The organism is Lysobacter sp. DMC97 (assembly GCF_056313745.1).
In genome coordinates, this window is record NZ_JBQUZR010000005.1 from 1 (window position 1) to 230,686 (window position 230,686).

The following is a 230,686-nucleotide window of genomic DNA, read 5'->3' on the forward strand; positions in this document are numbered from 1 at the left end:
GACGCCCGCACAAGTCACCTGCGCACACTGTCAAAGAACTCAAGAATCGGCCTCAGCGCCTCATCTTTTTTGTTTCGCCTCGCTGCACTGAAGTGCCCGAGTGAGCCGCACATTGTAGAGGAGTTTTCGTTGCCGTCAACACCCCGTCGAACTTTCTTTTCTCAAACTTCGGCGCTCGCCGTTGCCGAGAAGGTCTTGCATGATGGCCGGCTCTAACGTTTCCGTCAACCCCGACTTTCCGCCTGACCTGTCCGCCGTCGTGCCGAAGCACTTGGCGGGCCGCGCATTATAGGGGGGCTTCCGAAGCCGTCAACCCCTCGATTCTGCTGCGTTTCCCGCATCCCTGAACCCGTGGGTTCCGGCTGCGAGGGCGCGCATTGTGCACGGCAACATCGACTTTGGGAAGCCCCTTCGACGGTCCTCTTGACGCGGCCCGCCCCGGCCCGGGATCGTCGCGCTTTCACCTGAGGAGTTCCGGTCATGCGCGTGTTCGGTTTAGTGGTCCTGTTCCTTGGCATGTGCGCCAGCGGTTGCGGCGAGGCGAGCGACCACTGGGTGGAACTGAACGGAAAGCGTTACGCGGTGGAGATCGCGGACGACGGCCAGGAACGGGCGCGCGGGCTGATGTTCCGCGAGGAAATGGCCGCGGACCACGGCATGCTGTTCATCCACGAGGAGCAGATGCCGCTCGCGTACTGGATGAAGAACACCAAGATCCCGCTGGACATCCTGTATTTCGACGATGCCCGGAAACTGGTGTCGCAGCAGCGCGACGTGCCGCCGTGCTCGCTCGGCGACCGCTGCCCGCCCTATCCCAGCGACGCACCCGCCCGCTACGTGCTGGAACTGAACGCCGGACAGGCATCGGCGATCGGACTGAAGAACGGCGCGCAGCTGACTTTCGGCCCGGACATCCCGCCCGGCCACTGAACCATCGTCGATCGGGGCTTGTCCGCGCCCGGCCCGGCCCGCACTCTGCCGCCATGAACGCTCCCATGCCCCTGCCCGACTGGTCGGCCCTCGCCACGCTCGCCGACGAAGAGGTCCCGCTGCTGCGCAGCGCGCTGCTGATCGCGCGCGACGAGTATCCGGACCTCGACGTGGCGGCCTGCGAGGCGCAGATCGATGCGCACGCCGAAGCCCTGCGCGACGCCGTGGCGGCGATCGACGAAGCGCCGCTGAAGATGCAGGCGATCAACCGCCACCTGTTCGAGGATCTGGGCTTCGCCGGCAATCACGCGGAGTACTACGACCCGCGCAACAGCTATCTGAACGACGTGCTGGCGCGCCGGCTCGGCAATCCGATCTCGCTGGCGGTGGTGCTGATCGAAGTGGCGCGGCGGCTGGGCGTGGCGCTGGAAGGCGTGTCCTTCCCGGGGCATTTCCTGGTGAGCCTGCCGGTGGACGACGGCATGCTGGTGATGGATCCGTTCAACCGCGGGCGGCCGCTGTCGGCCGACGAACTGCGCCAGCGGGCGCAGCCGCATTTCGGCGAGCCGGTGCCGGACGAAGCGCTGATGCGCATCCTCGTCCCGGCGTCGCCCCGCGCGATCCTGGTGCGGATGCTGCGCAATCTCCACGCGCTGTACGCCGAACGCGGCGACTGGCCGCAGGCGGTGCGCTGCGCGGACCGCATCCTGCGGCTGTCGCCGGACAACGCCGAGGCCCTGCGCGATCGCGGGCTGGGCTATCTCGAACTCGGTCACTCGACCGGCGCATCGCGCGACCTCGGCCGCTACCTGCAGATCCAGCCGGAAGCCGACGACGCCGAGACGGTCCGCGACCGTCTGGTGGAACAGGGCGCGCGGCATCTGCCGCTGCACTGACGCCCGGCGCCGGGCCCGGAAACGACGACGCCGCGGCCACAAGGCCACGGCGTCGGGGAACATGACGGCAAGCGGGCGGCGCCCGCCACGGGCGTCAGACCGTTTCCATCTCGAAATCGGACTTGGTCACGCCGCAGTCCGGGCAGGTCCAGGTGTCCGGGATGTCTTCCCAGCGCGTCCCCGGCGCGATGCCCTCATCGGGCAGCCCCTTCGCTTCGTCGTAGACGAAACCGCAGACGACGCACATCCAGGTGCGATAGACGACGGAACTTGCGGTCTCGCTCATCGGGCAATTTCTCGGGTTCTGGGGAAACGATGATTGTCCCATCCCGTGCGCCGCGCCGGAAGCGCGGCGGCGAGGTCAGGGCATCGGCTCGTAATCCGACTTGATGGCGCCGCATTGCGGGCAGAACCAGTCGTCGGGCAGCTCGGAAAACGGCGTTCCCGGCGGGATCCCGGAGTCCGGATCGCCCTCGGCCGGGTCGTAGATGTGGTAGCAGGTGGTGCAGCGGTAGCGGCGGGAAGCCTCATCGGCGGGGTTCATCGGATAATGTCCTTGTATCCAGAATGCCCATTCTGCCGGTTGTGCGGCCGATCCTCCAGATGACCCCCTCCCCGCTCCCCGTCCCGCCGCTGCGCGGGCTGTACCTGATCACCCCCGACGAGCCCGACACCGGCCGGCTGCTCGATCGCGTGTGCGCCGTGCTGGGCCAGGCGGCGCTGCTCCAGTACCGCAACAAGGTCGCCGATGCCGCGCTCCGGCAGCGCCAGATGACGGCGCTGCTGCCGCTGTGCCGCGCCGCGGGCGTGCCGCTGATCGCGAACGATGACGCCGACCTGGCGGTCGCCGTCGGCGCGGACGGCGTGCACCTGGGCGAGGACGACGGCGACGCGGCCGCGGTCCGGGCGCGGTTGGGGGCGAACGCGATCATCGGCGTCTCCTGCTACGACGACCTCGCGCGGGCGCGGGCGGCCGCGGCGGCGGGCGCGAGCTACGTCGCCTTCGGCGCGTTCTTCCCCTCGACGACCAAACCCAACGCCCGCCGCGCCACGCCCGGCCTGCTGCGCGACAGCGCGGCGCTCGGATTGCCGCGGGTGGCTATCGGCGGGATCACGCCGGACAATGCCCGCGACGTGATCGCCGCCGGCGCGGACCTCGTGGCGGTGATCAGCGGCGTGTTCGACGCGCCCGATCCCGTCGCGGCCGCGGCCGCGTACCGGCGCTGCTTCGACGACGCGCTCTGAACTCCCGTTTTTCCGCCCTTTTCGCAGGACTCCCACCGATGCAGACCGATCGCTCCCACGCCCTCTTCACCCGCGCCCAGGCCCTGATGCCCGGCGGCGTCAATTCGCCGGTGCGCGCCTTCAAATCGGTGGGCGGCGAGCCGTTTTTCGTCGAGCGCGCGGACGGCGCATACCTGTACGACGCCGACGGCAACCGCTACATCGACTACGTGGGCTCGTGGGGCCCGATGATCGTCGGCCACAACCATCCGAAGGTGCTCGACGCGGTGATTTCCACCGCACGCAACGGCCTGAGCTTCGGCACGCCGAATCCGCTGGAAGTGACGATGGCCGAGACCATCACGAAGCTCGTGCCGAGCTGCGAGATGGTGCGCATGGTGAATTCCGGCACCGAGGCCACGCTGTCGGCGATCCGCCTCGCGCGCGGCGCCACCGGCCGCAACCGGATCGTGAAGTTCGAGGGTTGCTACCACGGCCACGGCGACTCGTTCCTGGTGAAGGCCGGCAGCGGCATGCTCACCCTCGGCGTGCCGACCTCGCCGGGCGTGCCCGCCGGCCTGAGCGAACTCACCGCGACGCTGAGCTACAACGACTTCGAGGGCGCGACGCGCCTGTTCGACGAGATCGGCAGCGAGATCGCGGCGGTGATCATCGAACCCGTCGTCGGCAACGCCAACTGCATCCCGCCGCGCCCGGGCTACCTGCGGCACCTGCGCGAGCTGTGCACGCAGCACGGCGCGCTGCTGATCTTCGACGAAGTGATGACCGGCTTCCGCGTCGCGCTCGGCGGCGCGCAGGCGGTGTACGGCATCACGCCGGACCTCAGCACCTTCGGCAAGATCATCGGCGGCGGCATGCCCGTCGGCGCCTACGGTGGTCGCGCCGACCTGATGCGGCAGATCGCGCCGTCCGGCCCGATCTACCAGGCCGGCACGCTCAGCGGCAATCCGGTGGCGATGGCCGCGGGTCTGGCGATGCTGGAACTGATCCAGGCGCCCGGCTTCTACGAGACGCTGGACGCGCGCACCGCCGCGCTGTGCGCCGGCTTCGAGGACGCCGCCCGCGCCGCCGGCGTGCCGTTCAGCACCAACCGCGTCGGCAGCATGTTCGGCCTGTTCTTCACGGCCGAAAAGGTCGAGACCTACGCGCAGGCGACCGCCGGCGACACCGCCGCGTTCAACCGCTTCTTCCATGCGATGCGCGAACGCGGCGTGTACCTCGCGCCGTCGGCGTTCGAGGCCGGCTTCCTGTCGATGGCGCACGACGACGCGGTGATCGCGGCGACGCTCGACGCCGCGCGGGCGTCGTTCGCGGCGCTCTAGGCCGCATGCGCATCGGCCTCGTGCTGTTCGACCTCGACGACGTGCTCGTCGACTATCGTCGCGAGGTCCGCTGCCGCACGCTGGGCGAACGCATCGGCCGCGACGCGGACGCGGTGCACGCGGCGCTGTTCGACTCGGGACTGGAAACCGAGGCCGACCACGGCCGCGTCGACACCGCCGGCGTGGCACGCGCGCTGTCCGAGGCGCTGGGCACGCCGGTGTCGGTCGCGGACTGCGTCGCCGCGCGCGCTGCGGCGATGACGCCGCGGCCGGCGGTGCTGGCGCTGGTCGAAGCCCTCGCCGACCGCTGCGGCCGCGCGATCCTCACCAACAACGGCACGCTGGTCCGCGACCATTTCGACACGCTGTGCCCGGCGTTCGCGCCGCATTTCGCCGGGCGCGTGCGCTGCTCGGGCGAATTCGGCGGCTGCAAGCCGGATCCCGCCGTCTACCTGCGCTGCGCCACGGCACTCGCCGTCGACCCGGCGCGCGTGCTGTTCGGCGACGACCGTGAGGACAACGTCGACGGCGCCCGCCGCGCAGGCATGATGAGCCACCATTACCGCTCGCCGGCGTCGCTGCACGCCGCGCTCGCCGCCCTCGGTCTTCTGCCGGAACTGCCTGCCCATGTCTCCTGAAGCGCGCCCCGAAACCACCGCCGTCCACGTCGGCAACGAAGCCGATCCCGCCACCGGCGCGGTCGCGCCGCCGATCCACCTCGCCACGACCTTCCGCCACGGACCGTCGGGCGAACGCATCGCCGGCTACGAGTACCAGCGCGAAGGCAATCCCACCAACGACCGGCTGCGCGAGGCGCTGGCGGCGCTGGAAGGCGGCGAGGAGGCGTCGACGTTCGCCTCCGGCATGGCCGCGATGACCGGCCTGCTGGAATGCCTGCCCAACGGCGCGCGGGTGCTGATCCCCGACGACTGCTACACCGGCCTGCGCATGCTCTGCGCCGAATTCCTGCCGGAGCGCGGCATCACCGCCGTCGCCGTCGACATGGCCGACCTCGACGCGGTGCGCGCGGCGTGCGCGGGCGGCATCGCGATGCTGTGGATCGAGACGCCGTCGAACCCGCTGATGAAGGTCAGCGACCTCGCCTCGCTGGCAGAACTCGGCCACGCCGCAGGCGCGGTCGTCGTCGCCGACAACACCTTCGCCACGCCGCTGCTGCAGCGGCCGATCGCCCACGGCGCCGACGTCGTGATGCATTCGACGACGAAATATTTCGGCGGCCACAGCGACGTGCTCGGCGGTGCGCTGGTGTTCGCGAAACGCGGCGCACTGTCGGAAAAGGTGGCGCACCGGCTGCACATCACCGGCGCGACGCTGGCGCCGTTCAGTGCGTGGCTGACGCTGCGCGGCTGCCGCTCGCTGGGCGCACGCATGGCGATGCACTGCGCGAACGCGCGCCGCGTCGCCGAATTCCTCGCCGCGCACCCGGCCATCGAATGCGTGAACTGGCCCGGCCTGCCGTCGCATCCGGGCCACGCCGTCGCCGCGCGGCAGATGCGCGACTTCGGCGGGATGATGAGCCTCCAGTTGCGCGGCGGCCGCGAGGCGGCGCTGGCGATGGCCGGGAAACTGCGCGTGTTCACCAACGCCACCTCGCTGGGCGGCTGCGAATCGCTGGTCGAGCACCGCGCCTCGGTCGAAGGCCCGAATCCGCGCTCGCCGCAGAACCTGCTGCGGATGTCGGTGGGGCTGGAGCACGTCGACGACCTGATCGAGGATCTGCGACAGGCGCTGGGCTGAGCGCGCGGGTTCTGCTTCGGGGGACACCTCGATCTTGGCGACCTTCTCTTCGACACCGACCTCTCCTGTGGGAGCGGCGGGAGCCGCGACTGGCTGCGGGAAGCCTGTCCACCGGCCGTCGCGGCTTGCGCCGCTCCCACAAAAGCCCTTGGCATGGCAGATGAAGCCTGTCGCCTTGTAGGAGCGCCGGAAGGCGCGACGGGCTGCGGAAAGGCTTTCCGGGAATCGTCGCGACTTCCATCGCTCCCACGGGACACGCTTCAGGTGTGTCGCGCCTTCCGGCGCTCCTGCAGGACAGGCTACAGGCGCTTGTGCAAGCACAACGGCACGGCCGCATGAACTGCTGCCGGCCTCTCCTGTGGGAGCGACTGGCTGCGGGAAGCCTGTCCACCGGCCGTCGCGGCTTGCGCCGCTCCCACAAAAGCCCTTGGCATGGCCGATGAAGCCTGTCGCCTTGCAGGAGCGCCGGAAGGCGCGACAGGCTCCGGATGGGCTTTCCGGAATTCGTCGCGCCTTCCGGCGCTCCTACAGGAGCAAGGCCAGCAGCGCCACCTGAAGCAAACCGCTCCTGTGGGAGCGGCGATCAGCGACCGGCGTCCACGAACGCCCGCAGTGCGCGCTCCAGGCGGCCGAGGCCCTGCGCGACTTCGCCTTCGTCGATGTTCAGCGCGGGCACGAAACGGAGGACGTCGGGGCCGGCCTGCAACAGCAGCAGGCCTTCGTCCGCGGCGAGGTCGAGGATCTCGCCGGCGCGGCCGGCGTATTGCGGGGCGAGCACGGCGCCGAGCATGAGGCCGCGGCCGCGCACTTCGGCGAACACGTCGAGTTCGGCGTTGACGGTCTCCAGCGCCGCGCGCAGCACCGCGGCCTGCCAGTCGACGTTCGCGACGATCTCCGGCGACTGCAGCCGCCGCAGCACGACGCGCGCGACCGCGGCGGCCAGCGGGTTGCCGCCGAAGGTGGTGCCGTGGGCGCCGAACTGCATGGCCTCGGCGACCTTCGGGCCGGCGAGCAGCGCGCCGATCGGGATGCCGCCACCCAGCGCCTTCGCGAGGGTGACGATGTCGGGCACCACGCCGTCGGCCCAGTGCGCGAACAGCGGGCCGGTGCGGCCCATGCCGCACTGGATCTCGTCCAGCACCAGCAGCGCGTCGTGGCGGTCGCACAGCGCGCGCACGCCGGCGAGATAGCCGTCCTGCGCCGGCATCACGCCGCCCTCGCCCTGCACGGGTTCGAGCATCACGGCGCAGACGTCGCCGGCGGCCATCGCGGCCTCCAGCGCGGCGAGATCGTTGAAATCGACGTAACGGAACCCGCCCGGGAGCGGCTCGTAGCCGGCCTGGTACTTCGGCTGCGCGGTCGCGGTGACCGCCGCCAGCGTGCGGCCGTGGAAACTGCCGTGGCAGGTGACGATGACGCGGCGATCGGGCGCGCGACCCTGCGCGGTCGCCCACTTGCGCACGAGCTTGATCGCGGCCTCGTTGGCCTCGGTGCCGGAATTGCACAGGAACGCGCGTTCGGCGAAGCGCGAGGCCTCGACCAGTTCCTGCACCAGCCGCACCGGCGGTTCGCTGTAGAACACGTTGCTGGTGTGCCACAGCTTGCCGGCCTGTTCGGTCAGCGTCGCGACGAGTTCCGGATCGCAGTGGCCCAGCCCGCAGACGGCGATCCCGCCGGCGAAATCGACGTATTCGCGGCCTTCGATGTCCCACACGCGGCTGCCCTGCCCGCGTTCGAGGATCAACTGCCGCGGCTTGTAGACCGGCAGGGTGTAGCGCTGGCCCAGTTCGACCAGCGCGGCGGTGGCGTCGTGCGTCGTCATCACCAGCTCCCGGTGTTCGGCATCGAGGCCCAGGGCTCCTGCGGCGGCAGGTGGCCGTCCTGCAGCAGTTCGATCGAGATCAGGTCCGGCGAGCGCACGAACGCCATGTGCCCGTCGCGGGGCGGGCGGTGGATCGTGTAGCCCATCGCCTGCAGCCGCGCGCAGGTGGCGTAGATGTCGGCGACGCGGAACGCGAGGTGGCCGAAGTTGCGGGCGCTGCCGTAGTCCTCGGGCGGTGAACCGTCTTCCGGCGGCCAGTTGTACGTGAGTTCGACCTCCGCGGACGGCGTCTCGTCGGCGGCGAGGAAGATCAGCGTGTAGCGGCCGCCGGGGTTCTCCATGCGCCGCATCTCCTTCAGGCCGAGGCCGTCGCAGTAGAAGCGCAGGGAGGCGTCGAGATCGCGGACGCGGACCATGGTGTGGAGGTATTTCATGGGGGAAGGCTCCGTGGGGGCGGCCGAAAGCGCGGCCGGAAAGCGTCAGTCGAGGAACACTTAATCGAGGAACAGGTCGGGCAGCAGCGGCTTCGAGGGATCGACCGCGTAGCCGTCGAAGTCGGATACGCCCGCTTCGCGCAGCACGTCCTCGTCGATCAGGAAACGGCCGTGGAAGCCGGCGGCGGCGCGCGTGAGCACCGCGTGCGCGGCGTCGCCCATGATCTCCGGCTTGCGGCACATGGCGACGTCGACGCCGGGGATCATGTTGATGGCGTCAGTCGCAATGACCGTGCGCGGCCACAGCGCGTTGACCGCGACGCCCTGCGCGCCGAACTCGGCCGCGAGGCCCAGCGTGACGAAGCTCATGCCCATCTTCGCCAGCGTGTAGCCGGTGTGCGGGCCCCACCACTTCGGGTCCAGCGACGGCGGTGGCGCGAGCGTGAGGATGTGCGGATTCGGCGCCTGCAGCAGGTGCGGCAGGCAGGCCTGCGCGCACAGGAAGCTGCCGCGGGCGTTGACCTGCTGCATCAGGTCGAAGCGCTTCATCGGCGTGTCGAGTGCGCCGCGCAGCCAGATCGCGCTGGCGTTGTTGACGAGGATGTCGATGCCGCCGAACGCGTCGACCGTGGCCGCAACCGCGGCGCGGACCTCGTCCTCCTCGCGGATGTCGCATTTCAGCGCCAGCGCGCGGCCGCCGGCCGCTTCGACCGCCGCGGCCGCGCTGTGGATGGTGCCGGGCAGCTTCGGATTGGGCACCGACGACTTGGCGGCGATGGCGACGTTGGCGCCGTCGCGTGCGGCACGCAGCGCGATCGCGAGGCCGATGCCGCGCGAGGCGCCGGTGATGAAGAGGGTCTTGCCGGACAGGGTGGTCATCGGGGATCTCGGTGTGGATGTCTCAGGGCTTCGGGCCCTGGCCTTCGTTGTCTTCCCAGTGCAGCACGCGCCGGGTGATGAAGCGGTACGCCGGCTTGCCGGTGCGGAACCACAGGTCGCGCACCCACGAGGTGCGCTTGAGCAGCCGGCGCTCGACCGGCGTCAGCGCCTCGGGGCAGTAGGTCCGCTTGTGCTTGAGCAGGTGGCGCAGGTCCTCGCGCGCGAGCAGGCGCATCCAGCGCGAGCGCGGGCGGCCGCAGACGGCGAGCTGGAAGTCGATGATCGCCGGCGTGCCGTCGGCCAGCACCAGCCAGTTCGCTTCCTTCGCCAGATCGTTGTGGGCGACGCCGCGCCGGTGCAGCGCCAGCAGCCGCCGTCGCGCCAGCCGGAAGTAGGCGACGTCGCCGCGCGGCGGGCGCTGGTACATGGCCGCGCCGTCGAGGTAGCTGCGATCGAGCCGGCGACCGTCCCAGGCCAGCAGCTGCGGCACGGCCTCGGCGCCCAGCGCACGGCGCAGGCCGCGGGCCTCGCGCCGGGCCAGCCACCAGGCCGGCAGCCGCAGCCACAGCGGCACGTGGGCCAGGTCGCGGCGCACGAACAGCCCGTCGGCGCCGCGCATCAGCGCGATGCGGCCGAAACTGTCGGACTTCAGCGCCCGCTCTTCGATGGCCTCGGAAGACATCCCGCGATTGTAAGGACCCGGGACGATCTCGGGGTCGGCGTCCTCCGCGTCCGCGAGCCGCATGGTGGGGGCGCGGTCACGCCGGCCTGCGATACTAGGCCGATGACGAGCCGGTCGACGACAAGCAGCCCGATGACGAGCATGGCCCGATGACCAGCGCCTGGCTGGACGCCCTGACCCACTGGATCGTCGCGCACCGCGTGGCGGCCGGCGGCGTGATCTTCCTCATCGCCTTCTGCGACGCGCTGGCGGTGGTCGGCATCGTGGTGCCGGCGCTGCCGCTGCTGTTCGCGGTGGGCACGCTGATCGGCCTGGGCCACCTCGACGGCCCGTACGCGCTGGTCTGCGCCGCGCTGGGCGCGTTCGCCGGCGACGGCCTGAGTTACTGGCTGGGCCATCGCTGGGGCGCGTCGATGCGCGACCATTGGCTGTTCCGCCGCTATCCGCAGTTCATCGACCGCGGCGAGCGCCTGTTCAAGCGCCACGGCGCCACCGGGATAGTAATAGCCCGCTTCGTGGGCGCGGTGCGGCCGTTCGTGCCGGCGGTGGCCGGCATGCTGCGGGTGCCGCTCAAGCGCTACGTGCCGGCCAGCCTGCTCGCCGCAGCGCTGTGGGCGGCCTGCTTCCTCGCGCCGGGCTGGGTGTTCGGCGCCTCGTACGACGCCGTGGCCGCGGTGGCCGACCGCCTCACGCTGGTGCTGCTGGCGCTGGTGGCGGTGCTGGCGCTGGTCTGGGCGGTCGTGCTGTACACGTGGCGCTGGTTCGCCGACCACGCCGACCGCCTGCTGGCGCGCGCGCTGCGCTGGACCCGCGCCCATCCGCGGCTGTCGCGCTACGCCGCGCCGCTGATCCAGCCGCAGCGGCCGGAATCGGCGTCGCTGGCGATGCTGGCGGCGTGCCTGATCGCGATCGGCTGGGGCTGGTTCGCATTGCTCGGCGCCACCCTCGCCCATGGCGGTCCGCTGGCGCTGGACCGCGCGGTGCAGGCGACGATGATCCGCCTGCGCAATCCGCTGGCCGACCACTTCCTGGCCGCGCTGTCGTCGATCGGCGACGCCGCGGTGCTGCTGCCGGCGATGGCGCTGGCGATGGCCTGGCTGCTGTGGCGCCGCCGCTTCGCCGCCGCGGCGCACTGGCTGGCGGCGGTGGCCTTCGGGCTGGTGTTCACCGCCGTGCTCGGGCTGTCGACGGTCGCGCCGGGGCTGGCGGTCACGCCGGACGGCTTCGGCTTCCCGGTGACGATGACCACGATCGTGTTCGGCTTCTTCGCCGTGCTGATCGGCCGCGAACTGCCGGGCCGGCGCCGGGTGTGGCCGTACCTCGTCGCCGGCGCGATGGTCGCCCTGCTCGGCTTCGCGCGGCTGTATTTCGGCGCGCACCGGCTGAGCGACGTCATCGCCGGCGCGCTGTTCGGCGTGCTGTGGCTGCTGGTGCTGGGCATCGCCTACCGCCGGCACATCGGGCGATCGTTCTGGATCCGGCCGGCGGCCACGCTGTTCTACGCCGGCTTCGCGGTGGCCGCGGTGTGGCACGGGCCGCGCAGCGTGGAGTCGGTGCTGAAGCACTACGCGGTGGCGGCGCCGACGCGCACGCTCGACGCCGACGCCTGGTGGTCGGACGGCTGGAAGACGCTGCCCGCGCAACGCGACGAGACCGCCGACGCCCGTCGCTGGCCGCTGGACGTACAGGTCGCCGGCCCGCTGGACGCCGTGCGCGAACGGCTGCAGGCCCGCGGCTGGCGGGTGCAGCCACAGGCGAACTGGATCGCCACCCTCGGCCTGCTCGACGCCAAGCGCCCGCCCGCGCGGCAGCCGGTGCTGCCGGCGACGCTGGACACCGAAGCCGAGGCCCTGCTCATGCGCCGACCCGGCGCGCGCCAGGACGAAGCGATCGTGCTGCGGCTGTGGCGCGCCCCGGCGACGCTGACCGACGGCCGCCCGCTGTGGGTCGGCACCACGCAGACCCTGCGGTTCGTGCGGCCGCTGCCGGCGATCGCGCTGTGGCGACCCGAAGGCGGCGATCCGGACGGCGCGCACGTGCGCGTGCGCGAAGCGCTCGCCGACCTGCCGCAGGCGCAATCGCCGCACCCCGACGGCGGCCGCCCCGTGCTGCGCGTGCGCGTGGACGGCATCGACTGCGACCTGCCCGCCGACGGCAGCGTCATGTGATCGTTGCGATCAGCTGATCGCGACGATCAGCCGATCCAGCCGCACGTGCGGGTCGTCTTCCTGCAGCAGCGCCTGGCGCGTCGCGTCGTCCAGCGGCAGCAGCTCGGCCAGACGCCAGCCCACCCACGCGGCATCGTCGAACCGCGCCTGTGGCACGTCGACGGCGCGGGTGCCGGCACGCTCCAGCGTCTGCCGCAGCACGTCGCCGAGCAAGGCATGCTCCGGCCGCAGCGGATCGTCAGGATCGGGCGCACACCAGTCGACGTCGCCCATGACCAGCCCGTTCGCGCGCACCCGCGTCTGCCGCACGCGGAAACGCCGCATGCCGCGCACGCGCAGCGCGAGCAGCCCTTCGGGCGTGGTGTCGAAATCCTCGATCAGGGCCTCGGTGCCGACCGCCGCGGGCGTCGCCGGCGCACCGGCCTCCGCGCCATCGAGGATCAGGCACACGCCGAAGCCGGTGCCGCTGCGCCCGCAATCACGGACCATGTCGAGATAGCGCGTCTCGAAGATGCGCAGCCCCAGCGCGCCGCCGGGCAGCAGCACGGTGCGCAGCGGAAAGAGCGGCAACGGCGGAAGTTCGTCGTTCATGCAAGCACTCTAGCAGCCCGTCGGCGGGCGTCGCGACGGCACCGCGATCGCCCACGGCGATATGTCCGTGGATTGCGATAGCACCGCGCTTTCGCCACGACGGAAACACGGTGGCGATGTCCGTTCCCGCGCCGGGGCGGCGTTGACCCGATTGCCTCTTCACGGACGGACGCCAGGGAAGGCGAAGGGGCACCCACGGTTGCACTTCCGCAAGGACATGACCAGGAGGTTCCCATGCAAACGCACTTCCAGCCCGCCCACATCCCGTTCAAGGACGGCCTCGCCCGCATCGACGAAGCCTTCGCGAAAGCGGGCCTCAAACGCCAGCGGCGCATCCTCACCTCGCGCGATGCCGAGGCCGTCAAGCTGTGCAATCTGCTCGCGGTGGACGAAGGCCTGCCGAAAGGCTTCCGCAAGTGGCAGCTGCCGTTCCACGTCGAGGCCGGCCAGTTCTTCATCACCACCGCCGCAGCGGACGCGAGCGTGGGCGAACACGCCCACGACGACGACGGCGTGCGCTTCATCCTGTCGGGCAGCATCTTCTACGACGGCATCGAACTGACCGCCGGCGACTGGATGTACCTGCCGAAGGGCGAGAAGTACGGCTTCAAGGTCGGCCCGCTCGGCGCGAGCATGTGCTACTGCTACTGCTGCTGTTGCGCGGGACGCACGCTGTTCACCCACGGCGAGGAGGTCATCAATCCCGCCTACGTGCGCCAGCGCACCAGCCTGCGCTGATCCGACGCGCCCGGCACGGCATGTCCGTGCCGGGTGCCGCGCGGCGACTCAGTGCAGCGAAGCGAGGAACCGCCGCGGCGCGCCGTCGAAGCCGCCGTTGGACATGAACACGACGTGGTCGCCGTCGCGCACGAGCGCGCGCAGGCTGGCGATCAGCGAATCGGCGGTCGGCGCGGTGCGCGATTCGCCGCGGACGCGCGCCATCACCTTCGCCGCGTCCCAGGACAGCTCGGGCCGATGCAGGAACACCACCGCATCGGCGATGTCCAGCGACGGCGCGAGCGCGTCGGCATGCGCACCGAGGCGCATCGAATTGCTGCGCGGCTCCATCGCGACCACGATGCGCGCGGCGCCGACCTTCGCGCGCAGGCCTTCCAGCGTGGTGCGGATCGCGGTCGGATGATGCGCGAAGTCGTCGTAGACGGTCACGCCCTGCGCGGTGCCGATCACTTCCAGCCGGCGCTTCACGCTGCGGAACTCCGCGAGCGCGGGCATCACGATCGCCGGTTCGACGCCGACCGCTGCGCACGCGGCCAGTGCGGCGAGGCCGTTGAGCACGTTGTGCAGGCCGAGCATCGGCCAGCGCACCTCGCCGAGACGCTCGCCCGCGCGGTACACCGCGAACGCGCTGCCGTCGGCCTCGATCAGCCGCGCGCCCCAGTGGAAGGCGTCGTCGGCCATGCCCTCGCGCAGCAGGCCGAAGCGTTCGACCGGCGTCCAGCAGCCCATCGCCAGCACTTCGTCGAGGCGCGCGTCCTCGCCGTTGACGATCAGCCGGCCGCGGCCGGGCACGGTGCGCACGAGGTGGTGGAACTGGCGCTGGATCGCGGCCACGTCGGGGAAGATGTCGGCGTGGTCGTATTCGAGGTTGTTGAGGATCGCCACCAGCGGCCGGTAGTGCACGAACTTGCTGCGCTTGTCGAAGAACGCGGTGTCGTACTCGTCGGCCTCGACCACGAACTCGCGGCCGCTGCCGACGCGCGCCGACACGCCGAAATCCTCGGCCACGCCGCCGATCAGGAAGCCCGGATCGCGCCCGGCGCGATCGAGCAGGAAGCTCAGGATCGTCGTCGTCGTGGTCTTGCCGTGGGTGCCGGCGACCGCCAGCGTGTCGCGGCCCGGCAGCACGTGCTCGGCCAGCCACTGCGCGCCGGAGGTGTACTTCAGCCCGCGATCGAGCACGAACTCGACCGCCGGATTGCCGCGCGACAGCGCGTTGCCGACCACGATCTCGTCGCAGTCGGCGGAAATGTTGTCGGCCTGGTAGCCCTGCGCGAGCGCGATGCCGAGCTGTTCAAGCTGCGTCGACATCGGCGGATACACCGACTGGTCGCTGCCTTCGACGACGTGCCCGTGTTCGCGCGCCAGTGCGGCGACGCCGCCCATGAAGGTGCCGCAGATGCCGAGGATGTGGAGTTTCAAGGGGCAATTACCGAAAAAGAGCCGATACCAATCAAGAACTAACCTTTACGAGGCGCAGGAGGAGGATTCCTAGGCGGAGGAGGCCTTCCTCCAGGCGAGGGCGGGTTGGAGTTATTACCACGTCCCGGAGGGGGAGGCGGATTTGAACCTCTGGTCCCATGCGGCATATCTACTCTCCTCTCGAACTGGCTTCTGGAACACAGAACTCGACCCATCTGACATCTTGCACTCTCACGATTATCCCTTCGAGCTCCGTCATATCCATGTAGCGACCGCTCTCATCAATCCACATCGGATCTTGAATGTAGAACTGCCCCTTGTCCGAATCAATCGGCCACTCCTTCGGCCAACCGTAGAGGCGCCTACCATCATGGAAATGAAGAACGACGTAAGTCACAACCCTTGAGAGGACGCAATACCACTCCGAGGGATATGACGTTCGACTTGTAAAGCCCTTAGTGCGCAACCAGCCATGGAAAGAATCATTGTTGGTCAGATAAGCGACCAAAACACCGAGCAAGACCGCCAAAAGTAAAGAGGAAGCTAACTCAGATTCCTTTCCCCAATCTCCAAAGGAGAAATAACTTCCTACCCACTCACAGGACCACCGAACAACTGGCAAAAACACCTGGACCAGAAAGGTAAAAATTAAGGCCTCAGTGACTCTCTCAAATTGAGATGGCTTGGCGTGGGATGTCAGGACATAAAACAGCCATGACGCCAAGAAGCCCGGCAACAGGAAAGAAAGAATGCCGACAGCATCAGTCGAAATTTCGGCCGGCATCCATTACCCCTCGGTCAACCGACATCCACACCCACGGAAATCGCTTCGACGATGCGGGTGAACACGTCGTCCATCGTGCCTTCGCCGTCGACGACCTTCAGCATGCCGCGCTGGCGGTAGAAGTCGACCACCGGAGCGGTGACGTCGTTGTAGACCTTGAGGCGGTTGCGCACGGCTTCGGGCGTGTCGTCCTGGCGGCCCTGTTCGCGGGCGCGGCCGGCGATGCGTTCGACCAGCAGTTCGGTGTCGACGTCGAGCTGGACGGCGTGCTCGATCTGCTGGCCGATGCGGCCCAGCAACTGGCCCAGCGCGTCGGCCTGGGCGAGGTTGCGCGGGTAGCCGTCGAGGATGAAGCCGTGGGCGACGTCGGGACGCGAGAGGCGGTCCTCCAGCATGCCCAGCAGGATCGCGTCGGAGACCAGGTCGCCGCGGGCCATCACTTCCTTCGCCTGCAGGCCGAGGGCGGTGCCGGCGGCGACTTCGGCGCGCAGCAGGTCGCCGGTGGAAATGTGCGGGACCTGCAGATGGTCCTTCAGACGAACCGCCTGTGTACCCTTGCCCGATCCCGGGGCGCCGAGAAGAACCAGTCGCATCGCATGCTCCAGATATATAAAGGAATAAGGACCCGGGCGCGGAGGCCGCCACAGGCCGTGTCGCCCCCAGCTTAACCGCTCGCCGCGCCGGGCCCAACCGTCTACGACCAAAATCGCAGCGACCGGCCGCCGGGGTCCCGCCCGCCGGGCCGCGGGCCGCAAACCGGTAGACTGGTGCGTCCCGTCCGGTGGCCTCGCCCGGCCCGGCCGGCGCCCTTCCACTCCTTCGATCCCCGACCATGGCATCCGGAACCCTGCTCTACGCCCAGTCCGGCGGCGTCACCGCCGTCATCAACGCCTCCGCCTCCGCCGTCATCGCCGAGGCCCGCGCCCGCAAGGTCAAGGTGCTGGCCGCCCGCAACGGCATCCTCGGCGCGCTGCGCGAGGACCTCATCGACACCTCGAAGGAATCGATGGCCGCCATCCGCGCCCTCGCCCACACCCCGGGCGGCGCGTTCGGCTCCTGCCGGGTCAAGCTGAAGTCGCTGGAGCAGGACCGCGCCAAGTACGAGCGCCTGCTGGAGGTCTTCAAGGCGCACGACGTGCGCTACTTCCTCTACAACGGCGGCAACGATTCCGCCGACACCGCGCTGAAGGTGTCGAAGCTGGCCGCCGAATACGGCTACCCCGTGACCTGCATCGGCGTGCCCAAGACCATCGACAACGACCTGGCCGTGACCGACTGCTGCCCGGGCTTCGGATCGGCCGCCAAGTACACCGCGGTGTCGGTGCGCGAGGCCGCGCTGGACGTGGCCGCGATGGCCGAGACCTCCACCAAGGTCTTCGTCTACGAGGCCATGGGCCGCCATGCCGGCTGGCTGGCCGCCGCCGCCGGCCTGGCCGGCAACGGGCCAGACGCCGCGCCGCACCTGATCCTGTTCCCCGAGCGCGCCTACGACGAGGCCGATTTCCTCAAGCACGTGAAGAAGGTGGTCGACCGCGTGGGTTACTGCGTCGTCGTCGCCTCCGAGGGCATCCGCACCGCCGAGGGCAAGTTCGTCGCCGACGCCGGCGGCGGCAAGGACGCGTTCGGCCACACCCAGCTGGGCGGCGTGGCCTCGTACCTGGCCGGCAAGGTCAAGGACGAACTGGGCTACAAGGTCCACTGGACCCTGCCCGACTACCTGCAGCGCTCCGCGCGCCACCTCGCCTCGAAGACCGACCTCGACCAGGCCATGGCCGCGGGCAAGGCGGCGGTGCAGTTCGCGCTGAAGGGCCTGAACTCGACGATGCCGGTGATCAAGCGCACGTCGAACGCGCCGTACAAGTGGAAGATCGAGGCCGCGCCGCTGGAGAAGGTCGCCAACCACGAGAAGATCATGCCGGCGAACTTCCTGCGCAAGGACGGCTACGGCATCACCGCCGCCGCCCGCGCCTACCTCGAACCGCTGATCCGCGGCGAAGCCCCGCCGCCCTACGGCCGCGACGGCATCCCGAAGTACGTGACGCTGAAGAACGTGGCGGTGAAGAAGAAGCTGCCGGCCTGGGAGGGCTGAGCGCGGACACCCGCGAAGCGTCCACGTCACGGGCGCTTCCGGAGTTTCAATCCTCATTCGCCCACAGGGGGGCAACATGGCATCCAGATACTCTCCGGCGCTGCTCGCCGGCCTGCTGTTCGCGTCATGTTTCGCCAGCGCGCGGTCGTCCGCACCCGACGATGTCGCCGCCACCGCGCCGACCGATGCCGTCGCCACCGCAACGGGCGCGTCGTCATGCTGCGTCCTCGCCGACGGCACGCTCGTGCAGATCGAGGTCGTCGAGACGCTCAACACGAAAACCGCGCAGCGCGGACAGCGCTTTCCCTTGCGACTGGTGGAACCCGTGTACGCGGGCGGCACCCTCGTGCTGCCCGCCGGCACGGAAGGCGAGGGCGAAGTCGTGCACGCCGAACGTGCCCGCATGGCCGGCAAGGCCGGCGAGCTGATCCTCGCCGCCCGCTTCCTGCGGGCGCCTTCGGGCGACCTTCCGCTGCGCGGGATGAAGCTCGGGGGCGCCGGGAAGAGTCATGCCGACGCCGCCTTCTGGGTGCCGCTGGTGGGATTCGTCATCAACGGCGGCCAGGTCGAGGTGCCCGCCGGCACCCGGGCACAAGCGAAGCTCGCCGGCCCGGCGACCCTGCCACCGGCAACCCCCGTCCAACCCCATTCCCCCGACGATGCGGGCCATGCCGGCAGCAGTTCCCAGTCGAGCGCGCAGGAAGTCGCCCGGCCCGCACCCACTGCAGCGGACGCCGTTCCTTCACCATGATGTCGACCACACCACACCCAGGAGTTTCCATGCGTCATTTCGCCACGACCGCCCTCGCCGCCGTCGCTCTTTCCATCGCCTTCGGCGCCGCCGCCCAGGACAGCGCGCCCGCGGCCGAGCAGCCGTCCGCGCCCGCTGCCGCCCAGCCGGCCGAAGCCGCCGTGGCGGCCGCACTGCCGGCCGGCCTGCAGCCGCCCACCGAAGGCATGGGCCAGATCGTGTTCTTCCGTCCGAGCAAGATGCTCGGCGCCGCCATCGGATTCATCGTGCGCGAAGGCGACGTCGAACTCGGCAAGCTGCGCAACAACACCTATTTCGTCGCACAGGTCGCGCCGGGCGCCCACAGCTACGTCGTCCATTCCGAAGCCAAGGACGTCCTGAACATCGAAGTCGAGGCCGGCGAAACCTATTTCGTCAGCGGCGCGATCGGCATGGGCATCCTCGCCGGCCGGCCGAACATCTCGCCGTCCACCCAGGCCGCGTTCGAAGCGGTCGCGGGCAAGCTCAAGCCGGCCAAGCCGCTGAAGGACTGAGTCCTTCCGCCCGGGCACGCCACGAAGGGCCGCGCGAGCGGCCTTTCGTCATGCAGGACCCGGCCAGCCACCCGCGCCTCGCCCTCCGTTTTGTGACTGGCCTCAAACTTTCGCGAATCCCGTTAGAATGCAAGCACTTGCCCGGGGGAAGTCCATGTCGATGTTCCGATGCGTCCGGGCGCTGTGCCTCGCGCTGCTGCTTCCCTTCGCCGCCATGGCCGCCGATCCGTCCGCCGTCCCGGCCGAAACCGCCTCGCCCGCGGACCCGGCGGCCGCGCCCGTCGTGGCGACGTACCACATCGGCGTGGACGACGTGGTCCAGGTCGCGGTCTGGCGCAATCCCGAGCTCGGCGTGACCGTGCCGGTGCGGCCGGACGGCATGATCTCGGTGCCGCTGATCGGCGACGTGTCCGCCGGCGGCCACACGCCGCCGGAAGTCGCGAAGGACATCCAGGAGCGGCTCGCCGCCTACGTGCGCGACCCGCAGGTGGCGGTGATCCTCACCCAACTGCGCAGCCACGAATACCTGTCGCGGGTGCGGGTGACCGGCGCGGTGCGCCAGCCGGTGTCGATCCCCTTCCGCCCCGGCATGACCGTGCTCGACGCGGTGCTCGCGGCCGGCGGCCCGAACGAGTTCGCCGCCACCGCCCGCACCGTCCTGCATCGCAGGACCGCGGCCGGCGCACAGGCGATGCCGGTGAAGCTGGACCGCATCCTCGACCGCGGCGAACTGGATACCGATTACCCCGTCGTCGCCGGCGACATCATCACGGTCCCGGAGCGCACGTTCTGATGAACGTCCCGACGCTGCCCGTGCGACGCAGCCCCGCCGCGCGCGCCGGTGCGCAGGCCGGGGCGCTGACGCCGGGCGAACTGCTGCCGGCGATGCTGCGCGAGGCACAGCGCTACCAGCTGGTGCTGGCGGCGATCTTCGCCGCGATCGCGATCACCGCGCTGCTGGTCGGACTGTTCCTGCTGCCGCGCAAGTACATCGTCACCACCTCGGTGCTGGCGCAGGAAAGCGACATCATCCAGCCGCTGCTGGAAAACCGCGCCGTCTCCACCCGCGCCGTCGACCGTGCCGGCCTCGCCCGGCAGGTGGTGTTCGGGCACAAGGTGATGGAGAAGCTGCTGGCCGTGGGCGGGTGGCTGGACGAGAAGCCGTCGCCGGTGAAGGAAGAGCGCATGATCGAGCAGTTGCGCGACCGCACCCGGATCGTCAACGCGCGCGAGAACCTGGTGCAGATCACCTATTTCGACAGCGAGCCCGAGCGCGCCTACAAGGTCGCCTCGGCGATGGCCGACCTGCTGATCGACGAAAGCCTGGCCAGCAAGGAGCGCGAGAGCCGCGAGGCCTACGAGTTCATCGACAAGCAGGTCGGCGACTACCACGCCAAGCTCACCGAGGCGGAAACCAACCTGCAGGCCTACCGTTCCGACAACGCCGACGCGCAGCCGGGCAGCGCCGCCGACGTGAACGCGCGCATCGGCGTGCTGCGCACGCAGGTCGAGCAGACGCGGATGTCGATGATGGAGCTGGGCTCGCGCGAGCAGACGCTGGCGGCGCAGCTGTCGGGCGAATCGGCGGTGACCGCGGTGCAGACCCGCGAGACGCTGTACCGCACGCAGCTGATCGACCTGCAGAACCAGCTCGACGACCTGTTGCTGCGCTACACCGAGAAGCATCCGGACGTGATCCGCGTGCGCCACCAGATGGCCGACCTGCAGGCGGCGATGGAAGCCGAGCAGCGCCGTGGCCGCACGCCGGGCGCGCAGGACGAGGCCACGGTGCGCGCCAATCCGGTCTACCAGCAGTTGCGCCAGCAGCTGGGGCAGACGCGCAGCGACATCGCCGCGGCGCAGTCGCGCATGAGCGCCTCGCAGAGCCTGCTGGACGAGGAACTGGGCCGCAGCCGCCGGATCGCGGCGTCCGAGAGCACGCTGGCCGAGCTCACCCGTGATTACGAAGTGAACCGCGACATCTACCAGGACCTGCTGCGCCGGCGCGAGAACGCGCGGGTGTCGATGGAACTGGACCGCGAGCGCCGCGGCCTGACCATGCGCATCCAGGATCCCGCGCAGATGCCGGTGCAGCCCAGCGGCCTGCGTCCGCTGCACGTCGGGCTGGGCGGGCTGGCCGCGGGCATCGCGGTGCCGCTGGGACTGCTGTTCCTGCTGGTGAAGTTCGACCCGCGCGTGCGCGCGCCGGGCCAGATCGAACGCCAGGGCAACTATCCGGTGCTGACCGTGGTGCCGCCGAACCGCACGCGCCGCGATCGCCGCCACGAATACGCGCGCACCGCACTGGCCGCGGGCCTGGTCGCCGCGGTCTTCCTCGCCTACGGACTGGCGTATCTCTTCCGCCAGGTGCACGCATGAACGACGGCGCCGACACACCGACGGGCGACCGCTCGCTGCCCGCCACCACGCCCGGCCGCGGGCTGACCACGCGCGAGCTGGAAGAACGCCGGCTCATCCATCGCCAGGAATCCGGGCGCCGCCACGCCGACGCCTTCCGCGAGCTGCGCACGCGGCTGCTGTCGCTGGCCGGCCGCAGCTACGCCGAAGGCGGCAACTTCGTCACCCTCGTCGCGCCGGTGCGCCCGGGCTGCGGCGGCAGTTACGTCGCGCGCAACCTGGCCGCGGCCTTCGCCTTCGACGAAACCCGGCAGGCGCTGCTGATCGACTGCGACGCCATGCATCCGGCGCAGCACGAGGCGCTGGGCGTGGGCGGCGAGCGCGGCGGCCTGATCGATTACCTCGAAAACCCCGGGCTGCCGCTGGAGGACGTGATCTATCCGACCGGCGTGCCGCGATTGCAGTTGATCCCCAGCGGCCGCATCCGCGAGACGCCCGGCGAGAGCTACAGCTCGCTGCGCATGCGCGCGGCGATCGACGCGCTGCGCGCCGCGCAGCCGAACCGGCAACTGCTGCTCGACGGCTCGCCGGTGCAGGGTTCGCCGGACGCGCGGATCCTGTCGGAGCTGGCCGACCTGGTGGTGCTGGTGGTCGGCGAAGGCCAGGTCGCCAGCGACGCGATCGACAAGGCCGTCGCCAGCTTCCCGCCGGAGAAACTCGCCGGCGTGGTGTTCAATCGGCTGCCCTGACCCCCGCGCCGCGGCCATGCGATCCGCCGTCCAGCGCCGCGTCGCCGCCATCGTCCTGCTCGCGGGCCTGCTGCCGGGCACGGCCGCCGCGCTGCGCATCGACTACGTGGCCGACGTCGCCGTCGTGCGCGACGACAACCTGCTGCTGACCGACACGCATCCGATCGCCGACACCGTGCTGCGCCCGGGGCTCGGCTTCACCGCGACCCACGCCGGCGCCGCGCTGGACCTGGACCTCACCGGGCGCGTCGAGCAGTTCCGCTACGGCGACGCCCGCTTCCGCGATCACGTCGATGCCACGCTCGACGCCCGCGCGACGTGGACCGCGATCCCCGAACGCCTGCGCGTGGAATGGACCGACACCCTGTCGGTGCAGCCGGTCGACCCGCTGTCGCCCGACGTGCCGGACAACCGCCAGCAGGTGCACGTGACCTCGCTCGGGCCGACGCTGTCGTTCGGTCGCCACGACGGCTGGCGCGGCGATGCCGGCGCGCGCTGGGTGCGCAGCACCGCCGACGTCACCCGGATCTTCGACGCCGACCGCTTCGACCTGACGCTGCGTGCGGAGCGACGGCTCGACCCGCGGACGCGACTGGCGTTCGAGCTCGACACCCAGCGCGTCGATTTCCGCGACGACGTGGCCGCGCGCGATTACCGGCGCACGCAGGTGTACGCGCGCTGGACGCGCGCGCTGAGCCGCTTCGATCTCACGCTCGACGCCGGCCTCTCGCGCCTGCACGACATGCGCACGCCGACGGGCACGGCCGACGCGCGCAACGACCCTCTGCTGCGCGCGACGCTGGCGTGGCGCCCGGACGATCGCCAGCGCATGCGCCTGCGCCTGAGCAGCCAGTTCTCGGACATCGCCAGCGATCGCCTGGCCGCGGTCAGCGCCGACAGCGGCCTGCCCGACACCGTGCCCACCGGCGACATCGTGGTCGACGCCACGCCCTACCTCGAACGCCGGCTGGAAGTGGAATACGCGCGCACCACCGAACGCTGGCACGTGACGTTCGTGCCGCACGCCAACCGCATCCGCTACGAAGGCAGCGCGGCGTTCGATCGCGACAGTCGCGGCGGCGTGCTCGATGTCGCGTTCCGCGCGCGCCGCACGCTGACGCTGGGCCTGAGCGCCGGTCTCGACCGCACCGACTACGCGCAGCTCGATCGCGTCGACGACCAGCGCCGCGTGCGCGTCTGGGCGCGCCTGCAGCGCAGCCGGCACTGGAGCGTGCAGGCGCAGGTCGAGCACTGGCAGCGCCGCAGCACCGTGCCGGGGCAGGACGCGGAGCGCGGCACGGTCGGCCTCACCTTCAGTTACCACAACCGCTGACCGATGCGCGCAGCGAAGGATCGACGCAGGCGCAGGACGCGCGGCGGCATCGTCACGGGCGGCCTGATCGCGCTGCTGCTCATGCTGCCGATCGGGGGCTGCACGCGCGACGACACGGCTTCGCCGCCACCGCGCCGCGCCGGCATCCCGATTGACCTGTCGTACGTCGATCGCACTTCGCCGGCCTACGCGCGCTTCAAGCGCTGGGTCGACCTCGCGGTGATGGGCCAACCCGACGACGGCTTCTCCGCGTACGACGCCGCGCTGCTGGACCGGCTCGATACGCAGCCGGCGTACTGCACGCTCGCCATTCGGATGACCGACGACGAAGTGCGCGCGGCCGAACGCGCGATCGACGCCGGCGACGCGCCGGAGATCGCCGCGGATTCGTATCTCGACGTCGGCCCGCGCATCGCCGCACTGGCGATGACGCTGGACAGCTGCCGCGCGCGCATCGATGCGGACATGCAGGCGCGCTGGTCGGCGTACGCCGAGCAAGCGGTGTGGAACGTCTGGCATCCGCTGCGCGCGCACTGGGGCCTGCGGCCGCGGCCGTGGACCGGCTGGGCCACCGACGATCCCGGCAACAACTACCACTACAGCTTCCTCGAAGCGACGCTGACGTGGGCGCTGGCCTCGGGCAGCGACGAGTGGATGCGCTTCCTGCGCGAGGAGAAACTGCCGCCGCTGCGCGACGCGCTGGCGCAGTTGCGCGGCGGCGGCAGCCGCGAAGGCACCGGCTACGGCGTGGCGCAGATGCGGCTGCTCGCGTTCTGCCGGCTGTGGCGCGACGCCACCGGCGAACGCCTGTGCGCGACGCTCGCGCGCGACGACATCGCCTACTGGACGCATGCGCCGGTGCCGACGCTGGACCGCTTCGCGCCGATCGGCGACCAGTCGCGCTCGTCGGTGCCCGAGCTGTACGACTACCACCGCCGGCTGATGCTTGAAGCGCGGCTGCTGACCGACGATGTGCAGGCGAAGGCGCAGGCGTCGTGGTGGCTGCACGCGATCGCGGTGCCGCGCATGCGCAGCGGCTTCAACCTGCGCCACGACCTGCTGCCTGCGGGCGATGCGGGCGGCACGCCGCCGACGGCGCTGTTCCACCACGCGACGGGCACGGGGCATCTGTTCGCGCGCACCGACTGGACCCGCGACGCGCTGTGGCTGGCGTTCGTCGCCGGCCCGTACGACCAGAGCCACGCGCACCAGGAACAGGGCGGCTTCACCCTGTTCGGCGGCGACTGGCTGGCCGCGCCGGAAAACCTGTGGAGCCACAGCGGCCTGCAGCAGGGCACCGGGACCCACAACGTGCTGCGGTTCGAGCGCGACGCCCCGATCGGCCGGCAATGCCAGGGGCCGGCGGACGACCGCGTGGTGCACCAGTGCCCGGACACGCGCTCGGCGATGGCGGTGGTGCCCGGCGTCGACGGCGCGCTCCACGTGGACGCCGACCTGACCCCGGCCTACGGCGAGGACGCGCCGGTGAAGCGCTGGGTCCGCCGGCTGGACTTCGCCCCGGGCCGGCTGCGGGTGGAGGACCGCTTCGCGACGACCCCCGGCACCCGAGCGGTGTTCCAGCTGCAATTGCCGGCCCGGCCGGTGATCGCGGGCCGGACCGTGACCGCCGGCCGGCTGCGGGCGACGGTGCTGGCGCCGGCCGACGTGACGCTGACCGTGCTCGACTGGCGCGGCGTCGATCCGGACGAATTCCACGGCGGCTGGCGGCTGGACATCGCCGGCGGGACCGACACTTACGTCGTGTTGCTCGAAATGCCCTGAAGCTGAACGATCCCTGACTTTCGCCTGAGACGGAATTCACGCTTCCGAATGCGACCGGCTTCGAGCGGCCGCCTCGTCACACTTCGCCGACCTGTCGCCGGCCACACTCGCTTCAGGTCGCGATCCGGCGACCGACGCGCTGCGCTCCGGTCGGACGGGGGCGCACCAGGGGGCGCGGACACCACATGTGATCGTCAAGGATGCGAGCCCGAGTGACCGCCATGCCCCCGCGCCAGTCTTCCCCCGCTGCTGCTTCGCCCCGTTCCGCGCCCGCCTTCCGGCTGCGCACCGTCGCCATCGCCATCGCCGTCGCCACCATCGCCGGCCTTGCCGTCGGTGCCCCGCTCAAGGCGATGCTGGCGCGCCGCAACGCGCAGGCGGAGACCGTCCGCGCGCCGCTGGCCGAGACCGGCCACCGTCCGCTGCGCTCGCAGGGCGCGATCAGCGCCGCGCAGCTGGCGCAGATCCCGATGAACCTCACCTTCGTCGACACCGCGCGCACGCCGTACACCCGCTTCAGGACCTGGGTCGACGCCGCCGTCGCCGGCAACCCGGGCTACGCCTACCAGGCCCGCGACTCGGCGCTGATGTACCGCATCACCCGCGACGGCAAGTACTGCACGCACGCGGTCAAGACGGTCGAAACGCAGGTGGCGCAGGCCGAGACCGCGATCGCGGCCGGCCAGAATCCCGAAGTCGCCTACGACTCCTATCTCGACGTCGGCCCGATGATCGGCGACCTGTCGATCACCTACGACACCTGCGCGTCGTTCCTCACCGCCGCGCAGCGCACACGCTGGTCGGCCTACGCCGAGCAGGCGGTATGGAACGTCTGGAACTTCCAGAACGCGAAGTGGGGCACGCGCTCGGCGCCGTGGAGCGGCTGGTCGATCGACAACCCGGGCAACAACTACCACTACAGCTTCCTCGAAGCGACGATGTCCTGGGCGCTGGCCTCGCGCAGCAACACGTGGATGGCCCTGCTCAAGACCGACAAGCTGCCGAAGCTGGAGGCCTACTACCGCGCCCTCGGCACCGGCGGCAGCCAGGAAGGCACCGGCTACGGCACCGCGCAGATGCGGCTGTTCGAGATCTACCGCATGTGGCGCGACGCCACCGGCATCGACCTGGCCAACGCCAACCCGCACGAGAGCAACACCATCCGCTGGTGGGTGCACGCCACGGTGCCGACGCTGGACCGCTTCGCGCCGCTGGGCGACCAGTCGCGCAGCTCCACGCCCGACATCTACGACTACCACCGCCGCCTGGTGCTGGAAGCGCGTCACCTCACCCAGGACGCGACCGCACAGCGCATCGCCAGCTGGTGGCTCAACAACATCAGCGTCCAGCAGATGGGTTCGGGCTTCAACTTCCGCTACGACCTGCTGCCCGCCGGCACCGGCGGCACCGCGCCGAGCGAGCTGTACTACCTCGGCAGCGGCACCGGCCACCTGTTCGCGCGCACCGGCTGGGACAAGGCCGCGATGTGGATGTCCTACGTCGCCGGCCCGTACATGGAAAGCCACGCCCACCAGGACCAGGGCGCGTTCACGCTGTTCGCGAACGACTGGCTGTCGGTGACCGAGAACATCTGGACCCACAGCGGCATCCAGCAGGGCAGCGAAGTGCACAACACGCTGCGCTTCGAGCGCAGCAACACCAGCGTGTCGCAGTGCGGCAGCCCGGCCAACGACAAGGTCGTCCACCAGTGCTACGGCACCACCTCGACGATGACCGTCACCCCCGGCGCCGGCGGCGCGCTGACCGTCAACTCCAACCTCGCGCCCGCCTACGCCGGCACCACGTACGTGAAGAGCTGGACCCGCGCGCTCGACTTCTCGAACCGCAAGCTCACCGTCCGCGACAACTTCACGCTGGGCAGCGGCACGACCGCGATCTTCCAGGTGCAGACGCCGGTGCAGCCGACGGTCAGCGGCACCACCGTCACCGCCGGCAAGCTGAAGGTGCGCGTGCTGGAGCCGACCAACGCCACGATCACCCTGCGCAACTGGAACAGCGTCGACGCCAGCGAATACAACAAGGGCTGGCGCATCGACATCGGCGGCGGCACCACCACCTATCTGGTCGAGCTGAGCGAAGCGCCGTGAGCGCCGCGCCGTCGCCGCGGTCCTTCCCCCGCGCCGCGATCGCGGTCCGGCGCGCGGGTCTGGACGATCTCGGCGACCTCGTCCCGCTGTTCTCCGACTACCGTTTCTTCTACGGCCAGCCGCGCGATCCCGAAACCGCGCGGCAGTTCCTGCATGCGCGCCTGAGCCGCGGCGAATCCACCGTATTCATCGCCCGCACCGAGGGCGTGCAGCACGCGCCGCCGATCGGCTTCGCGCAGCTGTATCCGATGTTCTCCTCGGTGCGCGCGGCGAAGCTGTACGTGCTCAACGACCTGTACGTCGCCGAACACGCGCGCCGCAGTGGTGTTGCGCTGGCGCTGCTGTCGGCCGCGGCCGAGTTCGGCCAGCGCGAAGGCGCGATCCGCCTCGAACTCGAAACCGCGCACGACAACCACGGCGCGCAGGCGCTGTACCGCGGCCAGGGCTGGCGCGACTACGACGGGACCAAGCGCTTCCACCTGCCGCTGGCGTGAGCCGCAACCGGCATCGTCAGTTGGTGTAAGGCGATCCGTGGGTGATGCTGAGGTACGAGCACACGCCGTTGCCGTCCCACATGAAGAAGACCACCGAGCTCGGGCCGACCGACTGCATCATGTCGATCGCCAGCGGGTCGGACGTGGTGCAGCTGGCGCTGACGCCGTTGCGGTCGCGCGCGTTGCAACTGCCCAGCGTGCCGCCGGACGGGCCACGGTAGGTGTTGCAGTGGATGTACTGCACGGCGTCGGTGGAACGACGCGCGGAATTGATGCCGCCGTAGGCGTAGGACGACGCCGGATAGACGCGCACCTCCATACCGGTGTCGTAGCTGTAGCCGGCGAACGCCGGCGCGGCGAGCAGGGCGATGGCGAAGGCGGCGGAACGGAGGATCGCGGAACGCGGCATGGAACGGACTCCGGGATGTGGCCGTCGATCGGCCGGGAAGGAAAGACGGCGGGATCGCACGCTCACGGCGTGATCCGCACCGCACCGCGGTTGATCGCACGCGACAGCGCCAGCGACACCGGCAGGCGTTCGCCCTCGGGCAGGGCCATGATCCGCGCCCGCAGCGCGTCGAGCTGGCCTTCGCTCAGCGTGCTGCCGGCGGGCAGCAGCATCGCCAGTCGCGCATCGGCGGCGTCCAGCGGCATCGCCAAGGCCGGATCCTGTCGCCGCGCCGCGGGCGCAACCGCCGCGGTGGATGGCCCGACACCGGCGGCCAGCCGCGATTCGATCCGCGCCAGCGACGCCGCCATCGCGGCCTCCATCGGCGTGGGCGGCGGTGGTTCGCCCGCGGACGCCATGCCCCGCGCATCGGCATGCGGCGCGGCCAGCCTCGCTTCCAGTCGTGCGATGCGCTGCAGCGACCACACCTGCAATGCGACGAGCACGCCCCACGCCACGACCTGCCAACCGATCCGACTCGCCGCCATGCGCATGCCCCGTGGCCGCCCCCGCGGCCGTCGCGCAAGGACAACGGCCGGCCCGCGACGGAGCGGCCAGCCGCTCGATTCCCCGCCCACCGGTTTCGGGCTACCCTGCCGGGCATGACCGCAGCGCCCGACTTCATCCCGCTTTCGCTGTGCGTGCTGACCGTTTCGGACACCCGCACCCTCGCCGACGACAGTTCCGGCGCGTACCTCGCCGAAGCCCTCACCGACGCCGGCCATCGCCTCCACGCCCGCGCCGTGCTCCCCGACGATCGCTACCAGCTGCGCGCCCTCGTCTCGCAGTGGATCGCCGACGCCGCCGTCGACGGCATCCTCGTCACCGGCGGTACCGGCTTCACCGGCCGCGATTCCACGCCCGAAGCGCTGCTGCCGCTGCTCGACAAGCAGATGCCTGGCTTCGGCGAACTGTTCCGCGCGCTGAGCTTCGAGGAAATCGGCACCAGCACGCTGCAGTCCCGCGCCTTCGCCGGCCTGGCGAACGCCACCTTCCTGTTCGCCCTGCCCGGCTCCACCTCCGCCTGCCGCACCGCCTGGGAGAAGATCGTCCGCGCCCAGCTCGACGCCCGCACGCGGCCGTGCAACCTCGCCACGCTGCGGCCCCGCCTCAAGGAGTGATCCCATGTCCATCGGCACCACCCTGCGCCTGCTGACCAAGGCCACCGGCCTGACCGTGACCGACCTCGCGACCGCGATCCCGCGCGCCGGCGTCAACACCGTCAGCGCCTGGCTGAAGGACGAGAAGATGCCCGGCCGCGACCAGATCGACGCCCTCGCCCGTACCTTCGGCGTACCCGCCGGCGCGCTGCTGTCGGAACTCGCCAGCACACTCGATCCCGCCCGCACCAAGGGCGAACACGGCCTGCTCGCCGCCTACCGCGCGCTCAACACCAAGCAGCAGGGCGCGTTGCTCGAAGTCGCGAAGAGCATGGCCGCCGGCGCCCGCGACGAAGACGACGCCCCCGCGCGCAAGCGCGCCCCGGCGAAACGCACGGTGCGCAAGGCCTGACCCTTCCCTGTCATCCCGAGCCTCGCGAGGGACCTGCTTCTGTTTGCGCTCGCCGAGGTTCCGGAAAAGCAGGTCCCTCGCGAGGCTCGGGATGACAAGCCATCGCTTCGCCGACCGGACCCCGTTCCATGAGCAAACCCGACAAACTCAAGCGCAAGGACTACGACGCCCTGCTCGAACCGATGCAGCGCGAACTCGCCGACATGGCGCGCTGGGTCACCCACACCGGGCAGCGCATCCTGGTGCTGATCGAAGGCCGCGACACCGCCGGCAAGGGCGGCGTGATCGACGCGATTTCCGCGCACATCAACCCGCGCCAGTGCCGCGTGGTCGCGCTGCCGAAACCGAACGACCGCGAGCGCACGCAGTGGTATTTCCAGCGCTACATCGCCCACCTGCCCGCGGGCGGCGAGATCGTGCTGTTCGACCGCAGCTGGTACAACCGCGCCGGCGTCGAGAAGGTCATGGGCTTCGCCGACGACCGGCAGGTGAAGGCGTTCCTGAAGCAGACGCCGGAATTCGAGCGGATGCTGATCGACGACGGCATCCTGCTGTTCAAGTACTGGCTGTGCTGCGACCAGGCCGAGCAGGAAAAGCGCTTCGCCGAACGCCGCGAAGACCCGCTCAAGGGCTGGAAGCTCTCGCCCATCGACCTCGACGCGCGCACGAAATACGCCGACTACACCAAGGCCCGCGAGGCGATGCTCGAAGCCACGCACACCAAGCACGCGCCGTGGACCCTCGTCGACTTCAACGACCAGAAGCGCGGCCGCCTCACCCTGATCCGCGACCTCCTCGACCGCCTCCCCGACACCGCGATCCCGGCCGAGACCATCGACTTCCCGCCGCTGGAGGGCAAGCCGAAGAAAGAGAGGTATTCGGTGGTGGAGCCGTTGGAGGGGTTTGGGGTGGGATGAAGGCAATCACACTCTCGCAGAGAGCGAGAAAGACGCAACCTGAGATCAAAGCAGCGGCCCACCGTATATCCGCGCGCCGAGCTGGAGTCTTTCCAGGCCAAACGACTCATTTCCATGATTGAAAATGACCACACAATATCGCAGGGCCAACCTGAAAAAAATCATCAAACTTCAGAAGACACGTTGTCCGGCGAGATTCGAATTTCCTTCCAGATTTTTCGTAATTGAAATCCAGTATTTCATAGAACCAGAAGAATCCATTCTGGATCAAGAGGCAGTCGATCCGGTGATTTTCGCGATCAACACGGACGGACACGAGCTACTTGTGCATATGCAAGACGACTCCGGCATCGTATTCCAGAAAGAATTCGGCGACATTGATTCTCTCGGCATATCACTGGACGATCTACTGAAAGCAAAAACCATATTTCTAGACGAAATTTCTGCCCATCCCTCCTACCGCGCAGTGCGTAGGGCGGAGTGACCTGTAGGGTCGCGGTGAGCGTAGCGAACCCCACCACGAACTGCAGCATGCGCGCCACCGACCGGGACACACGGCACGTTTTCGAGCAACACCACACCCGCCCCATCGCAATGGTGGGGTTCGCTGCGCTCACCGCCACCCTGCTCGGGCGACGGGGCGACCGGGTCACGACGCTGACGCGAGCCACGACCAAAGTCATGCTGACCTCCGATACGCGCGCGGCCACGTCCCTGCGGGCAGACTGCGGATGCACCTCACTCTTTCGAGACTCCCATGATCAGGAAGCTGTTCGTCGGCATGCTGGCCGCCTTCATCGGCATCGGCGTCGCCTCCGCCGGATACCAGTTCGGCAAGCACTTGAAGACCACGCTCGCCCGATCCAGCACGCAGGAATGCGCCGACACGCCAAGAGCGGCATGACGGGCCGGGTGACGACGGTCATCGTCGTTCCCTTGCGGATGCCGCATCCCCGATTTGATCGCGGGCAAATGCGCGCGAGGGCGGCAGGGTCACGATGATGCCGACGGGCGCGCAGGCGTTCCTGCTGCGCTCGCCGGCAGTCCATTCCGGCTATGCCTTCGCGATCACGGGAGCGTCGCGCCATGGCAGAGAGAACGATCCGGTTCGGGTGGTGGAAGAACCAGTACGAGATCGTCCACCACGATGCGGTCTTCAGCCTGCCGCGATTCCAGACGCTGCAACACGTAGGGTGGAGCGATCCACAGGGTGGCGGTGGGCGCAGCGAACCCCACCACACATTGCGGCATGCGCTTCATCGGCATGGACACACACGATACGTTTCCAATCGTCATCGCAACGGACCTTTCGTGATGGTGGGGTTCGCTGCGCTCACCGCGACCCTGCTGCGCTACACGGCTGCACCCTATCCCGTCACCCCGGAAAAAGCCGGGGCCCAGCCTTGGCGTCGTTCGATTTCCGGAAAGCGGGATCCAGGCTTTCACCGGGATGACGGTGTGGAATCGAGGTCGTCGACATCTGGAGAGGACGACCGCGATTTCCGCGGAAATCACGCCGCATCCTGCAATGCGCGCGATGTGCCGCCATGCAAACCGCATCCCTCAGGTGCCGGCACGTCGGCAGGGACTATGCTCCGCGCGCCACATCGGCAGTGCACGGGAATCGGGCGATGGATCTCAAGAGCGGTTATCCCTTCTGGGCGATCAAGAACGGGTTGATGTCGCCGTTCCCGCGGCTGGAACGCGACCTGCGCTGCGACGTGGCGATCGTGGGCGGCGGCATCACCGGCGCGCTGATCGCGCAGGAATTGGCCACGCACGGCCACGACGTGGCGCTGGTCGAACAGCGCGACATCGGCTGGGGCAGCACGGCCGCCAGCACGGCGCTGCTGCAGTACGAGATCGACACCCACATGGTCGATCTCGCGAAGGACTACGGCGAGCGCGACGCCGCGCTGGCCTACCGCGCCTGCGCCGCGGCGATCCCGCTGGTCCAGGCGCTCGCGCGCGAAGTGCGCGATGTCGACTTCGCGCCTATGGAGAGTCTCTACTACGCCAGCCGCCGGCGGGATGTCTCCGGCATGCGCGAGGAATTCGAACTGCGCAGGAAGCACCGGTTCGATGTGTCGTGGCTCGAACGCGATGAGCTGCGCGACGAGTACGGGATCGATGCGCCGGCGGCGATCCTCAGCGCCCTCGGCGCACGCGTCGATCCGTATCGCCTCGCGCACAAGCTGCTGGCGCGGCGGCAGCGCGCCGGCGCGGCGATCCACGATCGCACCGTCATCGCCGACCTGCAGACGACGTCGCGGCAGGTGACGCTGCGCACTGCCGACGGCCTGTCCATCAAGGCCGATCACGTCGTGATCGCGGCGGGCTACGCGTCGCAGCAGTGGCTGGATCGGCGCTACGCCCGCAACCGCAGCAGCTACGCCTTCATCAGCGATCCGGTCGACGCCGAGGCGCTGGGCCCGCTGGCGGACACGATGGTGTGGGAATCGGCGCGTCCGTATCTCTACCTGCGCACCACCGGCGACGGCCGCCTGCTGGTCGGCGGCGAGGACGACGCGGTCGACATCCCGGCGCGGCGCGACCGGCGCGTCGAAGGCAAGGCGCGCAGGCTGCAGAGGAAGGTGCGCAAGCTGTTCCCGGATCTCGACCTCGTCCCGGCCTTCAGCTGGGCCGGCACCTTCGCCGAGACCGACGACGGGTTGCCGTTCTTCGGCGCGCATCCGCAGCACGGCCCGCGCGTGCTGTTCGCGATGGCCTACGGCGGCAACGGCATCACCTACTCCGCGATCGGTGCCGGCCTGCTGCGCAGCCTGATCGAACGGCGCCAGCATCCGCTCGCGTCGTTGTTCGGGTTTTCGCGGGTGGAGTGAGGCAGCGGGGCGCGATCGCAGACGTTCGACACGCTTCGATCGTCGTTCGCGGCAACGGACGCGTCGCAACGGTGGGCCTGGGCCCACCCTACTTCGGCACGGCGGCGTCGAGCGCGCGGCGGTAGCCCTGGAACAGTTGCAGCAGCCACGGTTTCTGGGCGAGGACGAGGCTCACGCCGATGCGTTCCTTCGCCGGCAGCGTGGCGTCGCGGGCGAGCAGCGTGTCGAATTCGCGGACCACGTCTTCCAGGCGCTGGCGCATGTGGCGGATGCCGTCGATGCTGAGGCTGCCGGTGAGCAGGAACAGGCCGTCCTGCTCGCCGTCGAAGGCGTCGGCGAAGTAGTCGGTCAGCAGCTTCTCGCGGAAGTAGCGTTCCATCGGGCCACCGCGACGCCAGCGGAAGTTGCGCGCGGTGAGCGCGCGGGCGCGGTTGCCGGGCAGCAGTTCGATGATGCCCAGCCGGTCCAGTTTCACCAGCAATCCGGTCCACTGCGGCTCGGTGAAGGCGAACTGCGCCAGCACGTCCTGCTGGCGCCAGCGGTTGAGGCTGAGGAACAGCGCCAGCAGCAGCGCGGGTTCGGACACCAGCGCCTTTTCCTGCGCCTCGGTCAGCTGCGCCATGCTGTCGCGGCCGCGCGCGGACTCGGCGGCCAGTTCGGCCAGGCCGATGTCCAGCACGTCGCAGATCTGCTCCAGCCGCTGCAGGCTCATCGCGCGCAGCGAGAACATGCGTTTGACCGCCGCCTCGCTCATCTTGATGCGCGAGGCCAGCTCGCGATAAGTCAGGCCCTGGCCGCGCAACAGGCGCTTCAGGGCGTCGATCAGTTCGACGGAGACGGCCATCAGTCGCGTTTTCCGATACCGGGAAGCCTCGTTATCTACACTCGGTACAGTCGGATTGCAACGGCGGCGATGCCCGGTGTCTGCTCGACCGGGTCGCGACCGCGACCGATCCGGGGACTCCCATGCCGCTTGCACCCGCCCTGCCCGCCATCCGCCGCGCCGGCCTTGCGCTCGTGCTGCTGGCGATGACCGCGGGCAGCGCATGGGCGCAAACCACGTCCGGCATCAGCCTGCGAATCGGCGCCACGCCGGTCGAAACGCGCATCGCGGTCACCGCCGATGCCCACCGCATGGTGTTCGGCTCGCTGCGCTCGACCGCGCCGCTGGCGAAGGTCGAACTGATCGATCCCGCGGGCCGCACGGTCCGCAGCGACACCGGCGCCGCACTGAAACGCATGCCCGCCGAACAGGCGGTGCATCCGGAACTCGGCGCCGTCTATTTCCTGCCCGAACTGCGCGACGCCGCGCCCGGCACGTGGCGCCTGCGCTTCGTGCCCGCGGGCAAAGGCGCGGGGCGGATCGTCGGCGCGGTGTCGCTGCGGCCGCGCTTCGAACTGATGCTGCCGATGGTCGAATCCGGCTGGCAGGCCGGCACGCCGACGCTGATCGAGGTGCTGGCGAGCGACAACGGCGAAGCGTTGGCGAACCTCGGTGACATCCGCGTGTGGATCGAGGACGCACGCGGTCGCCGGGTGTTCGAGGGCATGGCGCGGGCAAACCTGCGCAATGCCCGCGGCATCCTGATCAGCGACGATCCGCGCAACTACCTGCTGCTCGCCACGGTGCCGGCCGCCGGCCACTACCGCATGGTCGCCACCCATGCGCTCGGGGGCCGCGAGGTGCGCACCGAGCGCGCCATCGACGTGCACTGAACGCAGCGCATCATTCCCGAGGAGAAATCCATGCTCATCCACCTGCCCCGCCGCTCGCGCACGCCGGTCGTGAATTCGCTGCGCATCCGCCTCGCCGGCGTCGTGGTCGTGCTCGGCGGCCTGCTGATGCCGCCCGCCGATGCGCATGCGAACGCGTCGGAACGCCAGTCGCAGGCCAGCGTCATGGCCTCGGCGGAAGTGCCGGTGGCGGCGCTGCACGCGCTGGCGCAGGGCGGCAAGTTCGTGATCACCGGCGTCGCCGTCGTCGGCGGCGTGGCGGCGATCACCGTCTCGGGAGTGGGGCTCGGCGCCTCGTTCGTGGTCCATCTTTCCGTGGAAGCGGTCGAACGGCTGGCGATCGCCGCCGGCAAGACCGTCGACGCGGTAGCGGTCAGCGGAGGCTGGCTGCTGATGGCCGCGGACGAGGCGCTGTGCTTCATCGCCGACGACGCCACGCGCACGCACATCCACTCGCGTGCGTTGACGTGATGCGCCGGCGCCTGCATGTGTGGGCGCTCGCGGGCGCACTCGCGCTGGCCGGCATGAGTGCGCTGCCGCTCGCGCACGCGGGCACAACCTGCGAAGCGACCACGCCGTCGCCGCGCGCGGTCGCGGATGCCGCGGCCACGGCGCGCACCGTCGTCGCGGCGCTCGACGCCACGGACGCGCCGGTGGCGCTGGTGTCGCGGGTCGGCACCGATCTGTCGAAGCAGGGCCTGCGCTACAGCCACGCCGGTTTCGCGGTGCGCGACCACGCGGACGGACGCTGGACCGTCGTGCACCTGCTCAACGACTGCGGCAGCGACCGCTCGGCGCTGTACGCGCAGGGTCTGGTGAATTTCTTCGCCGACGACCTCGTCGCGCAGGACGCCCGCATCACCTGGCTGCGGCCCGATGTCGCCGAACGACTGGCGGCGACGCTGGTCGCGCTGCGCGACGACCCGCTGTTCCTGCCGCGCTACAACCTGATCGCGCGGCCCGGCAGCGACGACTACGAGAATTCGACCGCGTGGGTGCTGGAGCACCTCGCGGCGGCGACGCGCGACGACGTGCGCGATCGCGCGCAGGCGTGGCGCATCGCGCAATCGCTGGGCTACCGGCCCGGCCACGTCCGCATTCCGTACACCAAGCGCGTGCTTGGCGGCCTGTTCTCGGCGAACCTGGTGTTCACCGACCATCCGGTGGCGACGCGGTTGTCCGACGATTATCCGGTGGTCACGGTGCGCTCGATCCTCGAATGGCTCGACACCGCGGCGCTCGTCGCCGACGAGCGCGAATGGCGCGATGGCCGCGCGATAGCGCGGCCCGGTCCGGGCTGACGACGCGGATCGATCACGCCGTCTGGCGCAGGAAACGCACGCGCAGCGGCTGCAGCAGCAGTTGCTGGCCCGGCGTCGGCGTCGGCACGCCGGGGGCGTCGGCCATGTCCCACTCGAACGGCTGCGTGCCCTGGCCCACCGCCAGTTCGACGGTGGTACGGTCCGCGCGCCGATGCAGCGCGACCACGGTGCCGAGGATGCCCGCGCCGGCGTCGGCCGGCTGCAGTTCGTGCGGGCGCAGCAGCGCGACCGCATCGCCCTCCTCGCATTCGGGCGCCGGCAGCGTCACCGCACCGTCATGGGTGGAGAACACGCCGTCGCGCACGCCGCCTTCCAGCGCGTTGCCGCGACCGACGAACCCGAACACGTACGCCGACGCCGGCGCCGCGTAGATCGCGTCCGGCGTGCCGACCTGCTCGATCCGGCCATGGCGCATCACCACGACGCGATCGGCCAGCTCCAGCGCCTCTTCCTGGTCGTGGGTGACGAACAGCGTGGTCTGCCCGGTGCGTTCGTGCAGCTTGCGCAGCCAGCGCCGCAGTTCGACGCGAACCTTGGCGTCGAGCGCGCCGAACGGTTCGTCCAGCAGCAGCACGCTGGGATCGATCGCCAGCGCGCGCGCCAGCGCGACGCGCTGCTTCTGCCCGCCGGACAACTGGTCGGGATAGCGGCCGCCGAGTTCGGGCAACTGGATCAGGCCCAGCAGTTCCTCGACGCGACGCGCGATCTCCGCGCGCGGCGGACGCTGCGCGCGCGGCCGGCAATGCAGGCCGAAGGCGATGTTGTCGGCCACGGTCATGTGCCGGAACAGCGCGTAGTGCTGGAACACGAAGCCGACGTTGCGTTCGCGCAGGCTCAGCCGCGTCGCGTCGCGCTCGCCGAACAGCACACTGCCGGTGTCGGGCGACAGCAGGCCGGCGACGACGCGCAGCAGCGTGGTCTTGCCGGAGCCGGAAGGGCCGAGCAGCGCGATCAGTTCACCCGACGCGATGTCGAGATCGACCCGGTCGAGGGCCGCGACGCCGGGATAACGCTTGCTCAAACCGCGAATGCGCAACTGCATGTCAATGCTTCCCCTGAAAGACGACGATCGCGTCGCCGTGTGTCCATTCCCGTCGCGCCGGGACGCGTCCCGGCAATGGCAGAACCGGCATCGGCGCCGTGGGCGACGAATGCGGAGTCCGCGAGCGTTTCATGTCGACCCGTGTCATCAATGCTTCCCGTGCGAGGCGGCGATGGCATCGCCGTGTTTCCATTCCAACCAGAACTTGGCGACGAGGGTCACCAGCGCCATGCCCGACAGCAGCGAGGCGGCGGCAAACGCCGCGGCGGTATCGAATTCGTTGTACAGGATCTCGATGTGCAGCGGCAGCGTGTTGGTGAGGCCGCGGATGTGCCCGGACACCACCGACACCGCGCCGAACTCGCCCATCGCGCGCGCGCCGCACAGCAGCACGCCGTAGAGCAGGCCCCAGCGGATCTTCGGCAGCGTCACCCGGAAGAACATCGTCCATGCACTGGCGCCGAGCGAGCGCGCGGCGAGTTCTTCCTCGGCGCCCTGCTGCTGCATCAGCGGGATCAGCTCGCGCACCACGAACGGGAAGGTGATGAACAGCGTCGCCAGCACGATGCCCGGCCGCGCGAACAGGATCTTCACGTCGTGCGCCTGCAGCCATTCGGCGAACCAGCCGTGCGAGCCGAACAGCAGCACCAGGCACAGGCCCGCGACCACCGGTGACACGGCGAACGGCAGGTCGAGCAGCGACAGCAGCAGGCGCTTGCCGCGGAACTCGAAGCGCGTGACCGCCCACGCCATCATCAGGCCGAAGACGGCGTTGATCGGCAGCACGATCGCCACGGTGAACAGCGTGAGCTTGAGCGCGGCCACGGCATCGGGCTCGGCCAGCGCCGCCCACCATGCGCGGAAGCCGGCGCCGAACGCGGCGCTCAGCACCATGCCCAGTGGCAGCACCACCAGCACACCCATGACCAGCATCGCCAGCGCGATCAGCAGCCAGCGCAGCCATGTCGGTTCGGTAAGGGACTGCAGATCATCCGCCACGACGAAGCCTCCTGCGCTCGTGCGCGAACAGCAGCGGGATCGCGTTGATCGCGACCAGACAGGCGAAGGAAGCGGCGAGCAGCAGCGCCGCGATCGCGATCGCGCCGTTGTAGTCGTACTCCTCCAGGCGGATCGTCACCAGCAGCGGCGCGATCTCTGTCTTGTACGGCAGATTGCCGGCGATGAAGATCACCGAGCCGTATTCGCCGAGCCCGCGCGCGAACGCCAGCGAGAAGCCGGTGAGCAGGCCCGGCAGCAGTTCCGGGAACACCACGCGGCGCAGCGCGGTGAAGCGCGAGGCGCCGAGCGAGACCGCGGCTTCCTCGGATTCGCGGCCCATCGCTTCGAGGATCGGCTGCACCGTGCGCACCGAGAACGGCAGGCCGATGAACACCAGCGCGAGCACGATGCCGATCGGCGTGTACGCGATCTTCAGGCCCATCGGCTCGACGATGTGGCCGACCCAGCCGTTCGCCGAATAGATCGCAGTCAGCGCGATGCCGGCGACCGCGGTCGGCAGTGCGAACGGCAGGTCGACCAGCGCGTCGATCAGGCGGCGGCCGGGGAAGCGGTAGCGCACCAGCACCCACGCGATCAGCGTGCCGGCCAGCAACGACACGAGCGCCGCGACCAGCGCGGCGCTGAAACTGAGCTTCAGCGATTGCTGCACGCGTTCGTCGCGCAGCACGCGCAGCCAACCGTCGCCGCCGAGCTGTGCCGCGCGCACGCTGAGCGCGAGCAGCGGCAGCAGCACCACCGTGCCCAGCCAGGCCATGCCAAGGCCAAGGCCGAGGCCGAACCCGGGAAGCGGATTCGGCGTCGGCCTGGTGACGGGCACGGCGATGTCGGCAGCGGCCGCGGTCATCGCGACGCCTGCTGGATGCGGTCGAAGAAGCCGCCGTCACCGAAGTGTTCGGCTTGCGCCTTCTTCCAGCCGCCGAACGCATCGTCGATGGTCACCAGCGTCACCTTCGGGAAGCGCGCGAGTTCCGCAGCCGGCACCTTGTCGGGTTCGGCCGGGCGATAGAAATGCTTCGCGGCGAGGCGCTGGCCTTCGGGGCTGTACAGGAAGCGCAGGTAGGCTTCGGCCTGCTTGCGGGTGCCGTGCTTCGCGACGTTCTTGTCGACCCACGTCACCGGCGGCTCGGCCTTGATGCTGAGGCTGGGCACGACGATCTCGAACTTGCCGCGGGTGTCGGCTTCGTTGAGCGTCAGCAGCGCTTCGTTTTCCCACGCGATCAGCACGTCGCCGATGCCGCGCTCGACGAAGGTGGTGGTCGCGCCGCGCGCACCGGTGTCGAGCACGGGCACGTTGCGGAACAGCTTCGACATGAAGTCGACCACCTTGCCGCCGTCACGGTACTGCTTCGATGCCCAGGCCCAGGCGGCGAGATAGTTCCAGCGCGCGCCGCCGGAGGTCTTGGGATTGGGCGTGATCACGGCGACGCCCGGACGCGCGAGGTCGCCCCAGTCGGCGATCTTCTTCGGATTGCCCTTGCGCACGAGGAACACGATCGTGGAGGTGTACGGCGAGGAGTTGTACGGCAGGCGCGTCTGCCAGTTCGCCGGCAACAGCTTGGCGTTCTGCGCGATGGCGTCGATGTCGGCCGACAGCGCGAGGGTGACGACGTCGGCTTCGAGGCCGTCGATCACCGCGCGCGCCTGCTTGCCCGAGCCGCCGTGCGAGGCACGGATCTTCAGCGTCTCGCCGGTCTGCTGCTTCCAGACGTCGGCGAAGCGCGCGTCGACGTCGGCGTAGAACTCGCGCGTGGGGTCGTAGGAGACGTTGAGCAGTTCCTTGTCGCCGGCGCGTGCGGACGGCGACGCGGCGGCCGCCAGTGCGACGGCGATGCCGAGGAGGACGTTGCGGAAAGTCGTGGACATGGTCATGGCTTCCGGATCAGAACGAAAATTGTGCGCGGGTGAAGACGGCCTTCTCGTCCTCGCGGTCGGTGCCGCCGGCGGCACCGCCGTCGAACGAGGCCTGCGTGTAGTTGGTGACGAGCTTGAGATTGCTGTTGAGGTACCAGTTCAGGCCGATGGTCCACGCGCGGACTTCGCTGGCGGACGCGGACGCGCTGGCGAACAGCGGGAAGGCGTCGTCGTCGATGTCGAGCACGCCGTAGCGGCCGACGAGTTCGAACGCACCCCAGCCGCCGTCGTCGATCGCGAACGGATGGTTGGGCTTGGCCACGCCGCGGTAGCCGGCGTCCTCGCCGGTGAGCACCCAGTTGCCCGACAGCTGCCAGGCCTTGTGTTCGAGATGGTCGCTGCGACCGGCATTGGCGCCGCTGGTCACGCGCACCGCCTGTTCGGAGGTCACGTATTCGCCGAGCAGGCCACCGCGGCCACGATAGAAGTACGCCTGCGGCGAGAACCGGCGATGCAGGCCGTCGGCGGCGATGTTCGAGGCGTAGCCGAAGAACTGCGCCTGCCCCGGCGTGCGGTAGCGCGGCAGCAGGTTGTTGCCGGTGCCGTAGACGTCGCCGACGCTGGCGGCGACGCCGAGGCCGAGGCCGGACCACGCGTTCGCCGCGTTGCGGAACGGTTCCCAGAACACGCGGCCGGCGTATTCGAATTCGTTGTCGGGATTCGACGCCACGGTGTCGCGGCCGTCGGGCGTGCCGTTGAACACGCCGACGGCGTAGTTCACGCGGCCTTCGGCCAGTTCGCCCTGCAACTGCACGCCGAGGTCGCGCGCCGGCGTGAGCTCGGTCGGCAGGCCGCGCTCGATCGCCGCGAGGCTCGCGCTCGACTGCAACTGTTCGAGGCCGACCGGCGCCTTGAACTTGCCGAGGCGCACGGTGGCGCGCGGATCGAACTTCAGGTCGACGTAGGCGTCGTTGAGCGTGGCGGTGTCGCCCGCGAGCTGCGCCTGCACGCGGAAGCCGATCAGCGGCCCCCAGGTGCCTTCGAGCGTGGGCTCGACGCGGCGGAGCAGGAAGGTGTCGTTCTGCGGGACCTTGTCGTCGCCGATGAAGTGGCGCGCGTCGGCCTGCACGAGGCCGCGGACCTTCACTTCGAGGCCGTCGGGCGACTTCACTGACAGGCCCTTGGCGGCGGTGAGCGCGACCACCGGATCACGCGCGGCCTTCGCCGCGGCTTCTTCGGCCTGCAGTTCCAGCCTGCGCTCGATCACGCGCAGGCGTTGGTCGAGATCGGCGAGCGCGGCGCCGTCGCCGTCGGGCGACGGGGTGAGGCCGAGCCGGCGTTCGACCGCTTCCAGCCGCTGCAGCAGCGCCTGGTCGGTGGTGGATTGCGCGTGTACGGACAGCGCGGTGAACAGCAGCGGGAACGCCAGCAGCACCGATCGCAATCGGGGCGGGTGTCGCGTGGGCAGGGGGGACATCGTCGACTCCATCATTTCCATATTCGAGGGGTCGCGCGTCCGGCGGTCCGGTCGGCGCGTGGCGGGCGGGGCTTCAGCGTTCGCCGAAGCGGAATTTCTGGCTGCGGGTGATCTGCACGATGCGGGCGTTGTGGACGACCACCTCGACTTCGCCGAACGAGATCTCGCGCAGCGCGGCGATGACCGCGTGCTCGTGCTCGCTCAGCGCGGTGCCGATCGGCGGGACACCGGCGGTCGTGCCCGGCGGATCGACTGGGGACGTACGCTTCACGTCGTGCTCCTTCACGCGGTGGCGGACAACGGGGGAACGGACAGCGGCGCCGGGGCGACCTCCGCGTCCGCGAACGCGCGCAGGCTGCGCCGGTCGAGCACGTGCGAGAGCGCGTCGCGCGATTCGCGCATCAGCGCGCGCAGGGCGCAGGTCTCCGGGTCCGGGCAGTCGCGGCAGGGTTCGTAGGCGGTGACGCTGGCGCAGCGCACGGGCGCGAGCGGGCCATCGATCGCGCGGATGACGTCGCCGACCATGACCCGGTCGGCGGAACGCGCCAGCAGATGGCCGCCGCGATGGCCGCGCCGGCTGTCGATGAAGCCGGCGGCGCGCAGTTCGACCAGGATCGATTCCAGGAACTTGACCGGGGCGCGGGTGCGCTCCGCCAGTTCATGCGCCTGCAGCCGCGACTCGCCGGCACGGGCCAGCTCGGTCAGGGCGCGGAGGGCGTATTTGGCCTTCATGGTCAGCACGGGATCAATTCCTATCGGGCTCGTAGGGATTGATGCCATGTGCCCGCCCGCCGGGTCCAATGCCCGGAAGGCATGTCGTCATGAAGTCACGCGGGCAAGCCGCCCGCGGCGGGGTCAGCCGACCCGGAAAACCCCGGCGGCTACGGCGTCCCGGACGTCGGCGTCGGTCGCCTCGCTGCGGACGACCGCGTCGACCCGCGCCATCGGCGAGCCCGTGTGCAGCCATTCGGCCAGCCGCTCGATCGCCGCGGCGTCGCCGACGGCCAGCACTTCGACGCGGCCGTCGGCGAGGTTGCGGGCGAAGCCGTGCAGGCCCAGCGCCTGTGCCTGCGCCCGGGTGTACGCGCGGAACGCGACGCCCTGCACGCGCCCGGAGACCAGGAAGCGCGCGGCGGCCGTCGCGGTCATCCGCCCACCTTCGCCGCGCCGGCCTTCGCCAGGTCGGTCTTGCCGCCGACGACCGCGTCGAGCGCGGCCGGCGTCACCGGGCCGAGGAACTCCTTCGCGACGCGGCCGTCGGGCGCGATGACGTAACTCATCGGCAGCCCGCGCGGCGTCGGGAAATCCGCCGGCGGGTCGTAGGTGTCGACGATCGCGATCGGGTAGCGCACCGGCCGCTGCTTGAGGAAATCGCGCATCGCCTGCGGTTCGATCTCCTCGTACGCCAGGCCGATCATGTCGACGTCGTCGCGCGCGGCGTCGAAGGCATCGAGATCGGGCATTTCCTTCAGGCACGGTGCGCACCACGTGGCCCAGAAATTGACCACGACCCAGCGGCCGCGATGCGCGGCGAGGTCGAAGGTCGCGCCGTCGACGGTGGCGATCTTCAGGCCGGGATGCTCCGGTGCGGCGACCGCGGCCGGTTCGGGCGTCGGTGCCGGCGCGGCGGCCGGGGCGGCCTTCGGCGGTGCGGTGGTGTGGCCGGCGTCGTCGCCGGACGAACACGCGACGAGCAGGCACAGCGCCGCCAGCGCGGCGGCGAGCGGGCGAACGGAGAAGGTCATGCGGACTCCTTGCGATAGAGCGACGACACCGGGCGCTTCAGCAGTTCGCGCAGCGGCACGCGCAGGCTGTCGATGGCCTCGATCGAGGCCTGGCCCAGTGCGTCCTCGCGCGCCGGCAGCCACGCTTCGGCAACGGGGATGCGCAGCTGGCAGGCTTCGTACAGTTCGCCGAGGGTGAGATCGTCGAGGTCGCGCGCCAGCAGCCATTCGCCGCTCTCGGCGCGCACGAGCAGGCCGATGCCGTTGAGCTGGCCCAGCATCTGCTGCACCAGCGCGTCGGTCAGCGACGGCTCCAGTTCGCGGATGTCGTCCAGATGCAGGCCGCGGCCCTTGTGCCGGGCCTCGTCGAAGCGGCCGATCAGGCGCAGCAGGCCGTGCAGTTCGTAGCCGATCGGCAGCCGCTGCGACGCCGGCTGGTAGCGGAACGCGGACAGCGACGAGGCCAGCGACGCGCCGAGCAGGATCGCGACCCAGCCGAAGTAGATCCAGCCGAGGAAGATCGGCACGAAGGCCACCGCGCCGTAGAGTTTCTCGTAGGTGCCGAAGCTGCCGAGGTACGAGCCGGCGGCGGTCTTCACCACTTCGATCATCAGCACCGCCGGCAGCGCGCCGAGCGCGGCGTGGCGCCAGCGGATCGTGCGGTGCGGCACCACGCGGTAGATCACCGCGATGGCGACGAATTCGATCAGCACCGGCGTGATCCGCAGCATGCCCGTCTCCAGCACCTGGCCGGGCTCGGTCTGGAACATCGACAGCGCGAAGAAGCGCGCCGAGACCGCGAGGCTGGCGGCGGCGAGCAGGCCGCCGAAGCTCATCACCGTCCAGTACACCATCAGCCGGCCGAACTTCAGCTGCGCCGTGGGCACGCGCCAGATGCGGTTGAACGTGGCCTCGATGCTGGTCAGCGTGATCAGCAGCGACACCACCAGCACGATCACGCCGACCGCGGTGAGCTTGCCGGCGTTGGCCGAGAGGTCGACCAGGTGCTGCTGCACCGCCCACGCCGAGCTGGGCACGAAGTTGGAGAAGATGTAGGTGGTGAGCTGGCCGCTCCAGTCCTTGTAGACCGGGAACGCCGAGAGGATGCCGAACACCACCATGCTCAGCGGCACGATCGAGAACGCGGTGGTGAAGGCGAGTGCGCCGGCGGCCTGGAACAGGCGGTCGTCGAGGAAGCGTTTCCAGAGGAAGCGGGCGAAGGTGCCGGCGCGGGCATGGTCCCAGCCGGGCGGCCGCCAAGTGAGCAGTGTGTCGAGAAACGGCATCGTGCAAGGGTAGCAGCCGACGTCCGCGGGCGCGCGGCGCTGGTGGGCCGGACTGGTGGGCAGTGGACGGTTCCCTTACGCTCTGCGCACGTTCCCGGAGCACCGTCGTTTCCGCATGACCGAGATCCTCGTCCTCTACTACAGCCGCGGCGGTTCCGTGGCGCGGCTGGCGCGGCAGATCGCGCGCGGCGTGGGCGAGGTGCCCGGCGCGAGCGCGCGCCTGCGCACGGTGCCGCCGGTGGCGCCGGTGACCCGCGAGGCCGCGCCGCCGGAGCCCGAGGACGGCGCGCCCTACGTCGAGGCGAGCGATCTGGCCGAATGCGCGGGCCTCGTCCTCGGCAGCCCCACCCGCTTCGGCAACATGGCCGCGCCGGTGAAGTACTTCCTCGACACGCTCGGCGCGGAGTGGGCCAGCGGCACGCTGGTCGGCAAGCCGGCGGCGGTGTTCACCTCGACCGCGACCCAGCACGGCGGCCAGGAAAGCACGCTGCTGACGATGCTGGTGCCGCTGCTGCACCACGGCTGCGTGATCGCCGGCATCCCGTTCACCGAGCCGCAGCTCAACACCACGCGCACCGGCGGCACGCCCTACGGCGCCAGCCACGTGGCCGGCGGCCAGGACGACCCGCAGACCAGCGACGACGAGGCCGCCCTCGCCCGCGCGCTGGGCCGGCGCATCGCCACCCTCGCCCTCAAGCTGCAGTGAGGACGACCCGGTGAGCGTGATGGATCCCTCCCGTCCCGGCGAACGCCGCATGCTGCTGGCCGCGTTGTTCGGCCTCGTCGTGCTGTACGCGCTGTGGTTCCGCAATGACCACGACCGCGTCGCTGCGTGGATCGTCTTCGGCGTGCCGCCGCTGCTGCTGGCGCTGGGCGTGCTGGCGCGCCGTGCCACTGCGCGATTCTGGGCCGGCGTGTTCGCGCTGGCGTGGTTCTCGCACGGCGTGATGAGCGCCTGGGCGCATCCCGAGGCCCGCGTCGCGGGCCTGATCGAACTCGTCCTCGCACTGGTGGTGGTGTTCGCCGCCAATGCCCCCGGGCTGCGCGCCCGTTTCGGGAAGTCGCGCCTCAAGACACCCTAGATGACGACGGCACACTGACTGCAGGACGCAGGCTTCTCACTCACTCGCCAAGGCAGGCACCGAGATGAACACCCCGATCTATCCGCCCCCTGGCCCGGCCGTCGCCGGCGGCCGCGATCCCCGCCTCGCCGGTCTTCCGGACGAAGACGCCGAACGCCTCTATGCCGGCGCCCGCGCCCTGCGCGACGGCCAGCCCGCCCGCGCCGAGGCGCTGTTCGAAGCCGCGCTGGCGCGCCATCCCGATCATCCGGAAGCGCTGCGCCGGCTGGCCTTCGTGCTGATGGGGACGAACCGCGTGCCGCAGGCGCTCGAACGGCTGCGGCGCGCGCTGGTGCACTGGCCCGACGACGCGGTGCTGTGGACGGACGTGGGCATCGCCCACAACCGGCTGCGCGACCATGAACAGGCGATCGCCGCATGGCAGCGCGCGTGCACGCTCGACGACACCCAGCCGATGCCGTGGTTCAACCTCGGCCGCGCGCTGCAGCTGCGCGGCGAGACCGTGCCGGCGATCGAGGCGCTGGAGCGCGCGCTGGCGCTGGCGCCGACCCTGCTGCCCGGCCGCATCCTCGTCGCCGACGCCCTCGCCCACCTCGGCCGCTTCGACGAGGCCGCGACGCACTATCGCGCGGCGCTCGGGCTGTCGCCGACCTGCGGCGATGCGTGGCGCGGCCTGAGCAACATCAAGACCCGGCCGCTGACCGAGCACGACCTCGCCACCCTGCGTGCGCTGCGGGCCCGCCCCGGCGTGCACGAGGAGGACTGGATCGCGATGTCCTACGCGCTGGGCAAGGCCGAGGAAGACCGCGGCCATTACCCCGAAGCCTTCGCGGCGATCAGCGCGGCCAATGCGCGCCTGCGCGCGAAGGCGCCGTGGCGCGCGGACGTGCTGCAGGCGTTCGCACGCGACGCGCTGCGGGTCACCGACACACTGCCGGCGCCGGTCGATCCGGCGCTGGGTCGCGAGGCGATCTTCATCGTCGGCCTGCCGCGCTCGGGCTCGACGCTGGTCGAGCAGATCCTGTCCGCGCACCCGGACGTGGCCGGCGCCAGCGAGCTGCCGGATCTCGGCGAAGTGCTGCAGGAGGAGTCGGTCCGCCGCGGCAAGGCGTTCCCGGCGTGGGTGCCCGAGGCCAGCGCCGCGGACTGGCACCGGCTCGGCAGCGACTACCTCGCCCGCACCGCGCGCTGGCGCACGGAACGCCCGCGCTTCACCGACAAGATGCCGGAGAACTGGAAGTACACCGGCGTGCTGCGCGCGATGCTGCCCGGCGCGACGGTGATCGAGGCCCGGCGCGACGCGGTGGAGACCGGCTGGTCCTGCTTCCGCCAGCAGTTCTACCAGTTGCCGCACTTCGCCTGCGACCTGCACGACATCGGCGTGTACATCCGCACCTGCGAGGCGGCGATGGACCAGTGGCGCGCGCGCGATCCGGCCCGCATCCGGCTGCAGGAATACGAACGCCTGCTGGCCGCGTTCGAGCAGGAAGTCCGTGCGCTGCTGGACGCCTGCGGACTGGCGTTCGACCCGCGCTGCCTGGAGTTCCACCGCGCCGAGCGCAGCGTGCGCACCGCCAGCGCGGCGCAGGTGCGGCAGCCGCTGATGCGCGACACCGCACGTGCGGCGGCGTATGGCGTGATGCTGAACCCGCTGCTGCAGGCGCTGTCGGACACGCTGTTCGCGGCGCTGTAGGGCCTTGTCGACGCGCTTCGTGCATTGTGCTCGAAGCGCGCCGCCGGCCGCTTGTTCGCGGGCCCGCGACCGGCGCGGTACCATGCCGCCCTCGTCCGACCTCTGCGACCCGCGCCCATGGACCAGCTCCTGATCGTCACCACCGGCGGCACCATCGACAAGATCTACTTCGACGACAAGTCGGACTACCAGGTCGGCGATCCGCAGATCGGGCGCATCCTCGAGGAGCTGGGCGTGGCGTTCCGGTTCACGGTGATCCCGATCCTGCGCAAGGACTCGCTGCACATCTCGGCCGAGGATCGCGAGCTGATGCGCGCGACCATCGCCGCACAGCCGGCGAAGCACGTGCTGGTCACCCACGGCACCGACACGATGGTCGACACCGCGAAGGTGCTGGCCGGCGTGGCCGACAAGACCATCGTGCTGACAGGCGCGCTGAACCCGGCGCGCTTCCGCGGCTCGGATGCGGAGTTCAACATCGGCACCGCCGTCGGCGCGGTGCAGTCGCTGCCGCCGGGCGTCTACATCGCCATGAACGGCCGCATCTGGGACCCGCTGAAGGTCCGCAAGAACGTCGCCGCCAACCGCTTCGAACCCGTGGGCTGAGCGGCGGCGGCGCGCTCCGCATTCGGCAGCGCGTTCCGCGTTCGTTTCGCCCACCGGCTCCGCAAAAAAACAGCCCCGGCATGGCCGGGGCTGTCTGCTTTCGTGCGTGCGGAATGCGCTTACGGCGAGATCGTCGCCTTCAGGCTGACGCCCGAGTACGCCGAGTAGGCGCGGACGCCCACGTAGTACGTGCCGGCGGTCGGCGCGTTCAGCGTGCAGGTCTCGGCATTGCCGCTGGTGTACGGACGGCAGGTGTACGCGGTGGTGGTCGGCGCGCTGCCGAGCCGCACGTACAGGTCCGCGTCGCCGGTCCCGCCGGAGATCGTGAACACGGCGCTGGTCTTCCCGGCGGGCACGACGATCGTGTAGATCGACGACCACGCATTGGTGGCGACCGCCGGCAGGGCCACGGCCGTGCCGTTGCACAGCACCGTGCCGCCGCAGCTCGCCGTCGACACCGTGACCGACGCCGACTTCGTGCTGCTCAGGCCGCCCGCGTCCGTCACCGTCTCGGTCACCGTGTAGGTGCCGGCGGCGGTGTAGGTCTTGCTCGGATTGGTCGCGGTCGACGTGGTGCCGTCACCGAAGTTCCAGCTGCGGCTGGTGATGTTGCCCTGCGCGTCGGTCGAGGTGTCGGTGAACGTCGCGGTCAGGCCGCTGGTCGTGAAGGTGAAGTTCGCGACCGGCGCGGTGTTGGTGCCGCCGCCACCGCCGGTGGTCTTCGCCGCTTCGCCCAGGAACGCCAGGCCCAGCTTCGCGAACTTGGTGCTGTTCGCGGCCGAGTTGCTCATGTTCGCCAGCGTGTCGCTCGAGCTGTGGATGTTGGCGAAGTAGCTGCTGGAGCCACCCTCGAACATCATGCCCGACGGATAGCCGGCGCTGGTCCACGAGGCGTGGTCGGAACAGCCGTAGCCGCAGGTGTAGGTGCCGCGGGTCAGGCCGGTCGGTGCCAGGTAGGTGTCGAACAGGCTGGTGAGGAACGTCTGCAGGCTGGCGTTCGAGTAGTCGGTGATCAACCGCATGTCGCTGCCGCTGGCCGGCTTGTAGTTCGTCATGTCGAGCTGCAGCACGGCGACGACGTTCGTGCCGGCGGCGCTGAACGACTGCGCGATGGCGTTCGAGCCGCGCAGGCCGACTTCCTCGGCCGCATAGCCCATGAACTTCACCGTGCGCTTCGGCTTCCAGCCGCTGGCCAGCGCGACGCGGATCACTTCGGTCAGGGTCGCGATGCCGGAGGCGTCGTCGTCGGCGCCCGGCGCGACCTGCGTGTTGCTGCCGCCGCCGCTGGTGTTGATCGAATCCAGGTGCGCGCCGAGCACGACCACTTCGTTCGCCAGCTCGTTGCCCTGGATGGTCAGGATCACCGAGGGCTGGGTCGAGCAGGTGCTGCAGGCGGTGAACAGCTCCGACGTGACGTCGGTGCGGGTGCCCGCCAGGCCCTGCCACGTGGTGCGGATCCACTCGGCCGAGGTCTTGCCGGTGGTGCTGGTGTAGTAGCGGTTGGTGTAGCCCGACAGCGTCGAGATCGTGTTGTAGATGTTGGTCGTCGACGCCTGCGGCAGCCACGGATTGACCGTCGTCTGGTTGTCGATGGTGTACGCGATCGCCGCCTTGCGGATGCTCTGCACCGCGCGGTCCTTGCGGATGAAGGCCTCGGCCTCGGCGCGCGTGGCGAAGGCGAAGAAGCCGCCGCAGCGCAGTTGCTTGGTGTGGATGCGCGAGCTCACGGTGCCCAGGTGCAGCGCCTGGATGCGCGAGACGATCAGCGCGGTGCCGACGCTGTCGAAGGCCGGTGTGGCCTCGACCGCGAGGTCCTTCATCAGCGGGTAGGTGTCGCGCGAGGTGACGACGTAGACCGGCGCGGTGGGATCGTGCCGCAGGTGCATTGCCGCGAGCGCGGCGGAGGCTTCTTCACGGGCGTGGTCGCGGGCGGCCTGGCGCGGCGCGGCCTGCACGGTCGCGGTCGCGGCAAGGCCTGCGCACAGCAGGGCCAGCAGATGTTTCGTGTTCATGGCTCGGTTCCTTGAGGTGAATGAGTCGGATTGGGCAACGCGTCACGGAGATGCGGCAGCGCCCCGGCCCTTCCAAAAAAAGCCCCGGCATGACGCCGGGGCTTCTGGTCCGGTTGCCGCGACGGAATCCGTCGCGGACCGGTGGCGATCGGCGCTTGCGCGCACCCGGATTACGGGCTGATCGTCGCCTTCAGGCTGACGCCCGAGTACGCCGCGTAGGCGCGGACACCCACGTAGTACGTGCCGGCGGTCGGCGCGTTGAACGTGCAGGTCTCGGTGTTGCCGGCGGTGTACGGACGGCAGTTGTACGTGGTGGTGGTCGGCGCGCTGCCGATCCGCACGTACATGTCGGCGTCACCGGTGCCACCGGAGATCGTGAACACCACGCTGGTCTTGCCGGCCGGAACGGTGATCGTATAGAACGACGACCAGGCGTTCTTGGCGACCGCCGGCAGGGCCACGGCCGTGCCGCTGCACAGCACCGTGCCACCGCAGCTCGTGCTCGTCACCGTCACCGAGGCCGACTTCGTGCTGGTCAGGCCGCCCGCGTCCGTCACCGTCTCGGTCACCGTGTAGGTGCCGGCGGCGGTGTAGGTCTTGGTCGGGCTGGTCGCGGTCGACGTGGTGCCGTCACCGAAGTTCCAGCTGCGGCCGGTGATGTTGTTCTCGGCGTCGGTGGAGGTGTCGGTGAACGTCGCGGTCAGGCCGTTGGTCGTGAACGTGAAGTTCGCGACCGGGGCGGTGTTGCTGCCCGGGGCTGTGTAGTTGCCGACCAGGCTGACGCCCGAGAACGCGGCATAGCCCTTCAGCGCGACGTAGTACGTACCGGTCGACGGGGCCGCGAAGGTGCAGGTCTCGGCGTTGCCGGAGGCGTACGGACGGCAGTCGTAGGTCGTGTCGGTCGGCGAGGCACCGAACTTCACGTACATGTCGGCGTCACCGGTACCGCCCGACATGGTGAACGTCAGGTTGGTCGCACCGGCCGGAACGGCCAGCGTGTAGTACAGGTAACCACCCGTGGCGGCGGACAGGCCGGTGACCGGCACGCCCTTGGTCAGCGCGACCGGCGGCGGCGGCGGCGGCGGCGCGGCGCCGCAGCTGACGCCCACGGCGGTGAAGGCGGCGGTCACGTCGGCCTTGGTGTAGCCCAGGTCGGTGGCAGCCGTTTCCACGCCGCACGCGCCCTGGTTGAAGTTGGTGCTGGCGGTCCAGTAGTTGGCGTTGGCGCGGGCCATGACCTGGAAGGCCTTCTGGGTGCTCCAGCCGGCGGTCTTGGCCAGCAGGCAGAACGCCTTGTTGTACACGCCCGAGCTGTAGTGCACGTCGAGGCCGCTGGTGTAGTTCGCGGCGTTGTCGATCGACGCACCGTCCTGGGTCGGGTTGCACATGTAGCGCAGCGCACCCGTCGACTTGAAGATTTCCGCGCCGACCAGGAAGTCGTTCGTGCCCTTCCAGTAGTACTCGGTGGCTTCGCCGCCCATGTCGGAGAAGGCTTCGTTGATGCCGCCCGACTGCGCCGAGTAGGTCAGGTTCGAATGCTGCTCGGTGTAACCGTGCGAGACTTCGTGGCCCGACACGTCGGCGTTGACCAGCGGGAAGAACGTGCTGGCGCCGTCACCGAAGGTCATCTGGGTGCCGTCCCAGAACGCGTTCTCGTAGCTGGTGCTGTAGTGCACGCGCATCACGAGCTGGAAGGTCAGCGCGTTGCTGCCGGTCCAGGCGTTGTACATGTTCTGGATCACGCCGCCGAAGTAGTGGGCGTCGTTCAGCGGCGAGAAGGCGCCGTTGATCGTCTTCACCGTGTTGCGCGGGCAGGTGTACGAGAACGCGGTCGAACCCGACGTGCTGCCGTTGAGGTTCACGGTCTTCACGGCGGTGTTGTTCATGGTGCACGTGGTGCCCGACTGGGTCACGTCCAGGAAGCCGTAGACGCCGCCCGAACCCCACTCGTACTGGCCGGTCTTGGTGTTGCCGCCAGGGCCCGTGCCGACGAGGGCGTGCTGCAGGTTGTCCCACTGCTTCAGCACGCGGCCGGTCTGGGCGTCGACGATCACGGTCGGACGCGACGGCGAGCCCATGTTCGGCGTGTCGGCGAAGTACGACACGACGTAGGCCTTGGAAGCGCGGCCGGCGTCGTCGACGTAGATCATCAGCTGCGACTTCTCGTTGCTGGTGCGCATGAAGCCGATGCGGTTGCCGAGGCCGGCGCCCTTGGCGATCTGCAGCGCGCTGGCGGCGTTGAGGCGCACGCCACCGGCCGGGATCTGGCTGGCGAGGTTGGTGACCTTCTGGCCGAACAGGGTGCGGACGTTGCCGGCGGTGTCTTCGCTGACCACCACGTGCTCGCCGAACACCGGGATGCCGCGGAAGGTCTGCTGGTAACGGGTGTTCTTCACGCCGTTGCTGGTCTTGCGGTCGATCAGGAACAGGCGCGAGTCGGCGTCCAGGCCGAGGGCGCGCTCATGGCGGGCGTGGATGGTGTCGGTGGCGCCCGCAGCGGCGATGGCCGCGTTGGCGCGCTTGATCTGGCCCATGTCCTCACGGTGGAGGTCGGAACGGTTCGCGGCGGACGCACCGGTGGCGAACAACGCCATCGCGGTCGCGACGGCCAGGGTATTCAGGTGACGATATCGATTCACAGCTTTCCTCTCCGTTGACGCATTCGTGAATGGAAGGCCGCTTGCGCGGCTGAAACGCGACCGCCGGAAACGCACTTCCCCACGCCTGGTCCGATCAACAGTGAAGGCCAGGCGTACGTGCGATGCGGCGGAGCCGACCCGTGACACCCCCTGTTGGTCGACTGAATGGACCCTAAGCGGAACTGACGCAGCACGTCAACTGTTGACGATTTCTTGCGCTAACCGTCGATTGCTTCAGGACAAATCGTCAAAGAAATTGCGACTCGCACGCCGAAAATGGCGACATCCGTCACATAAAAATCCGTACGCGATCGAACTGAATACGATTTCCGTTGCGCCGCAACACGGTTTCGCGCCGAGCGGAACCCCGGGATCGGGGGCGATTGCGCCGGGACTGCGAAAAACGAAACCCCTCGGCCGGGCAACCGGCCGAGGGGCTGTCGAGGCATCGGCGAACGGACGCCGGGAAACGCTCCCGGCATCCGTCGCATGCCGTCACGGCGTCTTCGTGGCCTTCAGGTTGACACCCGAGTAGGCCGCATAGGCGCGCACGTTCCAGTAGTACGTCGTGCCGGCCGTCGGGTTGGCGATGGTGCAGGTCTCGGCGTTGCTGGCCGTGTAGGGACGGCAGGTGTAGGCCGTCGTGGTCGGCGCAGCGCCGGCGCGGACGTACAGGTCGGCGTCACCCGTGCCACCCGAGATGGCGACGACGAGCTGCGTCGTGCCGGCCGGGATGGTGTACGAGTAGGTCGACGACACGCCACCGGTCGCGACCGACGGCAGCGTGATGTTCTGGATGACCGTGCCGCCGCCACCACCGCCACCGCACACCGCGCCGACGGCGTTGAACGCCGCGGTCACGTTGGCGACGGTGTAGCCGAGGTCGGTCGCGGCCGTCTGCACGCCGCACACGCCCTGGTTGAAGTCGGTGCTCGCCGTCCAGTACAGGTCGTTCGCGCGGGCGAAGACCTGGAAGGCCTTCTGCGTGTTCCAGCCCGCCGTGGTGGCCAGGTTGTAGAACGCCTTGTTGTAGATGCCCGACGAGTAGTGCACGTCGAGGCCCGCGGTGTAGTTCGACGTGTGCGCGATCGAACGGCCGTCCTGCGGCGGGTTGGCCATGTAGCGCAGCGCGCCCGCGGCCTTGAAGATGTCCGCGCCGACCAGGAAGTCGTTCGTGCCCCGCATGTAGTACTCGGCAGCCTCGCCGGCGATGTCGGAGTAGGCTTCGTTGATGCCGCCCGACTGGCCGGAGTACGTCAGGTTCGAGTTCTGCGAGGTGAAGCCGTGCGAGACTTCGTGCGAGGCCACGTCCAGGCTGACCAGCGGATAGAACGTCGTCGCGCCATCGCCGAAGGTCATCGACGAGCCGTCCCAGAAGGCGTTTTCGTAGTTCGTGCTGTAGTGCACGCGCATCGTCAGCTGGAACGTCAGCGGCGCGCGGCCGATGTACGCGTTGTACATGTTGAAGATGACGCTGCCGAAGTAGTGCGCGTCGTTCAGCGGCGAGAACGCGCCGTTGATCGCCTTCACCGTGTTGCGCGGGCAGGTGTACGAGAACGCCGTGGTGCCCGTCGTGCCGCCGTTGAGGTTGACGGTCTTCACGTTGGTGTTGTTCATCGTGCACGTGGTGCCCGACTGGGTCACGTCCATGAAGCCGTAGTTGGTGCCGTACTCGTACTGGCCGGTCTTGGTGTTGCCGCCGGGGCCCGTGCCGATGAGGGCGTGCTGCAGGTTTTCCCACTGCTTCAGGACGCGGCCGGTCTGGGCGTCGACGATCACCGTCGGGCGCGTGGCCGAACCGCCGCGGGCGGTGTCGGCGAAGTACGACACCACGTACGCCTTGCGGGCGCGGCCGGCGTCATCGACGTAGATCGACAGCGTCGCCTGCTCGTCGCGGGTGCGCATGAAGCCGGCGCGATTGCCGAGGCCGGCGCTCTTGCCCAGCGAGAGCGCGAGGGCCGGGCCGAGACGCGGCTTGCCAGCCGGGATCTCCGACGCAAGGCCGGACACCTTCTGGCCGAACAGCGTGCGGATGTTGCCGCTGGCGTCCTCGTTCACGACGACCTGTTCGCCGAAGATCGGCAGGCCGCGGAAGGTCTGCTGGTAGCGGGTGCTGTGCACGCCGAGGCTGTCCTTGCGCGAGAGCAGGTACAGCTTCGAGTCGGCGTCCAGGCCCAGCGCCCGCTCGTGGCGGCTGTGCGCGGTATCGGCCAGGCCGGCCTTGGCGATCGACGCATTCGCCTGCGCGATGCGGGCGACATCGGCGCGGTTGAGATCGCTGCGTTCCGCGGCGGAAGCCGCAGTGGCGACGAGGGCCAGCGCGGTCGCGGCGGCCAGAACGTTCAGATGACGGTACTGATTCACGATTTCTCTCCCTGAAACGTGTTGAGTCAAGTTGGATGGTGGGATCACGGGATCGCGATGGATTCGCCCGTGCCGGCATGCGGCCTTCCTGGTTGCCACATCCGCAGATGACCGGCCTGGGTGCGGATCCTCCGCACGACGCCGTTCGCAAAAGCCCCCCCTGTTGAACGACGGGGCTTCCATCGGCGTGTCGATCCTCGTGAGCACGCCGCTGGTTGCACGTGCGTTGTCCTCCGGTTGCCCTTCCGTGTCAATCGCCGATCGGATCGGGACATGCAAAAGGCGACGCGCATCCCATTCGAGCCGTCGCGATGTTCACGTCTGCACACATCTCCGTCCTTCAACGGATGCCGATCGATGTCGATGTCCGGTCTACGCCGGCGCACGCACGTCGTCGCGACAACGCACGACATCCGCAAGACACGGATACATGACGCGGATGCAGGGCGGCGTGCGAGACGGAGGCAAGCGCGCGACGAATGCACGCGAAGAAAAAAGCCCCGGCACGAGGCCGGGGCTTTTCGGAACAGCACGTCGCGGCAGACATCGCCGCGACGTTGGCGCACGCGGACCTTACGGGGTCTTCGTGGCCTTCAGGTTGACGCCCGAGAAGGCGCTGTAGGCGCGGACGTTCATGTAGTACGTCGTGCCGGCAACCGGGCTGTTGATGGTGCAGGTCTCGGCGTTGCCACTGAGGTACGGACGGCAGGTGTAGGTCGTCGTGGTCGGCGCAGCGCCGGCACGGACATACAGGTCGGCGTCACCGGTACCACCGGAGATCGCCACGACCAGCTTGGTCGTGCCGCTCGGGATGGTGTAGGTGTAGTTCGACGACACGCCACCGGTGGCGACCGCCGGCAGATTGACGTTCAGCACCACGGTGCCGGTGCCACCGCCGCCGCCGGCGCAGCTCACGCCCACCGCGGTGAAAGCGGCGGTCACGTCGGCCTTGGTGTAGCCCAGGTCGGTGGCAGCCGTTTCCACGCCGCACGCGCCCTGGTTGAACGTCGAGCTGGCGGTCCAGTACGCGGCGTTCGCGCGGGCGAACACCTGGAACGCCTTCTGCGTGCTCCAGCCGGTCTTCTTGGCCAGGGTGCAGAACGCCTTGTTGTAGACGCCCGAGCTGTAGTGCACGTCGAGGCCGCTGGTGTAGTTCGCGGCGTTGTCGATCGAGCGGCCGTCCGAGGTCGGGGTGCACATGTAGCGCAGCGCGGTGCCCGTCTTGTAGATCTCGGCGCCCACGAGGAAGTCGTTCGTGCCCTTCCAGTAGGCTTCCGTCGCTTCGCCGCCCATGTCGGAGAAGGCCTCGTTCATGCCGCCCGACTGGCCCGAGTAGGTCAGGTTCGAGTGCTGCTCGGTGAAGCCGTGCGAGACTTCGTGGCCCGAGACGTCGGCGTTGACCAGCGGGTAGAACGTGCTGGCGCCGTCACCGAACGACATGTTCGAGCCGTTCCAGAACGCGTTCTCGTAGCTGGTGCTGTAGTGCACGCGCATCACGAGCTGGAAGCTCAGGGCGTTGTAGCCGGTCCACGCCGGGTACATCTTCGTGATCACGCCGCCGAACTGGAAGGCGTCGTTGATCGGCGAGTAGGCACCGTTGATGGTCTTGAAGGTGTTGCGCGGGCAGGTGTAGGCGTAGGCAGTCGTGCTGGTCGTGCCGCCGTTGAGGTTCACGCCCTTCACGCTGGTGTTGTTCATGGTGCACGTGGTGCCCGACTGGGTCACGTCCATGAAGCCGTACTTGCCGCCCGAACCCCACTCGTACTGGCCGGTCTTGGCGTTGCCGCCAGGGCCCGTGCCGACGAGGGCGGTCTGCAGGTTCTCGAGCTTCTTCAGCACGCGACCGGTGTTGGCGTCGACGATGACCGTCGGACGGGTCGGCGAGCCCATGTTGGCGGTGTCGGCGAAGTACGACACGACGTAGGCCTTGGTGGCGCGGCCGGCGTCATCGACGTAGATCATCAGCTGCGACTTCTCGCCGCTGGTGCGCATGAAGCCCAGACGGTTGCCGAGGGCGGCGCCCTTGGCGATCTGCAGCGCGCTGTTGGCGTTGAGGCGCACGCCGCCGGCCGGGATCTGGCTGGCAAGGTCGGTGACCTTCTGGCCGAACAGGGTGCGGACGTTGCCGGCGGTGTCTTCGCTGACCACCACGTGCTCGCCGTACACCGGGATGCCGCGGAAGGTCTGCAGGTAACGGGTGTTCTTGACGCCGTTGCTGGTCTGGCGGTCGATCAGGAACAGGCGCGAATCGGCGTCCAGGCCGAGGGCGCGCTCGTGACGGGTGTGGGCGGTATCGGCGGCACCCGAAGCGGCGATGGCCGCGTTCGCGAGCTTGATCTGGACCATGTCCTCGCGGTGCAGGTCGCCACGGGAAGCGGCGGAGGCACCCATGGACATCAGAGCCAACGCGGTCGCGCCGGCCAACACGCTCAACTGATGATGACGATTCACAATCTCTCCCTGGACTTGATGTGATGTTTGGTTTTTTGGTTCGCCGCACGGAGCGGCGGGGGGACGCTGCAGCACCCGGCACGTCGAAGACCGTTCCGAACGCCGGAGGCGGATCGGAGCGGTGCGGTCGTATCGGGGGGGCCGTCCGGCTGGACGCACCGGCGGCTGAACCGACGCTAAGCGGAGCACGCCTCGGCCGTCAACATCCCCCCGGCCGTACCCTCGGGAATTGCGTCCGACCGCAAAGGCCGTTGAACGAAAAGCGACGCCGTCCGCGCGCCTCTGAGATCGATTTCACACAAATCCGGACCCGTCGGTTCCGCATGGATCCGGGCCTCTTGCGCGCCACAACACGGCACTGCGCGAAACGCCTCGCGCGTGCCGGCGCATGTGCCGGCGCATGCGTCCACGCGCCCGGACAAGCGCGCGGGCGCGCTCCCGCGCGGGCAGCGCACGCACACGCGTACACGCCCGCGCGCGACACCGCAAGCGGGGGCGCGGAAGATTCTCGGAAGGAGGAAAAGCGCCGCGGGCCCGGCGGGCTGCCGCGGAACGGTCAGAGCATGCCGGTCTCGAGCCGGGCCGCCTCGGACATCATGCTGCGGTTCCACGGCGGGTCGAACACCAGTTCGACATCGACCTCCGCGACCGTCGGAATGCGTTCGAGCTTGTCGCGGACGTCGTCGACCAGCACCTCGCCCATGCCGCAGGCCGGGGCGGTGAGCGTCATCCGGATGCCGATGCGCCGGGCGCCGTCCTCGCGGCGCGCAACCGTCGCTTCGTAGACCAGCCCCAGTTCGACGATGTTGATCGGGATTTCCGGGTCGAAACAGGTGCGGAGCAGGCTCCAGACCAGGGTTTCGACCGCCTCGTCGGAGGCGTCGTCGGGCAGCTCGATCGGCGCCGGCGGCTCCTTGCCGATGGCGTCGGCGTCCTTGCCGGCGATCCGCAGCAGGTTGCCTTCGACGAACACCGTCCAGCTGCCGCCCAGCGCCTGGGTGATGTAGCCCATGCTGCCGGCGGGCAGGGTCACGGCTTCGCCCTGCGGCACCAGGACGGCATCGCAATCGCGTTCGAATCGGACGGGTTCGCTGCTGCGGGAATACACGGTGCGCAGGCCGCGGAGAGGGCCGCGGCGACCGGGGAGCGGATCGGACCGGCATTGTACCGGAGCGGCAAGCAGTCATGCCCGTGCGGTATAAAGGACGCACTGTCGCCGGCCCGGGCCGGCGGTGTCCGGGCGGGGGAGGTCCGGCACCGTGTCTTCCGAACTCCTCATGGAGAGTGTTCCGCATGTTGCCCAAGATCCACGCGTCGACCCATGCGTCGAGCCGCGCCCTGCGCCGCGACAGCCTGTCGCTGGCCCTGCTGACCGCGATCGCCGCCACCGCCCTGCCCGCCTTCGCCCAGCAGACGCCGCCGGACGGCGCTGCCCCCAGCGAGCTGGACCGCATCACCGTCACCGCGCAGAAGCGCGAGCAGCAGATCGAGGACGTGCCGATCTCGATCAACGCCTACTCCGGCGACTTCCTGCAGGCGCAGGGCATCCAGGACTACGGTGACCTCGGCACGCTGGTGCCGGGCCTGGAAGTGCAGACCCAGAGCGTCAGCAACCCGAGCATCTCGATCCGCGGCATCACCGCCGACCTCGACGACCCGACCCAGGAGCCGCGCATCTCGGTGTTCCAGGACGGCGTGTCGATCAGCCGCGCCCGCGGCTCGTCGGTCGAGATGTTCGACATGCAGCGCGTGGAAGTGCTGCGCGGCCCGCAGGGCACGCTGTTCGGCCGCGCCGCCGAGACCGGCGCCATCCACCTGATCCAGAACAAGGCCCGCACCGGCACCTCGTCCGGCTTCGACGTGGGCCTGGGCAGCGACGCGCAGCGCCGCTTCACCGGCTTCTACAACACCGACCTCGGCGACAACGTGCAGGGCCGCATCGCGGCGTTCTACGAGACCCGCGACGGCTTCGTCGAGAACCTCGACGGCGGCACGCTGCAGGGCAAGGACACCCGCGCGATCCGCGGCTCGCTGCACTTCGGCGTCGGCGAGACCGGCGGCTTCGACCTGATCCTGAACTACCAGAAGGACACGCCGCCGGGCACCGCCTTCCGCAGCCAGGTCATCCCGAACACGCGCGGCAGCCTCGACCCGCTGGTCGCCAACTCGCAGCGCGGCAACGAACTCGGCACCGACCGCGAGGTGTACGGCGCCACCCTGCTCGGCGACTTCCGCATCAGCGACAACTGGACGCTGTCGAGCATCACCGGCTGGCGCCGCTACGACGGCATCGACAAGTTCGATTCCGACGGCTCGCAGGCCGATCTGATCGAGTTCGACGAACACGCCTGGGGCCACCAGTTCAGCCAGGAACTGCGCTTCAACTTCGACAACGGCGGCAAGTTCACCGGCTTCGTCGGCGGCTCGTTCTTCAAGGAAACCTCGAACCGCGACCTGACCTACCAGACCGACGAGCGCCAGCTGTACGCGCTGCTGACGCCGCAGATCAACGGCAACCTGACCCCGCTGCTGGGCAGCGCGCTGGCCAACTACTACTACCCGATCCTGTCGGTACTCAACCCGAACCTGACGCCGAACACGTCGACCAGCGCCATCTGGCTGCCGGCCCCGGGCACGGTGCCGCCGAGCGGCTCGAACCCGGCCGGTTTCCCGCAGGTGCCGCTGAATCCGAACCACATCGAGACCTTCGGCAACGACGTCGACATCCGTTCGATCGACCTGTTCGCCGACGGTACCTGGCAGTTCAACGATGCGTGGTCGCTGACGCTGGGCCTGCGCGGCTCGCACGACTCCTTCGAATACGGCTATTTTGCGGCGCAGGGCAACGGCTCCGGCCTGGGCTACCTGCTGTCCGCACGCGGCACGCCGGCGTGCGCGCCGACGGCGGTCTGCACGAACTTCCTGTTCCCGGCCACGGGCGGCCGCCTCAGCGACAACGGCACCACCACCTCCTGGCTGGGCCGCGCGGTGCTGGGCTGGAAGGTCAACGACAACCTCAACACGTACGCCAGCGTCGCGCGCGGCCGTCGCCCCACCATGATCAACGTCAGCGACCAGGGCAAGGACGAGGTGCCGGCCGAGATCGTGTGGAGCTACGAGGTGGGCATGAAGGGCAACGCGGCCAACGGCCGCTTCCTCTATGACCTGTCGCTGTTCTACTACGACTACAACGACTTCCAGGCCTCGGTGCAGAACGCGACGCCGCCGCCGTTCTTCGTCACCAAGAACGCCGGCAAGGCGCATGCGGTGGGCCTCGAGGCCTCGCTGTTCGCCAAGCTCACCGACAACCTCAACGGCTGGGTGAACTACGGCTGCATCGAGGGTGGCTTCAACGGCTTCGACGAGGACGGCACGCCGCAGGAGCTCGCCGGCAACCAGTTCCGCATGACGCCGAAGCAGTCGGTCTCGCTGGGCGTGGACTGGACGATCCCGCTGCAGGGCGGCGACAGCCTGTACCTGCGCCCGAACTACAGCTGGCGCTCGCACGTGTACTTCGAGGACGAGAACCAGCCGGGCATCGAGCAGGACGCCTACGGCCTGTTCGGCCTGCGCGCCGGCTGGCGCTTCGGCAACCACTGGGACCTCGGCGTGTGGGGCAACAACCTCACCAACCGCAAGTACCTGACCGACGCCGGCAACACCGGCATCCTGTTCGGCATCCCGACCGTGATCGCGGGCGCCGACCGCAGCTACGGCGTGACCCTGCACGCGAAGTTCTGATGCGTGCGACGACGGGGACCCGTGCGGGTCCCCGTCGCGTTCCGGCCTGCACCGTCGCGGGATGACCGCGACGGTCATCGCCAGCGACGGCCCGCTCCGCTACCCTTGGCGGATGTCGTCCCCACTCCCCTCTCCCGCTCCCGGCGCACCGCAGGGCCGCGTCTTCGCCCCGGTCCTGTTCGCCGTGCTCGGCGTCCTCGGCATGGCCTCGGTCTGGACCCTCGTCGCGGTGATCGTCGATCGCCAGTGCGCGTGGATGGCCGTGCTCGCCGCCGCCGACATCGCGCTGCTGCTGCGCATCGGCCGCGCCGCGCCGGGCCTGCCGCGCGCGCTGGGCAATCTCGCCGCGACCGCCGCCACCGTCGTCATCGCGAACTGGTGCATCGCCGCTGCGCAGATGGGCGGGCCCATGGGCCTGCCGATGACCGAATCCCTGCAGCGCATCGGCCCGGATTTCGTGCGCACGCTGCTGCTGCTCGCCAACCAGCCCACGGATCTCGCCTGGTACGCGATCGCCGCGGTCGTGGCGCTCTGGCTGGGACGCTGACGCCGCGGGTTTCCGGGCGGATCTTCAGCCCGCGAAGGCCGCGATCAACAGGGCGACGGAGACCGCGATCAGGCTGCGGGGATACCAGCCGTCCTGCCCGTCGACGCCGGGAAACACGACGGCCCGGCCCGGGCGCCGCGGATCGTAGTGCACGATCACCGCCATCCCGCGACGCAGCCCCTGCAGCAACGCATAGGCTTCCCGCTGCGGCAGCCCGCGTGTCGATCGCCAGGTGAAACGACTCGACAGGTAGCGTTGCCCTTTCACGAAGTACTGGTAGCGCAGATGGGCCGACCACGTCGTGCCCTCGTCCCCGTCCTCGTACCACTCGGTTTCGCCGAAATGCGCGTCCACGACCAGGCCTTCGACGGTCGGCCAGTGGCGCGAGGCACGTTCGAGCGCGGCACGCCACGCATGCACACCCGCCAGCGCGGCGGTGATCGCGGCGCCCATCAGCAGCGGAACCGACGCCGAATTCAGCGGCTGGCCCCCAGGAAACCCACGCGATAGCCGGCCGCGCGCAGGCGGTTGGTGGCGCGGGAGTTCAGCACCAGCAGCATGATCAGCCCCACCAGGGGAATGAACATCAGCACGATGCAGAGGACCTTGATGGCGGTCGAGTCGCCCATGCCCGTGCCCAGGCGGACGATGCCCACCAGCGCGAGGCCCAGTGCGACGAAGGCGCCGACGAACGCGAGCGGACCGATGGCAACGCGTGCAGCGGCGGCGAGGAAGTAGACGAGGATCGCGTAGATGACCAGCTTCTGGCCGGCGGCGACGGCTTCGATGTCACCATCGACCGAGGTGGCGATCCGGGATTCGGGGGCGCGGTAGGGATTCGGGGCGTTCATGCGGGCCTGCGGCGTCGTATGGAAGCCGGAAGCGTGCCGGTCCTGTGGAGACGAAGCAAGCGAAACTCCCGCCCGGCGAACCGGGCGGGAGCGGTCATGCATCGATGCATCGATGCGTTGGTGGATCAGAACCCGCGCAGGCCAATGGCGTAGCCGTAGATCGACGTGGCCTCGCCATTGACGTGGTCCTTCGACGCCACGTTGCACGCGCCCGGGCTCTGCGGCTTGATCTTCCACAGCAGGCTGCCCTGCGTCGTCCAGTTGGTGTACGCACCGCAGCCGGTCAGCGCATAACCGCTGGTCAGCGTGGCCGTGGTGGTCGGATGCTGGGCGACGCCGGACAGCGCCGAGTTCACCGTGGACGCGAACGTGCCGATGCCGGCGATGCTGGTCGGGAACCCGATCGCGTAGGCCGTGGCCGTGGCCGGCGACGAATCGATCTGATCCTTCGAACGCACGCGCCAACCGCTGGCGCCCGATGGCGCGGAGGCCGTGGCGAGATTGCCCGCGCCGGTCCAGTTCACCTTGATGCCGCCGCCGACGAGCGCGTAGCCGGCGGGCAACGTCGCGGTCACGTCCGGATGCGCCGCCAGCGCGCTGGTCGCGGTGGAAACGTTGACGTAGCTGCGCACCTGCGCCGCGGTGAGGCCGGACACCTTCAGGCCGATCGCCCAGGCACGCAGGCGGACGGGATCACTGTTCTTGTGGTCCTTGCTCGACGCCAGCCACGCGGTGAGGCCGCTGTTCGGATACGACGCCGTCAACAGGTTGCCCTGCGGGGCTTCCTTGCCTTCCGCGCCGCCGCCGATCACGACGTAATCCGCCGGCACCGCCACCGCGAAGTCGGTGTAATGCGCGGCCGCCGTATCGGCATAGCGTTCGAACACGGCGATCGTGACCTTGCCGCTGACGTCGGTCTGCTCGAACACCTTGGTGACGCCGTTGCAGTTCGCACCGACCGTCGCGAATGCGGCGGTCACGTCGGCGACGCTGTAGCCGTAGTCCTGCGCCGCGGTCTGCACGCCGCACACGCCCTGGTTGAAGTTCGTGCTCGCGGTCCAGTAGAGGTCGTTCGCGCGCGCGAACACCTGGAACGCGTTGCGCGTGTTCCAGCCCGGCTTCGTCGCCAGCAGGTAGAACGCCTTGTTGTACACGCCCGAGCTGTAGTGCACGTCCAGCCCGTCGTAGTAGCTCGCGGTGTTGTCGATCGAAGCGCCGTCCAGCGGCGGGTTGTACATGTAGCGCAGCGCGCCGCTGCCCTTGAAGATGTCGTAGCCGACCTTGAAGTCGTTGCTGCCGCGCATGTAGTACTCGGCCGCTTCGCCGGCGATGTCGGAGTACGCCTCGTTGATGCCGCCCGACTGGCCGGAGTACGTCAGGTTCGAGTTCTGCGAGGTGAAACCGTGCGAGACCTCGTGCGACGACACGTCCAGACTGACCAGCGGATAGAACGTGCTGGCGCCGTCGCCGAAGGTCATCGACGAGCCGTCCCAGAACGCGTTCTCGTAGTTCGTGCTGTAGTGCACCCGCATCGTCAGCTGGAACGTCAACGGCGGCTTGCCGATGTAGGCGTTGTACATGTTGTAGACGACGCTGCCGAAGTAGTGGGCGTCGTTGAGCGGCGAGTACGCGCCGTTGATCACCTTCACGGTGTTGCGCGGGCAGGTATAGGCGAAGGCCGTGCTGCCGGTCGTGCCGCCGTTGAGGTTCACCGTCTTCACGTTGGCGTTGTTCATCGTGCAGGTCGTGCCCGACTGCGCGACATCCAGGTAGCCGTAGTTCGTGCCGTATTCGTACTGGCCGATCTTGGCGTTGCCGCCCGGGCCGGTGCCGATGAGCACGGTTTCGAGCGCGTTCCACTGCTTCAGCACGCGACCGTTGTCGGCGTCGACGATGACGGTGGGCCGCATCGGCGAGCCGCCGCGGGCGCTGTCGGCGAAGTAGGTGACGACGTAGGCCTTGCGTGCGCGGCCGGCGTCGTCGACGTAGATCATCAGCGGCGCGGTCTCGTCGCGGGTGCGCATGAAGCCGACGCGGTTGCCGAGGCCGGCGCTCTTGGCGATCGACAGTGCGCGATTGGCGGCAAGCCGCGGCCGGCCGGCGGGGATCTGCGCGGCGAGGCCGTCGAGCTTCTGCCCGAACAGCGTGCGGACATTGCCGGCGGCGTCTTCGGACACGACGATGCCTTCGCCGAACACGGGAAGGCCGCGGAAGGTCTGCCGGTAGCGGTGGTTGCGTACGCCGAGGGTCGACTTGCGGTCGAGCAGGACGAGCCGCGAATCGGCGTCGAGGCCGAGCGCGCGTTCGTGGCGGGTGTGGACGGTGTCGGTGGCGGCGCCCTTGGCGAGGGCGGCATTGCGCTGGACGACATCGCGGGCGTCGAGCGCATGGAGGTCGGTGCGAGTGGCGGCCTGCGCACCGAGCGCACACAGGGCCGACGCGCTCGCGAGCGCGAGCGCGAGCGCGGACAAGCGGGGTGAACGATTCACGGTCAATCTCTCCCTTGATCGAGTCTGGATGGGCCGCTTGCGCGGCCCGCTTCCCTGCGGCGACTCCCCCCATGCGACGCCATCATGGCCGGGCACGACACCGCCCGTTCCATGGCAGAGGCGGCCGCACCGGAGCGCGGTCGCGAGGCAAGCGTAGGCAACCGGAATCGACGCCGTCAATCGCACGAACGAAGAGGACATTCACCCCGGACGAACGGTCGGAACGGCGCCGGCATCACGCCAGGTCGGTCAGGCCGGCCGCCACGTAACGGGCCCAGATCGACTGCATCAGCACGAAGCCGGGGCTGAGCACGTCGTCGCGATCGAGTCGGTCCAGCGCGTCACACCACGTCGCCCGGACGCGGGCCAGCGCATCGAAATCCTCGACCCGGGCACAGCCCATCCATCCGTCGCCGAAATGGCGCTGCGACAGCGGGACCGATTGCAGCAGCACGACGTCGGCATGCCGGGGATCGTGGACGATCCGTTCGTAGAGCGCGGCCACCGCGGCCGACGGACCTTCCAGGCATTGCACGAACATGCCGTTGGCGTGCAGCAGGACGCCGGTGATCCCGTGGCGGGCGTTGTGCGCGCGGGCCTCCGCCAGCAGCGACACGAGGCCGAGTCCCTCGAACGGGAAAACCTGGCGACTGCTGTAGACGATCTGATGCAGCGCCATGCGGACTCCGGGCCGCCGGCGGGCGGACCAAGCATCGGATGCGGCATCATAGCCGCCTGCCCTGATCGCCGCAGCCACCGGGAATTGCCATGCGCGACCCTCGCCACGACATCCTCTTCACGCCCGTTCGCATCGGCCCGGTCACCGCGAAGAACCGCTTCTTCCAGGTGCCGCACTGCAACGGCATGGGCCACGGCATGCCGCTGGCGCATGCGGCGATGCGCGAGATGAAGGCCGAAGGCGGCTGGGCGGTGATCGCGACCGAGGAGTGCGAGATCCACCCATCCGGCGACGTGTCGCCGTACGTCGAAGCGCGGCTGTGGGACGACCGCGACATCCCCGCGCTCGCGCTGATGTGCGACAAGGTCCACGCGCACGGCGCGCTCGCCGCGGTCGAACTCACCCACAACGGCCCGACGGCGTCGAACCTCTATTCGCGCGAGGTGCTGATCGCGCCGTCGCACCAGCCGTCGAAATACGGTTATCCGGCGCAGGCGCGGGCGATGGACAAACAGGACATCGCACACTACCGCCGCTGGCATCGCGAAGCCGCGCTGCGCGGCATGCGCGCCGGCATGGACATCATCTACGTCTACGCCGGCCACGACCTGTCGCTGGCGATGCATTTCCTGCAGCGCCGCCGCAACCACCGCACCGACGAATACGGCGGCTCGCTGGAGAACCGCGTGCGCCTGCTGCGCGAAGTGCTGGAGGACACGAAGGACGCCGTCGGCCATCGCTGCGGCGTGGCGCTGCGGTTCGCGACCGAGGAACTGCTCGGCCCCGGCGGCATCGAGCGCGCGGAAGCGCAGGACATCGTCGGCATGCTGGCCGAACTGCCCGACCTGTGGGACGTCAACGTCGCCGCCTGGTACAACGATTCGGTGCCGTCGCGCTTCGCGCGCGAGGGCGCGCAGGAACCCTTCATCGACTTCGTGAAGAAAAGCACGACGAAGCCCGTGGTCGGCGTCGGCCGCTTCACTTCGCCGGACACCATGGTCTCGCAGATCCGCCGCGGCGTGATCGACATCATCGGCGCCGCGCGGCCGTCGATCGCGGATCCGTTCCTGCCGAAGAAGATCGAGGAAGGCCGGATCGACGACATCCGCGAATGCATCGGCTGCAACCTGTGCGTCAGCGGCGACATGACGATCACGCCGATCCGCTGCACCCAGAATCCGACGATGGGCGAGGAATGGCGCAAGGGCTGGCATCCGGAACGGATCGCGCCGGCGCCATCGACCACGAAGGTGCTGGTGATCGGCGGCGGTCCCGCCGGACTGGAAGCCGCGCGCGCGCTCGGCCAGCGCGGCTGCGAAGTACACCTCGCCGACGCCCGGCGCGAACTCGGCGGCCGCGTCACCCGCGAGGCGCGCCTGCCCGGGCTCGCCGAGTGGGCGCGCGTGCGCGACTGGCGCCTCGGGCAGATCAGGCGCATGCAGAACGTCGCGATGTACCTCGACTCGCCGCTGACGGCGCAGGACGTGCTCGATTTCGGCGCGGAGCACGTCGTCATCGCCACCGGCGCGCGCTGGCGTCGCGACGGCTACGGTCGCACCCACGGCGAAGCGATCCCGGGTTTCGTCGACCACCCGGCGGTGTTCACGCCGGACGACCTCATGGACGGCACCCTGCCCGAAGGCCCGGTCGCGATCTACGACGACGACGGCTTCTACCTCGGCAGCGTGCTGGCCGAACTGCTGCGCAAGGCCGGTCGCGAGGTCTTCCACGTCACGCCCGACGACACCATCGCCTCATGGAGCGCGAACACGCTCGACTACCGGCACATCCAGTGGCGCATGGCCGAACTGGGCATCGAACCGGTGACCGCGCACGAAGTCGTCGACTTCGCGCCCGGTGCGCTGCGCCTGCGCCACGTGTGGAACGAACGCGAACACGTCCTGCCCTGCGCGTCGATGGTCGTCGTCACCTCGCGCCTGCCCGACGACGCGCTGCATCACGCCCTGCTCGCCCGCGAGTCCGACTGGGCCGATGCCGGCGTCCGCGACGTGCGCTGCATCGGCGACGCGCTGGCGCCGGGCCTGATCGCGCACGCCGTGTATGCCGGCCACCGCTACGCCCGCGAACTCGGCGCCCCGCCCGAAGGCGAAGTGCCGTTCAAGCGCCACTTCCACAGTCCGCGCGAAACCGACCTGCGGCGCGAGGACTGACCACGCCGCCGCGCGCCGTCACCAGACCGGCGGCGGCGATCCCGCGGCGGTGGCTTCGAGCATCCCCTGTGTGAAGGGATCGGCCACGGCATCCGGCGCGTGCGCCAGCACCTGCATCGCGAACGCCGGCAGGCCGCGCATCATCGCGGAGATCCGCGCGGTGCGGCCGTCGGCATCGCGCACCCGGAACCACTTCATCCCCGGCGCATAGCGCACCTCGCGCACCCGGTCCCAGCGCATGTGCCGGCGCCCGCCACCCAGCCACGTCCAGTACGACAGCCCCGCATCGTCGACGACATGCCGCGCGAACCGGTAGTCCAGCACCATCGGCAGCGCCAGCAGCGCGAACCCGCCGAACACCAGGTCGGTGAAGGGCCCCTCCGTCCCGTTCGCGTAGACGTACGACAACACCAGCATCGCGAGGAAGCAGCCCGTGAAGACCGCGCCGAGGATGGCCAGGCTGCGCGGCAGACGCAGTTCGCCGGGCGCGAGCGTGACCGCACCTGCCGTGCGGCTGCGCCCGAGCCACCCCATCACCACGACCATGGCGACCCACCACAACCCCCACTGCAGGGCCACCGTCCATCCCGATCCGCCGCCCATCGCCTCGCTCCGCAAGTCCCTGCCCGGCGCCATGACACCTCACCGCCCCGCCACGGACAAGCCGTCGACGCCGCGCCGGAGGTTCCGGCATCGGCCGGACGCCGGATTTGCGGCAGTGCAGCACGAGTCGCATAATCCGGAGGTTCCGGCCCGCACCCGCGGCGCCGGCCTCTCTCGTCCGCGCAGCGGGGCTGCGCGACCGCCACGGAGCCCTACCCATGTCCGACATCGTCATCGTCGGTGCCAAGCGCACCGCCATCGGGTCTTTCCTCGGCCAGTTCACCGGCGTCCCCACCCCCACGCTCGGCGCGGCCGCCATCGCCGGCGCCCTCGGGCAGGCCGGCCTCGCCGCCGACCAGGTCGACGAGGTGATCATGGGCTGCGTGCTGCCCGCCGGCCTCGGCCAGGCGCCGGCCCGCCAGGCCGCGCTGGCCGCGAAGATCCCGACCTCGGCCGGGTGCACCACTATTAACAAGGTGTGCGGCTCGGGCATGAAGGCGATCATGCTGGCCCACGACCTGATCAAGGCCGGCTCGGCCTCGGTCGTCGTCGCCGGCGGCATGGAGTCGATGACCAATGCCCCGCACCTGCTCAACGGCTCGCGCACCGGCATCCGCTACGGCAGCGGCGAGCTGCTCGACCACATGGCGTGGGACGGCCTGACCAACCCGTACGACAAGCAGGCCATGGGCGTCTTCGGCGACGCCACCTGCGCCAGCTACGGCCTGGACCGCGCCGCGGTCGACGCGTTCTCGGCCGAAAGCGCCGAACGCGCCAAGAAGGCCATCGCCGAGGGCGCTTTCCGGGACGAAATCACCTCGGTTACAGTGGTGACGAGGAAGGGTGAATCGGTGGTCGACACCGACGAGGAGCCCGCCAAGATCGACGTCGCGAAGATCCCCACCCTGCGCGCCGCGTTCGGCAAGGACGGCGTGCTCACCGCCGCGTCGTCGTCGAAGATCTCGGACGGCGCGGCGGCGACGATCGTGATGTCGTCGGACGAAGCGCAGCGTCGCGGCCTGCAGCCGCTCGCGCGCATCGTCGCGCATGCGACGCACGCACAGGCGCCGGAATGGTTCACCACCGCACCGGTGAAGGCGATGCAGAATGTGCTGGAAAAAGCGGGCTGGCGCGTGGAAGACGTCGATCTGTTCGAAGTCAACGAAGCGTTCGCATGCGTGGCGATGGCACCGATGAAAGACCTCGGCATCCCGCACGAAAAACTCAACGTGCGCGGCGGCGCATGCGCGCTCGGTCATCCGATCGGTGCGAGCGGTGCGCGCCTGGTGGTGACGCTGATCGCGGCACTGCGCGCCACCGGCGGCAAGCGCGGCGTGGCCTCGCTGTGCATCGGTGGCGGCGAAGCGACCGCCATCGCGGTGGAGCTGCCATAAGGGGGTGTAACGGAGGAACCGGCCAAAACCGGCCACGCCCGCTTGACACCCGGCCCGGGCTTGTCATCATGAGCACCAGACGCCCACGGCGTTTCCTCCGTCCCACCGAACACCGCACACGAGGTCTCCTCACATGTCCCTGAACAAGGCTCTGATCGCCCTCGCCATCGGCTTGACCCTGGCCGCCTGCTCGAACAAGGAACAGGCTGCCGACGCCGCCGCCGACGCCAACCAGGCCGCCACCGACGCCAGCCAGTCGGCCGACCAGGCTGCCGCCACCGGCGACACCGCCGCTGCCGACGCGGCCCAGGCCGCCGCCGAAAGCGCCGCCGCCGCCGCCGACGCCGCTGCCCAGAAGTCGGCCGAAGCCGCCGCTGCCGGCAGCACCGCGATGGGCGAAGCCGCCGCCGACGCCGCCGAGAAGGCCGCCGACGCTGCCGACGCCGCGAAGACCGCTGCCGACGCCGCCAAGGACGCTGGCGAAGCGGCCAAGAAGTAAGCGAGATCCGCCGACCGATTCAGCCGGGCTTCATTTCGCTGAATTGGTTGCTACAATGGGGGAGCCGCAGTTTCCGAGCGGCTTCCTTCATGGCGCCGACAGGCGCCGACCGTAAGTCAGTGAACGAACACATGCCGGCTTCTGGCCGGACTGCCACGCGCACTGGCGTTGCCTGACCCGCAAATCCCTTCAGACAACTCCTTTGGAGAAAAGCATGAACAAGAAGCTTTACGTCCTCCTCGCCGCCGGCGTCCTCGCTCTGTCGGCCTGCAACAAGACCGAAGAAGCTCCGGCCGCCGACGCCGCTGCCACCGACGCCGCCGCTGCTCCGGCTGACGCCGCTGCCGCCACCGACGCCGCTGCCGCCCCGGCCGCCGACGCCGCCGCTCCGGCCGACGCCGCTGCCGCTCCGGCCGACGCCGCCGCTGCCGCCACCGACGCTGCTGCCGCCACGGCCGACGCCGCTGCGACCGCCGCCGCCGGCGCCGCCGACGCTGCTGCCGCCACGGCCGACGCCGCCAAGGCCGCTGCCGAGAAGACCGACGCCGCTGCCGACGCTGCGAAGAAGTAATTTCCTCGGGACGCGAGTCCCTGGAAACGCGTTACCGGAAGACCCGCTTCGGCGGGTCTTCTTTTTTTGCCTCCGACACGGCCGAAACGTGTCGTGACGGCATGCCGGACGTGCCCGATGTGCCGCGCGCCCGCACCCGCCGCTTCCTGCAAATCGCCTGCCGCGCCCGCGCGCACCGGGCATTCGGCACGTGCCGCGGCAGCGTCCCGGGGCGTTGCTACAATCCGGCTGCCCCATCGCGAACGCGTGGCCGCCGGCTTGATGCAGGGGCCCGGCCAAGCGCGCACAGGGCGTCCATTCCCGCCTCCGGAGAATCACCCATGAACCAGAAGCTGCTCGTCCTGCTCGCCACGGGCGCACTCGCCCTGTCGCTGAGCGCCTGCAAGAACGAAACCGACACCGCCAAGACCGAAGCCGCCGAAGCCTCGGCCGCGGTGGACCAGGCCGGTGACAAGATGGCCGAAGCCGCCGATGCCGCCGGCAACGCCGCCACCCAGAGCGTCGACGCCGCCGCCGCCGCGACCGGCGAAGCCGCGGGTGAAGCCGCCGCCAAGGTCGACGCCGCGGCCGATGCCGCTGCCGCCGCGACCGCCGATGCCGCCGCGACCGCCGCCAACGCGACGGCCGACGCCGCCAACAAGATGGCCGACAAGGCCGATGCGGTCGCCGACAAGGCCAACGCTGCTGCGGCCGAAGCGAAGAAGTGATGTTCCGCCCGGGCGCCGGATGCGGCGCCCGGCGATGCGAAGGCCCGCCCACCGGCGGGCCTTCGTCTTTTCGTGCGGCCGGTTCCGTCGGCCGGTTCCATCGCGGGTCGCGCCCGTCCCATCCGTCACGGCGATCGATCCGCGCACGCAGGGTATTCTTGTCGGCCTCGTCGACGAGCCACGCCGCGTCATGCCAGCCCTGAGCACCCGACTCGATCCGCAGTCCCAGGACTTCCGCGACAACGCGGCCTACCACCGGGCGCTGGTCGCCGAACTCGAGGCCCGCCTCGCGCGCGCGGCCGAGGGCGGCGGCGAGAAGGCACGCAACAAGCACACCGAACGCGGCAAGCTGCTGGCACGCGAACGCATCGACGCCCTGCTCGACCCGGGCTCACCGTTCCTCGAGATCGCGCCGCTGGCGGCCGAAGGCATGTACGACGATGCCGCGCCCGCCGCGGGCATGGTCTGCGGCATCGGCCGGGTGATGGGCACCGAGGTAGTGATCGTCGCCAACGACGCGACCGTGAAGGGCGGCACCTACTTCCCGATGACGGTGAAGAAGCACCTGCGCGCACAGCAGGTCGCGCAGGAAAACAAGCTGCCGTGCATCTACCTGGTCGACTCCGGCGGTGCCTTCCTGCCGCTGCAGGACGAGGTGTTTCCCGACCGCGAGCACTTCGGGCGGATCTTCTACAACCAGGCGCGGATGAGCGCCGAGAACATCCCGCAGATCGCGGTGGTGATGGGCAGTTGCACCGCCGGCGGCGCCTACGTGCCGGCGATGAGCGACGAAAGCATCATCGTGAAGGAACAGGGCACGATCTTCCTCGGCGGCCCACCGCTGGTGAAGGCCGCGACCGGCGAAGTGGTCGATGCCGAAGCCCTCGGCGGCGCCGACGTGCACACCAGCATCTCGGGGGTCGCCGACCATTTCGCCGAGGACGACCGCCACGCGTTGCAGATCGCGCGCACGCTGGTCGGCAACCTCAATCGGCGCAAGACCGTGCCGGTGGCGACGCGCGCGAGCGCCGAGCCGCTGTATCCGGCCGAGGAACTGTACGGCATCGTGCCGAAGGACACCCGCCGGCCGTTCGACATCCGCGAAGTGATCGCGCGCATCGTCGACGGCTCGGACTTCGACGAATTCAAGGCGCGCTACGCGAAGACGCTGGTGACGGGCTTCGCGCACCTGCACGGCTATCCGGTCGGCATCGTCGCCAACAACGGCATCCTGTTCGCCGAGAGCGCACTCAAGGGCGCGCACTTCATCGAGCTGTGCAACCAGCGCGGCATCCCGCTGGTATTCCTGCAGAACATCACCGGCTTCATGGTCGGCCGCAAGTACGAGAACGCCGGCATCGCGAAGGACGGCGCGAAGATGGTCACGGCCGTCGCGTGCTCCAGCGTGCCGAAGTTCACGGTGGTGATCGGCGGCAGCTTCGGCGCCGGCAACTACGCGATGTGCGGCCGCGCCTACGGTGCGCGCTTCCTGTGGATGTGGCCGAACGCGCGCATCAGCGTGATGGGCGGCGAACAGGCCGCGAGCGTGCTGGCGACGGTGAAGCGCGACGGACTGGAAGCCGCGGGCAAGGCCTGGAGCGCGGACGAGGAAGACGCCTTCAAGGCGCCGATCCGCGCGCAGTACGAAACCCAGGGCCACCCGTATTACGCCACCGCGCGGCTGTGGGACGACGGCATCATCGATCCCGCCGACACCCGCCGCGTGCTCGGCCTCGGGCTGTCGGCCTCGCTCAATGCCCCGATCGAACCGGCGCGCTTCGGCGTGTTCCGGATGTAGGAGAGTCCGATGCGCGCGCGCCGAATGCTGTGCCTGTGCCTTGCCTTCATGACGTCATCGGCGCTCGCCGCCGAACCGTCGCCCTGCGCGCGCCTCGCGCAGGCGCTGGAAGGTCTGGGCGATGCAGGCATGACCGTCTGCCATGAGGGCAAGGCGCTGAAGCAGTTGCATGCGACGCTGCCGCGCGGCCTGCGCGTGGTCGCTGCGCGCGGGCTGTCGGTCGACGACGACCTCGGCTACCGCGAACTCGATCCGCGCCGCGAGCGCATCGATCTCGATCGCGCGGACGCGCTGGGCATCGGCGGTGCGCTGCTGCTGCAGGGCCACCTGACGCTGCGCGGCCACGTGCGCTACGAACCCGATGCCGGCTCGGAGCTGGTGTTCCTGCCCGTCCGACGTTCCGTCGTCCCGCCTGCGCAGCGCACACCGGCGACGCTCGTGCAGGCGCGCATCGTGCTCGATCGCCCCGACGGCACGCTGGCGCTGGCGCCGCCCGCCGATCTCGCGGACGCCACCTGCTGGGAAGCCGCCGCCGAGGTGCGCATCGACGACCTCCTGCTGCTGATCGACGACAGCGAACTCGCCGGCGCGCGCGCGCTGTCGCTGCGCTGGTCGCGGGTGCGCGACTTCCGCGCCTGCGACGCACCGCCGCCCTGATCCCGTGCCGTCACCGTTGCCCCCTTCGTCCCGCCCACTCCGTCCAAGCACCTTTCCTCCATGATCGTCGGCATCGACCTCGGCACCACGCATTCCCTCGTCGGCGCGTATCGCGAAGACGGCCCCGTCCTCTTTCCCAACGCGCTCGGCGACCTGCTCACGCCATCGGTGGTCAGCGTGGATGGCGATCGCATCCTCGTCGGCCAGGCCGCGCGCGACCGGCTGATCAGCCATCCGCAGCACACCGTCGCCGCGTTCAAGCGCTGGATGGGCACGCCGCGCGAAACGCGCCTCGGCGACCGCGCGTTCCGGCCCGAGGATCTCTCGGCGCTGGTGCTGCGCGCGCTGATCGCCGACGCCGAAGCCGCGCTGGGCGAGAAGGTCGAGGAGGCGGTGATCAGCGTGCCGGCGTATTTCTCCGACGCGCAGCGCAAGGCCACGCGCGCCGCGGGCGAGATCGCCGGCGTGCGCGTGGAGCGACTGATCAACGAACCGACCGCGGCGGCGCTGGCCTACGGTCTGCAGAACCGCGAGGGCGAAGGCCGCTTCCTGGTGTTCGACCTCGGCGGCGGCACGTTCGACGTGTCGATCCTGGAATGCTTCGACAACGTGTTCGAAGTGCACGCCAGCGCCGGCGACAACTTCCTCGGCGGCGAGGATTTCCTCGACGTGCTGGTGGAGGCCTTCCTCGCCGACGCCTCGCTCAATCCGCGCGCGCTGAAGGCCGCGGAGATGGCGCAGGTGCGCCGGCGCATGGAGAAGCTCAAGCGCGAACTGGGCACGGGCGAGGGCACGTTCCAGGCGCAGATCGGCGACAAGCAGTACGACTGGACCGTCGACGAGGCGCGCTTCGCATCGCTCGCCGAACCGCTGGTGCAGCGCATGCGCGGGCCGATCGAACGCGCGATGCGCGACGCGCGGCTGCAGCCAGACCAGCTGGACGAGATCGTGCTGGTCGGCGGCGCCAGCCGCATGCCGCTGGTGTCGCGGCTGGTGTCGCGCATGTTCGGGCGGCTGCCGCTGCGCCACATCAACCCCGACCAGGCGATCGCGCTGGGCGCGGTGGTGGCCTCGGGCCTGAAGCGGCGCGACGCGAAGCTGGAGGAGATCATCCTCACCGACGTCTGCCCGTACACGCTCGGCACCGAGGTCGCCAAGCGCGATGCCAACGGCCAGGTGCAGACCGGATTCTTCCACCCGATCATCCTGCGCAACAGCACCGTGCCGGTGAGCCGCGAGGATTCGTTCTCGCCGATGCACGACCGCCAGGAACGGCTGACGATCGACATCTACCAGGGCGAGAACCCGCTGGTCGCGAACAACATCAAGCTGGGCGAGATCGGCATCCTGCTCGACCCGCGGCGCTCGCGCGACGAGAACAGCGTGACCGTGCGCTTCACCTACGACATCAACGGCCTGCTGCAGGTGGAAGTGACCGAGCACGCCACCCAGCGCAAGCACGAACTGGTGCTGGAGCAGAACCCGGGCCTGCTGACGCCGGAGGAAATCCGCGCCCGGCTGGCGGCGCTGGCCGACCTCAAGGTGCATCCGCGCGACCAGCAGGAGAACATCGCGCTGCTGACCCGCGCCGAGCGCATGTACGAGGAATACCTGCACGAGCGCGATCGCCTGCAGGAATGGATCGTGCATTTCCGCTCGGCGCTGGAGTCGCAGGACAACAGCCTGATCGCGCGCCAGCGCGTGCAGTTCGCCGAAGCCCTGGACATGCTGGAAACCTCGATGTGACGTGGGCGTTCGCGGCCCTCGGCCTGGCGCCCGACGCCGACGAGCGCGCGATCAAGCGTGCCTACGCGACGCGGCTGAAGACGTCGCGCCCGGACGAGGACCCCGAAGGCTTCCAGCGGCTCAACGAGGCCTACCAGGCCGCACTGGCGCAGTGTCGCGGCATGTCGCCGCGCGACGCCGTCCCCGCACCGATCGTCCCGATCGCCCCCATTCCGACGGCCTCGTCGGACGCGACCGACGAGGCCGCGCCACCGCGCCTGCGGGTCACGCCAGCGCCTGCATCGCCGCCCGCCGCGGCGTATCGCCCGTTCTTCGACCGGCGCAAGATGGCGTGGGACGATCCGGAGATGTGGATCGATCTCTCGCTGCGCACGGCGTTCCACGCGTCGGCGACCGACCTGTGGCAATGGCTGCTGGACCAGCCGGTCTGGTGGTCGCTGGCCGAGAAGCCGCGCTTCCGCCCGCGCCTGCTCGCAGTGTTCGAGGCACGGGTCCCGCCGATGCCGCGCGCCAACTTCGATGCGCTGGCCGAGTTCTTCGGCTTCGACCGGGTGGAGGCCGGCCTCGATCACGCCGGGCTGATGGCGCTGCGCGAGGCGATGGACGATGCGTGGATCGAGATCCGCGACGAACGCTTCCGCGACGGCATCCGCCCGTCGGATCCGCCGCCGTGGAGCGAAGGCGCGGCCGAACACCGGCTCGCCCGCCGGCGTCGTGCGGAACAGCGCGCGGAGCAGGACAAGGACGCGGCCGAAAGCGCCGAGCGTGCGCGCCGCGGACGCTGGATCGCGCAGGTCGCCGAACACGACTACCCGCACCTGCTGGCCGGGCACGCGATCGGATGGCGCGATCTCGGGCGCCTGCTGCGTCCGGGCTATCCGGGCAGGTTGCGGGACGTACTGAGCGAACTCGGCTGCGACACCGGCGACGCGCTGCCCGACACCGTTTCCGCGCCGCAGGTGCGCTTCTGGCTGGCGGCGGGCGACGCCGGCGCGTGGTCGTGGCCGCGCGCAGGATTCCTCGCCGCACGCACGCTGGTCGCCCTGGCGATCTTCGGCGTGCTGATCGGACCGGTCGCCGGGCTCGTCGATCTGCATCCCGGCATCGGCCCCCGACTCGCCATCGGCCTGTGCGCGGCCTTCGTCTACGCGAGGCTGGGATGAGCCCGCGCCGCCTGCGCACCGCGACGACGCGCGCCGCACGCCGGAGAGCCGCATGAACCGGGCGTTCGCGGCCCTCGGCCTCTCGCCCGACGCCGACGAGCGCGCGATCAAGCGTGCCTACGCCGCGCAGTTGAGGACCGTGCGCCCGGACGAGGACCCGGAAGGCTTCCAGCGGCTCAACGAGGCCTACCAGGCCGCGCTCGAGCACTGCGCCGCACGCGCCACCGCGCCGCCGGTTCGCCTCCCCGCGCCGACGCCCGCGGAGGAGGCGCCTGCCGCATCGGCCGCACCGCCCGCGCCGCGCCCGCGTACGCCGCACCGCGCGCCGTCGCCTCCGCTCCCCGACCCGATCGCGACGCCGCCGGAAGACGCGGCGTTCGACATCGCCCACTGCCTGCGGCTCGCCGCGAACTGGGACCACCAGCCGCTGGTCGCGTGGCTCGACACGCAGGCGTCGCTGTGGTCGCTCGACGGCAAGGCCCGCAGCGGCCGCGTACTGTTGCTGACCATGGCGCACGAGCGGCCGCCGGTCGCCGACCACAACTTCGAAACGCTGGCCAAATGTTTCGGCTACTACGACCTGCACGCCGGCCACGATTTCCTCGCCGTGCGCGAACTGCGGGCGGAGCTGCATGCACGGTGGCGCGAGGCGCGCAGGAACGGGCAGCAGAAGGAAACGCAGGCCTGGAACCCGGGCAGCGTGGCCGAACTCTCCGGCACGTCGATGTGGCAGGCGGGCCAGCGGCCGCCGACGACCGGCTCACAGCAGGACTGGTCGCGGCTGGAGTTCGATCCGGCCCGCAAACCGCGCCCGCACAAGGAAGGGACTTTCGGACTCTGGCTGCTGGGCCTCATCATCCTCGCGGTGCTCCTGTCCGGTCTGCTGGATGGTCACCGCTGATCCGGATCCCCGACGCATGCCGACCGCCTTCCACCTGCTGGGACTCGCCCCCGACGCCGACGAGCGCGCGATCAAGCGCGCCTACGCGGCGCGGCTGAAGACCTCGCGCCCGGACGAGGATCCGGAAGGCTTCCAGCGGCTCAACCAGGCCTACCAGACGGCGCTGGCGCACTGCGCCGCGCACGGCGCGGTGCGGAGGCCGCTGCCACTCGATCCACAGCAGCTCGATCCACGGCAGCTCGATCCGCCACGGCTCGATCCGCCGCCGCATCCGCGAACGCCGGCTCCCGCGGCGGAGGCCGGGCCCGTCGTCGAAGACCTGCCACGTACCGCGCCGTCGGCGGCCCCCGCCGGCGAAACGACGGATCGGCCACCCGCCGTCCCGCCGCCGCTCCCGCCCGTCCGCTGGCGGACGCAGAACCCCGTGCCGGGCACGTTCCCGGCGAACGGCCCCGCCGCGGCGCCCGCGTTCGACATGGACACGTTCTTCCGCGAACTGCATGCGCGCGCCGGTCGCGAGCCCGTGGCCGCGTTCCGCGCCTGGCTGGTCGGCCACGAGGCGCTCTACGCGATGGCGCTGAAGGATGCCCTGGCCGTTCCGCTGGTGCATTTCCTCGGCGGCGTTCCGCCCCTGCGCCGCGAACACCTCGACGAGGTGCTGCGCTTCTTCGGCCTCGACACCGTGAGCCCGCGCACGCAGCGGCTGGAAGCGGCACTGCACCGGCTGCGCGAGAACGCCCTGCGCGACGGCCCGGACTGGGAGCGGATCATGACCCGCCCCGCCGACGGCGGCCCGCGCCGCCCCGCCAGCGTGCGCAGCAGCGGCGGCGGCATCCCGCTGTGGCCCATCCTGGTCGGGCTGTACGTGCTCAGCCGGATCGCCAGCTTCTTCGCGCACGCATGACCCCGCATGCCCTCCGCCTGCTGGGACTCGGCACCGACGCGGACGAACGCGCGATCAAGCGCGCGTACGCGGCGCGGCTGAGGACCACGCGCCCGGACGAGGATCCGGAAGGCTTCCAGCGGCTCAACGAGGCCTACCAGGCGGCGTTGCACTGGGCGAGGCAGCAGCCGGTGCGACCGGTGCCGCCGCCGGTGGCGCAGATCGACGGTGAAGCCCGCGTCGCCATGCACGTGGAAGCGACCGCCGGCCCCGCTGCCGAACCGGTCGCGGAAGCCGGCGTCGCACCGGACACGGAGGTCGCACCGCCGGTCGCCGAGGGCGGCACGACGTTCCGTTTCGAGGCGCCGCCGCTGCAACCGTCGTTGCCGTCGCTGCCACCCGCGCCACGGCTGCGGGTGAGCCCGGCCACAACCGATGTCGACGACGACGACGAGGAGGTCGTGCCGCCGCCCGCGCCGGCGCGGCTGCGCATCCATCACATGCCGCCCGCGGCGGACACGCCCGCCGCCGACATGGCGGATCCGGCGCCGCCGCCCGCCGCACCGCCGCCGCGGCTGCGGGTGTCGGAGGCACCGCCCGCGCCGCCACCGCCGGAAGACGCCCCGCCGTGGCGCCGCCTGCGGGTCGCCAGCAGTCCGCTGGCGCCGGCCCCGGAGCCGGTCGGCGCGCCGGCCGAGGACGAGGTGCCGCTCGATCCGGCGCGGTTCCATCGCGACTGCCTGACGCTGGCCGCGAACGGCACGCGGGCGGAGTTCGAGGCCTGGCTGCGGGCGCAGCCGGCGCTGTGGTCGATCGTGCGCAAGGCGGCGCTCGGCCGCGGCCTGTTCGACCTGCTGCGCACGCAGCTGCCGCCGGTGCCCGAGGTGCAGTTCGACGTGATCGTCGCGTTCTTCGCCATCGACGATGTGCACAGCGGCTACGACCCGCTGGTGGTGCAGCAACTGCGCACGACGCTGCACGAGGCCTGGAGCGTCGCGCGCGATCTGGCCGGCGACGCGGCAATCGAGATTCCGGTCAAGCGCGGCTGGCCGGTCTACGGCGCGGCGCGCACGACCGCCGCACGCGCGAAGCTGGAACAGCGGCAGCGCGAGAAAGTGGTGGCGCAGCTGGCGGCCGCGCGCCATCCCGAACTGCTCCGGCGCTGGTCGTGGTGGCGGCTGTTCCGCAACGTGCTGTCGCGGCAACGCGTGGCCGAAGTGGCGAACGCGGTCGAGCAGCTCGGCGATGCCCCGGGTGACCGCTTCGATCCGCGCGCGCTGCGCTTCTGGCGGCAGGCGGCCGACGAGACGCGCTGGTCGTGGCCACACACGTTCCTGGTGTTCTCGCGCTGCCTCGCGGCGGCGCTGGGCGTGGTCGCGCTGCTGCTGGCGATCAGCCTGCCGATCGTGATCGACGAAGGTGGCTGGGGCCTGTACGTCGGCATCGGCGGCGGCGTGCTGGCCACGACCTTCGGTACGTGGCTGGGCTACGCCTCGATCCGCCATTTCGTGCGCTGGCAGTCGGAAGACGATCCGCCACCGGGACTGCTCCGCGGGCTGCATCGCGCCGCGGTGCCGCTGCTGGCGCTGCTGGGCATCGGCATCAGCCTCGGCCGGACCGTGGATGCCGCGGCGATCGCGATCGTGCTGTTCGCGACGATCGTGGCGATCCGCCGGCAGTCGGCCCGCAACGGCGCGCTGCTGCCGCACATCGACTGGGATGCGCACGCGGGCTGGGGCCTGCTGCGACTGGTGCTGCTGCTGGTGGGCGTGGGGACGTTCAGCCTGTTGGCGATCTTCGCGGACGGCGGCCCGCCCTTCTGCCTCGCGCTGGCCGGGCTGGCGCTGCTGTTCTGGGGCATCGACCGCGTCCGCCAGCGCCGACGCGCGCCCCGCTGAACGACGCCGCCTATCGTTCTGCTGCGCCAGTCACAGCGGTACAGCTTCGCGGCGGCTATGGTGAGGCCCCCGCCGCGCGCCGTCGGCATCACCGGAACCACCCCCATGGCCATCTTCCAGTCCGGCTCGAGCAAGAAGGACGCCGAGACGCCCAGCTTCGCCGCGCGCGAAGCGACGCCCCCGCCCACCGCCAACACCGACTTCGCGCCGGCCACCTTCCCGCGCGCCGGTGCGACCGCCGCGGCGCCCGCGCCGGCCACCAAGGAGTCGCTGATCGCCGCCGACCTGACCATCGAAGGCAAGATCGAAGGCTCCGGCCACGTCCGCATCGCCGGCCGCTTCAAGGGCGACGTCAACGTGCAGGGCGACCTGTCGCTGGAGCGCGGCGCCAAGCTCAACGGCGGCGTGCGCGCGAAGAAGGTCATCGTCGCGGGCGAACTGGAAGGCAACATCGAATCGGCCGCGCGCGTCGAACTGCTGGAAACGGCGGTGCTGATCGGCGACACCAAGGCCGGCACGCTGACCGTCGCCGCCGGCGCCAAGATCCGCGGCCACGTCGACTGCGGCTGGGAAAGCACCAGCGCGCCGAAGCCGGACGCCAAGGCCGACGCCGCCGAAGGCTGAGCGGCCCGGCCGTGAGCCAGCCCCCCCGACCCGGCACCGCGGGTGCCACCCGCGAGTGCCCGCACTGCAAGGCGACGATCCTCGAAACGTCGGTCGTCTGCCCGGCGTGCAAGCATTACCTGCGCTACGACAGCGACGCCCGCCCGGCGACGCCGGCGCAGGTGCCGCTGCACGTGGAAGGCACCATCCGCCATCCCGCCGACGGCGAGGCCTGGGAATACTCGGTCGTCGTGGTGATCCGCGACGCCCGCGGCCAGGAAATCGCGCGCAAGGTCGTCGGCGTCGGCGCGATGCACGCCGGCGACGAACGCAGCTTCAGCCTCGCGGTGGAAGTGTTCGAGGCCAAGGGCACAAAGCCGCGGAAGCATTGAGCGCGGGACCGTTGCAACGGTCGTTCCCGTAGAGCGGAGCGAAGCTCCGCTACCCCGTATCCGGAAAGGTGGACTGCGTCCGTCATCGGCAAACCGGTAGAGCGGCCTTCAGGCCGCTGCTCTTCATGGCATCCGGGAAAGACAGCGGCCTGAAGGCCGCTCTACCGAGGCAACCGAAGCGGTGATCAGCCCTTGCCGTCGTCGCAGGCGTCGCAACCGGCGCAGCCGGCGGCGGCCTTCGGCACCGGCGCGATCCGTTTGCCGATCGTGCGCAGCCATGCGGGGCGGCCCTCGCGCACCAGCGGCAGTGCCAGCGCGATGCGCAGGCGGCGCGCGGCACCGGGCGCCTGCTTGCGGAACACGACCCACGCGCTGACCAGCACGGCGATCGCGATGATCGCGTACTGCACGGCGAGCGAGGCGGTCATCGCGTTCACCCCGCGCCGAGCGCGACGGCGATCTGGTACGTCAGCAGCGACATGACGTACGCCAGCCCGAACAGGTAGCCGGCGGTGATGCCCACCTGCTTCCACGAATGCGTCTCGCGCTTGATCGTCGCCAGCGTCGACACGCACATCGGCGCGTAGATGTACCAGACCAGCAGCGACAGCGCGGTCGCCAGCGACCAGTCCTGCGCGATCAGCGGCGACAGCGCCTGCGCGGCCGCGGTGTCGTCGGTGGCGGACAGCGCGTACACGGTGGCGAGCGAGGACACCGCGACTTCGCGTGCCGCGAGGCCCGGGATCAGCGCGATGCAGATGCGCCAGTCGAAGCCCAGCGGCGCGAACACCACGGTCATCGCGTGGCCGATGCGGCCGGCGAAGCTGTAGTCGATTGCCGGGCCGGCCGCGCCCGCCGGCGGCGCCGGGAACGACAGCAGGAACCACAGCAGGATGGTCAGCGCGAGGATGATGCCGCCGACACGCTTGAGGAAGATCGCTGCGCGCTCCCACAGCCCGATCGCGAGATCGCGCACCTGCGGCACACGATACGACGGCAGTTCCAGCAGCAGCGCGTGCTCGCCGCGATCGCGCCGCCAGCGCTTCATCAGCCAGGTGACGATCAGCGCACTGCCCACACCCGCCGCGTACAGGCCGAACAGCACCAGCCCCTGCAGGTTGAGTACGCCGGCGACTTCGCGCCGCGGGATGAACGCGCCGATCAGCAGCGCATACACCGGCAGCCGCGCCGAGCAGGTCATCAACGGCGCGACGAGGATCGTGGCGAGGCGGTCGCGCGGGTCCTGGATGCTGCGCGTCGCCATGATGCCCGGCACCGCGCAAGCAAAGCTGGACAGCAGCGGGATGAAGCTGCGCCCGGACAGGCCGGCCTTGAACATCATCCGGTCGAGCAGGAACGCCGCACGCGGCAGGTAGCCGGATTCCTCCAGCGCCAGGATGAAGGCAAAGAGGATGAGGATCTGCGGCAGGAACACGATCACGCCGCCGAGGCCGGCGATCACGCCGTCGACCATGAGGCTCTTCAGCGGCCCCTCGGGCATCGTCGCGCCGACGCGCGCGCCCAGCCAGGCGATGCCGGCGTCGATGCCGTCCATCAGCGGCGTCGCCCAGGCGTACACCGCCTGGAAGATCAGGAACATCACCAGCGCGAGCGCCAGCAGCCCGAACACCGGATGCAGCAGCCAGCGATCCAGCGCGTCGTCGATGCGCGCGGTGCGGCTGGGCATGCGCACCGCGAGTTCCAGCAGGCGGCGGGTCTCGGCGTGGGGATCGGTGTCCCCGGCCAGGCGCTGCTCCGGCGGATGCGGCCGTTCGGCCATCGCGTCGAGCTGCGCGACCAGCGCGCGGCCGCCGTCGCGATGCACGGCCACGGTCTCGACCACCGGCACGCCCAGTTCGCGACGCAGCACGTCCAGGTCGATGTCGATGCCGCGGCGCCGCGCGGCGTCCATCATGTTCACCGCCAGCACCATCGGCCGGCCCAGTTCGCGCACTTCCAGCGCAAAGCGCAGGTGCAGGCGCAGGTTGGTGGCGTCGACCACGCAGACCAGCACGTCCGGCGCCGGCTCGCCCGGATAGAAGCCGCGGCAGACGTCGCGGGTGACGGCTTCGTCGAGGCTGGCGGCGTTCAGGCTGTAGGCACCGGGCAGGTCCAGCAACACGAAGCTGCGGCCCGACGGCGACTGCATCCGGCCTTCCTTGCGCTCCACGGTGACGCCGGCGTAGTTCGCCACCTTCTGGCGGCTGCCGGTCAGCAGGTTGAACAGCGCCGTCTTGCCGCAATTGGGGTTCCCGACCAGCGCCAGGCGCAGCGTTGACGCGGCGGCGTTCATGGCGCGACGGCCTTGCGCAGCTGGACGCGCGCGGCCTCGGCGCGGCGCAGGGCGAAGCGGGTGAAGCCGATCTGCACCAGCAGCGGCTCGGCGCCGAACGGCCCGGCCGCGACCACCGACACCGGCTCGCCCGCGACGAAGCCCAGCTCGCGCAGGCGGCGCGCGATGGCGTCGTTCGGGCCCTGGTCCTGCACGGCGTCGATCACCGCGACGGTCCGGGGCTGCAGTTCGGTCAGCGTCACGCCTGCCCCCAAATAGGAATTGTTCTCATTCTATACCAGCGTCCCTGTCTGCAAACCGATCCGGGTCAAATTCCGGACATGAAGGGCCCGCGGCGGCCACGCCTGCCGCCGCCGCGGCCTGTTGCCGTGGATGACCGCCCCCACCGGGTCAGCGGATATCATGCGGCGCATCGCCAAGGAGAGCCGCGACGCATGTCCGATTCGCTGCAACACCACCGCAATGGCCCGGTCGTCCGGCTCCGCCTGCACCGCCCGGACCTGCACAACGCCTTCGATGCCGACCTGATCGGCGCCCTGACCGCGGCGCTGATCGCCCTCGGCGAGGACCGCTCGGTGCGCGCGGTGGTGCTGGAAGCCGCCGGCACCAGCTTCTCCGCCGGCGCCGACCTGAACTGGATGCGCGCGATGGCCTCGGCCACCGAGGACGAGAACCGCACCGACGCCCTCGCCCTCGCCCGGCTGATGCGGGTGCTGGACGAACTGCCGCATCCCACCCTCGCCCGCGTGCACGGTGCCGCGTTCGGCGGCGGCGTGGGGCTGATCGCCTGCTGCGACATCGCCATCGGCGTGCCCGAGGCGAAGTTCGGCCTGACCGAAAGCCGCCTCGGCCTGCTGCCGGCCGTCATCTCGCCCTACGTGATCGACGCCATCGGCGCGCGCCAGGCGCGGCGCTGGTTCGCCACCGCCGAGACCTTCGACGCCGCCGAGGCCCTGCGCATCGGTCTGCTGCACGCGGTCGTGCCCGCCGACGCGCTGGACGAGGCCGTGACCCGCCAGCTCGACCTGCTGCTGCGCGCCGGCCCGTACGCCGCCAGCGAGGCCAAGGCGCTGGTGCGCCGGGTCGCCACCGGCCACGACCGCGACAGGCTCGGCAAGGACAACGCCGACCTGATCGCGCGCCTGCGGGTCTCGCGCGAAGGCCAGGAAGGCATCGGCGCCTTCTTGGAGAAGCGCAAGCCCGCCTGGGCGCCCTGACGCCCGCACCCGCCTCGACCGGAGCCACGCCGCCATGCTCGACCACCTCGGGTTCGCCGTCGCCGACTACCCCCGCAGCCGCGCCTTCTACGAACGCGCGCTCGCCCCGCTGGGCATCGGCGTGCGCATGGACGTGACCCGCGAAATGACCGGCGGCTACGCAGGCTGCGGCTTCGGCACGGAAGGCGGCCGCCCGCAGTTCTGGGTCGGCACCGGCAGCGGCGGATCGGGCCACGGCATGCACATCGCGTTCACCGCGAAGACCCGCGCCGAGGTCGACGCCTTCCACGCCGCGGCGCTCGCCGCCGGCGGCACCGACAACGGCGCGCCCGGCCTGCGTCCGCACTACCACCCGCACTACTACGGCGCGTTCGTGCTGGATCCGGACGGCCACAACGTCGAAGCCGTGTGCCACGCTCCGGAATGACCATGACCGCGCCCATCCTCAACATCGCCGACGTCGAGACGATCGACCTGGCCGAACGCTCGCGCCAGCGCGGCAGCGACCGCATGCCCGCCGAGCGCTTCGGCGGCCGCATCGGGCCGATCGGACCGAAGGTCGGCGCGCGCCGGCTCGGCTACAACCTCACCATCGTCGCACCGGGCAAGGCCGCGTTCCCGAAGCATTCGCACTACGTCAACGAGGAGATGTTCTTCATCCTCGACGGCACCGGCGAACTGCGCCTCGGCGACGCCGTGCATCCGGTGCGCGCCGGCGACGTCATCGCCTGCCCGCCCGGCGGCCCGGAGACCGGGCACCAGTTGTTCAACACCGGCAGCGTCGACCTGCGCTACCTCGCGGTCAGCACCATGGACTTCCCGGAAATCTGCGAATACCCCGACTCCGGCAAGTTCCTCGCCATGAGCGGCATGCCGCCCGGCGCTTTCCGCACCCTCGGCCGCGCCGCCGACGGCCTCGACTACTGGGACGGCGAGTGAGCCCGACCGCGAACGTCGCCCGGGCTCTCGAAGCCCTCCCCTTCAAGGGGAGGGTTTGGGTGGGGATGGGGTCGGCGGCGCGAAGGCCTGAAACCCGGCACATCGTGGCTGGATGGTGCCGGCATGGAGGCGATGACATGGAAGGACAGGCCAACGACCGCATCCGCATTCCGAAGCTGCAACGCACGCTGCGCAAACGCATGACGGACGCCGAAAACGCGCTGTGGCACCTGTTGCGAGGCAGACAACTGGAAGGCTGCAAGTTCCGGCGGCAGCATCCGTACGGCGACTACATCCTCGACTTCGTCAATCTCGAACTCCGGCTCGTGATCGAAGTCGACGGCGGCCAGCATGTCGACTCCGCCGCCGACGCACGACGCGACGCGCTGCTGCGCGACAGCGGGTTCACCGTGCTGAGGTTCTGGAACCACGACGTACTCACGAATGGGATTGCCGTCGCCGACGAAATCACACGCGCCATCACGCGGCTGAAGCAAACCCATCCCCACCCCGGCCCTCCCCTTGAAGGGGAGGGAGACGACACCGGCAACCTCAATCCGCGCGTTCGCACCGACAGCGCCCACAGCAAGAGCGGGACCTGATGTTCTCCAAGATCCTCATCGCCAACCGCGGCGAAATCGCCTGTCGCGTGATCCGTACCTGCCGCCGGCTGGGCATCCGCACGGTCGCGGTGTATTCCGACGCCGATGCCGACGCGCAGCACGTGCGCCAGGCCGACGAGGCCGTGCACATCGGCGGCGCGCGGCCGCAGGAAAGCTATCTGTGCGGCGACGTCATCCTCGACGCGGCGCTGCGCACCGGTGCGCAGGCCATCCATCCGGGTTACGGCTTCCTCAGCGAGAACGCGGACTTCGCCGACGCGGTGGAAGCCGCGGGCGTCGTCTTCATCGGCCCGAAGGCGGGGTCGATGCGCAAGATGGGCAGCAAGGCCGGCGCGAAGCAGTTGATGCAGGCCGCCGGCGTGCCGGTGGTACCGGGCTACACCGGCGAGGACCAGTCGCCCGAGCTGCTGCAGCGCGAGGCCGACGCGATCGGCTATCCGCTGATGATCAAGGCCGCGCACGGCGGCGGCGGCAAGGGCATGCGCATCGTGCGCGGCAGCGCGGAGTTCCTGCCGAACCTCGAAAGCTGCCAGCGCGAGGCGCGCAACGCCTTCGGCCGCGACCGCGTGCTGCTGGAGCGCTACGTCGAGAAGCCGCGCCACATCGAGATCCAGATCTTCGGCGACGCGCACGGAGAGGTCATCCACCTCAACGAGCGCGAATGCTCGGCGCAGCGCCGCTACCAGAAGGTGCTGGAGGAGTCGCCCTCGCCCTTCCTCACGCCGGAACTGCGCGCGGCGATGGGCGCGGCTGCCGTGCAGGCCGGGCGCGCGATCGACTACCAGAACGCGGGCACGGTCGAATTCATCGTCGGCCAGGATGCCGATGGAAAGCCGGGCGGCTTCTACTTCATGGAGATCAACACGCGCCTGCAGGTCGAACATCCGGTCACCGAGTACGTGACGGGACTCGATCTCGTCGAATGGCAGCTGCGCGTCGCCGCCGGCGAACCGCTGCCGCTGGCGCAGGACGCCATCGCGCGCCACGGCCATGCCATCGAAGTGCGGCTGTACGCTGAAGATCCCGAAGCCGGCTTCCTGCCCGGCTCCGGCAAGCTGACGCGCCTGCGCCTGCCCGCGCCGTCGGCGCACGTGCGGCTGGACGGCGGCGTGATCGAAGGCGACACGGTCACGATCTTCTACGACCCGATGATCGCCAAGCTGATCGTGTGGGACGCGGATCGCCCGCGCGCCCTCGCCCGCCTGCGCGAGGCGCTGGCGCAGTGCGCGATCGACGGGCCGAAGTCGAACGTCGCCTTCCTCGAACGCCTGATCCGCCATCCCGCGGTGGTCGACGCGACCATCGACACCGGCACGCTCGATCGCGCGCTGGACGACTTCATGCCGAAGCCCGCGCCGCCGGCGCAGGCGCGTCGCGCGCGCGCCGCCGCGGCGACCGCGCTGCTGCTGCGCGAGGAAGCCTCGACCCGCGCGCAGGCCGCCGGAAGCGGCGATCCCACCTCGCCGTGGGCGTTGGCCGACGGCTGGCGCCTGGGCCATGCCGGGCAGCGCCGGCTGGTGCTGGACGACGGCACGCAGGCGCACACGCTGACCGTGCGCGGCAGCGCCGGCGACTACGCGATCGACGATGCCGATGGCCGCATCGAGGTGCGCGGCGCGCGGATCGAGGCCGATGGCGCGCTCTCCGCGCGTTTCGATGGAGAAGGCTTCCGCCTGCGGCTGGACGCCGACGCCGGTTCCGTCGCATCCTCCCGGATGGACGTGCACGACGGGGAACGCCGCTGGCGCTTCGTGCGGGTGCCGGCGTATCGCCCCGCCGATGCCGAGGCCGCCGGCGCCGGGGATCGCGCGCTGGCGCCGATGCCGGGACGGATCGTGCTGATCCGCGCACAGGTCGGGGACCAAGTCGAAGAAGGCCAGGAACTGCTGGTGATGGAAGCGATGAAGATGGAGTTGACGCTGAAGGCCCCGCGCGCCGGCACGGTCGCCGAAGTGCGCGTGGCCGCCGGCGATTTCGTCGAGGCCGACGCCGCACTGGTGGTGCTGGCGTCATGACCCTGCGCCTGCGGCTGGCCGCTCTCGCGCTGCTGGCGCTGCCGCTGGCCGGCTGCGTGTCGTTCGAGGTCGCGCCGGTGGCGACGATGGGCTGCGATGCCGCCCTCGCCGGCGCCTGGCTGCCCGAGAGCGGCGACATCGGGCCGGGCGACAAGCCGCTGGTCGCCTCCGCCGAATGCGTGCTGTCCGCCCCGAACGGCGCGGGCGGACCGGACACCCAGCATTTCTCGACCTTCGATTTCGACGGCGACCACTACATCGCGGTCAGTGCCGACGACGCCAAGGCCGTGACCGACACCGCGGGCCACGTCGTCGAGACCTGGCCGAAGACGCGGGTCGAGCTGTACCGCTACCGGCTCGACGGCGACCGCCTGCAGCTCTGGTCCGCGAACGTCGAGGTCGCCCAGACCGTCGGCGGCGACGGCATCACCGTCCACACCGATGCGCCGATCGATCCGGCGACGAAGCAGGCCGCACCCTCGATGTTCGACCACCGTTCCGTCTACCTCGCCGGCGAACGCGACGCGATCGCCGCCCTGCTGCGCCGGAAGGGCGACGCGCTGTACCGCGAGCCGACGCCCGAACGCGTGATGGCGCTGCGCCGGGTCGCATCCGGGGACGCGCCATGACCGACGCCGTCCGCATCGTCGAGGTCGGCCCGCGCGACGGGCTGCAGAACGAGAAGACCCTGGTTCCGGCCGCGGCCAAGATCGAACTGATCGACCGCCTCTCCGCCACCGGCCTGTCCAGCATCGAGGCCACCAGTTTCGTCAGCCCGAAATGGGTGCCGCAGCTGGCCGACGCCGCCGAGGTCTACGTCGGCATCGCCAAGCGCCCCGGCGTGCGCTATCCCGTGCTGGTGCCGAACGAACAGGGCTACGAACGCGCCCGCGCCGTGGGCGTGGACGAGATCGCGGTGTTCACCGCCGCGTCCGAGGCGTTCAACCAGCGCAACATCAACGCGACCATCGCCGAATCGCTGGCGCGCTTCGCGCCGGTGATCGAGCGCGCCCGCGCCGACGGCGTCGCGGTGCGCGGCTACGTCTCCACCGTGCTCGGTTGCCCGTACCAGGGCGAGGTGCCGCTGGCCGACGTGGTCCGCGTCGCGCGCGCCCTGCACGCCATGGGCTGCTACGAGATTTCCCTCGGCGACACGATCGGCGTCGGCACCCCGGGCAAGGCCGCGGCGATGCTGCGCGCCGTGGCCGGCGAAGTGCCGATGGCCGCGCTCGCCGTGCACTTCCACGACACCTACGGCCAGGCGCTGGCGAACCTCCACGCCTGCCTCGACGCCGGCGTGCGCGTGGTCGACGCCGCGGTGTCCGGCACCGGCGGCTGCCCGTACGCGAAGGGCGCCAGCGGCAACGTCGCGACCGAGGACGTGGTCTACCTGCTGCACGGCATGGGCTTCGCCACCGGCGTCGACCTGCCCGCGCTCGCCGACACCGGACGCTGGCTGTCGCGGCTGCTGGGGCGCGACAGCGGCAGCAAGGTCGGCCGGGCGCTGCAGGCGTCGGCGCAGGACCCGGCCCCGTGAACGACGCCCGGCCCGCGTCCGCGCCGCCCCCCGTTTCCGCCGACCAGGCGGACACGCTGGCCGCACTGGACCGCGCCCGCCGGGACACCACGCTCGACGCCGACACCCGCGCGCTGATCGAACGCGCGCACGCGGCGCTGCGCAGCGCCATCGACGAAACCGAATCCGAACGCCTGCGCTACACCGCGCTGTTCGACGCCGTGCCCGATCCGGTCAGCATCCTCGACTGGAACGGCACCGTGCTCGACCTCAACAAGGCCGGCATGGCCGCGTACCGCCGCAAGCGCGAGGAGATCGTCGGCCAGCCGATCGAAGTGCTCAACCCGGACCTGCCGAAGGACCACCTGGAACCGGTCTGGGCCGCACTGCGCCGCGGCGAGACCTACGTGGTCGAGGTCGCGAACATGCGCGGCGACGGCAGCCGCTTCCCGGTCGAGGTGCACACCGCCGGCTTCGAGTACAAGGGCGAGACGCACATGGTCGCGGTGGCCCGCGACCTCAGCGCGCGCTGGCAGGCCGAAGGCCGCTACCGGCTGCTGCTGGAAGCGATCGACGTCGGCGTGATCCTGTTCGACCGCGAGATGCACGTGATCTCAGCGAACCCGGCCGCGCATCGCGCGATCGGCGCCGAGGTGGGCCAGAGCCTGCACACGCTGCTGCTGCCCGAGCACTGGAAGGTGGTCGACGCCCGCGGCCAGCCGCTGGGCTTCCACGACTGGCCCACCACCCGCGCGCTGGAGCAGGCGCAGGTCATCAGCAACAGCGTGGTCGGCCTGTTCAACGTGACCCACCAGCGCATGTCGTGGATCTCGGTGACCACCGTGCCGGTGTTCGAGGCCGACGGCACCACGCCGCAGTACGTGTTCGCGGTGTTCAGCGACGTCACCACGCTCAAGCGCGACAACGTGCTGTTCGACCGCGCGCAGGGCCTGGCCCACATCGGCGGCTGGGAATGGGACCGCGGCCGCCAGCGGCTGTACCTCACCCAGGAAGCGCAGCGCATCCTCGGCCGCAGCCCGGTGCCGCAGACCATCGGCGACATGATCGCCGGCATGGTGCCCGCCGACCGCGGCCGCCTGCGCGTGGCGGTCGACCGCCTGATCGAGAACGGCGGCAGCTTCGACCTCGAACTCCAGAGCCTGCGCAGCGACCACCGCGGCGGCTGGGTGCGCGTGATCGGCGAGGCCGACAGCGGCGACCCCGGCACCTCGCGCATCGTCGGCACGCTGCAGGACATCACCGAACGCAAGCAGGCCGAGGAAACCCTGCGCGTGCAGGCGCGCACCGACCCGCTCACCGGCCTGCTCAACCGCGACGCGATCCTGGGCGAACTCGACCTGCGCATGCGCGACGCGGCGCTGGCCGAGGTCGCGGTGCTGTACGTCGACCTCGACCGCTTCAAGGTGATCAACGACGTGCTGGGCCACGCCGCCGGCGACGAACTGCTGGCCTCGGCCGCGCAGCGCATCTCGCGCGCGGTCGCCGGCGAAGGCCTGGTCGCGCGCTTCGGCGGCGACGAATTCCTCGTCGTCTGCGCGCTGGCCGACGACGACAAGCGCCCCGAACGCATCGCCGAGGCGATCCTGCGCGAACTGTCGGACACCTTCCGCTTCGACAACGAGGAATTCGCGATCACCGCGAGCATCGGCATCGCCCGCGCGCCCGCCGACGGCGAGCGCCCGCAGGCGCTGATCCAGAATGCCGACGCCGCGATGTACGACAGCAAGCGCCGCTCGCACAACGCGTGGCAGGCGTTCACCCCGGCGTTGGCGCAGAGCCAGGCCGACCGGCTGTGGATGGAGACGCACCTGCGTCGCGCCGCGGACAACGGCGAGTTCCACCTCGCCTACCAGCCGCAGGTCGACCTGCTCAGCGGCCGCATCGTCGCCGCCGAGGCGCTGATCCGCTGGCAGAACCACCTGCTGGGCGAACTGCGGCCCGACCGCTTCATCAGCCACGCCGAGACCACCGGCGACATCGTCCGCATCGGCCACTGGGTGCTGCGCGAGGCCTGCCGCCAGGTCGCCGCGTGGCGCGACGCCGGCCTCGGCATCGTGCGCGTGGCGGTGAACGTGTCCTACCGCCAGTTCGTCGGCGAGGACCTCGCCGAAACCGTGCGCAAGCTGCTCGACGAATTCGGGCTGCCCGGCGCCGCGATCGAACTGGAATTCACCGAGCGCGTGCTGATCGAGGACGCGCCCGACACGCTGCGCACCTTCGCCGACCTGCGCGAGATGGGCGTGATGCTGACCATCGACGATTTCGGCGAAGGCTACAGCGCGCTGAACTACCTGCGCCGGCTGCCGATCCACGGCCTCAAGCTCAGCCAGCTGTTCGTCGGCGGCGTGCCGACCAATCCGTCCGACGTCGCCGTCTGCCAGGCCGTGGTCGGCATCGCCCGCAGCCTCAACCTCGGCCTCGTCGCCGAGGGCGTGGAGTCCGAGGCCCAGCGCCAGTTCCTGCTGCGCCTCGGCGTGCCGATCGCGCAGGGCTTCCTGTTCGCGCCCGGCCTGATGCCGGAAGAATTCGCGCGACGCCTCGCACAGACGGGGATGCTGCGACCGGAGGCGCATTGATGCGCTTCGCGTGGACGCCGGCGATCCGGCACCAGTTGCGTTTCTCGATCGCGATAGTCGCGTGGTGCATGTGGTACGTGGTCGCGATGCTGAGCGACATTCCGTCATTGTGGTCCGTGCCCTTCCTGCTCGCGATCTGGATTCGCCCCGCACCTCCATTGCCCAAGGCGGAGTGGTCGTTGCGTCAGATCGTGCCGGCACTCGTGTTCCTCTTGGTGCTCATCGCCCTGGGCTACGCCCTGCACCGGGCCGCTGGTTCGCCGCTCGGGACGTGGAGCATGCGCCTGATCCTCACTGCGACCTGGGGGCTGGGCCTGTACACGTTCGCGCGTGACGCTGCCGCGACTTTCCCCGGCATGACAATGCCCATCCACTCCTCCGAACCGTCCGCCTCATGACGACGCTCGTCATCCGCCCGATCGAACCCCCCGACGACGCGGCCATCGCCGCGATCATCCGCACGGTCATGCCCGAGTTCGGCGCCACCGGCTGCGGCTTCGCGATCAGCGATCCGGAAGTCGACTGGATGACGCGCGCCTACGCCGCGCCGCGTTCGGCGTATTTCGTGGTCGAGCGCGACGGCACGGTCGAAGGCGGCGGCGGTGTCGCGCCCCTGACCGGCGGCGACGCCGACACCTGCGAACTGCGCAAGATGTATTTCCTGCCGAGCCTGCGCGGGCTCGGCGCCGGCGCCGCGCTGATGGCGCGCTGCCTCGACGCCGCGCGCGATTTCGGCTTCCGCCGCTGCTATCTCGAAACGCTCACCGGCATGGACGCGGCGATGCGGCTGTACGAACGCAGCGGCTTCCGCCGCATCGACGCGGCGCTCGGCGCCACCGGCCACGGCGGCTGCAACACGTTCTACGCGAAGGACCTCGCGGATCACTGACCCACGGACGGGAGACGACCACGATGCGCACCCAGGGCACGCTCGTGAAATGGAACGACGACCGCGGCTTCGGCTTCGCGCGCACGCGCGAGAGCGGCGTCGAGGTGTTCGTGCACATCTCGGAATTCCCGCGCAGCGGCCGGCGCCCGCAGATGGGCGACCCGCTGTCGTTCGAGATCCGCACCGGCAGCGACGGCCGCAAGCAGGGCCACGCGATCACTTGGGACGTGCCGGTGCCGCCGACGGATTTCATGCGTCCGCCACCGCCCGCAACGCCGCGCGCATCCTCGGCGCATGCGCAGGCGCAGCGCCCCGCGTACGCGCCTGCACGCACGAGCACACGCCTGCATGCACAGACCTACACGCGCGACCGCACGCGCCCGTCGCGGAAAAGCCGCAGCGCGGTGCCGGTGATCCTTGTGCTGACGGTGGGCTCCGCACTCGGCTGGTACTTCGGACGCAGCGAGGTGCCGGCCGCCGTGCCCGAAGCGATTTCGGCGCCGGCGCCGGCGCTGGCACCGTCGTCCGCGCCTTCGATCGTCGATCCGCAGCCGGCCTTCCGCTGCGATGGGCGGAGCCGTTGCCCGGAAATGACCTCGTGCGAAGAGGCGAAGTGGTTCCTGCACCACTGCGCGGGCACGCTCAGCGACGGCGATGGCGACGGCATTCCCTGCGAAGACCAGTGGTGCGGCCACTGACAAGCGCCGCGGCGTCGGGCCTGCGATGAACGGCCCGGGTCATCATGGCGATGACCCGGGCATTGGTCGCGCGATCAGATCGACCGGAACGGATACAGCGGCAGGTCCATTCCACGACGCGCATGCTGCGGGTCCAGCGTGTGCCAATCGACGGCGACACCGTTCGTCCAGTCGCGTGCGACCTTCGCCAGCATCGCGAGCGCATCCGACGCGGCATCCTCGGCTTGCGCCGCGATTGCGTTGCCTGACGGCGCGACGCTGCCGCGCGTCCACGCCGCCGTCGCGTCGCCGTCGAGGAACGCGGCGAGGGCGGCCTGCAGTGCGGCAGCGTCGGCGCCCCACACCGCCAGACGTTCCGGCAGCGCGCTGCGGCCAATGCGCGAGACGCGGCAGGCGTCGACGACGTCGGCGTCGGCGAGCGTGCCCAGCGCTTCGCGCCACTGCGATGCCGAAGCGCGCAGCGCCGCGTCGTCGCGTGCGGACAGCACCAGCAGATGCGGGCCATCACCGCGCTTGCCTGCCTCGACCGTCGGCGCTTCGTGCAGCACCACGTGCGCGTTGGAGCCACCGAAGCCGAACGAACTGACGCCGGCGACACGGCCCGGCGCACCCTCGCCCGCCCACGGCGCGCGTTCGGTCGCCACCACGAGCGGCAGGCCGGTCTTGCGCAACCGCGGATTCAGCGTCTGCAGATGCAGGTGCGGCACGAGTTCGCCGTGGCGCACCATCAGCGCGGCCTTGATCAGGCCGGCGATGCCCGCCGCGGCTTCGAGATGGCCGATGTTGGTCTTCACCGAGCCCACCGCGCACGGTGCGCTGCGCGATTCGTTGCCCAGCGCTTCGGCGAGGCCCTGGATCTCGATCGGATCGCCCAGCGCGGTGCCGGTGCCGTGCGCTTCGATGTAGCCGACCTGCGTCGGCGCGATGCCCGCCTGCGCCAGCGCGCGACGCACGACCGCGACCTGCGCGACGCGACTCGGCGCGGTGAGGCCGTTGCTGCGACCGCTCTGGTTCACCGCGGAACCGGCGATGACGGCCTGCACCGGATCACCGTCGTGCAGCGCATCGGACAGTCGCTTCAGTACGATCAGCCCGCAGCCTTCGCCGCGCACGTAGCCGTCGGCGCGGGCATCGAAGGTCTTGCAGCGACCGTCGGCGGCCATCATCCCGGCCTGCGAGAAGATCACGCTCATGTCCGCATCGAGCATCACGTTCACGCCGCCGGCGATCGCGAGATCGACTTCGCCCATGCGCAACGCCTGGCAGGCGAGATGCACCGACACCAGCGACGCCGAGCACGCGGTGTCCACCGCCATGCTGGGCCCGAGCAGGCCCAACTGGTACGAGATGCGGTTAGCCGCGATGCTGGCCGCGTTGCCGGTGCCACTGAGCGCGGTGAGTGCGTCGAGCTTCCCGTGCAGGCGACGACCGAAATCGTTGCTGCCGATGCCGACGTAGACGCCGGTGGCGCTGCCCGCCAGAGACTCGGCCGGGATCGCCGCGTCTTCCAGCGCATGCCACGCAGTCTGCAACAGCAGTCGCTGCTGCGGATCCATCTCGCGCGCTTCGGCTTCGGGGATACCGAAGAACGCCGCGTCGAAACGCTCGACGTCGTCGACGAAACCACCCCAGCGCGTGCACGACTTGCCGCGCGTGGCGGGCGTGGCGTCGAAGAGTGCGTCGGCGTCCCAGCGCGAGGCCGGCACTTCGGTGATCGCATCGACGCCGTCGCGCAGCAGCGTCCAGAACGCGGCCTTGCCGTCGGCGCCGGGGAAACGGCAGGCCATGCCGACGATCGCGATGCGGTCGCCCATCGCCACCGCGCGCGCTTCGGGTTGCGCCACGGCCGCGTCCGGCTGCAGGTGCTGCGTCAGCAGGCGGATGTTCGGGTAATCCCACAGCAGCGTCGGCGGCTGCGGCCGGCCGAGCCAGGTTTCCAGCGCCGCGCACAGTTCCACCGCTTCGACCGAGCCGAGGCCGAACTCGACGAAGGGACGATCCAGATCCACCGCCGACGGCGCGATGCGCAGCCGCGTCGCGATGCGCTGCACCAGCCAGTCGCCGACCGAGCCCGCGGGCTGCGCGGCGGCGGCCGGCGGCGTCGGTACGAGGCCGGGCGCATCGTCGAACGCACCGGCGAGATACATCGCGCGCGCATCGCGACGACGCAGCTTGCCGCTGGAAGTGACCGGCAGCGAGCCGGTCTTGAGCAACCGCACCGTGTACGGCACTGCTTCAAACACCGCGGCGACACGGCCGGCGATGCGCTGTGACATCTCGGCGGCGTCGACCTTGCGGCGGAAATCGAGTTCCTGCAGCACGACGAGGCGCTCCTGGCCCTCGTGCTCGATGCTGAAGGCGACGCCGAAACCCGGGCGCAGTTCGTCGCCGCAGGTCTGCACCACGCCTTCGATGTCGGTGGGATAGAGATTGCGGCCGGCGAGGATCACCAGGTCCTTGATGCGCCCGGTGACGTAGAGCCGACCGTCGAGCACCGCACCGAGATCGCCGGTGCGCATCCACGGCCCGCGGCCGTCGGCGGTGTGCGCGCCGAACGCGGCGGCGCTTTCCTCCGGACGCTGCCAGTAGCCGAGCGCGACGCCGCCGTTGTTCACCCAGATCTCGCCGATCGCGCCTTCGGCGCAGGGCTGCAGCGTCGTGGTGTCGACCACCGCCACGCTGTCGTCCATCGGGCCGCAGGCGACCAGCGTGCGCGCGTTGTCGGCGCTGGACGCTTCGAGACGACCCTGCTCCTGCGCCGCGGGATCGACCGCATACGTCACCACGCCCGGCACGCCGGTGACGAGCAGCGTGGCTTCGGCCAGGCCGTAGCACGGCACGAAGTGTTCGCGACGGAAACCGACGCCGCCGAATGCGGCGGCGAAGCGGTCGAGCGTACCGACGCGCACCGGCTCGGCGCCGTTGTAGGCGATGCGCCAGCTCGACAGATCGAGACCCGCGCACTGTTCCGGTGAGATGCGGCGCGCGCAGAGATCGAATGCGAAGTCGGGTCCGCCCGAGTGCGTGGCGCGCTCGCGCGAGATCATCTCGAACCAGCGCAGCGGCCGTTGCAGGAACGCCGCCGGCGACATCAGGTGGCAGCTGATGCCGACGTACAGCGGCTGCAGGATGCCGCCGATCAGGCCCATGTCGTGGTACGGCGGCAGCCAGGAGACGCAGGTCGAGGCGTCATCCAGTTCAAAGAACCGGCGGATGCGCTCCGAGTTGTCCAGCAGGTTGGCGTGCGACACCATCACGCCCTTGGGCACGCCGGTGGAACCGGAGGTGTACTGCAGGAACGCCAGCGTGTCGCCATCGGAGCCCGACGGCCGCCACAGCGCGTGGTCGTCGGCGGGCACGGCGTCGACCGACAGCCAGTGCAGCGGCGGCATGTCGTCGAGTTCGGCGGTCAGCGCGCGCAGGCGCCCTTCTTCGGCGGCGATGGTGAGCACCACCACCGCGTGCGAGTCCTGCACGATCGCCTTCACGCGCGGCAGGTTGCGCGCATTGCGCGGCGGATACGCCGGCACCGCGGTCATGCCGGCGTAGAGGCAGGCCATGAACGCGACGACGTAGTCCAAGCCCGGCGGCAACAGCAGCAGCGCGCGCTCGCCAAGGCCGGCCAGCGACTGCAGCCGCGCGCCGACGGCACGGGCGCGGCGATCGAGTTCGGCGTAGGAGATCGGGACCCGGATCTCCTCTTCGCCGTCCTGCAGGAAGGTGTAGGCGAGGCGCTCCGGCTGCACCTGCGCGTGGTGTCGCAGGATCTCGTCGAAGGTGTTCGGCGGGTTGGTCATGCGCGTGGACATGCAGTCGGTTCCGGACTCAGGCCTGTGCGGGCTGCGCCGACGGCGCCTTCACCACGACCTGCCCCTTCGAGGTGTCGTGCTGCATCTTCTCCCACAGGCGCGTGACCGGCAGCGTCTGGTAGGCATCGTTGAAGCGCTCGATCACCGGCACCTCGGCATCGCTGAACACCGGGTGGTAGACGGTGAAGAACAGCACCACGCGCACGCTGTCGCTGTCGTTGCGCACCGAGTGCACGTAGGAGTCGTCGAACACCATCACCTTGCCCTCTTCCCACGCGCGGGTCTCGCCGCCGCAGGTGACGGTGCAGTCGCGCGGCACGATCAGCGGCAGATGCACGCGCAGCACGCCGTTGAACGGGCCGGTGTGCGGCGGCAGGCTGGCCTTCGGGTTGAGCGCGGAGAACATCGCCATCGTGTATTCGAAGCGCGGGATCGAATCGAGCACCGCCGTCGTCACCGGGCACAGCTTCGCGAAATCCTCGTTGCGCTTGCCGAACAGGTACAGGTAGAAGCTGTTCCAGCCTTCGTGCTTGTTGCCCTGGCCGCCGCGGTACATCTGGAACTTCTCGCGCTGGTTGGCCAGCACATTCTCCAGCTCGGCGCGGATCTGCGGATACGCGGCTTCCAGGCGCGCGGTGAAGTCGTACTGCGAGGCGTCGTAGAAGGCGTGCGCGGGCACGCCGGGGATGAACAGCGGCGGCGTCTGCAGCGGATGCGTGTACGGCGACGGCTTCTTCGCCACCGGCTTGGCCAGCACGTCGAACACCGACGTGATGCCCAGTGCCTGCATGCCGCGCTGCACGGTCGGCAGCGCATCCAGCGCCTGGTAGGCATCGCGCAGCGCTTCGAGATTGCCGGCGCGGGTGCTGCACAGCGCTTCGATCAGCTCCGGCGCGGGGGCGTTCTGCTTGCCGCCGATGCGGAGCGCGCGGCCCAGTTGCAGCATGCGCCCGGAGAGGCGCATGCCCCAGGCGGCCGTGGTCGGGAACATCCGCGGCCCGAGCAGGGCGCGGCGGGTGGGCGCGAGCGTCAGTGCGATCACGGGCAACAGCAGCAACGACAGCGCGACGGCGACGAACAAGAGGACGGGGTTCATGCGAGGGATCTCCGCATCAGCGAGTTGAGGACGATTCGGAAGACTCGGACGGAACGCCGAGCCCGGGATATGGACCGCAGGGATATCGGAAAGCGGGGCGTGGCGCTCAGCGCGGCGCTTCGTGCGCGGCGGCCGGCACCGGGGCCGGGGCCGACATCGGAGTGACGGGTACCGGCAGGTCGTCGGCCGCGAAGATCCGCGCGCCCAGCGCGTAGCTCCAGGCCGACATCGCGGTGACCATCAGCAGCGTGCACAGCGTGCCGACGACGATGCCGAAGGCGTCGGGGAAGTGGCGGAACAGGCGTTCGACCGTCGCCTCCATCGCGATCGTGCAGCCGGTGAGCAGCAGGACCGGCAGCGGATTGCGTCGCGCCGCGAGCAGCGCACGGGCGAATGCGGCCAGGCCCTCGAGCCGACCGATCACGACCGTGGCGGCGACGAACGTCACCGGCATCGCCGCGGCGAACAGCGCCATCTTGAAATGCAGTTGCGCTTCGAGCGACAGCTTCCCGGGATTCGAGAGCACCGTGGCGGCCACGATCTTGCCGTCGTGGAACACCGTCCAGACGAGTGCAATCGCCAGCGGCAGCCACACGCCCGCCACGAGCGTGGCGGTGATGCCCACCGGCTTCGCGAATGCGGCCCACACGCGCCACGGACGTGGCTTTTCGCCGTGGTCGGCGGCCAGAAACATCGCCATGATCTGCGCGCCAAGGATGCCCGACGCGGCAATCTTGAAGGCGAGGCCGACCTGCGGCACCACCATGAAGAGTTCGATCGTCACCGCCATCAGGATCGTGGTGGCCAGCCAGCGCCAGAGGTAGCGCAGGTACAGGCGACCGGCGTCGCCGATGGACGCCGCGATCTCGGGCATCGCGAGGCGGCGAGGCGCCGGAGGTGCGGCGATCTGCATCGAGGGACTCATGAGGGCATCTCCATGGCCGTGACCTGCGCCGCGACGGATGTCGCGGCAGCGCTTCCGGGCATCGCTTCGAGTTCCGCCGCGACTTGCGCCAGCACGGCGTCGCGCGCGGTGTGGATGAAGAAGTGGCCGCCGTCGTGCATGTGCATCGAGAACCCGCCGCGGGTGTGATCGGCCCAGCCGGCGATCGCGGCTTCGGGGATCATCTCGTCCTCGCGTCCGCCGAAGGCGGTGATCGGACACGGCAGCGCGCCTTCCGGCTGGTGGACGTAGGTCTCCACCGCCGCGAAATCCGCACGCACCATCGGCAGCAGCAGGTCCAGCAGTTCCGGATGCTCCAGCACTTCCACCGGCGTGCCTTCGTACTCGCGCAGGCGGGCGCGGAAATCGGCATCGGACAGCGTGTGCATCGGTGGCCGCGGATACCGGTGGTTCGGCGCGATGTAGCCCGACAGCAGCAGCTTCACCGGCAGGCGCATGCCGCCGCGCCGCATCAGCCGCGCGGTCTCGAACGCCACCAGCGCGCCCATGCTGTGGCCGAAAAAGACCAGCGGCCGCGGATCGGCATCCTGCTGCAGCGCCTGGATCACGCCCAGCGCCATCTCGTCGATGCGGCGCAGCGGCGGCTCGCGGAAGCGCGCGCCGCGCCCGGGGTATTGCACCACCTGCAGCAGCACCTGCTGCGGGATCGCCTGCCGCCAGTCGGCGTACACGTGCGCCGCACCGCCGGCGTAGGGAAAGCACAGCAGCCGCGCGGTCGCGGCAGCGTCGTCGGGGCCCGGCATGCGGGCGATCCAGGGCGAAGGTCGGTTCATGCGGTCACGGGCAAGGGATCGGAAGCGGACACGGCAGCGTCGACGGACGGGGTCCCGGTGTCGGCGAAGGCGTATTCGCGATGCAGGCAGTCCACGGCCTCCTGCACGCCACGCTCGGTCTCGGGGTCATCGGCGAAGGCACGGCAGCGCGGCGCGAGCGCTAGGGCGTCGCGTACGCGCTCGATCACGGTCTCGACGGCGATGTCGGTCTCGACGATGGGTTGCGCGGCCAGGCCGTGTTCGGCCAGCAGCTGGCCCCAGTACGGCTGGTCGAACAGGTTGCCCATCGCCAGCGACGGCACGCCCGCGCGCAGCGTTGCGGCGCTGCCGCCGGCACCGCCGTGATGGATCACGCACGACGCCTGCGGGAACAGCCAGCCGTGCGGCAGTTCGCCGACGAGATGCATGCGATCGGGTGCGGGCACGGAGGGCGGCGGCGCATCGGCGAGCAGCGCCTGCACGATCACCGGCAGCTCCATGCGATCGAGCGCGTCGAGCACCACGCGCAGCTTGGCGTCGATGTGGTCGCCCGCGCTGCTGCCCAGCGTCACCACCACCGGGTTCGGATGACGCTGCAGGAACGCGGCCAACGCGGGATCGGGCGTCCAGTCGGGATCATGCGTCGCGCCGTGCAGGAAGCCGGTGACGCGATGCTGCGGCGACCACTGCGCCGACTCCGGCACGAGGCGCGGACTGATCGCGACCAGGTTCAGGCGCGGCGAATACACGCTGTCGGCAACGACCTCGACCGGACGCAGCCCGTGCGCGGCACGGAATTCGGCCAGGCGATCGCCCCACAGCCAGCGCGAATAGCCCTGCCGCGCGCGCAGTTCCTCGCGCGAGGCCAGCGCCTGCTCGCAGCCGATGCCGGCCGCATTCAGCGTGACGCTGGCCCACGGCAGGCCCAGCGATTCCGCGGCCAGTGCACCGCCGACCTGCAGCCAGTGCGCGATCACGACGTCGCAGCCATCGGCGGCCTCGCGGCAGTCCTCGAACAGGCGATCGAGATCGCCCAGCAGCACCTGCTGCAGCAGCGCGCGGTTCTGCTTGCGCGGATTCGCCTCCGCATGCATGCCGTCCATCATCCTGCGGTAGGCCGCGGCGGCCATCGGGCTGCCCAGCGCATGGAACGCGAAGCCGTGCCGCTGCACGAGATCGGCATGCGCCGCGGGTGCGCCGAAGCGCACGGTGTCGCCGCGCGCGCGCAGGCCGCCGGCCAGCGCCAGCAGCGGCTGCACGTCACCGCGCGTTCCCCAGGTCAGCACTGCCCAGCGCATCGTCGTCGACTCCGTGGCGTCAGGCGGCGGCAACGCCGTCGGGCACGCCCAGCTTGCGGCACAGCGCGCCCACGATCTGGCCGACGGTCGACAGCTCCAGCATCTCCTCGGGGTCGAGTTCGATGGCGAAGGCCTCTTCGAGGTCGTACATCATGTTCATCAGCTTCAGCGAGCTGAGGCCGAGGCTGTCGGTGCTGCGGTCGTCGGCGATCGTGGACGGATCGACGTCGAGCTTGAGCTGCGCCGTCAGCACCCGCAGGGCGGTTTCGCGGATTTCGTCTTGGGTCATCGGTGAATCCTCGGAAGTCGTGTGGTGTTGGCGCATGAGGGATGGGGGGTGCGGATCACGGCGTCGTCAGTTCGGCCTGCCGCGCATCGCTGGCGGTGCCTTCCTGCACGTCGACCTCGCGGAACAGTTCGGCCAGCCGCGCGGCCAGCGTGGTCGCGTGCGGCCGCTTCACCAGCGTGAGGTGGTTGCCCGGCACCGTGATGACGGTCAGCCCGCCCGGCGTGTACGCGCGCCACAGGTCGACGTTCACCGGCGGCGTGTTTTCCGACGCTTCCTCGGCGATGAACAGCACCGCCGGCTGTGCCAGCGGCTGCAGGCGGTAGCGCAGCGCCAGGTCGATGTTGCTGGCGATGCGCGCCATGAACTGCTCGGCGTCGCGGGTGCGGAAACCGCGCGGCAGGATGTCCAGGTCGTACGCGATCTCGAGCACGCGCGCGAAGCGCTTCTTGCTCTTGCGCATGACGTGGTCCATCTTCGCGTGGTCCGGCACCGCTTCCAGTTCGGCGCGGCCGATGCCCAGCTCGAACGTGTCGCAGACCAGCATCAGCGTGTCGAGCAGGCCGTTCGCGCTCTGCGCCTCGCCGTCCATCAGCGCGAGCACGCCGATGCGCTGGCCCGCCGCATCCAGCTGGCGCGCCATCTCGAACGCCACCGCGGCGCCCATCGAATGCCCGCCCAGCAGGTACGGCCCTTCCGGCTGCAACGTGCGCATCTCGCGCACGTAGGCGGCGGCCATCGCCTCGATGCTGGCGTTCGCCTGCGGGTCGAGGAAGCGGCCGTGCGACTGCAGGCCGTAGAACGGCTGCTCGGTGCCCAGCGCACGGGCGAGGTCCTGGAAGCCGAGCACGTCGCCGCCGGCCGGATGCACGCAGAAGAACGGCCTGCGGCCCGGCGCGCCGGCCTGCAGCTGCACCAGCATGCGCTCGTCGGAGGCATCGATCGCCGCGTGCACGCGCTCGCCCATCTCCGAGACGGTCTGCGCCTGGAAGATCGCCGAGACCGGCAGGTCCTGGCCCATGTCCGACGCGACCCGCGCCATCACGCGGTAGGCGCTGAACGATTCGCCGCCGAGATCGAAGAAGTTGTCGTGGATGCCGACGCGGTCGACGCCCAGCACTTCGCGCCAGATCGTGGCGAGCTGCGTTTCCACCTCGTTGCGCGGCGCGACGTACGGCGTGTCCAGCTCCGGACGCACCGCCTGCAGGTAGGGCAGCTTCGCGCGATCGAGCTTGCCGTTGTTGGTCAGCGGGAATTCGTGCAGGTGCACGAAGCCCAGCGGCAGCATGTACTCGGGCAGCGTGCGGCCGAGGAAGGCGCGCAGCGCGGTGGTCGAGATCGGTTCCGGACCGGTGTAGTACATCAGCAGGCCGTCGCGCTGCGCACGATCCTTCGTCACCAGCACCGCGGCACCGGTGACGGTCTCGTGCGCGAGCATCGCCGCCTCGATCTCGCCCGGCTCGATGCGATGGCCGCGGATCTTCACCTGCTGGTCGGCGCGCCCCATGTATTCGAGGTCGCCGTCGGCACGCCAGCGCGCGAGGTCGCCGCTGCGGTACAGCCGCGCACCGACTTCGCCGCTGAAGGGATCGGGCACGAAGCGCTGCGCGGTGAGGCCCGGGCGTCCGGCGTAGCCACGCGCGAGGCCGGCGCCACCGACGTAGATCTCGCCGCACACGCCCACCGGCACCGGCTGCGCATCCGCGTCGAGCACGTACAGCGCGAGATCGGCCAGCGGGCCGCCGACGCGGCGCGCCGGCGGCGCGGTCACGTCTTCCGGCTGCACTTCACGCCAGGTGACGTGCACCGTGGTCTCGGTGATGCCGTACATGTTGATCAGCTTCGACTGCGGGTTCACGCGATGCGCGAACCACGGCCGCAGCGCGGCGTGCTCCAGCGCCTCGCCACCGAAGACGACGTAGCGGATCGCCGACGTCCACGCCCAGTCCTCGGCCAGCGCGGAGCTGTCGAGCAGGCGTCCGAACGCCGACGGCGTCTGCGACAGCACCGTCACGCCGTGCTGGCGCATCAGGCCGGTGAACTCCATCGGCGAACGCGCGACCGTCTGCGGCACCACCACGAGGCGGGCGCCGTGCAGCAGCGCGCCGAAGATCTCCCACACCGAGAAGTCGAAGCAGACCGAGTGGAACAGCGTCCACACGTCCTGTTCGTCGAACGCGAAGCGCTGCCCGCAGGCCGCGAACAGGCGCATCGCGTTGCGATGCGTCAGCAGCGTGCCCTTCGGCCGGCCGGTCGACCCCGAGGTGAAGATCACGTAGGCCAGCGAGTCCGGGCCATGCAGCGGCGCGGGCATGGCATCGGGCTGCGCGGCCAGCGTCGCGGCATCGCGTTCGAGGCAGACCACCTCCGACGCCCAGGCGCGCATGCGCTCCGCGGTCGGACCGCGGCCGATCGCGACGCGCGCGCCGGCATCGGCCACCATGAACGCCGCACGGTCGTCCGGATAATCCGGCTCGATCGGCAGGTACGCGCCACCGGCCTTCAGCACGCCGAGGATCGCGACGATCATTTCCGCCGAACGCGGCAGGCAGATCGCCACCGGCTGTTCGGGACCGACGCCCAGCGCACGCAGATGCTGCGCGAGGCGGTTGGCCTGCGCATGCAGTTCGGCATACGTGAGCGTGCTGCCGCCGAAACTCACCGCCGGGCGCGCCGCATGCCGCACCGCGGTCGCGTCGAGCGCGCGGGCCAGATCGCCCACGTCGTCGAAGCGGCTGCGCGCGCCGCCCAGCGCATGCAGCACCTCGTGCTCGCCGGCGGCCTCCATCACCGGCAGCGCGCGCAGCGGCATCGACGGTGCGGCCAGCGCCGCCGACAGCAGCGTGCGCAGGCTGTCGAGCATGCGCGCGGCGGTGTCGATGTCGAACAGGTCGGTGTTGAACTCCAGTTCGATCTGCGTTGAGGCCTCGTCGTGCGCGACGGTGATCGCGAGATCGAACTTGCTGCGATCGAACGGGAAATCGAAGTTCTCGACCTGCACCGGCGCGTCGTCGCGCGCGGCCGTCGCCTTCTGCGCCGCGGTCTGCCAGGCGAAGCTGGTGTCGAACAGCGGCTGGCGGCTGAGGTCGCGTTCGATCGAGATCTCGCCGACCAGCGACTCGAACGGATAGTCCTGGTTCGCGAGACCGTGGATCACGGTCTGGCGCACGCCCTGCAGCAGCGTGTCGAAGCCGGCGGCGTTGGCCAGCCGCGTGCGCAGCGGCAGTGTGTTCACGAACACACCGAGCATGCGCTCCAGCTGCGGATGCTGGCGACCGGCGACCGGCACGCCGACGATGATGTCGTCCTGCCCGCACCAGCGATGCAGCAGCAGGTTCCATGCCGCGAGCATCACCATGAACGGACTCGCGCCGTGGCGCGCGGCAAACGCCAGCATCTCGGCGTGCGTCCCGGCAGGCAGCGCGAGGCGCGTGCGCGAACCGCGGAAGCCGTGCAGCGCACCGCGCGGGCGATCCAGCGGCAGCGACAGCGGCACCGGCGGCTCGGCGACGGCGGCGTGCCAGTAGCGGCGCTGCGGTTCGAATTCTCCGCTGTCCATGCGCTGGCGCTGCCACGCGGCGTAGTCGACGTACTGCAGCGGCGCGGGGGCATCGCCCTCGCCTTCGCACAGTTCGTGCACCAGCAGTTCCAGCGACCAGCCGTCGCTGACGATGTGGTGCACCACCAGCGCGACGACATGGTCGTCCTCGCCGAGGCGCCAGATGCCGCCGCGCAGCAGCGGACCGGTTTCGAGGTTGAAGGTCTCGATCGCGAGCGCGGCCAGTTGCTCGCGCGCGAGCGGTTCGCGCTCGTCCGCGGGCAGCGTGGTCAGATCGTGCAGCGGCAGCGGCACGTCGACGTGCTCGGCCACCCACTGCATCGGCTCGCCGTCGAGCGGAATGAACGTGGTGCGCAGCGCTGCGTGGCGTGCGACCAGACGTTCGAGGTTGCGCGCCAGCGACGCCGTGTCCAGCGGTCCGCGCACGCGCACCGCCGACGGCATGTTGTAGGCCTCTTCCGCGCCTTCCAGCTGCACCTGGAACCAGATGCGGCGCTGCGCGTGCGACAGCGGATGGCAGTCGGACGGCGGCAGCGGCTCGATCGGCGCCAGCACGTGCGTGGTGCCGGTGGCGCGTGCGGCCAGTTCGACGAGGTTGCGCGCCTCGAACACGTCGCGCATCGCCATCGGTCCGCCGGTCAGCATGCTCCAGCGGTTGACCAGCCGGATCGCGAGCAGCGAATGGCCGCCGAGTTCGAAGAAGTTGTCGTCGCGGCCGACGCGCGGCACGTTCAGCAGTTCCGACCAGATGCCGGCGAGCAGGATCTCGGCTTCGGTCGCGGGCGCGCGGAATGCGCGTTGCGCCAGGGCCTGCGCGTCCGGCGCCGGCAATGCGGCGCGGTCGAGCTTGCCGTTGCGCGACAGCGGCAGCGCCGCCATCGGCACGAACGCAGCGGGCACCATGTATTCGGGCAGCGTCGCGGCCACGTGGTCGCGCAGCGTGCCCGCGTCCGGCGGTGCGTCGCCGGCGTGGGTGAAGTAGCAGACGAGACGGCGATCGGCGCCGTCCTCGAACGCCAGCACGGCGGCTTCGCGGATCGCCGGATGCGCGGCGAGGCGGGTCTCGATCTCGCCGGGCTCCACGCGATGGCCGCGGATCTTGATCTGGAAGTCGTTGCGGCCGAGGTATTCCAGCTCGCCGTCGGCACGCCAGCGCACGAGGTCGCCGGTGCGGTACATGCGCGCGCCGGGCGTGGCGTCGAACGGATCGGCGATGAAGCGTTCGCGGGTCAGCGCGTCCTGGTGCAGGTAACCGCGCGCGACCGCGATGCCGCCGATCACCAGTTCGCCGGGCACGCCGGTCGGCGCCGGACGGCCTTCGCCGTCGAGCACGTAGGCGCGCACGCCCGGCAGCGGACGCCCGATCGCCGGCAGCGCCGGCCACGTGGCCGGATCGCCTTCGAGGCGGTACGCGGTAACGACGTGGGTCTCGGTCGGGCCGTAATGGTTGTCGAGCACGCAGTCGTCGAAGCGGCGCAGCAGATGGATCACCGCCGGGGTGATCTTCAGCTGGTCGCCGGCAGTGATGATCTCGCGGATGGTGCCAGGCCACGCGCCGTCGCCGCCGTTCTGGCTGGCCTCGGCGAGCATGCGCAGCGCGGCGTTCGGCAGGAACAGCCGCGTCACGCGCTGTGCGCACAGCTCTCCACGCAGGCGCTCGGGATCGAAGCGCGCGGTTTCCTCGATCATCACCAGCCGGCCGCCGACGGCAAGCGTGGTGAAGATTTCCTGGAACGCGACGTCGAAGCCGATCGACGCGAACTGCAGCGTCACCGGCGGCGCGCCGGTCTCGCGGCCTTCATGCCACGCCAGCAGGTTGGCGAGCGCGCGATGCGGCATCGCCGTGCCCTTGGGCTGGCCGGTGGAGCCGGAGGTGTAGATGACGTAGGCGAGGTGATCGTCGCGCAGGTCAGGCACGGACAGCGCGGCGCCGTCGTCTGCCTCGTCGCCTTCGGCATCGAGCGAGAGCAGCGGCATCGACGGCGACAGCGCGGCGATGGCGTCGTGCCCTGCTCCGCCGGTCAGCACAGCCAGCGGCGCGGAATCCTCCAGCATGCGCGCGAGGCGCTGCGCCGGATGCGCCGCGTCCAGCGGCACATAGGCCGCACCCGCCTTGAGGATGCCGAGCACGCCGACGACCAGCTCCGGCGAACGCTCGCAGCAGATCGCCACGCGCGCGTCGGGGCCGACGCCCAGCGCACGCAGGCGCTTGGCAAGACGCGTGGCGCGGGCGTCGAGCTCGCGATACGTCAGCTGGCGATCGCCCATGCTGACCGCGATCGCGTCCGGCGTGCGCGCGACCTGCGCATCGACGCGCGCATGCACCAGCCCGGTGCCGGCGGCACGCGGACCGCTGGCCGCAGCCAGCAGCTGCGCGCGCTCGGTGGCGGGCATCGCGTCCAGCGTGCGCCACGGCCGCGCCGGTTCCTGCTCCAGCGCCTGCACCAGATCCTGCAAGGCCTGGTGCATGTAGGCGCAGATGCGCGCCGGGTCCATCGGCCGCTGCGCCTGCGCGGTGAGGCTGAAGCCTTCGCTGCCGTCGTCCACCGACAGCAGCAGCGGGTAGTTGGTGCGTTCGTGCGCACGCAGCAGGCGCACGGGGGCCGATGTGTCGTCCTCGGTCTCCGGCGGCAGATCGCCGTGGCGATAGTTCAGCAGCGTCGTGAACAGCGGCGACGGCGGCTCCACGCCGCTGCAACGCTGCGCCAGCGCGAGCGAAGCGTGTTCGTGGCGCAGCAGTTCCGACAGCGTGGCCTGCGCCTGGCGCACGGCTTCGCGCACGCCGGTGTCGTCCAGCGAGAAGCGGATCGGCAGCGTGTTGATGAACATGCCGAGCGAGCGCAGCGCGTCCTGGCCGCCCTGCAGGCGACCGAACAGCACGGTCGCGAACACCACGTCGCGGCGGCCGGTCGTGCGCGCCAGCACCAGCGCCCACGCGAGGTGGTGCAGGCTGGCGGCGCTCACGCCGAGCAGGCGCGCGCGTTCGCGCAGGCGACGGGTCAGCGCCGGATCGACCGGCAGCCGCGCCTCGCGCACGTCCATGCCGCCGGCCTGCACGTCGAGCAGGTCGAACGGCGCGGTCGGCGCATCGATGTCGCCGAGCTGCTTCGTGAAGAAGGCCTCGTGCGCGGCGGTCTCGTCGCCCGACAGCGTCTGCGCGACGAACTGGCGGAACGGCTGCGGCGGCGGCAGTTCGGCTTCGCGGCCGACCATGTAGGCATGCACTTCGCGCTGCAGCACTTCCATCGCGGTGTGGTCGATCGCGAGATGGTGGTACTGCATCGCCAGCAGCCAGCGGCCCTGCGCGGCATCGTGCGCCAGCGCCACGCGCATCAGCGGCGCGGTGCGCAGGTCGATGCGGTGGTGCAGCGGATCGACGCGCGCCCACAGCTGCTCGCCGATGTCGCCGTCGGCCGGATCGAGCGCGTATTCCTGCACCGGCAGGTCGGCGTGGCGCCAGACCACCTGCACCGGCGATTCGAGGCCTTCCCACTGCACCGAAGTGCGCAGGATGTCGTGCCGCGACAGCACCGCCTGCAGCGCGCGCAGGTAGTCGTCGACCATCGCGCGTTCTTCCAGCGACAGCAGCGCGCCGAGCAGGTAGGGGTCGCCCTCGGCACTGCCGACGTGATGGAAGAACATGCCCTGCTGCAGCGGCGCCAGCGGATACAGATCCTGCACGTTGGCCGCGCCGCCGGGCACGGTGGCGACGATGCGGTCGATCGCCTCCTGCGACAGCGTCACCAGCGGCAGCATGTCCGGGGTGATGTGCGTACAGCCGGCGGGGATGCGGTTCGGCGGCACCTCCAGCGCGGCCGGCGCATCCGGTGCCACGGCGGCGGCGAGTTCGCGCAGCGTCGGCTGTTCGAACAGCGTGCGCACGTCGACCGCGATGCCGACCTTGCGCAGGCGCTCGGACAGCGACAGCGCGAGCAGCGAATGGCCGCCGAGTTCGAAGAAATTGTCGTCGCGGCCGATGCGCGGCACCGACAGCAGTTCCGACCACACCGCGGCCATCTGCGTCTCGATGCCGGGCAGCGGCGCTTCGTACGGACGCTGCACGAGCGCGGCGGCGTCCGGATCGGGCAACGCGCTGGTGTCGAGCTTGCCGTTGGCGGTCAGCGAGAAACCGGCGACCTCCACGATCGCGGCCGGCACCATGTAGTCGGGCAGGCGATCCTGCAGATGGCGGCGCACCTCGGCGATGTCGACCGTGCCACCGTCGGCCGGCTGCACCCACGCCACGAGGCGCTTGGCGCCGTCCGGACCCGGACGCGCCAGCGCGACCGCGCGCTGCACGCCCGGCGCGGCCGCGGCGACGGTGGAGATTTCGCCCAGTTCGATGCGGAAGCCGCGGATCTTCACCTGCTGGTCGATGCGGCCGAGGTGTTCCAGTTCACCGCGCGCGTTGCGGCGGCCGAGGTCGCCACTGCGATACAGGCGCGCGCCCGGGCGGCCGCTGTACGGATCGGGGATGAAGCGTTCGGCGGTGAGTCCCGGGCGGCCGAGATAGCCGCGCGCCAGGCCGTCGCCGCCGACGAGGATCTCGCCGGCCACGCCGTCGGGCAGCAGTTGTCCGCGCGCGTCGGCGATCACGCAGGACAGGTCGGACAACGGCAGGCCGACCGCGGGTTCGGCGCGCTCGCCGGCGTCCTCGGCCGGCACGTCGCGGAACGTCACGTGCACGGTGGTCTCGGTGATGCCGTACATGTTGATCAGCCGGCCCGCGCCGTGCTGCCGGTGACGGAACCACGGCGCCAGCGCGCGGGTGTCGAGGCCTTCGCCGCCGAACACCACGTAGCGCAGCGGTCCGCTCCAGTGCCAGTCGTCGGCGGCGCCGGCGGCCTGCAGCAGCGCGGTGAACGCCGACGGCGTCTGCGACAGCACCGTCGTGCCGGTGTCGTGCAGCAGCGTGAGCAGGTCCTGCGGCGAGCGCGCGACCGCGCTCGGCACCACGACGAGATGCGCGCCGTGCAGCAGCGCGCCGAAGATTTCCCACACCGAGAAATCGAACGCGTACGAATGCACCATCGTCCAGGTGTCGTTCGCGTCGAAACGGAACTGTTCGTCGCACGCATCGAACAGGCGCAGCGCGTTCGCCTGGGTGATCAGGCTGCCCTTGGGCCGGCCGGTGCTGCCCGAGGTGTAGATGATGTAGGCCAGCTGCTGCGGATGGCGCGCGACGACGACCGGCACGGCCGGCTGCGCGACGATCGCCTGCGCATCGGCGTCGAGGCAGACCACGTGCGGCAGCGCGTCGCGCAGGCGCTGCGTGGCGGCGCCGTGGCCGATGCCGATCTGCACGCCACTGTCGCTGAGCATCCACTGCACGCGATCGTCCGGCAGGTGCGGCTCGATCGGCAGGTAAGCGCCGCCGGCTTCCAGCACCGCGAGCACGGCGACGATGGCGTCGACCGAACGCTCCAGGCACAGCGCCACCGGCACTTCGGGACCGACGCCCAGCGTGCGCAGGTGCTGCGCGAGGCGACGCGCGCGGGCGAGCAGGTCGCCGTAGGTGATCGCGTCGTCGCCGCAGGTCACGGCGACGCGCTGCGGATCGCGTTCGGCCTGCCGCGCGATGCGGCTGGCGAGATCGTCGGTCACCGGCAGCGTCGTGCGCGGCGCGCCATCGCGGCGTGCGAGGTCGGCGGCCTGCGCGTCTTCCAGCAGCGGCAGGTCGCCGACGGAGGCAGCGGCACCGCGGACCAGCCCGCTCAGCACGCGGCCGTACAGCGCCATCAACTGCTGCGCGGCGGCCTCGTCGTAGGCTTCACGCGCGTATTCGGCGCGGACCACGTAGCCGTCGCCCGCGGGCGCGGCGATCACGGTCAGCGGGAAGTTGGTCATCTCCGCGAAGCGCACGCCGGCCAGCTGCATGCCGCCGTCGCTGGCGGCGCTGTTGACCGGGAAGTTCTCGAACACGAACAGGATCTGGAAGAACGGCTCGTTGCCCGGCAGCGCGGTGAACTCGCGCAGGCGCGGCAGTTCCAGCCACGCGTGCTGCGACATCTCGGCGATGCGCTGCTGCAGCTGCGCCACCAGCGCCTCAGCCGGCGTGTCGGCCTCGCACTGCACGCGCAGCGGCAGGGTGTTGGTGAACTGGCCGATCATCTGCTCGACGCCGGCCAGGTCGTGCGGACGACCGGACACCGTGGTGCCCCAGACCACGTCGCTGGTCCCGGCGAGCCGCGACAGCAGCACCGCGAACGCGGCCTGGAACACGGCGTTCGGCGCGGCGCGCCACTGGCGTGCACTGCGGGTGATGTCGGCGCAGAGGTCCGCATCCAGCGTCAGCGCCACTTCGCCGACGTCGGCGAACTCGCGAAGGTCGTCGCGACGCGCGAGCGGCAGCGGCAGACGCGTGTGCAGGCCCTGCAGCCGACCGCGCCAGTAGTCCTGCGCGGCCTGCGGGTCCTGCTTGCGCAGCCAGGCGATGTAGTCGCGGAACGGCGCGCGCTGCGGCGTGCGCGGACGCTCGCCGCGACGCAGCGCGTCGTAGGCGGACATCAGGTCGCCCAGCAGCAGCGGCATGCTCCAGCCGTCGAGCAGGATGTGGTGGAACGCCCACACCAGGCAGCGATCCTCGCCGCCGCAGCGCAGCAGCGTCACCCGCATCAGCGGACCGGTGTCCAGCGGCATCGGGGTGTGCCGGTCGCGACGCAGGAATTCCTCCAGCGCGGCTTCCTCCTGCGGCGTACCGGGCGCGGCGTCCAGTTCGACGATGTCCATCGCGAACGGGCGCTGCTTCAGCACCACCTGCGCCGGCTCCGCCAGCTTGCGCCAGCGGAACACGGTGCGCAGCAGTTCGTTCGCGCGGACCACGTGCTGCCAGGCCTGCGCCATGGCGTCGTGGTCGATCGCACCGGCGAGCCGCAGCGACAGCTGTTCGACGTAGACCGAAGAACCGGGTTCGTAGACCGAATGGAAGAGCATGCCCTTCTGCATCGGCGACAGCGGATAAACGTCGGCGACGTTCGCGGGAGTGAGGAGATCGTTCATGGTCAGTCGAAAAGGTTGTCCAGCTCGTCCTGCGACAGGTGCAGGAGGTCCATGTCGGCCGCGTCGAGGCGGGTGTTGTCCGGGTCGGCGGCGTGTTCGGCGACGCGCTGCAGTTCCTCGCCCAGCAGCGCGCCGAAGCCGGCGATGTCGCCCGCGTCGAAGCGCCCCTGCGCGTAGGACAGATGCAGTTGCAGGACGCCGTCCTCGATCCGCGTGGTCAGCGTCAGCGCGTGCGTGCGCCGGTTCGGCGCCGCCATCAGCGTGCCCACCGGTTCCGGCGCCGGGCCGAGCGCGGCTTCGCCCTCGCCCGTCGCACTGTTGTGCTGGCCGAGGTGGTTGAAGCACAGCAGCGGCGTCGGCGCACTAGCGATGACCGGATCGGCGGCGAGATGGCGCAGCGCGCCCCAGCCGAGGCCGCGGTTCGGCACGTCGCGCAGCGCGGTCTTCACCTGCGCGAGGTCGTCGCCGGTGTCGCCGTTCGCGGGCAACGCCAGCGCCACCGGATACAGCGCGGTGAACCAGCCGACCGTGCGCGAGAGATCGAGGCCTTCGAAGCCCGGCAGGTCGGTTTCGCGACCGTGGCCTTCGATGTCGACCACCAGCGCATCGGCGCCGCGCCAGCGCCGCAGCGCCCGCATCAGGCCGGTGAGCAGCAGCGCCTGCACCTGCGTGCCGCGCTGCTGGCGCGACGCGTCCTGCAGGGTGGCGGTGGTGTCGGCCGACAGCGTGCCGTGCCACTCGACTGCATCGCCCGATGTCGCCGGGTCGAGTTCGGTCGCGGTGAACGGCTTCGGCTGCGCGGCGGCGATCGCGGTGCGACGCCAGTGCTCGCGGTCGGCATCCCAATGCCCGGCTTCGGCCAGTTCGACCAGCCGCGCGGCCCACGCCTGGTAAGACGTCGTGCGCGACGGCAGCGTCACCGGCGCACCGGACTGCAACTGCGCGTAGGCCGTCGCGAGGTCCTGCAGCAGGATCGGCCACGACACGGCGTCGATCGCGAGGTGGTGCACGACCACCAGCAGGCGCTCGCTGCCGTCGGGCAGGCGGAACAGGCCGACGCGCATCAGCGGACCGTCGAGGTCTTCGGCCGACTGGATGCGTTCGATGCCCTGCGCCAGCGCGGCCGCGGCGTCGGCGTGCGCCGACAGGTCCACGACCTCGAAGGCGACCGGCGCCCCCGGCGGTGCGTTGTACTGCGCCCAGCGTCCGCCCTCGGCGCGATAGCCCAGGCGCAGCGCGTCGTGGTGTTCGAGCAGCGCCTGCAGCGCCTCGCGCAGGACGTCCGCATCGAACGCGCCGGCGTGCGCCAGCAGCACCGCGTGGTTCCAGTGGCCGGGCACGGCGAAGCCGTGGCCGAAGAACCAGTGCTGGATCGGCGTGAGCGCGACGTCGCCGCTGACCGGCTGCGCCGGATCGGCACCGCCGCGACGCTCCAGGTGCGGCGCGAGTTCGGCGATGGTCTGGTGCAGGAACAGCAGGCGCGGGCTGGCGTGCCAGCCCTGGTCGTGCAGGCGCGCGACGATCTGCAGGCTGAGGATGGAGTCGCCGCCGAGATCGAAGAAGTTGTCGTCGATCCCGACCCCGGCCTTGCCCAGCGCCGACTGCCACGCCTGCACCAACGCGCGCTCGGCGTCGTTGCGGGCCTCCGCCAGCGGGCGATCGCGCGCGGGTGTGGCGTCGTCCGGCGCGGGCAGCGCGTTGCGATCGACCTTGCCGTTGCGGGTCATCGGCAGCCGTTCGAGCGACACCACGCGCGTCGGCACGAGGTAATCGGGCAGCGACGCGCGCAGGAACTCGCGCACGGCGTCGGCCGACAGCGGCGGCTCGGCCGCGACGTAGGCCACGAGCTGGCGTTCGCCCTGCTCGCCGCTGCGGCGCGCGAGCACCGCGGTTTCGCGCACGGCCGGATGCCGCGCGAGCACGGCCTCGATCTCGCCGAGTTCGATGCGATGGCCGCGGACCTTCACCTGCCCGTCGGCGCGACCGATGAACTCGAGCGTGCCGTCCTCGCGCAGGCGCACGATGTCGCCGGTCGCGTACAGGCGTTCGCCCGGCTGGCGCGGATACGGATGCGGCACGAAACGTTCGGCGGTGAGGCCCGGACGTCCGAGGTAGCCGCGCGCGAGACCGGCGCCGCCGACGTACAGCTGGCCGGGCACGCCGACCGGCTGCGGCTGGCCGGCGTCGTCCAGCACATAGGCGCTGGAGCCATCCATCGGCCGACCGATCGGCACCGCGCCCGCCTGCACGTCGGCCATCGTCAGCGGATGCGTCGCGGAGAACGTGGTGTTCTCGGTCGGGCCGTAGCCGTTGATCAGGCGATTGCCCGGGCAGGCTTCGAGGAAGCGGCGCACCTGGCGCAGCGGCAGCGCATCGCCGCCAGCCAGCAGTTCGCGCACGCCGGCGAGGTCGCCGACACGGTGCTCGACCATCTGCTGGAACAGCGCCGCGGTGAGCCACAGCACCGACACCCGGTGCTTGCGCAACTGCTCGCCGATCGCTTCCAGCGACAGCGTGCCGCCCGGCGCGAGCACCAGCTGTGCGCCGTTGCACAGCGCGCCCCAGATCTCGAGCGTCGACGCGTCGAAGCCCAGCGGCGCGAGCTGCAGCACCGTGTCGGCTTCGCCAAGTTCGACGAAGTGCGGTTCGTGCACGAGGCGCGCGATGCCGCGATGCGTCACCACCACGCCCTTCGGCGTGCCGGTGGAGCCCGAGGTGTACATCACGTACGCCGCCTGCCCCGGCAGTGCGTCGTGGCCGTGCGCGAAAGCGGAGGCTTCCACGGTCTCGGCGCAGCGGCCGTCGTCGTGCAGCTCCAGCACCTGGCGCAGCGACGGCACCTGCTCGGCCAGCGCATAGGCCTGCGCCGCGTGCGCATGCACGGTGAGCATGCACGGCGCAGCGGTGTCGCCGAGGATCAGTTCCAGACGCGCGGCCGGGTAGTCGGGATCCAGCGGCACGTAGGTCGCACCGGCCTTCAGCACCCCGAGCATCGCCACGATCGCGGCGATCGAACGGTCCATCAGCAGCGCGACGCAGGTCTCGCGACGCACGCCGCGGCTGCGCAGCTGCGCGGCCAGGCGATCGGCGCGGGCGTCGAGATCGCCGCGGGTCACGACGACATCGCCGTCGATCACCGCGATGCGGTCCGGATCGCGGGCGACCGCCGCCTCGACCAGCCGGTGCACGCCGCCCAGCGGCGGTTCGCGATCGGCGCGCGCGTTGAACTCGCCGACCCACCGCCGGTATTCGTCGGCGCCGAGCAGGCCGACGCGATCGAGCGACCGCGCCGGATCGGCGACCGCCGCTTCCAGCAGGCGCTCGAACTGCGCGAGCATGCGGTCGATGCGCGAGGCATCGAACAGATCGGTGCTGTATTCCAGCTGCACCAGCAGGGTGTCGTCGACTTCAGTGACGAACATCGACAGGTCGAACTTCGCGAACGGCGGTGCCTCCGACAGCGCCTGCGTGGCATAGCCGGCGAAACCGCTGCCGTCGGCCGCGCGCTCCACTTCGTTCTGCAGGGTGAAGAAGACGTTGAACAGCGGATGCCGGCCCATCTGGCGCGGCGGGTTCAGGTCTTCCACCAGCATGTCGAACGGATAGTCGGCATGCGACCACGCGCCGAGCGCCGTTTCGCGCACGCGACCGAGCAGGTCGGCGAAGCCCGACGCCCCGTCCACCTGCGTGCGCAGCACCAGCGTGTTGACGAAGAAGCCGACCACCGCTTCCAGCGCCGGATCGCGGCGGCCGGCGATGGGCGTGCCGACCACGATGTCCGCCTGCCCGCCCAGACGCGCCAGCAGCGCCTTGTACGCGGCCAGCAGCGCCATGAACAGCGTGGCGTTGTGCGCACGCGCGAGCTGGCGCAGCGCGGTCGCCAGCGCCGGCGGCAGACGCCGGCCACGGGTGTCGCCGCGATAGCTCAGCACCGGCGGACGCGCGCGATCGGCGGGCAGCTCCAGCGGCGTCAGTTCGCCGCCCAGCTGCGTGCACCAGTAGTCGCGCTGGCGCTGCAGGGCTTCGCCTTCGAGCAGCGCGTTCTGCCACTGCGCGACCTCGATGTACTTCAGCGGCACCGCGGTCGGCAGCGGCGTGCCGGCGAGCAGCGCACTCAGTTCGCCCACCAGCGCGTTCATCGACCAGCCGTCGGCGACGATGTGGTGCATCGTCACCATGAGTGCATCGCGGCCGTCCGGCAGCTTCGCGACCAGACCGCGCAGCAGCGGCCCGCGCGCGAGGTCGAACGGCGCCTCGGCCTCGCGACGCGCGAGTTCGCGCGCCTGCGCCAGCGCCTGGTCGGCCGGCAGCGACGTGAGGTCGACCACGGGCAGGTCGGCCGTCGCCTGCGGCAGCACGCGCTGGCGCGGGTGACCGTCGACTTCGCGGAACACCGTGCGCAGCGCGGCATGGCGATCGAGCAGTGTCTGCAGCGCGGCGCGCAGCGTGTCGGTGTCGATGCGGCCGTCCAGCAGCATCGCCGCGGGCAGGTTGTAGAACGGATTGCCGGGCTCCATGCGGGTGAGGAACCACAGCCGGCGCTGCGCGTGCGACAGCGGGCGCTCCTCGCCGTCGGGCACGCGCGGCAGGCTGCCGGCGTCGAAACGCACGGCGTCGCCGCGGGCGGTGCCGATGGCGCGCGCGAGCGCGGCCAGCGTCGGCGCCTCGAACACCTCGCGCAACGGCAGCTCCACGCCGAAGGCCTGGGTCACGCGCGCCGCCATGTGCATCGCCGCCAGCGAGTGGCCGCCGAGGTCGAAGAAGTTGTCGTCGACGCCGACCTGTTCACGACGCAGCACCTGCTGCCAGATCGCCGCCAGCAGGCGTTCGGGTTCGTCGCGCGGGGCGACGAAGGATGCGCCGGTGTCGACGTCGCCCGGCACCGGCAGGCGCGCGCGATCGATCTTGCCGTTGGCCGTGAGCGGCCACGCCTCCAGCACGATGACCTGCGCCGGCACCATGAACTCCGGCAGCGATGCGCGCAGCGCCTGGCGCAGATCGTTCGGCAGCGGCGCGGCGCCGTCCACGTCCGCGACGACGTAGCCGATGAGGCTGCGTTCGTCGGCAGTGCGGCCGTGCGCCAGCACCAGCGCCTCGCGGACGCCCGGCTGCGCGTGCAGCGCGGCTTCCACTTCGCCCAGCTCGACGCGGGCACCGCGGATCTTCACCTGGTGGTCGATGCGGCCGAGGAATTCCAGCTGACCGTCCGCGGTCCAGCGCACGAGGTCACCGGTGCGGTACATGCGCGCGCCGGCCGTTCCGGAGAATGGTTCGGGCACGAAGCGGTCGGCCGTGAGCCCCGCGCGTCCGGCGTAACCGCGCGCCAGGCCGATGCCGGCCACGCACAGTTCGCCCGGCACGCCGAGCGGCTGCGGCTGCAGCGCCGCGTCGACCACGTACAGGCGCATGCCGGCGATGGCGCGACCGATCGGCGGCGAAACGGACTCGTCGCCGCGGCAGCGGTACGCCGACGCGCAGACCGTGGTCTCGGTGGGACCGTAGGCGTTGAAGAACGCGCGTCCGCCCTGCGACCAGCGCTGTGCCATGCCCGGCGGGCAGGCCTCGCCGGCCACGATCAGCGTGCGCAGCGTCGGCAGGTCGTCGGGTGACAGCAGGTTGACCGCGACCGGCGGCAGCGTGGCCACGGTGACGCCGTGGTCGCGCAGCGTGCGGGTCAGCGGTGCGCCCGGGCGCAGGTCGTCGGTGGTGGCCAGGCACAGCGTCGCGCCGTTGGCCAGCGCCATCGCGGTTTCCCAGGTCGACGCGTCGAAGTTGATCGACGCGAACTGCAACACGCGATCCTGCGACGTGATGCCGAACAGCCGCTGCTGCGCCTGCGACAGGTTCGCCAGGCCCGCATGCGTGAGCAGCGTGCCCTTTGGCTTGCCGGTCGAACCCGACGTGTAGATCACGTAGGCCAGATCCTGCGGCGCGCTGCGGCGCTGCGGGTTGGCGTCGACGTGCGTGTCGGCGTGTGCTTCGATGGACGCGTCGTCCAGCCACAGCACGACCGTGCCGTCGGGCACCTGCGCCACCAGCGCGGCCTGCGCGCGACGCGCCAGCACCACGAGCGGACGCGCGTCTTCGAGCATGTACGCGATGCGTTCGGCCGGGTAGCCCGGATCCAGCGGCAGGTACGCCGCGCCGGCCTTGAGCACGGCCAGCATCGACGTGGGCACGTCGAAGCCGCGTTCCAGGCACAGCGCGACGCGGTCGTCCGTGCCGACGCCGAGCGCGACCAGCGCATGCGCAAGGCGATTCGCACGGGCGTTCAGCGTGCCGTAGTCGACGACGTCGCTGCCGAAGCGCAGCGCCGGATGCGCGGGATCGCACGCGGCGATGGCCTCGAAGCGCTCGACCACGTTCGGCACCGGCTGCGCGTCGGCGGCATCGTTCCAGTCGCGCAGCGTCAGTGCGCGTTCGTCGTCCGAAGACAGCGGCAGCGCGTCGATGGCGGTTTCGGGCGCGTGCAGCGCGGCGTCGAGCAGGCGCACGAAGCGCTGCCCCATGCGTTCGACGGTGTCGCGGCGGAACAGATCCGCGCTGTATTCCAGCTCCGAGAACAGCCCGTCGGCGTGCTCGCCGATCAGCAGCGAGAGGTCGAACTTCGACGTCGTGTGCTCGGTCTCGACGGCCGACAGGGTGATGCCCGGCAGTTCCAGCGCCTGCTGCGCGGTGTTGATGTAGTCAAAGCCGGCCTGGAACAGCGGCGAGCGACCGGGGTCGCGCACCGGCTGCAGTTCCTCGACCAGTCGCTCGAACGGCAGGTCCTGGTGCGCCTGCGCGCCGAAGCTGACCTCGCGCGCACGGCCCAGCAGCTCGCGGAAGCTCGGACGACCGGACAGGTCGATGCGCACCGGCAGCGTGTTGACGAAGAAGCCGACCAGCGGCTCGACCTCGGCCTGGCGACGGTTCGCCACCGGCGTGCCGATGACCAGATCGTCCTGCCCGGCATGGCGCGACAGCAGCACCGAGAACGCGGCGAACAGCACCATGTACGGCGTGCAGCCTTCGCGCTGCGCGAGGGCACGCAGCGCGGCGATGGTGTCGGACTCGAACGCGATCGCGACGTGGCCGCCGCGATGGCTCGGGCGCGGCGGGCGCGCGAAGTCGGTCGGCAGGTCCAGCACCGGCAGCGGCGCCTGCAGGGTCTCGCGCCAGTAGCCGAGCTGACGCTGCAGTTCGGGACCTTCCAGCCAGCGACGCTGCCACACCGCGAAGTCGGCGTACTGCACCGGCAGCGGCGGCAGCGGCGTTTCTTGGCCGGCGAGGAAGCCCGGATACAACGCGGCCATTTCCTTCACCAGCACGCCGATCGACCAGCCGTCGCCGATGATGTGGTGCATCGAGAACGCCAGCAGCGCCTCGCCATCGCCGGTGCGTACCAGCAGCGTGCGCAGCAGCGGACCGCGCGAGAGATCGAACGGTTCCAGCGCGAACGCTTCGGCCGCGGCGCGGGCCTGTGCCGGCGGCAGCGTCATGACGCGCAGTTCGGCCGGCGCCGCCGGCAGCACGCGCTGCACAGGCTGGTCGTCGCGTTCGCCGAAGCAGGTGCGCAGCACCTCGTGGCGGCGGACGATGGCATCGAGCGTGCGCTGCAAGGCGTCGACGTCCAGATGGCCGCGCACGTGCATGGCCAGCGGGATGTTGTAGACGCTGCTGCCCGGATCGAGGCGATCGAGGAACCACAGGCGCTGCTGCGCGAACGACATCGGCAGTTCGTCGCCGTCGCGCGGCACCGGCCGCATCGGCGGCGGCGCATCCGTGTCCGCACCATGCATCGTTTCCAGATGCTGGCAGAGCGCGGCGATGGTCGGCTGCTCGAACAGCGCGCGCAGCGGCACGTCGACGCCGAACGCCTTGTGCGCGCGCGCCGCGACCTGCGTCGCCAGCAGCGAATGGCCGCCGAGTTCGAAGAAGTTGTCGTGGATGCCGACGCGCGAGACGCCCAGCACCTCGGCCCAGATCGCGGCCATGCGCTGCTGGGTCTCGGTCTGCGGCGCTTCGTAGCGATCGGCCAGTTCGATGCGCTCGGTCGGCGGCGGCGGCAGCGCCTGGCGATCGAGCTTGCCGTTGCCCGTGAGCGGCAGGCGCGGCATCCACACGTAGGCCGACGGCACCATGTGCTCGGGCAGGTGCTGCTGCAGGTGTTCGCGCAGCAGCACCGGCAGGCGACGCCGCAGCAGGGCCTGCTGCGGGTGGCTGGCCCACGGCTGCGCGGGCGCGTCGTCGGGCAGCGCATGCAGCGCCGCGCGCAGCGACGCCATCGGCTGGTTCGCGGTCGCGAACACCACGCGGAAACGGCCATCAGCCGCGCCGTCGATCCAGCTCATCTCGAACTGCAGGCCGAATTTATCCGCCAGCGTGTGCAGCTCGTGCGGATCGACGACCGCCGGCAGCGCCGCGTCGAGCAGCGGCCGCAGTTCGGCGGCCGTGCGCCACGCCGCCGACGGCGGCTGGCGCAGCCACTGCGCGGTGAGCGCGTCGGCGGCCGTGCGCGCGTTGGGCACGTCGCGCAGCGCGAGCACGCCCTCGCCCGCCGCCAGCGCCTGCAGGCGTTCGCGCAGGCGCGCCGGCGTCCAGCCTTCGGCCTGCCAGTCGTGCCAGGCGAGCGTCGCAGGCGCGAGCGTATCGCCGCCCGCGCGCGTCAGCACGAGGTCGAACCGATAGCCGCTCAGTTCGTTGTGCGCGCGACCGTCGCGCGGCAACGCGGACACCGCGGCGAGCTCGAGGCCGAGTTCGCCCGCCCACGCATGCACCTGACGCGTCAGCGCGGCCGGATCGAGCAGCAGTTCGCCGTCGTGCGCGGCTTCGCTGTGCGCGGCATGGCGCAGCGCCGAGGCCGGCATCGCCGGCGTCGCGCGCTGCAGCGCGAGGCCCGCGGCGAACGCCGGCAGCAGCGGCAGGCTGCGCAGGTCGCCGAGGAACAGCGTGCCGCCCGGCGCGAGCCGGCGCAGCGCCACCGCGACCACGTGGCGGAAGTAGTCCGCGCTCGGGAAGTACTGCGCCACCGAGTTGAGGATCACGAGGTCGAAGTCCTGCGCGAGATCGTCGATCTCGTGCGCGGCGCGCTGCAGCAGTTCCACGCCCGGCAATGCCTCGCCGCGCGCGTCGAGCTGCCGGCGCACGTAGGCCAGCGACGTCGGCGAGAAGTCGGTGCCGAGGTAGCGCTCGCATTCCGGCGCCAGCCGCAGCAGCAGCATGCCGGTGCCGCTGCCGAGTTCCAGCACGCGGCGCGGACGCAGCGCGCGCAGGCGGGCGACGGTGCCGTCCACCCACTCGCGCATCTCGTCGGCGGGGATCGGCGAACCGTCGAGACGACAGGTCCAGCCGACGATGTTGAAGTCGCCGGCGTCAGCCATTTCGGCCGCATCGGTCGTTTCGGCTGCGGGCGCTTCGTCGTCGGCGTAGGTGTGTTCGAACACCGAGCGCCACTGCTGCAGTTGCTGCTGCAGGTCCGGCGCGCTGTCCTGCGCCGGTGCTTCGTCGGGACTGGCGACGTAGGCGACGAGGCGGCCGCCGGACGCATCCGGCTGCACCACCACGGCGGCTTCGTGCACCTGTTCGTGTTCGAGCAGCGCGGCCTCGATCTCGCCGAGTTCGATGCGGAAACCGCGCACCTTCACCTGCTGGTCGATGCGGCCGAGGTATTCCAGGCTGCCGTCGGGGCGCCAGCGCGCGAGGTCGCCGGAGCGGTACATGCGCTGGCCGGGTTGGGTCGCGAACGGATCGGGCACGAACCGTTCCGCGGTCAGGCCCGGACGCCGCAGGTAGCCGCGCGCCAGACCGGCGCCGGCCACGCACAGCTCGCCCGGCACGCCGATCGGCAGCGGACGCTGGTGCGCGTCGAGCACGTAGCAGCGCAGATCGTCGATCGCGCGGCCGATGGTGCCGAGCGACGCGCCTTCCTCGTGCAGCGCTTCGTAGGTGACATGCACCGTGGTCTCGGTGATGCCGTACATGTTCACGAGCAACGGCTTGCGATGGCCGTGGCGGCGGAACCACGGCGCGAGCGAGCCGACGTTCAGTGCTTCGCCGCCGAACACGACGTAGCGCAGCGCCAGCGCGTCGACACCGTCGTTCGCCTGTGCATCGGCCGCGACCAGTTGCTGGAACGCCGACGGCGTCTGGTTCAGCACGGTCACGCGCTGTTCGATCAGCAGGCGGCGGAAGGCGTCCGGCGAGCGCGACAGCAAGTACGGCACCACCACGAGGCGACCGCCGAACAGCAGCGGGCCCCAGATTTCCCAGACGGAGAAGTCGAACGCATACGAGTGGAACAGCGTCCACACGTCGCGATGATCGAAGTCGAACCCGCTGCGGGTCGCGTCGAACAGGCGCAGCACGTTGGCGTGCGTCACCGTCACGCCCTTGGGCTTGCCGGTGGAGCCGGAGGTGTAGATCACGTAGGCCGCATGCGCGGACGGCATGTCGAGCGGCAGCGCCGGCGCGTCGGCGGGCGCCGGCTGCGCGAGCAGCGCTTCGAGATCCAGCACCGGCACGTCGGTCAGCGCCTGCATGCGCTCGCGGAGCGCGGCGTGCGCGATCACGACGGCGGGGCGCGCGTCCTCGACGGTGTACGCGAGGCGTTCGGCCGGATACGCCGGATCCAGCGGCACGTAGGCGCCGCCGGCCTTCAGCACGCCGAGCACCGCCGCGACCATGTCGAGGCTGCGTTCGAGGCACAGCGCGACCGGGACTTCCGGACCGACGCCGTGCGTGCGCAGCAGGCGCGCGAGATGGTCGGACTGCGCGTCGAGTTCGGCGTAGGTCAGCGTGCGACCCTGGTCCCACACCGCCACAGCCTGCGGATGCGCCTGCGCGGCCTGGCTGAAGCGGCCGTGCAGCGTGCCGGCGACCGGCTCGACGGCGTACGCCGGACTGAATGTACGCAGCAGCGCGAGTTCGGCTTCGCCCGGCAGCGGCAGCGCGTCGAGCGCGGCCTGCGGCGTGGCGACGATGCCGTGCAGCAGCGTCAGCCACTGCGCCATCAGGCGCTCGATGCTGCCCTGGTCGAACAGGCGGGTGTCGTATTCGAAGTAGCTGCAGAGCTTGCCGTCGCGCTCGCGCACGTTGAGCGTGAGGTCGCAGCGCGCGTGGTGGACGTCGCCCGCGGCCGGGATGAAGTCGAGGCCGTCGGATTCGGTTTCGCCCAGGCCGAGCAGGCCTTCGTTCTCCAGCACGAACATCGCCTGGAACAGCGGCGACTGGCCGGACACGCGCTGCACGAACGGCTGCTCCAGCAGCGTCTCGAACGGCAGGTCCTGGTGCGCGAACGCTTCCAGCACCTCGCGCCGGGTCTGGCGCAGCAGCGATTCGAAGCTCTGCCCCGGCGCGAGCCGCGAGCGCAGCGCCAGCACGTTGACGAACATGCCGATCAGCGGTTCGACCTCGATGCGGCTGCGGTCCGCGGCCAGCGTGCCGACGCACAGGTCGTCCTGGCGGCAGACGCGATGCAGCAGTGCGTCGAACGCGGCCAGCATCGTCATGAACAGCGTGCTGCCGGTGCGGCGTGCCAGCGCCTGCAGCCCGTCGGACAGGGCGTCGGGCAGCGGGCATTCCAGCGTGTGGCCTTCCTGCGCCAGCGCGGCCGGGCGCGGACGGTCCGTCGGCAGGTTCAGCGCCTGCGGCACGTCGTGCAGCTTGTCGCGCCACCAGGCCAGCAGGCCCTGCAGCGACGCGCCCTGCAGGCGCTGGTGCTGCCACGCGGCGAAGTCGGCGTACTGCACCGGCAGCGGCGCCAGCGGCGACGGCTGGCCCTGGCGCGCGGCACGGTAGCCGGCGTCGAGTTCGCGCATCAGGATGCCGAGCGACCACGCGTCGTAGACGATGTGGTGCAGCGTCAGCAGCAGCGTGTGGCGATCGGCGGCACTACGCACCAGCGCGGCACGCAGCACCGGGCCGCGGGCAAGGTCGATCGGACGCTGCGCTTCCTCGGTGACGAGGCGCTGCAGCGCCGCTTCGGCGTCCGCCTGCGGCAGCGTCGACAGGTCGGTCAACGCCAGCGGCAGCGGCAGCGCTTCGTCCAGCGGCAGCACGTGCTGCATCGGCCGGCCGTCATCGTCCGGGAAGCGGCTGCGCAGCACTTCGTGGCGGCGCACCACCTCGGCCAGCGCGTGTTCGAACGCGGCGACGTCGAGATCGCCGTTCAACTGCAGAGCCAGCGACGCGCGATACGGCTGGCCGGCGCGATCGAGGAACCAGAACCGCTGCTGGAACAGCGACAGCGGCGCGGGCCCGTCGCGATGCAGCGCGACGACCGGCGGCGCGATGGCCGTCGCGTCGCCCTGCGCGAGCGCGGGTTCGAGCGCGGCGGACAGTTCGGCGATCGTCGGCGCCTCGAACAGCGTGCGCAGCGGCAGTTCCACCGCCAGTTCGGCGCGCAGGCGCGACACCACCTGCGCGGCGAGCAGCGAATGGCCGCCGCGTTCGAAGAAGTCGTCGTGCAGGCCGAGCGTGCCGATGGCCACGCCCAGCACGTCGGACCACACCGCGGCGACGATCTGCTGCAGCGGCGTGCTCGGGCGCGCGTCGGCGCCCGCGGCCTCGTCGGCCGGCGCCGGCAGCGCGGCGACGTCGAGCTTGCCGTTGCGGGTCAGCGGCAGCGCGTCGAGCACGACGATCTGCGCCGGCACCATGTACTCGGGCAGGCGTTCGCGCAGGTGCGCGCGCAGCAGCGGCGACAGTCCGTCGCGGGCGCCGTCGGGCGCACTGGCGTAGGCGACCAGCCGCGGCATGCCGTCGGGGCCGCGCGGCGCGATCACCGCGGCCGCGCCGACCAGCGGATGCGCCGCGAGCGCGGCCTCGATCTCGCCCGGCTCGATGCGGAAACCGCGGATCTTCAGCTGCGTGTCGTTGCGGCCGAGGTATTCGATGGTGCCGTCGGCGCGCTGGCGCACGCGATCGCCCGTGCGATACAGGCGCGCGCCGGGGCGCGCGGACCACGGATCGGGCAGGAAGCGTTCGGCGGTCATCGCCGGCTGGCCGAGATAGCCGAAGGCGACGCCGTCGCCGCCAACGTACAGCTCGCCGGGCACGCCCGGCGGCACGGGCTGGCCGAAGGCATCGAGGACGCGCGCGCTGCTGTCCTGCAGCGGGCGGCCGATCGGCACCGAGGACTGGCCCGGCGCGATCGCGTCGATCAGGTGCGTGGTGGAGAAGGTGGTGTTCTCGGTCGGGCCGTAACCGTTGACCAGTCGACCCGGACCCAGCACGTCGAGCGCGCGGGTGATGTGCGCGACCGACAGCGCTTCGCCGCCGGCCAGCAGGCGCGACAGACCGGACAGACGCGTCGCGTCGAGATCGACGATCGCGTTGAACAGCGACGACGTCAGCCAGGCGACGTCGATGCGCTGCTCGGCGATGAACGCCGCCAGGCGTTCGGGATCGCCGACCGCGTCATCCGTCGCGACCACGACTTCGGCGCCGCGCAGGAGTGCGTTCCAGATCTCGAAGGTGGAGGCGTCGAACGACAGCGTCGCCGCCTGCAGCACGCGCTGCTGCGGGCGGACTTCGAGTTCTCGCGTCTGCGCGGCGAGGCGCAGCACGTTGCGATGGCCGACCAGCACGCCCTTGGGACGGCCGGTGGAACCGGAGGTGTAGATCACGTGCGCCACGCCTTCGGCGAGCGCATGCGTCGGCGCATCGCCGGAGGCGGCCTGCGCCACACCCGCGGCTTCGACCTCCGCCAGCAGCCGCGCCGGCGGCGCGTCGTCCGGCAGCGTCGCCGCGCCGGTCAGCAGCACCTGCACCGCCGCGGTGTCCTGCAGCATCTGCTGCATGCGCGCCAGCGGCAGCGCCGGATCGAGATAGACGAACGACGCGCCCGACTGCAGCACACCGAGGTAGGCCAGCACGGTGTCGATCGAACGTGCACCGGCGACCGCCACGAACTGCCCGCAGGTCACACCGGACGCGCGCAGGCCGTGCGCGATCGCGCTGCTGCGATGCAGGGCATCGGCGTAAGTCAGCGTGATGCGGCCGTCGCTCAGCGCCGGCGACTGCGGCGTGCGCAGCGCCTGCACCACCCACGCCGCATCCAGCGTGCGCTGCGCCAGCGGTTCAGCGGCGGGGCCTTCGCCCGCGGCACGCCACGCGGCCAGGTCGACCGGCGCGACCAGTTCCGCCAGCGCGCGCTGCGGCGCGGCACCGGCCTGGTCGAGCACGCGCAGGTACAGGTCGAGCCACGCCTCGATGGTCGCGGCGTCGAACAGGTCGAGGCTGTATTCGAACTCGACGTGCATCGCGTCGCCGCCGTCGCGGACGGTGGCGCTGAGGTCGAAGCGCGCCTGCTCGTTGTCGAGCAGCGGCACGCCGCGCGCGTGCACGTCGCCCAGATCGACGACCGGCGGCTCGACGCCCTGGTTGCGCACGGCGAACATCACCTGGAACAGCGGCGTGCGCGACAGGTCGCGCTCGGGCTGCAACTGCTCGACCAGCTGGTCGAACGGATAGTCCTGGTGCGCGATGGCGCGCAGCACGTCGGCCTGCACCTGGCGCAGCCACGCATCGAAGCGCTGCGCCGGTTGCGGCCGGGTGCGCAGCACCAGCGTGTTGACGAAGAAGCCGACCACGCCCTCGACGTCGAGATGGTGGCGGTTGGCGATCGGCGTGCCCAGCACGATGTCGTTCGAGCCCGACAGGCGCGACAGCAGCACCTGGAACGCGGCCAGCAACGTCGCGTAGAGCGTGGCGTCGTGCGCCTTCGCCAGCGCGCGCAGCGCCTCGGCCTGTGCGTCGCCGACGCGGCGGGTCACGGTGGCGCCGCGACCGCTGCGGCGCGCGGGACGCGCACGATCGGCCGGCAGGTCCAGCGGCGGCGGCAGCTCGGCCAGCGCCTGCAGCCAGTAGCGCCGCTGCTCGCGCATGCCGTCGTGAAGGCGCGCGTTCTGCCACGCGGCCACGTCGATGTAGCGCACGACTGGCGCCGGCAGCGCCGGATCGCGGCCTTCGGCCAGCGCGCGATAGACCTGCGCCAGTTCGGCGGACAGCAGGTCCATCGACCAGCCGTCGGACACGATGTGATGCAGCACCAGCACCAGCATCGCGTGCCCGTCGTCCAGCCGCAGCAGGCGGCCGCGGCAGGGCAGATCGGTCGCAAGGTCGAACGGGCGCTGCGCTTCCGCGCGCGCGGCCGCGAGCAGCGCGTCGTCGCGCGTCGCAGCGTCGACACCGCTCAGGTCGTCGTGCGCGATCGGCCAGGTGCTGGCCGGCAGGATGCGCTGCATCGGTTCGCCGTCGACGGTCTCGAACACGGTGCGCAGCGCTTCGTGCCGCTGCAGCAGCGCATCGAGGCTGGCCTGCAGCACGTCGACACGCAGCGCGCCGTCCAGCGCCAGCGTGACCACCATGTGGTATTCGCTGCTCTCGGGATCCAGCTGCGCCAGCAGCCACATGCGCTGCTGCGCGTGGGAGAGCGCGTAGTGCGTGCGCTCGGGCAGGCGCGCGATGGCCTCGACACGACCCTGCGTGGCCTGCAGCGTCTGCAGGCGTTCGCACAGCCCGGCGACGGTCGGATGCTCGAACAGCAGGCGCAGCGGCATCTCGACGCCGAGGGCCTTCTGCACGCGCGACGCGACCTGGGTGGCGAGCAGCGAGTGCCCGCCGAGTTCGAAGAAGTTGTCCTTCGCACCGACGCGGGCGAGGCCCAGCACTTCGGCCCAGATGCCGGCCATGCGCTGCTGCGCCTCGTCCTGCGGCGCTTCGTACGCGACGGTCTGTTCGACGCGATACGCCGGCACCGGAGGCAGCGCCTTGCGGTCGAGCTTGCCGTTGCCGGTCAGCGGGAGTTTCGGCACCCACACGTAGGCCGACGGCACCATGTGCGACGGCAGTTCTTTCTGCAGGTGTTCGCGCAGGGTCTGCGGCAGCTCGCGGCGACGCTGCGCCTGCGGCGGCTGGCTCGACCACGGCCGCTCGCGGCCTTCCGGCGCGGGCGCATGCAGCGCACGGCGCTTCGCGGCGTCGATCGCGCCCGGCTTGGCGAACAGCACGCGCAGACGGCCGTCGGCGGCGCCCTGCGCCCAGCTCATCTCGAACGCGAGGCCGACGTCCTCCGCCAGCGTCTGCAGCGCATGCGGGTCAATGGCGGCGCGCGGATCGAGCTGCCCGAGTCGCGCGCGCAGTTCGCCGGCGGTACGCCAGCCGGTGAGTTCCTGCAGCCATTCCGCGACGTGCGCATCCGCGCTGACGCGCGCGTTCGGCACGCCTTCCAGCGCGAGCACGGCCTGCGGCGCGTCGTCCTGCGCCAGCGCCTGCAGCGCGTCGCGCAGGCGATCGACGGTCCAGCCGTCCTGCCACGACGCCCATGCCAGCGGCGCCGCTTCGGCGACGGCATCGGCCGCGTCCGACGCGGCCTTCTGCACCACGACGTCGTAGCGGTAGCCGCTGAGTTCGTTGTGCGCCTCGCCTTCGCGCGGCAGCACCTGCACGAGATCGACCGCGAGGCCGATGTCCTGCGCCCAGCGCCGGACCTGCCACACGATCGCGGCCGGATCGAGCAGCAGCTCGGCGTCCAGCGCTTCCTCGCTCTGCGCCGCGTGGCGCAGTTCGACCGCGGTGCTGCCGGCGCCGGCGCGCTGCAGCGACAGGCCGGCGGCGAACGCCGGCTCCACCGCGAGGTTGCGCAGGTCGCCGAGGAACAGGCGCCCGCCCGGCTGCAGGCGGCGCAGCGCCGCCTTCACCACGTCGCGGAAATACGCGGGGCTGGGGAAGTACTGCGCCACCGAGTTGAGGACGACGAGTTCGTAGTCCTGTTCGAGATCGTCGATCTGGTGCGCCGCGCGCTGCAGCAGGCGCACGTCGTTCAGGCCGCGGCGGCGCAGCTGCGTGCCGACGTAGCGCAGCGATTCCTGCGAGAAGTCGAGGCCGACATAGCGTTCGCAGCCGGGCGCCAGCCGCAGCAGCAGCATGCCGGTGCCGCTGCCGAGTTCGAGCACGCGGCCCGCGCCGATCGCCTGCAGGCGACGCACGGTGCCTTCCAGCCACTGCCGCATTTCCTCGGCGGGGATCGGCGTGCCGTCGACGCGCCGGGTCCAGCCGACGATGTTGAAGTCGCCGTCGTCGTCCGCGGTGGCATTCTGCGATTCGGCCGCCTCGGCGGCGTCGGATTCCTGGCCGTAGGCGTGTTCGAACACCGCCTGCCACTGTTCGAGCTGGGTGTCCGCTTCGCTCGGCGCATCGTCCTGCACCGTTTCCTGCGCACTGGCGACATAGGCCACGAGGCGGCCGCCGGACTCGTCCGGCTGCACCACCACCGCGGCCTCGCGCACCTGCTCGTGCGTGAGCAGCGCGGCCTCGATTTCGCCGAGTTCGATGCGGAAGCCGCGGACCTTGACCTGGTGGTCCATGCGGCCGAGGTATTCGAGGCTGCCGTCCGGCTTCCAGCGCGCGAGGTCGCCGGAGCGGTACATGCGCGCGCCGGGCACGTCACCGTGCGGATCGGGCACGAAACGGCTCGCGGTCAGGCCCGGTTTGCCGAGGTAGCCGCGCGCCAGACCGGCGCCGGACACGCACAGTTCGCCGGCCACGCCCATCGGCACCGGCTGCAGCGCGTCGTCGAGCACGTACACGCGCAGGTCGCCCAGCGCGCGGCCGATGCTGCCCAGCGAGGCCTGCTCGCCGCCCAGCGCTTCGTACGTCACGTGCACCGTGGTTTCGGTGATGCCGTACATGTTGATCAGCTGCGGACGCGTGCGGCCGTGGCGGTTCCACCACGGCGCCAGCGCGCCGACGTTCAGCGCTTCGCCGCCGAAGACGACATAGCGCAGCACGCCGTGCAGCGCGTCGTCGGTTTCCTCCGCGTCAGCCGCGACCAGCTGCTGGAACGCCGACGGCGTCTGGTTCAGCACGGTCACGCGCTGGTCGATCAGCAGGCGCCGGAACGCCTGCGGGCTGCGCGAGACCATGTACGGCACGACCACGAGCTTGCCGCCGTACAGCAGCGCGCCCCAGATTTCCCACACCGAGAAGTCGAAGGCGTAGGAGTGGAACAGCGTCCACGCGTCGTCGGGGCCGAAGTCGAAGCCTTCGCGCGTCACCTGCATCAGGCGCAGCACGTTGCCGTGCGTGACCACCACGCCCTTGGGCTTGCCGGTGGAACCGGAGGTGTAGATCACGTACGCGGCCTGCGCCGGGTCCATGCCCGCCACCGGCGTCCACGCGGCATCGGCCGCGGTGTCGGCCAGCAGGTCGGCCAGCGCCTGCACCGGCGTGTCGACCAGCGCCTGCAGGCGCTGCGTCTGCTCGCCGTCGGCGAGCACGACCAGCGGCCGCGCGTCCTCGACGGAGTAGACCAGGCGATCGTCGGGATACGCCGGATCCAGCGGCACGTACACGCCGCCGGCCTGCAGCACGCCGAGCACGGCCGCGACCAGGTCGGCGCTGCGGTCCATGCACAGCGCGACCGGCACTTCCGGGCCCACGCCGCGGGCGCGCAGCGCATTCGCGATGCGGCGCGAGCGGTCGCGCAACTCGGCATAGGTCCATTCGCCGCGCTCGTCCCACACCGCGACGCGGTCGGCGTGACGCTCGGCGATGGCCTCGAAATCGCCGTGCAGCGTGCCCGTGATCGCGGGCCATGTGCGCGCCGGGCTCAGCGCCACCATCGCCGCGGACTGCTCCGCGCTCAGCAGCGGCACTTCACTCAGCCGTAGCTGCGTATCGGCGGCGACCGCGGACACCACGTGGCGCAGCTGCGCGAACAGCGCGTCGATCTCGTCCTCGTCGAACAGGTCGGTCGCGTATTCCAGGTGCACCGACAGGCCGTCGCGATCCTCGGTGACGAACACCGACAGGTCGAACTTCGCGAAGTTGGTGACGTGGGTCCACGCCTTCGCCGCCATCCCGGCGAAGCGGGCGTCGCGCGCCAGCGCTTCGATCTCGTTCTGCACGGTCAGCAGCACGGTGAAGATCGGCTGGCGGCCGAGGTCGCGCGGCGGGTTGAGCTTCTCGACCAGCTGGTCGAACGGGTAATCCTGGTGCGCCCAGGCCGTCAGCGCGGTGTCGCGCACGCGGCCGAGCACGTCGCCGAAGCTGGGATCGCCGTCCAGCGACGTGCGCAGCGCCAGCGTGTTGACGAAGAAGCCGACCAGCTTCTCCAGCGCGGGATCGCGGCGGCCGGCGATCGGGGTGCCGACGATCAGGTCGGTCTCGCCGGTGATCCGGCACAGCAGCGTCTTGAACGCCGCCATCAGGGTGATGAACAGCGTCGCCTGGTGGCGGCGCGCGAGCTGGTGCAGCGCCGCGGTCTCGGCGGCGTCGAAGCGGCGGCGCAGGGTGCGGCCGCGATAGCTCTGCACGGCCGGGCGCACGCGGCGCGACGGCAGGTTCAGCTGCGGCAGCGTGCCGCCGAGCTGGTTGAGCCAGTAGTCCTGCTGGATGCGATGCGGTTCGCCGGCCAGCAGTTCGTTCTGCCACTGGGTGTAGTCGATGTAGCGCAGCGTCGGCGGACCGAGCACGTCAGCGCTGCCGGCCGCGTAGACGCGGCCCAGCTCGTCCATCATCACGCCCATCGACCAACCGTCGGCGACGATGTGGTGGACGGTCAGCAGCAGCAGGTCGCGGGTGCCCGGCAGGTGCACCACGGTGCAGCGTAGCAGCGGGCCGTTCTCCAGATCGAAGCCGGTGCGCGCTTCCGCGGCGGCCAGCGCTTCGGCATGCGCGCGCGCTTCCTCGGGCGACGCGGCGGCGAGATCGACCGTGCGCACCGGCACGTCGATGCCGGCCAGCACGCGCTGGTGCGACTGGCCGTCGTGATGCACGAACACCGTGCGCAGCGCGTCGTGGCGCTGCACCGCGGCGGCGAGCGCGCGCTCGAACGCGGGCAGGTCCAGCCGGCCTTCCAGCTCGATCGCCCACGGGATGTTGTAGAACGGGTTGTCCGGTTCCATCTGCGCGAGGAACCACAGCCGCTTCTGCGCGTGCGAGAGCGGGTGGTGCTCGCGCTCCGGCGCGGGACGGATCGACGCCGCGTCCACCGGGGCACCGACCGCGCGCAGGCGGCCGATCGCGAGGGCGAGGTCGGCCAGCGACACCGCGTCGAACAGCGTGCGCAGCGGCAGGTCGATCGCGAACACCTGGGTGACGCGGGTCGCGACCTGCATGGCCGCCAGCGAGTGGCCGCCGATGTCGAAGAAGTTGTCGCGGATGCCGACGCGCTCGACGCCCAGCACTTCACGCCAGATGTCGGCGAGCAGGCGCTCGGTGTCGTCGCGGGGCGCCTCGTGGTCGCCCTCCCCGGCCGCGGCGCCCTCGATCGCGGGCAGCGCGCGCCAGTCGATCTTGCCGGTCGGCGTCAGCGGCAGCGCCGGCAGCGTCGCCCACAGCGTGGGCACCATGAATTCGGGCAGTTCGTCGCGCAGCGCCTCGCGCAGTGCGGCACCGGTGGTCTGCGGATCGCGCGGCACCACGTAGGCGGCCAGGCGGCGATCGCCGGGCGTGTCCTCGCGACACAGCACGCGCACGTCGGCGACTTCGGGCAGCGCGCGCAGCGCGGCCTCGATCTCGCCCAGTTCGATGCGGAAGCCGCGGATCTTGACCTGGTGGTCGACGCGACCGACGAACTCGAGGCTGCCGTCCTCGCGCTGGCTGACGACGTCGCCGCTGCGGTACATGCGCGCGCCGGGCACGTCGAAGGGATCGGGCAGGAAGCGTTCGGCGCTCAGGCCGGGGCGGTTGAGATAACCGCGCGCCAGGCCGGCGCCGCCGATGTACAGCTCGCCCGGCACGCCCGGCGGCACCGGCTGCAGGCGCGCGTCGAGCACGTAGCAGCGGGTGTCGATGATCGGGCGGCCGATCGGGATGCCGCCTTCGCTGCCTTGCAGCGGATGGAAGGTGGCGAAGGTGGTGGTCTCGGTCGGGCCGTAGACATGCACCAGCCCGCCGGGACGCGCGTGCTGCAGCGCGCGCGCGACGTGCGCGGCGGACACCGCCTCGCCGCCGAACAGCACCTGGTGCACGTGCTCGAACAGCGCCGGCGCCATGTCGGCGACGTGGTTGAACAGCGCCGTGGTCAGGAACATCGTGTCGACGCGCTGCTCACGCACGAAGGCGAGCAGTTCGCTCGGCGCGAAGTTGCCCTGCGGCGCCACGACCACGCAGCCGCCCGCGGCCAGCGGCGCCCAGATCTCGAAGGTGGCGGCGTCGAAGGTGATGGTGGAGAACTGCAGGACGCGGCTGTCCGGACCGATCGCCGCGTAGTCGGGCGACTGCACCAGGCGCACGCAGCCGCGATGGGTGGCGACCACACCCTTGGGGCGACCGGTCGAGCCCGAGGTGAACACCACGTACGCGGCATGGTCCGGTCGCAGCGCCGCCACCGGCGCGGTGTCGGGCATGCCATCGAGGACGGCCGCGTCGTCGAGGCAGACGACCGCCACGTCGAGCGGCGGCAGCACGTCGCGCAAGGCGTCGAGCGTGAGCACCAGCGCCGGGCGCGCATCCTCGCACATCATCGCGAGGCGGCCGGCGGGGAATGTCGGGTCCAGCGGCACGTAGGCCGCACCGGCCTTCATCACCGCGAGGAAGGCGACGATGGCCTCCGCGCTGCGCGGCAGGCACACGCCGACCATGGTGTCCGGCGCGGCGCCGAGCGCCTGCAGCCGGTGCGCGAGGCGGTTCGCGCGCCGATCGAGTTCAGCGTGCGTCAACCGCAGGTCGGCCGTCTCGATCGCCGGCGCGTCCGGCATCTTCGCCGCCTGCGCGGCGAGCAGCGACACCAGCGTCCGGTCGGTCGCGGGCGTGGCGCGATCGGCGTTCCACTCCAGCAGCACCTTGCGGCGCTCCGCCGGCGACATCAGCGGCGCGTCGCCCAGCGGCGCGTCGGGATGCGCGACGAGACCGTCGACCAGTCGCTCGAACGCGCGCGCCAGCGTCTGCATGCGCGCGGCGCCGAAGCGGCCGGCGTCGTATTCGATGCCGGCGCTGACGCCGCCCGGGTATTCGCCGATCACCAGCGTGAGATCGAACTTCGCCGGCGGGTTTTCCAGGTCCAGCGGCCGCAGCTTCAGGCCCGGCAGGGTGATGTCCTGCAGGTCGGTGTTGATGTAGTCGAACGCGACCTGGAACAGCGGCGACTGGCCGCCGGAGCGGTCCGGCGCCAGCGTCTGCACGAGGCGCTCGAACGGCAGCTCCGCATGCGCGAGGCCGTCCTGCGTGGACTGGCGCAGGGTATTCAGCAACTGCACGAACGACGCGTCGCCATCGACCGCGCAGCGCAGCGCCAGCGTGTTGACGAACAGGCCGACGCAGCCGGACATGTCGGCGCGGTCACGACCGGCGACGGGCGCGCCGATCACCAGGTCGGTCTGGCCCGAGAAACGATGCAGCGCCACCGCCCACGCGGCCAGCAGCGCCACGAACAGGGTGCAGCGTTCACGGTGCGCGAGATCGCGCAGCGCCTGCAGGCGCGGGCCGTCGAGCGCGAGCGCGACGCGGCCGCCGGCATGATCGATCGCACCGGCCGGCGCGGGATCGGACGGCATCGCCAGCGGATCGGGCAGCGGCGACAGGTGCTGCGTCCAGTAGGCCAGCAGCGGCGCGATCGCCGCCTCGTCCAGCCGCTGGCGCTGCCACGCGGCGTAATCGGGATACTGCAGCGGCGCCTGCGCCGGCGGCACCGCGGGAATGCCGCCGGTGCGTTCGCCGTAGTGCATCGCGAACTCGCGCATCAGCACGCCCAGCGACCAGCCGTCGGCGACGATGTGGTGCAGCGACAGCACGAGGATCGCGTTCCGGTCGCTGTAGCGCACCAGCGCGGTGCGCAGCAGCGGCCCGGTTTCCAGATCGAACGGCGACAGCGCGATCCCTTCGGCCAGCGCGCGCGCGGCCTGCGCGGCGTCGGGACGATCACGCAGGTCGTGCAGCGCCCACGGCAGGCGCGCTTCGTCATGCACGCGCTGCGCCGGCTCGCCGCTGCCGGCGTCGATCGTGGTGCGCAGGGCGTCGTGCCGTTCCACCAGTTGCAGCAGGCTGTCGTGGATCGCCTGCGCGTCGACGTCGCCTTCCAGCTCCAGCATCAGCGGGATGTTGTAGAGGTTGCTGCCCGGGTCCAGGCGATCCAGGAACCACAGCCGCTGCTGCGCGAACGACAACGGCAACGGCGCCGAACGATCGGCGCGCGGGATGCCGTCGGCGACCAGGCCCTGGCCGCGCAACAGCTTCTGCAACAGCCGCTTGCGTGCGGTTTCGGCGGGACGGGGCGCTTGAATGGAAGGCAGGTCGCTCATGGGGCAATCAGTCGGTCACGGCAGGTTCGGCGCGATCGGCATGCACCGTCGCGCGCGGGGACACGGAAGAAGGAACGGACACGTCGGCGGCGCCCGGTGCGATGCCCGGCAGCGGGTACTCGCGGCAGATCGCCTGCACTTCCTCGCGCACGCGGTGCAGCCACTGCGGATCGAGCGCCCACTGGGTGTTGCCCTGCACCTCGACGTGCAGCAGCACGTCCTCGACCAGCTCGGCGCAGCGCGCCATCGCCGACGGCGGCAGGCCGCGCAGCGCCAGCGTGTTGGTGCCGAAGCGCACGCCACTGCTCACCAGCGGGCCGTGGCGATCGTTCGGGATACGGTTCTTGTTGATGACGATGCCGCAGGCTTCCAGCGACGCTTCCGCCACGCGGCCGGTGAGGCCGCGCTCGGCGACGTCGACCAGCAGCATGTGGTTGTCGGTGCCGCCGGTCAGCACGCGCCAGCCGCGCTGTACGAAGGCATCGGCCAGCGCCTGCGCGTCGGCGACGATGCGCCTGGCCAGTTCGGCGAAGGCCGGCGTGGTCAGCCCGGCCAGCGCGCGCGCCTTGGCCGCGACCGCGCCGAGATCGGGCGTGCCCTGCACCATCGGGAACAGCGAACGCTGCACCAGCTTCGAGCAGGTCAGGCCGCCCGCGCCGATCACGGTGTCGGTGTCGCGGCCGCACATCACCAGGCCGCCACGCGGGCCGAACAGCTGCTTGTACGTGCTGGTGGTGGTGAAGTGCGCGTGGTCGATCGGGCTGGGATGCACGCCCGCGGCAACGAGGCCGGCGATGTGCGAGATGTCGGCCAGCAGCAGCGCGCCGGCTTCGTCGGCGATCGCGCGGAAACGCGCGAAGTCGATCGTGCGCGGATACGCGCTGGCGCCGCAGATCAGCAGCTTCGGGCGATGGCGCAGCGCCTGGTCACGCACCTGGTCGTAATCGATCAGGCCGTCGGCGCCCAGGCCGTAGGTCTCGGCGCGGAAATAGCGGCCGGACACGTTCGCGGGCGAACCGTGGGTGAGATGACCGCCGCTGTCGAGGTCAAGGCCGAGGATGCAATCGCCCGGCTGCAGCAGGCCGAACATCACCACCTGGTTGGCGGTGGAACCCGAGTGCGGCTGCACGTTGGCATAGCGCGCGCCGAACGCGGTGCACGCGCGCTGCGCGGCCAGCGTCTCGATCTCGTCGACGATCTCGCAGCCCGCGTGGTAGCGCCGGCCCGGATAGCCTTCGGTGGTGACGTTCGCCAGCGCCTGCCCGAGGCAGGCCTGCACCGAGAGATCGGCGCTGCTGGACGAGGCCACCATCGTCAGCGTCTCGTCCTGGCGCTGGCGTTCGCGCGCCAGCAGTTCGAGCAGCAGCGGGTCCTTCGCGGCCAGCCGGTCGAGACCGGTGCAGGCCAGCGCCTTCAGGTGCGACAACGCGTCCTGTTCATGGGTGCTCTTTTCATGCATGTTCATGTCAGGCCATCTCCTCTTCCGTGACGTCGTCGCCCGCTTCCATCGCCGCGAGCAACGCATCGAGATCCACGCTGCGCTCGGCAGCCAGTTTCTGCAGTTCGTCCGCGACCGCGGCCACCGTCGGCTCCAGCAGCAACTGGCGCAGCGGCAGTTCGATCTGGAACCATTCGCGCACCAGCGCCGCCAGCTGCGTGGCGCGCAGCGAGTGGCCGCCGAGATCGAAGAAGTTGTCGTGCAGGCCCACGGCTTGCAGGCCCAGCACTTCGCAGAACAGGTCCGCGACCAGCGCCTGCAGCGGCGTCTGCGGCAGTTCGCGCACGACGTTTGCCGGCGCGGCGTCCGGCGCCGGCATCGCCGAGCGATCGACCTTGCCGTTCGGGCTCAGCGGCAGCTTCTGCAGCTCCATCGCCACCGCCGGGACCATGTAGGCCGGCAGGTGCGCGCGGGCGACGTCGAGCACCTGGTCGAGCGGCACCGCCTGCCCTTCGTGGAACACGATCCATGCGACGAGGCGCTTCTCGCCGGTGGCGTCGGGACGCGCGCCGGCCACGGCCTGGCGCACCGCCGGATGCTCGCGCAGCGCGCTTTCGATCTCGCCCAGCTCGATGCGATGGCCGCGGATCTTGACCTGGTGGTCGATGCGGCCGATCAGGATGATCGTGCCGTCCTCGCGCCAGCGCGCGAGGTCGCCGGTGCGGTACATGCGCGCGCCGGGCACATCGGTATGCGGATCGGGCAGGAAGCGTTCGGCGGTGAGCGACGGACGCGCCCAGTAGCCGTGGCCCAGGCCCTTGCCGCCGAGGTACAGCTCGCCGGGCACGCCGACCGGCACCGGATTGAGTTCGGCGTCCAGCACCAGCGCACGCTGGTTCACCATCGGCTTGCCGTACGGGATGCTGGTCCACTCCGGATCGACACGATGCACGGTCTCGGTGATCGAGTGGATCGACGCCTCGGTGGCGCCGCCGAGCACGTCGTAGCGCGCGCCCGGCGCCATGCGCTTGAAGCGGTCGGGCATCGTCACCGGCACCCAGTCGCCGCCCATGATCGCGGTGCGCAGCGACGGCAGCGTCATGCCCGGCACGCTCTCGACGTGGCGCAGCAGCATTTCCAGCAGCGCCGGCGCGGAGTTCCAGATCGTGACCTTGTGGCGCTGGATCAGCTCGGCCCAGTGCACGGGATCGCGCGCGCCGTCACCCTGCGGCATGACCACCGCGCCGCCCGCGGCGAGGATGCCGAAGGTCTCGTACACGAACATGTCGAAGCTGAAGGACGACAGCGCGAGCACGCGATCGGCCGGGCCGACGCCGTGGCTCTCGTTGAGGTCCAGCAGGTTGTTGACGATGCCGGCGTGGCGGATCATCACGCCCTTCGGCCGGCCGGTGGTGCCGGAGGTGTAGATCACGTAGGCCAGGTGCTCGCCGGTGACGTTCACCTGCGGCGCATCGGTCGACTGGTCGCGCGCGCTGTCGGCGTCGAGCAGCAGCAGCGGGCAGTCGACCGCCGGCAGTTGCGACGCCACCGGCTCGGCGCTGATCAGCGCAGCGATGCCGGCGTCGCGCAGCATGAACGCGATGCGCTCGGCCGGATATGCGGGATCCAGCGGCACGTAGGCGCAGCCGGCCTTCACCGTCGCCAGCAGCGCGGCGACCATGTCCGGCCCGGGACGCAGGCAGAGACCGACGTTGCTGCCGGGCGTCGCGCCCAGTGCGAGCAGCGCGTGCGCGAGCTGGTTGGCGCGGGCGTCGAGCGCACCGTAGGTCAGCGTCTCGTCGCCGAAGATCACCGCCGTCGCGTCCGGCGCCGCGGCCACCCGGCGCTGCACGAGATGCTGCAGGCAGACGCCGGCCTCGCGCGGGCGATCGGTGTCGTTCCAGTCGTAGCGCACGCGATGCAGTTCGGCCGGCGTGAGCATCGGCAGCAGCGAGATACGTCGCGACGGATCGGCGCAGGCCGACTGAAGCAGCGTGCGGTAATGGCCGATCAGCCGCTGCATCGTCGCCGCTTCGAAGATGTCGGTGTCGTAGTGCACGTAGCCGGCCATGCCGTCGGCGGTGCGGCGCAGCGACAGGATCAGGTCGAACTGCGCGGTGCGGTTGTCGACCTCGCGCATGCGCGCGCTCAGGCCCGGCAACTCGAACGCCTCGTGCGGCGCGTTCTGCAGGATGAACATCGCCTGCACCAGCGGGTTGTGGCTGAGTGCGCGCTCGGGCTGCAGCAGTTCGACGATCTTGACGAACGGCATGTCCTGGTGCGCGTAGTCCTGCAGCGAGGCATCACGCACGCGTTCGAGCAGCGTGGCGAACTCCGGATCGCCCGAGCAGTCGGCGCGCATCGGCAGGGTGTTGAAGAACAGGCCGACCAGCGCTTCGAGTTCCGGCGACGGCCGGTTGGCGATCGGCGTGGCGATCACCATGTCCTGCTGGCCGGTGTAGCGGTGCAGCAGCACCTGGAACGCGGCGAACACCACCATGTACGGCGTCGCGTTGCGCTCGCGCGCGAGGCGTTCGATGCGCTGCGAGAGGTCGGCGTCCAGCGCGAACTCGATGCGCGCGCCGTTGAAGTTCTGCACCGGCGGACGCGCACGGTCCAGCGGCATCGCCAGCAGGCCCGGCGCGCCGTCGAGGCGCTGCTTCCAGTAGGTCGCGAGGTGTCCGGTGTCCTCGGCCTGCTGCTGTTCGCGCTGCCAACAGGCGTAGTCGGCGTACTGGATCTCCAGCGGCGGCAGTTCGCCGCCGGTGTAGCCGGCCGCGATCTCGCGCATCAGCACGCCGTGCGACCAGTCGTCGCAGACGATGTGGTGCAGGTTGAGCAGCAGCACGTGATGGTCGTCGTCGAGCGTGACCAGCACCGAACGGAACAGGTGGCCTTCGGCGAGATCGAACGGCTCGCGCGCCGCGGCCAGCAGCAGGCGCTCGCATTCGGCCTCGCGCACGTCGGCGGGCGAAGCACCGAGATCGATGCGTTCGAGCCGGTGCTTCGGCGGCTGCACGAGCTGCATCGGCACGCCCTCGAATTCGACGAATGCGGTGCGCAGCGACTCGTGGCGCTCGGCCACCGCCTGCAGCGCGCGTTCGAGCGCGGGCACGTCGAGGCGGCCGCGGAAATCGACGCGGCCGGGCATGTTGTAGTTCGGCGTCCCGGGGCGCAGGCGATCCAGGAACCACATGCGTTCCTGGCCATGCGACAGCGGGAAGAGATCGAATTCCGCCGCGCGCGTCAGCAGTTCGCGTTTCTGCTGCGGCGTCAGCTCGGCAAGCCGGGAGGCCAGCGTATCCATACCGGGAAATCCTTGGAAGAAATGAAGTCGGGGGCGTCAGGCCGGGCGTGATTGCGCCCGGCCGCGGCCTTCGAAGACACAGGGATCGACGGCACTCATGTCGCGTCGCCGGCCTGCGCCAGCGTTTCGAGGGCGGCCTTGAGCCGGTCCTGCGCGCCCGTCGATCGCGCGCGTCGTGCGATCACCGGCGTGCGCGAGGCCGGGGCCGCGGGCTTTTCCGCCGGCAGCAGGTCGGCCAGTCGCGCCACGGTCGGCGCCTCGAACATCGCCCGCAGCGCCAACGCCGTGCCGAACGCGCGGTTGATGCGGGTGACGACCTGCGTCGCCAGCAGCGAATGGCCGCCGAGCGCGAAGAAGTCGTCGTGCACGCCGATGCGGTCCTGGCCCAGCACTTCGCTCCAGATGCCGCACAGTTCGCGTTCCACCGGCGTGCGCGGCGGAATGAAGTCGTGCGCGGCGCCGGGACGCTGCGGATCGGGCAGCGCCCTGCGATCGAGCTTGCCGTTCGGCGTCAGCGGGAAGCGCGGCAGCCACACGAACGCACCGGGCACCATGTGCTCGGGCAGTTCGCGCGCGAGGTGCTGGCGCAGCACCGCGCCGATCTGGCGACGCTGCAGCGCCTGCGCGGGCGAACTCGCGCACTGCGCCAGCGTCAGCCCGGCCGGCGGCGGCAGCGTCCATTCCGGCAGCGCCGCACCGGGCGCGGCGAACACCGCACGCAGGCGACCGTCGGCGGCGCCGTCGATCCAGCTCAGCTCCATCTGCCGGCCGCTGGCGACCGCGAGTTCGGCCAGCACCTGCGGATCGATGCCGGGTTCGGCCGCGGAGACCGCGCGGCGCAGTTCGCCGACGGTCTTCAGCTCGCCCGGATCGGCCAGCAGGCGCGCACCGTGCGCATCGACCGCGACGCGCGCGTTCGGGATGCCCGACAGCGCGACCACGCCCGACTGCCACAGGCGGCGTTCGAGCTTGGCCAGATCCCAGCCGTCGCCCGACCAGTCCGACCACGCCATCGGCACGGCCTGCGGCGTGCGTCGCGTGATGACGACGTCGTAGCGGAACTTGCTCAGCTCGTTGACGCGGCGCGCGTCCTTGGGCAGCACGCGCACCGCGCCGATGCGGCCCTGCTGCTGCAGCAGGGCGAACAGGCCCGGATGCACCAGCAGTTCGTTGTCGAGCGCGGCCTGGTGCCAGGCGCCGTAGTGCGCCGCGGTCAGCGGCGTGGCCGCCGGCGCCGCATGCAGTTCCAGCGACGCGGCGAACGCAGACTGCAGCGACAGGCTGCGCAGGTCGCCGAGGAACAGATGGCCGCCCGGCGCGAGTCGTTCCAGCGCGCGTTCGATCACCAGTTCCAGGTACGCGAGGCTCGGGAAGTACTGCGCCACCGAGTTGACGATCACCAGGTCGAAGTCGCCGGGCAGGTCGTCGATCGCGTCGGCCGCGCGTTCCAGCAGCTCGACCGAGCCGGCCTTGTCGCCCAGTGCGTCGAGATGGCTGCGCAGGTAGTGCAGCGTGGCCGGCGAGAAGTCGGTGGCGGTGTAGTGCTCGACCGACGGCGCCACGCGGAACATCAGCAGGCCGGTGCCGCAGCCCAGTTCCAGCGCGCGCCGCGGCTTCAGCGCGAGCAGGCGGGCGACGGTGCCGTCGACCCATTCGCGCATGTCCACCTGCGGCAGGTGGCTGCCGTCGTAGCGGCTGGTCCAGCCGGCGATGTTGAAGTCGGCCTGCGTGCCTTCTCGCGCCAGTTCGAGCTGCGCGTAGGTGTCCTCGAACACCGTGCGCCATTGCTGCACGGAATCCACCGCCTCGTCGGCGACGGCGTCCGCGTGCGCGGCGTCCTCGGCGCCGTCGTCCGGCGTGCAGACGTAGGCGACCAGCCGCTTCGCGCCGCCGGTGTCGTCGCGCGCCACGACCGCGGCCTCGCGCACCCACGGATGCGCGCGCAGGCGGGTCTCGATCTCGCCCAGTTCGATGCGGAACCCGCGCACCTTCACCTGGTGGTCGACGCGGCCGGCGTATTCGACTTCACCGTCGGCGCGCCAGCGGCCGAGGTCGCCGGTGCGGTACATGCGCTGTCCGGGCGCGACCGCGTGCGGATCGGGCAGGAAGCGTTCGGCGGTGCCCGACTGACGACGGTAGTAGCCGCGCGACAGGCCTTCGCCGGCGATGTAGATCTCGCCCAGCACGCCCACGTCGACCGGCTGCAGCGCGTCGTCGAGCACGTACAGCCGCGTGTTCGCCAGCGGCTTGCCGAGCGTGATCTTCGCGCCCGGCACCAGCGCCTTGACCGTGGAATACGTGGTGTCTTCCGACGGACCGTAGAGGTTCACCACGCGACGGCCGGGCGCGCCCTGCAGCAGCGACAGCACCAGGTCCTCGGTGAACGGTTCGCCGGCGAGGTTGATCGTGCGGATCGACGCGGGAATCCCGCCCTGCTGCAGCAGGCTGCGCGCGGCGGACGGCACGGTGTTGAGCAGAGTGATCGGGCGCGCGGGCTGCAACTGCGGCAGGTCCAGCACGTTGCCCGGCACGGTGATCACGCTCGCGCCCGCGGCCAGCGGCGCGAACATCTCGTACACCGACAGGTCGAAGCAGATCGAGGTCGACGCCAGCGTACCTTCCAGTTCCTCCGGCGCGAACGCGGACTGCGCCCACGCCATCAGCACCGCGGCGCTGCGATGGCGGATGACCACCGCCTTCGGCCGGCCGGTGGAGCCGGAGGTGTAGATCAGGTACGCGACGTTCTCGCCGTGCACGCGCACCGCCGGCGGCGTGTCGGCGGAGGCATCGGCCGCGGCCTCGAACAGGTCGTCGATCGTGACGAAGCGGCAGTCGCGGACCGGGAAACGCGGCGCCAGCGCGGCGGTGGTCAGCACGATCTGCGCGCCGCTGTCCTCGGCCATCGCGCTGACGCGATCGTCCGGATAGGCGGGATCCAGCGGCACGTAGGCGCCGCCGGCCTTGAGCACGCCCAGCAGCGCGGCGATCAGCTCCGGCGAACGATGCGCGTAGACGCCGACCATCGTTTCCGGCCCGACGCCCAGCGCGACCAGCCGGTGCGCCAGCGCGTTCGCCGCGCGATGCAGGCTGCGATGGTCGACGACGCGCGCGCCGTCGACCACGGCCGGCGCGTCGGGCGCACGCTGCGCGCCGAGTTCCACCAGCGTGTGCAGGCAGTCGGCGGCCGGCGCGACCGCGGGCACGGCGTTCCAGTCCTCGAGGATCTGGCGGCGATGATCCGCGGCCAGCATCGGCAGCGACGACAGCGTCGCGTCGGGCTGCGCGACCATCGCCGCGAGCACCTGCTGCCACTGCTCCAGCATGCGCTGCACGCTGGACGGCCCCCACAGGTCGGTGTTGTATTCCAGCGCGACGTGCAGGCCGTCGTCGGCGTCCTTCACGAAGAACTGCAGGTCGAACTTCGCGGTGAACCACTCGTTCGGCAGCGGCTGGATGCGCAGGCCCTCGAACGCGCCCGCGACCGAGCTTTCGACCCGCGCCGACTGGTAGATCAGCATCGTGCTGAAGATCGGCGAACGCGCGAGGTCGCGCACCGGATTCAGCAGCTCGACCAGACGATCGAACGGGAAATCCTGGTGCGCGTAGGCGTCGGTGGCGACGCGACGGGCGCGGTGCAGCAGTTCACCGACATCCGGGTCGCCCGCGAGATCGATGCGCAGCGCCATCGCGTTGACGAAGAAGCCGACGAGATCGTCGAGTTCGCGCGCGGTGCGGCCGGCGATCGGGCTGCCGATGATGACGTCGTCCTGGCGCGTGATGCGCTGGAACAGCGCCGCCAGGCCCGACAGCAGCACCATGAACGGCGTGGCGTCGTGATGGCGGCCGAGCTGCACCAGCGCATCGGCGAGACCGCGCGGCAACCTGTGGTGCGCGACCGCGCCGCGATACGTCTGCACCGCGGGACGCGGGCGTTCGGTCGGCAGCGACAGCACCGGCAGTTCGCCGCCGAGGCGATGCAGCCAGTAGGTTTCCTGCCCGGTCAGGTGGCCCTGGTCGACCAACGCGTTCTGCCAGACCGTGTAGTCCTTGTACTGCACCGGCAGCGGCGGCAGCGGCGCTTCCGCGCCGTGCAGCGCGGCGTTGTAGATGCGCGCGGCCTGCTGCAGCCACACGCGGATCGACCAGCCGTCGGCGACGATGTGGTGGATCACGTACGACAGCACGTGCTGCGTCGGCGACAGCACCACCAGCGTCGCGCGCATCAGCGGCGCGACGGCGAGGTCGAACGGTTGCGCGCCCTCCTCCGTGCGGATGCGCGCCAGCGCCTGTTGCTGTTCCGCGGCGTCCAGCGCCGACAGGTCGATGCGACGCACCCGCCAGTGGCCCGGCGGATCGATGATCTGCCGCGGCTCGCCCTCGATCTCGACGAAGCGCGTGCGCAGCGATTCCTGGCGATCGACCACGCGCCGCAGCGCATCTTCGAGCGCACCCGGGTCCAGCGGACCGTCGAACGAAATGGCGCCGGGGATGTTGTAGAACGGATTGCCCGGTTCGAGCTGGGCGAGGAACCACAGGCGACGCTGCGCCGCGGACAGCGGGTAATGCGGCGCCGTCGGCACCGGCCGCAGCGTCGGTGCGACCGGCGGCGCAGCCACGGCCGACGCCTTCGGGCGCACGCGCTCGATCACGTCGCCGTGGCGCGACACCAGGTGCTGCGACAGCGCGCGGATCGAACCGAACTCGAAGAACAGCGACAGCGGCACTTCCACGCCCAGCGCCTGCTGCAGGCTGTTGCAGGTGTGCACGGCGACCAGCGAGTCGGTGCCGACCGCGGAGAAGGCAGTGTCGTGGGTCGCATTGACGATCCCCTGCGCCACGAGGTCGGCCTCGATCAGGCTCGCGACCCAGGCCTGCGCATCGACGACACCGGCCGGGGCCGCCGTCGCTGCGGGCGTGCGCGCCGCGGCGGCAGCGGACGACGCGGCCGCCATCGGCGCCGGCTTCGTCGCCGTGCCCGGCAGCGCGACGACGGGCGCGGCAGCGGTGCGGCGATCCACCGCGATGACCACCGCGGTGCCGGAGCCGCCGTCGGCGGCGCGGTCGACCTCGATCACGGTCGCGGCGAAGTCGTGCTGGCCCAGCAGCGCGCACCACTGTTCGGACGTGAGCAGCGGATAGTCGGTACGCCACGCGGTATCGCGGAACGCCCACCAGCCGTCGAGCAGGCCGACGGTGCAGTCGGCGAACGCGTTCGGGCGCACCGTTTCCACCAGCAGCAGCATGCCGCCCGGACGCAGCACGTTGCGCATGTAACGCAGCGTCTGCGCGATGTCGGCGGTCGCGTGCACGACGTTGGCGCCCGCGACGAGGTCGTAACTGCCGGCACCGAAGCCCTGCGCCACCGGATCCTGTTCGAGATCGAGCAGCGCGGTGCGCAGCGCCGGCCAGTCGCCGAAGCGCTCCTGCCCGTGCATCAGGAAGCGGCGGCCCACGTCGGTGTAGGCGTATTCGTCGGCGACGCCCTGCAGCGCCGGACGCAGCGCGCGCGTGAGCGCACCGGTGCCCGCGCCGATCTCCAGCACGCGCGCACAGCCGCCCGCGGCCTGCGCCGCGCCGGCGACCATCGCACCCGCACGCAGCAGCGGCGGGAACTGGCAGTAGAAGGTTTCGAGTTCGTCGACCGAGCCGCCGCTGAAGAGCACCTCGACCGGCTGCCGACGCCCCGCCCAGACCTCGGGCAGCGCGACCATGCAGCGCTGCAGCATCTCCACCGCACCGCGCGCGAACGGCCAGCGCTCGAGGATGCTGGCGGCGCGCGCGGCCGGATCGGCGGACGCCGCAGCGTCGTCAAGGCGATAGGCGCCTTGCTCGACCACCACGCGACCGCCGCGCAGGCCGATCTGCAGCAGGCGCGTCAGGTGCGCGCGGCGATCGGCGCGCAGCGACAGGCGATGCGCGATGGCGTCGATGTCGCGACGTTCCGACGGCGACAGCGCATCGACGTCGCGCAGCGACTGCGCGACCAGTTCGGCGCACAGCTCGTCGAGTTCCGGTTGCAGGCGTTCGTCGACCGCGCCGGAGGCATTGCGGCGCGCGGCGTCGGCCAGGCGCGCGACCCGGGCATCGACGACGTCCGCCACCTCGATCGCCTGCGCCGGGGCCTTGGCGGCACCCGCGTTCGGGAAGAAGCCTTCGGCGACGTTCGCGATCACGGTCTGCGTGCGATCGGCGTGCCAGATGGCAGCACCGACGTCGAGCGCCCGACCGGTGCCCATCGGGAACACGCCTTCGCGCGCGAGCGCCGCGATGGTGCGCTCGTGCGCGACCACGCCGTCCTCGCCCCACAGGCCCCAGTTGATCGTGCTCGCCTGCTGGCCGCGCTGGCGCAGCCATGCGGCGAAGCCGTCCTGGAACCCGTTGGCCGCGGCGTGGTTCGCCTGGCCGGCGTGGCCGGTCACGGCCACCAGCGACGAGAACATCACGAACCGCCGCGGTTGCAGCATGCCGGTGTGTTCGTACAGCAGCGCCGAGCCCGCGAGCTTGGCGCGCAGCACGTCGTTCCATGCGGCCGGGCCCATGTCGGCGAGGCGCACGTCGCGCAACACGCCGGCGAGGTTGAACACGGTGTCGACGCGCGGGCACAGCTGCGCGAGTTCGACACCGGCGACGGCCATCGATTCGGGATCGGCGATGTCGGCGAGCAGCACGTGCACGTCGGCGCCGCGCGCACGCAGCGCGTCAACGCGATCGCGTGCGTCGTCGCGCAGCTTGCGCCCGATCAGCACGATGCGCTGCGCACCGCGCGTGGACAGCCATTCGGCCAGCGCGAGGCCGAGACCGCCGAGACCGCCGGCGATCACGCAGTCGCCGCTCACGGTGCGCGGCACCGCGGGCATCGGCACGGCGGCGATCACCGGCTGCAGGCGGCAGGCTTCGCGCCACGCGGCGAAGGCGGCGTCGCGCGTGGCGGCGTCGAGTTCGGCCACCAGCGCATCGATCGCCGCGGCCGCGCCGTCGCGCAGGCCCAGGTCGACCGCGCCGGCCATGCCTGCCGGCAGTTCCAGCGACGCCGTGCGCACGAAGCTCCACAGCGCGCTCGCGGCCGGCGAACGGAATTCATCCCCGCCACCGGCGGACGTGCCGTGCGCGGTCACCCACAGCAGGCGCCGCACCGACAGCGGCTGCGCCAGCACGCCCTGCGCCAGCGCGAGCGCACCGGCGAGCAGCGCTTCGGCCTGGGTCGCGGTCTCGCCCGCGCCGCCGTCGCCGAGCATGCGCGAGCCGCGCAGGTCGAGCACGTCCAGCGCGCCATGGCGCGCGGCCAGCGTGTGCAGCATCGTGCCGATGCCGTCCGCGGTGGCGATGTCGGCCATGCAGCGGCCGGGCGCGGATTCGAGGAAACGCACGCCGGCGGTCACGCGGGTGAAGCCGCGGCCGGTGGCGTTCAGGCGATGGCACAGCGCCTCGCCGATCGCGTTGTCCGCGCCGAGCACCAGCACGTGCGCGGCGGGATGCGGATCGGACGGCGACGGCAGCGACGCGTTCGCCCAGGCGATCTCGTAGGCCCATTCCGAGGCCGGGCGACCGACGACCGACTCGCGTGCCGCGACGTCGCTCGCCGCCGGCTTCGGCAGCGGCAGCGCGAACGTGCGTCGCGCGAAGGGATAGGTCGGCAGGCCGACGATCCGCGCACCGGCGGTGGCGAAGTACGGCGTCCAGTCGACGTCGCGCCCGGCTTCCCAGCGAGACGCCGCCTCGCGCAGTGCGGCATCGGCGACGACGGCGGCATCGAGCGCCGCGGACGCGCGTTCGGCGTCGAGGCGCGCGATCGCGTCCTCGGTGTCGACCGCCAGCACGCAGCGGCGCACCGGCATCGCCTCGCGGCCCATGCACAGCGTGTAGGCGACGTCGGCGAGGTCGAGCTCGGGATGCGTCTGCAGGTGCAGATGCAGGCGCTGGCGCATCGCGTCGAGCGTGCGTTCGTCGCGCGCGGACAGGCACAGCGGCCACACGGCGGCGGCGCGTTCGCCCGCCGGTCGGCGAACGGGTGCGCTGCGCAGGATGGTGTGCGCGTTGGTGCCGCCGAAGCCGAACGAACTGATGCCGACATGGCGCACGGCGCCGGCGCGCGCACCCGCGGTCCAGGCCTCGGCCTTCAGCAGCGGACGCAGCACCGCGTCGTCGCGCAGCAGTTGTTCGTGCGGCGATGCGAGGTTCAGCGTGGCCGGCTGCACGCCGTGGCGCAGCGCGAGCACCTGCTTGATCACGCCGGCGATGCCGGCCGCGGCCAGCAGGTGACCGACGTTGGTCTTCACCGAGCCGATGCCGCAGCGGACGTCGGCGTCGCGCGGGCCCAGCACGGCCGACAGCGCGCGCAGTTCGACCGGATCGCCGATCGGCGTGCCGGTGCCGTGCGCCTCGACGTGGTCGATGTCGCCCGGCGCGATGCCGGCGCGCGCGAGCGCCTGCCGCACCACCGCTTCCTGGCCTTCCGGCGTCGGCGCCATGATGCCGATCGATCGACCGTCGTTGTTGATGGCGGTGGCGGCGACGACCGCATCGATGCGATCGCCGTCGGCCAGCGCACGATCGAGGCGCTTGAGCACGATCAGGCCGACGCCCTCGCCGGGCACCATGCCGTCGGCGGCGCGATCGAACGCGCGGCAGACACCGCTGGCCGACAGCGCGCCGGCCTGCTGCAGCAGTTGCACCATCGTCGTCGACGGCAACACGTTGACGCCGCCGGCCAGCGCCAGATCGCACTGGCCCGAGGCCACGTCGGCACAGGCGTAGTGCAGCGCGACCAGCGACGACGAGCACGCGGTATCCAGCGCCAGCGACGGGCCCTTGAGGTCCAGCGCCTGCGCGACCCGCGCCGCGATCATGTTCAGCAGGTTCGCCGGCAGCAGCTGACTGCTGCGCAGCAGCGCGGCGTCGGCCTCGCGGCCGCGCCAGGCGATGAGTTGTTCGAGATGCGCGTTGTAGCTGGCGCCGACGTAGAGGCCCACGTGGCGGCCGGCGGGCATGCGCGCACCGAGGCAGCCGGCGTCTTCCAATGCGGCATGCGCGGTTTCCAGCAGCAGGCGCTGCTGCGGGTCCATCAGCATGGCTTCGTCGTCGCCGATGTGGAAGAACGCGGCGGCGAAGTCCATCGCCTCGTCGAGTTCACCGATCGGCCAGCGACGTTCGGCCTGCGGCCAGCGCCGGTCCGACATCGGCGCGATCGCGCTGACGCCGTCGAGCAGGTTGCGCCAGAAATCCTCGACGCTCGACGCACCGGGGAAGCGACCGGCCATGCCGATGATCGCCACCGGCACCTGGCGCTCGCGCGCGGCGGCGGGCAGCGAGGGCGCGTCCGCATCGGGTCGTTCGTCGAGCGCGGCGACGAAGCGCGTCAGCTCGCGGATCGTGCGGCATTCGAGCAGCGCCTTCGTGCCGAGCCTGCGATCCAGCGCGTTCTCGGCCAGCAGCAGCATGCGCATGGCCTTGACCGACGTGCCGCCCAGCGACACGAAGCTCGCATCGGGCCCGATGTCGGTGATCGGCAGCCCCAGCGCCTGCGCCCATGCGCCGGCGATCGCGGTCATCACTGCATCGTGCGGATCGATGACGCCGGTGGAGACGGGACGATGTGCGTCGAAGCGCTGCGCGAGTTCCGCGAATTCACCCAGCATCCACTGCTGCACGAACTGGTGGCGCTGGATCTTGCCGCTGCTGGTGTGCGGGATGCGGCGCACCGGGATGACGGCGCGCACCGGATAGCCGAGGTAATCCTCGGCCGCGGCGCGCAGTTCGTGCAGGTAGGCCCAGTCCGGGTTGTGCGGTCGTTCGACCACGAACAGCAGCACCGATTCGCTGCCGTCGGCCGGATCGATCGCGCCGCAAGCCGCGATGCGGCTGGTCTTCAGGCCGAACGCGCGGCTGAGGTGCTGTTCGAGATCCACGGCCATCACGTTGCGGCCGTTGATCAGGATCACGTCCTTCAAGCGGCCGGTGATGGTCAGGCGGCCGTCGCGCAGGAAACCGAGGTCGCCCGTGCGCAGCCAGCCTTCGGCATCGAACAATCGTTCCGACAGTCCCGGACCGTGGTAGCCCGCGGTGACGCTGCCGCCACGGATGCAGATCTCGCCGAGCCGGTTCTCCGGCAGCACGCTGCCGTCCTCGCCGACGATGCGCGTCTGCACGCTCGGCAACGGAACGCCGACGTCGGGATACTCGATGACCTCCTCGCCCGGCAACGCGTCGCGCGCGATGCCTTCGCGCAGCAGCGCCTGGCGATCGAGGCGATGCACGCGCCACGGCTGCCCCATCGGCGGGAACGCGGCCGCGACGCTGGCTTCCGCCAGACCGTAGACCGGCATCACCGCATTGCGCGACAGCCCCGAAGGCGCCAGCTTGTCCGCGAAATCCGACAGCGTCTTCACCCAGACCGGCTCGGCGCCGTTCATCCACATGTGGATGGACGACAGGTCCAGCCCGTCCGGCACGTCGTCGCCCAGCTTTTCCAGCACCTGGCGCATGCTGAAGTTCGGGCCGCCGGCCACCGCCGAACGATGCTCGTGGATCTTGCGCAGCCACAGCAGCGGATCGGCGATGAAATCGGCGGCGTCGAGCTTCACCTGCGGCGCCATCGTCAGCGTCGGCACCAGGTGGAACGCGATCAGCCCCATGTCGTGGTAGTACGGCATCCAGCTGATGAAGCCGTGCGACGCGAGGAAGCCGTTGACCTGCGCCATGTCGCGGATGTTCGTGACCATGTTGGCGTGCGTGAGCCGCACGCCCTTGGGCACGCCGGTGGAACCCGACGAGAACTGCAGGTAGGCCAGATCCTCCGGCGAGGCGACGTGTTCGACCGCCGCGCCGCCTTCGGGCAGGCGATCGACGACGAGGATGCGGTGCCCGCCCTCCAGCGCCGGCAAACCGTTCGCGTAATCCTCCGCCTGGTCGGCATCGATCAGGATCGTCGCGCCCGGGAACAGCGACGACACGGCGCGCATGCGCCGCGCGGGTTCCGATTCGCGCCGCCAGCTGCCGGTCTTCGGCAGCAGCACCGGCACGATGCCGCCGAGGATACAGGCCCAGAACGCCTCAACCTGCTGCTCCCCGCCGCCCAACTGCGTCAACAAATGATCGCCCGGCCGCAGTCCGGCCGCCTGCAGGCTGGCGAGCAGCGCTTGCGCGCGCCCCAGCAGCATGGCGTAGGTGAGCCTGAGTTCGCTGCCGTCCGCGCGGACGAAGGCGAGCTCGACGGCGGCGGCCTCGCGCGCCGCGCGATGCAGAACGTCTTGCAGTGTCGAGGGCATCGGGTCGGTCACTTTTTGCATTCCCTGGCGCATCCGGACGCACGCCGCCCGTCTTCGGGCGCCGAGCGGCGACGAAAAAAATCCCGGGTGCCTGCCAGCACCGAGAGGACGTTGATCGGATTGGTGTTACGGAGGAGGAGCGGGGTCGCTCGTCAGTTCACGCTTTCCATTGCACGGCGCAGACTCAGTGGACGCATGTCGGTCCACACTTCGTCGATGTACGCGAGACATTCTTCCTTGCTGCCGGTCTTGCCGGCATTGCGCCAACCCAGCGGAAGTTCGCGGTCGGCAGGCCAGATCGAGTATTGCTCTTCGTGGTTGACCACCACGGCGTGAATGCGATTGTCACCAGTTTCCATCGGTCATCTCCTAAGCGCTGAATAACTATCCGTTTCCTTTCCCTGCAGATGAATCCTATCGCGGACGCATTAAACGATCAAGTCGACCAACCGAATGCGAGCACGAATGGCGCGAATCTCATCCCTTGAGAATGCGGATCAACAACTTCGAATGTCGTCGAGACCATTTGTTTCGATTGCAACCTTTTCCGGATCGCGACGACGATTTGCCACGCGGCCCATCCTACGCTGCGCACATGACGATTCGAGGGCGGAAATCCCTTGTTTTCAGGGGATTCCACAAGCGCGTACATGCGGCCCGTCTCCGAACGGAAAACCCGCGCCGGACCGGCCGCGTCATGCCGTCGCCGCGCCGGGATTATCGCCGAGAAAAACTTTTTCTTAACGAAAGTAATCCGGTGTCACGCGCGCGTTTCCACCGGATATTCTCGGCGGATACTGCCGCGGCACACCGCGACGCGATGCATGCGACGCGCGGAATCCACCACGCGCGCATCCGTTCGCAGCGGTCTTGAATACACTCGTAAATACAAATGAAAATACACGTGTTCGCGCGACCAGCCTGCACCGAATGCATATCACCCCTTCATCGCCGGCACGTCGAGCACGGCGGGGAACGCACGGACATGCCGTTGCGTTGACGCACCCTGCCCGCTCGCAGGCATGGCACTTCGTGCACCATGGCGCGAGGCGTGCTCTCGATCGGACGCAGGCCACCGCGGGGCGAAGGACGCGCAAAGAAAAACCCCGCCGAAGCGGGGTTTTCCGTGTCGCGGAACCGCGGCGACGATCAGAACTTGTACTGGCCCGAGAAGGCGAACAGGTTCACGTCGCTGCTGAACTTGCCGAACAGCACATGGCGCGAGGAATCGAAGATGCCGATCTTCGGCGTATCCGGCTGGATGCGCGTGTAGCCGGCGTTGAGCTCGATCTTGTCGCTCATGTCCCAGGTCACGCCCAGCGAGTACCAGCGGCGATCCTCGTCGGGCAGGCGCGGCGTGCGCGTGGCGAACGTGGTCGGGGTCTCGTCGTAGGCGTAGCCGCCGCGCAGGGTGAGGGTATCGGACAGCTTGTACTCGGCACCGACCGACCAGAACACGGTGTCACCCCAGTTGAACGGCTCGACCGAATCCGCATCGGGATTCTTGAAGTCGATGCGCACTTCGCGCAGCGAGTGCCAGTCGGTCTGCGTGTAGTCGCCCATCAGCGCGAGCTTGTCGTTCACCTGCCACATGGCGCTGAACGTGGTGATGCTCGGCGTGGTCAGCTTGGCGACCGCACCGCCGTCCTTGAACAGCGGGGAGGTGGTGGGGCTGGAGCCGAAGATCGTGGCGACGTCGGCCGGCACGGTCCAGTCGACCTTGCCGTCGAGCTCATGGTCGATCTCGGAGCGGTGAGACAGGCCGAACGACAGGCTGTCGGTCGGACGGAAGGTCATGCCGACGATCCAGCCGAAGGCGGAGTCGTCGCCGGTCACGACGGCCTTGCCGTCGCGCAGCTGCGGACGGGCGAAGGGCAGCGGGCGGGTCGCCGGGTTGGCGAACAGCGCGGTACCGAAGTCGACCGCCTTCGACAGCTCGGCTTCGCCGCGCTCGTAGACGATGCCGGCGCCGACCGAGAAACGGTCCGGGACGATTTCATAGGCGGCGGACACGGTCAGGTCGACCGTCTTCACTTCCGACTTGATGGCCGAGTAGCGACCGACCCAGTTGGCGTCGTATTCGGTCTTCAGGCCGAAGGGCGCGCTGACCATGGCGCCGACGGCCAGGCCGTTGTCGAACTTGTGGATGATCGACATGGCCGGCACCGGGGTCACGTCGCCGGCTTCGCCGCCGTCGCCACCGGTGAGCGGCGCCGCGATCGGACCGAAGCCGTAGCCGGCATAGCCGCCGCCCTTGAACTTGGCGTTGAGGTCGATGACGGTGACATCGGCCTGGATGGTGGTGCCCGAGAAACGGGTCATGGCGGCCGGGTTGTTGACGACGACCGAGGTGTCGCCCGGGGCGACGGCGGAACCGGCGAACGCGCGGCCGAGGGCCTTCGCGCTGTTTTCCTTCAGCTGGAAGCCGGAGGCATGGGCCTGGCCGAGGGCCAGCGCGCCGGCGATGCCCAGCGCGAGCGCGGACATCTGGACGATACGAGTGTGGCTGTGCATGGTGCTTGCGTCTCCGTGGACAGGATAGGGTCTGCGCCGTGCGGCCGGGCGCTGTTCCTCGCCCGTGCCGTTCCTGCCGGAAGCCCCCTCCCGACGTACGACGCCGTACGTACTATAACCCGCCCATTAACCGAAAGCTAACAAGCACATGGCGTCGCCGAGTGTGGTTTCATGGCGTGTTCAAGCGTGCTTCCGGTCGTTTCCGACATGTTCGTTCAGCTTCCCGTCCGCCGCAGGGGCGGTCTGCGTTGGGCCACGCCGCTGGTGTTCGCGGCGTTGTGGCTGGCCTATCTGTGGGCGAGCACCCGGCCCGGGCCCGAGCACGCCGCCCTGCTGCAGGGCTGGGGCGCGCTCACCGGAGGGCCGGATGCCGCCGAAACCTTCCGCGCACTGTGGGCCGATGGCCGCTGGGTGCAGTTGTTCACCGCCCTGTTCCTGCACGCCGACTGGGCGCACCTGCTGGGCAACCTGGTGTTCCTGCTGATCTTCGGCCTGCCCGCCGAACGCACGATGGGCCCCTGGCGGTTCCTCGCGCTGTTCCTGCTGGGCGGCGCGGCGGCCAACCTCGCGACCGTGTTCGCGATCGGCGGCCCCGAGCGTTCGTTGATCGGCGCCAGCGGCGCGGTGTCGGCGGTGATCGGCGCGTATCTCGCGCTGTTCCCCGGCGCCAAGCTCGGCGTGGTGCTGCCGCTGGGACTGTTCCTCGAATTCATCCGGGTGCCGGCGTCGCTGCTGATCGGCATCTGGGCGGCGTTGCAGGTCGGCTTCGCCTACATCGGCCCGGCGTTCGGCGCGGTGGCGTGGAGCGCGCACATCGCCGGCTTCCTGTTCGGCGTGCTGTTCGCCATCGCCGCGCGCGCGTCGATCGCCCGCCGGCTGCGCCGCAGCCGCGGCTACTGACGACCGCCACCGCCTCGCGCCCCGCGACTGACGACCGGTATCATCCGCCCATGCTGAAGACGCTCTACAAGGTCACCTTCCTCAACCACGGCCGGATCTACGAGCTGTATGCCGGGCGCGTGGGCAGCGGCAGCCTGTGGGGATTCACCGAGGTCGCGGACCTCGTGTTCGACGTGCACGACGGGCTGGTGGTCGACCCCACCGAGGAACGCCTGCGCGACGAGTTCGCCGGCACGAAGGTGCTGCACCTGCCGATGCAGAGCATCGTCCGCATCGAGGAAGTCGAGAAGAAGGGGCCGTCCGCGATCCGCGACGCCGCCAGCGGCGAGAAGGTGATCACGCCGTTCCCGGTGCCGGCCAAGCCGCGCTGAGCGGACGACAGCGGTCTGCGCCGCCGTCCGCGGAAACGTCGCGCGATCAGAAATCGATGCGCCGGCGATTGTCGGCCGACACGCGGTCGATCAGCTTGTTGTCCGGATCGAAGCCGGCCTCGTACGGTTCGCCATCGACCACCACCGTCAGCTTCGGCTGCGCCGTGGTGATGTGGTGCCGTTGCAGGTACAGGGTCTTCTGGTCCGCTTCCTTGCCCGATGGCGCCTTCGCGTACACGCCGACCTCGATCCAGTCGTCGAGCACGCCCGGCGTTTCGCGGCCCTTGCCGTCGGCGTAGCGCTTGGCCGCGCGCAGGTCCAGCGTGACCTCGTACTTGCCGTCCGCGCGCTTCTTCGCGGTCGCGGCTTCGACCCGGTTGTCGTAGAAGCTGATCTTCTCGAACAGGTCGTGGATCAACGCCTCGTGGCCGGGGCCGGCCTCCGCGCGGATGGCGTCGAGCAGCGCGGCGCTGGTCGTGTACGGCGGCTGCTGGAAGGCGTTGGCCTGCAGGAACTTCTTCAGCGCGCGATCCAGCGCCGCTTCACCGATTTCCTCGCGCAGGCGGTAGAACACCAGCGATCCCTTCTCGTAGTGCAGGTACTGCTGGTTCTCGACCCGGTACAGCGGCAGTTCCTCGACCACTTCGCTGGCGCGACCGGCGAGATAGCGATCCAGCTCGTAGCGCAGGAACTTGCGCATCTTGTCGCGGCCGTGCTGCTTCTCCATCACCATCAGCGCCGAATACTGCGCCAGCGATTCGATGAGCATGCTCCAGCCCTGCACGTTCGCGCCCACGACCTGGTGGCCCCACCACTGGTGCGCGATCTCGTGCGCGGTCACGTAGGACACGTAGTCGATGCCGTCGGCGTCGCCGAGGTCGGCGATGAAGCCGATGCTCTCCGAGAACGGGATCGTGTTGGCGAAGCTCTGCGCGAAGCGCGCGTACTGCGGGAATTCCACGATCCGCACCTGGCGATGCTGGTACGGCGTGAAGTTGGCTTCGTAGTACGCGAGCGAACGCTGCGCCGACGTGATCATGCGGTCGACGTTGTAGGCGTGCTTCGGGTCGTAGTAGATCTCGATCGGGATGCCCTTGTACGCGCCGCGACGCACCTGCCAGCGCGCGGACAGGAACGCGTAGAAGTTCAGCATCGGCCGGTCCATCGCGTAGCGGAAGCAATGGCGGCCCACGGCGTTGCGATATTCGCGGACCAGGTAGCCCGGCGACAGCGCGGTCTGGTCCGGCGCGGTGCAGATCGTGGTCTTGAAGTCGATCCAGTCGGCATCGTCGCTGAGCGGATTGTTCTGCCGCGCGGCCACGTCCTCCAGCTTCGGCATGCGCTGCGGTTCGCCGAGGCCACGCTTGCGGCGCTCGTTGCGATCGGTGATCTGGTACTCCTCGTTGTAGCCGAACGACGGAAAGATCGTGCTGTTGAAGAACGTGCCGTTGTCGACGATGTGGGTGTCGACGCCGTCGTTGGTGAAGCCCTTCGGCGCGACCCGCATGCGGAAGCGGAACGTGCGTTCCTCGCCCGGCGCGAGCGGCTTCGCGAGACGATAGATGCGGTAGCCCGCGTCGGCATCGTGGTGGCGCAGCGTGGCGCCGCCGAGATCGAGGCTGGCCAGGGTTTCGTCGTCCTGCATCCCGATGTGGACGTCGGCGATCGGCACGGCGTGCGGGTTGTGCACGCGGTAGACGCCGTCCACGACCATCGACTGCGTTTCCGGATGCAGGTCAACGTCGATGTCGGCCGCCAGGATCTTCGGCTGCGGCAGGTTGCGGTACTTGCCGTAGTCGCGCTCGTAGCGGGCCTGCAGGTCGAGCTGCTCGTCGGGCGTGCGGTAGTGGTTGCGGACGTTGGTGTTCCAGAAGATGAAGCTCCCGACGCCCGCCCAGGCGAGCAGCACGACCGTGAGGATCACGCCCTGCGGGCCGCGCAGGCGCTGGCGACCGAGGCGCAGTCGCTGCCGCCATCCGCCGCCCGTGCCGCGCACCCACAGCGCCGCCGCCAGCAGCAGCATCGCGGCCATGAACAGGCCCCAGTACGCCTGGAACCACAGCTGCGGCGCGAGCAGGTGGCCGTAGCCGTTCATGTCCGACCACTGCGCGTTCGGCGCACCGGCGTAGCTGTAGAGGTTGTGGGTGAAGTCCATCGCGCCCATCACGCCCTGCAGCACCAGGAACAGGACCATCAGCCCGTAGCCGACGAACTTGTTGTCGGCGTACGCCTGCAGGCTCAGCGCGAGCCCCGCCATCAGCACGAAGACGGTGCTGTCCAGCGTCAGCGTCTTCAGGTACACCATCGGTTCGAGCTGGAAGTGTCCCTTCGCCAGCTGGATGAGCATCGCCGCGAGGCCGCCGAACAGCTGGAACCCGAAGACCACCAGCACCAGCGCGCCGAACTTGGCGGCCAGCGGCACCCAGTCGGGCACCGGCATCGCATCGCTGACTTCGTGGATCTTCGCCGCGCGCGCCTTGCCGAACACTTCACCGGCGTAGAACAGCACGATGATGATCAGCACGAAGCTGTAGGCGCCCTGCAGGGCCTGCAGCATCTGCGAGGTGACCGGATGGACCGGCGTGTCGTACAGCGTGCTGGCGCGCAGTGCGCCCGGCACGAAGTTGGCGAGCGCGAACAGCAGCATGATCACGAACGGCACGCCGCGGAACACGCCGGCCGCATCGAAGCGCAATTGCGCGAGGAACTGCGCGAACGCGGTCCGTGCGCCGGTCGACGCCGGCGCGACCACGCGCGCGGCCCGCACGGGAGCCGCCGCGGGCGTGGCCACGGACGTCGCCTGCGCGGCCTTGCGGCGGAACAGCCCGCGGCCAGTGCCGGTGCGCTGCGGCTTGAACAGCGCCAGGCTGGCGCCGAACAGCAGCAGCGACAGACCGGTCCACAGCGCACGGTTGGCGAGCAGCATGCCGTCCAGCGTCGGTACCAGCGTGTTCATCTCGTCGGCCGACCAGTAGCGGACCGTGCGTGCGAAGGCGATCCGCCCCAGCGGCTCCCACAGCGCGACGGTGCGGACGTTGTCGAGATCGCTCAGCAGCGCGCTGCCCACGCCGTACAGCACGAAGAACCCGAGCACGCCGATGTAGACCCACAGGATGCTGCGGGTGAGCACTGCCATCATCGACAGCAGCGCCGCGGTGAACAGCAGGTTCGGCAGCACGATGACCAGCAGGCTCCACGCATACGGCAGCAGCGTGACCGGCCCCAGCCGTTCGGGATCGATCCACGGCATGAACTGTGCGACGAACATGGTCGCGACCAGCAGCGCGTAGATGCAGAGGCAGGCGGCCAGCGCGGCGGCGATGCGGCCGATCATGAAATCGCGGCGCCGGATCGGGCTGGCGAAGATCAGTTCCGCCGTACCCATCTCGAAATCGCGAAGCAGCGCGGCGTGCACCGACATCGCGACGAACAGCATGCCGATGAAGCTGAATGCCACCGACATGCCGATGATCACCCGCGGCGCGTTGCGGTGGATGTTGCCGATGGCGCCGCCCACCTGCACGGCGTCGGTGGTCAGTGCGGCGAAGGCCATCAGCGCGAACAGCACGCCGAGCAGCCACAGCACCGGCGATCGCAGCTGCTGGCGCAGCTCGAAACGGAAGAATTCGAACATGGTCGCCTCCTCAGGCCGCGACGGCGTGCTGGCGCAGGCGCTGGAAGTAGACGTCCTCCAGGTCCGGACGGATCAGCTCGAAACCGTCCTCGGGGTCCTGCTCGGCGTAGACGTGGATCTCGGGCGTGCCCTGCACCAGCCGCGTCGACAGCACCGCGAACGCCTGCTGGTAGCGCGACAGCGCCTCCATCGGCACGCGCTTGCGCCAGATCCGCGATTCGAGCGCGGCGATGGCATCGGCGGGACGACCGGTCAGCAGCACGCGCCCCTTGTTCATGATCGCCATGTTCGGGCACAGGTCGGTCACGTCCTGCACGATGTGCGTGGACAGGATCACCGCGACGTTCTCGCCGATCGAGGCGAGCAGGTTGAGGAAGCGGTTGCGTTCCTCCGGATCGAGGCCCGCGGTGGGTTCGTCGACGATGACCAGGCGCGGATCGCCGAGCAGCGCCTGCGCGATGCCGAAGCGCTGGCGCATGCCGCCGGAGAAGCCGCCGAGCTTGCGCTTGCGCACGTCCCACAGGTTCACCTGCTGCAGCAGGCCGTCGACGACCTCGCGGCGCACGCGGCGGTCGGTGATGCCCTTGAGCACCGCGAAATGTTCCAGCAGGTCCAGCGCGCTGACCTTCGGGTACACGCCGAAATCCTGCGGCAGATAGCCCAGGCGGCGGCGCACCGCGTCCTTGTCGCGCAGCACGTCGATGGGCGTGCCGGTGCCGTCGTCGAACACCGCGGTGCCGGCATCGGCCTCCTGCAGCGTGGCCAGGGTGCGCATCAGCGACGACTTGCCGGCGCCGTTCGGGCCGAGCAGGCCGAACATGCCGCGGGGAATGTCGAGTGAAACGTCGTCGAGTGCGCGCACGCCGTTGGCGTACGTCTTGCGAAGGTCGCGGATGGTGAGCATGTGCGGGGTCCCCGGTGGCGCCCGCCAATCCGGGCTGCTCGCATGCTAGGGAGCGTTCATGCGCCGCCGGACCCGCCGTTGGTCATGCAAAAGGCACGGCGTGACGAAGGTCGCCGTGACTTCCGGACCAGACGCCTGCGTGATCGCAGGCGCGATGCGTCGCTCAGCGCCGGTCGGGCGGCGGCAGCGCGGTGGCGACCTGCTTCTTCAGTGCGGCCAGCGCGGCGGTCACCGGCGCTTCGCCTTCCAGCACGTCGCCGACCGCAGCGTTCTCGGCTTCCTCGTCGCCGCGCAGATGGCCGGACAACGCGGCTTCGGAATAGCCCGCCGGGCGCGCCACGCCGCCGTCGGGACGCAGCACCACGTCGGGATCGATGCCGTGCGCCTGGATCGACTTGCCGCTGGGGGTGAAGTAGCGCGCGGTGGTGAGCTTGATCGCGTCGCCGTTGTCCAGCGGCAGCACCGTCTGCACCGAGCCCTTGCCGAAGGTGCGGCTGCCGACGACCTGCGCGCGCTGGTTGTCGCGCAGCGCCGCGGTCAGCACTTCGGCGGCGCTGGCGGAGCCGGCGTCGACCAGCACCACCATCGGTGCGCCGTGCAGGCGATCGCCCGGCGTCGCGCGGAACAGCGTGTTGCCCAGCGGATCGCGGCCGCGCGTGCTGACGATGTCGCCCTTGTCGAGCAGGTCGTCGGCGATCTGCACCGCCGAGGTCAGCAGGCCGCCGGGATTGCTGCGCAGGTCGAGCACGAGCCCGCGCAGGCCCGGCGCGCCGGCCTTCGCCTGCAGCGTGTCGAGGTTGCGTTCGAAGTCGTTGGCGGTGTCGGCCTGGAACGCGCTGATGCGCAGGTAGGCGTAGCCCGGTTCGAGCATGCGGCTGCGCACGCTGGCGACGCGGATGACGTCGCGCTTCACCGCCAGTTCCACCGGCTGCTTCGCGCTGGCGCGGCGGATGGTGAGCTTGACCGTGGAGCCGATCTCGCCACGCAACGGATTGGCGTCGATGCTCTCCGGCGTCAGCGGCTTGCCGTCGACGGCGATGATGAGGTCGCCCGAACGCACGCCCGCGGCCGCGGCGGGCGAGTCGTCGATCGGCGACACGACGAGGATCGGGCCGTCGGGCTGCTGCTGCACTTCGACGCCGATGCCCTGGTAGGCGCCGTTGGCGTCCTCGTCGAAGGCCTGCGCATCGCTGCGCACGAGGTAGGCGCTGTGCGGATCGAGGTCCTGCAGCAGGCCGCGGATCGCCGCCTGCATCAGCTTGCGGTCGTCGACCGGCTCGACGTAGGCCTGCTTCACCGTGTTGTAGACGCCGACGTAGCGGCGGATCTCCTCCAGCGGGATCTTGCTGCCGTCGTCCTTCGCAGTCGCGTTCACGGCATCGCCGGCGGTCGCGGGGCCGCTGTCTTTCGCCCCGCTGTCCTTGGCCCCGCCGTCCTGCGCGAAGGCGGGCGCGGCACCGAGGGCGAGCATCAGGGTGAGCACGAGGCGGCGGGACGGCGGCGTCAGCAGGGGCATCGGGAACTCCGGAGCGGGGGACGGCGAAGGGCCGGGGCTTGGGACCGCGGCGATGGCCGCGGGTTCACCGGGCCGGCTCCCGGTACCGTAGCCGTTCACTGGCGGCGCAGCCAGCTGCCGGGATCGACCGGCTGGCCGTTGCGGCGCAGTTCGAAGTACAGCGCCGGCTGCGACAGGCCGCCGGAATCGCCGACGCGGGCGACCGCGTCGCCGCGCTTCACGCTGGCGCCGGCCTCCTTCAGCAGGCTTTCGTTGTGGGCGTAGAGGCTGAGCGTGCCGTTGCCGTGGTCGACGATCAGGATCAGGCCGTAGCCGGTCATCCATTCGGAGAACACGACGGTGCCGTCGGCGACCGCGCGCACCGGCGTGCCGGCGGGGGCGGCGATCAGCAGGCCGCTGCTGGGGCGGCCGTCGGGCATGCGGCCGCCGTAGCCGGCCAGCAGTGCGCCCGACAGCGGCCAGCCGAAGCCGCCCACGCGCACCGGCGTGGCGTTGGCGACCTGCCGCGGCGGCTTCGGCGGACGCGGCGCGGCGCCGTGGCCGGCGGCATTGCGCGCGGCCTCGGCCCGCGCCTGCGCCTCGGCGGCGCGGACGGCGGCCAGGCGTTCGGCCTCGGCCTTCGCGGCGGCGGCGCGCAGCCTGGCGAGCACGTCCTGCAGCGCCTTCGCATCGCTGCCCAGCGCCTGCTCGCGTTGCCGGCGATCCTGGTAGCGCGCGTCGAGTTCGCCCACCGTCTGCGCCTGCGCGCGACGGTCGCGGGCCAGCGCGGCGAGCTGACTCTGGCGCTGCGCGCGCGCGGCGTCCAGCTCGGTACGGCGCGCGGCGATGTCGGCCTCGACGCGGTCCAGTTCGGCCAGCTCGGCGGCCAGCGCGCGGGTGCGGACCAGCCGCTGGCGCTGGAGATAGCGGTCGTAGGCGAGCTGGCGCTGGGCGTCGGCGACGCGGTCCTGCGCCAGCACCAGCTTCAGCGGCGCGGCGTCGCCGCGGGCATAGGCGGCGCGCAGCAGCGCAGCGAGTTCGCGACGCTGCTCGGCCTGCTGGCCCTGCAACGCGGCGCGGCGCGCGGTGAGCGTGTCGAGCGCGGCCTGCGTTTCGACGAGGCGGGCGTCGGTGTCGTGCAGCGCGCGGCTGGACGCGGCGACGCGCTCGTCCGCGGCGCGCAGGGCGCGGCTGGCCTCGCCGCGCGCGCCTTCGAGGCGACGCCGTTCGGTGGCGACGTCGCGCAGTTCGCGGCGGATGGCGTCGAGCCGGCGCTGCGCTTCGCGGCGGCTTTCGGGCGTCGCGCTTCCGGACGGCGCGTCCTTCGACGGCGCGGGCGCGGCGGACAGCGTCGTCGCCGCCAGCAGCAGCGCGGTGGCGAACCGCACCGCCCACACCGACGCCGATCGCGCGCGATGCCTCATCCGGCCGCGATCAGGCTGCGGCCGCTCATCGCCGCCGGGGCCGGCAGGCCGAGCAGATCGAGGATGGTCGGCGCGACGTCGCGCAGCGCGCCGCCCGCGCGCAGGGTCGCGCCGGGGCGGCCGTCGGCGACCAGCACGAACGGCACCGGGCCGACGGTGTGCGCGGTGTGCGGCTGCCCGGTCTCCGGGTCGCGCATCATTTCGAGGTTGCCGTGGTCGGCGGTGACCAGCAGCGCGCCGCCGGCCGCGCGCACCGCGGCCTCGACCGCACCGATCGCGATGTCGACGGCTTCGGCGGCCTTGATCGCCGCGGCGAGGTCACCGGTATGGCCGACCATGTCCGGGTTCGCGATGTTGCAGACGATCACGTCGAAGCGGCCGGAGTCGATCGCGTCGACCAGCTTCGCAGTGACTTCGGGGCAGCTCATTTCCGGCTGCAGGTCGTAGGTCGCGACTTTGGGGCTGGGCACGAGGACGCGTTCCTCCCCGGCGTAGGCGTCCTCGCGTCCGCCGCTGAAGAAGAAGGTGACGTGTGCGTACTTCTCGGTCTCGGCGATGCGCAGTTGGGTGAGGCCGTGCGCAGCGAGGATCTCGCCGAGCGTGTCGCGCAGGTCGTCCGGCGGGAAGGCGACCGGCGCCGGCAGCTTCGCGTCGTATTCGCTGAGGCACACGAACCGCGACAGCGCCGGGCGGCGCGCGTCGAAACCGTCGAAGCCGGGATCGACGAACGCCGCGGTGATCTGGCGCGCGCGGTCGGCGCGGAAATTCATGAAGACGATGGCATCGCCGTCGCGCATCGGCTGCGCGCCATCCAGCACCGTGGGCGCGACGAATTCGTCGTTCTCGCCGCGCGCGTACGCACCCGCGAGCGCGGCCAGCGCATCGGACGCGCGCACGTCGGACTGCGCGTCGACGATCGCGTCCCAGGCGCGACACACGCGATCCCAGCGCTTGTCGCGGTCCATCGCGAAGTAGCGTCCACCGACGGTCGCGATGGACGCGTTGCCGAGCCCGGTGCATTTGGCTTCCAGCGCGCGCAGGCTGGGTTCGGCCGAACGCGGCGGCGTATCGCGACCGTCGAGGAAAGCATGCACGGCGACCCGCGCCACGCCTTCGCGCGCGGCGAGGTCGAGCATCGCGAAGATGTGCTGTTCATGACTGTGAACGCCACCGGGCGAGAGCAGGCCCATGACGTGGAGCGTGCCGCCGGCCGCCTTCGCCGCGGCGCAGGCGGCGCGCAGCTCGGCGTTGGCGAAGAAGCTGCCGTCCTCGATCGCGGCGTCGATCCGGGTGAGGTCCTGGTAGACGATGCGGCCGGCGCCGAGGTTCATGTGGCCGACCTCGGAGTTGCCCATCTGCCCGTCCGGCAGGCCGACGTGGCGGCCTTCGGTGTGGATCAGCGTGTGCGGGCGCTGCGCGAGCAGCCGGCGCCAGTGCGGCAGGTCGGCCAGCGCCAGCGCGTTGTCGGCGGGATCCTCGCGATGGCCCCAGCCGTCCAGGATCATCAGCACGACGGGCTTGGGGACCGCGGGTTTCGGGGCAGGCATGTGACCTTCGGGGCAGTGACTTCGGGCAGGTGCGATTGTAGCGAAGCGGTCGCATCCTGCTTCCCGTCGCCCACCCGGCCGACTGTCCCCCCTGGCCCGCACGGGCCGCCCGTTTTCCCGGAGATCGCCCCATGTCCCTGTCCAGGTCCGTCCTCGCCGCTGCCCTCGCCTTCGCCCTGCTGCCGGCCGCGGCCCACGCCGCCCAGGATGTCGAGAAGGTCATGGGCAGCATCACCGCCCACGCGGGCACCTCGTACGGCGACCTGGAGACCGTCAACGGCAGCATCCACGTCGAGGCCAAGGCCGTCGCCGGCGATGCCACCACCGTGAACGGCAGCGTGGAGCTGGAAGCCGGCGCGAAGGTCGGCGACGTGCAGACCGTCAACGGCGGCATCAAAGCCGATGTCGACGCCACCGCCGGCTCGCTGGAGACCGTCAACGGCGGCATCCGCATCGAAGGCCGCAACCGCGTCACCAGCATCGAGACGGTGAACGGCAGCATCTTCACCGGCCGCGGCAGCGACGTGGCCCACGGCGTGCAGACCGTGAACGGCGCGATCGGCCTGGTCGACACCGACGTCGGCGGCAGCGTCGAGACGGTCAACGGCAACGTCACCATCGGCATCGACTCGCACGTGCACGGCGGCCTCACCATCGAGAAGCCGCGCCAGAACGGCATGGGCCTGAGCTTCAAGCCGCGCATCCCGCGCGTAGTGATCGGCCCCGGCGCCGTGGTCGACGGCCCGCTGGTGTTCAAGCGCGAAGTGAAGCTCTACGTGCACAAGACCGCCCGCACCGGCGCGATCACCGGCGCCACCGCGATCCCGTTCGACGGCCCGACGGCGCCGGGCGACTGACCCCCACGGCCGCCCCACCCGCCCGGACTTCCGGCAGGCGCCCGGGCGGGCCGCAGCCCGTACACTCGGGGATTCCGCACCTCCGGAGTTCCCGATGTCCCGTTTCTCTCCCGTACCCGCCTCGCGCGGGCTGCTGCTGGCGCTGGCCGCGGCGGCGGCGCTGACCGCCTGCAAGCGCGATGCCGAAGCGCCCGCCCCGGCCGCCGCCGAACCGGCAAAGCCGGCCGCCTACGCCTTCAAGGACGCGATCGATGCCGGCGATTTCGCCGAGCACGTGAAGACGCTCGCTTCGGATGACTTCGAGGGCCGCGGCCCGGGCACGCCCGGCGAGCAGAAGACCGTCGACTACATCAAGGCGCAGTTCGAGCGCATCGGCCTGCGGCCCGGCAACGGTGACAGCTGGTTCCAGACCGTGCCGATGATGGAGACCACCGCGGACGAATCGACCACCGCGTCGATCGACGTGAAGGGCAAGCCGCACGCGCTGAAGTTCGGCACCGACATGGTGATCGGCACGCGCACCGGCCAGCCGGAAGTGAAGGTCGAGAACAGCGACCTGGTGTTCGTCGGCTACGGCGTGGACGCGCCGGAGCAGAAGTGGAACGACTACGCCGGCGTCGACGTGAAGGGCAAGACCGTGGTCATGTTCGTCAACGACCCGGGCTTCCACGCCAACGACGCGACGCTGTTCGAAGGCAAGCGCATGACCTACTACGGGCGCTGGACCTACAAGTTCGAGGAAGCCGCGCGCAAGGGCGCCGCCGCCGCGCTGATCATCCACGACACGCCCGGCGCGTCGTACGGCTGGGACGTGGTGAAGAACTCGTGGTCCGGCGCGCAGTACGACCTGCGCGTGGCCGACGACCCGGCCCCGCGCGTGCCGCTGCAGGGCTGGATCACCGGCGACCAGGCGAAGGCGCTGTTCGCCGACGCCGGGCTCGATCTCGACGCGCTGCGCGCCGCCGCCAACAAGCGCGGCTTCAAGGCGATGCCGCTGCCGGCAAAGCTCACGGTCACGCTCAAGAGCACGATCGTCGAGAAGGAATCGCGCAACGTCCTCGGCGTGCTGCCGGGCACCGAGCGCCCCGACGAGGCCGTGGTCTACATGGCGCACTGGGACCACCTCGGCAAGCATCCCGACGAGACCGGCGACAACATCTACAACGGCGCGGTCGACAACGCGACCGGCGTGGCCGGCATCCTCGAACTGGCCGAACGGTTCGCGAAGCAGGGCAAGCCGAAGCGCTCGGTGCTGTTCGCCGCGGTGACGCTGGAGGAATCCGGCCTGCTCGGCTCGAAGTACTACGTCGCGCACCCGACGATCCCGCTGGACCGCACCGTCGGCGTGATCAACCTCGACGCGATGAGCGTCGCCGGCCGCGCGCACGACCTGACCGTGGTCGGCATGGGCAACTCCGAACTCGAGGACGTGCTCAAGCCGATCGTCGAGCAGCAGGGTCGCCACCTCGTGCAGGAGTCGACGCCGGAAGCCGGCCACTACTTCCGCTCCGATCACTTCAACTTCGCCAAGGCCGGCGTGCCGGCGCTGTACATCGATGGCGGCACCGACCTGCTGGAAGGCGGCACCGCGGCCGGCGAGGCGGCAGGCAAGGACTACAACGAGCACCGCTACCACAAGCCCGGCGACCAGTACGACGCGGCGACGTGGAAACTGGACGGCGCGATGGAGGACCTGGCCGCGGTCTACCAGGTCGGCGAAACGCTGGCGAACGGCGAAGGCTGGCCGAACTGGTTCACCGGCAATCCCTTCCGCGCCGCCCGCGACGCGATGATGAAGGCGAATCCGCCGCCTGCGGCCGGTGCGCCCGCGCACTGAACGCGGTAGCCATGCGTGATGCGGAAACGGCGCCTTTCGGCGCCGTTTTCGTGTCTGCGGTGACGTCGGGAAAACGTCAGAGCGTGCGGTGCGCGGACGCCTTCCAGGCGAGTGCGTCCTCGGTGACCTGGAACGCGTTGCGCTTCTCCGGCTCGCGCAGCCTGCGATCGGCCTCGGCCTGCTGCTCGCGCTGCTGGTTCTGCGTCGCGACCTTGTCGTGCAGTTGTTCCTGGGTCTGGCGCTGCGACTGCTCGACGTTCACGTAGCCGTTGAAGATCGGCTCCTTGCCGACCTTCTCGGCCATCATCACGTGGCCGTTACGCACGTCCATGTACTCGGGCTTCTCCGACAGGCCGGGCGTGTGCCGCGCGGTCAGCACCACGTCGGTGGCGACCTTCTTCGCGTCGTCCTCGGTCATGCCGGTCTTGTTCTGGACCAGGTTCATCGCCCGCTCGAACAGCTGCCGCTCGGCCGGATTCATCTCCAGCTCCTGGCGCTTGGGCGGGGTCTGCAGCATCGGGCCGCTGCGTTCCAGATCGGGCGGGGCGACGCCGTGCGCGCCGACGGCCCGGGGGGCTTCCTCATGGCCGGGTGCACCGGACGTCTGGTTCGGGAAGCGTTCGCTCATGGTGGGTCTCCTGCGGGTGCCGACGGACGCCCCTGTCCCGTCCCGGCCGGAGGCCCGAGCTTACTGCGGATTTCCGGCCGGCGCACGCGGCCGGCCCGGGCACGCCCCGCCAAGGCCGGCCTCAGCCGGCGGCGGCGCGTTCCGGCCAGACCGTCTTCGCCAGCAGTTCGTCGTTCCAGTCGAACTGCAGGGCGCCGGTCTTGTCGATCATCAGCGACACGAAATTCAGCACGTTGCGGGCGAACATGTCGCTGGCGTGCATGGCGCCGCTGCTGGCGAGGTTGAGCGGGCCGGAGACGAGCACGCCGCCGTGCGAGACGTTGTCGCCCGGGCGGGTCAGTTCGCAGTTGCCGCCGGTCTCGGCGGCCAGGTCGACGATGACGCTGCCGGGCTTCATGCCGGCCACCATCGCCGCACTCACGATCTTCGGCGCCGGGCGACCCGGCACCGCGGCGGTGGCGACGATCACGTCCACCCCCTTGAGGTGTTCGGCGAGGCGCTGCTGCTGGAGCGCGCGCTCCTCGTCGGTGAGCTGGCGGGCGTAGCCGCCCTCGCCCGCGGCGCTGACGCCGAGGTCGAGGAACTTGCCGCCCAGCGATTCGATCTGCTCGCGGGTCTCGGGCCGCACGTCGAAGCCCTCGACCTGCGCGCCGAGGCGCTTGGCGGTGGCGATGGCCTGCAGGCCGGCGACGCCGGCGCCGATCACCAGCACCTTCGACGGGCGGATGGTGCCGGCGGCGGTGGTGAGCATCGGGAAGAACTTCGGCGCCAGCTGCGCCGCGATCAGCATCGCCTTGTAGCCGGCCATGCCGGCCTGCGAGCTGAGGATGTCCATGGCCTGCGCGCGCGTGGTGCGCGGCAGGCGTTCCAGCGGGAACGCGACGATGCCGCGCGCCTGCAGCGCTTCGCCGCGGGCGGCGTCGGCCTGCGGCTGGAGCATGCCGACGAGCACGGCGCCGGGCTTCATCGCGGCGATGGCGTCGGCGGCCGGTGGCTGCACGCAGACGAGGATGTCGGCGGCGGCGAGCACCACGGCCGCATCGTCATGCAGTTCGGCGCCGGCATCGGCGTAGGCGGCATCGGGCTGGTTCGCGCCTTCGCCGAGGCCGCGTTCGATCGCGACCCGCGCACCGGCGGCGACGTACTTCTTGCAGGTTTCGGGCGTCAGCGCCACGCGTCGCTCGCCCGGCGCATGTTCGCGCACCGCGCCGACGATCACTTTCGGGGCTGCCGCCTGCTGCGCCGCCGCTTCCACCGTTTCCGCCATCGCCCGTCTCCCCATCGCTCCTCACCGGTTGTCCGCATCCTAGCAGGTGCGGGCATGCGCGGGCGTCATCGACACGCGCGCCGCCCGCGCGCGGGATGCGGCGGGCGGCGACGGGAACGTGGGCGCGTGGACCCGGATCGGATTCGCGCGGCGGCGACGACGATCAGGACGTGGACGAAGACGACGTCGGTGCGTGGTCGGGCAGGTCGAGCTGCTGCCACAGTTCGCGCATGGCTTCGTCGAACGGCGGCTCGGACGAACGCAGCAGGATGCGGCCGCGGGCGACCAGCACCGCCATTTCCTCGGGCGACAGCACCAGCTTGCGCATGCCGCGACGATTGACGATGAGGTAGCGCGAACTGAGCGGGCTGGTCCAGGCGATGCGGGCCGCAGTCTCGCGGCCGTCCTCTTCCACCAGCCGCAGGTTCTGGCCCACGCGCAGGCGACGGATCTTGGCGACGAGGGTCGGATCGGCATCGGCACCGGCGCCGGGACGCAGGCCGCCCCATTGCGCGGCGTCGTTGACCTCGGGGACTGCGTCCTCGTTCGCCAGCGGATGCAGCTGGCGCGGCTGGTCCGGGAACGCCAGCGCAGCGACGATCTTCGCCAGCGAATCGCGCGCGGCGGAGGCGTCGAGGCCGCAGCTGGCGTAGCAGCGACCCAGCGGGCCCTGCAGTTCGAGGATCTTGTCGGCGACCTTGCCGCCTTCGCAGCGGGCGGCGTCGTGGTCGGCCTGCACCAGGCCGTCGCCGATCGACAGCGCAGACAGGTACTGCGCGGAACTCGGGCCTTCGCGCAGCCAGGTCTGCACCAGGTGATGGCGCCAGTGCCCGGTGAGGAATTCGGCGATGCCGTCGGTCAGCGCGTGCTGGCCGAGCTTGGCCGCCAGCAGTTCGTCGACGGTGCGGCGCGCGTGGTGCAGGCGCTCGCGGCCGCCGACCGCCTCGGCCGCGCGCTGTTCGGCGACCTCGCGGATCTTGCGCTGCTGCTCGAGGTGGTCGCGCAACTCGGACGCGGCCATCTCGAAGATGGTCTTGTCGTCGCGGTATTCCTCGACGACCTTGTCCACCGCCAGTTCGGCGTGGGTCAGCGTCTGCTGGTCCTGCGGACTCTCGCCGTTGTTGCCGTCGCAGGCTTCGCTCAGCGCTTCCAGCAGGCGCCGGCCGGGATGGCCGCGCTGGTCGAAGAGCGTGTCGTCGCTCAAGGCGAGCTTGAGGTACGGCGCGACGAGGCGGCCGTACATGGCGCGCGAACGCGGCATCGGCGCGTAGCCGCGGGCAAGGGTCTGCAGCAGGATCGCGACCAGGTCGATCGCGTCCTCGTCGACTTCGTTGAAACGGGTCTGGGTGGGATCGAGGCCCATCTGCCGCGAGCCGCTGACGATCTGGTCGCGTATCACCGCCGACAGCGGCCGTTCGGCGTCGTCGGTCAGCGCGCGGACGTAGGGTTCGGGGTCGTCGCTCTGCAGGATGTTGGCGATGCCCATCAGCTCCTGCGGCCCCAGCACGCGGATGCCGTTGAACATCGCGCCGCCGGCGTCACCGCCGCCCGGACCGCCCGGATGGCCGACGCCGGCACCTCCGCCGAACCCGCCGCCACCGGAGCCGCCGCCTGCGAATCCGCCCGCGCCGGCCTGACCGGGGAACGGCGACACCGAGCCGCCGCCCGGACCCGGCACCGCACCGCCGCCGCGCCGCAGCACGGCCTGGCGCCAGGCGCGCAGTTGCTGGTGCACGGTCTCGCGATAGCGCAGCGGGCGCTGGTCGTCGGACAGCATGCCGCCCGAGCCCGGCGGAAGCGGCGCTTCGCCGTGCGCGCCCGGTCCCTGCTGCGGCACCGCGCCCTGCGGACCTTGCTGCCCCTGCGGCCGGCCTTCGACCAGACCGCCGTCGGGCGTCCAGCCGCCCGCGGAAGACGGCATGTGGCCGGCCTCCTCGCGGTTGGTGAAGCCGTGTTCGAGCTGGGTGTTGATCTTGGTGTAGAGCTCGTCCAGCGACTTCGACAGTCGCTTCTCGAGCTGGAGGAAGATGAGGCGGCGCAGTTCGGGGGTGAGGTCGTCCTCGCCGAACAGCTTCACGAACGCCTGCACCGGCACTTCCGGGCGCAGCGGGTTGGTGCCCGGCGCCTGCCGCGGCAGCCCCAGCGACGTCGCCAGCGCGTCCAGCCGCTCGTGCAGCGTGTGCAGCGGGTGCATCAGCTGGTATTCGAGCAGTTCGACGATCTGCTGGCCCGACAGGTGCACTTCGAGCTGGGCCTCGGACATCAGGCTCAGGCTCTTGTTGTCGACCGCGCGCGGGCGCGGGTTGCGCCACTGGTCGAACGCGGTCTCCAGCGCCTCGCGATAGCGGCTGGCGAGTTCCAGCGCGCGCTGGCTGAGCAGGCGGATGGCGAGGCGGTCGTCGTAGATCGCGCGGCTGTCCGGGCTGGCGATGGACGCGAGCCGGACCTGTTCCTCGATGTCGCCCCAGAAGCCCGCCAGGATGCCCGAGAGCGCGGTCACCGCATCGCGGCGAACCGTCTCGAACACTTTTTCAGCGCTCGGGCGGGCATGGGGGGGGTACCCGCCGGCGTACCGGCCGTTGTCATCCATATGGGGTCGTGTCAGCGGAGCTTTCGGGGGAGAATGGGAGCCACGATGCAGACTACAACGATCCCCGAAAGGGGTGGACGGCTTCTGTGACTTCCTCCTCAAATCATCCCTCGTCCGCATTGCAGGTACTGGATGCCCGACGGTCGGTCCCCAGCCGCCAGCTCGGCGCCCCGGGACCGGACGACGCGACCCTGCTGCGGATGCTGGCGTCGGCCGTGCGCGTGCCCGACCACGGCAAGCGCGTGCCCTTCCGGTTCCTGCGCATCGCCGGCGACGCCCGCCTCGCGCTGGGCGAGCGCCTGGCCGCGCGCAGCCGCGCCCGCGACCCGCAGGCGCCCGAGGCCGCGATCGAAAAGGACCGGATGCGCTTCGGCTTCGCGCCGGTGGCGGTGACGGTGATCGCCCGGCTCGGCCCGGACGAGAAGATCCCGGAACAGGAGCGCCTGCTGTCCGCCGGCAGCGTCTGCTTCGCGCTGCTCCAGGCCGCGCAGGCGCTGGGCTACGGCGCGCAGTGGCTGACCGGCTGGGCCACGTACGACCCGGAGATCCGCGCGCTGCTCGGCGTGGGCGACGACGAGGTCATCGCCGGCTTCATCCACATCGGCACCGCGCAGGGCGACGTGCCCGAACGCGAGCGGCCCGATCCGGCCGCGCTGCTCACCGACTGGACCCCGGCATGACCGGCTTCGGGCAGGACGAGGACGTCCTTGACCGCGACCTGCCGTCCGGCGAGCCGCCGGTCTACCTGATCGACGCCAGCATCTACGTCTTCCGCGCCTGGCACACGATGCCGGCCGAGTTCACCGACGCCGACGGCTGGCCGACCAACGCCGTCGCCGGCTTCGCGCGCTTCCTCCTCGACGTGCTGGAACGCGAGCGGCCGAAGCACATCGCAGTCGCCTTCGACGAGGCGCTGGACACCTGCTTCCGCAACGCGCTGTACCCGGCCTACAAGGCCAACCGCGACCCGGCGCCGGAGGAGCTCAAGCGCCAGTTCGCGCACTGCCGCGCGGTCTGCGCGGCGCTGGGCCTGACCGTGCTGGGCCATCCCGACTACGAAGCCGACGACCTGATCGGCAGCGCGCTGGTGCAGGCGCGCGCCGCGGGGCATCGCGGCATCGTCCTGTCCGCCGACAAGGATCTGTCGCAGCTGCTGCACCTCGGCGACGAACAGTGGGACTACGCCCGCAACCAGCGCTGGGGCGTGCACGGGGTGAAGGCGCGCCACGGCGTGGAAGCGCACCAGATCGCCGACTACCTCGCGCTGTCCGGCGACGCCGTCGACAACATCCCCGGCGTGCCCGGCATCGGCCCGAAGACGGCCGCGGTGCTGCTGGCGCATTTCGGCGACCTCGACAGCCTGCTGGCGCGGGTCGACGAGGTGCCGTTCCTGCGCCTGCGCGGCGCCGCGCAGGCCGCGGCCAAGCTGCGCGAGCACCGCGACGCCGCGCGCCTGTTCCGGCAGCTGACGACGATCGCCTGCGACGCGCCGGTCGGCGACACCGCACCGCGCTTCCATCGCGGCCCCGCCGACGCCGCCACGCTCGGCCCGCTGTGCGAACACCTGCGCTTCGGGCCGATGACCCGGCGCCGGCTGTACGCCGCGGGCGGGCTGGATTTCGCACCGGCGGCCGCACCATTCGAAGACGAATATCGGTAGGGCTGCAAACCGACGAGGACCGCATGACCGATCACGAAGAAACCGTGTACGAAGGCCGCTGGCTGCGCCTGAAGCGGCGCGGCACTTGGGAATACTGCGAACGCACCCACGGCCGCGACGGCATGGCGGTGATCATCGTCGCGGTGACGCCGGACGACGAGGTGCTGTTCGTCGAGCAGTACCGCGTGCCGCTGGGCGCGCGCACCATCGAGATGCCGGCCGGGCTGGTCGGCGACCTCGTCCACGGCGACGGTGCGGAGGACACGCTGGAACGCGCCGCACAGCGCGAACTCGCCGAGGAAACCGGCTGGCATCCGGAGAAGGTCGAAGTGCTGCTGATCGGCCCCACGTCCTCGGGCATGAGCAGCGAACGCATCGCCTTCGTGCGCGCCAGCGGACTGGTGCGCGTGGGCGACGGCGGCGGCGTCGACGGCGAGGACATCACCGTGCACACCGTGCCGCGCGCCGAAGCCCCGGCCTGGCTGGTGGCGAAGCAGCGCGAAGGCTACGAACTCGACCTCAAACTCTGGGGCGGGCTGTGGATGATCGACCGCAACCCGGACGGCTCGCCGGCGGCGTGAGTCGGTGACGACGCGATCGCCTCGCGACACCAGCGGCTTGCGGATCCTCGCCACCGACGTGCACTACGCCGACGCCGGCGCGGTCGCCGCGGGCGTGCTGTTCGACGACTGGTGCGCCGCAACACCGCAGCGCGCCGTGACCAGCCGCTTCGACACCGTCGAGGCCTACGTGCCCGGCGCGTTCTACCGGCGCGAGCTGCCCTGCCTGCTCGGCCTGCTGCGCGAACATGACCTGCAGCCCGAGATCGTCATCGTCGACGGGCATGTGTTCCTCGACGATGCGGGTCGCCCGGGGTTGGGCAAGCATCTGTTCGACGCGCTCGACGGCCGCGTGCCCGTGATCGGCGTGGCCAAGACCGCGTTCGTCGGCATCGGCGCGGACCATGCGGTGCTGCGCGGCGACAGCATGCGGCCGCTCTACGTCACCGCCGCCGGGCTGCCGCTCGCGGAAGCGCAGGCGCACGTCCGCGCGATGCACGGCGCGCATCGCCTGCCGACGCTGCTGAAAGCGGTGGACCGGCTGTGCCGGCATCCGGACTGAGGCTTCATCCGCCCCTCTCGTAGAGCGGATCGCAGATCCGCTGCCACTCGTCCCGGATCGACGAGGTCGAAGACGCGGCATCGGCGCAGGTCTGCGGACACGGGACAGCGGATCTGCGATCCGCTCTACGGGAACCGCTTCAGCGGCTCACCCGCCCGCCATGAAATCCTCGATCTCGTCCGCGCTGCGGGCGAGACCGTCGGTGAGCACGACGTGGCCGTCCTTCGTCACCAGGATGTCGTCCTCGGTGCGGATGCCGATGCCGCGCCAGCGCGCGTCCACCGACTTGTCGTCCGCGGACACGTACAGGCCCGGTTCGATGGTGAACACCATGCCCGGTTCGAGCAGGCGCGATTCGCCGTCGAGACGGTATTCGCCGACGTCGTGCACGTCCAGGCCCAGCCAGTGCCCGGTCTTGTGCCGGTAGAAACGCTTGTAGTGCCCCTCGGCGAGGTTCTTCTCCAGCGTTCCCTTGAGCAGGCCGAGCTTCAGCAGGCCTTCGGTCAGCGTCTCCACCGCGGCGACGTGGCCGACCTCGTAGGGCACGCCCGGCTGCGCCTGTGCAAGCGCCGCGCGCTGGGCCGCGCCCACCAGGTCGTGCAGCGCGCGCTGCGCAGGCGTGAAACGGCCGCTGACCGGGAAGGTGCGGGTGATGTCGGCCGCGTAGCCGCGGTATTCGGCGCCGGCGTCGACCAGCACCAGCGCGCCGTCCTGCGCCTGCGCACGGTTGGCGCGGTAGTGCAGCACGCAGGCGTTCTCGCCGGCACCGACGATGCTGCCGTAGGCCGGCTCGGCGTCGTGGCGGCGGAACACGCGCTCGATCTCCGCCTGCAGTTCGTATTCGTGGATGCCCGCGCGCGCGACGCGCATCGCGGCCTGGTGCGCCTCGATGCTGATGTCGGCGGCGCGCTGCATCAGCCGCAGTTCCTCGCGGTCCTTGAACAGCCGCATCTCGTCGAGCAGGTGCCCGAGTTCGAGGAATTCGTGCGGCGGCTGCGCGCCCATCCGCACCTGTGCCCGCACCCGGTTGACCCAGCCGATCAGCTTGAGGTCGAACTCGGTGTCGCGGCCGAAGTGGTAGTAGACGCGCGAGCGGCCTTCCAGCAGCCCGGGCAGGATCTCGTCAAGGTCGTCGATCGGGTAGGCGTCGTCCATGCCCAGCGCGTCGACCGCGCCTTCCGGGCCCACGCGCGGGCCGTCCCAGCCTTCGCGATCGGGGTCGCGCTCGCGGCAGAACAGCAGCGACTCGCCGTGCTTGCGGCCGGGAATCAGCACCAGCACCGCCTCGGGCTCGGCGAAGCCGCAGAGATACCAGAGGTCGGAATCCTGCCGGTACGGGTAGTGCGTGTCGCGGCTGCGGATGCGCTCCGGCGCCGACGGGATCACCACGATGGCGTCGTCGCCGGCCATGCGCATCAGCTGGCGGCGGCGGCGGACGTAGGTCTGGGCGGAAATGCCGGTCTGGGTGGCCATGCGTCGGGGCGGGACAGTGGAACCGGGGTCAGCAGGACGAGATCAGTGGGACGGGATCAGTGAAGCTGGCGGCGATGGCGGGCGCCCATCGCGCAGTCGCCGTGCAGCAGCAGCGCGGCGACGCGGACGAACTCCTCGATCTCGACCAGCGCGTCCTCGTCGTCCTCGTCGCCTTCCTCCTGCGCGGTGGCGGCGGCGAGCTTCGCCAGATCCGCCAGCGCCTCGCGGCTGTCCTCGCCCAGCGGCGGGTGCTGCCCGGCCGCCAGACCGAAGCCGCCGAGGAAGCCCCGGCACCAGTCGAACAGGGCACCACTGCGCTCCACCAGCGGCGCTTCGGCGCCCGGCACCAGCAGCGTGAAGCCGAAGTCGCGGTCCTCCATCTGCGCGACGCTGGCGGCGCGCAGGCGGTCGAGGGCGTCGCCGGCGACCGGTGCGGCCAGGGCGTCGTCGGCGAGGACCTGCGCCAGCCAGCGCGGGGAATCCTGGCCGCCGCCGGCGAGCCAGCCGCAGAGCGCACCGTGCAGCTCGGAGGCGGCGACGCCGAGGCCGCGGGCGCGGATCGCGCCGTCCACCGCGTCGAGATCGGGCAGTTCCGGCATGGGCTGGGCGGACATCATCGGCGGTCGTCGGCGTCCTTCGGCGGTGGCGCAGTGTACAACGGCCCGCCGCGCGGCCTCGCTCGGCAAGCGCCCCCGGAGCCCGTACACTGGGCGCTTCGCCGGGGGCGCCGGGGGGCCTCATGCCGGATACCGCGAACCTGCAGTTGTACGTCGCACTGGCCGTGGCCGGCGCGGTGCTGCTGGTGCTGGTGTTCGCGCTGGGCCGCCGCGCACGCGCCGAGAAGCGCTACTCCGCCCAACTGCGCGACCGCGAGGAACGGCTGAAGCTCGCGCTGTGGGCGTCCTCCGAGCAGTACTGGGACTACGACCTCAAGAGCGGGCACATGCACCGCATGTGGGTGGAGACGCGCGGCCACGGCGACCTGCACGTCCGCACCATCACCGAAAGCGACCACAACATCCATCCGGACGACCGGCCGCAGGTCGACGCCAAGCTGCGCGCCCACCTGCGCGGCGAGGCCGAGCTGTTCATCTCCGAGCACCGCATCCTCGACCAGCGCGGCGAATGGGTCTGGGTCCGCGCCCGCGGCCGCGCGGTCGACACCGCTCCCGCCAACGGCGACAACCGCGTGCGCCGGATCGCCGGCACCGCCCGCGACATCACCCGCGTGCGCCAGGCCGAACGCGAACGCCGGATCGCGATCGCCGTGCTGCGCAGCATGAACGAAGCGGTGATGGTGCTGGACCGCGACTTCAACTTCATCTCGATCAACCCGGCCTTCACCCGCACCACCGGCTACGCCGAGCGCGAGGTGCTGGCCCAGAACGCCAGCCTGCTCGACAGCAACCAGCACGACGTCGCCTTCTACAACCGCATCCGCCAGCGCCTGGCCAACGAGGGCCACTGGGCCGGCGAGATGTGGCAGCGGCGCAAGAACGGCCAGGAATTCCTGTGCCAGATCGAGTCCAATGCGACCGAGAGCATCCACGGCGAGCACCGCATCTACATCGCGGTGATCACCGACATCACCCAGCAGAAGCGCGCCGAACAGGAACTGCGCTACCTCGCCAATTTCGACACCCTGACCAACCTGCCCAACCGCGCGATGCTGTCGGAACGGCTGTCGCGGGCGATCGTGCGTGCGCGCCGGCAGGACCACCGCATCGCAGTACTATTTCTCGACCTGGACCGGTTCAAGGACATCAACGATTCGCTGGGCCACACCGCCGGCGACCGCATCCTGCGCGCGGCGGCGATGCGCCTGCAGGAAACCGTGGGCGAGCACCAGACCGTCGCCCGCCTCGGCGGCGACGAATTCACCGTGGTGCTGGAGAACCTGAGCGAACCCGCCGACGCCGACAAGGTCGCGCGCGAGATCATCACCGCCTTCGAGGCGCCGCTGGTGCTCGACGACCGCCAGGAAGTGGTGATCTCGCCGTCGATCGGCATCAGCCTGTACCCGGACCACGGCCAGGTGCCGACCGAACTGCTGAAGCAGGCCGACACTGCGATGTACCAGGCCAAGGCCGCGGGCCGCCGTACCTTCGTGCGCTACGACGACCACATGGAGATCGCCAACCGCCGGCGCGCGCAGCTGTCGAGCGCGCTGAACAAGGTGCTGGACCGCGGCGAACTGCGGCTGGTGTTCCAGCCGCGCATGTCGCTCGTCGCCCGCCGCATCACCGGCGTCGAGGCGCTGCTGCGCTGGACCAGCGAGGACTTCGGCGAAGTGCCGCCGGTCCAGTTCATCCCGCTGGCCGAGGAAAGCGGCCTGATCCTGGAGATCGGCGAGTGGGTGCTGCGCGAGGCCTGCCGCACGCTGCGCCGCTGGCACGACGCCGGCCAGACCGGGCTGACGATGGCGGTCAACGTGTCGGTGCTGCAACTGCTGCGCGGCGACTTCACCGAGATCGTGCGGCAGGCGCTGGTCGACACCGGCATCCCGCCGCACGCGCTGGAACTGGAACTGACCGAAAGCGTGCTGATGGCGAACGCCGAGCAGTCCGCGGCCAAGCTGCAGGCGCTGCGCGAGATGGGCGTGTCGCTGGCGATCGACGACTTCGGCACCGGCTATTCGTCGCTGGCCTACCTCAAGCGCCTGCCGATCACCACGCTGAAGATCGACAAGACCTTCATCACCGACCTGAACCGCGACCCGGACGACACCGCGATCACCACCACCGTGATCACCATGGCCCACTCGCTGGGCCTGACCGTGGTCGCCGAGGGCGTGGAGACCGAGACCCAGCTGCGGTTCCTCGACCACTTCCGCTGCGACGAGATCCAGGGCTACTGGCTGTCCCGCCCGGTCGATGCGGAGACCTGCCAGCGGTTCATCCGCGAGTGGTCGCCCGCGGCCACCTCGGCGGCGGTCGCGGCAGCCGGCGGGATCCCGGTGCCGGCCGGCACCGGCCACGCTTGACCCCCGGCGGGCGCCTGCCTATCGTGCCCGGATGCAGACCGCCGACGCCATCGCCGAACTGCGCGCCCTCGCCGCCCGGGTCGACGCCCTCGCCCAGCGCGTGCAGCGCCTGAGCGAAGAGAACCGCAGCCTGCGCCTGCAGCAGGAGCAGATGGCCAGCGAACGCTCGCAGCTGCTGGCGAAGAACGAACAGGCGCGTTCGCGCGTGGAAGCGATGATCGCGCGGCTGAAGTCGCTGGAACAGCACACGTGAGCCACCGCCCATGAGCGAAGCGGTTAACATCCGGATCCTCGACCGCGAGTACACCGTCGGCGTCGATCCGGAGCAGCGCGAAAGCCTGCTCGCCGCGGCGCGGCTGCTCGAGACGAAGATGCGCGAAGTGCGCGGCGGCAACCGCATGGCGGCCGTCGACCGCGTCGCGGTGCTCGCGGCGCTGAACCTCGCGCACGAACTGGAACTCCTGCGCGAAAGCCAGCGCGTGCGCGATCGCGAACTCGCGCAGACGCTCGCCGACCTGAACCGCAGGCTCGACGCACTGCCGTCGACGGACTGAGCCGCATCGCCGCGCGATGCGCGGGAAACATGCGGGAAACACGGCATTCGATGTTCCACGCGATGCGCACATGCACGCCGCGCGCTTTCGCGACGCATGGCGCTTGCCATCGTCGGCGACGCGCCTATACTGCGTCTGCGTCCTCTGCCGTGACCGACGGTGTGCGCAAACATTCGCCTTGTCCCTTAATGACGACCACGGGGGCGCAACGGAATCCGGGTGTGCATGTCCGCCTTCGCAGCGGGAAGCCCGATGGAAGCCAAGCGTTCCCACTTGAACCCCGGGTTCAAGGTCGTTTCGCACGCATCGACATGGCGGAGGATGCCTTCGATTTCCCGGCGCGCCGCGCACGCGCACGACAGGGCCCGCGTCGCGCGACGCGGGCCTTTTCGTTTCCGCGACATGACGAATGCACGACGGATGCACGGCACGCTGCCGCCACGCCGCCCGCCATCGCCGCATCGCTTTGATGTCCATGTGACGCATGGCGCACAATGCGCCTCCGACTTCCCCCTTCGCGCCCTCTGCTTCCGTCGATGAACGATGCCCACGATCCGGCGCGCGACACCCTGCGCCGCACGCTGCGCGACGCCCGCCGCGCCCTCGCGCCCGCGACGCGCATCGCCGCCGCCGAAGCGCTCGCCGCGCGGCTGCTGGCGCTGCCGTTCGCGCCGCAGGCCGGCCACGTCGCCGGCTACTGGGCGATGGACGGCGAGATCGCGCTGCACGTCTGGCAGCTGCGGCTGCCGTCGGCGGTGCAGTACTGCCTGCCCGTGCTGGGCGACGACGGCCGGCTCGGCTTCGCGCCCTGGCGCCCGGGCGAGGCGCTGGTCGCCAACCGCTTCGGCATCCCCGAACCGGTCGCGACCCCGCTGCCGGCCAGCGCCATGGCCCTGATCGTCACCCCGCTGGTCGGCTTCGACGCCGCCGGCCACCGGTTGGGCATGGGCGGCGGCTGGTACGATCGCACCCTCGCCTTCCGCCACGCCGCCGCCGCGCCGCCCTGGCTGGTGGGCGCGGGTTTCACGGTGCAGCGCGTGGACGCGCTGCCCGCCGAGGCCTGGGATGTCCCGCTGGACGCGGTCTGCACCGACACCGACACGTTCCTTCCGCACACGACGCCCGCATGAGCCGCATCCGCCACTGGCTGATGAAGTCCGAACCCGAGGACTTTTCCATCGACGATCTCGCCCGGGTCAAGGTCGAGCCGTGGACCGGCGTGCGCAACTACCAGGCGCGCAACTTCATGCGCCAGATGCAGGTCGGCGACGGCGTGCTGTTCTACCACTCCAACGCCGACGTGCCCGGCGTGTACGGCGTCGCCGAGGTCGCCACCGCGGCGTATCCCGATCCCACCCAGTTCGACCGCAAGTCGAAGTACTTCGACGAGAAATCCACGCGCGAGCAGCCGCGCTGGGACCTGGTCGACGTGCGCCACGTGCGCACCCTCGGCCGCGGCATCCCGCTCGACGAGATCCGCGCGCAGGCCGACCGCCTCGGCGAGGACTTCGCGTTGATCCGCAAGGGCAACCGCCTTTCCGTGCTGCCGGTGACCACCGCGCAGTGGAAAACCATCCTTTCCCTCGAATAAGTGCCCCATTCCATGTCCGAAGCGAAACGCCTGGCCGCCGAGAAAGCCCTCGACTACGTCGAGGACGGCATGATCGTCGGCGTCGGCACCGGTTCCACGGTCGCCTATTTCATCGACGGCCTCGCCCGGATGAAGGACCGCATCCAGGGCGCGGTCTCCAGCTCCGAGCAGAGCACCGCGCAGTTGCGCGGCCACGGCATCGACGTGCTCGAACTCAACGCCACCGGCCCGCTGGCCCTGTACGTGGACGGCGCCGACGAATGCGACGGCCACAGGCGCCTGATCAAGGGCGGCGGCGCCGCGCTGACCCGCGAGAAGATCATCGCCGAGGCCAGCGCGAAGTTCGTCTGCATCATCGACCCGAGCAAGCAGGTCGGCATCCTCGGCCGCTTCCCGCTGCCGGTGGAAGTGATCCCGATGGCGCGCAGCCTGGTGGCGCGCGAGATCCTGCGCATCACCGGCGGCCAGCCGGTGTGGCGCGACGACGTCGTCACCGACAACGGCAACTGGATCCTCGACGTGCACGGCCTCGCCATCACCGACCCGGTCTGCATGGAGCGCGACCTGAACCAGATCCCCGGCGTGGTCAGCGTCGGCCTGTTCGCGCGCCGCCCCGCCGACGTGGTGATCGTCGGCGGAGAGCCGCTGGTGATGCTGTAACGTCCGGAGCGACTGCGCTTCGGTGACGATCGGCGACGCTGCTCAGCGGATGTTGCCGATCGTGTTCTTCGCGGTGTCGTGGCGCGCCTTCAGCACGCCGCCTTCCACAGCGAAGGCCAGGTCGATGCGGATGCGCTGCGGTGCGGCCATGCGCACCTGCGTCTTCAGCGTGTCCTTGAGGCCGCTGGTCGCCTTCTCGACCACGACGCTCAGCACGTAATCGCCGTCGCCCAGCGGCTCGGTGACGTCGACATCGCCGTTGGCGCGGCGCTGGCTGGCCAGCGCTGCCGGCGCGGCCGTGCGCGCGTACGACGCGGCCGCGGCGCCACTGCCACCGGAGAGATTGCCGACCGACGACACCGCGGCCGACACGATGCCGGCGCCGGGGACGGCGCCGCCTGCCATCGCCGCCCTGCCTTGCCCGGGCGTCAGCGGCGCCAGGGTCATGGCATCCAGATCGGCGCGGTAACCGCTGCCGTCGGGGAGCGCCACGGTGCAGGTCGCGGGGCCGCAGGTGATCGTCAGGCTGGCGCCCTGGGACACCGCGCTGCCGGCGGCATGCAGGCCCGCGTTGACCTTCTCGCCGAAGGTGGCGCCCTGGGTCTGCTTCGGCACCGTCACGTTCATGGAGATGCGGTTGGGCATCCCGCCGTTGATCCCGTTGATGCCGCTCGCCGCGGCGGCACCCGCCGCCAGCAGCCCCACCGTCAGCACGACCGCACGCAAGCCCCTGGACATGGCACGCTCCCCTCTCGTGGATGAGGGCCGAGTATGGCCACACCGGCGAAGCGGCCTCCAGCCGGCAACGGTCACGCCCTGCCCGCCGTTCATGCTCGGCCGCCGGTCGGGTCGGCGTCGATGGCCGGCCGGCGGTGCCATAATCGCCTTCCCGGTCCGGCGACCGGGCCCGGGGACCTCCCCACCGAACCACCCGCACGCCCGTTGGGGCGGACGTGCCGCAGCCTTCCTGCGACCCGCCCCATGACCCTGCGCTGTCTCTTCGTCGACTTCAATTCGTACTTCGCCTCGGTCGAGCAGCAGGACGACCTGCGCCTGCGCGGCCGGCCCGTGGGCGTGGTGCCGGTGATGGCCGACACCACCTGCTGCATCGCCGCCAGCTACGAGGCCAAGGCCTTCGGGGTGAAGACCGGCACGCCGGTGTGGGAGGCGAAGCAGCGCTGCCCGGACATCGTGCTGCGCCAGGCGCGGCCCGCACGCTACGTCGAGGTGCACCACGCGCTGATGGACGCGATCCAGGACTGCATCCCGCACGGCACGCCGGAATCCATCGACGAAGTGCCCTGCTGGCTGATCGGCCGCGAGCGCGTGCGCGAGAACGCGATCGAAATCGCCGGACGCATCAAGCGCACGATCCTCGACCGCGGCTTCGACGCCATCGGCTGCTCCATCGGCATCGCGCCGAACAAGTTCCTCGCCAAGACCGCGTCCGACATGCAGAAACCGGACGGCCTGACCGTGCTGGAACAGGACGACCTGCCGCATCGCCTGCACGCGCTGGAACTGCGCGATTTCTGCGGCATCGGGCCATCGATGGAGAAGCGCCTGAAGCGCGCGGGCATCCACACGGTCGAGCAACTCTGCGCCGCGACCCGCGAACACCTGCGCGCGGCCTGGGGCAGCATCGAGGGCGAACGCTACTGGCTGCAGTTGCGCGGCTTCGAGCTGCCCGCGCGCAAGAGCGAACGCGGCTCGGTCGGGCACTCGCACGTGCTGGGGCCGGAACTGCGCAGCTACGACGGCGCGCGCTCGGTGCTGTTCAAGCTGCTGGCGAAGGCAGCGATGCGCCTGCGCCACGAAGGGTTCCTCGCCGGCGGCCTCGCCATCCGCATGCGCTTCGTCGGCCGCGACGAACGCTTCGAGCGCGACCTGGCGTTCGCGCCGATCGACGACACCCCGACCTTCCTGAAATTGCTCGGCGACAGCCTGCGACCGCTGGAACGCGCCCTCGCGAACGGGCGCTGGAAGGAGCGTCGCCATCCGCCGCTGTCGGTGTCGGTGACGCTGGTGCACCTCGAACCGCGCGGCGCGATCAGCGGCGAACTCATGCCCGAACGCCACCGCAGCCGCGAGATGAGCGCGGTGCTCGACAAGATCAACCAGCGCTACGGCAACAACGCGCTGTACTTCGGCGCGATGCAGCACGCGCTCGCCGAGAAGGCCGCGCCGATGCGCATCGCCTTCGGCCAGATCCCGAAGACCGACCTCGAGGAAGACGTCGGCATCGTGCAGGAAGCGCTGGACGGCCACGAGCTGTGGCTCAAGCGCGAACGCCAGTTCAGGGTGATGGCGGAAACCGCGCATCGCGCAGCGCGGGAGAAGCGCGGCGCCACGCCTTGAACGGCCGCTGCGCGATCGCAGGCCCAAGCTGAAGACAAACGCGATGGCACGCACCGATGCGGCCATCGCGGCGTATCACGCGAAATCCCGCGCAGGATTGGCCGCGAATCCGCCGCATGCGCGTTGACTGGCATGGGCACGACGGCCGCAGGATGCGCACCATTCTCGGAACGCGCCCCTCTTCCGGCCACCAACATGGAGTGTGGACATGCAAAAGACCAAGACCGCTGCCGCATCGCGCGATCGCAGCGTCCTCAGCGCGGCGGAAGCCGCGAAATCGACCCGTCGCGACCTCGAGATCGGGGCGAAGAAGACCGTCGAACTCGACGCGTCGTCCGCGGCGCACGCCCGCGTACGCCTGGCGTCCATCGACGACCTCAAGCGGATGTCGTTCCTGCCCGAGGGGCTCGACGAGAAGCGGCTCGCGGAAGCGATCCGCGCCGACGACGACGAAGCGATGCAGAACGCGCGCCATACCTTCCGCCAGGACGCGCACGCCTGCGCCTGCAGTGGCGGCGGCGAGGTGCGTCCCGCGGATGCGTTCCGCGCGCACTACGGCCGCCTGCGCGGGCAGTGCCATCCGCATCTGGCGCGCAGCCTGACCGAGGTCTATCGCCGCGACATCGCGTGGGACGATCTGCTCGCCGTCCACGCCTACCGCTGGTGGGAGCGCCTGCGGGTGCGGCCGGGGTTCGAGATCGGCGTGTTCCTGCTGCACGACATCATCGTGGGCAAGAACGGGACGCTGTCGGTGTCGCCCTCCGCAAAGCTGCTGTGGGCGAACGACATCCGCATCCACGTCGGCGGCACCATCCGCTCTTCCGGCGCCTACCTCAAGATCAAGTGCGCCTCGATCCAGGGAAACATCGCCTGACGCGCCAGCGGCGCGCGGCGACGCTCATCAACGAAAAGGACGAACACCATGGCGAACATCATCATGAACGGCCCCACCGGACCGACCGGCTTCCAGGGCGCGGACGGCAACGGCGGCGGCGCCGGCAACAACGGACAGAAAGCGAACTGCAACTGGATCGACGACGACTGCGCGACGCGCGGCGGCCCGGGCGGCAACGGGACACCGGGCGGCGAAGGCGGCCCGGGCGGGCCCGGCGGCCACGGCGGCACCATCATCCTGGAAGCGAACACGCTGCTCCCGGGCGTGTCGATCCAGGCGCGCGGCGGCAACGGCGGGGCCGGCGGTCGCGGCGGCAACGGCGGCAACGGCGGCAAGGGCGGCAAGGGCGGCGACGGCGACGACTGCGAGTTCGGTCGCACCGGCGGCAATGGCGGACGCGGCGGCGACAGCGGGCGCGGCGGCCAGGGCGGCCCCGGCGGCAACGGCGGCAGCATCGCGGTCACGGTCAAGGTCGATGCCACGCTCGGCAATTCGCCGCCGCTCGATGCCAGCGCGGGCTCCGGCGGCCAGGGCGGCGTCGCGGGGACACCGGGCAACGGCGGCGCGCCGGGCGACGACGGTGCGACCACCGGCGTGTTCTCGTCGAGCAGCGACTGCCCCAATCCGGGACCGCAGCCGCAGTGGGGCGACAACGGCAATACGCCGACGCCGGGCTCGAACGGCAATGGCGTTTCCGGCAACGCCGGCCAGGCGCAGTTGTACGTCACCGGCCCGTGAACCAACGCGTGCGACGACGGGACGATCCCGTCGTCGCGCAGGGCATCGACGCTCTTTGTAGGAGCGACGTGAGTCGCGACCCGATGCGCTCGCCGCGTCGCGATTCACGTCGCTCCTACGAAAAGCGAAGGCGTAGGGTGGGCCCTGGCCCACCATTGCGGCTGATCCGATCGCACCGCACATCGAACGAAGCGCCCACCTACGCTAACGGACACGGCAGCCTCCCGGATTGTCATCCCGAACGCGGGCGAAGCCCGCGGAGGGATCTGCTGTTGGCGGCGCGTCGCTCCCCGCTTTTCCGATCACCGAAGAAGACGTTCGGAGGCAGGTCAGCGGTCAGATGCGGGATAGGTGGACAGCGTCAGACGCACGCCGAGGCGCCCCATGGCAGAGAGCAATTCCGGGGGAAAGTCGAAGGACGTAAAGAATAGATCGCGAATCTCGGCAGCGAAATCGAGCACGACCATTTCCACGCCGGGAAAGGCCACAAGCCCGCGCACGAAAGCGTCATTCCGGGAAAGGAACGCCAGCGCGTCGTCGGACTGGGTTTCCAACTCCGAAAAATCGGCCGTGCTGACGACGAAGGAGAGACCGGACGTTCTGGACGGATGACGCTTCGACAGCGTCGCTTCGCCTTTTAGCCAAACCCTGTCCGGTCCAAGGCCACCGCCGGCCAGGAACAGATCGACATCGAAATGTTCACCCGCGGCGCGAAGGACACACGACATGACAAGGGATCGGCGCCGGCCCGGGAACAGGGCCATGATGTCGAGCCTGCGCTTGCGCCGCCGACGGGTCAACCTCCCTGCTGCGCGCGGCCACGGGAAACGATGGCCGCCACGCCTGGAGATTCGCAAGCCTCACCGCCCGATCACGCCAAGCGCAAGACTCAGCGCAGGAAGCAGATACCACGCGAGCAACACGCACACGCCAATACGTTGCCGCACATGGCGAATCGATCGCAGCCAGACGATGCTCGACACGATCCCGAGCAGATGGCCGGCGATGAGTACGATACGAAAAGGTTCGTCAGCACCATACAGCGGCAGAAGCACCAGCATGGGCGCGCACAGCACCGCGATCGGTACGTACCAGCGCGGCCGGATCGACTTTGGGCTCACGCGTCGCGCCTTCCGGCGCTCCTACAAGCGCATCACCCCGCCGCAAACCCTTCCCGCGTCAGGTTCACCGCATCGCCTTCGGTGCACACGACATCGTCCTCGATGCGGATGCCGCCGAAAGGCTTGAACTGCGCGACGCGGTCCCAGTTGATGCTCGGGCCGAGGCCCTTGTCCTTGAGTGCGTCGAGGAGCATGTCGATGAAATAGATCCCCGGTTCGATGGTGACGACCATGCCGGGTTCGAGGGTGCGGGTGAGGCGCAGGTACGGATGGCCGTCGGGTTTCGGGATCGTGCCGCCGGCGTCGGAGGCGGCGAAGCCGGCGACGTCGTGCACCTGCAGGCCGATGCCGTGGCCGATGCCGTGCGGGAAGAAGGCGCTGCTGACGCCGGTTTCCACCGCGACTTCGGGTGAAACGTGGATCAGCTCGAAATACTTGAGGATGCGGGCCAGCGAGAGGTGCGCGTCGAGGTGGATCTGGCGGTAGTCGGTGCCGGCGCGGACCTGCGCGCACATGCGCTGCTGCGCGGCGTCGACGGCGTCGATCATCGCCTGGAATTCGCCGCCGGTGTCCGCGGCATAGGTGCGGGTGATGTCGCAGGCGTAGCCGCGATGGCTGGCGCCGGCGTCGATCAGGAAGCTGCGCGCGTGCGCGGGCGCGGTGCGGTCGCGATCGGTGTAGTGCAGCACCGCGGCGTGTGCGTCGAGGCAGACGATGTTGGTGTACGGCAGGTCGTGCGCGTCCTGGCGCGCGCCCTGGCAGTAGGCCAGGTGGATGCCGAACTCGCTGGCACCGGCGCGGAACGCACGCTCGGCGGCGCGGTGCCCGCGCACGCCCCAGCGCGTGGCTTCGCGCATCATCGCGATCTCGTACGGCGTCTTGTACGCGCGGTGGTAGTGCAGGTAGTCGAGCACCGCCTGCGGGTTGTTCGGCGCATAGGCGCCGTACGCGCCGAGCGCGCTCTGCGCCTCGCCGAGGATCGCGCAGCGCGCGGCGTTCTTCGGCAGCAGGTGCTTCGCGTCGTCGGCCTCGCGGATGACGTGGATGTCGAAGTGCTCGACCCATTCGCCGCTGGGCGCCTGCGGCACCACGTGCCAGTAGTCGTGCGGCTGCAGGAAGATCAGCTGCGGGCGCTGGCCCGGCGTATGCACCAGCCAGCTGCCCGGCGCGTGCGTGACCGGCAGCCACGCCTTGAACTGCGGATTGACCGCGTAGGGATAGTCGCGGTCGTCGAACAGCTGGTAGTGCAGCGTGCCGCTGGGCACCACGAGGTGGTCGAAGCCGCCGCGCGCCAGCGCCGCATCGGCGCGGGCGCGGACGACGGCGAGGTGATCGGCATACAGGCGGGACGGATCGGCGGTCATGGCAGGCTCGCGGGAAGTGGGGAAAACGACCGCGCCCACGGGCCGGCCGGACGCTCAGAGCGTGTCATGCACTTTTCCATGCACCGCGTTGCGTCCCCGGGCCGCCGAGGCAAGGTCAGTGGCGCAGCCTTGGCTCGCGCCCGCGGACGGGCTTCGCGGCGCATGGAAAAGTGCATGACACGCTCTAATCGTAATGCGCACCAGGCGCTTCGACCCACGCATGCAGCGCGTCGCGATGGGCGTCGCTCATCGAGATGAACCGGAAGCCGGCCCACGACTGCCCCGGCGAACTGGCGCGGTCCAGCCACAGCAGGTGCATGCCGGCCTCGATGTCGGTGGCGCCGTCGCCCGGCAGGCGGAAGCGGAACTGGTACAGCGCGTCCTCGGTCAGCGGCACGCTGGCGATCAGCAGCATGCCGCCTTCGGACAGGTTGCCGACGCGGCCGACGATCTCTTCGGTCATGACGTCGGCGACGCGCACGGTCTCGGCGACCTTGCGCCGCGGGGAACGCCGGTGTTCGCGGGCGGTCATGGCGTGTCTCCCTTCGGCGGCGGCGCGGATTCGTCACCGATCAGGCCCGGGTAGGGTTCGACGGTGCGCAGCGGTGGCGGCACGGCGGTGGCGACCGATCGCGCGGCGGCGCTTTCCGGCGGCACCACGGGCGCGGCCGGGACGGAGCGCACGGCGATGTCGGCCGGCGGCGCGGCGGCTTCGTCCTCGGCGCCTTCGCGACGCGTGCCGGTGAGGGTGCGCAGGGCGTTGATGGCGGCGTGCCAGGCACGATCGACCAGGCCGGCGCGCTGCGCGGTGACGATGCGCACCTGGTCCTTGGCCATCATCCGCGCGAGGCTGTCGAGCGAGTGCTCGCCGACGCGCTGGCCGCGCTGGTTGACGAACAGCGCGTTGCCGGTGACCGGGCTGAACCACGACATGCGGCGGCGGATGACGTCGCCCTGCTGGTTGGTGACGAATTCCAGCCATGTGCCGAACGGCAGCAGGCGCAGCTGTTCGTAGCACTCCTGCTCGTGTTCGCTGCGCGTCGGCAGGTCGGGCTTGCGCGCCTTCTGCGCCGCTTCCTCGCCCAGGCGCACGCGCGCCTTGAGCTTCATCGTCAGTTCGGTGCGGGACTCGCCGTCCTCGTCCTCGCGGAGGCTGCTCGACAGCCGGCGGGCGATGACGTCGGCTTCCTCGTCGTGGTAGCCGACCTGCTTGAGCGCGCTCTCGACGTGCGTCTTCAGCGCCGGGTGTTCGGCATCGGTGTCGCGATGGGTGCAGGCGGCGACGACCTGGCGCGTGGCCTCAAGCTGGCGCTTCCACTCCTCCGAGCCTTCGCCGTGGCGCAGGAAGGTGAGCGTGAGCACGTCGGCCCACGACTGGTTGAGCAGGGCGCGGGTGAACTTGGGCAGCGACGCATCGCCCATCACCTCGGCCAGCACCTGCTCGGCGCGCTGCTTGGCGGCCTCGAGCTTTTCCTTGCCGCGCGCGGCCTCGACGTGGCGCTTTTCGAGCGTCTCGGCGCGCCTGGCCTGCGCGTCGATGTGGGTCTTCAGCTGCTGGTTGCTCTGCTCGAAGACGGCGACGTCGCCATCGAAGTTCTTGACGGCGTGGGTGACGGCCTCCTGCAGCGGCGTCAGCAGCGACGGATCGATGTCGTCGTCGCCCAGCCATTTCGCCGCGGTTTCCGACACCGTGCCCAGCAACTGGCGCGCCGGATGGTTCGGGCGGACGAAGAAGGCGCGGTCCTGCAACGCCACGCGCAGCAAGGTGACCTGCAGGCGCTTGACCAGCGCCGCGGCCGGGGCGTCGTCGCGGATCTCCTTCTGCAGGTGGTTGTACAGCAGGCCGAGCAGATCGAAGGTGTCGTTGTCGGCCGGGGCCAGCGCCACCGGCTTGCCGTACTGCTGGCGGGCCTGCGCCAGCAGCGACTGCTTGATGTCCTCGATGGTCGCCGCGCCGCCGGGCATGGTCGGCTCGGCGTCCATCCGCCCCAGCGTCTGCAGCAGGTCGCGGGTGGTGATGGGGGTCTCGCTGCGCGCGCCGGGCGGGACCGGATTCAGGCGCTCGTTCTGCAGCCGGCGCTGGCTGAGCAACTGGTGCAGCTCGCGGAACGCCTGCATCTCGTTGACTTCGGCCTGCGGCATCGCCTGCCCCAGCCACACGGTGTGCGGGCGGTTGGCGTCGTACGGGGCGTCGCCGCCGCCGGGCGCACCGGAAGGACCGGGCGCCTGCGCGCCGCTGCCCGACGGACCGGCCGCATGACCGCCGAAACCGCCCATCGGCCCGCCGCCGCGGGTCCCCGCGCCGGCCGGCCCGCCGCCGGGCGCACCGTCCGACCGGGCACCGCCATGCGGCGACGGCGCGGCACCGGCCTGTCCGGGCGTACGCTTCGGTGCGGGCTCCTCGACCGTGCGCACGTTCGGCGCGTCCTCGTCGCCGGCCCCGCTGCGCGACCGCATCGGCACGTAGCTGAGGCCGGGCAGCACGCCCTCCTCCAGCAGCAGCGCGTCGAGCTTCTCGCACAACCCGGGGTACTGCGACATCACCCGGCGGTCGAACGTGCGGTAGAACAGCAGCCGCGCGCCGTGGTCGAGCTGCAGCGGTTCGACCGAGTGGCGAATGGCGCGGCACAGCGCCTGCGGGCCCAGCGGGATGCGTTCGCCGTCGAAGGCCGGCGCGGCGGCCAGCACCGCGAAGCGCTGGCCCAGCAGGTGCAGCACGAGGTTGGTGCGCGATTCCTGGCGCGACGCGATCTCGTGCAGCACCGCACCCTCGTCCATCATCGATTCGTCGACGAGGCTGAGGTTGCGGAAATTGAGCGGCTGCGGCGGCGTGGACGGCGACCGCGACAGGCCGGGCGGCAGGCCGGGCTTGCGCAGGCCGGCGAGGCCGGCTTCCAGCAACTGCATGAAGCGCGGCACCAGGTCGTGCCGGTTCAGCCGCACCACGCGCAGGATGTGCATGTAGTCGGTGCCGCCACCGCCGCCGGTGGTGCCGCCGCGCTCGGCCAGCCGGAAGAGTTCTTCCTCGAAATCGGAGATGGCCGCGACGAGGTTCTTCTCCAGTTCCTCGCTGACCAGCGCCAGCGTGCGGTCGAGGCTGCGCCGCACGCGGCGGGGAAGCCCGGCGGTGGCCAGGGTCTTCGGCGCTTGGTCCTGCGGGTCTGTCGGCGCTGCCATCTCAACCTGTCGAAGTGCGACGGTAGCCGCATTTCTTAACATGTCCGGCCATGGCGAGCCAACTGCCGGACCACACCGGACCGCATGGAAGGTCGGCGAAACGCGTCATGCCGACGGCCCCGAGCCCACCGGCAAGACCGTCGGCGCGGGCGCCGCGTCGTCGGGCAGGAACCGCGCGATCACGTCGTTCGCGAAGCGCAGGCCGGTTTCCGTCGGCCGCACGCGCTCGTCCTCGACGACCAGCCAGCCGGCGTCCACCGCCTCCGCCAGCGGCGCGGCGATCGCCGCGCGCGGCAGCCCGGCGCGCGCCTCGAACGCCGCCAGCGCGAAGCCCTCGCGCAGCCGCAGCAGGTTCAGCATGTACTCGAACGGGCGCTGCGCCGGCGCGATGTCGGTGTCGCCGCCGATCGCCGCCGCGGTGCCGGCCTGCGCCAGATAGGCAGCCGGATGCTTGAGCTTCCAGCGCCGCAGGATCCGGCCGTCGCCGCCCTCGCCCCCGTCTTCGACCCCGGCCGGCAGCGTGAGTTTGCCGTGCGCGCCGGCGCCGATCCCGAGATAGTCGCCGAAGCGCCAGTAGTTGAGGTTGTGCGCGCACTGGCGGCCGGGCTGCGCGTAGGCGCTGATCTCGTACTGCGCGTAACCGGCAGCGGCGAGCCGCGCCTGGCCCTGCTCCTGCATGTCCCAGGCGAGGTCCTCGTCGGGCAGGTGCTCGGGCGGGCGCGCGGCGAACACGGTGTTCGGCTCCAGCGTCAGCTGGTAATGGCTGATGTGCGCCGGCGCCAGCGCGAACGCGCGCTCGAGGTCGTGCAGTGCCATCGGCAGTGTCTGCCCGGGCAGCGCGTACATCAGGTCGAGATTGAGGTTGTCGAGGCCCGCGTCCTGCGCCAGCTTCACCGCCGCCTCGGCCTGCGCGCTGTCGTGGATGCGGCCCAGCCGCCGCAGGCAGCCGTCGTCGAAACTCTGGATGCCGAACGACACGCGGTTGACGCCGGCGCGCAGGTAATCGCCGAAGCGGCCGTGCTCGGCGGTGCCGGGATTGGTCTCCAGCGTGATCTCGCAGCCGGGCGCGAAGCGCAGCCGCGCGCTCGCCGCCTGCAGGAAGCGGTCGATGGCCTCGGCCGGGAACAGGCTGGGCGTGCCGCCGCCGAAGAACACGCTGTGCACGGTGCGGCCCCAGGCCAGCGGCAGGTCAAAGTCGAGATCGGCGATCAGCGCATCGACGTAGGCGGCGAACGGCGGCGGGCCGCCGGCGCCGTCGCGGTACTCGTGCGAGTTGAAGTCGCAGTACGGGCACTTGCGCACGCACCACGGCAGGTGGACGTAGAGCGAAAGCGGCGGGAACGTCATTTGCAGCCCTCCCGACCGTGTGTGAGGATCGATGCGCCTGCCGCCGGCGGGCCACTGGACATCATAGGGAGAATGACGATGAAACTTCGCAGGAAAGTCATGCTGGTGCTGCTGCTCGCGCTGTCGCTGTCGCCCGTGGCGATGGGGTCGCCGCCGACCGACGACCACGATCTGACGTGGTGCCCGCGTCCGGGCGGCTGTCCCTGACGATCCACCGGCCCGTCCGGGCCAGGCGCGAGTCCGGCACGCGTCCGGACTCGCCTCTGTGCAGCGTCAGGCGCCATCGCGCAGCAGGCGCGCGCGCAGCACGTCCAGCGCGCGGCCGCGATGGCTGATGCGGTTCTTCAACGCGGCGTCGAGTTCGGCCGCGCCCTGCCCGCGTTCCGGGTCGAAGAACACCGGGTCGTAGCCGAAGCCGCCGGCGCCGCGCGGCGCATGCAGCACGCGGCCTTCCCAGACGCCTTCGGCGATCAGCGGCTGCGGATCGTCGGCGTGGCGCAGCAGCGCCAGCACGCAGACGAAGCGCGCGGTGCGACGTTCGTCGGGCACGTCACGCAGGGCGTCGAGCAGTTTCGCGATGTTCGCCGCGGCGTCGCCGTGCACGCCGCTGTAGCGCGCGCTGTACAGGCCCGGCGCGCCGTCGAGCACGTCGACGCAGATGCCCGAATCGTCGCCCAGTGCGGGCAGGCCGGTGGCGCGCGCGGCATGCCGCGCCTTGAGGATCGCGTTCTCGACGAAGGTCAGGCCGGTCTCGTCGGCGTCCTCGACGCCGAATTCGGACTGCGCGTGCAACTCCACGTCGAGATCGCCCAGCAGGTCGCGCAGTTCGGCGAGCTTGCCGGCGTTGCCGCTGGCGAGGACGAGCTTCATCCGCGCGGTTCCACCAGGTCCCAGCGGTTGCCGTACGGGTCCTCGAACACCACCACGGTGCCGTAGGCCTCCTCGCGCGGCGCCTCGACGAAGTGCACGCCCTTGGCGAGCATCGCGGCGTGGTCGCGGCGGAAGTCATCGGTATGCAGGAAGAAGCCGACGCGGCCGCCGGTCTGGCGACCAATGCTCGCGCGCTGGGCGTCGTTCGCCGCCTGCGCCAGCAGCACACCGGTCTCGGCGCCGACGGGTGCGACCACCACCCAGCGCTTCGCCGCGTTGCCCGGCACCGCGCCGAGCAGGCGGTCCTCGCGCAGTTCGAAGCCGAGCGCGTTGACGTAGAAATCGATCGCGCGGTCGTAGTCGTCGACCACCAGCGCGAAACAGGCGATGTGCTTGCGCGCGGCCATGCTCACTCCGCCAGCGCCGCGCGCTGCGCCGCGAGCAGTTCGCCGATGCCCTGCTCGGCCAGTGCCAGCAGCGCGTCGAGTTCGTCGCGACGGAAGGCATGGCCTTCGGCCGTGCCCTGCAGTTCGATGAAGCCGCCGCCGTCGTTCATCACCACGTTCATGTCGGTGTCGCAGTCGCTGTCCTCGGCGTAGTCGAGGTCCAGCACCGGCACGCCGCGGTACACGCCGACCGACACCGCGGCGACCGCGCCGTGGATCGGGTCGCGCCCGCCCTTCGGCGGCACGTAGTCCTTGCGCGTCTGCAGCCAGCGCACCGCATCGACCAGCGCGACGTAGGCGCCGGTGATCGCCGCGGTGCGGGTGCCGCCGTCGGCCTGCAGCACGTCGCAGTCGAGGGTGATGGTGCGTTCGCCCAGCGCGTTGCGGTCGACGCAGGCGCGCAGCGCGCGGCCGATCAGGCGCTGGATCTCCAGCGTGCGCCCGCCCTGCTTGCCGCGGGCGGCCTCGCGGTCGCTGCGGGTGTGGGTGGCGCGCGGCAGCATGCCGTATTCGGCGGTGATCCAGCCCTCGCCCTTGCCGCGCAGGAAGCCGGGCACCTTGTTCTCGACGCTGGCCGTGCACAGCACGCGGGTCTCGCCGAAGCAGACGAGGACCGAGCCCTCGGCGTGGCGGGTGTGGCCGCGTTCGATGCGGACCGGGCGCAGCTGGTCGGGGCGGCGGCCACTGGGACGGGCGATGGTCATGCGGAGGGCTCGGCGTGCGGGCGGCGCAGTCTAGCACCGGGGCCGCGGCGCCCCCGCCCGGGAACGATGCATCCCAACCCGCCCGCCGGATGGCGGACAATGACGCCCCCGCCGACTCCGGCGCCCGGCCAGGACTTCCGATGATCCGCAGCATGACCGCCTTCGCCGCCGCCGAGCGGAGCACGCCCTGGGGCACGCTCGGCTGCGAGCTGCGCGCGGTGAACCACCGCTTCCTCGAAATCGGCACCCGCCTGCCCGACGACCTGCGCGCGGCCGAGCCGGCGCTGCGCGAACGCATCGCGGCGCGGATCTCGCGCGGCAAGCTCGACCTGACGATGCGCCTGCGCACCGACGAGCGCGACGACGCGCTGCAGCTCAACGCCGCGCGCGTGGCGCAGCTGGCGGCGCTGGGCCGCAACCTGCAGGAGCACTTCCCGACGATGCAGGTCGAGATGACCGATCTGCTGAAATTCCCCGGCGTGCTGCAGTCGCACGCCGACGATCCGGCCGCGCTGCACGCCGAGGCGCTGTCGCTGCTGGACGAGACGCTGGCGCAGTTCGTCGAGGCCCGCGAACGCGAGGGCGGCAAGCTGGCGACGGTGATCCTGGAGCGCGTGGACGCGATCGCCCAGCACGCCGCCGACGCACGCACGCTGATGCCCGCGATCCGTGCCGGCCAGCGCCAGAAGCTGGAGAACCGCCTCGCCGACCTGCCGCAGCCGCTGGATCCGGGCCGCTTCGAGCAGGAGCTGGTCCTCGCGCTGCAGAAGCTGGACGTGGACGAGGAGCTGGATCGCCTCGACAGCCACATCGCCGAACTGCGCCGCGCGCTGAAGCAGAAGGAGGCGGTGGGCCGCCGGCTCGACTTCCTGCTGCAGGAGTTCAACCGCGAGGCGAATACCTTCGGCTCGAAGTCGGTGGACGCGCGCACTTCCGCGCTGGCGGTGGAGCTGAAGGTGCTGATCGACCAGATCCGCGAGCAGGCCCAGAACATCGAGTGACTCCGGCGCACGGGCCGGCCCGCCGCGACCGGCGGCCGGTCGCCGGCCGGGGAACGGGGTACACTCCCCTCCCCCCGGCCCGGGCGGCCTGTCGCCGCCAGGCCCGCCGGAACAACGAATCGAGCCTGCGAAAGCGAACATGCGCGGAACCCTCTTCATCGTCGCGGCCCCGTCCGGCGCCGGCAAGTCCAGCATCGTCAACGCCTGCCTGGCGCGCTTCCCGGACATCGCGCTGTCGATCTCGTTCACCTCGCGCGGCATGCGCCCGGGCGAGCGCCATGCGCAGCACTACCACTTCGTCAGCGAGGACGAGTTCCGGCGAATGATCGACGCCGGCGACTTCTTCGAGTGGGCGAACGTCCACGGCGACCTCAAGGGCACCGCGCGGCAGTCGGTGGAGCCGCAGCTGGCCGCCGGCCACGATGTGCTGCTGGAAATCGACTGGCAGGGCGCGCAGCAGGTGCGCCTGCACGTGCCGGACGCGGTGGGCGTGTTCATCCTGCCGCCGTCGCGTGAAGCGCTGGAAGAGCGCATGCGCAAGCGCGGCCAGGACAGCGAGGACACCATCGCGCGCCGGCTGGCGAACGCGCGCGAGGAGATGTCGCACCACGACGAATTCGAGTACGTCATCGTCAACGAGACGTTCGAGACCGCGGTCGACGAGATGTGCGCGATCTTCACCGCCAGCCGCCTGCGCCGCGAAGCGCAGATCGTGCGCCACCGCGACCTGATCGCGACGCTGCTGGCCTGACCCGCCGCTGGCAGGGCCGCGCGGACGCGGCCCCGCTGCCTGCCCGACGCCGGCCTCAGCGGCCGGACACGCTCCGGGCCTGCTCCTGCGCGACCTGCGCCTCGGCCGGCTTCACCGCTTCGGCCATGCGACTGCTCTGCTCGACCGTCTGCGTGGTCGCCTGCGTGTAGTCGATGTACGAGTTCTTCGACGCGGGATTCGCCGGATTGCCCTCGACCGCGATCAGCAGCGTCTGCCCGTTCGGCGTGTTCGCCTTGCTGACGTGGTCGATCGAGCCCAGCCCGCTCGCCTTCGCGTCGGCAGCGACAGCCGCGGCCGCCTTCGCCAGTTCGTCCTGCGACTTGAAGCCACCGCTGGGGCCGAGCTGCTGCAGGTTCGCCATCGCCTGCTCGTACAGCCGGTGATCCGGGTGCTTCGGATCGGCGATCGACGGCTGCCCGCCGCCGTGCGCCGGCGCGTCGGGCTTCGGTGCATCCGACTTCGGCGGCGGCGGCGCACCGGCATCGCTGCGCGGCGGCGACGGATGGGATTCGCCCGGATGCGCGGGCGCCTGCTGCTGCGGAGCCTGCTGCTGCGGAGCCTGCTGCTGCGGAGCCTGCTGTTGAGGCGGCTGCTGCTGCGGATGCGGCTGCTGCGAGGGCGCCTGCTGCGGATGCGCCTGCTGTGCGGGCGTCGGCGCGCGTTCCTGGCCCGGCTTCTGCGGCAGGCCCAGTGCGCCCAGCGTGTCGTGGCCGGCCTTGCCGTCGACCGACAGCCCGTGCTGCGTCTGGTACTTGCGCACCGCGGCTTCGGTCATGTCGCCGTAGTAGCCGGTGGTCGGCAGCGGCTGGCCCTTGTCGTCGCGGATGCCGGCCTTGTTCAGCGCTTCCTGCAGGTGCTTCACCGCATCGCCGCGCTCACCGTGCTTGAGCACGCCGTCGGCCATGGCATCGCGCGACGCCGCGGGCGTCTCGGTCTGCGCCGGCGGCGGCTGGCCGCGGTCCAGCGCGCGATGGAACGCGAGCCGCTGCTCGTAGTAATCGACGGCCTTCTCGACCGTGTAGCCGCGCTGCACCTGGCCGTAGGGCGAACCGGGCAGCGATGCCCATTCCTTGCCGCCACGTTCGATCGCGCCGCGGATGTCGCCCTGCTCCAGCTCGCGCATGACGCCGCGGTCACGCATCTTCGCCACCGCGATGCGGTCCTGGCTTTCCGGCGAGAAGTCGTCGATCTTGCGATCGTAGCGATTGCGCATGTCCTCGACGTCGACCAGCTTCATCTGGTAGCGGCCGACGTTGTAGCGCAGCTCGTCGCGCGGCAGCGTGCCGTTGTCGGCGATCGCCGATTCCGGCATCAGTCCGCGACTGCCGGGCACGCCGTTGCGCTCGCGGTAGCCGGACGGCGAGCCGTCGGCGTTGAGCGAATGCCCGACTTCCTTCCACGCGACCAGATCGAGGTAGGCACGCGTTTCCGGCGTCTGCTGGCGCAGGAACGCGCTGGCCGCGAACGGCTCGGGCGCGGCGGCCGTGCGCGCGGGCGACGGTACCTGCGCGTCGGCCGTGCGCACGGGCGCATGGTCGCGACCGCCACGGGCCATGAGCTGGTCGAGGTTGTCGCCGTTGCGGGCGATGTCGTTGTAGTACTTGTACGGCGTGGTGCCATTGGCGTCGGCATGCACCGGACGCCCTTCCAGCACCGCCTTGCCGGCGCCGTAGCCGCCGAGGTGCGCCGCCTTGAGGTAGCCGGCGACACGCTCGGGCGGGCTGTTCTCGTCGAGCACGTGCTCGCGCACGGCGCGGGCGTACAGCTTGTCGCAATTGGTCTTGAACGCCTTGTCCTGGATGTCGGCCGAGGCCTTGTACTTCTCCAGGCTCAGGCCGTTCTTCCAGTTGCCGTCCTCGTGCAGGAAGCGGGTCATGCCGCCGTTGCTCGCCCACTCCCATTCGGTGCGGGCGCCCGACGCCTTGAACGCCTTCTCGTACTTCTCGCGGTCGACCAGACCCGCCTCGACCAGCCAGCCGGCGCCGGCCTGGTAGCGGCCGACGTAACCCTGTTTGTTGGTGACGGCGAGGTCGCCGCCGCTGCTCTCGGTCAGTACCGTGGACGCGACCAGGCGCCGGGTTTCGGCCTGATCGAGTCCGGCGATGTTGCCCTGGTGGTACGCATTGGCAGTGGCCACTGCCCGCTGTCGATCATCAGCCATGGTGTTGCCCCTCGAGTGGATATCGACGTGGTGGAAAGGAACCGGCGCGGCGCCGGTCAGCGTTCGCGGCAACGCATCGACGCGATGCGCGCAGCGGGTTTGTCGCGGGTGAACACGAACGTGGTGGAACCGGGGCCGGCGGGACCGCCGTCCTCGTCGACGTAGGCCTCGACGAAGACCGCGCGCTCGCCGCCCAGGTCGATGCGGTAGAACGCGTTGTGCTGGACGTTCTCGCCGCCGTAGGCATCGACCGTGCACTGGTCGGCGACCGGCGCCACCGCGGCAGCCGGGAACTGCGCGGCGAGCACCTTTTCGTAGTCGTCGCTGGGGTAGAACTTCACGACCGCGATCTCGTTCACGCGGTCGGCGTCGCCGTTGAGCGTCAACCCGGCCTCGCCTTCGTTGCCCATGCGCACCCCGGCATCGGCGCCGGCGTTGCCGTCGGGCAGCGCGGCCTCGCCGAAGCCGGTCAGCAGCACGCGGCCGCTGCGCGAGAAGCGCAGCGCCGGATCGGCGACTGCATCGTTCTCGACCGGTGCGGCATCGTTCCAGTGGACCTGCGCGAGACCGTCGTAGGCGCGCCATTGCGCCCCCGCGTCCGTCACGTACAGCGCGAGGAGAGCGTCGAGTTCCGTCATCTGTGTCTTCCCCTGGGAGGCGGCCGCGGGCGTGGCCGCGGCGTCAGGTGCGGGCGAGGCAGCCGGTGTGGGCGAGGTGGCCGGCGCAGGCGCCGCCGGTGCGGGCGCCTGCCGGCAACCGGCGAGCGCCAGCAGCAGGGCCAGCGCTGCGGCGGCGCGGGTGAACGGGGCCGCACGCCCCGGGCGGTCGACGGGCGCGGTCATGCGCACCTCCGGCCTGCGGCGTGCGCTGCAAGAAAACGGGAACGCGCCCGCGGACAGGGCAGAACCGCCGCGCCGCCGTGGACTCGGGGGAGACGGACAGGCGCAACGGCTGTGGGGGAGCGGGCGGCCCCGTAAAGCGTGGGAACGGGTGTGGAAACCGGCGTGGAAAGCAGGAACGGCAGGCACGCGGGGGCCTGCGGAGGGCCGGCCCGGCGGGCCGATCGGCAGCGCCCGGCGCGATGCGCGGCAGGCGCGGACGCACGCGGGCGCCCGTGGCATCCGGCAGTGGCCACTGCCGGCAGTCTCGTATCAGCCATGACGCGTCTCTGAAGGGATACGACTGGAAAACGGAATTGTCGACGTGCCGGTCGAGGCCGGAACATGCCCGACAGGTATACCACGCCGGCCCGGCACCTGTCCCGGGCGGGCGCCGCCGACGGCCGCGCCCCGGCTGTCCCCCGGCCGACCTCTCGGGCCGGTGCGCTAAAATCCCGCCTTTCGCATTCACGGACCATGCGCATGCAGCTTTCCGACACCCGCGCCCTCGTCACCGGCGGCGTTTCCGGCCTCGGTTTCGCGGTGGCGAAGCACCTCGTCGCCCACGGCGGCAAGGTCGCCCTGTTCGACGTCAACGACGACAAGGGCGCCACCGCGGTCGCCGAACTGGGCGAGGCCAACGCCCGCTACTTCCGCACCGACGTCACCGACGAAGCCGGCGTCGTCGCCAACGTCGCGGCGGCGAAGGACTTCCTCGGCGGCCTCAACGCCGCGATCAACTGCGCCGGCATCCTCGGCGCCGGCCGCGTGCTGGGCAAGGAAGGCCCGATGCCGCTGTCGCAGTTCCAGACCACTGTGATGGTGAACCTGGTCGGCAGCTTCAACGTCGCCAAGGCCGCCGCGCAGCTGATGCAGGCCAACGATGCCAACGCCGACGGCGAGCGCGGCGTGATCGTCAACACCGCGTCGGTCGCGGCCTACGAAGGCCAGATCGGCCAGGCGGCCTATTCGGCGTCGAAGGGCGGCGTGGTCGGCATGACCCTGCCGATGGCGCGCGAGCTCTCACGCTTCGGCATCCGCGTGATGACCGTCGCCCCCGGCATCTTCTGGACCCCGATGGTCGACGGCATGCCCGAGAGCGTGCAGCAGTCGCTGTCGGCGTCGATCCCGTTCCCCTCGCGCCTGGGCAAGCCGGAGGAATTCGCCGACCTCGTGGCCTACATCCTCGGCAACGTGTACCTCAACGGCGAGACCATCCGCCTCGACGGCGCCACGCGCCTCGCTCCGAAATGATCCGGCTTGCGTAGGGCGGGCTTTGGCCCGCCATCACGACGCATCCGGTCGCTCCGGACCTCCCACGAAACCACCACGATCATTGCGACCTTCGACCGAACCGTCGCGATGGTGGGCCAAGGCCCACCCTACAGAGAAACCCACATGAAGGCTTACGACATCAAGAAGGGCAACGTCGTCGAATACAACGGCGGCGCGTACCAGATCCGCGACATCGAACGCAGCTCGCCGCAGGGCCGCGGCGGCAACGTGAAGTACCGCTTCACCATGTACAGCGTGCCCGGCGGCAACAAGCTGGACATCAGCGTCGGCGGCGACGACGACCTCAAGGAAGTCGATCTCGCCCGCCGCCAGGCCACGTTCTCGTACAAGGACGGCGACGCGTTCGTGTTCATGGACGACGAGGACTTCACGCCGTACACGCTCGACGCCGATGTCGTCGGCGACGGCGCCGGCTACATCACCGACGGCCTGACCGGCTGCTACGTGCAGGTGATCGACGACGCGCCGGTCGGCCTGCAACTGCCGCAGAGCGTGGTGCTGGAAGTGGTCGAGACGCCGCCGGAACTCAAGGGCGGCACCGCCACCAAGCGCCCGAAGCCGGCGAAGCTCAACACCGGCATCGAGATCCAGGTGCCGGAATACATCGCCAACGGCGAGAAGGTGTGGGTGAACACCACCACCGGCGAATTCGGCGGCCGCGCGGAGTAAGCACGATGCGCCTCGCGATCACGGCCGGCCTCGCGATCGTCCTGCTCGGCGGCACGCCCTGCGCGTCTGCCGCGGGCGATTCGAAGCCGTTGCCGCGCGAGGTCCGCGACTTCATCGAACGCCGCGAAGGCTGCGACCACTTCCGCGGCGAACCGGTGCCCGAGCCCGAGGACGATCCCGAGGGCACACGCCGGAAACAGATCGCGTCCGCGCTCGCGAAGCTCTGCACCGGCACCGACGCCGAACTCGCGCGACTGAGGGCCCGCTACCGCAAAGACGCGGCGGTGACCGCAGCGCTGGCGGACTTCGAGGACGACATCGAGTGATCGCGGCCGACGTGATTTCGTAGGGCGGGCCCTGGCCCGCCATCACGAGACGACCGATCACGCCGGACGATGATCGAAGCGGCTTCGATCACCACGCCTGCCGCCTGCGACGCCATGACGGCGGGCCAGGGCCCGCCCTACGCATCGAGTTTTGCGGGCCGGCAATGCGCCGCGATGCCGTCCATGGCGCAACGACCACCTCATTCCGATCGCCCTGCCCTGCCAACGTGATCTTGTAGGGCGGGCCCTGGCCCGCCATCACGAGACGACCGATCACGCCGGACGATGATCGAAAGGGCTTCGATCACCACGCCTGTCACGAGCAACGCCACGACGGCGGGCCAAGGGCCCGCCCTACACGTGTCCGCTCACCCATTTCCTCGCCATGCGCACGATCGACGGGTCGAGGCCCGGTTCATCGAGCAGCGCGGCGATCGGTCGCCACGCCAGCGCGTGCGATTCGTCGCTGACCGCGAAATCCTCGCTGCCGGTCGCGCGCACGACGTAACGCGCGTCGTAGTGCCAATGACCGGGCACGTCGCCGCGTTCGGGGATCCAGTGGCGATCGAGATCGAACAACGCGGGCTCGACGACCAGATCGGTCAGTCCCGACTCCTCTTCCGCTTCCTTCAGCGCCACCGCGGCGAGGTCGCGATCGCCGTCGGCATGGCCGCCGAGCTGCAGCCAGCGGTCGAGCTTGCGGTGGTGGGTCATCAGCAGGCGCTCGCCCGCGCGGTCGACCAGCCACGCCGACGCCGTGAAATGGCCGGCGAGCCGCGCGCGGACGAAGGGATCCTGCACGTCGTCCAGCAACGCCAGGAACGCGTCGGCGACGTCCGCTTCGCCCGGCCAGCGCGCGGCATAGGCGCGGAAGGCGTCGCGCAGCGGGGCGGTGTCGGCGATCGATTCGCCGGAGATCGACTCGTTCATGGTGCGACGCATCATCGATGGGGCGAGGGATTATCGCCCGCCGTCCCTGCCGCCGCACCGGCCGCCGAACCGCCCGGACCCGCGCTTGTGCACCGCGGGCGGGCCGGGTATGGTCGCCGGGTTGTCGCGCCGGCGTCCCGCGCCGGTCATCGTCGCAGCCATTCCGGGGAGTTCCAGATGCTGTTCCAGCGAAGAAAGCCGCTCGACCTGATTCTCGAGACCGCCGCCAAGCGGTCGCTGACGCGCCAGTTGGGCGCCTTCGACCTGACCATGCTGGGCATCGGCGCGGTCATCGGCACCGGCATCTTCGTGCTGACCGCGGTGGCCGCCAACAAGGCCGGCCCCGGCATGATGTACTCGTTCGTGATCGCCGGCATCGTCTGCGCGCTCACCGCGCTGATCTACTCCGAGATCGCGGCGATGGTGCCGGTCTCCGGCTCCGCCTACACCTATTCCTATGCCGTGCTGGGCGAGATCATCGCCTGGATGGTCGGCTGGGCGCTGATCCTCGAATACGCGGTCGCGGCCGGCGCGGTGTCGGTCGGGTGGTCCGGCTACGCCAACGGATTCCTCGCGCACCACGGATTGGGACTACCGGATTTCCTCACCGCCGGTCCGTTCTGGGTCGAGCAGCTGAAGGACGGCGCCAATATCCACATGGTCGACGGCGTCACCCACAAGGGCGGCTTCAACCTGATCGCCTTCCTGCTCTCGCTGCTGGTCACGGTGCTGCTGGTGCTCGGCACCTCGAAGTCGGCCAAGGTCACCGCGGTGCTGGTGATGGTGAAGATCGTCGCCCTGACCGCTTTCGTGTTCCTCGCCTTCCCGGCGGTCAACCAGGCCAACTTCGAACCGATGCTGCCGAACGGCTGGGGCACGCCGCTGTCCGGCGTGGGCGTGCTGGGCGCCGCCGCATCGATCTTCTTCGCCTACGTGGGCTTCGACGCGGTCTCCACCGCGGCCGAGGAAACCAAGAACCCGAACCGCAACATCCCGATCGGCCTGATCGGCTCGCTCGGCATCTGCACCATCTTCTACCTGCTGGTCGCCTACGCCGCCGTCGGTTCGATGGGCGCCCAGCCGGGCGGCCCCCTGTCGCAGTCGCATGAACCGCTGGCCTTCGTGCTGCGCGAGATCGGCTGGCCGAAGGTCGGCGACGCGGTCGCCGCGGCGGCGATCATCGCGCTGCCGTCGGTGGTGCTGATGATGATGTTCGGCCAGACCCGCATCCTGTTCACGATGTCGCGCGACGGCCTGCTGCCCGAAGGCCTGGCCAAGATCCATCCGAAGTTCCACACCCCGCATGTCGTCACCTGGATCACCGGCATCTTCGTGGCGTTCTTCGCCGCGCTGTTCCCGGTCGATATCCTGGCCGACATCTCCAACGCCGGCACCCTGTTCGCGTTCTTCATGGTCGCGGCGGGCGTGATGATCCTGCGCAAGACCGATCCGGGCCGCGCCCGTCCGTTCAGGACCCCGATGGTCTGGGTCGTCGGCCCGCTGGCGATGGCCGGCTGCGTGCTGCTGTTCTTCAGCCTCGGCTGGAACCCGACGATCAAGTTCTTCTGCGGCTGGGCGATCCTCGGCCTGATCGTGTACTTCCTCTACGCCCGTGGCCGCAGCCATCTGGCACCGGGCAACGAGCACAAGCTGCACGCCCACTCGGGCGACGCCCCGCTGGCGCCGGAACCGACCGCGCACGAAGGCCCCAGCTCGGGCCCGTGACGGTCGCCCCTCGCGGGCAAACGAAAACGGCGCGGTCTCCCGCGCCGTTTTTTTTCGTGCCGAGGAAGCCGCGGATCGATCAGGGCTTCTTGGCGTAGGCGCTGCACCAGCCCTTCGCGACGACCGAGTTCTTCGGGAAGATCGTGCAGGGGCCCGAAGCAGCGCCCTTCGCGCCCTTGAAGAAATTGCAGTTGGCGCAGCTGCTGCCCGGCTTGAACGCGGCGTGCTTGGCCTTGGTGGCGTCCTCGACGTAGCCCAGCGCCTTCGCGGTGGCATCGGTGGGCGCCAGCTTCGGCAGGGCGGCCGGGGCTGCCGGCGCGGCGGCTTCGGCGTTCATCGAACGCAGCGCGACCGGGGCGGTGGCGGCGGCGACGACGGCGATGGTCAGGAAACGACGGCGGGAGACATCGTGGGACATGGCGGTGACCGTATCGGTGGAGGAAGGAAGAAGGACGTCAGTATCCGGAGCGGTTCCGGCGATGGCCTTGCGCTGGATCAAGTGGATGGACCAAGTGGCTTGATCAAGCGGGTTGCGCTGCCGCATCGGGATTCGACGGAAACGCATGGTAACAGCCGCTTTTCGAACGTCTTTCAACGCGAATCGTTCGCATTTGCCGCCGCGCCGGCGAGCGCTTCCCTTACACTGCGCGCATGACGACCCTGCCCTACGACGCCGACCGCCTGCGGGTGCTCGCCGACGATCTCATCGCCAATGTCCGCGAGCTGGCCCAGCTCGGCTGGACGCCCGCCACCAGCAGCAATTTCTCGCTGCGACTGGACGACCGCCACGCCGCGATCACCGTCTCCGGCCGCGACAAGGGCCGGCTGACGCGCGACGACATCATGGTCGTCGACTTCGACGGCCAGCCCGTGGCGACCACGCGCCGGCCGTCGGCCGAGACCCTGCTGCACACCCAGCTCTACCGGCGTTTCCCGGAGATCGGCTGCGTGCTGCACACCCATTCGCGCCACCAGACCGTTGCCTCGCGGCTGTTCGGCCAGGCCGGCCGCATCCGTCTGGAAGGCTACGAGCTGCTGAAGGCCTTCGCCGGCAACACCACGCACGAGACCGCGCTGGACCTGCCGGTGCTGCCGAACACGCAGGACATGCCGGCGCTGGCGGCGCAGGTCGAGGCGCTGCTCGACGCCGGCCCGCTCTGGGGCTACCTGATCGACGGCCACGGCCTGTATGCCTGGGGCCGCGACATGGCCGAGGCCCGGCGCCATCTGGACGCCTTCGAGTTCCTGATCACCTGCGAGCTGGACCTGCTGCTGCTCCGCCGCTGAACCGACGGGCCGGGCCGGCCCCGAATGACCCGATCCGCGCGCCAAAACATCCCGCGGACGGCGTTGATCCCCCCCGCGCTGCGCCGCATCATGGCGCACCCCCACGCCGCCCCCGGACCGCCATGAGCCGCCTGCGCCTCTTCGCCGACGACCGCCCCGACGCCCCGCTGTCGGTCATCCACGACCACGCCGGCATCGCCACCGAACTGGCGAAGATCGGCGTCGATTTCGAGCGCTGGGACGCCGCGCAGCCGATCGCCCCGGGCGACGCGCCGGAGACGATCATCGCCGCCTACCGCGCCGACATCGACCGCATCAGCGCCGAGCGCCACTTCGTCACCATCGACGTGGTCAGCATCGCCCCGGACAACCCGAACCGCGAGGCGATGCGCGCCAAGTTCCTCGACGAGCACGTGCACAAGGAAGACGAGGTCCGCTTCTTCGTCGCCGGCTCGGGCCTGTTCGACCTGCACGTCGACGGCAAGGTCTACGAAGTGCTGTGCGAAGCCGGCGACCTGATCTCCGTGCCCGACGGCGCGACCCACTGGTTCGACATGGGCCCGGAACCGAGCTTCGTCGCCATCCGCTTCTTCCAGCAGCCCGACGGCTGGGTCGGCCACTTCACCGGCACCGACATCGCGCAGCGGTTTCCGCGGTATGAGGTCGGGGCATAAACGGACGACAGGAAAGCACGCCATGCGCGTCATCGACGGCGACCTGCTCGAACTCGCCCTGGCCGGCGAGTTCGACGTGATCGTGCATGGCTGCAACTGCCACTGCACGATGGGCGCCGGCATCGCGAAGTCGATCAAGGCACGCTTTCCGGAAGCCTATGCGGCGGACCTCGCGACAACGAAAGGCGACCGCAACAAGCTCGGAACGATCTCGTTCGCGGAGATCGAACGCCCGCATCATTCGCTCGTGGTGGTGAACGCCTACACGCAATACGACTGGCGCGGATCGGGGAAGAAGGTGGATTACGATGCCGTCGGATCGGCGATGCAGTCGGTCAAACGCACGTTCGGCGGCAAGCGGATCGGTTATCCCCTGATCGGCGCCGGGCTTGCAGGCGGTGACTGGAGCGAAATCGCACCGATCATCGACACGGCACTGAGCGGCGAAGACCACACGCTCGTGCGCTACGTTTCCTGACACCCCGCCACACAGACATTCGACATGCTCATCCTCACCGACATCGAAGGCACCACCTCCTCCATCTCGTTCGTGAAGGACGTGCTGTTCCCGTATGCGCGGCGCGCGCTGCCGGGATTCGTGCGCGAGCATGGGCAGGAACCCGACGTGCGGCGCTGGCTGGACGCGGTCGCGACCGAGCACGGCGCGGTCTGCGACGACGGCGTGATCGTCGAGATCCTGCAGGGCTGGATCGACGAGGACCGCAAGCACACGGCGCTGAAGGCGCTGCAGGGCATGATCTGGAGTGACGGCTACCGCAGCGCCGACTTCACCGCGCACATCTATCCCGACGCCGCGACGCAGCTGCGCGCGTGGCATGACGCCGGGCTGCCGCTCGCGGTGTATTCGTCGGGTTCGGTGCCGGCGCAGAAGCTGTTCTTCGGCCACACCGACGCCGGCGACCTCACCGGGCTGTTCGGCGGCTGGTTCGACACCGAGGTCGGCCACAAGCGCGACGCCGGCAGCTACCGCACCATCGCGCAGCGGCTGGCGCGCGCGCCCGACACGATCGTGTTCCTGTCCGACGTGGTCGAGGAACTGGACGCCGCCCGCGACGCCGGCATGCGCACGGTGCTGGTCGATCGCCTCGACGACTATCCGACGCCCCGCCTCGGCGAGGCGACCCACGGCCACCGCCGCGTCGAGCGTTTCGACGCCATCGACCCCGAAGCCCCGTAGCGCCGCCATGCGTCCCCTGCCGCTCGTTGCCTTGCTGCTCTCGCTCTGCCTCACCGGTCTCGCGCAGGCGCGCGAGCTGCCCGACCCCGACCTGCGCGAACGCGATCGCCAACGGCTGGCGGCGGCACTGGACGCGCTGGCGCCCGAGCGACCGGGGCAGCCCGACCTGTACGCGATCGGTTTCGGCGGCGACAGCGAGGAGAACGTCTTCCGCAACGAGGCGGCGTATTTCGAGCGACTGATGAACGAGCGCTTCGGCGCCCAGGGCCGCACGATCGCGCTGATCAACCACGCCGACAGCCTGGGCCCGTCGCCGCATCCGCTGGCCACGCCCGGCAACCTGCGCGCGGCGCTGGCGGCGGTGGGCAAGCGCATGGATCCCGAGCAGGACATCCTGCTGCTGTTCCTGACGATGCACGGCACGGCGCAGCACCAGCTGCTGCTGCGCATGGCGCCGAAGTACGTCGACCTGATCGATCCCGACTGGCTGCGCAAGGCGCTGGACGACGCCGGTATCCGCAACCGCGTGCTGGTGATCTCCGCCTGCTATGCCGGCGGCTTCATCCCGCGGCTGGAAAACGACGACACCCTGATCCTGACCGCCGCGCACCGCAGCCGGACCTCGTTCGGGTGCGGCGCGGATTCGGACGCGACCTACTTCGGCCGCGCGTGGCTGATCGAAGGCCTCAACGCGACCACCGACTTCGCGGCCGCGTTCGAGCAGGCCAAGCTGCGCATCGCCGAACGCGAGCGCGAAGGCAACTTCAAGCCGTCACGGCCGCAGATGGAGATGGGCGACCGCATCGCGCCGAAGCTCGCGGCGTGGCGCGCGCAGCTGGTGCCTGGCCCGGTGATCGCCTACGCCCCGCCGGTGTCCGCACCGCTCGTGACCGAGACGCCGGCGGCGGCGGAACCGCCGCAGTCGAACGCCAAGCCGCAGACGCACCGCAAGCGTCACAAGCGCTGAGCGCCTGCGACCTCAGTGCAGCTTCTCGCCACGGGCGAGCATCGCCACCAGCGTCTCCACCCGCTTCGCCTTCGTCTCCGGCTTCTTCGCGGTCTGCACGCGCCAGCACACGGCATAGCGATTGGCGGCGTTGAGCGTCTCGAAGAACGCCTTCGCCTTGCGGTTCTTCGCCAGCGACAGCGCCTTCGCGAGTTCGGGCGGCACTTCCATGTTGCGCCCGCCGTCGTAGGCCGCGTCCCAGCGGCCATCGGCCTTCGCGGCTTCGACCTCGCGCAGGCCGCCGGCGCGCATGCGGCCGGCGGCGGTCAGACGCGCGACATGGCCGACGTTGATCTTCGACCACAGGCTCTTCGCGCGTCGCGGCGTGAAGCGCTGCAGGAACCACGCCGCGTCGAAGCCGCGCTTCTGACCGTCGATCCAGCCGTGGCACAGCGCGACGTCCAGCGCTTCGGCGTAGGTGACGGTGGCGTGGCCGCTGTCCTTCTTCGCGATCTTCAGCCACACGCCTTTCGCGTCGGCGTTCGCGACCAGCCATGCCTCCCAGGCGTCGGCATCGGCGAACGGCAGCACCGGCAGGTCGTCGGGCACGGCGGTCATGGCGCAGCCTCCTCCAGGCGATAAATCGTCTCGGCATGCAGTTCGCCGCGCCAGGCGTCGAACGCGCGCACTTCGATGCGATGCGTGCCGACGGCGAGGTTCGTCGGCAGCGCGCCGCGCCACAGATGCGTCGACGGCGTCGCCTCGGGCGAACGATCGTAGCCGCGCAGCGCGTCGGCCAGGTCGTCGCGGGCGTTCTCGGTCGCCAGCGCGGGATCGGGCGCCAGCACCTGACGCATCGGCGCCCAGTCGCCGCCGTCGATGCGGAACTCGACGCGGTCGCCATCCTGGCCCATCCACACGTTGGCGTAGACGGCCCACGCGGGATACGCGCCACGACGCAACACCTTCGGTGCATGCAGGCCGATCGCGGCATCGCCCGGCGCGCGGGCCGCGTGCCAGCGCAGCGCGTACGTGCCGCCGGCATCGATCACCAGACTCGCATACCCGTTCGGCGTGCCGTCGGGCATCGTCGCGTCGGGAATGCCGGCGGCGTCCTTCACGCCGCTCCAGTACGCGCCGCAGGCCGCGCCGACGTTGTATTCGTGCAGCGGCGCGGTGCCGTGCCAGTCGGTCTTCGCGTCGTGCCGCCAGTGCTGCTGCGTGTGCATGTGCCCGCTCAGCAACAGCACGTGCGGGAAATCGCGCAGCAGCGCGAACAGGCGTTCGCGGTCGGCGTCGCGGAACGTGTCCTTCGCCTCCGCCTCGAACAGCGGGATGTGCACCATCAGCACCAGCAGCCGGTCCTTCGCCACGCGCGGCAGGTACGCCTGCAGGAACGCGAACTGGTCCTCGCGGAAACCGCCGATGTAGCCCTGCGGCGGCCCGGGCCGGTAGATCACGTCGTCGAGCCCGATGAACGTCGCCTGCGGTTCTTCCCAGGCAAAGGTGTCGGGGCCGAACGTGCGCCGCCAGCTCTGCAGCGAGGCCTCGTCACCGGCGACGTCGAAATCGAGATCGTGGTTGCCGGGCACGTGCAGCCACGGCACGCCGATGCGCCGCGTCTGCGCGTTCATCGCCAGGTACAGCGCGAGATCGTCGTTGACGATGTCGCCGAGACTCGCGCCGAGCTGCGCCGGCGGCGGCATGCCCGCGCGCGACTCGCTGCGCACGCTGTCGACGATGTCGCGGCCGTAATACCCGACGTCGACCTGCGACTTCGGCTGCGGATCGGCGAACACACGCACCGACAGCGGCCCCGCGGCGGCGGCGGCACGACGCAGGCCGACATCGAACCGCGACGGCAGCGGCGCGGTGCCGAGCCCGCCGTATTTCGGCGCCGGCCCGCGCACGGGCGCGTTGCGCCAGACGTGCGGACGCGCGGGATCGTCGCCGGGCAGCCGCCAGCCCGCGGGCTTGATCACGAACACGGTCTGCCCCGGCGCCACGCCGATGCGATACCGACCGCCGGCATCGGTGACGACGAGATCGCGGCCGTTGGAGACGGCGACGTCCGCCACGCCCGGTTCGTCGCGATCGCGTCGACCGTCGCCGTCGCGATCCTCGTAAACCGTGCCGGCCAGCATCGTTGCGGCAGGCGCTACCGCGGACGCCGTGTCCGCACGGGCCGGGCCCGACGCACAGGCCACGACGGAGACAAGCCACGACAGCGTCAGCCCGATAGCCGTTCGCATTTCCGCCTCATTTCTGTCCGGACCGGTACAGGATTATGCCGCACCGATCGCGGCCCCAGAGGCACCCGCGGCCCGGCGCCGTGCAGTAAGATCGCGCCTGAACCGTCGATGGGGGAAAGGGATGCCGTTCCGAGGCGTCTGGTGCCGCGTGATCGCGATGCCGGTCCTGCTGGCGCTGGTCCTGTTGACCCTGTCCGGGCTTGCCTGTGCGGCCGTGGAGCGCGCGCCGCCGCCGGCGGTGCTCGATGCCCGCACGCCGTCGCTCTCGCTCACGCCCTACCTCAGCTACTACCACGACGCCAGCGCCGTCGACGACGCCGACGACGCGTGGCGGCTCAACGACGCCGGCAAGTTCAAGCCGGTGCCCGCGGGCAAGACCGCGTTCGGCTTCCAGCCCGGCGCATTCTGGTTCCATGCCGTCATCGACAACCGCGACCGCGAGCAACCGTACTGGATGCTGGTGCAGAGCTTCGCGCTGCTCGATCGCGTCGACGTGTACGTGCGCTACCAGGACGGCCGCGTCGTGCACCTGGCCAGCGGCGATCGCCTGCCGTTCTCCGCGCGCAGCATCCCGTACCGCCATCCCAACTTCCGCCTCGACCTGCCGCCCGGCGAAACCGTGCAGTTGCTGGTACGCACCCAGAGCGAAAGCTCGATGCAGGTGCCGCTGGACCTGTACACGCCGGAAGCCTTCACCTCGATCTCGCGCGACGCCCAGTTCGTGATGGGCCTGTACTACGGCATCCTGATCGCGCTGTTCGTCTACAACCTCGTGCTGTGGATCACGCTGCGCGACCGCAACTACTTCTGGTACCTGTTCCACATCACCGCCTTCGGCCTGGTGCTGTTCACGCTCAACGGCTACAGCTTCGAATATTTCTGGCCGCACGATCCGTGGCTGGCCAACGTCGCGGTACCGGCGTCGATCTGCCTGGCGATGATCGGCATGCAGCAGTTCGCGCGCGCCTTCCTGGAGATGCCCGCGCGCTTCCCGCGCGGCAACCGGGTCAGCATCGCGCTCATCGTCGTGTGCTCGCTGCTCGGGCTGGCGTCGCTGTGGATCCCCTACAGCGTCGCCACGCCGTGGGCCACGCGCAGCGTGATCGTGGGCGTGCTGTGGGTGGTGGCCGCGGCGATCGTGGGCGTGCGCCGCGGCTACATGCCGGCGCGGCTGTTCCTGCTGGCGTGGGCGCTGTTCCTCTCCGGCACCGCGATGATCGCGGCGCTGGCCTTCGGCATCCTGCCGAAGAACATCCTGACCGAGTACGGCGTGCAGATCGGCTCGGCGATGGAGATGCTGCTGCTGTCGATCGCGCTCAGCCATCGCTACGCCGCGCTGCGCAACGAGAACGAGCGCATCGCCGCCGAGGCCAACCAGAAGCTGGAACGCAAGGTCGCGCAGCGCACGCAGGAAGTGCGCAGCACGCTGATGCAGCTGGAGGACGCGCATCGCCGCCTGCGCGATTCCAGCCGGCGCGACGGCCTCACCGGCCTCTACAACCGCACGCACTTCCACGAGACCTTCCAGGTGCTGCTGCGCGAAGGCCGCGAACAGCAGCAGCCGGTGTCACTGCTGATGATCGACCTCGACCACTTCAAGTCGATCAACGACCGCTACGGCCACCTCGCCGGCGACGACTGCCTGCGCTGGGCCGCGCAACGCATCGGCCAGGCCCTGCGCACACACGAGACCTCGCTGCTGGCGCGCTTCGGCGGCGAGGAGTTCGTGGTGGTGCTGCCCGGGCACGACCTCGGCAGCGCGGTCGGCGTGGCAGAATCGCTGCGCAAGCGGCTGGTCGAGGAGCTCTGCCCCACCGGCGAACACCGGCTGCGGGTGTCGGCGAGCATCGGCGTGCACACCGTCGACGCCGGCATGGAGGTCGATTCCGACGCCGCGCTGTCGGTCGCCGACCAGGCGCTGTACGCCGCGAAGGCCCACGGCCGCGACTGCGTGCGGACGTCGATCACCGCGGCGTAAGCGACGCACATCTTCGCGGACGATCTGTAGAGCGGAGAAAAGCTCCGCTGCAATCTCTCCGGAGACGGGGCAGCGGAGCTTCGCTCCGCTCTACGCCATGGATCGCGCCGACATCACCGCCACGCGTCACGAAGGGAAGGGCCTGATGCAGCCCCCTTCCCTTTCACGGAACCGGACGGCGCCGATCAGGCGCCCGGCAGCGGCGGCGGCGCCGAGGTCGTCGTGATGTTGTGGATGTAGCGCTCGAACACGCGGGTGTAGTCGCGCGTGGTATGGCGATCCAGCACCGCGGCGTTGAGGTTGTCCAGCACGGCGTTGTAGTGCGACACCACGCCGGCCTCGCCGCCGAGATTGTTGAGCTTGAGCATCCCGCCCATCGCGTCCAGCGTGCGGATCGCGTTCTCGCGGGCGATGCCGTCGCGCGCCTGCTGGCGGCCGATGGCGATCAGCGCCTTGTAGATGTCCTTCAGCTGCTCGATGAAGTTCTTGCGGATGTCGATGCTGAAGGCGGAATCGCCGAGCGAGAACTTCAGCTCCACGTCCATGTCGATGGTACCGGCGGTCTCGATCGCGACGTAGCCGACGCGCTGGTTCACGTACTCGTAGCGCTTGATCATGCGCTTGCTCGACACCGCGGAATCGCCGTCGACGTGGATCAGGGCGAGGTTGGTGAAACAGTATTCGTCCTTCTTCGACTTGATCAGGAAGAAGATGCGTTCGCCGTCCTCGTGGAACAGGTAGTCGTCCGCATCGACCTTGTCGTAATCGGACGGGGAGACGATGACGCCGATGTCGCTGATGCCGAGCGCTTCCGCGGCAAGCTTCTTGAACACGTGGAACTCCTGGGGGCATGCCGCCGGGACGGCGGCCGTCGCGCGCAATCTAGCAGGCGCGATGCGCGTACCGCCGCATGACCGATGGCCCATGCGGCCGTGCCGTCTTCTCCGCAAACGCCCCGTAGAGCGGAGCAAAGCTCCGCTGCCCTGTCTCCGGAGAGATCGCAGCGGAGCTTTGCTCCGCTCTACGAAAAGCGATCAGCCGCGGCGTTGCTTCAGCACGCGCTTGGCGTCTTCCAGCGAGAAGCCGCGCGCGCGCAGCAGCACGATCAGGTGGTACAGCAAATCGCCGGCCTCGCCGAGGAAGCCGTCGTCGTCGTCGGCCAGCGCGCCGAGTGCGGTTTCCACGCCCTCCTCGCCGACCTTCTGCGCCATGCGCTTGATGCCGCTCTCGAACAGCTTGGTCGTGTAGCTGCCGGGCGGGCGCTCGGCCTCGCGGCGACGGATCAACGCATCGAGTTCGCCGAGCACGTCGCCCGGCGCGTTCGGGAAACAGCTGGTCGTGCCGAGATGGCAGGTCGGACCGTGCGGGCGCGCCTGCACCAGCAGCGTGTCGGCGTCGCAATCGGTCTCGATCGCCACCAGCGACAGCACGTGGCCGCTGCTCTCGCCCTTCGTCCACAGCCGGCCCTTGCTGCGGCTGAAGAACGTGACCTGACCCGTTTCCAGCGTTTTCGCCAGCGCCTCGCGGTTCATGTAGCCGAGCATCAGCACGCGGTAGGTTTCCGCGTCCTGCACGACGGCGGGCAGCAGGCCGTCCTGCTTGTCCCAGGCGAGCGCATCGATGTCGATTGCGATGGCATCGAGCGTCGCGGCGATGGAAGACGATTCGGTCATGGACGCACCTCGATGCCCGCGGCGCGCAGGTCGCGCTTGAGGTCGGGAATGGCGATGGCGCCGGAATGGAACACGCTGGCGGCCAGCGCGGCGTCGACGTCGGCGTCGCGGAAGGCGTCGACGAAATGCTGCACGGTGCCCGCGCCGCCGGACGCCACCAGCGGCACGTCGCAGAGCGCGCGCACCGCCTGCAACTGCGCGATGTCGTAGCCGCGGCGCACGCCGTCGCTGTCCATGCAGTTGAGCACGATCTCGCCCGCGCCGCGTTCCTGCGCCTCGCGCACCCAGTCGAGCGTGGTGCGGCCGGGCGCACGCGCGCGGTCGGGATCGCCGGTGTGCGTGCGCACGCGCCAGACGCCGTCGGGCTCGCGGATCGAATCGATGCCGACCACTACGCACTGGCGGCCGTAGGCGTCGGCGATCTCGGTGATCAGCTCCGGGCGCTCCAGCGCCGGCGTGTTGATCGACACCTTGTCGGCGCCGGCGAACAGCACGCGCGTCGCCGTTTCCAGCGTGCGGATGCCGCCGGCGACGCAGAACGGGATATCGATCACCGACGACACGCGCTCGACCCAGCCGACGTCGACCGAGCGACCGTCGGGGCTGGCGGAGATGTCGTAGAACACCAGTTCGTCGGCGCCGGCATCGCGGTAGCGGCAGGCGAGGTCGACGATGTCGCCCATGTCGACGTGGTCGCGGAAGCGCACGCCCTTGACCACGCGGCCGTCGCGCACGTCGAGGCAGGGCACGATGCGGCGGCTCAGCATGCGAGTGCCTCCGCGACCGTCATCCGGCCTTCGAGCAGCGCCTTGCCGAGCACCGCGCCGGCGCAGCCGGCATCGCGCGCCGCGGCCACGTCGGCGACGTCGCGCACGCCGCCGCTGGCCTGCAGCGCGAAGCCGTCGCCGCGGGCGAGAATCATGCGATAGAGATCGAGGTTCGGCCCCTGCAGCATGCCGTCGCGGGCGATGTCGGTGCACAGCAGATGACGCGCGCCGGCATCACGATAGAGAGCGAGGCACGCATCGAGATCGCGTGAAGCATGTTCGGTCCAGCCGTGCACCGGCAGGCGCCAGTTGCCCGCCTCGTCGCAGCGCGTGTCGAGCGCGATCGTCAGCCGCTCGGCGCCGAAGCGCGCGAGCCAGGCGACGACGCGCTCCGGTTCGCGCACCGCGAGCGAGCCGATGACGACGCGCGACGCGCCGGCATCGAGCATCGCCGCGACCGCGGCCTCGGCGCGCACGCCGCCGCCGGTCTGCACACGCAGACGACCGTCGTCGGCGATCTTGCGCAGCAGCGGCGCGAGCGTGTAGCCGCCGGCGCGCGCGGCATCGAGGTCGACCAGATGCAGCCACTGCGCGCCGGCATCGGCGTAGCGCATCGCGACCGCGAACGGATCGTCGGCGTAGCGCGTCTCGCGATCGTAGTCGCCCTGCAGCAGGCGCACGACGTGGCCGTCGCGCACGTCGATCGCGGGATAGGCGGTGAAATCGGCGGAGGTCATGCGGGCGAGGTCAGGCCGGAAGCTTCAGGAAGTTGTCGAGCAGGCGCAGGCCGGTGGCCGACGAACGCTCGGGATGGAACTGCGCGCCGAAGCGGCGGCCCTGCCCGACCACCGCGGCGAAGCGCGCGCCGTGGTCGGTGTCGGCGAGCACGACATCGCCGGCCTCGTCCGCGGGCACGGCGAAGCTGTGCACGAAGTAGGCGTGCGCGCCGTCGTCGATGCCTGCGAGCAACGGCGACACCGGCGCGCGGAAGCGCAGCGTGTTCCAGCCCATGTGCGGGATGCGGAGCCCGGGACCGCCGGCGAGCTTGCACACGCGGCCGGGCAGCAGGCCGAGACAGTCGACGTCGCCCTCCTCCGAGCCTTCGAACAGCAACTGCAGGCCGACGCAGACGCCGAGCAGCGGCGCTTCGCTCTCACGCAGCGCAGCGTCGAGCCCGCGTGCGCGCAGCAGCGCCATCGACGGCGCCGCGGCGCCGACACCGGGCAGGATGATGCGTTCGGGCGTGCCGAGCGCATCGGCATCGCGCACCAGCCGTGGCGCGGCGCCGATGCGGCGCAGCGCGTACAGTACCGAGCCGAGATTGGCGCCGCCGGCGTCGATCAACGCCAAGTCGCCGCCGTTCGGGCGTGCGCTCACAGCGCCCCCTTGGTGCTCGGCAGCGCGTCGCCTTCGCGGCGGAACGACTGCCGCAGCGCGCGCGCTACCGCCTTGAAGCAGGCCTCGATCTTGTGGTGGTCGTTGTCGCCGCGCACGCTGAGGTGCAGGTTGAGACCCGCGGTCTCGCACAGCGAGCGGAACACGTGCGGCACGAGTTCGGTGGCGAGCCCGCCGACCATCTCGCGCTCGAACGTGCCCTCGAACACGCAGTACGGCCGCCCCGACCAATCCAGCGCCGCGGTCGCCAGCGCCTCGTCCATCGGCAGCGTGAAGCCGTAGCGCGCGATGCCGCGCTTGTCGCCCAGCGCCTCGCGCAGGGCCTGGCCGAGCGCGAGCGCGCAATCCTCGACGGTGTGGTGCTCGTCGATGTGCAGGTCGCCGTCGCAGTGCAGGCGCAGCGCGAAACCGCCGTGCTTGCCGAGCTGTTCCAGCATGTGGTCGTAGAAGCCGAGGCCGGTCTTCACGTCCGGATCGGCCTCGCGGTCGAGATCGACCTCGACCTCGATCTTCGTTTCCTTCGTGCGGCGCACGACCTTTGCGGTACGCGGCACGTCGGCGAGGACGTGCGCGATCTCCGCCCAGTCGACGCCGTCGCCGAACTGCGGCGACTTCAGCTTGAAGCCGCGGATGCCGAGGTTCACCGCGAATACGATGTCGGTCTCGCGGTCGCCGACCATCGCCGAGCGCGCCCAGTCGATGCCGTGGTCGCGCAGCAGCGGCTGCACCAGCCCGAGTCGCGGCTTGCGCGTCGGCGCGTTCTCGTGCGGGAAACTGCGGTCGATCAGCGTGTCGCGGAAGACGATGCCCTGGCTCTCGAAGATCTGCACCATCAGCGCGTGCGGGCCGTCGAAATCGGTCTGCGGGAAGGCGTCGGTGCCGAGGCCGTCCTGGTTGGTGACCATCACGAACTCGTAGCCGGCGTCGCGCAGTTTCAGCATCGCCGGGATCACGCCGTCGACGAAGGCCAGCTTCTCGAAGCGGTCGATCTGGAAATCGGCCGGCTCGCGGATCAGGGTGCCGTCGCGATCGACGAACAGGATCGGACGCTTCGCGCTCACGCCGCGGCCTCCACCGGACGCAGCGCGGCGAACACCGCGTCGTTCTCCTCGGGCGAACCGATCGTGATCCGCAGCGCATCGCCGAGGCCCGGCGTCGCGCGCATGTCACGCACGACCACGCCCGCGGCCAGAAGCCGGCGATACACGCCTTCGGCATCGTCGAAACGCGCGAGCAGGAAATTGCCGGCGCTCGGATAGACCCGGCGCACGCCGGGCAGCGTCGACAGCGCCTCGAACACCCGCGTGCGCTGCACGCGCACGACCGCGGCGCGTTCGCGCGCCTGCGCCAGCGCTTCGGGCGTGAGCGCGCGCAGCGCGAGCGCGGCGCAGGGCTCGGGCACCGGATACGGCGCCTGGCAGCGGCGCAGCACGGCGATCAGTTCCGGATCGGCGATCACGCCGCCGATGCGCGCGCCGGCCAGCGCGTGCAGCTTCGACAGCGTACGCAGCACGGCGACGTTCGGGTATTCGTCGACCAGCGACACCGCCGACGGTGCGTCGGCGTAGTCGAGATACGCTTCATCGACCACGACCAGCGCGTGGTCCTTCAACGCCTCCGCCAGCGCGCGGATCGCGACCAGCGGGATGAACTCGCCGCTGGGATTACCGGGCGAGCACAGGAACACGATCTTCGCGCGGCGCGCGGTGGCGAGGTCGCGCATGCCGGCGAGGTCGGTGACCCAGCCGTCGGGATGGTCGCGCATCGGCGCCTCGACGATCGGCGCGCCCTGCAGCCGTGCGCAGACCGCGTACATGCCGAACACCGGCGGCGCGATCACCACCGGGTCGCGCTCGGCGCGGCACAGTGCGCGCACCAGCAGGTCGATGGCCTCGTCGCTGCCGCGGCCGATCAGCAGTTGCTCGGGACGCGCGCCCCACAGCGCCGCGAGCTGCGCGCGCAGCGCCTCCGGCTGCGGCGCGGGATAGCGGCGCAGCGCGCCGTCGGGATCGGCATCGTTGTTCCACGGCGATTCGTTGGCGTTGAGCCAGACCGTGCCGTCGACGGCGTGGCTGCGCGCGGACGAATAGCCGGCGAAGGCGCGCAGGTCCTCGCGCACGAGGTCGAGCACGCGGCTGCGGCGCGCATCGGGCGTGGCTGCGCTCACTTCGCGGCATCCAGTGCGGCGAGGCGCATCGTCACCGCGGTGGCGTGGGCCTGCAGGCTTTCGGCCTCGGCCAGGCGCACGGCGGACGGGCCGATGGTGCGCAGGCCGTCGGCAGTCACGTGCTGCACGCTGATCGCGGTCTGGAAGCTCGACACCGACAGGCCGCTCCAGGCGCGCGCGGCGCCGCCGGTCGGCAGCACGTGGTTGGTGCCGCTGCAGTAGTCGCCCAGCGCTTCGGCGGCGTAGTCGCCGAGGAACACCGAACCCGCGCAGCGCACGTGGCCCAGCCACGGCTCGGCATCGCGCAGCGCGAGGATGAGGTGCTCCGGCGCGTAGCGGTTGCTGACCTCGAACGCGGTTTCCAGCGACGGCACGAGGATCAGCCGCGACTTCGCCAGCGCGCGGCGCGCGATGTCGGCGCGCGGCAGGCGCGACAGCTGGCCGGGCAGTTCCGCGGCGACCCGCGCCATCAGCGGCGCGGAATCCGACAGCAGGATCACCTGCGAATCGGCGCCGTGCTCGGCCTGCGACAGCAGGTCGGCGGCGACGAAGGCGGGCGTGGCGCCGCCGTCGGCGATGATCAGCAGTTCCGACGGGCCGGCCGGCATGTCGATCGCGGGGCCGCCCTCGACGGTCGACACCTGGCGCTTGGCCTCGGTCACCCAGGCGTTGCCGGGGCCGAACAGCTTGTCGCAGGCGGGCACGCTTTCGGTACCGACCGCCATCGCCGCGATCGCCTGCGCGCCGCCGAGCTTGAACACGCGGCTGGCGCCACAGTGGCGCGCGGCGAACAGCACGGTGGGATCGGCGCTGCCGTCGGGACGCGGCGGCGTGCAGACGATCACTTCCTCGCAGCCGGCCAAGCGCGCGGGCACGCCCAGCATCAGCATGGTCGACGGCAGCGGCGCACTGCCGGCGGGGATGTACAGGCCGACGCGGGCGATCGGGCGCACGATGCGCGAGCAGCGCACGCCGTCGGCGGTGTCGACCGCGTACTCGCGCACCCCGCCCTCGCGGTGGAAGGCCTCGATGCGCGACGCGGCGTCGACGATCGCGGCGCGCAGCGCGGGATCGAGCGCGGCCTCGGCGGCGTCGAACTCCGCCTCGGAGACCGCGAAGTCCTCGAGCAGCGCGTGGTCGAGCAGCCGCGTGTACTTGCGCAGCGCGGCGTCGCCGTCGCCGCGGACGCGGGCGATGATCTTGCCCACGCCCAGCCGCACGGCGGCGGCGGAATCCTGCGTCGGCCGGCGCAGCGCGGCGCGGCGGCCGGCCTCGTCGAGGCCGGTCCAGGTCAGGAGGTTGAGATCGATCCGGCTCGCCAGCGGCGCCTTCGTCGACGTGTTCATGCCAGCATTCTCTCCACGGGCAACACCATGAGGCCGCGCGCACCGGCGCGTTTGAGTTCCTCCAGCCGCTGCCAGGTCATGGCGCCGTGGCACAGCGCCTGCACCGCCACGTCGCCGCCCGCCGAGCCGTCGAGGGGCATGACGGTGGGCGGTTCGGCGTCGGGCAGCAGTTGCATGACTTGCGGCAGGATCGACCGCGGAGCTTGCAGCATGAGCAGCTTGCTGTCGCGAATCTTCATCACACCGTCGAGACGCCGCAGCAGCAGTTCGGCGATTCCCGCGCGGATGTCGACGAAGGGCTCGACCGGGCCGGCCAGCACGGCCTCGCTGTCCAGCACCACCTCGATCGGCTTGAGCCGGTTGGACGCCAGGGTCGCGCCGCTGGACACCAGATCGCAGACCAGGTCGGCCTGGCCCAGCCGCGGTGCCAGCTCGACCGAGCCGGACATCGTCACCGGCGTGGCCGTGATGCCGCGCTCGGCCAGCCAGCGCGACAGCAGCGCCGGGTAGCTGGTGGCGATGCGGGTGCCGGGCAGCTGCGCCTGCGGGTCCCAGTCCCAGGTGTCGGGGATGCCGAACATCAGCCGGCAGCGGCCGAACCCCAGCGCGCGCCATTCCTCGAACGGCACCGGCGCGCCGCGGGCCGAGCGCTCGCAGCCCTGCTCCAGCAGCACGTTGCGGCCGACCATGCCGAGATCGCAGACGCCGTCGGCGATCAGCCCGGGGATGTCGTCGTCGCGGACCAGCAGCAGGTCGACCGGCAGCGATTCGCCGTAGTAGAACAGCTTGTCGCGGCTCTCCTGCCAGCTCAGGCCGGCGGCGGCGAGCAGCGCCAGCGCGGGTTCGCTGAGCCGGCCGCTCTTCTGGATGGCGATGCGCAGGCGATCGCGCGTGGGGCCGGCGGCGGGACGTTGCATGGGCGGTGGATCCTTCAGGTGGCGTCGGCGGCACGGCGCGGGCCGCGCAGGGAACGACGGATGGCGAGCCGGTAACCGCCGGCACCGCGTTCGAGCGTGCGCGCGACCCGGCCGATGGTGGTCACGCTGACCAGGGTGCGGTCGTGGATCTCGCGGTAGGGCATGCCTTCGACCAGCAGCGGCACCACCTTCCAGCGATCGGCCATCGCCTCCAGTTCGGCAGGCGTGCACAGGTCCTCGAGAAACGCCCGCACGTCCTCCGGCCGGCGCAGGCCGGCCAGGGTGTCGGCCAGCGCGTCGAGCCCGGCTCGGGCATCGCGATCGGGCAGTGGCTGCGGACGTTGCTTCATGGGGTGCGGCGCGGCGGATGTCGTCGTGTATTAATGCGCTATCACATTAACCTGTTGCGACGCAGCGCGTCAACCGCGCGGCGCGGCCCGACCCTACGCCTGCGCATGGCGTTTTCCGGAACGGCGGTCGCATTCGGCGCGGCACATCGCATGTGCGCAGCGCCGGCGGTCGCCGTGCGATTGACGCTATCGATCCATGCGTGCTAGTGATGGTCGCGTCGATCCGGTGCCTGCACCGATCGGCGCGCCATCAGTGCTTCGATCATCGAAACGAAAGGACATGCACATGGAAACCAGGACCTTCGCCTTCCGGCTTGCCGAGCGCGAGAACACCGCCCCCGCGGATGCCGCGCAAGCCCCGTGGGCGATCCGCGACGGCGTCGCCATCGCCGGCTGCACCTACGTGAAGAAGGCCGACGACTACCGCGCGACGACGATCTGGGGCGCCGAAAACGGCATCTGGTGCTGATCGCACCGCCCCGCATCGAGGCGACGTCCGCCCGCGCGGTCTTCGCCGACGCAATCCCGTCACTCCGATCCACCGCCGCGGGCGCGTGACGCCCGCTTCGTCAACGACAAGGACACAGGACCATGGACACCCAACGCGCCCCCTTCGCCTTCCGCCTGGCCGATGCCCGCGACACCGCGAGCGAGCAGACCGCGTGGACGATGCGCGACGACGTCGCCGCCGCCGGCTGCACCGATCCGACCCGGCAGGGCGACTACCGCTACAGCACCACGTTCGGCCGCGACAACGGCGTCTGGTGCTGATCGCCATCCCGCATTCCCCGTATCAGGTTCCCCCCGCGCATGGCGGCAATCGCTGCCCTGCGCATTCATCACCACCGCAGGAGAGTTCGACATGAAGCAGACCAAGGAAACGACCACCCCCTTCGCTTTCCGCCTGGCCGATGCCCAGGACAAGCCCCAGCAGGCCCCGTGGCAGCTGCGCAGCGACGTCGCCGTCGCCGGCTGCAGCGGCCCGGACGCCCGCGCCAGCCGTTACCCGGGCCGGGACAACGGCATCTACTGCTGAGCCCTGCACCATCCACTGCGCGGGCCGCTCCGGCCCGCGCAGTCCACTCGAACCCGCCAGGGAGGCAGGTCATCATGGAATCCAGCCGCACCCCGTTCGCTTTCCGCTTGGCCGATGTCCGTGAGGACGCGCAGGCCGACGCCCCGCAGACCACGCAATGGCAGACCCGTGACGGCGTGGCCGCCGCCGGCTGCACCGATCCGAAGCACGTCGGCGACTATCGCTGGAGCGATGGCGGCTTCTGGTGCTGAACCACCGCACCGGACCCGCGCCGACCGGCGTGGGTTTTCGCCGCCGATGATCCGCACGTTCCCCGGAGACACACCCATGGCACACGACCGCACCCCGTTCGCCTTCCGGCTGGCCGATCGCAGCACGCAGGGCACGCCTCACCCGCAAGCGCAGTGGCAGCCCCGCGACGACATCGCCATCGCCGGTTGCACCGACCCCAAGGCCAACGGCATCCTGCGCGAAGCCTTCCCGTGGGGCGACGGCCGCGCCTACTGCTGACCGCATCGCGTCCGACGGCACTGCGCCGCCGGACTTCCGCTTCTCCCGCCATCGACTTCCCGTGCCCCGACGCATCCTGATCGTCACCCACAGCGCCGACCTGCACGCCGATCTCGTCGCCGAACGCATCGCCGCCCGCGACCTCCCCGCCTTCCGGCTGGATCTCGACCGGTTCCCGGTCGATTACGAACTCGACCTGCATTTCCGCGCCCCGGCGTGGACGGGCCACCTGCACCACCTGCCGAGCGGCGATACGCTCGCGGTGGCCGACATCGGCGCGGTGTGGACGCGCAAGACCGCCGACTTCACCTTCTCGAATCCGGAGATGGGCGCGCAGGAGCGCGCCTTCGCCGTCGAGGAAACCCAGCACGCGCTGTCCGGACTGCTGTACGGGCTGCAGGACGTGTACTGGATGAGCCATCCGCTGGCCGTGCGCAGCGCGCAGTGGAAGGGCGAACAGCTCGCGCGCGCGGCGCGCCTGGGCTTCGACGTGCCCGACACGCTGATCACCGCCAGTGCCGCCAGCGCCCGCGCGTTCCATGCCGATGCCGGCGGCGAGATCGTCTTCAAGTGCCTGGCGTCGACCTCGCTCGGCGGCGAGCACGTGCGCCCGGAAGAGCGCGTCAGCGGCGGGATCGGCACCACGCGCATCGGCGCCGAACACGCCGCGCTGCTCGATGCCGTCTCTGAACCGCCCTGCCAGTTCCAGCACCTCGTCGCCAAGCGCCATGAACTGCGCGTCACCGTGATCGGCGACCAGGTGTTCGCCGCGCGCATCCACTCGCAGGACGACCCGCGCACGCAGCTGGATTTCCGCGATTTCAGCGCGCCGATCCGCTACGAGGCGGAGACGCTGGCCCCGGAACTGGAAGCGCGCTGCCGCGATTTCGTGCACGGCTACGGCCTGCAGTACGGCGCGATCGACCTGATCGTCACGCCCGACGGCCGCCACGTGTTCCTCGAGAACAATCCCGGCGGCCAGTTCCTGTTCGTCGAACAACTGGTGCCGGAACTGCGCATGCTCGACGCCGTCGCCGACCGCTTGATCGCCGGCGCGCATGGGCGGCGCTGAACGCGTGTCCGCGGACGACCTGCGCGACCGCCTGCGCGCGCTCGAAGCGCACACCGGCGTGCGCACGCTGCTGCTGGCGGCGTCGAACATCGACCTCGACCTGCTGCCGCCGCTGGCCGACGCACTGACGCGCATCGGCCCCGTGCCGCGGCTGGACGTCGTCGTCTACCTGCGCGGCGGCGAGGTCGAGGCCGCGCGCCAACTCGCGTTCCGGCTGCAGGCCGCCACGCCGCGACTGCGCTTCATCGTCCCGCATTTCTGCGCCTCGTCGGGCACGATCCTGGCGCTGGCCGCGGACGAGATCCTGGCCGGGCCGCTGGCGATGTTCTCGCCGATCGATCCGCACCTCGCCGGCGCCGGCGATCGCCCCGACCTGCCCGCCGTGCTGTCGGCGGAAGACCTGCGCCGGCTGCCCGAGGCGATCGAAGCCTGGTTCGGCCTCGCGCCCGACGTCGCGGCGGCGCAGGCGCGGGCGCTGCTCGACGCGCGCATCGCACCGGAGACGCTGGCGACCTTCGAGCGCACCGTCCGCGCGCTCGAAGCCACGGGCGACGCGCTGCTGGCGCGGCATATCGCGTCGCCCGAGGCGCGCACGACCATCGTCCGCACGCTGCTGACGGGCTACGGCTCGCACGACTACGCGATCACCGGCGACGAACTGCATGCGCTGGGGCTGCCGGTGACACGCGACCCGGCGATCGAGGCGCTGGCGTGGGACGTGACCTGCGCGGTGCGCCGCACCATCGGTCCGGAATCGCGCGCGTCGCTGACCGAGGACTGGCACGACGCCTCGGTCGCCGACGCGCAGGCGGTCGCGCTGCGCCGGCGCACGCGCGGACAGCGCGCGGGCACTTGGCACGCCCACGCCGAAGCGTGAGCGGGCCCGCGGGACGCGAAGGGCGGCTCAGCCGTCCGGATGCGCCGCCGCGTAGACGCCGCCGTTGCGCATCAGCGCCAGCATCGCGGCGAGGTCGACGTCGAGCGCGCGGTCGCGGGCCAGGAACGGCACCGCCTCACGGATCGCCGCATGCGCGGCGGCCACGGCCTCGCCCGGATGGAACGGCTCCGCGGCCGACAGCTCGGCGCGCAGCGCTTCGACCTCGGCGAGGAAGTCGTCGTAACCCGGCGCGCCCGGCAGCGGCCCGCCCTGCACCTTCGCCGCGAGCGCCGCGGCGTCGGCGCGATCGGCGAGGTCGCGCGCGGCGTTGATCATGTCGCGCCGCAGGTCGAGCGCCTGCGCGGCGGTCATCAGCTCCAGCGCCAGCACCTTGCCGAGGTCCTCGACCATCGCCAGCACGTGCCGCGCCTCGTTGGCGCCCATCGACACGTGGTCCTCGGCGTTCGCGCTGGTCGGGATCGAGTACACCGCCGCCGGATGCGCGCGGCTGGCGAGGTCGTTGACGATCGCCGCCGCGGTGTACTGCACGATCATGTAGCCGGACTCGGTCGCATCCTCGTTGCCGATCAGGAACGGCGGCAGGCCGTCGCTGGTCGCGGGATCGACGAGCTTGTTGAGGCGGCGCTCGCTGATCGACGCCAGCACCGGGATCGCGGCCTTCACGTAGCTCATCGCCAGCGCCAGCGGCATGCCGTGGAAGTGGCCGGCGGAGATCACCTGCTGCTCGACGTGCTCGGCGCGCGCGTCGGGGAACACCAGCGGATTGTCGGTGACCGCGTTGAGCTCGATCTCCAGCACGCGGCGCGCCTGCATCATCGCGTCGCGCACCGCGCCGTGCACCTGCGGCACGCAGCGCAGCGAGTAGCTGTCCTGCGGCTGGTGCTTCTTGCCGCCGCGGAACGGCTTGAACCGCGTGTAGAACTTCTCGCGGCCGTGGCGCTGGCCAGCGGGCACCCAGTCCCAGCCGATGTCGAACGTCAGCGCCTGCGCCTCGGCGGTGTCCCAGCTGGACGGCAGCCACGGCCGGAACTTCGGCACGAGGTGATAGGGAATGTCGGCGAGCGTCGAACCCACGAGCAGGCGACGCACGTGCGCCGCCGACTCGACCTGGCCCGGATGCGGGCGCAGCGCATGGACTTCTTCGGCGAACGCACCGAGACGGCCGGCGAAGGCGTCGATGGTCATCGCCGCGGCGAGATCGGCGGTGTCGAGCAGGTCCTCCAGCCGGTGCAGCGCGAGCACGCCGCAGGCCAGCATCTGCGCGGTGCCGTTGTTCAGCGCCAGGCCTTCCTTGTACGACAGCGACACCGGCGCGAGGCCGGCGCGCTTCAGCGCTTCGTCGCCGCGCAGGCGCTCGCCGTCATAGAAGGCTTCGCCGCCGCCGAGCAGCACGATCGCGAGGTGCGACAGCGGCGCGAGGTCGCCCGACGCACCGACGGACCCGAGCTGCGGCACCACCGGCACCACGCCGGCGTTGAGCATCGCCGCCAGCGCCTGCAGCGTTTCCACGCGCACGCCGGAATGCCCGCGCAGCAGCGTGTTGATGCGGATGCAGAGCATCGCGCGCACGACGTCGGGCGGGAACGGGTCGCCCACGCAGACCGCATGCGAGATGATCAGGTTGCGCTGCAGTTCCTCGTGCAGCGACCGCGCCGACAGCGTCGCGCCCGGCAGCTCGTCACGCAGCGGATGCGCGCCGAGCAGCTTGTCGGCGTTGCTGCCGAAACCGGTCGACACACCGTAGATCGGCTCCTGCCGGCGCACCTGCTCGGCCAGGAACGCCGACGCGTGCGCGACGTTGCGCAGCGCGCCTTCGTCGAGCATCACCTGCGCACCGCAGGCGACTTCGACCAGGCGTTCGCGGGTCAGCGTGCGGCCGTCGAGACGGATCGGCTTCATGCCGGCGCCCCGCTGCGCGGCAGCGCGCGCCATTGCTCGCGCTCGACCAGCAGCGTGCGCGCGAGGTCGGCCTCGGCCACCTCGAACTGTTCGCCGCGGCGCAGGTCCTTCACCGCCACCGCGCCGCGCGCGGCCTCGTCCTCGCCGCGGATCACGACGAAGCGGATGCCGGCGCGATCGGCGTACTGCATCTGCCTGGCGAACTTGCGCGGCTCCAGCTGGGTTTCCACGTTCAGGCCCGCGGCGCGCAGCTTCTGCGACAGCGACAGCGCGTGTTCGAGCCCGGCCTCGTCCATCAGCGACACCAGCACGTCGACCGAACTGTCGGCGCTCGCCACCAGCCCGGCCTCGCGCAGCTGCCAGAACAGGCGGGTGAGGCCGATCGAGATGCCCACGCCTGGCAGCTTCGACTTCGTGTAGTGGCTGGCGAGGTTCTCGTAGCGGCCGCCGGAGCAGATCGACCCGATCTCCGGGTTCGCGTTGAGCGTGGTCTCGTAGACGATGCCGGTGTAGTAGTCGAGGCCGCGCGCGATCGACAGGTTCAGCGCGAAGCGGGCGTCGGCGACGCCCAGCGCGCGCAGTTGGCGCAGCACTTCGCGCAGCTCGGCGCGGCCTTCCTCGAACAGCGGCGTGCCGTCGCCCAGCGCATCGAGCGCGGCCTGCGCGGCGTCGTGCCCGATGGCGCGGACGCGCGAGAACGCGAGCAGCGTGTCGGCCACATCGGGCGCCAGCGCGAATTCCTCGCCCACCAGCGTCTCGCGCACCGCGGCCTCGCCGCGCTTGTCGAGCTTGTCGATCTCGCGCAGCACCGCTGCCTGGCGCTCACCGTCGGCGATGCCCTGCCCTTCGAAGAAGCCGCGCAGCAACTTGCGGTGGTTGAACTGGATGGTGAACTCGCCGATCGCCAACGCCTCGAACACCGAGGCGATCACCGCCGGCAGCTCGGCGTCGTAGCGCGTGCTCAGCGCGTCCTTGCCGATCACGTCGATGTCGCACTGGTAGAACTCGCGGAAGCGGCCGCGCTGGGCGCGCTCGCCGCGGTACACGCGCTGCATCTGATAGCGACGGAACGGGAACACGAGGTCGTGCTCGTGCTCGGCCACGTAGCGCGCGAGCGGCACGGTGAGGTCGAAGCGCATCGCCAGTTCGGGCAGGCCGTCCTTGCCCTTGTCGAGCGCGCCGGTGGACTGCAGGAAGTAGACCTGGCGCTCGGTCTCGCCGCCGGACTTGGTCAGCAGCACCTCGGTCAGCTCCATCACCGGGGTTTCGACCGGCAGGAAGCCGTACCGCTCGAAGGTGCGGCGGATGGTGTCCAGCATCCGCTGGAAGGCGATCTGGTCGCGCGGCAGCAGTTCGAGGACGCCGGGCGGTGTACGCGGCTTGATCAAGTGAAGCTCCGGGGCATGCAGCGAAGCCGCCAGTTTACCGGCTGGCCGCCCGGGCGGGCCCGGGTCGGAGGTCCTTTCCGCCCCGGGAATCGCCTTCGGTCGTGCCCGGGCTTGCCGAACCCCCGGGGGAGTCTTTACAATGCCGAGCTCGGAATCGGGGTGTAGCTCAGTCTGGTAGAGCGCTACGTTCGGGACGTAGAGGTCGCAGGTTCGAATCCTGTCTCCCCGACCAACAAATTCATCGAAAAGCCGCCTGCAAGGGCGGCTTTTTCGTTTCCGGCTTCCCTAGAGCGGAGCAAAGCTCCGCTGCACCGCCTCCGGAGAGGTGCCGGCGGAATTGCGTCCCGCCCTGCCGCCACATCGCGTTCACACCCCCGCCGTGGCGACGGCCCGAACGGCTGGGCACCTCATCGCATGTCCTGCGCAACGAAAACGCACTCACTGCGACTGGCTTCACGAATTGCGGCCAGATGGGCCAGTGCTCGGCTTGCGAATCCCCCCCCTCCCATCGAGGCCAAGCCTCTGACGCAGCACCGATCAATTCCAGTTGCCTCCATGACCAAACGCACAGAACATACTCCGACAGGTTGTTTGATGCTTTGATCGAGGGTCGATACCCTGTCGCTGCCATATTTGGTTCCCCGAGGGTAACTGCACGGAAGCCATGCCATGCACCACATCGCATGCATCGCACACCACCACGGCAATCGTGGATCCTTTGCGCGCTTCATGCGCGCACGAAGTGCCGGCGTGCAGAGCTCGCTCGCGCATGCCTCAAGCGGCCAACATTCGACCTGCAATCCATTTCGCTGAAAAGTGAATTCATCGACGTGCGCGCAAAAAATGAAAACCACCCCTCGCTCTCAGCCACAGATTGTTGCTCTCATCGCCACACGGGAGCGTCGCGAACTGCTTCTGCAACGTGCGTTGCCTTCCATTTTCAATCAGTCTCATGCATGCACAGAAATCGTGATAGTGGAAGATGGTCCCGCCGAACTCGACAGGAGCGAAATACTCTCGCTTTCCTCGAGACACAGCGTCAAAATTTCGCACTTGCATAACCGCCGAACCCCAGGGGCTTCCGGCGCATGGAATTCAGGCATAGACCACATTGCCCGGCACGCCCGAGAATCCCGGGACGTGTACGTGGCATTCCTCGACGATGACGATTACTGG

181 protein-coding genes, 1 tRNA gene, 1 other RNA gene and 3 pseudogenes (1 of these 186 cut by a window edge) are annotated in these 230,686 nt (G+C 70.6%); 98 read left to right on the top strand and 88 right to left on the bottom strand.

The window, feature by feature from the left end:
* The first annotated feature begins 516 nt into the window (after positions 1-516).
* Together ACT53Q_RS11775 and ACT53Q_RS11780 are read left to right on the top strand one after the other, a co-directional pair.
* Positions 517-930, top strand: coding sequence for a DUF192 domain-containing protein (locus ACT53Q_RS11775; RefSeq protein ID WP_476187192.1), 414 nt, complete (start codon positions 517-519; stop codon positions 928-930).
* Positions 931-983: 53 nt separating this feature from the next.
* Complete coding sequence (locus tag ACT53Q_RS11780) at positions 984-1,826, top strand: SirB1 family protein (protein WP_476186843.1); 843 nt, start codon at positions 984-986, stop codon at positions 1,824-1,826.
* A gap of 94 nt (positions 1,827-1,920) precedes the next feature.
* Here the strand turns inward: ACT53Q_RS11780 and ACT53Q_RS11785 are convergent.
* Together ACT53Q_RS11785 and ACT53Q_RS11790 are read right to left on the bottom strand one after the other, a co-directional pair.
* A pseudogene (locus tag ACT53Q_RS11785) lies at positions 1,921-2,207 on the bottom strand (rubredoxin).
* The gene (locus ACT53Q_RS11790; RefSeq protein WP_476186844.1) at positions 2,188-2,370 is read right to left on the bottom strand and encodes a rubredoxin; all 183 of its coding nucleotides are present in this window, start codon (positions 2,368-2,370) and stop codon (positions 2,188-2,190) included. Before ACT53Q_RS11790 ends, ACT53Q_RS11785 begins: the two are co-directional and overlap by 20 nt.
* Before the next feature lie 59 nt (positions 2,371-2,429).
* Here ACT53Q_RS11790 and thiE point away from each other — a divergent pair, with 59 nt between their 5' ends.
* The 4 genes from thiE to ACT53Q_RS11810 are packed head-to-tail and all read left to right on the top strand — an operon-like array spanning position 2,430 to position 6,151.
* The gene (gene thiE, locus ACT53Q_RS11795) at positions 2,430-3,071 is read left to right on the top strand and encodes a thiamine phosphate synthase (RefSeq protein WP_476186845.1); all 642 of its coding nucleotides are present in this window, start codon (positions 2,430-2,432) and stop codon (positions 3,069-3,071) included.
* A gap of 38 nt (positions 3,072-3,109) precedes the next feature.
* Positions 3,110-4,393, top strand: coding sequence for a glutamate-1-semialdehyde 2,1-aminomutase (hemL, locus tag ACT53Q_RS11800; RefSeq protein WP_476186846.1), 1,284 nt, complete (start codon positions 3,110-3,112; stop codon positions 4,391-4,393).
* Between the two features lie 5 nt (positions 4,394-4,398).
* Complete coding sequence (locus ACT53Q_RS11805; RefSeq protein ID WP_476186847.1) at positions 4,399-5,031, top strand: HAD family hydrolase; 633 nt, start codon at positions 4,399-4,401, stop codon at positions 5,029-5,031.
* Positions 5,021-6,151 carry a trans-sulfuration enzyme family protein gene (locus ACT53Q_RS11810; protein WP_476186848.1) on the top strand — a complete coding sequence of 377 codons (1,131 nt, stop codon included), beginning with the start codon at positions 5,021-5,023 and terminating at the stop codon, positions 6,149-6,151. The genes ACT53Q_RS11805 and ACT53Q_RS11810 overlap by 11 nt, the downstream gene beginning before the upstream one ends.
* A gap of 583 nt (positions 6,152-6,734) precedes the next feature.
* Here ACT53Q_RS11810 and ACT53Q_RS11815 read toward each other — a convergent pair.
* From ACT53Q_RS11815 to ACT53Q_RS11830, 4 genes are read right to left on the bottom strand one after another with little or no spacing between them, the layout of a single operon-like run.
* Complete coding sequence (locus ACT53Q_RS11815) at positions 6,735-7,973, bottom strand: acetylornithine transaminase (RefSeq protein ID WP_476186849.1); 1,239 nt, start codon at positions 7,971-7,973, stop codon at positions 6,735-6,737.
* A complete protein-coding gene (locus tag ACT53Q_RS11820) occupies positions 7,973-8,407 on the bottom strand; it encodes a VOC family protein (RefSeq protein ID WP_476186850.1) in 435 nt (144 codons plus the stop codon). The genes ACT53Q_RS11815 and ACT53Q_RS11820 overlap by 1 nt, the downstream gene beginning before the upstream one ends.
* Positions 8,408-8,467: 60 nt before the next feature.
* The gene (locus ACT53Q_RS11825) at positions 8,468-9,286 is read right to left on the bottom strand and encodes an SDR family oxidoreductase (RefSeq protein ID WP_476186851.1); all 819 of its coding nucleotides are present in this window, start codon (positions 9,284-9,286) and stop codon (positions 8,468-8,470) included.
* A 22-nt stretch (positions 9,287-9,308) separates the two neighbouring features.
* Positions 9,309-9,968: a protein kinase family protein gene (locus tag ACT53Q_RS11830; RefSeq protein ID WP_476186852.1), complete on the bottom strand. Its 660-nt coding sequence runs from the start codon at positions 9,966-9,968 to the stop codon at positions 9,309-9,311.
* A gap of 149 nt (positions 9,969-10,117) precedes the next feature.
* Between ACT53Q_RS11830 and ACT53Q_RS11835 the strand changes: the two genes are divergently transcribed.
* Positions 10,118-12,136 (top strand): bifunctional DedA family/phosphatase PAP2 family protein, encoded by a 2,019-nt coding sequence (locus ACT53Q_RS11835; protein ID WP_476186853.1) that lies wholly within the window; start codon positions 10,118-10,120, stop codon positions 12,134-12,136.
* 9 nt (positions 12,137-12,145) lie between these two features.
* Here ACT53Q_RS11835 and ACT53Q_RS11840 read toward each other — a convergent pair whose 3' ends face one another.
* Positions 12,146-12,727 (bottom strand): LON peptidase substrate-binding domain-containing protein, encoded by a 582-nt coding sequence (locus tag ACT53Q_RS11840; protein ID WP_476186854.1) that lies wholly within the window; start codon positions 12,725-12,727, stop codon positions 12,146-12,148.
* Between the two features lie 234 nt (positions 12,728-12,961).
* Here ACT53Q_RS11840 and ACT53Q_RS11845 point away from each other — a divergent pair, with 234 nt between their 5' ends.
* Positions 12,962-13,465 carry a hypothetical protein gene (locus ACT53Q_RS11845; RefSeq protein WP_476186855.1) on the top strand — a complete coding sequence of 168 codons (504 nt, stop codon included), beginning with the start codon at positions 12,962-12,964 and terminating at the stop codon, positions 13,463-13,465.
* A 48-nt stretch (positions 13,466-13,513) separates the two neighbouring features.
* Here the strand turns inward: ACT53Q_RS11845 and mpl are convergent, their stop codons facing one another.
* The 3 genes from mpl to ACT53Q_RS11860 all read right to left on the bottom strand — a co-directional run bounded on the left by mpl (position 13,514) and on the right by ACT53Q_RS11860 (position 16,264).
* Positions 13,514-14,887, bottom strand: coding sequence for a UDP-N-acetylmuramate:L-alanyl-gamma-D-glutamyl-meso-diaminopimelate ligase (mpl, locus tag ACT53Q_RS11850; protein ID WP_476186856.1), 1,374 nt, complete (start codon positions 14,885-14,887; stop codon positions 13,514-13,516).
* 169 nt (positions 14,888-15,056) lie between these two features.
* Positions 15,057-15,671, bottom strand: a complete 615-nt coding sequence (locus tag ACT53Q_RS11855; RefSeq protein ID WP_476186857.1) for a DUF6338 family protein — start codon at positions 15,669-15,671, stop codon at positions 15,057-15,059.
* Between the two features lie 14 nt (positions 15,672-15,685).
* Positions 15,686-16,264: an adenylate kinase gene (locus tag ACT53Q_RS11860; RefSeq protein WP_476186858.1), complete on the bottom strand. Its 579-nt coding sequence runs from the start codon at positions 16,262-16,264 to the stop codon at positions 15,686-15,688.
* 239 nt (positions 16,265-16,503) lie between these two features.
* Between ACT53Q_RS11860 and ACT53Q_RS11865 the strand changes: the two genes are divergently transcribed.
* The 10 genes from ACT53Q_RS11865 to ACT53Q_RS11910 all read left to right on the top strand — a co-directional run bounded on the left by ACT53Q_RS11865 (position 16,504) and on the right by ACT53Q_RS11910 (position 27,868).
* On the top strand, positions 16,504-17,760 hold the full coding sequence (locus tag ACT53Q_RS11865; protein ID WP_476186859.1) for a 6-phosphofructokinase: 1,257 nt from the start codon (positions 16,504-16,506) through the stop codon (positions 17,758-17,760).
* Positions 17,761-17,836: 76 nt separating this feature from the next.
* Entirely contained in the window at positions 17,837-18,511 is a 675-nt protein-coding gene (locus tag ACT53Q_RS11870) for a hypothetical protein (protein WP_476186860.1), read from the top strand.
* 29 nt (positions 18,512-18,540) lie between these two features.
* Positions 18,541-19,044 (top strand): DUF2846 domain-containing protein, encoded by a 504-nt coding sequence (locus tag ACT53Q_RS11875; protein WP_476186861.1) that lies wholly within the window; start codon positions 18,541-18,543, stop codon positions 19,042-19,044.
* Between the two features lie 154 nt (positions 19,045-19,198).
* Complete coding sequence (locus ACT53Q_RS11880; protein ID WP_476186862.1) at positions 19,199-19,837, top strand: XrtA/PEP-CTERM system exopolysaccharide export protein; 639 nt, start codon at positions 19,199-19,201, stop codon at positions 19,835-19,837.
* Positions 19,837-21,423 (top strand): XrtA system polysaccharide chain length determinant, encoded by a 1,587-nt coding sequence (locus ACT53Q_RS11885; RefSeq protein ID WP_476186863.1) that lies wholly within the window; start codon positions 19,837-19,839, stop codon positions 21,421-21,423. Before ACT53Q_RS11880 ends, ACT53Q_RS11885 begins: the two co-directional genes overlap by 1 nt.
* Positions 21,420-22,151, top strand: coding sequence for a P-loop NTPase family protein (locus tag ACT53Q_RS11890; RefSeq protein WP_476186864.1), 732 nt, complete (start codon positions 21,420-21,422; stop codon positions 22,149-22,151). The genes ACT53Q_RS11885 and ACT53Q_RS11890 overlap by 4 nt, the downstream gene beginning before the upstream one ends.
* A 16-nt stretch (positions 22,152-22,167) precedes the next feature.
* On the top strand, positions 22,168-23,484 hold the full coding sequence (locus ACT53Q_RS11895; protein ID WP_476186865.1) for a hypothetical protein: 1,317 nt from the start codon (positions 22,168-22,170) through the stop codon (positions 23,482-23,484).
* Between the two features lie 3 nt (positions 23,485-23,487).
* Entirely contained in the window at positions 23,488-25,266 is a 1,779-nt protein-coding gene (locus tag ACT53Q_RS11900; protein ID WP_476186866.1) for a hypothetical protein, read from the top strand.
* A 221-nt stretch (positions 25,267-25,487) separates the two neighbouring features.
* Positions 25,488-27,374 carry a hypothetical protein gene (locus tag ACT53Q_RS11905; RefSeq protein ID WP_476186867.1) on the top strand — a complete coding sequence of 629 codons (1,887 nt, stop codon included), beginning with the start codon at positions 25,488-25,490 and terminating at the stop codon, positions 27,372-27,374.
* Entirely contained in the window at positions 27,371-27,868 is a 498-nt protein-coding gene (locus ACT53Q_RS11910; RefSeq protein WP_476186868.1) for an N-acetyltransferase family protein, read from the top strand. Before ACT53Q_RS11905 ends, ACT53Q_RS11910 begins: the two co-directional genes overlap by 4 nt.
* Positions 27,869-27,884: 16 nt before the next feature.
* Here ACT53Q_RS11910 and ACT53Q_RS11915 read toward each other — a convergent pair whose 3' ends face one another.
* Both ACT53Q_RS11915 and ACT53Q_RS11920 read right to left on the bottom strand, forming a co-directional pair.
* Complete coding sequence (locus ACT53Q_RS11915; RefSeq protein ID WP_476186869.1) at positions 27,885-28,277, bottom strand: hypothetical protein; 393 nt, start codon at positions 28,275-28,277, stop codon at positions 27,885-27,887.
* A gap of 62 nt (positions 28,278-28,339) precedes the next feature.
* Positions 28,340-28,804 (bottom strand): hypothetical protein, encoded by a 465-nt coding sequence (locus ACT53Q_RS11920; protein WP_476186870.1) that lies wholly within the window; start codon positions 28,802-28,804, stop codon positions 28,340-28,342.
* Between the two features lie 114 nt (positions 28,805-28,918).
* Here ACT53Q_RS11920 and moaB point away from each other — a divergent pair, with 114 nt between their 5' ends.
* The 5 genes from moaB to ACT53Q_RS11945 all read left to right on the top strand — a co-directional run bounded on the left by moaB (position 28,919) and on the right by ACT53Q_RS11945 (position 31,649).
* Positions 28,919-29,437 carry a molybdenum cofactor biosynthesis protein B gene (moaB, locus tag ACT53Q_RS11925; RefSeq protein ID WP_476186871.1) on the top strand — a complete coding sequence of 173 codons (519 nt, stop codon included), beginning with the start codon at positions 28,919-28,921 and terminating at the stop codon, positions 29,435-29,437.
* 4 nt (positions 29,438-29,441) lie between these two features.
* On the top strand, positions 29,442-29,828 hold the full coding sequence (locus ACT53Q_RS11930) for a helix-turn-helix domain-containing protein (RefSeq protein WP_476186872.1): 387 nt from the start codon (positions 29,442-29,444) through the stop codon (positions 29,826-29,828).
* A gap of 128 nt (positions 29,829-29,956) precedes the next feature.
* A complete protein-coding gene (gene ppk2 / locus ACT53Q_RS11935) occupies positions 29,957-30,745 on the top strand; it encodes a polyphosphate kinase 2 (RefSeq protein ID WP_476186873.1) in 789 nt (262 codons plus the stop codon).
* Between the two features lie 124 nt (positions 30,746-30,869).
* On the top strand, positions 30,870-31,229 hold the full coding sequence (locus ACT53Q_RS11940; RefSeq protein WP_476186874.1) for a hypothetical protein: 360 nt from the start codon (positions 30,870-30,872) through the stop codon (positions 31,227-31,229).
* A gap of 273 nt (positions 31,230-31,502) precedes the next feature.
* Entirely contained in the window at positions 31,503-31,649 is a 147-nt protein-coding gene (locus ACT53Q_RS11945) for a hypothetical protein (protein WP_476186875.1), read from the top strand.
* A 164-nt stretch (positions 31,650-31,813) separates the two neighbouring features.
* Here ACT53Q_RS11945 and ACT53Q_RS11950 read toward each other — a convergent pair whose 3' ends face one another.
* On the bottom strand, positions 31,814-32,017 hold the full coding sequence (locus ACT53Q_RS11950; protein ID WP_476186876.1) for a hypothetical protein: 204 nt from the start codon (positions 32,015-32,017) through the stop codon (positions 31,814-31,816).
* Between the two features lie 359 nt (positions 32,018-32,376).
* Between ACT53Q_RS11950 and ACT53Q_RS11955 the strand changes: the two genes are divergently transcribed.
* Entirely contained in the window at positions 32,377-33,588 is a 1,212-nt protein-coding gene (locus tag ACT53Q_RS11955; protein WP_476186877.1) for an NAD(P)/FAD-dependent oxidoreductase, read from the top strand.
* A gap of 88 nt (positions 33,589-33,676) precedes the next feature.
* Here ACT53Q_RS11955 and ACT53Q_RS11960 read toward each other — a convergent pair whose 3' ends face one another.
* Positions 33,677-34,432 carry a helix-turn-helix domain-containing protein gene (locus tag ACT53Q_RS11960; RefSeq protein ID WP_476186878.1) on the bottom strand — a complete coding sequence of 252 codons (756 nt, stop codon included), beginning with the start codon at positions 34,430-34,432 and terminating at the stop codon, positions 33,677-33,679.
* A gap of 122 nt (positions 34,433-34,554) precedes the next feature.
* On the opposite strand from ACT53Q_RS11960, the gene ACT53Q_RS11965 reads away from it, so the two are divergent.
* From ACT53Q_RS11965 to ACT53Q_RS11975, 3 genes are read left to right on the top strand one after another with little or no spacing between them, the layout of a single operon-like run.
* Positions 34,555-35,304, top strand: a complete 750-nt coding sequence (locus tag ACT53Q_RS11965; RefSeq protein WP_476186879.1) for a hypothetical protein — start codon at positions 34,555-34,557, stop codon at positions 35,302-35,304.
* Positions 35,305-35,334: 30 nt separating this feature from the next.
* Positions 35,335-35,793, top strand: coding sequence for a hypothetical protein (locus ACT53Q_RS11970; RefSeq protein ID WP_476186880.1), 459 nt, complete (start codon positions 35,335-35,337; stop codon positions 35,791-35,793).
* Entirely contained in the window at positions 35,793-36,623 is an 831-nt protein-coding gene (locus tag ACT53Q_RS11975; protein ID WP_476186881.1) for a DUF2145 domain-containing protein, read from the top strand. The genes ACT53Q_RS11970 and ACT53Q_RS11975 overlap by 1 nt, the downstream gene beginning before the upstream one ends.
* A 13-nt stretch (positions 36,624-36,636) precedes the next feature.
* Here ACT53Q_RS11975 and ACT53Q_RS11980 read toward each other — a convergent pair whose 3' ends face one another.
* The 10 genes and pseudogenes from ACT53Q_RS11980 to ACT53Q_RS12025 all read right to left on the bottom strand — a co-directional run bounded on the left by ACT53Q_RS11980 (position 36,637) and on the right by ACT53Q_RS12025 (position 45,044).
* A complete protein-coding gene (locus tag ACT53Q_RS11980) occupies positions 36,637-37,686 on the bottom strand; it encodes a sulfate/molybdate ABC transporter ATP-binding protein (RefSeq protein ID WP_476186882.1) in 1,050 nt (349 codons plus the stop codon).
* 147 nt (positions 37,687-37,833) lie between these two features.
* Positions 37,834-38,685 (bottom strand): sulfate ABC transporter permease subunit CysW, encoded by an 852-nt coding sequence (gene cysW / locus ACT53Q_RS11985; protein ID WP_476186883.1) that lies wholly within the window; start codon positions 38,683-38,685, stop codon positions 37,834-37,836.
* Positions 38,675-39,537 (bottom strand): annotated as a pseudogene (gene cysT, locus ACT53Q_RS11990) (sulfate ABC transporter permease subunit CysT). The gene cysW and the pseudogene cysT overlap by 11 nt, the downstream one beginning before the upstream one ends.
* A 9-nt stretch (positions 39,538-39,546) precedes the next feature.
* On the bottom strand, positions 39,547-40,575 hold the full coding sequence (locus tag ACT53Q_RS11995) for a sulfate ABC transporter substrate-binding protein (protein ID WP_476186884.1): 1,029 nt from the start codon (positions 40,573-40,575) through the stop codon (positions 39,547-39,549).
* A 10-nt stretch (positions 40,576-40,585) separates the two neighbouring features.
* On the bottom strand, positions 40,586-42,034 hold the full coding sequence (locus ACT53Q_RS12000) for an OprO/OprP family phosphate-selective porin (RefSeq protein ID WP_476186885.1): 1,449 nt from the start codon (positions 42,032-42,034) through the stop codon (positions 40,586-40,588).
* A 73-nt stretch (positions 42,035-42,107) separates the two neighbouring features.
* Positions 42,108-42,305 (bottom strand): YezD family protein, encoded by a 198-nt coding sequence (locus ACT53Q_RS12005; RefSeq protein ID WP_476186886.1) that lies wholly within the window; start codon positions 42,303-42,305, stop codon positions 42,108-42,110.
* Positions 42,306-42,316: 11 nt separating this feature from the next.
* On the bottom strand, positions 42,317-42,766 hold the full coding sequence (locus ACT53Q_RS12010) for an RrF2 family transcriptional regulator (protein ID WP_476187193.1): 450 nt from the start codon (positions 42,764-42,766) through the stop codon (positions 42,317-42,319).
* A 123-nt stretch (positions 42,767-42,889) separates the two neighbouring features.
* Positions 42,890-43,183, bottom strand: a complete 294-nt coding sequence (locus ACT53Q_RS12015; RefSeq protein WP_476186887.1) for an acylphosphatase — start codon at positions 43,181-43,183, stop codon at positions 42,890-42,892.
* The gene (locus ACT53Q_RS12020) at positions 43,180-43,779 is read right to left on the bottom strand and encodes a TlpA family protein disulfide reductase (protein WP_476186888.1); all 600 of its coding nucleotides are present in this window, start codon (positions 43,777-43,779) and stop codon (positions 43,180-43,182) included. Before ACT53Q_RS12020 ends, ACT53Q_RS12015 begins: the two co-directional genes overlap by 4 nt.
* Positions 43,776-45,044 carry a YihY family inner membrane protein gene (locus ACT53Q_RS12025; RefSeq protein ID WP_476186889.1) on the bottom strand — a complete coding sequence of 423 codons (1,269 nt, stop codon included), beginning with the start codon at positions 45,042-45,044 and terminating at the stop codon, positions 43,776-43,778. Before ACT53Q_RS12025 ends, ACT53Q_RS12020 begins: the two co-directional genes overlap by 4 nt.
* Positions 45,045-45,159: 115 nt before the next feature.
* On the opposite strand from ACT53Q_RS12025, the gene wrbA reads away from it, so the two are divergent.
* The 4 genes from wrbA to ACT53Q_RS12045 all read left to right on the top strand — a co-directional run bounded on the left by wrbA (position 45,160) and on the right by ACT53Q_RS12045 (position 48,425).
* Entirely contained in the window at positions 45,160-45,750 is a 591-nt protein-coding gene (wrbA, locus tag ACT53Q_RS12030) for an NAD(P)H:quinone oxidoreductase (protein ID WP_476186890.1), read from the top strand.
* A 19-nt stretch (positions 45,751-45,769) separates the two neighbouring features.
* On the top strand, positions 45,770-46,126 hold the full coding sequence (locus ACT53Q_RS12035) for a DUF2069 domain-containing protein (protein ID WP_476186891.1): 357 nt from the start codon (positions 45,770-45,772) through the stop codon (positions 46,124-46,126).
* 64 nt (positions 46,127-46,190) lie between these two features.
* A complete protein-coding gene (locus ACT53Q_RS12040) occupies positions 46,191-47,819 on the top strand; it encodes a tetratricopeptide repeat-containing sulfotransferase family protein (protein WP_476186892.1) in 1,629 nt (542 codons plus the stop codon).
* A 117-nt stretch (positions 47,820-47,936) separates the two neighbouring features.
* A complete protein-coding gene (locus tag ACT53Q_RS12045; RefSeq protein WP_476186893.1) occupies positions 47,937-48,425 on the top strand; it encodes an asparaginase domain-containing protein in 489 nt (162 codons plus the stop codon).
* 119 nt (positions 48,426-48,544) lie between these two features.
* Here ACT53Q_RS12045 and ACT53Q_RS12050 read toward each other — a convergent pair whose 3' ends face one another.
* From ACT53Q_RS12050 to sufT, 5 genes are all read right to left on the bottom strand, one after another.
* Complete coding sequence (locus tag ACT53Q_RS12050; protein ID WP_476186894.1) at positions 48,545-50,437, bottom strand: M20/M25/M40 family metallo-hydrolase; 1,893 nt, start codon at positions 50,435-50,437, stop codon at positions 48,545-48,547.
* A 170-nt stretch (positions 50,438-50,607) separates the two neighbouring features.
* Positions 50,608-52,971, bottom strand: coding sequence for a pre-peptidase C-terminal domain-containing protein (locus tag ACT53Q_RS12055; RefSeq protein ID WP_476187194.1), 2,364 nt, complete (start codon positions 52,969-52,971; stop codon positions 50,608-50,610).
* Between the two features lie 600 nt (positions 52,972-53,571).
* Positions 53,572-55,440 carry a M4 family metallopeptidase gene (locus tag ACT53Q_RS12060; RefSeq protein WP_476186895.1) on the bottom strand — a complete coding sequence of 623 codons (1,869 nt, stop codon included), beginning with the start codon at positions 55,438-55,440 and terminating at the stop codon, positions 53,572-53,574.
* 573 nt (positions 55,441-56,013) lie between these two features.
* On the bottom strand, positions 56,014-57,837 hold the full coding sequence (locus ACT53Q_RS12065) for a M4 family metallopeptidase (protein ID WP_476186896.1): 1,824 nt from the start codon (positions 57,835-57,837) through the stop codon (positions 56,014-56,016).
* 610 nt (positions 57,838-58,447) lie between these two features.
* Complete coding sequence (gene sufT, locus ACT53Q_RS12070; protein WP_476186897.1) at positions 58,448-58,999, bottom strand: putative Fe-S cluster assembly protein SufT; 552 nt, start codon at positions 58,997-58,999, stop codon at positions 58,448-58,450.
* Positions 59,000-59,184: 185 nt separating this feature from the next.
* Between sufT and ACT53Q_RS12075 the strand changes: the two genes are divergently transcribed.
* Together ACT53Q_RS12075 and ACT53Q_RS12080 are read left to right on the top strand one after the other, a co-directional pair.
* Positions 59,185-61,632, top strand: coding sequence for a TonB-dependent receptor (locus ACT53Q_RS12075; protein WP_476186898.1), 2,448 nt, complete (start codon positions 59,185-59,187; stop codon positions 61,630-61,632).
* Positions 61,633-61,744: 112 nt separating this feature from the next.
* Positions 61,745-62,179: a hypothetical protein gene (locus ACT53Q_RS12080; protein WP_476186899.1), complete on the top strand. Its 435-nt coding sequence runs from the start codon at positions 61,745-61,747 to the stop codon at positions 62,177-62,179.
* A 24-nt stretch (positions 62,180-62,203) separates the two neighbouring features.
* Here ACT53Q_RS12080 and ACT53Q_RS12085 read toward each other — a convergent pair whose 3' ends face one another.
* The 4 genes from ACT53Q_RS12085 to ACT53Q_RS12100 all read right to left on the bottom strand — a co-directional run bounded on the left by ACT53Q_RS12085 (position 62,204) and on the right by ACT53Q_RS12100 (position 66,198).
* Positions 62,204-62,632 carry a DUF3592 domain-containing protein gene (locus ACT53Q_RS12085; protein WP_476186900.1) on the bottom strand — a complete coding sequence of 143 codons (429 nt, stop codon included), beginning with the start codon at positions 62,630-62,632 and terminating at the stop codon, positions 62,204-62,206.
* A gap of 23 nt (positions 62,633-62,655) precedes the next feature.
* The gene (locus ACT53Q_RS12090) at positions 62,656-63,030 is read right to left on the bottom strand and encodes a hypothetical protein (RefSeq protein WP_476186901.1); all 375 of its coding nucleotides are present in this window, start codon (positions 63,028-63,030) and stop codon (positions 62,656-62,658) included.
* Between the two features lie 125 nt (positions 63,031-63,155).
* A complete protein-coding gene (locus ACT53Q_RS12095) occupies positions 63,156-65,519 on the bottom strand; it encodes a M4 family metallopeptidase (RefSeq protein WP_476186902.1) in 2,364 nt (787 codons plus the stop codon).
* A 235-nt stretch (positions 65,520-65,754) separates the two neighbouring features.
* A complete protein-coding gene (locus ACT53Q_RS12100) occupies positions 65,755-66,198 on the bottom strand; it encodes a BLUF domain-containing protein (RefSeq protein ID WP_476186903.1) in 444 nt (147 codons plus the stop codon).
* 89 nt (positions 66,199-66,287) lie between these two features.
* Here ACT53Q_RS12100 and ACT53Q_RS12105 point away from each other — a divergent pair, with 89 nt between their 5' ends.
* Complete coding sequence (locus tag ACT53Q_RS12105) at positions 66,288-68,369, top strand: oxidoreductase (protein ID WP_476186904.1); 2,082 nt, start codon at positions 66,288-66,290, stop codon at positions 68,367-68,369.
* 18 nt (positions 68,370-68,387) lie between these two features.
* Here the strand turns inward: ACT53Q_RS12105 and ACT53Q_RS12110 are convergent, their stop codons facing one another.
* The gene (locus ACT53Q_RS12110) at positions 68,388-68,948 is read right to left on the bottom strand and encodes a PH domain-containing protein (protein WP_476186905.1); all 561 of its coding nucleotides are present in this window, start codon (positions 68,946-68,948) and stop codon (positions 68,388-68,390) included.
* 242 nt (positions 68,949-69,190) lie between these two features.
* Between ACT53Q_RS12110 and ACT53Q_RS12115 the strand changes: the two genes are divergently transcribed.
* The 13 genes from ACT53Q_RS12115 to ACT53Q_RS12175 all read left to right on the top strand — a co-directional run bounded on the left by ACT53Q_RS12115 (position 69,191) and on the right by ACT53Q_RS12175 (position 82,184).
* The gene (locus ACT53Q_RS12115; protein ID WP_476186906.1) at positions 69,191-70,366 is read left to right on the top strand and encodes a thiolase family protein; all 1,176 of its coding nucleotides are present in this window, start codon (positions 69,191-69,193) and stop codon (positions 70,364-70,366) included.
* A gap of 133 nt (positions 70,367-70,499) precedes the next feature.
* Positions 70,500-70,865 carry a hypothetical protein gene (locus ACT53Q_RS12120; protein ID WP_476186907.1) on the top strand — a complete coding sequence of 122 codons (366 nt, stop codon included), beginning with the start codon at positions 70,500-70,502 and terminating at the stop codon, positions 70,863-70,865.
* Between the two features lie 214 nt (positions 70,866-71,079).
* The gene (locus ACT53Q_RS12125) at positions 71,080-71,436 is read left to right on the top strand and encodes a hypothetical protein (RefSeq protein WP_476186908.1); all 357 of its coding nucleotides are present in this window, start codon (positions 71,080-71,082) and stop codon (positions 71,434-71,436) included.
* 320 nt (positions 71,437-71,756) lie between these two features.
* The gene (locus tag ACT53Q_RS12130; protein ID WP_476186909.1) at positions 71,757-72,143 is read left to right on the top strand and encodes a hypothetical protein; all 387 of its coding nucleotides are present in this window, start codon (positions 71,757-71,759) and stop codon (positions 72,141-72,143) included.
* 190 nt (positions 72,144-72,333) lie between these two features.
* Positions 72,334-73,941, top strand: a complete 1,608-nt coding sequence (locus tag ACT53Q_RS12135; protein ID WP_476186910.1) for a carboxyl transferase domain-containing protein — start codon at positions 72,334-72,336, stop codon at positions 73,939-73,941.
* Positions 73,942-73,950: 9 nt separating this feature from the next.
* Positions 73,951-74,598, top strand: coding sequence for a hypothetical protein (locus tag ACT53Q_RS12140; RefSeq protein ID WP_476186911.1), 648 nt, complete (start codon positions 73,951-73,953; stop codon positions 74,596-74,598).
* 60 nt (positions 74,599-74,658) lie between these two features.
* Positions 74,659-76,344: an Hsp70 family protein gene (locus tag ACT53Q_RS12145; RefSeq protein WP_476186912.1), complete on the top strand. Its 1,686-nt coding sequence runs from the start codon at positions 74,659-74,661 to the stop codon at positions 76,342-76,344.
* Complete coding sequence (locus ACT53Q_RS12150; RefSeq protein ID WP_476186913.1) at positions 76,341-77,507, top strand: hypothetical protein; 1,167 nt, start codon at positions 76,341-76,343, stop codon at positions 77,505-77,507. Before ACT53Q_RS12145 ends, ACT53Q_RS12150 begins: the two co-directional genes overlap by 4 nt.
* A gap of 52 nt (positions 77,508-77,559) precedes the next feature.
* Positions 77,560-78,408: a hypothetical protein gene (locus ACT53Q_RS12155; protein ID WP_476186914.1), complete on the top strand. Its 849-nt coding sequence runs from the start codon at positions 77,560-77,562 to the stop codon at positions 78,406-78,408.
* A 16-nt stretch (positions 78,409-78,424) separates the two neighbouring features.
* Entirely contained in the window at positions 78,425-79,312 is an 888-nt protein-coding gene (locus tag ACT53Q_RS12160) for a hypothetical protein (protein WP_476186915.1), read from the top strand.
* Positions 79,309-81,189: a hypothetical protein gene (locus tag ACT53Q_RS12165; RefSeq protein ID WP_476186916.1), complete on the top strand. Its 1,881-nt coding sequence runs from the start codon at positions 79,309-79,311 to the stop codon at positions 81,187-81,189. The genes ACT53Q_RS12160 and ACT53Q_RS12165 overlap by 4 nt, the downstream gene beginning before the upstream one ends.
* A 105-nt stretch (positions 81,190-81,294) precedes the next feature.
* The gene (locus ACT53Q_RS12170) at positions 81,295-81,813 is read left to right on the top strand and encodes a bactofilin family protein (RefSeq protein ID WP_476186917.1); all 519 of its coding nucleotides are present in this window, start codon (positions 81,295-81,297) and stop codon (positions 81,811-81,813) included.
* Positions 81,814-81,824: 11 nt separating this feature from the next.
* Positions 81,825-82,184: a hypothetical protein gene (locus tag ACT53Q_RS12175; protein WP_476186918.1), complete on the top strand. Its 360-nt coding sequence runs from the start codon at positions 81,825-81,827 to the stop codon at positions 82,182-82,184.
* Between the two features lie 185 nt (positions 82,185-82,369).
* On the opposite strand, the gene ACT53Q_RS12180 is transcribed toward ACT53Q_RS12175, so the two are convergent.
* From ACT53Q_RS12180 to ACT53Q_RS12190, 3 genes are read right to left on the bottom strand one after another with little or no spacing between them, the layout of a single operon-like run.
* Positions 82,370-82,612, bottom strand: a complete 243-nt coding sequence (locus ACT53Q_RS12180; RefSeq protein WP_476186919.1) for a DUF6587 family protein — start codon at positions 82,610-82,612, stop codon at positions 82,370-82,372.
* Between the two features lie 5 nt (positions 82,613-82,617).
* On the bottom strand, positions 82,618-84,477 hold the full coding sequence (gene feoB / locus ACT53Q_RS12185; RefSeq protein WP_476186920.1) for a ferrous iron transporter B: 1,860 nt from the start codon (positions 84,475-84,477) through the stop codon (positions 82,618-82,620).
* Entirely contained in the window at positions 84,474-84,719 is a 246-nt protein-coding gene (locus ACT53Q_RS12190) for a FeoA family protein (protein ID WP_476186921.1), read from the bottom strand. The genes feoB and ACT53Q_RS12190 overlap by 4 nt, the downstream gene beginning before the upstream one ends.
* 192 nt (positions 84,720-84,911) lie before the next feature.
* Between ACT53Q_RS12190 and ACT53Q_RS12195 the strand changes: the two genes are divergently transcribed.
* The 11 genes from ACT53Q_RS12195 (at position 84,912) to ACT53Q_RS12245 (ending at position 94,971) form a co-directional block, all read left to right on the top strand.
* Entirely contained in the window at positions 84,912-85,694 is a 783-nt protein-coding gene (locus ACT53Q_RS12195) for an enoyl-CoA hydratase-related protein (RefSeq protein ID WP_476186922.1), read from the top strand.
* Between the two features lie 34 nt (positions 85,695-85,728).
* Positions 85,729-86,121 (top strand): VOC family protein, encoded by a 393-nt coding sequence (locus ACT53Q_RS12200; protein ID WP_476186923.1) that lies wholly within the window; start codon positions 85,729-85,731, stop codon positions 86,119-86,121.
* 2 nt (positions 86,122-86,123) lie between these two features.
* A complete protein-coding gene (locus ACT53Q_RS12205; RefSeq protein WP_476186924.1) occupies positions 86,124-86,633 on the top strand; it encodes a cupin domain-containing protein in 510 nt (169 codons plus the stop codon).
* Between the two features lie 137 nt (positions 86,634-86,770).
* Complete coding sequence (locus ACT53Q_RS12210) at positions 86,771-87,235, top strand: endonuclease domain-containing protein (protein ID WP_476186925.1); 465 nt, start codon at positions 86,771-86,773, stop codon at positions 87,233-87,235.
* Positions 87,235-89,271 carry an acetyl/propionyl/methylcrotonyl-CoA carboxylase subunit alpha gene (locus ACT53Q_RS12215; RefSeq protein WP_476186926.1) on the top strand — a complete coding sequence of 679 codons (2,037 nt, stop codon included), beginning with the start codon at positions 87,235-87,237 and terminating at the stop codon, positions 89,269-89,271. The genes ACT53Q_RS12210 and ACT53Q_RS12215 overlap by 1 nt, the downstream gene beginning before the upstream one ends.
* Positions 89,268-89,900 carry a hypothetical protein gene (locus ACT53Q_RS12220; RefSeq protein ID WP_476186927.1) on the top strand — a complete coding sequence of 211 codons (633 nt, stop codon included), beginning with the start codon at positions 89,268-89,270 and terminating at the stop codon, positions 89,898-89,900. Before ACT53Q_RS12215 ends, ACT53Q_RS12220 begins: the two co-directional genes overlap by 4 nt.
* A complete protein-coding gene (locus tag ACT53Q_RS12225) occupies positions 89,897-90,808 on the top strand; it encodes a hydroxymethylglutaryl-CoA lyase (protein WP_476186928.1) in 912 nt (303 codons plus the stop codon). Before ACT53Q_RS12220 ends, ACT53Q_RS12225 begins: the two co-directional genes overlap by 4 nt.
* The gene (locus tag ACT53Q_RS12230) at positions 90,805-93,384 is read left to right on the top strand and encodes a sensor domain-containing protein (RefSeq protein WP_476186929.1); all 2,580 of its coding nucleotides are present in this window, start codon (positions 90,805-90,807) and stop codon (positions 93,382-93,384) included. The genes ACT53Q_RS12225 and ACT53Q_RS12230 overlap by 4 nt, the downstream gene beginning before the upstream one ends.
* A complete protein-coding gene (locus ACT53Q_RS12235) occupies positions 93,384-93,782 on the top strand; it encodes a hypothetical protein (protein ID WP_476186930.1) in 399 nt (132 codons plus the stop codon). Before ACT53Q_RS12230 ends, ACT53Q_RS12235 begins: the two co-directional genes overlap by 1 nt.
* Positions 93,779-94,273, top strand: a complete 495-nt coding sequence (locus ACT53Q_RS12240) for a GNAT family N-acetyltransferase (protein WP_476186931.1) — start codon at positions 93,779-93,781, stop codon at positions 94,271-94,273. The genes ACT53Q_RS12235 and ACT53Q_RS12240 overlap by 4 nt, the downstream gene beginning before the upstream one ends.
* Positions 94,274-94,296: 23 nt before the next feature.
* Complete coding sequence (locus ACT53Q_RS12245) at positions 94,297-94,971, top strand: cold shock domain-containing protein (RefSeq protein ID WP_476186932.1); 675 nt, start codon at positions 94,297-94,299, stop codon at positions 94,969-94,971.
* Positions 94,972-95,045: 74 nt separating this feature from the next.
* On the opposite strand, the gene ACT53Q_RS12250 is transcribed toward ACT53Q_RS12245, so the two are convergent.
* The 13 genes from ACT53Q_RS12250 to ACT53Q_RS12310 all read right to left on the bottom strand — a co-directional run bounded on the left by ACT53Q_RS12250 (position 95,046) and on the right by ACT53Q_RS12310 (position 155,482).
* Positions 95,046-98,780: a beta-ketoacyl synthase N-terminal-like domain-containing protein gene (locus tag ACT53Q_RS12250; protein WP_476186933.1), complete on the bottom strand. Its 3,735-nt coding sequence runs from the start codon at positions 98,778-98,780 to the stop codon at positions 95,046-95,048.
* Between the two features lie 16 nt (positions 98,781-98,796).
* Positions 98,797-99,876 (bottom strand): aspartyl/asparaginyl beta-hydroxylase domain-containing protein, encoded by a 1,080-nt coding sequence (locus ACT53Q_RS12255; RefSeq protein WP_476186934.1) that lies wholly within the window; start codon positions 99,874-99,876, stop codon positions 98,797-98,799.
* Positions 99,877-99,982: 106 nt separating this feature from the next.
* The gene (locus ACT53Q_RS12260; RefSeq protein ID WP_476186935.1) at positions 99,983-100,801 is read right to left on the bottom strand and encodes a hypothetical protein; all 819 of its coding nucleotides are present in this window, start codon (positions 100,799-100,801) and stop codon (positions 99,983-99,985) included.
* Positions 100,798-101,613 carry a thioesterase II family protein gene (locus tag ACT53Q_RS12265; protein WP_476186936.1) on the bottom strand — a complete coding sequence of 272 codons (816 nt, stop codon included), beginning with the start codon at positions 101,611-101,613 and terminating at the stop codon, positions 100,798-100,800. Before ACT53Q_RS12265 ends, ACT53Q_RS12260 begins: the two co-directional genes overlap by 4 nt.
* Positions 101,610-102,890 carry a glycosyltransferase gene (locus ACT53Q_RS12270; RefSeq protein WP_476186937.1) on the bottom strand — a complete coding sequence of 427 codons (1,281 nt, stop codon included), beginning with the start codon at positions 102,888-102,890 and terminating at the stop codon, positions 101,610-101,612. The genes ACT53Q_RS12265 and ACT53Q_RS12270 overlap by 4 nt, the downstream gene beginning before the upstream one ends.
* Before the next feature lie 19 nt (positions 102,891-102,909).
* Positions 102,910-103,179, bottom strand: coding sequence for an acyl carrier protein (locus ACT53Q_RS12275; protein WP_476186938.1), 270 nt, complete (start codon positions 103,177-103,179; stop codon positions 102,910-102,912).
* Between the two features lie 55 nt (positions 103,180-103,234).
* Entirely contained in the window at positions 103,235-113,734 is a 10,500-nt protein-coding gene (locus tag ACT53Q_RS12280; protein ID WP_476186939.1) for a non-ribosomal peptide synthetase, read from the bottom strand.
* A gap of 2 nt (positions 113,735-113,736) precedes the next feature.
* On the bottom strand, positions 113,737-136,959 hold the full coding sequence (locus ACT53Q_RS12285; RefSeq protein ID WP_476186940.1) for a non-ribosomal peptide synthase/polyketide synthase: 23,223 nt from the start codon (positions 136,957-136,959) through the stop codon (positions 113,737-113,739).
* Positions 136,960-136,966: 7 nt separating this feature from the next.
* Complete coding sequence (locus ACT53Q_RS12290; RefSeq protein WP_476186941.1) at positions 136,967-138,424, bottom strand: serine hydroxymethyltransferase; 1,458 nt, start codon at positions 138,422-138,424, stop codon at positions 136,967-136,969.
* Between the two features lies 1 nt (position 138,425).
* Positions 138,426-141,704 carry a non-ribosomal peptide synthetase gene (locus tag ACT53Q_RS12295; protein ID WP_476186942.1) on the bottom strand — a complete coding sequence of 1,093 codons (3,279 nt, stop codon included), beginning with the start codon at positions 141,702-141,704 and terminating at the stop codon, positions 138,426-138,428.
* A 95-nt stretch (positions 141,705-141,799) separates the two neighbouring features.
* Entirely contained in the window at positions 141,800-152,980 is an 11,181-nt protein-coding gene (locus tag ACT53Q_RS12300; protein ID WP_476186943.1) for an amino acid adenylation domain-containing protein, read from the bottom strand.
* 140 nt (positions 152,981-153,120) lie between these two features.
* A complete protein-coding gene (locus ACT53Q_RS12305; protein ID WP_476186944.1) occupies positions 153,121-153,327 on the bottom strand; it encodes an MbtH family protein in 207 nt (68 codons plus the stop codon).
* 790 nt (positions 153,328-154,117) lie between these two features.
* A complete protein-coding gene (locus ACT53Q_RS12310) occupies positions 154,118-155,482 on the bottom strand; it encodes an OmpP1/FadL family transporter (RefSeq protein ID WP_476186945.1) in 1,365 nt (454 codons plus the stop codon).
* 207 nt (positions 155,483-155,689) lie between these two features.
* Here ACT53Q_RS12310 and ACT53Q_RS12315 point away from each other — a divergent pair, with 207 nt between their 5' ends.
* Together ACT53Q_RS12315 and ACT53Q_RS12320 are read left to right on the top strand one after the other, a co-directional pair.
* Positions 155,690-156,382: a rhomboid family intramembrane serine protease gene (locus ACT53Q_RS12315; RefSeq protein WP_476186946.1), complete on the top strand. Its 693-nt coding sequence runs from the start codon at positions 155,690-155,692 to the stop codon at positions 156,380-156,382.
* Between the two features lie 50 nt (positions 156,383-156,432).
* On the top strand, positions 156,433-156,753 hold the full coding sequence (locus ACT53Q_RS12320; RefSeq protein ID WP_476186947.1) for a DUF1820 family protein: 321 nt from the start codon (positions 156,433-156,435) through the stop codon (positions 156,751-156,753).
* A gap of 46 nt (positions 156,754-156,799) precedes the next feature.
* Here ACT53Q_RS12320 and ACT53Q_RS12325 read toward each other — a convergent pair whose 3' ends face one another.
* The 5 genes from ACT53Q_RS12325 to gpmI form a co-directional block, all read right to left on the bottom strand.
* On the bottom strand, positions 156,800-160,387 hold the full coding sequence (locus ACT53Q_RS12325) for a M1 family aminopeptidase (protein ID WP_476186948.1): 3,588 nt from the start codon (positions 160,385-160,387) through the stop codon (positions 156,800-156,802).
* Positions 160,388-160,397: 10 nt separating this feature from the next.
* Positions 160,398-161,291 carry an ABC transporter ATP-binding protein gene (locus ACT53Q_RS12330; protein WP_476186949.1) on the bottom strand — a complete coding sequence of 298 codons (894 nt, stop codon included), beginning with the start codon at positions 161,289-161,291 and terminating at the stop codon, positions 160,398-160,400.
* A 163-nt stretch (positions 161,292-161,454) separates the two neighbouring features.
* Positions 161,455-162,807: a S41 family peptidase gene (locus ACT53Q_RS12335; RefSeq protein WP_476186950.1), complete on the bottom strand. Its 1,353-nt coding sequence runs from the start codon at positions 162,805-162,807 to the stop codon at positions 161,455-161,457.
* Positions 162,808-162,902: 95 nt separating this feature from the next.
* Positions 162,903-164,210: a murein hydrolase activator EnvC family protein gene (locus ACT53Q_RS12340; RefSeq protein WP_476186951.1), complete on the bottom strand. Its 1,308-nt coding sequence runs from the start codon at positions 164,208-164,210 to the stop codon at positions 162,903-162,905.
* Positions 164,207-165,757, bottom strand: coding sequence for a 2,3-bisphosphoglycerate-independent phosphoglycerate mutase (gene gpmI, locus ACT53Q_RS12345; RefSeq protein ID WP_476186952.1), 1,551 nt, complete (start codon positions 165,755-165,757; stop codon positions 164,207-164,209). Before gpmI ends, ACT53Q_RS12340 begins: the two co-directional genes overlap by 4 nt.
* Positions 165,758-165,888: 131 nt before the next feature.
* Between gpmI and ACT53Q_RS12350 the strand changes: the two genes are divergently transcribed.
* Together ACT53Q_RS12350 and ACT53Q_RS12355 are read left to right on the top strand one after the other, a co-directional pair.
* Positions 165,889-166,614 (top strand): DUF4097 family beta strand repeat-containing protein, encoded by a 726-nt coding sequence (locus ACT53Q_RS12350; protein ID WP_476186953.1) that lies wholly within the window; start codon positions 165,889-165,891, stop codon positions 166,612-166,614.
* Positions 166,615-166,708: 94 nt separating this feature from the next.
* Positions 166,709-168,451, top strand: a complete 1,743-nt coding sequence (locus ACT53Q_RS12355) for a M28 family metallopeptidase (protein ID WP_476186954.1) — start codon at positions 166,709-166,711, stop codon at positions 168,449-168,451.
* A 76-nt stretch (positions 168,452-168,527) separates the two neighbouring features.
* Here the strand turns inward: ACT53Q_RS12355 and ACT53Q_RS12360 are convergent, their stop codons facing one another.
* The 3 genes from ACT53Q_RS12360 to ACT53Q_RS12370 all read right to left on the bottom strand — a co-directional run bounded on the left by ACT53Q_RS12360 (position 168,528) and on the right by ACT53Q_RS12370 (position 173,056).
* A complete protein-coding gene (locus tag ACT53Q_RS12360; RefSeq protein WP_476186955.1) occupies positions 168,528-169,079 on the bottom strand; it encodes a hypothetical protein in 552 nt (183 codons plus the stop codon).
* A gap of 121 nt (positions 169,080-169,200) precedes the next feature.
* The gene (locus tag ACT53Q_RS12365; RefSeq protein WP_476186956.1) at positions 169,201-170,346 is read right to left on the bottom strand and encodes an NAD(P) transhydrogenase subunit alpha; all 1,146 of its coding nucleotides are present in this window, start codon (positions 170,344-170,346) and stop codon (positions 169,201-169,203) included.
* 163 nt (positions 170,347-170,509) lie between these two features.
* Entirely contained in the window at positions 170,510-173,056 is a 2,547-nt protein-coding gene (locus ACT53Q_RS12370; protein ID WP_476186957.1) for a DUF1631 family protein, read from the bottom strand.
* On the opposite strand from ACT53Q_RS12370, the gene ACT53Q_RS12375 reads away from it, so the two are divergent.
* Genes ACT53Q_RS12375 through ACT53Q_RS12390 form a run of 4 tightly spaced genes read left to right on the top strand, consistent with a single transcriptional unit; the run spans position 173,023 to position 175,718 of the window.
* Positions 173,023-173,616 (top strand): nitroreductase family protein, encoded by a 594-nt coding sequence (locus tag ACT53Q_RS12375; RefSeq protein ID WP_476186958.1) that lies wholly within the window; start codon positions 173,023-173,025, stop codon positions 173,614-173,616. The two genes, ACT53Q_RS12370 and ACT53Q_RS12375, sit on opposite strands and share 34 nt — an antisense overlap.
* Positions 173,613-174,596, top strand: a complete 984-nt coding sequence (locus tag ACT53Q_RS12380) for a 5'-3' exonuclease (RefSeq protein ID WP_476186959.1) — start codon at positions 173,613-173,615, stop codon at positions 174,594-174,596. The genes ACT53Q_RS12375 and ACT53Q_RS12380 overlap by 4 nt, the downstream gene beginning before the upstream one ends.
* Positions 174,597-174,619: 23 nt before the next feature.
* Positions 174,620-175,177: an NUDIX hydrolase gene (locus ACT53Q_RS12385; RefSeq protein ID WP_476186960.1), complete on the top strand. Its 558-nt coding sequence runs from the start codon at positions 174,620-174,622 to the stop codon at positions 175,175-175,177.
* Positions 175,178-175,181: 4 nt separating this feature from the next.
* Positions 175,182-175,718, top strand: coding sequence for an endonuclease V (locus tag ACT53Q_RS12390; RefSeq protein WP_476186961.1), 537 nt, complete (start codon positions 175,182-175,184; stop codon positions 175,716-175,718).
* 147 nt (positions 175,719-175,865) lie between these two features.
* Here the strand turns inward: ACT53Q_RS12390 and ACT53Q_RS12395 are convergent, their stop codons facing one another.
* Entirely contained in the window at positions 175,866-177,191 is a 1,326-nt protein-coding gene (locus ACT53Q_RS12395) for an aminopeptidase P N-terminal domain-containing protein (RefSeq protein WP_476186962.1), read from the bottom strand.
* A 56-nt stretch (positions 177,192-177,247) separates the two neighbouring features.
* Positions 177,248-177,790, bottom strand: a complete 543-nt coding sequence (locus ACT53Q_RS12400) for a UPF0149 family protein (RefSeq protein ID WP_476187195.1) — start codon at positions 177,788-177,790, stop codon at positions 177,248-177,250.
* Between the two features lie 140 nt (positions 177,791-177,930).
* Here ACT53Q_RS12400 and ACT53Q_RS12405 point away from each other — a divergent pair, with 140 nt between their 5' ends.
* The 7 genes from ACT53Q_RS12405 to rpiA all read left to right on the top strand — a co-directional run bounded on the left by ACT53Q_RS12405 (position 177,931) and on the right by rpiA (position 182,979).
* Positions 177,931-180,174 carry a putative bifunctional diguanylate cyclase/phosphodiesterase gene (locus ACT53Q_RS12405; protein ID WP_476186963.1) on the top strand — a complete coding sequence of 748 codons (2,244 nt, stop codon included), beginning with the start codon at positions 177,931-177,933 and terminating at the stop codon, positions 180,172-180,174.
* Positions 180,175-180,205: 31 nt separating this feature from the next.
* Positions 180,206-180,427: a TIGR02449 family protein gene (locus tag ACT53Q_RS12410; RefSeq protein ID WP_476171835.1), complete on the top strand. Its 222-nt coding sequence runs from the start codon at positions 180,206-180,208 to the stop codon at positions 180,425-180,427.
* A gap of 10 nt (positions 180,428-180,437) precedes the next feature.
* On the top strand, positions 180,438-180,728 hold the full coding sequence (locus tag ACT53Q_RS12415; RefSeq protein ID WP_476186964.1) for a cell division protein ZapA: 291 nt from the start codon (positions 180,438-180,440) through the stop codon (positions 180,726-180,728).
* 138 nt (positions 180,729-180,866) lie between these two features.
* Positions 180,867-181,053: non-coding RNA, 6S RNA (ssrS, locus tag ACT53Q_RS12420), on the top strand.
* 211 nt (positions 181,054-181,264) lie between these two features.
* Positions 181,265-181,858, top strand: a complete 594-nt coding sequence (locus tag ACT53Q_RS12425) for a 5-formyltetrahydrofolate cyclo-ligase (protein WP_476186965.1) — start codon at positions 181,265-181,267, stop codon at positions 181,856-181,858.
* On the top strand, positions 181,855-182,319 hold the full coding sequence (locus tag ACT53Q_RS12430) for an EVE domain-containing protein (protein ID WP_476186966.1): 465 nt from the start codon (positions 181,855-181,857) through the stop codon (positions 182,317-182,319). Before ACT53Q_RS12425 ends, ACT53Q_RS12430 begins: the two co-directional genes overlap by 4 nt.
* Positions 182,320-182,331: 12 nt before the next feature.
* Positions 182,332-182,979 (top strand): ribose-5-phosphate isomerase RpiA, encoded by a 648-nt coding sequence (rpiA, locus tag ACT53Q_RS12435; protein ID WP_476186967.1) that lies wholly within the window; start codon positions 182,332-182,334, stop codon positions 182,977-182,979.
* Positions 182,980-183,021: 42 nt separating this feature from the next.
* On the opposite strand, the gene ACT53Q_RS12440 is transcribed toward rpiA, so the two are convergent.
* Positions 183,022-183,717 (bottom strand): hypothetical protein, encoded by a 696-nt coding sequence (locus ACT53Q_RS12440; RefSeq protein WP_476186968.1) that lies wholly within the window; start codon positions 183,715-183,717, stop codon positions 183,022-183,024.
* Between the two features lie 243 nt (positions 183,718-183,960).
* On the opposite strand from ACT53Q_RS12440, the gene ACT53Q_RS12445 reads away from it, so the two are divergent.
* From ACT53Q_RS12445 to ACT53Q_RS12455, 3 genes are all read left to right on the top strand, one after another.
* Positions 183,961-185,337, top strand: coding sequence for a DNA polymerase Y family protein (locus tag ACT53Q_RS12445; RefSeq protein ID WP_476186969.1), 1,377 nt, complete (start codon positions 183,961-183,963; stop codon positions 185,335-185,337).
* Between the two features lie 208 nt (positions 185,338-185,545).
* Positions 185,546-186,211 carry a hypothetical protein gene (locus tag ACT53Q_RS12450; protein WP_476186970.1) on the top strand — a complete coding sequence of 222 codons (666 nt, stop codon included), beginning with the start codon at positions 185,546-185,548 and terminating at the stop codon, positions 186,209-186,211.
* 48 nt (positions 186,212-186,259) lie between these two features.
* Complete coding sequence (locus ACT53Q_RS12455) at positions 186,260-186,970, top strand: hypothetical protein (protein WP_476186971.1); 711 nt, start codon at positions 186,260-186,262, stop codon at positions 186,968-186,970.
* Positions 186,971-187,299: 329 nt separating this feature from the next.
* On the opposite strand, the gene ACT53Q_RS12460 is transcribed toward ACT53Q_RS12455, so the two are convergent.
* The 6 genes and pseudogenes from ACT53Q_RS12460 to hemW all read right to left on the bottom strand — a co-directional run bounded on the left by ACT53Q_RS12460 (position 187,300) and on the right by hemW (position 193,979).
* A complete protein-coding gene (locus tag ACT53Q_RS12460) occupies positions 187,300-187,734 on the bottom strand; it encodes a hypothetical protein (RefSeq protein WP_476186972.1) in 435 nt (144 codons plus the stop codon).
* 96 nt (positions 187,735-187,830) lie between these two features.
* Positions 187,831-188,091, bottom strand: coding sequence for a hypothetical protein (locus tag ACT53Q_RS12465; protein ID WP_476186973.1), 261 nt, complete (start codon positions 188,089-188,091; stop codon positions 187,831-187,833).
* 32 nt (positions 188,092-188,123) lie between these two features.
* The gene (gene pepQ / locus ACT53Q_RS12470; protein ID WP_476186974.1) at positions 188,124-189,455 is read right to left on the bottom strand and encodes a Xaa-Pro dipeptidase; all 1,332 of its coding nucleotides are present in this window, start codon (positions 189,453-189,455) and stop codon (positions 188,124-188,126) included.
* A gap of 184 nt (positions 189,456-189,639) precedes the next feature.
* The gene (locus ACT53Q_RS12475; RefSeq protein ID WP_476171823.1) at positions 189,640-189,987 is read right to left on the bottom strand and encodes a PilZ domain-containing protein; all 348 of its coding nucleotides are present in this window, start codon (positions 189,985-189,987) and stop codon (positions 189,640-189,642) included.
* A gap of 206 nt (positions 189,988-190,193) precedes the next feature.
* Positions 190,194-192,632 (bottom strand): annotated as a pseudogene (locus ACT53Q_RS12480) (DUF1631 family protein); the annotation flags it as partial.
* A gap of 105 nt (positions 192,633-192,737) precedes the next feature.
* Entirely contained in the window at positions 192,738-193,979 is a 1,242-nt protein-coding gene (gene hemW / locus ACT53Q_RS12485) for a radical SAM family heme chaperone HemW (protein WP_476186975.1), read from the bottom strand.
* A gap of 78 nt (positions 193,980-194,057) precedes the next feature.
* Here hemW and ACT53Q_RS12490 point away from each other — a divergent pair, with 78 nt between their 5' ends.
* Positions 194,058-194,186 carry a hypothetical protein gene (locus tag ACT53Q_RS12490; RefSeq protein WP_476186976.1) on the top strand — a complete coding sequence of 43 codons (129 nt, stop codon included), beginning with the start codon at positions 194,058-194,060 and terminating at the stop codon, positions 194,184-194,186.
* A 66-nt stretch (positions 194,187-194,252) separates the two neighbouring features.
* Here ACT53Q_RS12490 and rdgB read toward each other — a convergent pair whose 3' ends face one another.
* The 3 genes from rdgB to rph are packed head-to-tail and all read right to left on the bottom strand — an operon-like array spanning position 194,253 to position 195,999.
* Positions 194,253-194,849: an RdgB/HAM1 family non-canonical purine NTP pyrophosphatase gene (rdgB, locus tag ACT53Q_RS12495; RefSeq protein WP_476186977.1), complete on the bottom strand. Its 597-nt coding sequence runs from the start codon at positions 194,847-194,849 to the stop codon at positions 194,253-194,255.
* Positions 194,846-195,256 (bottom strand): VOC family protein, encoded by a 411-nt coding sequence (locus ACT53Q_RS12500; RefSeq protein WP_476186978.1) that lies wholly within the window; start codon positions 195,254-195,256, stop codon positions 194,846-194,848. Before ACT53Q_RS12500 ends, rdgB begins: the two co-directional genes overlap by 4 nt.
* A 2-nt stretch (positions 195,257-195,258) precedes the next feature.
* On the bottom strand, positions 195,259-195,999 hold the full coding sequence (rph, locus tag ACT53Q_RS12505; protein WP_476186979.1) for a ribonuclease PH: 741 nt from the start codon (positions 195,997-195,999) through the stop codon (positions 195,259-195,261).
* A 140-nt stretch (positions 196,000-196,139) separates the two neighbouring features.
* Here rph and ACT53Q_RS12510 point away from each other — a divergent pair, with 140 nt between their 5' ends.
* The gene (locus ACT53Q_RS12510) at positions 196,140-197,000 is read left to right on the top strand and encodes a YicC/YloC family endoribonuclease (RefSeq protein ID WP_476186980.1); all 861 of its coding nucleotides are present in this window, start codon (positions 196,140-196,142) and stop codon (positions 196,998-197,000) included.
* A gap of 139 nt (positions 197,001-197,139) precedes the next feature.
* On the top strand, positions 197,140-197,751 hold the full coding sequence (gene gmk, locus ACT53Q_RS12515; protein WP_476186981.1) for a guanylate kinase: 612 nt from the start codon (positions 197,140-197,142) through the stop codon (positions 197,749-197,751).
* Positions 197,752-197,806: 55 nt separating this feature from the next.
* Here gmk and ACT53Q_RS12520 read toward each other — a convergent pair whose 3' ends face one another.
* Together ACT53Q_RS12520 and ACT53Q_RS12525 are read right to left on the bottom strand one after the other, a co-directional pair.
* Entirely contained in the window at positions 197,807-199,909 is a 2,103-nt protein-coding gene (locus tag ACT53Q_RS12520; protein ID WP_476186982.1) for an XVIPCD domain-containing protein, read from the bottom strand.
* A gap of 80 nt (positions 199,910-199,989) precedes the next feature.
* Positions 199,990-200,775, bottom strand: a complete 786-nt coding sequence (locus ACT53Q_RS12525; protein ID WP_476186983.1) for a hypothetical protein — start codon at positions 200,773-200,775, stop codon at positions 199,990-199,992.
* 519 nt (positions 200,776-201,294) lie between these two features.
* Between ACT53Q_RS12525 and ACT53Q_RS12530 the strand changes: the two genes are divergently transcribed.
* From ACT53Q_RS12530 to ACT53Q_RS12540, 3 genes are all read left to right on the top strand, one after another.
* A complete protein-coding gene (locus ACT53Q_RS12530; RefSeq protein WP_476186984.1) occupies positions 201,295-202,065 on the top strand; it encodes an SDR family NAD(P)-dependent oxidoreductase in 771 nt (256 codons plus the stop codon).
* Between the two features lie 144 nt (positions 202,066-202,209).
* The gene (gene yeiP / locus ACT53Q_RS12535; protein ID WP_476171812.1) at positions 202,210-202,776 is read left to right on the top strand and encodes an elongation factor P-like protein YeiP; all 567 of its coding nucleotides are present in this window, start codon (positions 202,210-202,212) and stop codon (positions 202,774-202,776) included.
* 5 nt (positions 202,777-202,781) lie between these two features.
* Positions 202,782-203,102, top strand: coding sequence for a hypothetical protein (locus ACT53Q_RS12540; RefSeq protein ID WP_476186985.1), 321 nt, complete (start codon positions 202,782-202,784; stop codon positions 203,100-203,102).
* Positions 203,103-203,456: 354 nt separating this feature from the next.
* Here the strand turns inward: ACT53Q_RS12540 and ACT53Q_RS12545 are convergent, their stop codons facing one another.
* Positions 203,457-204,032 (bottom strand): NUDIX hydrolase, encoded by a 576-nt coding sequence (locus ACT53Q_RS12545; RefSeq protein ID WP_476186986.1) that lies wholly within the window; start codon positions 204,030-204,032, stop codon positions 203,457-203,459.
* Positions 204,033-204,209: 177 nt separating this feature from the next.
* Here ACT53Q_RS12545 and ACT53Q_RS12550 point away from each other — a divergent pair, with 177 nt between their 5' ends.
* Positions 204,210-205,757 (top strand): amino acid permease, encoded by a 1,548-nt coding sequence (locus ACT53Q_RS12550; protein ID WP_476186987.1) that lies wholly within the window; start codon positions 204,210-204,212, stop codon positions 205,755-205,757.
* Positions 205,758-205,836: 79 nt separating this feature from the next.
* Here the strand turns inward: ACT53Q_RS12550 and ACT53Q_RS12555 are convergent, their stop codons facing one another.
* Entirely contained in the window at positions 205,837-206,175 is a 339-nt protein-coding gene (locus tag ACT53Q_RS12555) for a high-potential iron-sulfur protein (protein ID WP_476186988.1), read from the bottom strand.
* A gap of 233 nt (positions 206,176-206,408) precedes the next feature.
* On the opposite strand from ACT53Q_RS12555, the gene ACT53Q_RS12560 reads away from it, so the two are divergent.
* From ACT53Q_RS12560 to ACT53Q_RS12580, 5 genes are all read left to right on the top strand, one after another.
* Positions 206,409-207,044, top strand: a complete 636-nt coding sequence (locus ACT53Q_RS12560; RefSeq protein ID WP_476186989.1) for a methylthioribulose 1-phosphate dehydratase — start codon at positions 206,409-206,411, stop codon at positions 207,042-207,044.
* Positions 207,045-207,166: 122 nt separating this feature from the next.
* Positions 207,167-207,718: a 1,2-dihydroxy-3-keto-5-methylthiopentene dioxygenase gene (locus ACT53Q_RS12565; protein ID WP_476186990.1), complete on the top strand. Its 552-nt coding sequence runs from the start codon at positions 207,167-207,169 to the stop codon at positions 207,716-207,718.
* A gap of 22 nt (positions 207,719-207,740) precedes the next feature.
* Positions 207,741-208,196, top strand: coding sequence for a macro domain-containing protein (locus ACT53Q_RS12570; protein WP_476186991.1), 456 nt, complete (start codon positions 207,741-207,743; stop codon positions 208,194-208,196).
* A gap of 24 nt (positions 208,197-208,220) precedes the next feature.
* Entirely contained in the window at positions 208,221-208,916 is a 696-nt protein-coding gene (gene mtnC, locus ACT53Q_RS12575; protein ID WP_476186992.1) for an acireductone synthase, read from the top strand.
* A 7-nt stretch (positions 208,917-208,923) separates the two neighbouring features.
* A complete protein-coding gene (locus ACT53Q_RS12580) occupies positions 208,924-209,883 on the top strand; it encodes a C13 family peptidase (RefSeq protein WP_476186993.1) in 960 nt (319 codons plus the stop codon).
* A gap of 12 nt (positions 209,884-209,895) precedes the next feature.
* Here the strand turns inward: ACT53Q_RS12580 and ACT53Q_RS12585 are convergent, their stop codons facing one another.
* Both ACT53Q_RS12585 and ACT53Q_RS12590 read right to left on the bottom strand, forming a co-directional pair.
* Positions 209,896-210,480, bottom strand: a complete 585-nt coding sequence (locus ACT53Q_RS12585; RefSeq protein ID WP_476186994.1) for a YdeI/OmpD-associated family protein — start codon at positions 210,478-210,480, stop codon at positions 209,896-209,898.
* Positions 210,477-212,114, bottom strand: a complete 1,638-nt coding sequence (locus ACT53Q_RS12590; RefSeq protein ID WP_476186995.1) for a calcineurin-like phosphoesterase C-terminal domain-containing protein — start codon at positions 212,112-212,114, stop codon at positions 210,477-210,479. Before ACT53Q_RS12590 ends, ACT53Q_RS12585 begins: the two co-directional genes overlap by 4 nt.
* Before the next feature lie 121 nt (positions 212,115-212,235).
* On the opposite strand from ACT53Q_RS12590, the gene ACT53Q_RS12595 reads away from it, so the two are divergent.
* Positions 212,236-214,092 carry a 7TM diverse intracellular signaling domain-containing protein gene (locus ACT53Q_RS12595; protein ID WP_476186996.1) on the top strand — a complete coding sequence of 619 codons (1,857 nt, stop codon included), beginning with the start codon at positions 212,236-212,238 and terminating at the stop codon, positions 214,090-214,092.
* Positions 214,093-214,277: 185 nt separating this feature from the next.
* On the opposite strand, the gene ACT53Q_RS12600 is transcribed toward ACT53Q_RS12595, so the two are convergent.
* From ACT53Q_RS12600 to ACT53Q_RS12645, 10 genes are all read right to left on the bottom strand, one after another.
* On the bottom strand, positions 214,278-214,925 hold the full coding sequence (locus tag ACT53Q_RS12600) for a PH domain-containing protein (protein ID WP_476186997.1): 648 nt from the start codon (positions 214,923-214,925) through the stop codon (positions 214,278-214,280).
* Positions 214,926-215,126: 201 nt separating this feature from the next.
* The gene (hisIE, locus tag ACT53Q_RS12605; protein ID WP_476186998.1) at positions 215,127-215,765 is read right to left on the bottom strand and encodes a bifunctional phosphoribosyl-AMP cyclohydrolase/phosphoribosyl-ATP diphosphatase HisIE; all 639 of its coding nucleotides are present in this window, start codon (positions 215,763-215,765) and stop codon (positions 215,127-215,129) included.
* Positions 215,762-216,532 carry an imidazole glycerol phosphate synthase subunit HisF gene (gene hisF, locus ACT53Q_RS12610; protein ID WP_476186999.1) on the bottom strand — a complete coding sequence of 257 codons (771 nt, stop codon included), beginning with the start codon at positions 216,530-216,532 and terminating at the stop codon, positions 215,762-215,764. The genes hisIE and hisF overlap by 4 nt, the downstream gene beginning before the upstream one ends.
* On the bottom strand, positions 216,526-217,269 hold the full coding sequence (gene hisA / locus ACT53Q_RS12615; protein WP_476187000.1) for a 1-(5-phosphoribosyl)-5-[(5-phosphoribosylamino)methylideneamino]imidazole-4-carboxamide isomerase: 744 nt from the start codon (positions 217,267-217,269) through the stop codon (positions 216,526-216,528). Before hisA ends, hisF begins: the two co-directional genes overlap by 7 nt.
* Positions 217,270-217,279: 10 nt before the next feature.
* Positions 217,280-217,909, bottom strand: a complete 630-nt coding sequence (gene hisH / locus ACT53Q_RS12620) for an imidazole glycerol phosphate synthase subunit HisH (protein WP_476187001.1) — start codon at positions 217,907-217,909, stop codon at positions 217,280-217,282.
* Positions 217,906-218,988, bottom strand: a complete 1,083-nt coding sequence (gene hisB, locus ACT53Q_RS12625; protein ID WP_476187002.1) for a bifunctional histidinol-phosphatase/imidazoleglycerol-phosphate dehydratase HisB — start codon at positions 218,986-218,988, stop codon at positions 217,906-217,908. The genes hisH and hisB overlap by 4 nt, the downstream gene beginning before the upstream one ends.
* Positions 218,985-220,094, bottom strand: coding sequence for a histidinol-phosphate transaminase (gene hisC, locus ACT53Q_RS12630; RefSeq protein WP_476187003.1), 1,110 nt, complete (start codon positions 220,092-220,094; stop codon positions 218,985-218,987). Before hisC ends, hisB begins: the two co-directional genes overlap by 4 nt.
* On the bottom strand, positions 220,091-221,440 hold the full coding sequence (hisD, locus tag ACT53Q_RS12635; RefSeq protein WP_476187004.1) for a histidinol dehydrogenase: 1,350 nt from the start codon (positions 221,438-221,440) through the stop codon (positions 220,091-220,093). Before hisD ends, hisC begins: the two co-directional genes overlap by 4 nt.
* Complete coding sequence (hisG, locus tag ACT53Q_RS12640; protein ID WP_476187005.1) at positions 221,437-222,357, bottom strand: ATP phosphoribosyltransferase; 921 nt, start codon at positions 222,355-222,357, stop codon at positions 221,437-221,439. The genes hisD and hisG overlap by 4 nt, the downstream gene beginning before the upstream one ends.
* A gap of 14 nt (positions 222,358-222,371) precedes the next feature.
* A complete protein-coding gene (locus ACT53Q_RS12645) occupies positions 222,372-222,707 on the bottom strand; it encodes a YerC/YecD family TrpR-related protein (protein WP_476187006.1) in 336 nt (111 codons plus the stop codon).
* 286 nt (positions 222,708-222,993) lie between these two features.
* Here ACT53Q_RS12645 and ACT53Q_RS12650 point away from each other — a divergent pair, with 286 nt between their 5' ends.
* The 7 genes from ACT53Q_RS12650 to ACT53Q_RS12680 all read left to right on the top strand — a co-directional run bounded on the left by ACT53Q_RS12650 (position 222,994) and on the right by ACT53Q_RS12680 (position 226,202).
* A complete protein-coding gene (locus ACT53Q_RS12650) occupies positions 222,994-223,176 on the top strand; it encodes a hypothetical protein (protein WP_476187007.1) in 183 nt (60 codons plus the stop codon).
* A 122-nt stretch (positions 223,177-223,298) separates the two neighbouring features.
* Positions 223,299-223,478, top strand: a complete 180-nt coding sequence (locus ACT53Q_RS12655; protein ID WP_476187008.1) for a hypothetical protein — start codon at positions 223,299-223,301, stop codon at positions 223,476-223,478.
* Positions 223,479-223,569: 91 nt separating this feature from the next.
* Positions 223,570-223,743 carry a hypothetical protein gene (locus ACT53Q_RS12660; RefSeq protein WP_476187009.1) on the top strand — a complete coding sequence of 58 codons (174 nt, stop codon included), beginning with the start codon at positions 223,570-223,572 and terminating at the stop codon, positions 223,741-223,743.
* 74 nt (positions 223,744-223,817) lie between these two features.
* Complete coding sequence (locus ACT53Q_RS12665) at positions 223,818-223,994, top strand: hypothetical protein (protein ID WP_476187010.1); 177 nt, start codon at positions 223,818-223,820, stop codon at positions 223,992-223,994.
* 76 nt (positions 223,995-224,070) lie between these two features.
* Positions 224,071-224,253 (top strand): hypothetical protein, encoded by a 183-nt coding sequence (locus tag ACT53Q_RS12670; protein ID WP_476187011.1) that lies wholly within the window; start codon positions 224,071-224,073, stop codon positions 224,251-224,253.
* Between the two features lie 61 nt (positions 224,254-224,314).
* Entirely contained in the window at positions 224,315-225,325 is a 1,011-nt protein-coding gene (locus ACT53Q_RS12675) for an ATP-grasp domain-containing protein (RefSeq protein WP_476187012.1), read from the top strand.
* Positions 225,326-225,329: 4 nt separating this feature from the next.
* Positions 225,330-226,202 carry an SDH family Clp fold serine proteinase gene (locus ACT53Q_RS12680; protein ID WP_476187013.1) on the top strand — a complete coding sequence of 291 codons (873 nt, stop codon included), beginning with the start codon at positions 225,330-225,332 and terminating at the stop codon, positions 226,200-226,202.
* Positions 226,203-226,229: 27 nt separating this feature from the next.
* Here the strand turns inward: ACT53Q_RS12680 and ACT53Q_RS12685 are convergent, their stop codons facing one another.
* Complete coding sequence (locus ACT53Q_RS12685) at positions 226,230-228,122, bottom strand: HAL/PAL/TAL family ammonia-lyase (RefSeq protein ID WP_476187014.1); 1,893 nt, start codon at positions 228,120-228,122, stop codon at positions 226,230-226,232.
* A complete protein-coding gene (gene hisS / locus ACT53Q_RS12690; protein WP_476187015.1) occupies positions 228,119-229,510 on the bottom strand; it encodes a histidine--tRNA ligase in 1,392 nt (463 codons plus the stop codon). The genes ACT53Q_RS12685 and hisS overlap by 4 nt, the downstream gene beginning before the upstream one ends.
* 155 nt (positions 229,511-229,665) lie before the next feature.
* Here hisS and ACT53Q_RS12695 point away from each other — a divergent pair.
* A tRNA-Pro gene (locus ACT53Q_RS12695) sits at positions 229,666-229,742 on the top strand.
* 611 nt (positions 229,743-230,353) lie between these two features.
* A protein-coding gene (locus ACT53Q_RS12700; protein ID WP_476187016.1) for a glycosyltransferase crosses the window boundary here: on the top strand, positions 230,354-230,686 show its 5' end (the start). The gene runs 4,791 nt beyond the window's last position; the window shows 333 of its 5,124 coding nt (coding positions 1-333); its start codon is at positions 230,354-230,356; its stop codon lies off the right edge, out of view.

Coding starts and splice junctions, on each gene's coding strand:
- ACT53Q_RS11775 (WP_476187192.1), top strand. CDS start 517: ATGTGCGCCAGCGGTTGCGGCGAGGCGAGCGACCACTGGGTGGAACTG.
- ACT53Q_RS11780 (WP_476186843.1), top strand. CDS start 984: ATGAACGCTCCCATGCCCCTGCCCGACTGGTCGGCCCTCGCCACGCTC.
- ACT53Q_RS11790 (WP_476186844.1), bottom strand. CDS start 2,370: ATGAACCCCGCCGATGAGGCTTCCCGCCGCTACCGCTGCACCACCTGC.
- thiE (WP_476186845.1), top strand. CDS start 2,430: ATGACCCCCTCCCCGCTCCCCGTCCCGCCGCTGCGCGGGCTGTACCTG.
- hemL (WP_476186846.1), top strand. CDS start 3,110: ATGCAGACCGATCGCTCCCACGCCCTCTTCACCCGCGCCCAGGCCCTG.
- ACT53Q_RS11805 (WP_476186847.1), top strand. CDS start 4,399: ATGCGCATCGGCCTCGTGCTGTTCGACCTCGACGACGTGCTCGTCGAC.
- ACT53Q_RS11810 (WP_476186848.1), top strand. CDS start 5,021: ATGTCTCCTGAAGCGCGCCCCGAAACCACCGCCGTCCACGTCGGCAAC.
- ACT53Q_RS11815 (WP_476186849.1), bottom strand. CDS start 7,973: ATGACGACGCACGACGCCACCGCCGCGCTGGTCGAACTGGGCCAGCGC.
- ACT53Q_RS11820 (WP_476186850.1), bottom strand. CDS start 8,407: ATGAAATACCTCCACACCATGGTCCGCGTCCGCGATCTCGACGCCTCC.
- ACT53Q_RS11825 (WP_476186851.1), bottom strand. CDS start 9,286: ATGACCACCCTGTCCGGCAAGACCCTCTTCATCACCGGCGCCTCGCGC.
- ACT53Q_RS11830 (WP_476186852.1), bottom strand. CDS start 9,968: ATGTCTTCCGAGGCCATCGAAGAGCGGGCGCTGAAGTCCGACAGTTTC.
- ACT53Q_RS11835 (WP_476186853.1), top strand. CDS start 10,118: ATGACCAGCGCCTGGCTGGACGCCCTGACCCACTGGATCGTCGCGCAC.
- ACT53Q_RS11840 (WP_476186854.1), bottom strand. CDS start 12,727: ATGAACGACGAACTTCCGCCGTTGCCGCTCTTTCCGCTGCGCACCGTG.
- ACT53Q_RS11845 (WP_476186855.1), top strand. CDS start 12,962: ATGCAAACGCACTTCCAGCCCGCCCACATCCCGTTCAAGGACGGCCTC.
- ACT53Q_RS11855 (WP_476186857.1), bottom strand. CDS start 15,671: ATGCCGGCCGAAATTTCGACTGATGCTGTCGGCATTCTTTCTTTCCTG.
- ACT53Q_RS11860 (WP_476186858.1), bottom strand. CDS start 16,264: ATGCGACTGGTTCTTCTCGGCGCCCCGGGATCGGGCAAGGGTACACAG.
- ACT53Q_RS11865 (WP_476186859.1), top strand. CDS start 16,504: ATGGCATCCGGAACCCTGCTCTACGCCCAGTCCGGCGGCGTCACCGCC.
- ACT53Q_RS11870 (WP_476186860.1), top strand. CDS start 17,837: ATGGCATCCAGATACTCTCCGGCGCTGCTCGCCGGCCTGCTGTTCGCG.
- ACT53Q_RS11875 (WP_476186861.1), top strand. CDS start 18,541: ATGCGTCATTTCGCCACGACCGCCCTCGCCGCCGTCGCTCTTTCCATC.
- ACT53Q_RS11880 (WP_476186862.1), top strand. CDS start 19,199: ATGTCGATGTTCCGATGCGTCCGGGCGCTGTGCCTCGCGCTGCTGCTT.
- ACT53Q_RS11885 (WP_476186863.1), top strand. CDS start 19,837: ATGAACGTCCCGACGCTGCCCGTGCGACGCAGCCCCGCCGCGCGCGCC.
- ACT53Q_RS11890 (WP_476186864.1), top strand. CDS start 21,420: ATGAACGACGGCGCCGACACACCGACGGGCGACCGCTCGCTGCCCGCC.
- ACT53Q_RS11895 (WP_476186865.1), top strand. CDS start 22,168: ATGCGATCCGCCGTCCAGCGCCGCGTCGCCGCCATCGTCCTGCTCGCG.
- ACT53Q_RS11900 (WP_476186866.1), top strand. CDS start 23,488: ATGCGCGCAGCGAAGGATCGACGCAGGCGCAGGACGCGCGGCGGCATC.
- ACT53Q_RS11905 (WP_476186867.1), top strand. CDS start 25,488: ATGCCCCCGCGCCAGTCTTCCCCCGCTGCTGCTTCGCCCCGTTCCGCG.
- ACT53Q_RS11915 (WP_476186869.1), bottom strand. CDS start 28,277: ATGCCGCGTTCCGCGATCCTCCGTTCCGCCGCCTTCGCCATCGCCCTG.
- ACT53Q_RS11920 (WP_476186870.1), bottom strand. CDS start 28,804: ATGGCGGCGAGTCGGATCGGTTGGCAGGTCGTGGCGTGGGGCGTGCTC.
- moaB (WP_476186871.1), top strand. CDS start 28,919: ATGACCGCAGCGCCCGACTTCATCCCGCTTTCGCTGTGCGTGCTGACC.
- ACT53Q_RS11930 (WP_476186872.1), top strand. CDS start 29,442: ATGTCCATCGGCACCACCCTGCGCCTGCTGACCAAGGCCACCGGCCTG.
- ppk2 (WP_476186873.1), top strand. CDS start 29,957: ATGAGCAAACCCGACAAACTCAAGCGCAAGGACTACGACGCCCTGCTC.
- ACT53Q_RS11940 (WP_476186874.1), top strand. CDS start 30,870: ATGACCACACAATATCGCAGGGCCAACCTGAAAAAAATCATCAAACTT.
- ACT53Q_RS11945 (WP_476186875.1), top strand. CDS start 31,503: ATGATCAGGAAGCTGTTCGTCGGCATGCTGGCCGCCTTCATCGGCATC.
- ACT53Q_RS11955 (WP_476186877.1), top strand. CDS start 32,377: ATGGATCTCAAGAGCGGTTATCCCTTCTGGGCGATCAAGAACGGGTTG.
- ACT53Q_RS11960 (WP_476186878.1), bottom strand. CDS start 34,432: ATGGCCGTCTCCGTCGAACTGATCGACGCCCTGAAGCGCCTGTTGCGC.
- ACT53Q_RS11965 (WP_476186879.1), top strand. CDS start 34,555: ATGCCGCTTGCACCCGCCCTGCCCGCCATCCGCCGCGCCGGCCTTGCG.
- ACT53Q_RS11970 (WP_476186880.1), top strand. CDS start 35,335: ATGCTCATCCACCTGCCCCGCCGCTCGCGCACGCCGGTCGTGAATTCG.
- ACT53Q_RS11975 (WP_476186881.1), top strand. CDS start 35,793: ATGCGCCGGCGCCTGCATGTGTGGGCGCTCGCGGGCGCACTCGCGCTG.
- ACT53Q_RS11980 (WP_476186882.1), bottom strand. CDS start 37,686: ATGCAGTTGCGCATTCGCGGTTTGAGCAAGCGTTATCCCGGCGTCGCG.
- ACT53Q_RS11995 (WP_476186884.1), bottom strand. CDS start 40,575: ATGACCATGTCCACGACTTTCCGCAACGTCCTCCTCGGCATCGCCGTC.
- ACT53Q_RS12000 (WP_476186885.1), bottom strand. CDS start 42,034: ATGTCCCCCCTGCCCACGCGACACCCGCCCCGATTGCGATCGGTGCTG.
- ACT53Q_RS12010 (WP_476187193.1), bottom strand. CDS start 42,766: ATGAAGGCCAAATACGCCCTCCGCGCCCTGACCGAGCTGGCCCGTGCC.
- ACT53Q_RS12015 (WP_476186887.1), bottom strand. CDS start 43,183: ATGACCGCGACGGCCGCCGCGCGCTTCCTGGTCTCCGGGCGCGTGCAG.
- ACT53Q_RS12020 (WP_476186888.1), bottom strand. CDS start 43,779: ATGACCTTCTCCGTTCGCCCGCTCGCCGCCGCGCTGGCGGCGCTGTGC.
- ACT53Q_RS12025 (WP_476186889.1), bottom strand. CDS start 45,044: ATGCCGTTTCTCGACACACTGCTCACTTGGCGGCCGCCCGGCTGGGAC.
- wrbA (WP_476186890.1), top strand. CDS start 45,160: ATGACCGAGATCCTCGTCCTCTACTACAGCCGCGGCGGTTCCGTGGCG.
- ACT53Q_RS12035 (WP_476186891.1), top strand. CDS start 45,770: ATGGATCCCTCCCGTCCCGGCGAACGCCGCATGCTGCTGGCCGCGTTG.
- ACT53Q_RS12040 (WP_476186892.1), top strand. CDS start 46,191: ATGAACACCCCGATCTATCCGCCCCCTGGCCCGGCCGTCGCCGGCGGC.
- ACT53Q_RS12045 (WP_476186893.1), top strand. CDS start 47,937: ATGGACCAGCTCCTGATCGTCACCACCGGCGGCACCATCGACAAGATC.
- ACT53Q_RS12050 (WP_476186894.1), bottom strand. CDS start 50,437: ATGAACACGAAACATCTGCTGGCCCTGCTGTGCGCAGGCCTTGCCGCG.
- ACT53Q_RS12055 (WP_476187194.1), bottom strand. CDS start 52,971: ATGGGCCAGATCAAGCGCGCCAACGCGGCCATCGCCGCTGCGGGCGCC.
- ACT53Q_RS12065 (WP_476186896.1), bottom strand. CDS start 57,837: ATGTCCATGGGTGCCTCCGCCGCTTCCCGTGGCGACCTGCACCGCGAG.
- ACT53Q_RS12075 (WP_476186898.1), top strand. CDS start 59,185: ATGTTGCCCAAGATCCACGCGTCGACCCATGCGTCGAGCCGCGCCCTG.
- ACT53Q_RS12080 (WP_476186899.1), top strand. CDS start 61,745: ATGTCGTCCCCACTCCCCTCTCCCGCTCCCGGCGCACCGCAGGGCCGC.
- ACT53Q_RS12085 (WP_476186900.1), bottom strand. CDS start 62,632: ATGGGCGCCGCGATCACCGCCGCGCTGGCGGGTGTGCATGCGTGGCGT.
- ACT53Q_RS12090 (WP_476186901.1), bottom strand. CDS start 63,030: ATGAACGCCCCGAATCCCTACCGCGCCCCCGAATCCCGGATCGCCACC.
- ACT53Q_RS12100 (WP_476186903.1), bottom strand. CDS start 66,198: ATGGCGCTGCATCAGATCGTCTACAGCAGTCGCCAGGTTTTCCCGTTC.
- ACT53Q_RS12105 (WP_476186904.1), top strand. CDS start 66,288: ATGCGCGACCCTCGCCACGACATCCTCTTCACGCCCGTTCGCATCGGC.
- ACT53Q_RS12115 (WP_476186906.1), top strand. CDS start 69,191: ATGTCCGACATCGTCATCGTCGGTGCCAAGCGCACCGCCATCGGGTCT.
- ACT53Q_RS12120 (WP_476186907.1), top strand. CDS start 70,500: ATGTCCCTGAACAAGGCTCTGATCGCCCTCGCCATCGGCTTGACCCTG.
- ACT53Q_RS12125 (WP_476186908.1), top strand. CDS start 71,080: ATGAACAAGAAGCTTTACGTCCTCCTCGCCGCCGGCGTCCTCGCTCTG.
- ACT53Q_RS12130 (WP_476186909.1), top strand. CDS start 71,757: ATGAACCAGAAGCTGCTCGTCCTGCTCGCCACGGGCGCACTCGCCCTG.
- ACT53Q_RS12135 (WP_476186910.1), top strand. CDS start 72,334: ATGCCAGCCCTGAGCACCCGACTCGATCCGCAGTCCCAGGACTTCCGC.
- ACT53Q_RS12140 (WP_476186911.1), top strand. CDS start 73,951: ATGCGCGCGCGCCGAATGCTGTGCCTGTGCCTTGCCTTCATGACGTCA.
- ACT53Q_RS12145 (WP_476186912.1), top strand. CDS start 74,659: ATGATCGTCGGCATCGACCTCGGCACCACGCATTCCCTCGTCGGCGCG.
- ACT53Q_RS12155 (WP_476186914.1), top strand. CDS start 77,560: ATGAACCGGGCGTTCGCGGCCCTCGGCCTCTCGCCCGACGCCGACGAG.
- ACT53Q_RS12160 (WP_476186915.1), top strand. CDS start 78,425: ATGCCGACCGCCTTCCACCTGCTGGGACTCGCCCCCGACGCCGACGAG.
- ACT53Q_RS12165 (WP_476186916.1), top strand. CDS start 79,309: ATGACCCCGCATGCCCTCCGCCTGCTGGGACTCGGCACCGACGCGGAC.
- ACT53Q_RS12170 (WP_476186917.1), top strand. CDS start 81,295: ATGGCCATCTTCCAGTCCGGCTCGAGCAAGAAGGACGCCGAGACGCCC.
- ACT53Q_RS12180 (WP_476186919.1), bottom strand. CDS start 82,612: ATGACCGCCTCGCTCGCCGTGCAGTACGCGATCATCGCGATCGCCGTG.
- feoB (WP_476186920.1), bottom strand. CDS start 84,477: ATGAACGCCGCCGCGTCAACGCTGCGCCTGGCGCTGGTCGGGAACCCC.
- ACT53Q_RS12195 (WP_476186922.1), top strand. CDS start 84,912: ATGTCCGATTCGCTGCAACACCACCGCAATGGCCCGGTCGTCCGGCTC.
- ACT53Q_RS12200 (WP_476186923.1), top strand. CDS start 85,729: ATGCTCGACCACCTCGGGTTCGCCGTCGCCGACTACCCCCGCAGCCGC.
- ACT53Q_RS12205 (WP_476186924.1), top strand. CDS start 86,124: ATGACCGCGCCCATCCTCAACATCGCCGACGTCGAGACGATCGACCTG.
- ACT53Q_RS12210 (WP_476186925.1), top strand. CDS start 86,771: ATGGAAGGACAGGCCAACGACCGCATCCGCATTCCGAAGCTGCAACGC.
- ACT53Q_RS12215 (WP_476186926.1), top strand. CDS start 87,235: ATGTTCTCCAAGATCCTCATCGCCAACCGCGGCGAAATCGCCTGTCGC.
- ACT53Q_RS12220 (WP_476186927.1), top strand. CDS start 89,268: ATGACCCTGCGCCTGCGGCTGGCCGCTCTCGCGCTGCTGGCGCTGCCG.
- ACT53Q_RS12225 (WP_476186928.1), top strand. CDS start 89,897: ATGACCGACGCCGTCCGCATCGTCGAGGTCGGCCCGCGCGACGGGCTG.
- ACT53Q_RS12235 (WP_476186930.1), top strand. CDS start 93,384: ATGCGCTTCGCGTGGACGCCGGCGATCCGGCACCAGTTGCGTTTCTCG.
- ACT53Q_RS12240 (WP_476186931.1), top strand. CDS start 93,779: ATGACGACGCTCGTCATCCGCCCGATCGAACCCCCCGACGACGCGGCC.
- ACT53Q_RS12245 (WP_476186932.1), top strand. CDS start 94,297: ATGCGCACCCAGGGCACGCTCGTGAAATGGAACGACGACCGCGGCTTC.
- ACT53Q_RS12250 (WP_476186933.1), bottom strand. CDS start 98,780: ATGTCCACGCGCATGACCAACCCGCCGAACACCTTCGACGAGATCCTG.
- ACT53Q_RS12255 (WP_476186934.1), bottom strand. CDS start 99,876: ATGAACCCCGTCCTCTTGTTCGTCGCCGTCGCGCTGTCGTTGCTGCTG.
- ACT53Q_RS12260 (WP_476186935.1), bottom strand. CDS start 100,801: ATGAGTCCCTCGATGCAGATCGCCGCACCTCCGGCGCCTCGCCGCCTC.
- ACT53Q_RS12265 (WP_476186936.1), bottom strand. CDS start 101,613: ATGAACCGACCTTCGCCCTGGATCGCCCGCATGCCGGGCCCCGACGAC.
- ACT53Q_RS12270 (WP_476186937.1), bottom strand. CDS start 102,890: ATGCGCTGGGCAGTGCTGACCTGGGGAACGCGCGGTGACGTGCAGCCG.
- ACT53Q_RS12275 (WP_476186938.1), bottom strand. CDS start 103,179: ATGACCCAAGACGAAATCCGCGAAACCGCCCTGCGGGTGCTGACGGCG.
- ACT53Q_RS12280 (WP_476186939.1), bottom strand. CDS start 113,734: ATGAACGATCTCCTCACTCCCGCGAACGTCGCCGACGTTTATCCGCTG.
- ACT53Q_RS12285 (WP_476186940.1), bottom strand. CDS start 136,959: ATGAGCGACCTGCCTTCCATTCAAGCGCCCCGTCCCGCCGAAACCGCA.
- ACT53Q_RS12290 (WP_476186941.1), bottom strand. CDS start 138,424: ATGAACATGCATGAAAAGAGCACCCATGAACAGGACGCGTTGTCGCAC.
- ACT53Q_RS12295 (WP_476186942.1), bottom strand. CDS start 141,704: ATGGATACGCTGGCCTCCCGGCTTGCCGAGCTGACGCCGCAGCAGAAA.
- ACT53Q_RS12305 (WP_476186944.1), bottom strand. CDS start 153,327: ATGGAAACTGGTGACAATCGCATTCACGCCGTGGTGGTCAACCACGAA.
- ACT53Q_RS12310 (WP_476186945.1), bottom strand. CDS start 155,482: ATGCACAGCCACACTCGTATCGTCCAGATGTCCGCGCTCGCGCTGGGC.
- ACT53Q_RS12315 (WP_476186946.1), top strand. CDS start 155,690: ATGTTCGTTCAGCTTCCCGTCCGCCGCAGGGGCGGTCTGCGTTGGGCC.
- ACT53Q_RS12320 (WP_476186947.1), top strand. CDS start 156,433: ATGCTGAAGACGCTCTACAAGGTCACCTTCCTCAACCACGGCCGGATC.
- ACT53Q_RS12325 (WP_476186948.1), bottom strand. CDS start 160,387: ATGTTCGAATTCTTCCGTTTCGAGCTGCGCCAGCAGCTGCGATCGCCG.
- ACT53Q_RS12330 (WP_476186949.1), bottom strand. CDS start 161,291: ATGCTCACCATCCGCGACCTTCGCAAGACGTACGCCAACGGCGTGCGC.
- ACT53Q_RS12335 (WP_476186950.1), bottom strand. CDS start 162,807: ATGCCCCTGCTGACGCCGCCGTCCCGCCGCCTCGTGCTCACCCTGATG.
- ACT53Q_RS12340 (WP_476186951.1), bottom strand. CDS start 164,210: ATGAGGCATCGCGCGCGATCGGCGTCGGTGTGGGCGGTGCGGTTCGCC.
- gpmI (WP_476186952.1), bottom strand. CDS start 165,757: ATGCCTGCCCCGAAACCCGCGGTCCCCAAGCCCGTCGTGCTGATGATC.
- ACT53Q_RS12350 (WP_476186953.1), top strand. CDS start 165,889: ATGTCCCTGTCCAGGTCCGTCCTCGCCGCTGCCCTCGCCTTCGCCCTG.
- ACT53Q_RS12355 (WP_476186954.1), top strand. CDS start 166,709: ATGTCCCGTTTCTCTCCCGTACCCGCCTCGCGCGGGCTGCTGCTGGCG.
- ACT53Q_RS12360 (WP_476186955.1), bottom strand. CDS start 169,079: ATGAGCGAACGCTTCCCGAACCAGACGTCCGGTGCACCCGGCCATGAG.
- ACT53Q_RS12365 (WP_476186956.1), bottom strand. CDS start 170,346: ATGGCGGAAACGGTGGAAGCGGCGGCGCAGCAGGCGGCAGCCCCGAAA.
- ACT53Q_RS12370 (WP_476186957.1), bottom strand. CDS start 173,056: ATGCGGACGAGGGATGATTTGAGGAGGAAGTCACAGAAGCCGTCCACC.
- ACT53Q_RS12380 (WP_476186959.1), top strand. CDS start 173,613: ATGACCGGCTTCGGGCAGGACGAGGACGTCCTTGACCGCGACCTGCCG.
- ACT53Q_RS12385 (WP_476186960.1), top strand. CDS start 174,620: ATGACCGATCACGAAGAAACCGTGTACGAAGGCCGCTGGCTGCGCCTG.
- ACT53Q_RS12395 (WP_476186962.1), bottom strand. CDS start 177,191: ATGGCCACCCAGACCGGCATTTCCGCCCAGACCTACGTCCGCCGCCGC.
- ACT53Q_RS12400 (WP_476187195.1), bottom strand. CDS start 177,790: ATGCCGGAACTGCCCGATCTCGACGCGGTGGACGGCGCGATCCGCGCC.
- ACT53Q_RS12405 (WP_476186963.1), top strand. CDS start 177,931: ATGCCGGATACCGCGAACCTGCAGTTGTACGTCGCACTGGCCGTGGCC.
- ACT53Q_RS12410 (WP_476171835.1), top strand. CDS start 180,206: ATGCAGACCGCCGACGCCATCGCCGAACTGCGCGCCCTCGCCGCCCGG.
- ACT53Q_RS12415 (WP_476186964.1), top strand. CDS start 180,438: ATGAGCGAAGCGGTTAACATCCGGATCCTCGACCGCGAGTACACCGTC.
- ACT53Q_RS12425 (WP_476186965.1), top strand. CDS start 181,265: ATGAACGATGCCCACGATCCGGCGCGCGACACCCTGCGCCGCACGCTG.
- ACT53Q_RS12430 (WP_476186966.1), top strand. CDS start 181,855: ATGAGCCGCATCCGCCACTGGCTGATGAAGTCCGAACCCGAGGACTTT.
- rpiA (WP_476186967.1), top strand. CDS start 182,332: ATGTCCGAAGCGAAACGCCTGGCCGCCGAGAAAGCCCTCGACTACGTC.
- ACT53Q_RS12440 (WP_476186968.1), bottom strand. CDS start 183,717: ATGTCCAGGGGCTTGCGTGCGGTCGTGCTGACGGTGGGGCTGCTGGCG.
- ACT53Q_RS12445 (WP_476186969.1), top strand. CDS start 183,961: ATGACCCTGCGCTGTCTCTTCGTCGACTTCAATTCGTACTTCGCCTCG.
- ACT53Q_RS12450 (WP_476186970.1), top strand. CDS start 185,546: ATGCAAAAGACCAAGACCGCTGCCGCATCGCGCGATCGCAGCGTCCTC.
- ACT53Q_RS12455 (WP_476186971.1), top strand. CDS start 186,260: ATGGCGAACATCATCATGAACGGCCCCACCGGACCGACCGGCTTCCAG.
- ACT53Q_RS12460 (WP_476186972.1), bottom strand. CDS start 187,734: ATGGCCCTGTTCCCGGGCCGGCGCCGATCCCTTGTCATGTCGTGTGTC.
- pepQ (WP_476186974.1), bottom strand. CDS start 189,455: ATGACCGCCGATCCGTCCCGCCTGTATGCCGATCACCTCGCCGTCGTC.
- ACT53Q_RS12475 (WP_476171823.1), bottom strand. CDS start 189,987: ATGACCGCCCGCGAACACCGGCGTTCCCCGCGGCGCAAGGTCGCCGAG.
- hemW (WP_476186975.1), bottom strand. CDS start 193,979: ATGACGTTCCCGCCGCTTTCGCTCTACGTCCACCTGCCGTGGTGCGTG.
- ACT53Q_RS12490 (WP_476186976.1), top strand. CDS start 194,058: ATGAAACTTCGCAGGAAAGTCATGCTGGTGCTGCTGCTCGCGCTGTCG.
- rdgB (WP_476186977.1), bottom strand. CDS start 194,849: ATGAAGCTCGTCCTCGCCAGCGGCAACGCCGGCAAGCTCGCCGAACTG.
- ACT53Q_RS12500 (WP_476186978.1), bottom strand. CDS start 195,256: ATGGCCGCGCGCAAGCACATCGCCTGTTTCGCGCTGGTGGTCGACGAC.
- rph (WP_476186979.1), bottom strand. CDS start 195,999: ATGACCATCGCCCGTCCCAGTGGCCGCCGCCCCGACCAGCTGCGCCCG.
- ACT53Q_RS12510 (WP_476186980.1), top strand. CDS start 196,140: ATGATCCGCAGCATGACCGCCTTCGCCGCCGCCGAGCGGAGCACGCCC.
- gmk (WP_476186981.1), top strand. CDS start 197,140: ATGCGCGGAACCCTCTTCATCGTCGCGGCCCCGTCCGGCGCCGGCAAG.
- ACT53Q_RS12525 (WP_476186983.1), bottom strand. CDS start 200,775: ATGACCGCGCCCGTCGACCGCCCGGGGCGTGCGGCCCCGTTCACCCGC.
- ACT53Q_RS12530 (WP_476186984.1), top strand. CDS start 201,295: ATGCAGCTTTCCGACACCCGCGCCCTCGTCACCGGCGGCGTTTCCGGC.
- yeiP (WP_476171812.1), top strand. CDS start 202,210: ATGAAGGCTTACGACATCAAGAAGGGCAACGTCGTCGAATACAACGGC.
- ACT53Q_RS12540 (WP_476186985.1), top strand. CDS start 202,782: ATGCGCCTCGCGATCACGGCCGGCCTCGCGATCGTCCTGCTCGGCGGC.
- ACT53Q_RS12545 (WP_476186986.1), bottom strand. CDS start 204,032: ATGAACGAGTCGATCTCCGGCGAATCGATCGCCGACACCGCCCCGCTG.
- ACT53Q_RS12550 (WP_476186987.1), top strand. CDS start 204,210: ATGCTGTTCCAGCGAAGAAAGCCGCTCGACCTGATTCTCGAGACCGCC.
- ACT53Q_RS12555 (WP_476186988.1), bottom strand. CDS start 206,175: ATGTCCCACGATGTCTCCCGCCGTCGTTTCCTGACCATCGCCGTCGTC.
- ACT53Q_RS12560 (WP_476186989.1), top strand. CDS start 206,409: ATGACGACCCTGCCCTACGACGCCGACCGCCTGCGGGTGCTCGCCGAC.
- ACT53Q_RS12565 (WP_476186990.1), top strand. CDS start 207,167: ATGAGCCGCCTGCGCCTCTTCGCCGACGACCGCCCCGACGCCCCGCTG.
- ACT53Q_RS12570 (WP_476186991.1), top strand. CDS start 207,741: ATGCGCGTCATCGACGGCGACCTGCTCGAACTCGCCCTGGCCGGCGAG.
- mtnC (WP_476186992.1), top strand. CDS start 208,221: ATGCTCATCCTCACCGACATCGAAGGCACCACCTCCTCCATCTCGTTC.
- ACT53Q_RS12580 (WP_476186993.1), top strand. CDS start 208,924: ATGCGTCCCCTGCCGCTCGTTGCCTTGCTGCTCTCGCTCTGCCTCACC.
- ACT53Q_RS12585 (WP_476186994.1), bottom strand. CDS start 210,480: ATGACCGCCGTGCCCGACGACCTGCCGGTGCTGCCGTTCGCCGATGCC.
- ACT53Q_RS12590 (WP_476186995.1), bottom strand. CDS start 212,114: ATGCGAACGGCTATCGGGCTGACGCTGTCGTGGCTTGTCTCCGTCGTG.
- ACT53Q_RS12595 (WP_476186996.1), top strand. CDS start 212,236: ATGCCGTTCCGAGGCGTCTGGTGCCGCGTGATCGCGATGCCGGTCCTG.
- hisIE (WP_476186998.1), bottom strand. CDS start 215,765: ATGACCGAATCGTCTTCCATCGCCGCGACGCTCGATGCCATCGCAATC.
- hisF (WP_476186999.1), bottom strand. CDS start 216,532: ATGCTGAGCCGCCGCATCGTGCCCTGCCTCGACGTGCGCGACGGCCGC.
- hisA (WP_476187000.1), bottom strand. CDS start 217,269: ATGACCTCCGCCGATTTCACCGCCTATCCCGCGATCGACGTGCGCGAC.
- hisD (WP_476187004.1), bottom strand. CDS start 221,440: ATGAACACGTCGACGAAGGCGCCGCTGGCGAGCCGGATCGATCTCAAC.
- hisG (WP_476187005.1), bottom strand. CDS start 222,357: ATGCAACGTCCCGCCGCCGGCCCCACGCGCGATCGCCTGCGCATCGCC.
- ACT53Q_RS12645 (WP_476187006.1), bottom strand. CDS start 222,707: ATGAAGCAACGTCCGCAGCCACTGCCCGATCGCGATGCCCGAGCCGGG.
- ACT53Q_RS12650 (WP_476187007.1), top strand. CDS start 222,994: ATGGAAACCAGGACCTTCGCCTTCCGGCTTGCCGAGCGCGAGAACACC.
- ACT53Q_RS12655 (WP_476187008.1), top strand. CDS start 223,299: ATGGACACCCAACGCGCCCCCTTCGCCTTCCGCCTGGCCGATGCCCGC.
- ACT53Q_RS12660 (WP_476187009.1), top strand. CDS start 223,570: ATGAAGCAGACCAAGGAAACGACCACCCCCTTCGCTTTCCGCCTGGCC.
- ACT53Q_RS12665 (WP_476187010.1), top strand. CDS start 223,818: ATGGAATCCAGCCGCACCCCGTTCGCTTTCCGCTTGGCCGATGTCCGT.
- ACT53Q_RS12670 (WP_476187011.1), top strand. CDS start 224,071: ATGGCACACGACCGCACCCCGTTCGCCTTCCGGCTGGCCGATCGCAGC.
- ACT53Q_RS12685 (WP_476187014.1), bottom strand. CDS start 228,122: ATGAAGCCGATCCGTCTCGACGGCCGCACGCTGACCCGCGAACGCCTG.